We start from the raw sequence: 230,686 nt of genomic DNA, 5'->3' as shown, positions 1-230,686 counted from the left end.
AACCTCCGGATCTCGATGCTCGCGGAGCTTCCCTTCGGCAAAGGCAAACACTTCGCGCAATCGAGTTTCGCCTCTGCCATCCTCGGCGGCTGGCGCGTCAATGGGGTCTTCAGCCAGTACTCTGGCACGCCATTCTCCGTCAGCGCCTCAGGCGCTTCGCTCAATGCCCCGGGCAGCACCCAGCGTGCGGACCAGGTCAAAGCAAATGTTGCCATCAACGGGAGCATCGCGTCCTACTTCGATCCTCTCGCGTTTGCTCCCGTCACCGCGGTCCGCTTTGGCACCGCAGGTTACAACTCCCTCCGTGGCCCAGGCGTCGTGAACTTCGATGCCAGCATCTTCCGCGACTTTAAGATCACCGAACGCTTCACCGCGCAGATCCGGGCCGAAGCGCTCAACGCCACGAATACGCCTCACTTCTCCAACCCCGGCGCGAACGTCTCGAATCTACAATTAAACCCCGATGGCTCCGTTCGCAATCTCGGCGGCTTCACGCAGATCACCAGCGTCAGCGCTCCCAGCCGGCTCACCGACGAACGTTACTTCCGATTCGGATTCCGGCTCGGCTTCTAAGCAGCTTGTACATGCGGAAGCCGTTCCAGTTTGTCCTCCTCGTTCTCTGCACTGGTGCCCTGCAAGCGCAGGACACCGGTGCAGAATTCTTTGAATCAAAAGTCCGCCCCATCCTTGCGACAAACTGCACCGGATGCCACAACAGCAAGATGAAAGCTGCCGGCATCGACCTCTCCTCCACCAGCGGAATCGCCGCTCTCGATGTGAACCGGCTCCTCGCCGTCGTCAGCTATGAGCAACGCGTCAAGATGCCTCCTACCGGGAGACTTGCCGCGAGCGACCTCGCGATGCTCAACGCCTGGAAGCAGATGGGCGCGGCACTGCCTTCCTATCAGGCCGCCCTCACCGCTCAAGCGCCGAATTGGCCAGAAGCGCGCCGCAAACATTGGGCCATCCAGCCCATTCAAAAACCCGGGATTCCCCTTGTAGCCAATACGGCCTGGGCGAAATCTCCAGTCGACGCCTTCCTTATGGCAAAACTCGAGAAAGCGGGCCTGCCAGCGCCCAAGCCTGCCGACAAGCGCAGCTTGCTGCGCCGCGCAAAGTACGACCTACTCGGCCTTCCTCCCACGGAGCAGGAGATCCGGACTTTTCTAGCCGATACCGCACCCGATGCCTTTAGCCGCCTCGTCGATCAGTTTCTCGCCTCGCCCCAGTACGGTGAGAAGTGGGCCCGCCACTGGCTCGACGTTGCTCGCTTCGCAGACACCGCTGGGGTCGATGAGAATGCGGCCTATACCGAGGCCTGGCGCTACCGCGAGTACGTCATTGATGCCTTCAATCGTGACCTGCCCTTTGATCGCTTCACCCGCGAACAGATTGCCGGAGACCTGCTGCCAGCCGAGGACGGCAGCGCGGTCAACACAAGAGGCATTGTCGCCACCGGCTTCCTGGGACTCGGTCCCAAGGCCATCGTCGAAATCGACAAGCGCAAGGAATTCTATGACGTTGTCGACGAACAGATCGACACGACATCGAAGGCATTCCTCGGTCTCACCGTTGCCTGCGCCCGCTGCCACGATCACAAATTCGACCCCATTTCTACCAAAGACTATTACTCGCTCGCCGCCATCTTCTCGAATACCCAGAGCTATGAGCAGCAAGTCAAACGTGGCTCGAGCGTCTATCTGACGCCGCTCGTCGACCAGCAGGCCTATGGCGTTTATAAGAAACACCAGGCCCGCATCGCGGCCAAGAATATGCAGGCCGCGGCGCTGCTCGATACGGAAATCTGGAGCGCGTCACAAACCCGCCTCTTCCCCCGCATTCCGGAATACATGGTTTCTGCCTGGAAGGTTCACCACCAGAATGCGAATGTTGAGGAGCTCGCGAAAACGCACAACCTTGATCTCCAGATCCTGAAAGGTTGGGTCAGGTATCTGGAGCCAGGTGGCTTCCGGCCCCATTTGAAAGAGTGGATGGACGCGCAGGCGGCTGACATCGACAAACTGGCCCAGGTCTACGCGGCCCGTTTTGAGAAAACCGCCAAACTTTGGGGCCCCATCCTCACCAAATGGAAAACCGATACCAACGCGGCCGCTCTCGCCGAAACAGAACTGCCCAAGACTCCCAACATCGAGTATGGTGACGCGGCAACGCGAGAGGCCTTCAACGAGCCGTCCACCCGCTTCTTCATCGACATCATTATCCCCGCGCGCACCCTCAATGACCCTACGAGCATCGATGGTCCCTTTGTGCTCAAAGAAGAGCGCCACAAGGACTTTCTCTCTGCGGCGATCCTCACGGAATGGAAAGCGCTCAAGGACCAGTCCGCCGCTCTCACTGCGGCTCTTCCTCCGTCGCCCCCAATGGCAAACTCTGTCGGCGAAGGTCCGGCTCTCAAGCAACATATCTTCATTCGCGGCAGTTACGACAATCCGGGAGCGGAAGTCGAGCGCGGCTTTCCGGAGATCATCCGCGGCAAGAGTAAGGTGGACGGTCCTGGCAGCGGTCGCAAGGAGCTCGCCGATTGGCTTACTCATCCCGCCAATCCCCTTCCCGCGCGCGTCATCGTCAACCGGATCTGGGGCTGGCACTTCGGCGATGGCCTCGTCCGCACACCGAACAATTTCGGCCTCACCGGCGATGCCCCCACCCATCCCCAATTGCTCGACTTCCTTGCCACACGCTTTGTCGAATCCGGATGGTCGATCAAAGCGATGCACCGGCTCCTGATGCTCTCCAATGCCTACCAAAGTGACAGCGGCATTACTCCCGCAATGTGGAGCATCGATCCGGGAAATAAGCTCTGGAGCCGCTTCAAGCGCCGCCGGATTGACATCGAGGAGCTTCGCGATACTTACCTCCAACTAGGCGGCACCCTCTCTCTGCGCATGGGCGGCATCTTCGATCGTGTCGAGGCGCCCGCGCCACGAAAGCGCGATGCCAATACGCCAGCCCCCTTCGACACCAGCCAGCGCCGCACCGTCTATCTCCCTGTCAATCGCAATGGCATCGCCACTCCACTGTCGCTGAATGACTTTGTCGATTCCACCACCAGTTCCGGCGCGAGATCAGAAACCATCATTGCCCCGCAAGCTCTCTATCTCATGAACAATGCGTTCGTAACGGCACGCGCCGCCGACTTCGCCAAGCAGGTGCTCTCCGCCGAAGGCCTGAGCGACGCCGGCTACGTCCGCCGAGCCTGGCGCCTCGCCCTCACTCGCGACCCCGACCCGGTCGATATCGAAACAGCCGTCACATTTCTGAAGCAACACCCTGTACAACAGGACGCATGGACGTCCTACTGCCGTGTCCTTCTCTCCACCAACCAATTGCACTACATCGATTAGGAGTACTTGAACATGGATCCCTATCTCCCCACGCGCCGCGCCCTCTTACGCCGCACCGCGTCTGGTTTCGGGATGATCGGGCTTGGCAGTCTCCTGGCCGCAGAATCGGCCCGCTCAGGACTCGCGCCGAAAGCGACGCACTTCCCTGCCCGCGCCAAGCGCGTCATCTTCCTGTTCATGGAAGGCGGCCCCTCGCACCTGGACTCCTTCGATCCAAAGCCGCTCCTCGATCGCGACCACCTGAAGCCTCCGCCCTTTGATCTCGGCCTCACGTTCAACGGCAGCATTGGTGGCAATGGCAACCTCATGAAGTCGCCTTATCGCTTCAAGCGCTATGGGCAAATGGGCATGCCTGTCAGCGAACTCTTCCCCCACATCGCGCAGCACGTCGACAAAATGTGTTTCTTGCGTTCCATGGTGGGCGAGGGGCTCGATCATGGTGGCGCGATGCTCCAGATCCATACCGGAACGGTGAATCTGACCCGGCCCTCCATGGGTTCCTGGATGCTCTACGGACTCGGCACCGAGAATCAGGATCTCCCCGGCTTCGTCACCATCAAGCCCCACCTCGGGCATAGTGGCGTCCGCAACTGGAGTTCCGCCTTTTTGCCAGGCAATTGCCAGGGAACGCCCATCGGCACAACGCAGGGAGCTAAGATCGACGATCTCAAGAAGGAGCCGATCGAGAATCTTGTCAGCCATCTCTCACCGGAGAACCAGCGCTATGAGCTCGATATGCTCCGGGCGATCAGCCAGCGCCACGCCGACGCGAACAAGTACGATGATCGTCTCGAATCCCGCATCCAGTCTTTTGAACTTGCGTTCCGAATGCAGGCAGAGGCTCCGGCTGCATTCGATGTCGAAAAGGAATCGGAAGAGACAAAAAAACTCTACGGGCTCGATTCTCCTGTCACACGTGACTTCGGATGGCAACTGCTCCTCGCCCGCCGGCTGTCGGAACGGGGAGTCCGTGTTGTCCAATGCACTCATCCTGGCTGGGATCAACACACCGAACTGGCCCGGCGCCACGCCGAACAAGCTCGCATGGTTGATCTCCCCATTGCGGGACTCCTCAAGGATCTCGAAGCCCGCGGGCTTCTCGAATCCACGCTCGTCATCTGGGGAGGCGAGTTCGGCCGCACTCCCTTCATGGAGCGTGACGGACGCGATCATAATCCCCACGGCTTCACCTATTGGATGGCGGGCGGTGGGGCCAAGCCCGGTTTCGTCTATGGAGAAACGGACGATTACGGCTACCGTGCCGTCGTCGATCGCATGCACATCCACGACTTCCACGCGACTGTACTCCACTTACTCGGTCTTGAACACGAACGCCTCACCTATCGCTACAGCGGTCGAGACTTCCGCCTCACTGACGTCGCAGGCGTTGTCGCCAAGAAGGTCATCGCCTAACCTCCTACCTGCGCCTCCGCTCCGCCACTGCGAGCCGCAGCGCTCGCACCAGAGGTAGATACTGTCGGCGGACATCGAACTGGCGTGGGAACGGCAACTCGAAAGCCGACAGTCCGGCTTAGTAACCCATCACCTTCCCGCCCCTGCGCCCATCGCTCCAACCCTGGCGCCATCCCGACTTCTCTTCAATCATGACGGCATGCACATCACCTTGACTCCGGTAGCGATTGCTCAGAATCTCCCCCTGCGCCTTCAACTTCTCCGCCACCTCGTAGGCAATCGCCCCCGGCTCTGCTTCCACCCGATCGGGCAGGTACTGGTGGTGCACCCGCGGAAACTCGATCGCATCCCGCAGACTCATTTTGAAGTCGATGATATTCGTAATCACCTCGATGAGCGTGTTCGGAATCGTTGCGCCTCCCGGACTTCCCAACGCAAACCAAGCCTGCTTCTGTTTGTTCAAAACAATCGTTGGCGTCATCGTGCTCGGAGGACGCTCTCCAGGCGGCAGCACATGCTTCCCTCCCCCGGAAAACGCGCCATAGATGTTGCCCAGCAACACACCTGTTCCCTTCGCCACCACCTGGCTGCCGTAAAATCCACTGAGCGTATAGGTGTTCGCGATCATGTTGCCCTCGGTATCGACAATGCTGAAGTGCGTCGTATCGGCACTCTCGCCCACCAGCCCTTCTAACTCCTTCGGCAAATCGCCCAATGCCTTCGATGGAGTCGCCTTGGTTGGTGAAATCCCCTCCGCCAGAGTCTTCGCATACGCCTTGCTCGTCAGACGAGCCACCGGAATCTCTTTATAGGCCGGATCTCCCGCAAACAGCAGACGATCCCGAAACGCACGTTTCATCGCCTCCACCTGCACCATCCGGTGCATCGCGCTCCCCTCCATCCCCAACGGCATCGGGAAATTCTCGATGATATTCAACATCTCGATGATCGCCATGCCACCGCTCGAACTCGGCGAACTCGTCAGGATGGGATAGCCGCGATAGCTTGTCTCCAACGGTTCGCGTGCGAATGCCTTGTAATCCTTCAGGTCAGCAGCCGTGATCAAACCACCATGAGCCTGGATGTCAGCAGCCATCCGCTTTGCCGTCTCGCCCTCATAGAACTCCCGGCCTCCCAGCTTCTGCATCCGCGCGATTGTCTCCGCAAGTGCAGGCTGTTTGAGGATCTCGCCCTGCTTCAACGGCTGATCCGATCCATGCAAGAACACACGCGCCGACTCAGGATACGGCTTCATCACCGGCACCTGCAGCTTCAAGATCAGTTCAATGCGCTGCGAAGCCGGAAAACCCTCTTTGGCCAGCTTCCGCGCAGGCTCGAGCACCGTCTTCCACGGCAGTTTCCCGTACATCTTGTGTGCGAGCGCCATGCCATCAGGCGTACCCGGCACTGCAATGCTCTTATATCCGGTTGCAGCTTCCTTTGCGTTAGCAAAGACACCATCCTTCGACGCCATCGGTGCACGCGCACCGTAGTCGATCATCTGCGCGCGGCCGTCGGCCATCCGCACAAGAAGATAGCCACCACCACCAAGATTCCCCGCCTCTGGATGCACAACAGCAAGTGCAAACGCAACCGCCACGGCGGCATCCACAGAGTTCCCACCCTTCTTCAGAATCTCCAGGCCGGCAAGTGTCGCATACTCATTGGTGGTTGCCACCATGGCCTTCTGCGCCCGCTCGGGCTGGGCCACCATCGCCCGCTCCGCCTCCAGCCGTAAGCCGGACTGCGATACCTCCTGAGCAAGCAATACAGAACAAGCGAGAGAGCTAACCAGGATCTTGAGATTCATTAACGCTCATATTCGCATGAGCTGCCGCGGGATTCATAGCGCGTGAAATCAGACGTACGAGTTTCCGGTACGGAAGCTCTTCGCGGGACGCAAACGGCAACCACTCGGAATCGCGCCAAGTCGAAAAGAACCAACGCGATAGCAACGCCATGTGCTCTTCCCGCTCTCGCAGCGTCGGCCGGGGCACAGGCAACATTTCGACAATCTGCCGCAAGCGCCGGTCCATCGATTCCCCTGCCTGCATCCGCATCTCAAAGGCAATCGGAGCTTGCCAGACACCCTGCAACAGGAAGTACAACGCAACGCCTTGGTCACGCTTCACCGCGCTCACCCCATTCGCATGCCGAATGTCCGTCGTGATCTCACTCACGGAGCGCAGCAGCGCTTCCACCTTCTCAAAACGCCGATGCTGCCGGGCTGCCTCTTCAAACTCCATGTTCTCGCTGGCACGATCGCGCGCATGCCCGATCGCATCCCCCAGACTGACACCTTGCGTCTCAAGAAAATTCACCAGCCGTGTGACTTCCCCGGCATACTCCGCCTCGCCGACAACCGCCTGGCAAGGGCGCATGCACTGATTCATCTCGCCATAGATACAGCCGGGATGATCCGGATTCGGCAACAGATCTTCTTCGCAACGGCGCACCTGAAAGAACTCGAGCATTTCCTTCTCCCAACGCTCGGCTTCCGCCCGGCTCCGGAAGGGTCCAAAGAACAGATTCTCTTTACCCGCCAGCCGGGAACTGACCAAGCTACGGGGAAACTCATTGCTCAACAGCACTTTCACGTAAGGCGGCGATGGCAGTCGCACCGTCTTCTTATAAGTCTCCGGGAAATGGAGCTTAGCCAGCGAATAGAAGGTCAGCGCCTGTTCAAGCCGGGTCGGCGTATTCCAGATCTCGATCCGAGTCGCGATCGCCCTCAGGTCCAGCAGGCGGCTTCCGTTCTTGGGGGCCAACAAGCGGCTCAAACGCCGCTTCAACATCGTCGTCTTCGCCAGATAGGGCGCGCCCGACCGCATGTGAATCAGAAACACTGCGGGGTCGCTGCTAACAGGCGGAATCACGCCCTCCCAGTCGAGGGCTAAATGCGCTTCAGCAATCATCCAATCTCAGCCACAGCCGCCGCCAGGTTCGCAGCCACATGCTCCGGCCGCCCCATTCCCACCAGCGCCGAAGTCACGCCCGGCGAGTATCGCGAATACTGAATCGCCACCGGCAAATGCTCACGCAATCTGCCCTGGTAGATCGTCGCACTGGCCACAACCCCAAGCCCCATCGCCGCCGCCTTCTCTGCCACCGGAGCCCCCTCCGTCAGCACCGCGTTCAACGGCAACTGGATCCAGCCAAAATTCGGCCCCGCCAGTGCTTTCACGCGATCGAGGTCCAGCATCCCGGGCACTCGATAGCCATCCCAGGTCGCAGTCCCATAGCTGCGGATCCGGCCCGATGCCACCAGCGCCTCGCATTTCTCAAAGGCCTTTGCTAACGCCGTCTCAAACTCATCGGGACTCAGGTTCCGGAGTTGGGTCTCGGGATTATGCAGATAGAAAATGTCGATCGTCTCAAGCCCCATCGCCTTCCGGCTCAAGTCCAGTTGCTCCTCAAGAAACGCAGGCTCCATCGAGTGCCCAAGCGAAGTGAAGCCAGCCTTGGTCGCAACGACAATCTCCTCGCGATGGCCATGAGCGACAATTGCTTTGCCGAGCGCAATCTCGCTCTGCCCATGGCGATAATTTCGTGCCGTATCGATGAAGTTGATGCCAGAGACCAGCGCCGCCTCCGTAGCAGCCTGGTACAACCGGTCTGCTTCCTCATCCACTTGTCCAAGATAGGATCCCAGGCCGAGATTGGAGATCATGAGTCCATTCACAGTCTGGAACCAGCGCTGCGCCGCCAGTTGCGGAAATCGAGCCGCAAAATGCGCGGTGCCTTCGGGAGTCGCAAAGCCAGTGAGCATCAAGTCCTAGTCTACAAGCCTAGAATTGTGCTGCATCGATCTTCTGCGCGATCTGTTGCCTCAGCCCATCCCGTTTCTTGGTCTCGGCGGCAATCTGGTCGCGCTGCCCCACGATCTTCGCATCGAGCGCAGCCAGATCACTTGCATACTTCTGGACCCGCTCCTGTTGCCCGGCCACCCCTTGCAGGCTCGAAAGATTGCGTCGCACCCGCTCCTGATCTGCCGCCGCCTCGGCGCTCTGGGCCGTCAATGTACGAATTGCCGCATCGGCATCCGCCATCTGACGGCGTAGCCCCGCCAGTTCCGCAATCACTCGTTTTCCTTCTGCGCTCAATCGGTTGGAGCTCAGCAGATAGGTGAGTTCCTGGTCGGGCAGATTCAGAATCCCCTGATCCTCACGGACGGTCTGCTCTTCTTTCACAACAAAGCTCTGCGCCGGCTCGCCGGTCAGCTTCACTTCAAAGCGATATGCCGTTGCCGTCTGTTCGCTTGGCTTCACACCCAGCAGCTTATAGTCGTACTTGATGCCGTGCTCGATCATCAGAGTCTTTGGTTTCTTATCGACATTGGTAATTTTGTAAGTCTTTGTCACCTCAGTCGTATAACGCCGGCTTAGGATCCCATTTGCAGCCTTGATTTCCACCAGCACTCGCGGTGCAAAATTTGAATCCTCCACCACCCGCGTCCCCAGATCGGCCGCATAACTCAGCAAGCGCTTCTCTCCGGCTTTGAAGGTATTCACCAACGCCTCACCGGCATAGATTCCGCCATCGTAAACACTGAGCGGACCGCCATCGAGAGTCTTGCCCGTCGAGTTCGTCAGTTCAGCAGAATTCAACGGATTCTCCGTTGTCGAGTTTTCGGAGTAAATCAGAAGCTTCCGTGCATTGATCTCTTGCTGCACAAACGGAATCATCGTGCTCTCGTTGCGCTTCACCGATACGGGCTGGCTGAACTTGTACTCAAAAAGCTCGCCGGCCTCACGCGTTGTCGTCTCCACCTGCACACTGGAGGTATCGGCCATCACCTGCATCTCGGCAGTCGCCGCATTCGAAGATCTCCCTGTACCGAACCTGGCAGAAGGCGCGGGCGCCGCGTTCATCTGCATCACTCCTCCGACAACTCCACCTGGAACCCCTCCAGCCAGCCCGGCAGAAGCCTTGTACATCTTCGGCGCCAGTGCCTTTTCCTCTTCTAACTCCGCCACCGAGCGCTGCAAAAACTTTGGCGCATACAGATTCGAAATGAAACTGATCGGCCGCCCCGAGATCACACTTAAGTCCACCCGCGACCAGTCTTCGCCCGTCGTGTTGTCGATAATCGCCCAACCTTCAAGCACTGGTTTCTTCGCCGCCCCGCTATCCAGCACCAACCGGTAGCTCGACTTCCAAACCGGCATCGGAATCGTATAAGCGACACTCAACTTCCGCGCCGCATCGCGCGCCGAATCAATATAGACACTCTTCTGCTCTTTACTGCGCGACGCATTCAAACTGCGGAGATACTCACTCAACTGCCGCTGCAATTCTGGATCACCAAGCTTCACTGAAGTCGCCGCGCCCAGATCGAAAGACTGGATCTCTCCATTCGGCAACAACACATTCACCATCTCGGTCCAGGTGGAAGCCTTCTCGCGATTCTGTGCCACGCGCGCGCCCACCACCTGCCCGCTCACTGTCGTCGCACCCATCTTCAACTCAATCGTTGCGCCCTTCAACTGATCGAGAAAATCGGTCAATGGCGTCCGGTCCCCCAGTTGAAAAGGAAACTCTGCCAGCTTGGATGCAATTGGGAGACTGGAATCATAGCGTACCCCCGATACGGAGTTCCCGGTCTGATCAAAAATCGTCAAACTTTTCAGAACGTCGTTCATTTCCCCAGCTTTAAAATCGAGACGAGCGGATTGTCCTGCAGGAATCTCTCCGCCCCGTTCAAAGTAGCCAATCCCGTGCTTATACAGAATCACTTTTCGCACCGGTAGCTCTGCCGCCAACATCGGCTGCACAACAAGAAAGATAGAAAGCAAACTGGTAGTTCTGATCATGGAATCCCCTAAGACGATTCTGACACCACAGCCGCTCACAGTGTTCCCTCTTCCAGCCCTCCAAGCCCTCAGTATCGAAGCAGGCTGGAACCAAACCGGGGCAGACTGGCAACGGCTCCTCAAACTCGCCCCCGCTCTATGTCTCGGCATCGAGCACCAGGGTGAACTCGTTGCCAGCGCCACCGCCATCACCTATGAAGACAAGCTGGCCTGGATCGGGATGGTCCTCACCCGCCCCAGTTTTCGGGGCCGGGGCGCAGCGCACACGCTAGTCACCGCGCTGCTCGACCGTCTTTCCGGCTACACCATCAAACTCGATGCCACCGCCGCAGGTGCAGAGATCTATCGCAAGTTGGGCTTCGTCGCAGAACAACCCATCGAGCGTTGGCGCCGCCTGGGACAAGCACCACAGATCCATTCGAGAGCTCCTTACGACCCCAGCCTGGACGCCAAAGCAATGGGAGCTAACCGGGCAGAGTTGCTGCAAGAACTTGCTGCTGACAGCGCCGTCTGGTCCGCCAGCGACGGCAGTTTCGCCATGCTCCGTCCTGGCCGCGAAATCGCTCATCTCGGCCCGCTCATCGCCACTTCCAAGGCAACGGCTCGCAATCTGTTGAGCCGCATCCCTACCCAGTCTGGGTGCTATTGGGACTTGTTTCCAGAACATCCGGATGCCCCCCAATTGGCGGCAGAGCTTGGATTCCAGCCCATCCGTCACTTACTCCGGATGACTCGCACCCAAACCCGGCAACCCCAGGATTGGCAACTGGCCTACGCCACTGCAGGTTTCGAGCTGGGTTAAGCAACACTGTTGCCACACAATGAGTCAATTACTAGGCTGACGCAAATAGATCCCTGCATATAATAGGTGAAAAAATCGCAACGATTAGAAACGCAGGAAGGACGCCACGTACCGGCGGCACACAAATGGGAATGCTATGGCTCACCCGGACTTCTCCCCTCACCGGGTTGGTCCTTTGCTTATCTTGCTTACTTCCGCCTCCTTCCTACGCGCTCGATCCGAAGAAACAGGCCGGACAGTACCTCCGCCGCACGTGGACCAGCGATAACGGGCTCATTTCGAGCGCAACCTTGCGGGTCCGGCAGGCTGCCGATGGCTACTTGTGGATTGCCACTCGCGACGGGCTAAGCCGCTTTGATGGTGTCCGCTTCCTAAACTTCCTCCCCGGCGTCACCCCGGGTTATTCAGGCGTCCCTGTACGCTGGCTCCTCCCTGCCCGTGATGGCAGTGTCTGGGCGGCAACCGACGCAGGAGTATCGATGTTCCGCAACGGCCAATGGAAAAGTTTCGCCGCTGAACTCGGGGTCCTTGGCAGTCACGCCACAGCTCTGGCGGAAGGCCGCAACGGAATCTGGGTTGGGGGGCGCAATGGAGTCACCCAATGGAAGAACGGACATTTTGAAACCGTCCCCTGGCTCAATCAGATGCCCAGCCGCACGGTACATCAACTGGTTGAAGACCGGAATGGCGTGCTCTGGATTGCAAGCTTAAAGGGATTGCTCCGTGTCGAGAACGGCAAAGTACAGGTGATTGAGGAAATAGAGGAACTTTCCGGGAAGCCAGTTTCAGCCGTCTACGAAGACCGGCAGGGTACGATCTGGGTCGGCAGTTGGGGAGGCACGATCGCCAGACTGCGCAACGGACAATGGGAGCGCCTCCCCTTATCTTCCTGGGTGGAAGTTCTGGCCCCCACCGCACCCCATGCCTTCAGTGAAGACAATGATGGCAACATTTGGGTCGCTGTCTATTATGGGGGCCTGGTGCGCATCCGGCCAGACGGCAAAGCGGACGTGCTCACAACACGAGGCGGTCTCCCCAGTAACGAAATCTACGATGTCTCAACGGATCGCGAAGGCAACGTATGGCTGGCCATCGCCAGTGGCGGCGGCATTCTCCGTCTATCGAATAACAAATTCACACGCTTTGGTGTTGCCGAAGGACTCCCCAACGATGGAGTGAATCAAATTGCCAAAAGTCCGGATGGGGCCATTTGGATGGCGACAAAAAGCTCCGGCATTGTGCGTATGGCCGCGGAGGGTATCAAAACCCTGAGCAAGGCCCAGGGGCTCCCCGTCCAGATGGCTCGTTCGATTGCTGCAACCCGCGACGGATCTGTTTGGGTCGGAACGACAGACGCCAATGTCTATCGCTACCGGCAGGGGCAGGTCAAACTGTTTGCACTCCCGGGAACTCGTGCAAGCGGAGTCAACACTTTTCTGGAGGACCGGCACGGCACATTGTGGGTCGGCTGTGCATCGGCTGGTCTGGCGCACATTCGCGGTGACGTTTATGAAGCCGTACCTCTGCTCAATGGCGAGGCGGTCACCATCCAGCACATGACAGAGGCGCGGGATGGTGCGCTCCTGCTCGCTACCGCAAATGGTCTTCTTCGTTACTTCGAGGGCAAGACAACTGTCCTCGAAGGATCAAGAGAAGAGCAACTCAGTTGGGTCGCTGAAGGAGATTCCGGTGATATCTGGGCCAGTTCTCCAAATGGAGGACTGCTCGCCTGGCGAAACGGCAAGCGATACCGGTGGAACGAGAAAGATGGGCTCCCCGACAACACGATTCATGGCTTCATCCGCTACCCGGATGGCAATTTCTGGCTCCAGTCCTATAGCGGCGTCGTGCATCTGGAGGAGAAGCATTTGTGGGCCCGGGCCAAGGGAGATCCAGGCCAGGTGCCTGTGGAGATCGTCACAGGCGTCGATGGCAACCAGTATCGCGAAACCTTCACCGGGCCCCTCTTTGATGACGGGCAGGGCGCGCTCTGGTTCCCACGCATCCGAGGCGTCTCGAAACTGGAACCAGCTCAAATCACTCGCAACCCGCTGCCTCCGCCGGTTGTCGTGGAGCAAGTCGAAGCAGATGGCAAACTCTTACCCCTAACGCAAACACTCCAGGTACAGCCGGGACGCGGCAATCTTCACATCCGCTACACCGGCTTGAGCTTCACCGCACCAGAAGCAAATCGCTTTCAATACCGCCTCGCAGGCTTCGATCAGAACTGGGTGGAGGCCGAGGAGCGCAGGGCCGCTATCTATACCAATGTTCCTCCGGGTACTTATCAGTTCTCCGTACGTGCCAGTAACAACGATGGGGTCTGGAGCGAGCCCTCGCAGCCCACCCAAATCACACTCTTGCCCCACTTCTATCAGACCTCTTGGTTTGCCGGTGGCTGTATTGCTCTCGCAGTGGTTGCAGGCTGGGGACTGCACCGCTGGCGGATGAGGCAACTCAGCGCACAGAAGATGCACCTGGAAGCACTCATCGCCCAACGAACGGCCGACCTGCAAAAAGCCAAAGAATCCGCAGAGATTGCCATGCGCGCGAAGAGTGAATTCTTGGCCAGCATGAGCCACGAGATTCGGACTCCAATGAATGCCGTCATCGGAATGTCTCAGTTACTCGCAACCAAGCCGCTCGATGCCGAATCGCGCGAGTATCTGGGAACCATTCGATCGGCAGGCGCCGCCTTGCTCACCTTGATCAATGACATTCTCGATACCTCGCGAATTGAATCGGGAAAAATGGAACTCGTCGATGAACCGTTCAACCTTCCAAGCTGTGTTGAATATGCAATCGAGTTGCTCGAAATAGCAGCAAATGCAAAGGGCATCGTTCTCGACTGCTACCTGGACCGGGACTTGCCACCTTGGGTCCAAGGCGATGGCGCACGTCTGCGCCAGGTGCTCATCAACTTGGTGGGCAATGCCGTAAAGTTCACAGATCGCGGCTCAGTCCAGGTCCGGGTGGAACGTAAAGAAACAAGGCTGGCATTCACGGTCACGGATACAGGCATCGGCATGGAGCCCGAAGCACTGGATCGTCTCTTCCAGGCATTCAGTCAGATCGACAACTCAGCCACACGGCGCTATGGAGGAACTGGTCTCGGTCTGCTGATCTCCCAGAAGCTGGTCAACCTCATGGGCGGACGAATCACGGTGGACAGCCGGCCAGGAGAAGGATCTACATTCCGCTTCGATCTGTCGGAGCGGCCTGCAATTGCCCCAAAGCAAATAACAGACGGCAAACAAGTCGTGGCGCCAGTAAGTGTTCGGGGCCTCCGGGTACTTGCGGCAGAAGACAATCAGGTCAACCAGCTTGTCATCCGTGGCTATCTCGATCACCTGGGTTGCAGCTCCACAATCGTAGCCTCCGGACTCAAAGCACTCGAGGCTCTCGAACAGAAAGAATTCGATGTGATGCTCCTGGATGTCCACATGCCGGAAATGGATGGACTCACCGTCGCAAGACGAGTCCGGGCTGAGTTTCAAGAAGCGGTGCGTCCCCGGATGATTGCGCTCACCGCAAGCGCCTTCCAGGAAGACCGTGACGCGTGCTTCGCCGCCGGCATGGACGAGTTTCTGAGCAAACCCATCCAGATCGCCGAGCTGACCCGGGTCTTAGAGCATTTTGCGCCAGGCAAGCGCTAGACCGGCACGACTCCCAATCCGCATTTGACTTGCATATAAAACCACATTCCTGCTGAAAGCTTTCAGTAGGATCAAATGTGTTGCCGCAAGGCAAATTCCACACCGCACCCCACACAACATCGTATTTTCAAGTTTTTTTTGCATTCCGACAAATACTTGGAGCAACTCCGCAGATAGGAATTGGCAGAATCCCAGTCTTGTGCTACTGTCACCATAAAGATAGATGCAACTGAGTTGTATCTAAAATTCTTTGGACAGCACTCCGTCTGCGCGCTCACAGAGCGGGTGCGGGCGTGTCCCAGTGCGGCAGTTTCAGTTTCTGTAAGGAGAAGAAAAGACATGGGCAGTAGTAGTATCGGTTGGAGATTCGACACTTGGCGGACCATACGGTCTTTGCTCGTAATGGGATGGTTGGGGGCTGGAGCGTTATCCGCGCAGCAGGCAGAATTAACCGGTATCGTGCAGGATGCCAGCCGGGCGCCAGTCCGCGATGCCAAGGTCACCATTCAAAATCTGGCAACCAATCTCAGTCGCAACACAGCCAGCAATGCAGCCGGTGTCTACCATCTGCCATCTCTGCCCCCGGGTCTGTATCGTCTCTCGGTGGAAGCGCAAGGCTTTGAGCGAACCATCGTCGATCAGATCAAACTCGAAGTCGGAGCGAAGCTAACGCGCGATCTGGCGCTGACCGTCGGCAGCCTCTCACAGACCGTTACCGTGAGCGGCAATTCCATCAACGTCAATACAACGGATGGCAGCGTCAGCACCGTCGTCGACCGCCAGTTCATTGAGAATATTCCACTGAGTGGCCGCACCTTCCAATCGCTGCTGAACATGGTTCCAGGCACGGCCACGGTCGCAACCGGCTCCTACGCAAACGACGCGGGCAACATCACCGTGAACGGCCAACGGGCTGAGGCGAACTACTTCACCGTCGATGGCGTCAGCGCCAACACCGGATCGACGCCCTATCGCGCGGTGGGCGCCGGTGTCGGCTTCTCCGGCTCCGGGCCTGGAAACACAGCGCTCGGCACAACGCAGAGTCTTGTTTCGATCGACGCCCTACAGGAATTCCGCGCCTATACGTCCACCTACTCCGCGGAGCAGGGCCGCACGCCCGGCGGGCAGTTCGCCTTCACCACTAGAGGAGGGACAAACGAATACCACGGCTCTTTATTTGAATACTTCCGCAACGACAAGCTCGATGCGAACAACTGGTTCAACAATGCGAATCGCCTGGCGAAGCCGACCACTCGCCAGAATAACTTCGGCGCGACGCTGGGCGGTCCCATCACGATTCCAAAACTCTACAACGGAAAAGACCGCACCTTCTTCTTCTATTCCTACGAAGGATTGCGGCTCCGCACTCCCCAGACGGCGGTCAACCGCGCAGTCCCCTCAATGGAATTGCGCCGGAATGCTCCGGCGGGTCTCGAAGGCTTCCTCAACTCCTTCCCCATTCCGAATGGCGCCGATTGGGGCAACGGACTCGCCCTCTACAACGGAACCTACAGTAACCCCGCCACGCTCGACACCCACAGCCTCCGCGTCGATCATAGCTTCAACGATCGCTTCAAAGTCTTTGGGCGCTATAGCGATTCGCCCTCCGAGAGTGGAGCCCGCTCTGCCGCACGTGTCTCGCAAATCACCAACACCATTGCCAACACCAAAACGGTGACGCTCGGCTCCACCAACATCCTTTCCCCGCGCTTTAGCAATGAGGCGCGCTACAACTACACGCTCAACTCACGCGCCCTTGCCTACCGTCTCGACAACTACGACGGCTCTACGCCCTGGGACCTGACACAGATCCCCGGCGTCGGCACCACCGGTTGGCTTTGGTCCGGCTACATCTATGGTGGCGGCGACCAACGTACCACCATGACGCCCCAGGTCATCGGCCAGCAACAACAGAACCTCACCAACACCTTCACCGCTACCTTGGGCCGTCACAATCTAAAGCTCGGCATCGACTACCGTCGCCTCACCACGCCGCTCGACCTTCCGGAGTTCCAGATCACGCTGTACATGACCAGCGAGCAGCAAATCCGCACCAACCGGAGCGATATCCAGGTCAGTCGCTATACCGGCCCCTTCCGTCCCGTCTACCAGAACTTCTCCGCTTTCGTGCAGGATGAGTGGAAGCTCAACAACCGGCTGAACCTTTCGCTCGGCCTGCGTTGGGATGTGAATCCGGCGCCAAGCGACGCACTCGGAAAAGATCCCTACACCGTCGATCAAATCTCCAACCTCAGCACTACCAAACTCGCGCCCCAGGGCACGCAATTGTGGAAGACCCAGTATGCGAACTTCGCTCCGCGCGCAGGCGTCGCCTACCGTCTGCGCGAGACTCCCGGTTGGGAAACCATCCTCCGTGGTGGCTTTGGTCTCTTCTATGACATGGGGAACAATCAGGGTTCCGTAGGCTACGGTGGCGTCGGTCTGTCCACCAGCACTTACTTCAATGGCGCCAGCTTCCCGCTCACCCGCGCCCAACTGGATACGGTTCCCCAGCCCTCCATCGCCACGCCCTATGCGGCCGGCGTCTATGGCGGTGTCTCCGCCTATGACCCGAACCTCAAGCTACCTTACTCGTTGCAGTGGAATCTTGCCATCGAGCAGAAGCTAAGCGATCTGCAGAGTCTCACCGTCAGCTATGTCGGTTCCGCAGGACGGCGCATGCTGGTCAACCGGACTTACCGCCCGGCCGCCTTGGGCAATCCGAACTTCGCATCCACCGGCTCTCTGAACATCACCAGAAATGGCGCCACCTCAGACTACGCCGCACTGCAAATGCAATACCAGCGGCGCTTGTCGAAGGGCTTCCAGGCCCAGGCTGCCTACACTTGGTCCCACGCGATCGACGAAGCTTCTTCGAACTTTGAGCTCACACGGCTCCTGCGCGGCGATGCCGATTTCGACATTCGCCACAATCTGCAGATCGCCTTCACCTATGATGTCCCCGGCACTTACTCCAATCCGGTTCTGTCCGCACTGTTGCAGCGTTGGGCTCTCGATTCCCGCATCTCCGCGCGAACGGCAACGCCGATCAACATCTCCAACACCACCGGCTTCGACATGGCGAACGGCATCAATCAGGAATACCAGCCGAACCTCGTGCCCGGTCAGCCGATCTATCTCTACGGATCAAGCTATCCCGGGGGCAAACGCATCAACCGGGCGGCCTTCGCTACCACACCTTTAGGCGTGCAAGGCGATTTGGGACGTAACGTCGTGCGCGGCTTCGGTTCCGCACAGGCCGATCTTGCGGTACGCCGCGAGTTCCGGCTCACGGAACGCTTCAATCTCCAGTTCCGGGCCGAGGCATTCAACCTCTTGAACCGCCCGAATTTTGGAGCAATCAACAGCTCCCTCACCTCGAACGCCGCCATCTTTGGTCTAGCTACGGGGACTCTCAATAGTCAGTTGAGCGGCTTGAACAGCCTGTACCAGATGGGCGGTCCTCGCTCGATGCAACTCGCTCTCAAGCTGCGCTTCTAAATGGCAAGGCTGGAGTTCTACGAAGAGAAAACCAAAGGAAAGGGAAGTCTGATGGCGAACAATTTCATTCGTAACTTGATCCAGAAGCCGCAGCAGGTGTGGCTTCGCAAAGCGATGTTCCAGGTGCATCTCTGGCTTGGCATCGCGGTGGCGCTCTATATTTTCCTGATCGGTCTCAGTGGTTCCATCCTGGTCTTCCGGGAGGAGATCCAACATTGGAGTGGCGCGGCGCCCAGGATTCCGGCCTTCGATCCCAAGGAGCCCGGCATTGACATCGCAACTGCAGTCGCAAAAGCGCAAGAGGCTTTTCCCCAAGCCCGCATGACCTTCTTTTACGCCCCTCGTCCGGAAGTGCCCGTCTATCATGCCTATTTCTCCGAAGGCAAGAAGGCCGGCAGCGCCTATCTGCATCCGTTGACGGGCGAGTCGCTAGGGCGATTGCAATCAAATGAGAAGAGTCTGATGTACTACATCGCGCAGTTCCATTACTTCCTGTTGCTCGACCGGAATCCAGGCCTGCAATTCAACGGAGTGGGGGGCGCCTTCTTGTTGCTCCTCACACTGTCCGGATTGTTCATCTGGTGGCCTGGGATCAAGCAGTGGAAGCGTGGCTTCAGTATCGATTTCAGCAAGAGCTGGAAAAGGATCAACTGGGACTCGCACAATGTCATCGGCTTCTGGACGCTGACCATCGTCTCCTTCTGGGCCATCTCGGGGATCTACTTCGCCTGGCCCCGCGAGTTCACTGCTGCCGTGAACGCCGTCTCGCCGGTTTCTACCGCCGGCAAAGGCGGCCGGATCACGGTCCCAGAGAACAAGAGCGGTAAGCAAGTCAACTTGAAGTGGATCACAGCGAAATCTGCGGAACTGATGCCTGGAGCCTATCTCAAGGCCATCCGCTTCCCGGCCAATCCGAAAGCGCCATATATGATCTACATGACTAAGAACTTCGAGACTGGTTTCGGGGACGCCGACTATCTCTACTTCAATCCTGCGGATGGAGCCCTGCTGAGTAAAACAATCCGGAGTGACACGAGTCACTGGACTGTCGGCGACTGGATCATCTGGTCCATGGGTCCGGTGCACTTTGGAACGCAATGGGGACTCACGGTCAAATGCATCTGGTTCCTGTTGGGCCTTTCCCTGCCCTTCCTCGTGATCACCGGGCTCATCATGTATTGGAATCGTTATCTGGGAAAGAGGTGGAAGCAGATCAAGAACAAAGCGGAAGCGACTCCACGGGCCGAACGCCAACAGACACCAATCCAAGCCGCCGCGCGCATCGCAAGTCCGCTGGAACGCGGCTAGCCACGTTCCCAAGCTCGACTGAGTGCAAGGCCAATACTCTCCCTACCCCAATCAGAACTCGCAGCATGTTTTCCCATCAATTGGAGCGGAGCTGGATTCAGAGCGGACACGGCCTAAAAGCTAAGCGTCGTGTGATGGCGAAGACTGGAAATTCAACGGACAGCGCGTGGCGGAATAGTCGAAGACGTGAGAGCGATAGCCTGCACGGCGGTGCAAGAAACTGTTTGCAGCAATAAGCCCGCATTTCTGCGGAATGAGCCGCTTGTTATTTTTCAACCGTCGCGTTCCTCGAACTCCGGCATCAACCAGGACGAAATACCCGGCCCGCTGGCGATAGCCGCCAGATTTCCTCCTGCGTGCCGGGGACCTCAAATTCAAGGAATTTCTGATGGCGGGTTGCTTCGAGAGTGTAGCCGGGAACCGAATACCGCTGCTACGGCTTATCATCAAGCATGGTGACGGCCTGCTTGATCCATGAAGCCAATGGGCGCTCGTCGCAATCGTCAACTGATGCGAACCGCGTCATCTTGTGGCTCCCAGGCTGACGAGCAGTTCGTCGAGTTGGTCGAGCGTCTCGGGCATCGCGCCCGTCGATCCGGAGTCAAGCGCTTCTTTCGAGGGATAGAGATCGTGCACGACCAACAACGTCTTACCGGCATTTTCCTCGAAGGTCACCGTGGTGATGGTCTTGCCGTTGTCTCCTTCCTCATTGGTCCAAACGAGGCGTGAGTGCGGTGTCACTTCGAGGTACGTGCCGAAGAACTCCATCGTCGAATCTTCGTGGCGAAACACCAAACGATACTGCCCCCCAATGCGAACATCCATTTCGCAGGAAAGCAGGGTCAGCCCGTACGACTTTGGTACCCACCACCTCCTGAATAGTTCTGCCTTGGTCCACGCCTCGAACACGAGGCGCGCAGGACCGTTTACGGTTCGTGTGACAACGAGTTCGCGCTCGGACTTCCGTTCCAGCGTCGTTTGGTTCCTCGTGGGAGTGGCCTCACTTTCTCTTCTTTCGTCCATCAACTTTCTCCTTCCGTTTCAATTCCTCGACAACGTTGTCCAACTCGTCGAAGCGTGCGCTCCAGAGCTGGCGGTAGATGCAGAATACACACCATCGCCAGCCACTCCTTTTCGCTGGTTGCACCGTTAGATCCTTGCCAAGTTGACGGTCGGATTTTACTCGGGGACAGCGATCCGGACGCATCCCTGCGTTACCCAATTCTCCGACCAGCTAAGGTCAATATACCGAGCCCGGAGCTACGCTACAAATCATGGTGCTCTGAGTCGGTAGACGGCCGGTTTTGGGGTGATCACCGAGTTCAGAAAGGATTCGTATGAGCAGTCTCCATAGCGTTCCTCGCAACAACCGTTAACGGATTCCTGATGAATCGGGCTCTTCAGTGTTCTCTCAATTCCGTGAACGCCGCGATCCCCAACCCTCGCTGGAACAGGGAGCAGACCAAGCTGCTGAGACCAACCAAGTGGAGTTCCCATCCCTTGATCAGCCGTGACAATTACCCATCGCAAAGACTTTCAGTGGAAACAAGTTTTTGAAGACGCTGGACCGAAGCAGTCTATCCAGACCGCGCTTCCTTCCCTGGATCTTCGTCAGAGCTTGTATTGTTCGTCGCTCACATGTTCCATCCAATCGACCGTCTTGCCATCGACGGCCTCCTGAATCGCAAGATGAGTCATTGCCGTAGTGGGCGCCGCGCCATGCCAGTGCTTCTCGCCCGGCGGAAACCAGACGACATCCCCCGGCCGGATCTCTTCGATCGGCCCACCCCACCGCTGCGCCCGGCCACAGCCGGCAGTTACGATCAAGGTCTGTCCAAGGGGGTGTGTATGCCAGGCCGTCCGAGCCCCAGGCTCGAAGGTGACACTCGCCCCGACGGCACGCGCCGGAGCGGGTGCCGTGAACAAAGGGTCAATCCGCACCGTACCCGTGAAATACTCTGCTGGCCCTTTGCCCGAAGGCTGCGAACCATTTCTTTTGATCTCCATTGCGGCACCTCCAAAATACGTGGTCAGGCTTTTTTTTTCCAATACTCCAACGTGGTTCCGGTATAAACACCGGCGCCGGTGATGGCTCTCTTCCGAAGCTCGGCAATTTCTGCTTGCGTCATTTTCTTAAAGTTCCGGACGGTGCGGATATTATCTTCCATCTGTCCTTGGGTACCAGCGCCACAGATGGCCACGTGCACTCCCGGCTGGCTCAGCGCATAGCGAAGACATTCGGTTGGGCTCAGGGATCGCAGCAGAAATGCCTTGCCAAAAACCTTGATCGCCTGCGTGCCGACACCACGCTCGATCGCCTCCGGAAGCGCCGTCTTCTCAAAACTCAAATAGGCATGATCCGCGGCATGAACCGGCATCATCACCGTGTCCCACTTGTCATAAGCCTTGAGCAACGCTGCATGGATGGCAGGATCGAAATGCCCTGTGAATCCGATAAAACGGCATCTGCCCGCCTTCTTCGCCGCCTCAAATGCCTCCATCGCCCCACCACGCGCAAGAAGTTTTTCAATGTCACTCTGGGTCTCAATGGAGTGCATCTGCCACAAATCGACGTAATCCGTCTTCAGCAGGCGGAGCGATGTTTCAAGGTCCTGCTCCGCTTCCTTCGCGGTGCGTTTCACGCTCTTTGTGGTGAGAAAGACATTCTTCCGATTTCCCTGAAGACCGATGCCGTAAGCTTCTTCCGAACGTCCATCCCAATAGAGGCGGGCGCAGTCGAAGTAAGTGATGCCGAGCTCATACATTTTACGGACATGAGCTGCCGCGGCCGGAATGTCCGGGTGGAGATCCATTCTCGCGCCGCCCTGCGCGATGACACTTACTCGAATCCCCGTCTTGCCAAAGGTCGTAGTCGGGATGTCGCCAGCTTGCACTTTTTGAGGTGCTGCAAAGGCCCCGGTGATAGGGATCCCCGCAAAGGCGGCTCCTGCGAATGATCGTCTTCTCATCATGTCCTCCCAATTCCGAGTTTCGTTGCCATCGCCGTGACAAGCATCATCGCTTACCGGTTAATCATCCGTTGTGCGCTCTCAGAGTAGCGAGCGCCCTGCACCGTAAGCGCAGAGGTCATACGCTCCATCTCCTGGAGATCCTCTGCGCTCAGTTCGATCGAGGCAGCCGCTACGTTCTCTTGCAATCGATGCAGTTTGGTCGTACCCGGAATCGGCACCATCCACGGCTTTTGAGCAAGTACCCAGGCAAGCGCGATCTGAGCAGTGGTCGCATTCTTGCGCTGCGCGATCGTCTCCAGAAGATCCACCACCGCCCGGTTCGCCTTCCGAGCCTCCGGGGCAAAGCGAGGTACGGTATTGCGGAAGTCGCTACTGTCAAAACGTGTGCTCTCGTCAATCTTGCCCGTTAGATAGCCCTTGCCAAGCGGGCTAAAAGGAACAAAACCAATTCCGAGCTCTTCGAGAGTCGGAAGAATCTCCTCTTCCGGCTCCCGCCACCAGAGAGAGTATTCGCTCTGAAGGGCGGTGACCGGCTGCACCGCATGAGCACGGCGAATCGCCTGCACCCCTGCCTCCGAGAGTCCAAAGTGCCTCACCTTACCTGCTTGGATGAGGTCTTTCACCGCTCCCGCCACATCCTCGATTGGTACTGCTGGATCCACCCGGTGTTGATAGAAGAGATCAATGACGTCGGTGTGAAGTCGCCGGAGCGATGCGTCTGCAACTTTCTTGACGTGCTCTGGCCGGCTATTCAAGCCAGCCTGCTTCCCGTTGTCGTCGATATGAAACCCGAACTTCGTTGCAATCACAACCTGCTCACGAATCGGAGAGAGCGCCTTGCCCAGCAGTTCCTCATTCGCAAACGGACCATAGACTTCGGCGGTATCAAAGAAGGTGCAACCAAGTTCAACGGCGGCCCGGATCACAGAGATCATCTCCTGCTCCTCTCCGGCTGGACCATAACCGAAACTCATCCCCATGCAACCCAGTCCCAAAGCCGAGACCTCTAAGCCGCTCTTTCCAAGTTTTCGCTTCTGCATCACGACTCCTGACTCTTTCAGATTAGATTCGAGCAACTCCGGACCGGTATCCTGATCCTCCTGATTCCTTGCCTATTCCTGCCGCTTCTCACCAAAACCATTCAATCTTTCGTTCTCATCCGTTATTCTGAGGCTGAAGTGGAACACAACAGTGAACACAAGAAATCACAGCGGGGAAACTGGTCCGGCGCTCGATCCGCGCCACCGTGTGCTCCGGGAGGAGTTAGCTCGCAAGATTGCCCGGTTCATCGGGTCTGAAGAGAAGCGGGTAACAGACATTCCTGGACTGACACTTGTCAGGCGAACCGTACCAACAGCGCCGGCCTGTGTGACTTACAAGCCGAGTCTGGCCGTGATCGCCCAGGGACAAAAACGTGTGGACCTGGGCCAAACCACCTTCCTCTACGATGAGTCGCGCTTCCTGCTCACCTCGATCGATCTGCCGATTGTCAGCCAAGTGATCGAAGCCACGCAAGAGACCCCGTTCATCGCCTTGGCGCTGGATCTCGAAATGACGTTGGTGCGGGAACTCCTCAGCATGGAGGAGGTGCGAACTCCCCCGGTGCAACCTGACAGTCCAGCCATGGCCATCGGCAAGACGACTGTCGAGTTACTGAGTGCCTGTTGCCGGTTAGTGGATCTGCTCTACTCACCGGCCGACATTCCCGTTCTCAGTGGCTTGATTCAGCGAGAAATCATCTATCGCTTGCTGCGAGGTGTGGAGGGCGCGCGCCTCCGTGCGATTGCAACACACGGAGATCAGAGCCACCGGACGGCGAAGGCGATCGCCTGGCTTCGGGCCAACTACGCACAACCCCTCCGGGTGGAAGCTCTCGCACAAATCGCGGGGATGGGCCTATCGACACTCCACCACCACTTCCGGGCCTTAACGGCGATGAGTCCATTGCAATATCAGAAACACCTTCGCCTGCAAGCAGCGCGAGGACGTATGCTCATTGATGGTTTGGACGCTGCCACTGCGGCCTTTGAGGTTGGATACGAAAGCGCCAGCCAGTTCAATCGTGAATACAGCCGTTTCTTCGGCCAACCACCGATGCGAGATATCCGAAGCCTGCGGTCCTCAGCCGCTGCACCGCTAGAGCCGGTCAGGGTTGAATGAGCCCAGGCGGCGCAACCGGCTCATCAATTGAACTTGGAGCAATGATCCGCTATTGATAGTAGAGACTATGTTATGCGACATTTCATTTTATAGTCTTTAACTCACAGTTGAGAACCTGATAAGGTAGACTCCCCGGGGAACGGAAGCGATACCCCACAGATGCGAGAGATGAAAAGTAGATTGTCCCGGCACCATATTTGATATTGCTAGAGCCTGTCATTAACGGTTGAAACTCTGAAGGGATGACCGCCCCCTACCTAAAGCCCCACTTAGAAGACGAAGGGGGCATTCGCTGCGTCATAGCTGACCTTGATGGATGAGGGAGCCCCGTAGCACGATTTCGCGCTGCGGGAGGTGTTCAACGACTTGCGGTATCTGGTGAAGTGCGGAACGCCCTGGCACTCGAGAAGATTACGCGCGAGGGAAGGAACGGCAGGCGCAACCGAGCGGGCCAATTCTGGACAGCCATACCACACCAGGAAGCGGAGCCCAAGCCGGCTACAACGGGGCGAAACGACAAAAAGGAGGCAAGGTCCATACTGCCGTTGATACCTGTGCCATTTGTTAAACTCCCGCCGATGAACAGGATCGCGCGCAGATAGGAATCGAGAGTCGTCAGCGGGATCCCATGTTCCCGTCAAAACTCTGCTCGGGACTGGCCACTGTCTCGTACTTCCGCGCCAAGGGTTGCTCAGGCGGAGACCAATCACTCAACCAGAAACCGCGTATCGATGTCGAGAACGAGCGCATCGGCCAGGATCTCGAGATTCCGGATCTCCAGCTTCCGGATCGTGATCTGATACACGCTCGAGGCCGAGGCGGCAGCCAGCAACTTCCGCATCTCCTCGCGAATCGGATACTGCACAGCGTCCGCAATGCTCCGCTGGAGTGCTTTCAGCACTTGGCGGGAGTAGAAACTGTCCTGGCTGAGGATCTTCACCGCCGGATTGGTCAGCAGTAGCGTACCGTTCCTGGTCGTAACGCCGGCCAGGATCTCCAGGTCGAAGGAATCACCAAAGCCGATGCACTTGCCGAAGACGTCGATGGAGCTTCTGCCGCTGAACTTCGCGCGGATCAGCAACTTGCCGTCGCGGCTGCCGAACTTCGGGTTCGCCAGGTAAGCAAAGCTGCACTTCTGACTCGGGTCTCCTTTGACATAGCGCTTGCCATCCTGCGTGAAGAGCTGCTGCGCGAGCTGCTTTTCGAGGAGCGGAAAGCGGATCTCGAGTTCAATCGCAGGCAGACAGACGGCAAAGGCAAAGCAGAACAAGAGTCGAGTCATCATGCAGGGTCCAATACGAAAAACCCCAGCAGAGATAACCCTGCTGGGGTGTCGTTTTTAATCGGGCAACGTCCTACTCTCCCACACAGTCGCCCGTGCAGTACCATCGGGGCAGTGAGGCTTAACTTCCGTGTTCGGTATGGGAACGGGTGGGACCCTCACGCTATGGTCACCCAAAAGCTTTGATGGCTTTTGATTTTTGATTCTTTGCTGAATTTTGATAGAGCAGCCACAATTTATATATCGAGCGTACTGAAGTTTCGCAACAAGCACTCATTGCTGAGTTGCTGTATTTGTTGTAAATTTTATGGCCAAGCCGAACGGGCTATTAGTAACGGTTAGCTCAACGTATTACTACGCTTCCACATCCGTCCTATCAACCAAGTCGTCTTCTTGGGCCCTTCAGGGAAATCTCATCTTGGGGAAGGTTTCGCGCTTATATGCATTCAGCGCTTATCCTGACCTAACTTCGCTACACGGCTATGCTCCTGGCGGAACAACCGTATCACAAGAGGTTAGTTCATCCCGGTCCTCTCGTACTAGGGACAAGCCCCCTCAAATTTCCTACGCCCACCACAGATAGGGACCGAACTGTCTCGCGACGTTCTGAACCCAGTTCACGTACCGCTTTAATAGGCGAACAGCCTAACCCTTGGGAGCTTCTACACCCCCGGGATGCGATGAACCGACATCGAGGTGCCAAACCGGAGCGTCGATGTGAACTCTTGACTCCGATCAGCCTGTTATCCCCGGCGTACCTTTTATCCGTTGAGCGATGGCCCTTCCATGCAGAACCACCGGATCACTTTGTCCAGCTTTCGCTCCTGCTTGACTTGTATGTCTCGCAGTCAACCTAGTTTATGCCAATGCACTCGTCGGTGGATTTCCAAACCACCTGAACTAAGCTTCGAACGCCTCCGTTACAATTTAGGAGGCGACCGCCCCAGTCAAACTACCCGCCTAACAATGTCCCTCAACCCGATGAGGGTAGTAGGTTAGATTCACAGCAGATGCAGGGTGGTATCTCACCATTGGCTCCCTCGAATCCAAGAATCCGAGTTCAAAGCCTCCCACCTATCCTGCGCAGCATGTGCCATAAATCATTGTTAGGTTATAGTAAAGGTGCACGGGGTCTTTCCGTCTAGTGGCGGGCATCCGGCGTCTTCACCGGAACCACAAGTTCGCCGGGCGGATTGTTACGACAGTCGTCAGATCGTTACGCCATTCGTGCAGGTCGGAACTTACCCGACAAGGAATTTCGCTACCTTAGGACCGTTATAGTTACGGCCGCCGTTCACTGGGGCTTCAATTCACAGCTTCGCTTGCGCTAACCGCTCCTTTTAACCTTCCAGCACCGGGCAGGCGTCAGCCCCTATACGTCGTTTTAGACTTTGCAGAGACCTGTGTTTTTGTTAAACAGTCGCCTGACGCGTTTCACTGCGGCCCACATTGCTGTGGGCACCCCTTCTCCCGAAGTTACGGGGTTAATTTGCCTAGTTCCTGAACAATCCATCACCCGAGCGCCTGAGTATATTCAACACGTCCACCTGTGTCGGTTTGTGGTACGGATTCTTTTAGCCTAGCCTTAGCGGATTTTCCCGGCTGACGAAGGGGCGGATTTGCCTATCCCCCTCTGAATCCACCCTGTTTTGGAAACCATTGCCTCACAGAGCTTCATCCAGCGTCCCCGCATCGAAACTAAAAGAAGTACTGGAATATTAACCAGTTGTCCATCAGCTACGCCTTTCGGCCTCACCTTAGGCTCCGACTAACCCTGAGCGGATTAACCTTTCTCAGGAAACCTTAGACTTACGGCGACAAGGGTTCTCACCTTGTTTTTCGCTACTTATGCTGGCAGAGTCACTTCCTAGCACTCCAGCGGTCCTCACGGTCCACCTTCGCTGCGCTAAGAACGCTCTCCTACCGCGCACATTACTGTGCACCCATGACTTCGGCATCCAGCTTTAGCCCCGTTGGATTGTCGGCACCGGGTCGCTCGACCAGTGAGCTATTACGCTTTCTTTAAAGGATGGCTGCTTCTAAGCCAACCTCCTGGCTGTCACTGCAACCCGACTTCCTTTCCCACTTAGCTGGAATTTGGGGGCCTTAGTCGATGGTCTGGGCTCTTCCCCTTTTGACGACGCAGCTTAGCCCGCGCCGTCTGACTCCCGATGAATTCATTCACGGAATTCGAAGTTTGATTGGATTCGGTAACCTGGAAAGGCCCCTAGTCCATCCATATCTCTACCGCCGTGACGGTACAATCGAGGCTAGCCCTAAAGCTATTTCGGAGAGAACGAGCTATCACGGAATTTGATTAGCCTTTCACCCCTACCCTCAGCTCATCCAAGCTGTTTTCAACCAACACTGGTTCGGACCTCCAGCCGTTGTTACACGGCCTTCATCCTGGCCAAGGGTAGATCATCCCGCTTCGCGTCTAATCCCAGCGACTCTGCGCCCTATTCAGACTCGCTTTCGCTTCGGCTCGCTTACGCTTAACCTTGCCACTGAGACTAACTAGCCAGCTCATTATTCAATAGGCACGATGTCAGACTTTAATGTCCTCCAACTGCTTGTAGGCATGCGGTTTCAGGTACTATTTCACTCCCCTCGCAGGGGTTCTTTTCGCCTTTCCCTCACGGTACTGGTTCACTATCGGTCTCAAGCGAGTATTTAGTCTTGCCGGATGGTCCCGGCGGATTCACGCAAGGTTTCTCGTGCCTCGCGCTACTTAGGAACCTCTAGAACGAAGATTGCAATTTTACATACGGGGCTGTCACCCTCTATGGCCGGCCTTTCAAGACCGTTCAGTTATTACTTTCTTATCATTCATTTACCAAGAAACTGCTCACGACAGGCTTTCGCCCACCGCAACCAGATTCTTGATATTGAGGCCCTGCAACCCCGGTCTCTCCGAAGATTGACCGGTTTAGACTCCTCCGCGTTCGCTCGCCGCTACTAGCGGAATCACTGTTGTTTTATCTTCCTATGGGTACTAAGATGGTTCACTTCCCCACGTTCGCTTTATGCAGCTATGTATTCACTGCACAATAACCAGTGTTCGCACTGGTTGGGTTCCCCCATTCGGAAATCCCCGGATCATAGAATGCTTACTTCTCCCCGAGGCTTATCGCAGTTGGCCACGTCCTTCATCGCCTGCTTGAGCCAAGGCATCCACACGCACGCCCTTAGTAGCTTGACCATAAAATTTACGTCAAACACAGCGATCCAATTGTCGGTCCACTTGATCAGCCATCCGGCATCGTCTTGTGGCAATTGAATCGTTGCTTACTCAGTTCACTCGTTGCTGTGATTTCATCCACAGCAAGATAAACTTGTGTTGCCCTATCAAAATTCAGTTTTCAAAGATCTCGATCGCGGTCTGCACTTGTCGTGCGACCTAGCCATCTAGAAGGACAACTCTTCGATCATTCATCGAGAATTGCCAAACTACATGACTGGTTGGTTTCGCTTTCTTCCTATCAGTGTTCTATGGTGGGCCTAGCTAGATTCGAACTAGCGACCTCACCCTTATCAGGGGTGCGCTCTAGCCAACTGAGCTATAGGCCCATGGTGTGAACTGTACTAGCTGTCGCTAGCCTACTGGAGTCAACTTGGTGGAGCTGGTCGGGATCGAACCGGCGACCTCCTGAATGCAAATCAGGCGCTCTCCCAGCTGAGCTACAGCCCCTTTTGAGACTTTCATCTCACTGATAGAAATTGTATCGAGGCCAGTTGGACGCAGGGCCGTCGCACAAGGCGACTTGCCATCTAAAATAGTCAAAGTATCGAGCAGAGCATAGTTGCTGTGGACCGGAAAGGCTGTCTCTTACTCCGGATCAAGCACAAGGCCCAATCCGTTTATCGCGGAATTTGCGACAGGTTCAGAAACTCCGGCCACTGTCTCTCTTAGAAAGGAGGTGATCCAGCCGCAGGTTCTCCTACGGCTACCTTGTTACGACTTCACCCCAATCATGAATCATACCTTGGGCTGGTTATACAGACTTCTAGTACAATCCACTTTCGTGATGTGACGGGCGGTGTGTACAAGGCCCGGGAACGTATTCACGGTAGCATGCTGATCTACCATTACTAGCGATTCCAGCTTCATGCAGGCGAGTTGCAGCCTGCAATCCGAACTGAGAACGGTTTTATGCGATTAGCTCCACCTCGCGGCTTCGCAGCGCTTTGTACCGTCCATTGTAGCACGTGTGTAGCCCTGGACATAAAGGCCATGATGACTTGACGTCATCCCCACCTTCCTCCAACTTATCGCTGGCGGTCTCCCGAGAGTGCATCCTTACGGATTAGCAACACGGGACAAGGGTTGCGCTCGTTGCGGGACTTAACCCAACATCTCACGACACGAGCTGACGACAGCCATGCAGCACCTCGACTCTACTCCCTTGCGGGATAATCTACTTTCATAGATCGTTGGAAAGCCGTTCGAGCCCAGGTAAGGTTCTTCGCGTTGCGTCGAATTAAACCACATGCTCCACCGCTTGTGCGGGCCCCCGTCAATTCCTTTGAGTTTCAGCCTTGCGACCGTACTCCCCAGGCGGCATACTTAACGCGTTAGCTACGGCACGAACCAAGTGAATGGCTCACACCAAGTATGCATCGTTTAGGGCGTGGACTACCAGGGTATCTAATCCTGTTTGCTACCCACGCTTTCGTTCCTCAGCGTCAGTTATAGTCCAGTAAGCCGTCTACACCACAGGTGTTCCTCCTGATATCTACGCATTTCACCGCTACACCAGGAATTCCGCTTACCTCTCCTATACTCGAGCATGCCAGTATTCAATGCAGCCTCCCAGTTGAGCCGGGAGATTTCACACCAAACTTGGCACACCGCCTACGAACTCTTTACGCCCAATAATTCCGAACAACGCTTGCTGCCTACGTATTACCGCGGCTGCTGGCACGTAGTTAGCCGCAGCTTCTTCCACCGGTACCGTCATTATCGTTCCGGTCGAAAGGACTTTACACACCGAAGTGCTTCGTCGTCCACGCGGCGTCGCTGCATCAGAGTTTCCTCCATTGTGCAAGATTCCCCACTGCTGCCTCCCGTAGGAGTCTGGCCCGTGTTTCAGTGCCAGTGTGGCCGTGTGCCCTCTCAGGCCGGCTACCGATCGTCGCCATGGTGGGCCTTTACCCCGCCATCTAGCTAATCGGCCGCGGGCTCCTCTCTCAGCGCATTGCTGCTTTCTCCTCTCGGACTTATGCGGTATTAGCTCAGGTTTCCCCGAGTTATTCCCCACTAAGAGGTGGATACCCACGTGTTACTCACCCGTACGCCGCTTTACTCAGGTATTGCTACCCTTTCTCGCTCGACTTGCATGTGTTAGGCGCGCCGCCAGCGTTGATTCTGAGCCGGGATCAAACTCTCGTTTAATCTCGGATTGTTGTTTTGGAATGACCCTCTTGCGAGGATCAAGGTCGCAACTACTTGAACTCAATACTTGACGAAAATAACTGTTTGTTACTGTTCTTATCTTTTAGACTTGCGTCCAACCAGATTGTCAAAGATCTGCCCATGCGTGCCGGACCCGAAGATCACGACTCTGCCATGGCGGCCTCGAAAGGCGTTCAGATGACTACACAAGAACTTGCGCTCTCTTTCATCCATCTAAAAATTGTAAAAAACTGTTTTGACGAGATAACTTCTTTAAGGTGCAACCACTACCAGGATTCACCCGATGGCCGTACGAACTTGTGACTTCGTTCTCGCAGCGGATCTTTTCAGACCAACAAGCTGCTTCCCGCTCTGTCGTTCGCTTATCTCTTTTGTCCGGCCATTCAGTAGTCTACTTGATTCGACTACCATTTAGCAAGTTTTATTTGCTTCGCTCTGCTTTCGTGCCGCTCTTGCGCCCACTCGCTTCGCTTTCGTTAGTCTAACATTTCAGACTTTCGTTTGCAAGAACTTTTTTTCGCTCTTGCCAGCTCAGCTCCAGGTCGCTTTCGCTTCCACTCAGCATGCTCTACAAATTATCAAACTCGCTCGGCGCTTTTCAGCTCTGTGCCGCACTCGCGCCCACCAACAAAGGATAGCAACCAGGCCTTCACGACGCAAGTACGATTGCAAACATTTCCGTCAAGTCAGAGAAGTCTTCGTTCCGATCGTCTTGTCCACCTCCCTTCCCTCCTCTACACAGTAGATTCCTCTCTCTTTCTTCTTGTTTCCATTCATTTCCTCGCCCACAGCCCCTCAAGGGATGGACATCATAGACATCATGGAATGCTCCTCTCAACGCGGCGGAGCAGGGCCGCTTTCCCCGCCCCCCCCGGAATGCGTCACGATCCTGGCTCTCCAGTGTTTTCCTCTCTTTCCTGTCAGCCGGTCTTTTCCTGGGTCAGTCGGCGCCAGACCAGCCGGAATCGTCTAGGAGTGAGTTTATCCGTGGTGTGGTCATTGATTCGAGTCAGTGGGCCGGGCCTTCGATCAGATCGCGGAATCCGATTCCTCCGGCAACTTTTAGATAGAAGTGCCCATCTCCTCCGCGACGGCACTTGGGTACGTAGCAGCGGCGACGCAACGATTCACGATGGTCGAGACGAGGCCAATCCCCTTCAGACCGGTCTCGATCATTCCAGCTCTCTGCAGGGCATTGACGTCAGAGCGCTGCTCTTGCCCCACCAGCGTGGTCGCCGGCAGACCTAGTTAGAGGGCACTCCAACGCAGCCCGATGAAGAGGATGTTTTCAAATTCCCGATCCTCCCCCTGGCGACTACCTGTTGGAGTTGGACTCGCGAGCCTGGGCACCGCTCGATGCCATCAAAGCCCAAGGCGCTTTCAGAGGGCGAGAACAAGTCCGAGCCGGCAGTCGGTGTAAAGTCACGACTTTTCCAGAAAGGTAGCCGTACCAAGGCCTATATCGCTGTCGTCCCCAGGCCCCCAGCCACAGAGACATCCGGAAGGCGATCTTACGGGCAGCCGCCACTATCCCGGAGCGGGCTGATGGAGGTCAGCCCGCAGTCCCTGCCTGAGGGTTGGTTCATCAAGGCCCTTGAATATCACCTGCAATCCATTCCTCGCCACAGATTCACCCTCGATCCGAATGCAACGGATTAGAATCTGAAGGTCCTCGTGTCCAACAAACCTGACAGCCTGCGAGGGACGCCCATTCCTGGAGCAAAAGTTCTGCTGGTGCGCGGGCCTTGCGAACTGAATGCGGCAGATCCTGTCGATCTGTTCGAGATTGCCCCCTCCGCCCAGGGAATCCTTCCACTTGGCAATTTACCCGAGGCACAATACCCGGCCATCGCCGCCCCCAACGCAGGAGCGAGCTTGAGGTGTCGGCAAACGACACGCCATCCCCCGGTCGGCATAAGGAGACCCAATTGGCAGAAGGTAGAACGGCAATGCTCGCACTCCGAGTCCAGGAATCGGAAAACGACGCATCCCCGCGCATCCATCTGAACTCAGGCTGAAACAAGAGCAGGAGCGGAGTACTCCTAGGCTGCGAGACCTCAGCTTCCGCCACCTTTCCTTGTAGGTAGCAGCACGAATCGAGAGGAGAACATCGAACCATGCTTCGCAAGCTTTGCACAACGGCCAATAGCCGCAGCCTGGCGCTTTTGAGAGTAGTGCTCGGGGGCGTTTTCTTTGCCCACGGTGCGCAAAAGATGCTTGGGTGGTTTGGAGGCGGCGGCTTTAGCGGAACGATGAGCTTTCTGACAGACACAATGCACATCCCCGCTCTCTTTGCCTTTCTTGCCATCGCCGCGGAATTCTTCGGCGGTCTTGGGTTGATCGTTGGTCTTTTCACTCGCATCGCCGCCTTCGGAATCGGTGTTGAGATGGTAGTAGCAGTCGCGCTCGTGCACTACCCCAATGGCTTTTTTATGAACTGGAGTGGCAATCAGAAAGGCGAAGGCTTTGAGTACCACCTTTTGGCAATCGCGATATGCCTCTTTTTGATGGACCGGGGAGCTGGGGCGTTCTCCATCGATCAAAGTCTGGCGGCTTCAGCACGCCATCCACACCATGAGCCCAGCCGTTCGGTCTAGAAGTTCCGATCCTCGCGACGACTTCGCTCGTTAGGATTGAAGCGCAAACATCTGAGGCTTGACGTGAGAGAGTCCTGCCAGAGCCACCAGTTCCTCACCAGATGGTTGAAACGAGCTTTCACGATGAGCGAAATCGCATTCGACGATTACGAAACTGGGCCACCTGACACTGGCAGGGGCAGCAGTGATCGATGGCCCTCATCGTGTTCTCCTCAACATCCCCTAACCTCGTCTTCAAAGTCCCGCCACGGAAGATCCTGCATCTCCCTGGACCTCACTCCCGTTCCGGGTGCTCTATATCGGCGAGGTCACTTGGGGCCCGATTGTCAACACGATGGTCTCAATCCACAGGTCGCCTCGAGTCTAAGCTTCCTCACAGTAAGGAAGACGCAAACGGAAGCGAGTAAGGGAGGCCAACTAACCAAATTCCAGGTTGTTGAGCAGCATCGGCTGCGGTTTGGCAGGTGTGGCCTAGCCCACTGAATCCTTAAGATCCAACGCGCACAGCGATCTGTCGCAGCTGATGCGTAATGAAAGCAGCACAATCCCAGTCCAGTCACCAGAACTCACCGTCAAACCTCGTCACGTCTCATCACGCCATCGATCTCGAGCACTAACTCATTCAACTCTTCGATCTCCAGGAGCCGACGGCGCCCATAGACCCACGTCCATCCATCCGCTTCCTCCGTCACTAGGTCCGGCCCGAATTGGAGAGTGCCGAACTCCTCCGGTTTTCCACGCAACGCGATCGCGCTGCGATCAAACCGGTGCTTACCGGAACCGACGGAGAGATCAAAGAACAACATCTCCCGCCTTTGCACCTGCCCCGCATAGGCATTTCGGAGAGGGGAAGTAGACCGAAGCGAAGTTCTGTAAAACGGGTGCTCAATCGGAAGCGCTGGACCGATGGAGGAAAATCCGATCTTGTCCGCAAAGCCCCGGACCTCTCGCCGTCGCCGCATCCCATGCACTTGCCATCGCACCACGATGAGTGCGACCCAGAGGATCCAAATATAAAAGAGACTCAGACCTCTTGTGTCGGTGGCGATTCCAATCCCAATGGCGAGCACCAGGACCAGCAGTCCCATCCCGACATAGGGCAAAACGCGACTGGCATCGAAGTCCAGTTCCGATTTCTGCTGCTCAAACATGACTCCCCATCTCTCGGAGATAGATTGTGACGCACCCGAATGGCCTCGATTCCGTCTGCCAGTATCATGAGGTCATGCGAAACCGAAGAATATCAGCATTGATGTGCATAATGCTGATGGGAGCATCGGCATATGCACAACAGTTCCGCGAGTGGTCCTTTCAGGTGCCGAAGGGTTGGCAAATGACACAGGAAGGGGAGACGGCAATGCTCACTCCTCCTGATGCCAAAGTAGGAACCATATATATCCAATTATTCCAGGGACAAAGCTTGGCTGGTGATCTCGGCACATGGATGGAGGAGCGGGTGAAGCAGGATACGCAGGGGATGACGATCCTACGGAGTACACCGCTCGCGGCCGTCGCAGAGGCTGGGCCTGGCGCGTTACAGAAGCTGGTTGGAGTGCAAGCGAGTCACGGGCAGCAGTCCATGAAGATGTATGTCGGACAATCGCCTGCACCAGGTGTTGGCGAGTTGATGGTCTTCCACTCGGACTTAAGTTTAAGGCAACGCTACACAGGAGTTCTCAATGACTTTTTGCGTTCCCTCCGGTTTTCGAATGCAAAGACAGGCGCGATACAGCAGCAAGCGGCTCCTCCGCCATCCCAAAGCACCACAGCAGCACCCGGACTGGACAAGGGCGGGACGGCGCTAGATGGATGGTACGTCAAGTCGAGGACGCAAACCGTGCCCGGGCCCAGTTTCACAATCTCGGTACAAGTGGTTTGGGATTTTTACCGCTTCTTCCCCAACGGTTGGGTATACACGAGTTTGCCGCAACAGGGCGACTTGAATGCAGTTCAGTGTCCGCAGGCCGGTGTAGCTGAGAAAAAATGCGAGCAGTATGTGATTCGCGGGGGAACGATTACAATCGGACAACAGCAGGCCAAATCATTGGAGCCGGTGCCCGGACCAGAGGGTAAGATCCGGGTCGGCGGGGTTCCAATGTGGCCGCTGCAGCCACTACGAAATACACCAACAGGCACATATAAGGCGGTCACCGGCAGCGGGATCTTGGGGACTGCCGCACTGCGCGTTCGTCAGATCAGCTTCTTGCCGGATGGGCACTTTAGCAGTTCACAAAATGCGGCAGTGACCAGTTCCACCTCCACCACAAGTGCCACCGGATACCGCAATTCCGAAGGTGCCGGCCACTTCTCGATCAACGGCTATGATCTGATGCTTCAGTTCAATAGCGGCACTCAGGTGAAGCAGAGAATCCTGGCTCCGACACAGGATATGAAGTTGCTCGTCATCGGCGGCACAGCTTATGTAAAGAAGCAGCCCGAGTGATCGCCTGGGATTTAGAGTTTCAAGCTCCGCACAATTCGTTCCTGAGCTTCGATACTTTCGCCACTTGTCTTGGCATATCGTGCTGCCATCCATAAATACTTTCGGCCTTCTTCTGTCTTTCCGCTTCGAAGGAGTTCGGTGCCAAGCCGGACACAGGCATCACGCGTCGCCCGCTCTTCGCCGTAGCCTGTGCGATCAGCAATCTGGCGAAGGATGACATCCCGCTTCGCCACCTTGCCGGTCTTTCCGTAGTAATCAGCAATCGCCAGGCTGGTCTCCGGACAAAAAGCTCCGGCCTCGCGATAAGCTTCGGCCAGACTGTCCATCTCCTTTGAGAATGCTGGATCAGATAGTTCAGAAAGAAGATGGATCGTTGCCCCATCGCTTTTCTGGAATCGGGCTGGCGCGGTGGAACACAGCCTTCTGAGAAGACTCTTCGCCTCGCCCGGATGGCGCCCGAAAGCTGCTTCCGTATAGCGCAGCAGAAACATCTCCGAAAAATCTCGATCTGCACTCGAGAGCAATCCCGGCAGCACGCTGTCCAGAAATGCGACGGCAAATGGCGAGGTCAGCAAGTTGCCATAACCCAGCAGAAAGGGTGCCGAAGCTGCTCCCGTATTCGAGAGAAAAATAAAAGAAGTCTTCTTCTCAGGCACTCGCACCAGCAGAGCCGAATAGGAATCGCCATAGCCGTAATGCCAATGCAGTGCGTGGCCGCCAATTGTCTGCGTGCTCCACCCAAGGCCGTAGGGGCTGAGACGCCCGTCGTTCAGCGTATAGGGCGTGGTCAGCCGCGCATAGCTTTCCGAGGAGAGCAGGGCATTCTCGTCCAGCGCAGTCATATATTTGGAAAGATCGTCCACCGTGCTCAGCAGTCCTGTTGAAGGAAATAAGGTCGTCGCCCCAGATGCCCCGCCATCTCTGGTCGCGGTCGGATGCGCCGCATCGAGGAAGTATGGCGTCGCAATGCGAGCAATGCGCCGATCCTTAATGTCCGCAGGATATCCGGCCAAAGTCGATGTCATGCCAAGCGGTTCTTCGACACGCTGACGAAACTCTTGGGCACAAGCCAGGTAGTGGTTCGTGTTGCCGCTTAACTTCTCAAAGACCCCGTACACAAAGTTGTAGCGGCTCCCGCTATACACAAAATTGTCCCCGGGCTTGCCTTGTGAACTATGGCTGAGAATATGCTTGAGCTTCACCTCCGGATCAACCAGCCGATCTGGCGTGAGGCCTAAGGACAAAAACGGATAATCCAGCACGTAGTCGTCCAGGGAGATCTTCTTCTCTTGGACCAATTGCATCATCATCACGGCACTGAACGTTTTTGTCAGAGAAGCCAGATAAAAGATATGATCCTGGCGCATTGGCGTCTGGCTCTCCAGATCGGCAAAACCGTCGGCCTGGACAAAGGACAGTCTTCCATCCCGGACAACACCTGCGATAAAACCAGGAAGCCCCAGCAAGCCGGCGCTCCGCCGCATCTGCGATCGCAACAGATCATCGGTCGCACCGAGCATGGGCCTGGTTGCGAAAAAGGGAGCAGCAGCGGCCAACTGAACAAGGCCGCGGCGAGTCATAGGCATGGGACCAGGAGCGGGTAGCATAGTCTCTATACGAGGCAAGACCGGAAAGGTCATGGCAATCGACGCCGGAATCGTCTCGTTTGAGCGCACGCACAGAACAGGCTCTTCCTTGTAAATGTGCCACAGCACCAGATGCTCGCCACTCACTACAGGTTGATGGGGATTCCAAATGATCTTTTCTAGCGAGCGATGAATGCAATCCAACAGAGCCAGGTTCTGAAAACAAGTATGCCGCTGGCGTTGGAAACAAGAAGAATCCCTGCAAGTAAGAACACAATTGGGGCGATTGTGCGGGAGCGGATAAGCGCATCCGCCAACCAACGATCCCCGAAACGATGCGGCCGCTGCAGCCGCTACGACATGCGCCAACGGGCATCTACAAGGCCGTCACTGGCAGTGGGAGTTTAGGAACTTGTTGAAAAACTCGCCGCTGGATGTGACGCTGAAATATTTTAGAGCATCTATGTTTTATGCGCGGAACCGACCAGCAACAAAGAACCCTGATCAGCTACGTGAACCTTGAAGATCGGATCGCAGAGGACCATCCACTGAGGAAAGTACGGCAACTGGTAGACGGGTTGCTCAAGAGCATGGATGGAGAGTTTGAGCAGATGTATTCGCGAGTGGGGCGTCCTTCGATTCCGCCCGAGCGTCAGCTCAGAGCGTTGTTGTTGCAAATCTTCTACTCGGTGCGCAGCGAGCGCTTGCTAATGGAGCAGTTGGACTACAACCTGTTGTTCCGTTGGTTCATTGGGCTTGAGATCGATGAGCCGGTTTGGAACCACGCCGTATTCAGCAAGAACCGGGAGCGGCTGTTGAATGAAGAGGTCGCGCAGAAGTTCTTTAGCCGGGTCAATGAGTTGGCCTCTGGATTCATGTCCGATGAGCACTTCACGGTGGATGGAACGCTGATCGAAGCCTGGGCAGGACAGAAGAGATTTCAACGAAAAGATGGCGAAGGCCCCAAAGATGGCAAGCAGTTCCACGGCGAGAAGCGCAGCAATGAAACGCACGAGTCCAAGACAGATCCAGATGCCCGCTTGTACAAGAAGGGGAATGGGCAGGAAGCCAAGCTCAGCTACCTCGGCCACATTGTGATCGAGAACCGCAATGGTTTGATCCGTGAGGTGATGAGCACGCAAGCCGATGGTCATGGCGAAGCCGATGCCGCCTTATTGATGGCGGCCAAAATAGCGCGGCCCGGCAAACGCATAACGCTGGGGGCCGACAAAGCTTATGACCGCAAGGACTTTGTCAAAACAGTGCGCGAGTTGGGAGTGACCCCACATGTGGCGCAGAACAACAAGAATCGCAGAAGCGCCATTGATCAGCGTACGACAAGGCATGAAGGGTATCGCATGAGCCTCAGCAAGAGGTGGCTTGTAGAGAAGGCCTTCGGATGGATGAAGCAAACGGGCGGACTGAAAAAGATCAAGCTGCGGGGAATCGATAAGGTCGGATGGCTGGTCACTTATACAGCCGCAGCTTACAATCTGCTTCGAGTCAAAACCCTGCAGGAGCAGTGTGCCTAAATGACGGAAAATGGCCCAAAATCAATGGTTTTCGGCCTATCGCGGGAGCGCGGGCAGGTTCAATTTTGAGCAATGATTCAATACATCCTCATCCAGATACCATCATATTCGCGGTAGAGGGGTATTTTTCAACAAGTTCTTAGGGACAGCCGCGCTACGAGTTTGTGAGATTACTTTCTTGCCTGGCGGACAGTTTAGTAGCACACAAAAGGCAGCAGTAAAAAATTCGACATCCTCCACCCGTGCAGCCGGAGACCACAATGCCGAAGGCGCCGGTCAGTTCTCCATCAACGGCTATGATCTGAACTCTTAATCCAACAACGGTACGCAGGTGAAACAAAGGACCCGCGCTCCAACACAGAATATGAATCTGCTAGTGATCGGCGGAACCGCCTATATAAAAAAGACCGCGAGTCACGTCAATTAGAGAGAGAGTTCGTAGACAGGCCAACCGTCTCATCGGCGACAGCAGCGATGTCAGAAGGTCCAGATAGAAGTTCACTCTTCTCGTAAGCGTCCTCCAGAGACCGTCTGTACAATTCGAACAAAAGAGCGGAATCTTGAGGATCATTGGCGGGGCCAAGTTGCTTCCAGTGGGAAGGGCGCAAGTGGTCTCAGGAAAACCCGAACTGAGCCTCGGGCAACGATCGAGACGGCATTGAACTCCGGTAGATCGTAACGGAAATGGCATCACGTAAACACCAACCAGATGCATCTGGTTGGCCATCAGACAGTAAGTCAGCATTCTGAGGTTTCTAATTTGCTACAGCGTTGTAAGAGGCCAAAAGAGGCTAAGCGATCTCTACTTGAATAAAACTCCTGATCGTTCATTCCATGGTGTGCGCATCAGGCTCGATGATTCGAGCTCATCTCAAAAAACGCTTGGTAGGACACGTGAGTCTGTCCCGTCCGCAATCTGGAGCGATCCCCCAACAAAACACAATAAGAGCGATTGTGTGGGACCGGGTAGCTCATCCGCCAACCACGATCCCTGAAAACAAGTGAATCAGCCTGCCTTCTTCGTAGATTTCCGATCCCGCGCTCGACGCTTCTGTTGCGCTTCCGCCATCCTCTGACGCGCCTCAGGGCTGAGTTTCCGGCGCTTCTTACGTTGCTTCTTCGGAGCGCCAGGCTCTGCATCTTCATGGGCATCAGCAATTCGAGAACCCTTTAATAAGGCACGCACGCTAGCGATCTGATGGATAACTCTAGTGCGTTGGACCTCAAGGCCTTCAAGTGCTGCAGCGAGTATCTCTGGGGAGAGTGTCATCGCCGTCAGTGTATCAATTACAGCAAAAAGAGGTAAGCATTTATTGTATGAGAACGCACGTAGATCAAGCCGGGAGACTCCCTGATCCCTTCTAAGAAGATTATCGTAACTCAATCATTTCGGATTAAAGACGTGCCATCTTCACCCGTGCGATTCAGAAACTGCCGATTCCGGCAGTGCGCGCGCAAAGAGACCAAATACTCGCTCTTCATTCTCGTGGGGCTGCACCAGCCGTTCCGAAAGTAAACAACGTGGCATCTGATCAGGCGCCTGCACCGCTTCCAGCATGATCGCCGCAAGCTTTCCAGGCGTCAGCGTAGACGAGTCGAGGATCAGGCTATAGTTATTCCAATCATCACAATGGATGTTGTAGTGATGTTCAAAGCGATCGTTTTCGATTGCTTGACGCTGCGCATTGGCGCGATAAGCTTCTTCTGCTGTTGCATAGCTCTCGTCGCTCCGCGCCGCACCAAAAACACGTTCCCCCGCGATCACAGGATCCACCACCAGATGAACCTTATACGCAGACGGAATAAAGTGCCAAGCCAGACGGGAATCCACAATCAGCGGCTCCGCCGAATCTCCAAGCGCAATCAACTGCGCGTCAATAAACTTATCGATCGAGTCATCGTGCTTGGCAATCTGATTCAGTTCAATCAACGACACGCCACGGTCTTCCGCCATCTTGCGCAAAATGGTGCCAGCCGACACCACTCTCCAGCCCGTCAAAGACGAAAGCTCGCGGCAGACACTGGTCTTGCCGCTGCCAATCAAACCCGAAACCGTAACGATAAATGTAGAGGCTTTGCCCATGAAAATCGAAAAACCCTAAGTACGAAGTCTAACCAACAACCAAACGCCAACCAGCGAGAATAGCGCGTTTGGACTCCAGGCCGCGAGTGCCGCCGGCAATTGCCCGACATTCCCCACCTGTTCAATAATCGAAGCCACACTCCAATATGCAATCGCAATTGCCAGGCTCACGCCTACTCCCGCCATCGCCCCACGATTCCCTGTAAGGAACGCAAAAGGCACACTCAACAGTGCCATCACAAAAGCGGACAGCGGCACCGCAAACTTCTTATGGAACTGGACCTGCAATCTCGTCGTGTCCAATCCACTCTGCTGCAGTGTTTGCACATAACTCGACAACTGATGGAAGTTCATCTGCTTGTCCTGGATCAATTCCTGGAGGAAATAATCCGGAGTCTCTGTCAACTCTGAAAAAGTCCGTGTCGAATCCGGAAACGGATCGAACTCCTTCACCCCGTAGCCGGCATAATCCCGTCGATATCCACTCTGAAAGACCCAGCGCTTCAATCTGGGTTCCCAGCGAGCGCGTTCCGCAGCAATCATCCGCGTCATCCGGTAGCTGTTGCAGTCGAGTTCATAGACGCGAGGATTGGCCATCACCTTCTGGACAGGATCGAGGAACTTGTAATAGAAAATGCGGCATCCTTCGCCGAAGATAAACTTGCGATCCGGCTGCACATAAGTCTGCGCCGCCTTGCCCTTGATCTCATTGCGCAATGCATCCTGCTTACGATTCGCCTCGGGGACATAGTAGTAGTCGAACGCAAATAAGGCTGCACTAAACACAAGGCTCGCCAGCACCACCGGCAGGGCCAAGCGGTGCAGACTCACGCCACTCGCCTTAAACGCCGTCACCTCATTGGATTTAGACAAGACACCAAAGGTCGCCAGAACGGCCACCAGAATACTCACCGGCGTCATGTCATAAATCAGCTTCGGCGCCAGGAAAAACAGATAGGCCGAGATCTTCGCGCTGCTGATATTGTTGCGGATGATGTCCCCCAAAAGCTCAAAGAAGGTGAAGACTTCCGTCATCATCACAAAGCTAAAGAGCAACAAGAAGAGGTAGAACACAAACGCCCGCAGCACATAGGCATCCATGATCATGCTCACCATCGGAATCCCCGGCACGCGGACCACCCGGTAAAACCCGCTCTCCAACGCTAGAACAGCCGACCTCTCTGGACTGCTCGTCCCCTTCCGGCTCCTCAGCCGGGTCCACACACGCTCAAAGCTCGACTGAAGAACGCCCACAAAATCAACATCGCCAGGTCGCTCCAGTCTGGCCAATAAGACAATCGAGAGCAGCACGAAAATCAGGTTCGGTCCCCAGGTCGCCAGTTCCGCCGAGAGCGTTCCTCGCCGGGCCATCTGCTGCAAACTGATCATGCTGGTGTAATACAGCAGGGCCAACATCACCGAGACGACAAAGGCAGTACTCTTGCCTGACTTGCGGCGCGATACCCCAAGCGGCACCCCAGCCAAAGCCAACAACAGACAGGCGAGCGGGAGCGCGATCCGCTGATTCAACTCAAGCCGCGCGTCCACTGTCTCCGCCCGCGGATGCGTCTTCACAAAGCGGTACAGCGGCACCGTGTCCATTTCGAGGAAGTTATTGGAGCGCCGGTACTCATTCGGTTCCTTCGCCTGCAACCCAAGTTCAAACGAAGGCGCATAGTTGCGCGAATCCTGAGTCCCATCCTTGCCGATCTCGTAGGAAGTCTCATTCTTCATCGAGAGCTGGATGCGATTATTCTTCACATCCGAGACGGCCAGGGCTTCTTCCGCCAGCAAAATCTTCGGTTCGTCCGATAACTCGCGTCCCGTCGAATTCCTCTGCGCCGCGGTACGAATGTCCGCCATGAAGATTTTGCGCCACTTCACGGTTGGCCCGGCGATCACGTCGCCCACATACAGAATCGTGTTGGGGAAACCCTCCTCAAAAACACGTGGCTGGATCTCTGCGGTCACCTGTGCGGCAAGCGCACGATTCATCAGCCGGGTCGTCTCGCGATAGGACCAGGGTGTCAACCACATCGTCGAGATCGCAGTGAGAATAAACCCGATCAGCCCGAACATCAGCACCGGAGAAAGCACCCGCCGGGCGGGCGAGCCAGTGGCTCGCAGTGCGGTGATTTCGTTATCGCTCGACATCCGGCTGAGTCCGATCAGGACCCCCACCAGAACACCCACAGGAATCGTGAACGGCGAAGTTGGTGGCACCACCAGGACAAACAGATACACAGCCGTCTGCCAGTCCGTAGAATTCCGTAGCACTAACTCAAACAACTTGCCGCTGCCCAGACGATACAGGAACAGAACAAAAGTAAAGAGCAACACCCCGAGCATGGCGCTCGAGGTGATCTCACGAAAGATCGCTCTCGATAGAATCTTCAACCGGTACGTCCCAAGCCTCAGGCCGTCAATGCGGGAGGCGGCACCACAGGCAGCTTCGGCAATTCCACTTGCGGACGCTCCAGTTCGAGATCCTCAAACAACACGCTCGGCGCAATGGTGGAACAACCAAAGATGTAATTCCCACCGCCCACCACTGCAAATGGCGCGGCGTTCCCCAAGAAGTCGAACTGCACCTCGTCGCTTCCCGCAGCCACAATATCTTTCAACGCGCGCAGATTCAATCCACGGAATCGCAGGCCGCGCACCAACTCCTCACGGCCATCGGGATAGACCCGGTAAGCAAGCAGCGGGATGGGAGCCGGCCGGCCACTCGCCCCACTCAGTTGTTGCCGCAACTCATCGAAGGATGCCGTCGAGGGGAAATCCATCTTCCGGATCAGCATCCCATAGGGTTTGCTCCGCTGCTTCAGCATGTCCAGAAACTTGGTCCGCAACTCGGCAGGCGAGACCGCCTCCTCGCTCTTCACAAAAAGATTGCTGGACGATGCCAGATAGCCGCCGAAGGAACCGGGGAGACGCGCATGCCCATTCGACCCTTTGGAATCCCGGGTCGGAATGCGGGTCGACAGATAACCCTTCAAATTTCCCTTCTCCACCAGGACCACCGGCACGGGTTTTACGCCCTCCAGGTCCGCGGAAAAAGATCCGAGTAAGGGCTTGCCCTTGTACTCTTTCTGCGTCGGATCATCCACCACCGTAAAGGACGACGGCAACACCCGCGAGTTCAGACGGCCATCAAATTCGCCAGGCGAAATATTGAGCGGCCGGCTTGGCTCGCCAACGGGCTTTCGAAACGCACCCGCTTGCGACCCAATAATGTCCGCAAACATCTGCGCTGCGGCTTCCGCTTCAAACAGGACCGGGCCAGAGTACGATTCTCCCACCGGTGCATTCGTCATGGCCCTCAGATTCTCGCCCACTTGGCGCGCCCGCGTTCCATGTCAGCCTCGGAGCTCAACTTCATGGCCTCGGTGGCAACAAAGGTGGCATGATCCCGCACCCGCATTCCGTCCGCAGCCTGCCCGGCGGCGCGCACACGAACCACCGACAACAATTCGGTCGAGCGAATCTCCGTGCCATCCGTGTTCGTGTAGTAATAAATGTCCCGCGAGGACTCAAAATCCACCGACGATGTGAACGCCTCGGGATAAGAGGCAAACACCTTGGACAACTTCGTAATGCGTGCCTTCCAACCTTCTTCGTCGATACTCCAGTTCGGAATCGCTTCCACAAGTTTGGTGGGAGGAGCTTCTGAGAAGTCAGGCAACACCTCGGCCTGCGTCACGTTGCGCAAGGCCGCTCGCTTCCGCCCGACGGCCTCAATTGCTGTCTTGTAAGCACGATCGAGCGCAAGCCAGAAGATCTGACGCATCGCCGGAATATTATTGTCGAGAGGAAATTGTTCCGGGTCGAAACGAGTGCCCATGAAGATCTCTGAGAACACGTAATTCGTGTTGTCAAACTTCAAATCTCCCACTCGAACCGCGACACGGGGTACACGGAACGCCGAGCCCTGTGCACTAAACAACGCGCCCAGGCTGGCGGACACGCGATAAGATTTCGCGTCGTCCAACGCGCATTCCATAAAGTACAGGGGCTGGCCGCCCACCACCGCCATTGGCTTGGCCCGCGCCATCTCGTCCTGCATTGCTTTCAGAATCGGATCTGAAACAGCAATGCCTCCGCGTTGCTGGGCCAGCAGGGCGCCAGGAAGGAGCAATCCAAATTCACGACGCTGCATTAGAGCACCCCCGAAATCGTCGAAGCCTTCGGCCGCTCCAGAAAGGGCGGCCGCTCTTGCGAACGCTCCCGGAGTGACACCTCTATCTCCGTCACCAGCAGCGCCGGCGCGGACGCCGACACCGGCACCTGCCCAGACTCAGCGCCACAATATCCATTGAATACCGTCGTGTCATTCGACGTCATCGCAATCTTCGCAAAGCTCGTCAGCGGCGTACCCACGATATCCGAACCCCGAATCAACTGATCCGGCCTGCCATCGGCGAAGACTTTATACACCATCACCGGCGCCACCTGAAAACCCTGCAGCCCGCGGCGGCTCGTCACGGTGAAACCGCTCGAAACCTCCTCGAAGTACAAACCATAAGGCTTGTTCTGCTTCTTGATCTCCGCAATCAGTTCATTGCGCAACGCCGCGTTTGTCACAGACTTCGAACTTTCCACCACCAGATTCGATTGCCGCGATACGACCTCTGCGCCCAGTTGCTTCCGTCCATGTCCATTCGATTCCGGGAAGCCATTGATCGGCGAGCGCGACATCAGGAAGTTTTCGAGAATCCCGCTCTTCACCACACTCACTGGCCGGGCCTTCACGCCTTCGTCGTCATAGTCATACCAACCGTACAAATCGACCCCCGCCAATTGATGCAGCGTCGGGTCCATCTTCACGCTCAGGAAGTCCGGCAGAATCTTCTGCCCAACCATCTTCGTGAAGGTCTGCCCTTCAGTCTCATCCTTCTGGCGGTGTCCTTCAATGCGATGTCCGAAAATCTCGTGGAAGAAAACGCCAGCTGCTTTGCCGGACAGAATCGCCGGTCCTGTGAAAGGCTCCGCTAAAGGCGCCTTCAACAAAGCAGCCAACTTCTTATGCACCTTCTCCACCGCCTGCTGCACAAGCTTCTCATCCGGCAGACGGCTCGGATCTTCCGCCTCAAACGTCTCACTCGCCGAAAGGTTCATCCCATCGCCAGCCTTCCCGCGGGCACTGATAATGATGCGCGCAAACAGGCGGCCGTACTGCAGCTTCGTTCCATCTGTATTGACAAAAGTCTTCAGTTCCCGCTGCCCTACCACCACAACAGAACTCGCAAGAACTTCCGGCTTATCCGCAAAATACTGGCTCCACTTGCGAGCACGTTCCTGCCAAAGCCGGGTGTCAAACTTCAGCGGTCCCACCGTTTCATACTTCACAACAACAGGTACCGGCGAGAAGTCCCCAGACTTGTCATCGCCTTCCAACTTCATCTGCTGATTGGTTTTGATATTGATCAGGCGCTGTGCCCCGGCACGGTATACCCGGTCGGTCTCCAGCCACAAGCGGCGGCGCAAAGCGTTTGCTTCATCGTCAAGCGGCAGCGAGACCGCTCCCGCAAACTGCGGACGATCGCCACGAATCTGCCGGTAGTTATCGAGCTTGGCGTCTCCGACACGCACCGAAATGTCGACATTTCGCGATTGGCTCGCATTCGATCCTTGCAGCGTTCCAAGCGTAGCTGTAACAGACTGCGCCTCTTGCTCCTGCATTTCATAAGAGAGGAAGTAGGCCGGTGGATCGGCTTTTTTCAACTGTGCGAAGTTGCGATTCATCTCTTCATCGAGAATCTGTACCGCCTTCGGCTGTGCTCGCAGGGAGTCGGGAATCAGGAGAACTGCAAAGAGCGGGAGGGATCGCAAAATCCAGGGAAAAGTCCGCGAAATGTGTGAGAACACATCCCGAGTCTAACACGTGGATCTCGCGCAACCTCCCGCGAACAAAGGGCCGGAAAGACTTAGACCGAGGCGCTGCGGCCCGTCATGGACTCCCCGCTTTTATCCACCGACAGCACGCCCTTCTGGCGCAATCCCGTCAACGCCAAACCGTAGCGCCCCCGCACACCCGTCTTCTCAAAAATGTGCTTCAGGTGAATCTTGACTGTACCTGGCCGGATTCCCAGTTCCCGGGCGATCTCGCGGTTCTTCAGTCCATGCTCCACCAGATCCATCACCTGGGTCTCGCGCGGCGTCAGCTCCGAACGCGGATAGCGATCCTCGCGCGGCTGATCCCGGAAAACGCTATCTTCCATCCAGTTCTTCCCATTCATCACCGTACGCACACAGTTCAATAAATTTGATGGAGAAGTCGTCTTGCGCAGGATGCCCTTGGCTCCAGCTTGCAAGAACCGCAAGGCCTCCGCTTCCGTCATCGACACCCCCCAAACCACGGTGCGGGTCAGCGGCTTCAGCCGGCCATTGATCGGCGCATCCGTGGGCAGAAAACTGGCGGCATAGCTCGGATTTCGCGACAGCAGAAGGTCCAGATCCTGCTCAGCCAGTTTCAGGTCCTGAATCCAGTCCATGATCGCCTGGATCCCAAGAGCTTTGTCGATCAATACAATGTCCGGACGTTGCCGGCGGGAGATCTCCCGGCAGAGCGCCAGGCTTTCGCAAGCTCCGCTAACACGGAGGTCGCTCGTTGCGTTCAGAACGGAACGCACACCCTCAACCGTGAGGGATTGTGTTTCACACAGTAATACGGTCGCGGGGACGGGGGATGTGGGGTAGGTGGGATCGATTGGATTGTGATCGGTCACGGTGGGATTCAACCTTTCAAATCAACGCCTTCTATACCTTTGCCCTTTGCAGGGCGTCCGGGCTAGCATGGCCTTGGTATTGGGTCTAGCCTTCCCCATTGGTGTAGGGGAATATCTCGACTCGGGAAAGCTTATCGGCCACCGGTGCAAACGTTTTAGTAAATCTTTCGAGTGTTTTTTCTCTCATGTTTTTAAGGTCTGGCGACGATAGCTAAGGTACATAGACTTGTCTCTGCTCCCCGGATTGAACTTTCCGCTCAATTCATGTCGACGGATAAGTCTTTTAGCATCATTCGAATACAGTAATTAAATGAGTCTTAACGACAGCTTTCAAAGTGCCGGCAATTGGAAATACCTGGTCATCTCCCCTTCCCAGGGCATCACGAAGGACCTCCAACAGCTCTTGAGCGGAAACATGCCACAGTCGCAAGTTTTGGAGATTCCTGTTTATCCTCCTTCCGCCGGGCTCCTGGAAGTCCTCAACGTGCAGGCCCCCGATCTCTGCCTCGCCGACGTCGCGAGCGATCCCGATCGCGGACTCGATCTCATCCGCGAGATCGCCACCATGCACGCCAAAACCCCTGTCGTCGCCTTGATCCCCAGCAATGACACCGACCTGATCCTCTCCTGCCTCCGCGCTGGAGCAGCCGAGTTCCTCATCCATCCCTTCTCCAGCGAGCAACTCGAACAGGTTCTCGGCCGCCTGGTCGCCAAGAATCCCACCGCCAAGGGCAATGGAAAAGCCGGACGCATCATTGCCGTCGTTCCCGCCAAGGGCGCCTGCGGAGCCTCCACGGTGGCCAGTGGCCTGACCTTCCACTGGAAACGCCGCGCAAGCAAGATGCTCCTGGCCGATCTGGACCCCCTCACCGGAACAATCAGTTTTCTTCTGAAGTTGAAGAGCCAGTTCAGCTTTATGGATGCAGTGACGCTCCACCAGGCCCTCGATCCCGATGTCTGGAAGAGCCTCATCGTCCCCACGCAAGGCATTGACGTCATGCTTTCCCCGGACAGCTCCGTCGAAGGGATTCATGACATCCGGGATGCCGCCGGCATCCTCGACTACGCCCGTTGGCACTATGACACCAGCATCATCGACATTGGCTCCCCCTACGGCGCCTGGAATCTCTCCACCCTCCGCCATGCCGACGAGATCCTTCTCGTCTCCACCAACGAACTCCCCGCCCTCCAGGCCACGCAGCGCGTGTTGAACTATCTGGACCAGAACCGGGTCGATCGCGGCAAGGTGAAACTGATCGTCAATCGCTACAGCCGCGACGTCGGTCTGAGCAAAGAAGTGGTGGAAACTGCCATCCGTTGTGAAGTCTTCCAACTTCTGCCCAGCGACTTCGATAGTGTCCAGCGGGCCATGATCGAGGGCAAACCTGTCCCGGTCAGCTCTCCCTTTGGCAAAGGTCTGTCGGTTCTTGCGGAAAAACTGGGGGGCCGTCCCGAGCCCGCCAAGCCCCGCAAGAGCAGTTCTGCCTGGTCGGGCCTGTTGAATCTCTTCTCACGCACCTCGCATTGAACACAGCGCATACAATGGAGGGTTGCCAGAACTGAACCAGCTCTCTGCTGCTGCCTATCTGACAGCCCGCTTCCACACCGCATTTGAGGTCCGAGAGCTCACCGGTGGAGTCTCCAACATGGTTTTCCGGGCCCAATCCCCGGGCCAACCGGACCTCGTCCTCAAGCAGTCGCTCGCCAAGCTCCGTGTCCAACAGGATTGGTTCAGTGATCGCGCCCGGATTTTCCGTGAGATCGACGCCCTCACCTTCCTCCAACCTCTCGCGCCTCCCGGTAGCCTCCCTACCCTCCTCTTTGAAGACCGGCCCCATTACCTCTTCGCGATGTCGGCCGCCGACGAGAGCGCGCCCACCTGGAAGCAGCTTCTCCTCGCCGGACAAGTCGACACCAGCCTCGCCCTCCAGGCGGCGCAACTACAGAAAGTCTTCTTCGAAGTCCCCCATCTCGAATCGCAATTCACCGGCCTCGACCTCTTCGATCAGCTCCGCCTCGATCCCTATTACCGGGCCACTGCGCGCGCCCATCCTGATCTTTCTCCTCAATTTGAGGCAGCTATCCACCAGAGTCGTAACGAGTTGCGTGGCCTCACTCACGGCGACTGGTCACCCAAAAACTTCCTCGTCAACCCCGGCAATCAGCTTTTCTCCATCGACTATGAGGTCATGCACTGGGGCGACCCCAGCTTTGATGTCGCCTTCCTGCTCAACCACTTCCTGCTGAAGTGCTGGCACAACTCGCTCGCCCGTCCCCTCTACGCCCAGGCCGCCCTCACCTATTTCAACGAACTCAAACGAAGCCAATCCGATTGGATCGAGGCCGCCACCCTACGGCATCTCGGCTGCCTCCACCTCGCCCGCATCGACGGCAAAAGCCCAGCCGAATACTTGCGCCCCCACGAGCGCGACCAGGCCCGCCGCTTTGCCCGCGACCTCATCCAACACCCGCCGCCCACCATCGCCGAAGTTTTCGAAATGCAAGCAGATTCCTTTCATGAATAAGATTTCCTCCATCCAAGCCTTTGAAGTCCTCGATAGCCGGGGCCGCCCCACCGTCGAAGCCCATCTCACCCTCAGCAGCGGACTCAGCGCTAGCGCCCAGGTCCCGTCTGGCGCCTCCACCGGTGCGAGCGAGGCCCACGAGCTGCGCGACGGCGATCCTCAACGCTATAACGGACTCGGTGTCCGCAAGGCCTGCCACAATATCGAAACGATCCTCGCTCCTGCCCTCGAGGGGAAGAGCGTCTTTGACCAGGCCACCATCGACCAGTTGATGATCGATCTCGACGGTACCCCGAACAAATCCCGCCTCGGGGCGAATGCGATCCTTGCCATCTCCTGCGCCACCGCCCGCGCCGCCGCGCACAGCCGGAAAGTACCGCTCTGGAGCCACCTCGCCGGCAATCGCAAGGCCGTCCTACCACTCCCGATGGTCAACATCCTGAGCGGAGGCCTGCATGCCGCCCGCGCCATGGAATTCCAGGATTTTCTCGCCATTCCTCACGCCGCCGGCAGCTTTGCAGAGGCGATGGAGTGGATCACGAAGATCCATAGAAAAACCAGGGAACTGCTAGAGGAAAAAGGAGCTTACTTCACAGGAGTAGCGGACGAAGGCGGCTGGGGACCACGACTCGCCACCAATGAGCAGGCGCTTGCCATTCTCACCGAAGCGATCGAGAAAAGCGGACTTGCGCCCGGGTCACAGGTCTCAATCGCCCTCGACGTCGCCGCCTCGCACTTTTTTGCCGGCGGGGAATACGCCCTCCGTTCAGAAGGCCGCAGCATGCCAGCCCGCGACTTCATCGATCTCCTGGCAGGCTGGTGCCGCAAGTACCCGGTGGTCTCGATTGAAGACGGTCTCGAACAGAATGCCTGGTCGGAATGGCCCGAACTCACACACCGCTTAGGTGAACACGCACAGATCATCGGCGACGACTTCCTCACCACCAACCCCGAACGGCTGCAGCGCGCCATCGCCAGCAAGGCCGCCAACGCGGTGCTCGTCAAGATGAACCAGATCGGAACCCTCACCGAAACCTTTGCCGTCATCGACAAAGCGCGGGCGAGCAACTGGCGGGCCGTCATCAGCGCCCGCAGCGGAGAGACGGAAGACACATTCCTCACCGATCTGGCGATCGCCTCGGGAATGGCGCAATTGAAGGTCGGCTCGATCACCCGTTCGGAGCGTCTGGCCAAATACAATCGTGTGCTCGTTCTCGAGCAGACGACTTCACTTCCCCACTGGTCGGCAGCCAGCGACCGGCTCCCTCCCATCTGGCGGTCTTAACAACTCACCAGGAACAGATTCCACAGAATAAGCAGCCCCAAGCAAACGGCCTCGCCCGTCTCACCGGTGCGGGGCCAGTCGGGGTACCGGGCAAAACGGCAACAACCCGCCATGCCCGTGATCTCAAATCCAGCTTCCCCTACTCCAGCAAATTGATCGTGCCCCGGCACTTTGGCGACCCGCACCCGCAAACCACCCGTTCCTGGTTCTTCCCAAAGTGATAATCGAGGCTTAGTTCCTCACCGGCCTGGATATCGCGCAGCGCAAAGTAGAAGACCTGCCGCTTCTCCACCCGTGATTCGAGACTCGGTTCACAGCAGTGGTTCACAAACTCCGCGCCACTTCCCCCTTCAGCGCCATCGATATACCAATAGGGGTCTACTGTAAACAGGCAATGGATCTGGTTGGATTCCGCACGCCGCTTCCCTTCCTTGCGGCTCACCAGTTTTCCGGTGTACTCCATCACTTTGCGGCCCTTGGGAATCGCCTCCAGGGCAAACACACCCCAGCGATGGATCTTGCTCGGCCGCACCTCAAGCCGGAACTTGCAGAATTCTTTCGCGATCTGCGGCGCGGCTCCGATTCCTTTTGCCTTCATTCTGAGATATCGTCTTTTCTATTCGTCGGCTTCTTACCGCCCTTGCGGCGCATGATGAGAATAGCAACCAGCAGCAAAGCGGTGAGTCCTGCAACGGCCCGGACTGTCGATTCTTGATCCATAGCTGAAAATCCAGCGATTCTCAGGCTACTAAAAACCTGCCATGCTGACAACACTTGCAACAAAATGGAGGTTCTCCTCTCTAAGAATGAAGATGCGTCCGTCCAAATTTGCCCTCTGGCTCCTCACCGCCCCGCTGCTCGCCCAGACAGCCAACTCGCCAGCAACCTTCGGAGACTACCGCACCGAGAAGCCCGGAGTCTGGCACAGGATTACGCCCGCAGACCTTCCCAAGCCCTACAGCACCAGTTCCGTCGACAACGGTCCCCGCCTGATCGATCGCCCGAAAAATGCCTGGCCGCAAGCCAAGGCAGGCTTCAAGGTCGAAGCGATCGCCACCGGACTCGACCGGCCCCGCCTCATCCGCACCGCGCCCAACGGGGACCTCTTCATCGTCGAAAGCGAAGCCGGCCGCATCAAGATTCTCCGGCCGGGCAAGCCGGTCGAAACCTATATCTCCGGCCTCAGCCAACCCTTTGGCATCGCGTTCTACCCGCTCGGCCCCAACCCAAATTTCCTCTATATCGCCAATACCGATTCCGTCGTCCGCATCCCCTACCATCCTGCTGCCACCCGGTCAAACGCCAAGCCTCAAATGATCCTCGCCAACATCCCCGGGGGAGGCCGTCTCCGTGGCGGCGGACACTGGACGCGCGACATCGTCTTCTCCCAAGACGGCCAGCACCTCTTTGTCAGTGTCGGCTCGCTCAGTAACGCCGACGACACCGACCAGAATCGGGCCGAGAACGACCGCGCAGCGATACTAGTGGCCAACCCCGACGGCACAGGCCGCCGTGTCTTCGCCAAAGGCATCCGGAACCCGGTCGGCCTCGCCATCGACCCCGCCACCGGCCAACTCTGGACCTCCGTCAATGAGCGCGACGCCCTCGGCGACAACCTCGTCCCCGATTACATCACCCACGTCGAGGATGGCGGCTTCTACGGCTGGCCCTGGTACTACATTGGCGGCAATCAGGACCCGCGTCACGCTGGAAAGCATCCCGAGCTGAAATCGAAAGTCATCGTGCCTGATGTTCTCCTCCAGCCGCACCACGCCTCCCTGCAACTCACCTTTTATGAAGGGAACCAATTCCCTGAGGAGTACAAAGGGCACATCTTCGCCGCCCAGCACGGTTCCTGGAATCGTGCCATCCGCACCGGTTACAGCGTCGTGCACGTCCCGGTCAAAGACGGCAAGGCAAGTGGCGCTTACGAAGACTTCCTCACCGGTTTCGTCCTGCCGGACGGGAACGTTTGGGGCCGCCCGGTCGGGGTGACGGTCGCCAAAGACGGCGCACTCATCGTTACCGACGATGCCTCCAACACCGTCTGGCGTGTCTCGGCAATCCGGTAAAGCGCGGCAGGCCTCTAGATCGTGTCCACCTCGCGGCGGGCCCGCACCCGCGCCCCGGTAGTCGGCAACACGCGCATCCTCGTGCCAAACAACGCCAAGGCCAGCGCAAACACCAGATCGTCATGCTTTCCCTCACTCACAAAGGAGGGCCCTCGCAAGCTCGGCAACTGCCGCATCCCCTGCAACTCCTCCACCAGCGCTTCCCACCCCACCACGCCTGCGGCGACCACCAATCCCTCCACTTCAAAAGCCCGTTGCACGCCAAGCAACAATTCCGTCCGGGGTGTCGGATACTGCCCGTTCCGGTAACTCCCCGCCAGCCCGCCATGGATCACCACCGGATACAATTCCCCCTGCAGCCGCCGCCGGCGCAATCCCTCTTCCACCACCATGCCGATCCCTGTCGCGTCAAAAGCGGTCGTCACATTCGAGCCGCGAAACTCCTCACACTGCGTCAGCCGCTCCATCTCATCCATCACCTGTTCATAACCCGTACCCAACCGCACGCGTTCCACCAGCCGCACCACAAGCACGCGCCGCAGACGCATCTCGAAGCTGACCGGGTCACGAAACCCGCAACTCTCCACACGCTGCTCCACCACAACAAAAGCCGAGTGGTCGCGCAGTTTCCCGAGGTCGACCCCAAGATGGAAACTGCGCAGCACCGCATTCACCGCAGACGCCCCTTCAGTTGGAAATCAAGCTCGCGATAACGGAGTCCCTCCGCCTTCGCCCGCGCCAGCCACTCCGTGCGATAGGCTTGGTTCTCCATTCCAATAAAACTGCAAAGGTATTCCTGTGCAAACCATTCCTCGCCCTGGACCCGCCGTTCCACCGCGAGAAACTCCGGTCGAATGCGCGGGCAATCCGTCGCCTTCACTTCGATCCGGGTCCAATCCTCCGGTCCTTTCGCCCACTCCTTCCAGAAGAATCCACGTTCGCCAAACGGCGTTGACAACAAAGCAAGATCCCCATCCCCAGCAGCCAACATCGGGCGAATCGACTTGTAAAGAAGATCTTCCACTTGCGCCGCCTCATCGATCACGATCAGCGAGGGAGCACTGAAACCGCGGACATGTGACCCCTTCCCCGGAAGCCCAAGAACACGAGCGCCATTGCCAATCTGAAAGGAAAGCTGGCCACCTTGGAGCACACAACCGGCCTTTTCGAGAAACTGACGGACCTTCGTAATCAATTCTCCGGTCTGCCGCAGCGTCGGGGAGACGGCAAGGATTAAGGATTCCGGGTCGGTCAAGGCACGATAGGCGGCAAGAGCGGCAGCAGTTGTCGACTTGCCCCATTGCCGGGTGCAGCAAAGCAAAAGGCGTTTCCCGCCACGGAGTAAAACTTGCTCCTGCATGGCATCGGGATCGAAGGAGAAATGGTGGCGCACCACCTCCAGGATGGAAGGAGGAGCCGTATGGGGAGAGGAGGCGGCAGTCAGGGTACGAACCGTCTCCACCGGAGATTCAAACAGGAGGGCATTCACCAGTTTCCGGTGTCCGCCTCGAAGCCAATGGGAATCATTCATGACGGTACCAAGATAGGAATCGTGGAGAACCCACCCGGAATATCTCTACACAAATGACCCACAACTCATTCAAAATAAATGAAAAATAAAATTCTTCTGCTTGTGACTGGGTTTCGCTGGCCCTCCATCCACGCCCGCGAGGGGCGTGACGCAACAGCTCTTTTACCTACATAGGTAGCACTAAGTTTCACTCCACGCGCCCGCGAGGGGCGCGACCCATCCGGCTTAGTCACGGCGGGGAGCACAGCGAGTTTCAATCCACGCGCCCGCGAGGGGCGCGACTGATTTACGATTTGTCCCAACCGCTGCGTTTGCGTTTCAATCCACGCGCCCGCGAGGGGCGCGACCTTTGACACTCAAGCGGCGTTCGCGGCGGCCCGCGTTTCAATCCACGCGCCCGCGAGGGGCGCGACGAGGTGCTGCCGTTCGTGCAGCCGGAGGCGGTGGTTTCAATCCACGCGCCCGCGAGGGGCGCGACAGGGTACAATACTCATCCGTCTCTATCTGAGCGTGTTTCAATCCACGCGCCCGCGAGGGGCGCGACTGTCGTCCGCGCGCATTTGATTAATGAGCGCATGTTTCAATCCACGCGCCCGCGAGGGGCGCGACTCGGGTAGGTTTACAGTGGCCGTCGCAACCTTCTCGTTTCAATCCACGCGCCCGCGAGGGGCGCGACAAATTGCCAATGTTTTGTGAGGAGTTTGACAGCCGTTTCAATCCACGCGCCCGCGAGGGGCGCGACCCGGCCATAATAATGGCGCGCTCGATGGCACCGGTTTCAATCCACGCGCCCGCGAGGGGCGCGACTCCAGCCGAGCAAAAGCAAACCGCTTCAGGACCAGTTTCAATCCACGCGCCCGCGAGGGGCGCGACGTTCATGGCGCCTTCTTCAGTTGCCGGCGGCCGGTTTCAATCCACGCGCCCGCGAGGGGCGCGACCCATTTTTCGTATTCTTTGATCGATTGCGATGGGTTTCAATCCACGCGCCCGCGAGGGGCGCGACGTGATTCGTGGTCTCGTCGACGCGGGAATTCTTCTGGTTTCAATCCACGCGCCCGCGAGGGGCGCGACGGGCCAGATCGATTGATTGGGATAAATTAAAAAAGTTTCAATCCACGCGCCCGCGAGGGGCGCGACGTCCGGCAATAATCGGGTTCTGCGGCACTGGGAAAGTTTCAATCCACGCGCCCGCGAGGGGCGCGACCTAGCGGCGTTACTACTGATCAGGAATATCCCAGTTTCAATCCACGCGCCCGCGAGGGGCGCGACCACTGGGAGATTTTTCATAAAAGATCTTCCAAGTTTCAATCCACGCGCCCGCGAGGGGCGCGACAAAATGCAACTCTCACGAAAATAGTTTATGCGGTTTCAATCCACGCGCCCGCGAGGGGCGCGACTATCACCACGATAAGAGTGATCGGTTGATTCTCGTTTCAATCCACGCGCCCGCGAGGGGCGCGACATATGCAGCGTTACTCGGCGCTGGCGGCGACCGAGTTTCAATCCACGCGCCCGCGAGGGGCGCGACTGAAGTGAATCAACTTTTCAACGCGGATCAATGGTTTCAATCCACGCGCCCGCGAGGGGCGCGACAGCGTGTATTGTTGATTCATGACCAACACACGAGTTTCAATCCACGCGCCCGCGAGGGGCGCGACCTTTGATAAACATTTTGATTCTCGCGCTAGTCTTGTTTCAATCCACGCGCCCGCGAGGGGCGCGACTTGCGCCAACAAATGCTCCGCCACGCGGTTAAAGTTTCAATCCACGCGCCCGCGAGGGGCGCGACGTCAAGATGGGCGGCGACACCTCATGGTGCACCGAGTTTCAATCCACGCGCCCGCGAGGGGCGCGACACATATTCAGGCCGTGGGAAAGCAACGATTCGTAGTTTCAATCCACGCGCCCGCGAGGGGCGCGACAGAAATCTGAAAAAGAGGATTCCTAGATTGCAAGTTTCAATCCACGCGCCCGCGAGGGGCGCGACGCTTCCGCGTTGCCAGTGGCACTGGCACTGTTGTGTTTCAATCCACGCGCCCGCGAGGGGCGCGACTGAGTACTGCTGCATCGGCAACACGACGTTTTTGTTTCAATCCACGCGCCCGCGAGGGGCGCGACCGGGCGTAGTGTTGATCTCACCAGTGCCACCTAGTTTCAATCCACGCGCCCGCGAGGGGCGCGACGCCGTACCCAAAAGTTGAGGAGCATTCGAAACTTGTTTCAATCCACGCGCCCGCGAGGGGCGCGACGCGGATGACGTAGCCAGACGAAGCGTTCTGATTGTTTCAATCCACGCGCCCGCGAGGGGCGCGACGAGCGGCCTGCACCCGGCTACATGGATGAGATGTTTCAATCCACGCGCCCGCGAGGGGCGCGACGCGATGCCTTCTGCAAAGTCGGCAATTCCTTCGAGGTTTCAATCCACGCGCCCGCGAGGGGCGCGACCTTGTTGCGGAGGGAGTTCAGGTAGTCTGTACGTGTTTCAATCCACGCGCCCGCGAGGGGCGCGACGTTCATCGCAGAGGTCGCAAACCAGCACGATCTGTTTCAATCCACGCGCCCGCGAGGGGCGCGACGCCTGGCGATTCAAAGCTGAAACCTGTCGCGAAGTTTCAATCCACGCGCCCGCGAGGGGCGCGACTGCGACGTGCTGGATCGAACTTACAACGGGCAGTTTCAATCCACGCGCCCGCGAGGGGCGCGACTCGGGCTTGAGTTTACTCAGTAGCCACTTACGCGTTTCAATCCACGCGCCCGCGAGGGGCGCGACGACAGCAAGGTTGTCGATCTTACTGTTGTCGACCGTTTCAATCCACGCGCCCGCGAGGGGCGCGACGCGGCGACCGAATCATCGAGCAAGGCATGCCGATGTTTCAATCCACGCGCCCGCGAGGGGCGCGACAAAGACTTCCCGAGCGCCTGGCGATTCAAAGCTGTTTCAATCCACGCGCCCGCGAGGGGCGCGACATGAAACTGTACATCTACAACACTGAGACCAACGTTTCAATCCACGCGCCCGCGAGGGGCGCGACCGAGATTGTCGATCTTGACGTTGACACCTTCGAGTTTCAATCCACGCGCCCGCGAGGGGCGCGACTGGCGGGACGCCCTTTGTCTTCTTCTCGTCCGTAGTTTCAATCCACGCGCCCGCGAGGGGCGCGACAATGCGGGGCTTTCGTCAGAGGTTATCGTCGCCGTTTCAATCCACGCGCCCGCGAGGGGCGCGACTGCAGTCTGGGGCTCAGCAGCGCTGGCGTAGCCGTTTCAATCCACGCGCCCGCGAGGGGCGCGACCCGAAATGACCTGGGGCACAAACCGCAAGAACTCGTTTCAATCCACGCGCCCGCGAGGGGCGCGACCGAGCCGTGGGGCGTCAAGCTGAATGGCACGGTGGTTTCAATCCACGCGCCCGCGAGGGGCGCGACATGTGGTGAAGTGTCTACAGTCGCGGCGTAATCGTTTCAATCCACGCGCCCGCGAGGGGCGCGACTCCCCGCCGCCCGGTCGAGAGACAACGTGATGTGTTTCAATCCACGCGCCCGCGAGGGGCGCGACAACAGCGCTCCGCCTGGCTGCGGTCAAGGGCGAGTTTCAATCCACGCGCCCGCGAGGGGCGCGACGAACACGAGTGGGGTAAGGGTGAGACCCGCTATTGGTTTCAATCCACGCGCCCGCGAGGGGCGCGACGTTTTCGCTTCGAACTCTTCTCGCCATCGGTCACGTTTCAATCCACGCGCCCGCGAGGGGCGCGACGCCTTGATCCGGCGATGCATAAAGCCGCGCGAAGGTTTCAATCCACGCGCCCGCGAGGGGCGCGACAGGCGTCATGAATTATTGCTCCCGCACGAAACACGTTTCAATCCACGCGCCCGCGAGGGGCGCGACTAAAAAGCAACAGTACTAGTGATCCTACGGGTGAGTTTCAATCCACGCGCCCGCGAGGGGCGCGACGTGATGATCCCCAAGACTGCGCTGTGCGTTGGGTTTCAATCCACGCGCCCGCGAGGGGCGCGACTTCCCGCGATAACCGGCTTCGCAGCAAGATACTGTTTCAATCCACGCGCCCGCGAGGGGCGCGACGTGCCGGCCTGGGGGATTGTCCATTCTGGCGGTGTTTCAATCCACGCGCCCGCGAGGGGCGCGACACGCCATCATCAACGGCTACAACCCGGACATGTGTTTCAATCCACGCGCCCGCGAGGGGCGCGACTCCCAGTGCGATCTCTGCTTCGCTTGCAGATAGGTTTCAATCCACGCGCCCGCGAGGGGCGCGACGGCTTCGAGCGGCTTCGCACTGAGTTCGTCCCGCGTTTCAATCCACGCGCCCGCGAGGGGCGCGACCCGCCGATAAACGCACTAAGATTCGAGCTACCTCGTTTCAATCCACGCGCCCGCGAGGGGCGCGACCACGGGCCCGCACCATCAAGGTCGAGCGCCATCTGTTTCAATCCACGCGCCCGCGAGGGGCGCGACCACCCCAGTATAACCCCAGTCATCTCAGGTGTTTAGCCGCACATTTCCGCGCACCTGTCTGACGCCCAGTGCGCCAGAAGACACAAAGACAATCCCCATCCCGCAAAAACCAATCAAATCAATCAGATACACGGCGCGCGGACCTCCCCGTGTCACAGCACCCGCTTCCCGTCCGCGCAAGATCAAATAATCAGCGGACCTTCCGGATCGTACGCAACCTTCGCCCCGTGATGCTCCACCCGCCGCTTCCACTCTGCTCCCAAAAAGTAAAACCGCAAACTGTCCTCATCCAGATCCACTTCATCGAGCAGCTTCGCACGCAAATCGGCATACTGCCCCGGATCCACCAGACACTCGAACACGCTGTTCTGCACCCGCTGCCCGAAATTCTGGCAATGCTTCGCCACTCGCCGCAGACGCTTTCGTCCCGCGGACGTTTCGGTCGAAACATCATAGGTTACTAGCACCAGCATCCCGATTCACCCCTTCCAGAGCAGCGCCGGATACATCTCGGAATCTCCACGTAAATAGCGAGCCAAAAACATCGCTTGCACATGAGGCAGCAACCCCACAGCGACTCGCTCCTCCAGCATCGGATGCAGAAACTCTTCCTGCTTCCTCTTCTGCCAGGCCGTCAGAACCTCCTTTCGGCCCTCTTCGTTCAGCAATACAGCGCCCCCTTCGGACTCGCGAAAATGCCTCGTCCGCACCTGTTGTCGATTGATCAAACTCAACACCAGCCGGTCCGCAATCACCGGTCGCAACTCTTCCATCAAATCCAGCGCCAGACTCGGACGGCCGGGCCGATCCTTATGGAGAAAGCCACAAGCCGGGTCGAGCCCCACTCCCTCGAGCGCACTCGTGACATCGTGCACCAGCAGCGTATAGACAAAAGACAACATCGCATTCACCCGGTCCAGCGGTGGCCTGCGGCTTCGCCCCTGGAACGCAAACTCTTCTCGTCCCTCCCCAATCAGACTCTGAAAACAGCCAAAGTAAGCTTTCCCCGCCTCGCCTTCCAAACCACGCAGCACATCCACGCTCTGCCCCGGACGCGCCGCCCGTTCCAGCACACTCTTCAGCACCACCACTTGCCGACTCAAGCTCTCTGAGTCGTCATATTCTTCCCGAATCGCCCGCATCAGCACCTGTCGGCAATTGGCGACCTTCGCACAGACAATCGTCCGCACCACAGCCTGACAGCCCTCCACATCATCGGCTACTCGATACTGTCTCCGGCGCAGCAGGACATTCCCCGACACCGGACCTTGGACCCGGCAAAGGAACTCGCCCCACTCCGTAAAGAAGCTCATCAAAACACCGCGCTCCCCGCAGAATCCCATCAACGACGCCGAGGCATTCACCCGCCCAAAGCACACCACCCCTTGCAAGGTATGAACAGGAACGCGCAACAACGTCTCATCGGCTTCCTTCACCTGAATCGTCTCGCCCTCTTTGGCAAGATAGACGCCCTGGCGCGTGATAAACAGCGTGTTCAGCAGTTTCTTCATAGCCTCTCGCTCAGACACTGGTGCAGCATCGATTCCCATTCCTTACCCATGCCGCTGCGGCCCATCCGCTTCGGTTCACAGATTTCCAGCAGAGAACAGTTCTTGCACTTCTTCTCAAACACCGGACGCGGTGTCTCGCCCAGGCGAAACAGCCGGTGCATATCCGCTGCCGCCTGCTGGGTCGTCTGGCGGAGTTCCTCGTCAAACACAACAGGCAGACGGCGCCGAGGCTCGCCATAAAAGATTGCTCCACTGGGAATCGAGGTTCCGGTCATCTCTTCGAGACACAAGGCTTGGGCGCAAAGCTGCACCACATCGGCATCGTGATTCTTCTCTTTGCCCCGCTTATACTCGACAGGAACTAACGCCGAACTGCGATCGAGAGGATACTCGACGACATCCGCCTTACCGGTCAGTCCTAACGCAAACGAGCGCAGCGGAATGCTGCGCTCGATGCGATAACCATCTCTTGATTCGGGTTTCCCCTCGTCCACTTTGTCATGAAGAACTCGCCCCTCCACCGTCAGGCGATTCTCTGCCCACTGCTGCTCCACATGAATCAGCGCCCACTGCCGGGGACAGAAGAGAAAGTGCTGAATTCCGGAAAGGGGTAAGAGTTCTTCCTCTGAATACATCACTGTCCTCGCTAGAAGCCGTCAATCACGTCCGGTTCTAATCCGGCAAGCTCGGCGATTTCAATCCCGCCATCCTTTCCAACCTGAAGAGAGCGATGGACCTTTGCCGAAGAATACTGCCCAGACTTGCTCCCATGCTTCCACCAGATCAGCTTCAGGACTTCCATGCTCCCCTCAGGCCGGGCCGATGAGGCATCATTCTCAAACAGCTTCGGGAGAATCGATTTCAATCGTTCCGCATCTGCGTCGCTAAAACCGGTGCGCTCCGCCAACTGTGGATTGATACTCCCGTAGCACTCGTAGATTCCGGAATCCACACGATGCTTCATACCCATCGTGTCTGATCCTCTCTTCGATCCATCGCCTTCGCCGCTGACGCTCTTTGTGATCTGCGTACTCGTCACACTCACGGGTTCTTTGCTGAATGCCGATTGAATCGTCACAGGACCACGAACCGGAATCGAAACACCGCTCGCATCACCATCTTTGCCAAAGGCAAATACCTGGCCGAAAGCTCTGACATCAAACCATTTTTCACAAGCAGCCTTCGCCGTATCCTCTTTTTTCCATTTGCTAAAAGCTTTCTGACCTAAACCATTCGTCTCTGACCGTGCTCGCTCTCGGAGACTAGGCTCACCATCAATCTTCCGGTCGTCCGATTGCACGAAGATGGCTTCACCAGCCTCTTGTAGCCGGTCGCGCAACTTGCGCTTCAGACAGACATCGGTGATCTCTCCAAGTCCCTCATAATCAGTACGCGGCCGGTTGCCGTTCAACGGATCGCCATTCGGGTTTGCGTTCTTCACCCGCAGTACCAGCGCGAAATCAATTTTGTGCTGTAAGGTGCTCATGATTATTTCTCTTCTCCTGTTACATCTGTATCTTTCGTGTCATTGGGGCTCGCAGATGGGCGAAGGGCCTGCCGCTGGCAGTGATAGCCCAGCAGGAATTCTCCACTTAAACGCGCTTCACTTGTAAAATCTTCGGGATTGAACATCGAAACAACGACGTCGAGAAGCTTCTCGCGAGCAAAAATTCGGTCCCGCCATTTCTTCTCTCCCGAACGAAGCTTTGCAGCATAAGGACGTATACCCATTTCGATCGTTCGCCATGTCGACAAAGGACGATCTGCAAAACGCTGCGTCAAGCGAGCTGCGGTAGTGCTTCTCTCCTCCTTCGCGGCCCACAGCGCGTAGCTCTCAATGTCGTCGGCAATCGCGAGAAGCCGTCCAAACAGATAGTCGCGACTCCTTCGATCTTCTTCTAGTGCCATCTGGTATCTCCTATCGATGTAGTGTCCTCGCCAGAGCGAACACGCTATTCCTAAAACCTTTTCCCACTCCCATCGCTCCAGTCCTACCCTGTTGGTAGCCCGATGGACTGTCGACAGGACAAGATCGCGAGGCAAGAGCCGAGCATCCACGATGCACGGCAACAGACGTTCGAGCGTCGCCTTCCGAAGCTTGTCATCCAAACGGCGGCCGTAAGCAGCCTCAGCAATGTCACGCGGGGCAGGTGCGCCGACAAACTTTGAGTTCTTCCCAAAGTTTTGAGACCAGGCATACTGGCTATGCCATTGCTTGACTCGCTCCAAGAACTCCGAACCACGTAACTCTCGATAGAAAGGGATGCCCATCCGCCCTGGCGTAGCAGAGTCAATAGCCATCACAACGATCTCTTCCCCCGGATCCAGCGTAGATCCATACCCCGCGATCGCTCGCGCAAGCCTGAGGCCAAACTCTTGCGCCGTATCGGAAGAAACCTCAGTACGCACCTGTTCCTCGGGAACATGGAGGAACAGATCCATCGTGTCGTAGCACGGATTTGGGAGAACCTTGCCGGTCACCGCCCAGCTCGCCACCACAAAGTCACCGCTACGGTAGCTTTGATTCTTGACTAACCAGCGCAGCGCGTTATGAGCCTTTTGCGTCACCTCAAACCCGACGGTGGCGGCCTCATCTGCCTCGAGAAATCGTCCACGAAAGGTATATCCACTCGTATCGTTGGAAGAGATCAACTTTGCTTTGTCCCCACCATGCCGCAGCTTGGCCGGGTGCTGCACCGCGAGTGTGCTCTCCTTGCCCGTCACCATACAGATGCCACGTTTGGTCTGGATCTCCTTGTAGTAGGAAACCCAGGAAGCAATCAACTCGGAATCATCCCACGTGTTGGCAATCGGGGTACGATCATCTTCGATCCTCCAACGGACAAATGCATCCTCAGGTGCTTGTGTATTCTGAATCGCCTTGAAGATCGGCGGGGCTTCCTCTCTTTCACCAGTCCAGCTCTTCAGAACAAGACGATTCTCATCCACCGGCAGGATTCCCGCTTGAACGAGATCGGCAACGACCGAGCCCCTTTCCACATACCGCAGAATCGCATCCAACTTTGGATGGGCATAATCTGAGTTCGCCCAACCTCGGAGGGATCTCAAAAACTCCCGATGCGGTGCTGACGCGTCGGAAGCAAAACCCGACGTCACTTCTCCCCCAAACTCGACAAAGTCTCCCGCAACATATTGCAACTTGTCGCAAAGAGGATGATTCACCGGCTTACTACCAGCCCGCCCACCAGACTCTTCGGTACACGGGATCAGCGTCGTGGCTTTATCCTTGTCCGAAAGAACCGATGCGCCTCGAAAGGCGCCGCGCTGATCGAGCGTGACCTCAATCTGAGCCTGCTGATTCGTATGGCTGATGGGCATCAATCGATCCAGCCCATCTGCCTCTCTCCCCGCACACCGCTCGTAGGTTTCAAAGAGTCGCTGCATCCAGCTCATCGAAGATCCTCCAATTGGGCATACTCGACCTCAACACTCTTCACGGCTTTGCCAATCCCAAACGGCTTCACGCTCATGGGACGAATGACTTTGCGCATCTCACAGGCTTCTGGACGTGGGAACGAAATCACACCGTTCACTATTTCCTGACGCCAGAATCTTGCGCTGAGGTGCTTCTCGCCAGTCTCATCCGGGTAATCAAACCCGTGAAACATCAGTCCGAACGAGAGCCGGCCATCTCCATCGAGAGGGCTCGGACCAGAACCGAACTCACATGGCTCGACATAGCCCTGGCAATCGCGAGTACCCAGGAAAATGTCCTGCCTCCCGCCACGCTCCAGCATCCTCCGGACAATTGAGAAGTGCTTGCCTTCCACGCGGTCGCTTGCCAGTTCCGGTCGATGCTCATTCCATTCGAAATGAGCACGAACCTGGTACTCGACATCTGCCAGGAAGGTATAGATCGCCAGGCTATTGCCGCCGCCAAACTCCATCGGCTTTGTGCCTTTTGTCTGCGTCCGGATTCGCTTCATCACACGAAGCTCATCAATGATCCAGATCAGGCTCGGCTTCCAATAGATAGACTTAGCGACCCCCTTCAGGGCCTCATAAGTCGGAACATGGTACGAGCACTTTTCTCCGCCAAGCCTGGTCAGGGGGTCCGTGAACAAGGCGTAGCGTCCCGTTAATTTGAACTCAATGCTATTTCGCACTGGGCTAGACATTCATCAACTCCATTTCTTCTACTTGCTCCACCGACAATCCATAATCTTCGCTGTAGTGGCCTTCTCCGAGATAGAGAATCGGCACCTCCGGCTGGACTTGATACAAATTGCCAGCCTGGTTCAACTTCTCGAGAACATGCGGGAAGACATTCACACTGAACTGCTGCGCCCGGCGCAGAATTGAGAATTGCTTCTTTACCTCAAACGCCGCACACAGCTCCCCGATGATCTTCTTCCCCTCATCCCCATACGGGACGACAATTCCACGCGTGGGGCTATCAATCACTCGGAAAGCAGTACCGCCACTCTGAAACCCCTGTCGAAAATGCAGTCTTGTATCGTAGCTGCCCTTCCCAGCAAGCTTCTCCCAGGCGTGCTTATTCTCGGAGTATAGATTCAACAAGGTATCGTCGTGACCGAGTTCCTTCCTCCCAATCACATAACTCATCTCCTCTTTCCTCGCAAAAAAGTAATTCCGGTAGTAGTCCGCCATCGCTTCGGGTCCGGATAAGTTGTCACGGTATCGGGTTGGATTCGCAGCAAAGTCTGCTAGCAGTCGGGCGCCCTCCTTCTGCGCCAGAATTAATTCTGGAAGCATAGAGAGCTTCTCCTCCTTGAGATTCATCACCAATACCCTGCCCGGCGCTGGATCCCCATTTCGATTGCACCGCCCGGCTGCCTGAGCAATGGAATCGAGCCCAGCCAAGGAACGAATCACAATCCGAAAATCGACATCGACTCCCGCTTCAATAAGCTGTGTACTGACGCAGACCACGCGCTGCTTATTTTTGACTCGATCCAGCACGATCTTGAGTTTCTCTTTACGATGAGCGGGACACATATCTGTGCTGAGGTGAACTCGTTCTTCAGGATGCAGTTCGTCACAGGCACGATAGACTTGTCGCGCCGCCTCCTTTGTGTTCACGATCACGAGGCAGTTGCCGTTTTGGAGACATTCCTCCACCGCCCGGCGGCCCACCTCTGGATAGCTCCACCCTTCCGGACGTCGGAGATCCTCCACACTCACACGCTTTAACTGGTCAAAAACCTCTCCCGGATTCGCAACGATCTCGGAATCCGGAGCAAGTCGAATCGCGCCTCTTTTCTCGCACACTTGATGCAGAAGTGGCTGTGTCGCCGTACACAACACGACAGTGCTATCACACTGTTCCGTAAGAAAATTCAGAGCGTTATTAAAAAGATGAACACAGCGCAGTGGCAGGGTCTGGATCTCGTCAAAAATCAGAACGGACCGCGCCAGCTGATGCATGCGCCGCGCCCCTCGAGTTCCACCGCTGAACAGAACCTCGAGGAACTGCACCATCGTCGTATAAATTACGGGTGCGTCCCAATTCTCACTGAGGATCTTCTCTTGCCATGTCTGCGCCTCAGGAAGAAGATTACTATGGCACTCGAGAACAATGCGACCTCGCTCCTCAGCATTTATTTCCAACGCCTCCCGCGCGACATTCGCATTCTGATCGATGATCGATGTGTACGGGATGACGTAAATGATGCGATCTAGATTCCTGGCCGCAGCATGCTCCAGCGCGAAGCGGAGACTGGCGAGTGTCTTTCCTCCGCCAGTGGGAACGGTAAGAGTGTAAGTCCCTTTCGGGCGACTTGCCGCCGCCTGGCACTGCATCGAGATCTCTTGACGTAGCGCGTCAATGGGCCGCCGATTCTCCAGTCCGCCAATTTTCGCTTCCAGTCGAAGCAACAATTCACCCCATTGTGAATATTCCCCATGCTGGCGAAGCATGGCTCCACCTGTCTTCTCAAAATCCGCCGTATCCGTTCGATCGGCATCGATCAAACAACTAAAGAGCATCCGTACAAGAAGCCCATAATGTTGTTGCGCTCCAATTGGAAACTGATGGTTCTTCTGGGCGATCGAGACTCCAATACTTCGTACGCCTTCGATCAAAGACTCCATCGACAACAACTCATCCACTCGCGAAAGGATCTCGGTATCTGCCGAGACATTGACCTCATTGAGATGGGTCTTGAAGTCACTCTTGTCCATACGGCGAGAAAGCACGTTCTCGCCAAAGCGCTCCCCGCCTGCCGCAAGGCAGTCAATCAGCCCGGAATGATGAGACACGATACAAAGCGAGGCCAATTGAGCAATAAAGGGACTCAAACCGCTTTGTCTGGAGAGGCGCGCCCACAAATATTGAGCGCCGGCAGTCGAATGATCTACTTTCCCCTTCATTAGGCTCGCATTCACATAGTCATCTGCGTCAGGATCAATCAATCCTTCCGCAGATCTTAAATAAGCTTGGAACTCGGCACTGTACTTTCCAAGATCGTGGAGGAGCCCAATGAGTTCTCCCAGCTCCGCTAACCCAATTTTCCCGGAGTACTTTGCTGACAACCGTGACACGTTGAGCAGATGCTCTCCAACGCTTTGTTCTTTCTGATCACACTTTCGTCTATGCGCGATAAACTCTTGCTTCAATTGAGTCCCTTCGATAAGAACTAACAGCTCAATTCCATTCAGACAGACAACGATCCTATCCCAAACCTGGCTTCATCTGCATCCTTTTTGCCTATCAAATTTACAATCTTGGATTTCCTCACTGAAGACACGCAGAAACGGCTGGGGCCAAATGATATTGCCGTGAAACACCAATGCATCTATTGGCTTTACGTTCGGAGTGAAATATTGAAGTGACCGGCCACAAGTTCAGGGAGCAAGTGCACTCGCGCTGAAGACTCAATCTGAGCCGAGTGGCCCCGTTTTCTCATTGATTTCATCTGCTAGTCAACTCTCAGTGGCGCGGGCAAGCCTTCATACCAATCAATGTACGCAGGGAGCTCAAGCTGGATACTGGGCTTTGAGATGTAATGCCCATGACTGACCCGCCATTCAAAGATTTCTTCAAGTTTTCGGATACTATCCCCGTCGCCCCAACAACCTGTGCTGGCGAAATGCGCGAAGATGGCGAAGTCGACATTTCTCAAGCTCAAGGGACTGCGGTGCATTGCATCGTGATCACGGGGGATTTCATCCCTGGAAATCACCTGCTCAAGTACCCAATGCCTTCGCTTGTCAGTCCCAGGAATGCGCAACTCGAAATCCTGTCGACGGGATAGAGGATAGACATTCTCAATCTTCCACTCGATGGCTGGAATATACAAAATCGAGTTCAGCATCTCCTTAGCGGCATGAAAGCCGAGTACTGGCCCCGCCATCTCTCCGGGCCAATCGACTCCACACTGAGGAACATACTCGTGCTCAGCACGAACACGAATCGAAAATATTTTAGAGCGCATATTCAACTCCTTGTTGAATTTTCTTTTGAAGGGAGTTGATCACCAGCGAGGAGAGCAACCAGCTCAAATGAGTCCCTGAGGGAATAATGCGCTCGATTCTTGCTGACTGCAAGAACAATCTTCCGCTTTTTAGTACTAACTGAAAAATTTCTGAGATAAAAAAATGGACCACGCAGGTCCGTTTACCATCCAGCCAATTTCCGTCGCCTTATGTCAGTACGCTGAACCTAGGAGGTTCAGCATAATATAGGCGCCAGTTGGGCAGCCCCTAAAGGGCTCCCGTTTGGAAATTCTGACGCCGCTAATTCACGTAGCACTAACAAGCGGTTTCAATCCACTGGCTTTCGCCAGACAGTTCCATACTAGCCCAGAGAGACCCTCCTTGCGCTCAACGATGGTTTAGGAAAGCAAGGCCACAATCACCACCATTGCAAGTCGGTCACTGAAATTGAAAATCTATTTTTCTTTTATTTTCAATACCTAGGCAATGATGTCCGGTAGCTACTGCATCCGCAATGATACTTTCGGCCATGGAAAACGATCCTTCGAAATCAGCGAAAGTTCCCGATCCGTCCACCCCGACGGACCCAACCGCCACTCACAAACCCTGCTCCCCCGCTCGTCTCGCCGCCAACCGCGCCAATGCGAAAAAGTCCACCGGCCCTCGCACTCCTGCCGGCAAAGCGAGGTCTGCCTCCAACTCTCTCAAACATGGCCTCTTCAGCCTCGCCAACTTCGAAAACTACATTCACAACACCGATCTCTGTCTGGCCGTCGTCGATAATCTGCTGCAACAGTATGAACCTGTCACTCCCATCGAAAACATCCTCGTCCACCACCTCATCCACTTCGAGCTCCGCTTCCTGCAAATGGAACACCTGTTGAATGTTGCAATGAACGCAGAAGACCGGACGATTGTGACGAACCCCGCGCCCCTGCTTCCGCTCATCCTCCGTGAATTGGAACGGCTCCCCAACAAGATCAATCGCACCATCCGCGCCATTCAGGAAGAGAAAGCTCGCCGCAATGAGAAAACAGAAATCGAAGCCATTGAAGATCAACCTCCACTTCCCGATCACAACCCATCCTTGGCCGGACTCCCGGTCGTGACCCCGCAGTTGCTCGCTCAGGTGAAGTTGGAGAAGCAGCTTCTCTTCGAACGCTTTGCCGAACGCATCCTCGACCGCTTTGGAGATCCGGCCTCCACACTCAGTCCGGAAGAACGGAATGAGCGGATTCGGCACGAAGCCACCCGTGCCGTCGACGCCATCTATTCTTCGCTCCAGAAACAGCAGCCGGACCGCAACTAAGCCTATCTCCATCCCTTGGCCCATAGGCCCTAATGTTCTTTGAAATCTTGCTTGTCTTTACATCCGAAACCGGACGGCATCCACAGCATCTCGGCGCTGCCAATGCGTCCTCCGGTTCGTCGATCGCGGCGGCGAATCGGACACGGCAGCCCGCCTCACGAGGCCTGCGACAAACTCCCTGGCTTCCCTGAAATTTCTTTTAACCCGCTCATCAACCGGTTCAAACTATCCAGCACCTGTTGCGCCGAAGGAGGTGGGGTGGCAGAACTGGCCGCATTACCATTGCGATTCCCATTGGCATGCAATAAATCCTTTGGCGCTCCCCCTGGAGGAAGCGTCGTAAGCGGCAAAGGCCGGCTATCATGCTCCGCACGGGGGGGCTGCGCAGAAATCACTGGAGGCGGAGTCGGCGCAACATTCACCGGAACCGCTCCAGTCGGACTCGTTCCATCTCGCGAGGGCACACTCGGAGGAGACGCCATCGGCACACGCTCGCCCCCCTCGGCCATTCCTGCAGCCAGCGCCAAAAACTCGCCCATCAGCACATCCAGCCGATGCCGTTTTCCCACCACCATCTCGTGGATCTGCGCCTCCAAGGCTTCCGTCTGCCGCAATTCGGTCATCTGCGTCTGGATCAGATCGAGGGCTGCGCCCAGTGTGTTTTTTGCAACGCCTTTAGCCATTCATCTACCTGAGTACGCAATCGGAATCCCTCCCGGCAAACTTCAGTAGGCCACGATAGATTGACGGGGTATAGAGGCGCTAGTGCGCCTCTTCGCCCCCACGCGAGACCGTCTGCCGTGTCCCTGGATCCTTCCGGTCTTCCTGCACGATCTTTCTTGCATTTCCGGCCAGCGTTGGCGCGTGGAACGGCACGCCATCCTTGATCGTCCATTCGATCTTCCCGCTTTGCGGCACTCCCGTCGTCTTCGGATAGAGGATCCGAAAATCCGCCAACGGATTGCCGTCAATCACCAAGAGATCCGCCAGATACCCCGCCCGCACATACCCGATTTCCGTATCCTTCCCCAGAATCTTTGCATTGTTCACCGTCGCCTGCGTAATCACTTGCAGCGGATGGAAGCCCGCCTCTTGCAGTAACTCCATCCCACGAATCAGACCAAACCCAAACAGGTTATAGATATAGCCTGCATCTTCTCCCACTCCGATCGTCCCACCCAAACGGCCGAACTCACGCACCGCAGCCATCCAGAGCCGGTAGTTGTTCCGCCACTCCGCTTCATCCGCGCTCGTCCAGTTTAAAAAGAAGCTGCCATGATTCGTCGGATCAGGCGCAAAGAACTTCTCCAGCGCCGGATGCAAATACTCCGGGAAGAACGGTTGGTTCTGGTAGCGCAATAAATCGCGCGCGGCCTCATAGATATTCAAAGTCGGATCCCAGGCCACACCAGCCTTCACCATAGCCTCTAGTACCTGGTGCAGTTTTTCCGGGTCCGCCTGCCGGAACAGATGTCCCGCATAGCGGAAACGGTCCACTTCGTACTGGTGGTTGAAGTTCGCCGGGAAGTTCTGCACGCCATCCTTCAGCGCCGCATCCGGAATCCCGTACCAATGCTCAATCGTCGTGGTTCCGTATTTAATGTCCGTCCAGGTGTTCGTCTCCGCCACCGCCGTATGATGAGCCGTCCGCAGACCCAGCTTGTGCGCCTCGTCCTGCATAATCCTCATCGTCCATTCCGAGATTTCAAAGAACTTCATCCCGTCCGCCCCGCTGCTTTTCAGGCTTTGCAAACGAGTCCGGATCGCGGCTTCATTTTCGGCGGACGGATTTGGATTCATTCCAAACACCGGCCACAGAAACAAGCGTGGCGCCGCCACAGTGTTCGCCGCGCTCTTCTCCCGCCAGATCTTTGATTTCTCGAAATTCGAACCTAAATCTCGCACCGACGTGATCCCCGCGGCCAACCAGATCTGGAACTGGTACTCCTGCCGCATCGGCCAGCCCGCGCGTTCCTCTTGTACGTGGCCGTGCGCATTGATCAAGCCTGGCATCACATACTTCCCCGTGGCATCAATCACTCTGTCGCCATTCGCCGGGCGCGGCGCAGCCGGCGACACCGAGGCGATTCGATTCCCTTCGATCAGAATCGTTCTCGGTCCATTCGCCGGTGTGCCGCTCCCGTCAATCACAGTGGCATGAGTGATCCAAATCCGGCCCTGGCGAGCCCCGCTCTCCGAAGGGGTTAAGGCCGTCTGCCCATTCAAAATCAAGGCAAATCCAAGCATTCCGAACCAACCATACCTGCGAGTCATAAGTAGATAGTGTACCTATGGCCAGTTAGGACTAAGGGCCCACAGGAGTATCCCCAACGGGCAACGAGCTTCAGGCCGGTACAAGGGCCCAGAAAGGTTCAAGATCCATTTCTCACGGACGCCCAAGATGGGAATCGAGCCTGAGCCCAACGCCACAAACACCGGGCGGCTCACAAAGAAAAAGGAGACCGAATCCAATGCGCAAAATCATGGTGCTATCCCTGTTTGCTTCCCTCACCGCCAGCCTGAGCTTCGCCGACGTCATCGAGCATCCCCGCAACCTTCAAGAAGAAGCCCGCATCCAGCAAAAAGCCCAGAAGCGTTGGATCTGGAGCGCCGTTGCGCTCACCGCCGCCTCCTTCGCCGATGTCCAGTCCTCCTGGGGAAAAATGGAATCCAACCCCATGCTCCGCTCCAGCAATGGCACCTTCGGCGCCAAAGGAATGGGCATCAAGCTCGGCATCGTCGGCGGCATCCTCGCCAGCCAAACCATCCTCGTCAACCGCGCCCCCGCCTTCGCCAAGCCGCTCACCTACGCGAACTTCGGACTCACTGCAGTCAAAGTCGGGATCGCGGTCCGCAACTCGTCCATCGAGAAACCGAAATACCTCTTGCGCGAGCAGTAACGCGCTTCTCCTGGCGGGCTGCGTCACTGAAAAGCGATCGCAGTCCGCCCTTTGTCAAAACGGCCAACCAGGCCAGACATAGGCGGCCACCCGGCTCCGCTCGACATAGCCAGCGGAGTTATACAGTCGAATCGCCACTTCATTCGCCGCCGTCACCGTCAAGGTCGAATACTCACAACCCAATTCACTGAACTTTGCCAGTGCCGCCCACAGCAATAAGCGCCCTAATCCCCTGCCCCGCGCGCTAGACTCCACACAAAGCTGCGCAATGTGCCCCACCTGTTCAGACACAGTCGTCAATACCATCCCCACTGTTTGTCCGTTTTCTTTCTCCGTGACCGTAAACGAAGCGGCCGGACAAAAGTCCCCACACACCGGATAGCGAATCAGATTCGCCAGATAGGACCGTGACTTGCCCGGAGCCCGATACTGATCGTTGATCTCGGAATCCATGTGTCCCCGGTAGGCCCGGTATAACAATTGAGCCGCGTCTTCTTCCGCCCGCCACGCCCAGTTCTCGATTCTGTATCCCGCCGGCTCCTGCACTCCATTTGGCCAACGCACCTCGGCGAGCGGCACCTCGAGAAACATCCGTTCGTGCCGCACAGCCTTCGGGTGGGAGTACGCATAGCGCAGCATCATCGGTTGTGATTCGAGACGCCGCACTTGCGAAAACTCCCGCACCGCCTCCAGAGTCGTCGCCAGCAGCAAGCGCTCACTGGCTGCGCTCGCCCACACATCGCACACATAGGCATCGCCAATCAGTGCCTTCGTATCATCAATCACAAAGTACGAATACCCCACCACCCGGCCGCCATCCACCAACGCCATCCCACCCAAAGAGCGCGTCGCCACCAGTTGCTTCACCAGTTCGGCAGTCGCCCGAAAATCCCAGCGATACCATTCCTGATAGCGCTGGGTCTCCTCATCGAGTAGCCCGGTCATCTGAGCCACATCGATTTGAGTGAGCGGGATGGGCTCCGGCAGGCGCATTAGCTATTTAGGAAATGCTTGATCCCCTGCAAGGCCTGCCGCATCCGATGATTGTTCTCAATGAATGCAAAGCGGACATAACCTTCGCCGAGCGGGCCAAAGCCAATGCCCGGAGCCACTGCCACTAGCGCTTTCTCCAACAGTTGCTTGGAAAACTCCAGTGACCCCATGGCCTTGAAGCGTTCGGGAATCGGCGCCCAAAGGAACATGCTGCCCTTGGGCTTCTCCACCGCCCAGCCTGCGCGGTTCAGGCCGTTCACCAGAAGATCGCGCCGCTTCTGATAGATGTTGCAAATCTTCTGCGTCTCTTCTTCGCACTCACGCAAGGCGATGATCGAGGCAATCTGCACGGGCTGGAAATTCCCGTAGTCCAGATAACTCTTGATCCGCCCCAGAGCGTTGATCATCTTCTGGTTGCCCAACACAAAGCCCACACGCCAACCGGCCATGTTGTAGCTCTTGGTCATCGAGAAGATCTCAACGGCATGCTCCTTGGCGCCATCGATCTGCAGAATGCTCGGCGGCTGCCAGCCATCAAAACCGAGGTCCGCATAGGCAAAGTCGTGGATCACCATCGATCCATGCTTCGCAGCCAGATTCAAAACGTGGCGGAAGAAATCGAGCTCCACCGTATGAGTGGTCGGATTGTGCGGAAAGCTGATCAACACGGCTTTCGGCTTCTTCACTTCCTTGCGATAGACATCTTCCAGCCGGTTCAGAAACTCATCCGGCGTATTCATCGGCAAAATGCAAGGTGTGCCTTCGGCCATCGTCACACCGTACTGGTGGATCGGATAGCAGGGGTTTGGCAGCGCCACCACGTCGCCCGGTCCCACCACGGCAAACATCAGATGGGCCAAACCTTCTTTGGCGCCAATGGTCGCAATGGCTTCCTTGTTGGGGTCAAGCTTCACGCCCCACTTGCGGTCATAGCGTTCCACAATGGCTTCGCGCAAACGTGGAATGCCCTTGGACATGCTGTAGCGATGATTCCTCGGGTTGCGTGCGGCTTCTACCAGCTTGTTGACGATTGGCCGCGGTGTCGCGCCATCTGGATTCCCCATCCCAAAGTCCACCACATCGTGTTGTGCTGCCCTCAGGTTTGCCTTCATCTCATTGACAACGGCAAATACATAGGGCGGCAGTTTCGCGATGCGGTAAAACTCTTCGTTCGATAAAGACATTCCTTCCATTGTAGAAAACGTCAATCCGGGTACCATAAATCTCAACCATGAAACTCCGCACCTTGGCCTGGCTTGCCCTCACAACCTGCCTGCTGGGACAGCCACAAAAGCTCACGATCGAAACCGTCATGCAAGGCCCGCGCTTCAGCGGTTACACGCCCGGCGGAGTTCGCTGGTCGGGCGATGGCAAGAAGCTCTACTTCCAATGGAAGCGCTACACCGACGCCATCCGCTCTCCCCTCGACACCTATACAGTGAATCGCGATGGCAGCAATCTGGGCAAACTCAGCGAGGAAGAAGCCCGGCTCGCCCCTCCGGTCACTTGCGATTCCGACCTGGCGCACCAGCGTTGCGTCTACATCCACTCCGGCGACGTCTGGCTCTATGACTTCACCCTCGACCAGGCGAAGCGGCTGACCGCCACCACGGACATCGAAATGCAACCGCGCTTCCTCCCCGATGGCAAAGCGATCTCCTACCAACGCGCGGGCAACCTCTTTGTCCACTCCCTGTCAGACGGCAGTGTCGAGCAACTCACCGACATCCGCAGCGGCAAGCCCGCAAACGACGAAGAGGAGCCTAAGCTCGATCCGAAGAAGGAACTCAGTTCCAGGGACTTTCTCAAACAGGAAGAAAAGGATCTGCTCGCCATCATCAAAGAACGGGCCGCACTCCGGGAAGAAAACCGGGCCCGCCAGCGCCGCGAGAATCCACGCAAGCCGCACTACCTCGCCCCGCGTAATTTCGCATCCAGCCTCCGCCTCAGTGGAGATCGCAAGTTCGTCATCGCCATCTTCACCGAACGTCCCGAAGGAGCCAAGGAAGCCATCGTACCCAACTATGTAACGGAATCCGGTTATACGGAAGATCTGGACTCCCGCAGTTTTGTCGGCGATCTCCAGTCCCGCTCCCGGATCGCCATCATCAATACGGCGACAGGCGAAGTCCGGAATGTCGATCTCGGGCTGGGAGAGAAACCCAAGACTGTCTCCCCTGCGGGAATCGTCTGCAGTGACAACGCACAAAAGTGTCTCTTTCTGCTCCGTTCCACCGACAACAAAGATCTCTGGCGCATGGCACTCGACATTCCTGCGGCAAAAGCCCGCATCCTCAGCCAGGATCACGATGACGCCTGGATCGGTGGCCCTGGCATCGTCGGCTTTGGTGGCAGTGCGCGGATGGGTTTTCTTGCAGACGACGAAACCATCTACTACCAAAGCGAACGCACCGGATATTCGCACCTCTACACTCAACCCTTCGCCGGCGGGGACTTGAAACCGCTCACCTCCGGCAACTACGAAGTGCTCGACCTCAATCTCTCCCGCGACAAAAAAACCTTCTTCCTCACCACCAATGAAGGCAGCCCCTACGAGCACCACTTCTATTCCCTGGACTGGGCCAGCGGAAAAAAGGTCAAACTGACCAACGCTGTGGGCCGCCACCAGGTCACTCTCGCGCCAGACGAAAAAGGGATGGCCGACATCTACAGCTACACCACAAAACCCGACGAACTCTACGTCGACGGCAAACAACTGACCACCTCGCCCTCACCGGACTTCCTGTCGCGCCAGTGGCTCGAAACACCGCTGCTCGAAATTCCCGCGCGCGATGGAAAGAAGATTCCGGCCCGCATCTTCAAACCGGCGAAATGGAAAGCGAACTCGCCCGCGGTCCTCTTCGTCCATGGTGCCGGCTACACCCAGGACGTCCACAAGTGGTGGAGTCCAAATTATTTCCGCGAGTACATGTTCCACCACATCCTGATGGAAGCCGGCTATCTGGTTCTCGAAATCGACTACCGGGCGAGCGCCGGCTACGGCCGGGATTGGCGTACCGGCATCTACCGTTTCATGGGAGGCAAGGATCTGGAGGACCACCTCGACGCCGTGAACTGGCTGGTCTCCACCCAAGGGGTTCATGCGAAAAAGATTGGAATCTACGGCGGCAGCTACGGTGGCTTCCTTACACTGATGGGGCTCTTCACCGCTCCCGACACCTTTGCCGCCGGAGCGGCATTACGCCCCGTCACCGACTGGGCCCATTACAACCACGGCTATACCGCGAATATCCTGAACGAGCCACAGAAGGATCCGGAAGCCTATCGCAAAAGTTCACCCATCTATCACGCCCAGGGGTTAAAAGGTGCCCTGCTCATTTGCCACGGCATGGTGGATGTCAACGTTCACTACCAGGACAGTGTCCGTCTCGCGCAAAAGCTCATCGAGCTCGGAAAAGAAAACTGGGAACTGGCCTCTTATCCGGTGGAAGACCACGCCTTCCTCGAACCCACGTCCTGGTCCGATGAGTACAAGCGGATCTTCCGTCTCTTTGAGAAGAATCTCAAGCCGTAGGAGCCGGTGGATCCTGCGACCGGGGAATGGGTAGATTGGCCTGCTCCACATATAAGGTCTGCGAGGGAAAGGCGAAGTCTGTGCCATGTTCCCTCACGATTTCCATCACATGAAGGAGGATCTCTTCCTGAATTTGGAGAAAGAGCTGGAAGTCCTTGGTCAGAACATAGGCAAACATCTCGATGTCAAGCGAAGAGTCCGCCAATTTTAAGAAGCGGACCCGGCGCCCGTCCGGTGCAATCCGCTCATCCTTCTCGAGCAGAGACCGCATGTCTTCCAGAAGATGGAAAAGGCCTTCCGGAGAAAGACCATACTTGATTCCGATCGTATGGCGGAACAGGATGCGATCGCGCTGGCCAAGATTTTCGATATTCATCGCCGCCAGTTGTCCGTTCGGAATATAAAGGACACTGCGCTGCACCGTCCGGAAGCGGGTCGCGCGGAGACCAATGTCTTCCACCGTCGCAGACACCGCACCAAACTGGCAGCTGTCGCCGACACGGATGCTTTGGTCGCTCAGGAGCGAGAGGCCACCAAAAACATTCTCAAGCGTTTTCTGCGCCGCAAAAGCAATCGCAATGCCGCCGATTCCCAGACCGGCAAGGGCGGCGGTGATGTCAAACCCGAAGCTCCGCAGCCCAATGAGAATCGCGCCGAGGATGACAAAAATCTGGAGCAGCCGGCGTCCCAACTGCAGCATCGCTTGCGTGGAACTCAAATGATTGCGCAACAGATAGCCGCGCACCCGAAGATCCAGATGGCCAATGATGCTGAAGATCGCCCAGACCCAAGCCGCCAGCCAAAGAACAATAATGACCCGGGTGTACCAGACCCGGTACAGCAACGGAAGGCCCAGAAATTGCGAAACAATGCTGTGCAGCAAAAGGCCAATGAAGAGGACGACGGGGAAGCTCGGCCTCTTCGCCACTTCCCATTTCTTCGGAATCAGCCGTAGGAAAAGCCAGGCAATTCCCCAGGCCATCGCCATGGCCACGGGAAAGGCAGCCAGGATCGCCACCAGCACCCACAACGGCATCGACAGAATGTGAATGTCGAGCATGGCCTTCGGAAGATACTTTTCAACCAAAGGAAATCCAAACTCCGGAAAAAGCTGCGGCGCCATCTCCGCCGTCTCACTGCTCAACAACCAGACCTGCTGCCCATTCTCCATCACCCGTACCATCTGGACTTCGCTCGACTGATCCGCGCCCACCACCGCGCCGACCGTCTCGCGATCGCCAGGAAGCCCATCATCGGCCGCCCCCTCCGGTTTCGCACTGACGGAGTCGAGGTTGCCCACAAAGCCCCGGTCGAGTACAAAAAGGAGCTGCCTTGCAATCTCAAGCTTTTCTTTTTCAGTCTCTTGCTTACTAAATTGAATGTAGTGGATGGCCTTGTTGTAGTTGCCGTCTCTCGCGCTTTTGAGAAAGGACAACAGGCTGCTCCGAGGTGTCGTCCGCCCCAGCCGGTCCACAGTAATGCTCTGCCCCCAAACGCTCAGAACAAGCAGAAGAAGAGCCGATAAGATCCTCATGTTCCTCTCACCATACCCCGACTTGAGACAAGCGAGTGGGGCATTCTGTGTCGCGCCGCCACACCAAAAAGTTGCTCAGCCAGAACAAATGCTTTAGAATCAACACTGTACTTCGGAAGCTCACGTGCTCCGGAAGCTTGCGGAAAGACAATGCTGTTTCGCCGATCCACACTCCCCCTGCTGGCTGCAATGATTTGCGGCGCAGCGACGCTCGAGCAACTCTCGACCGACCGTTTGATCAACGAGTCCACTGAGATTGTTCGCGGCACCGTCAACTATTGCAATTACCTCTATCGCCCTCCTGTCATCTGGACCGTCTGCGAAGTCAACGTGAAAGAGCGGTTGAAGGGAAGCGGGACAGCAAAAGTCCAGGTGGCCATTCCGGGTGGTGTCGCCTCGGGGTACCGGCAGAGCATTGAAGGGACGCCCAGCCTCGAGCGCAATACGGAATACCTTCTCTTTCTCTGGCAAGGAAAATCAGGTCTGAAGCAGATCATGGGACTGAGCCAGGGCCTTCTTGGAGTCACCAAGGATGCAAACGGCGAGTTGGTCGCCAACCGTACAGCGAGTCATGAGCGGATGTTGAACGCTCGCGGACAACGGGTGGAGGACCATGGCATCCGCATGAAACTGTCCGAGATCACGGCAAAGCTAGGACCGAGGACGCGATGAAGTTCACCCGTTCGCTCCCCCTGATTGCATTGCTCGCCGCAACTGCAACCGCCAACTATCATTTCGTCCGCTACTCGAACCAAACCGGTTACCAGCAACCGATCTACGAGAAATTTGATCTCAATGCGCTCGTCAACAAAACCGTTCCCTTCTTCATCATTTCCGATGGTTTAGAGAAGCTCGCCGACGGAGACAACCAGACTGCGTTGATGAGCCAGTTACTGCTCGCCAGCCGCACCTGGAGCGACGTATCCACCAGTGAGTTGCGGCTCAACTTTGGTGGCTACGCCACCGCTGCCGCCACCCCGCAAAGCGCCCCTGGCATTGACATCATCTTCGACGAGGTTCCGCCGGGAATCATTTCGTACGCTGGGCCAACTGTTAAGGCAGAGACGACCACCAGCACCGAGCCCTTCACGCCGATTCTCCGCTCCTTGATTGTTTTCCGCAAAGACCTGAGCAATGTCATGAATCAGGCATTGCCCAGCTACTCCGAAGCCTTTTTCCTCAATGCGGTCCATGAGTTCGGGCACGCTCTCGGTCTGCAGCACAGCTTCTCCTCCGCGGCGATGTCTACCCAAATGACCCGGGCCACCACGCGCTCCAAACCCATTGCGGCCGATGACATTGCTGGAATTTCGACGCTCTATCCTTCGAAGAACTTCACCAGCCTGTTTGGCACCGTAACGGGACGCGTGACACAGAACGGCGTGGGTGTCAACCTTGCCAGCGTCGTGGTGTTGTCTTTGAACGGGACGGCCGTCAACACGCTAACCAACCCCGATGGCACTTATCGCATCCAGGGCGTTCCTGCCGGACCCTACCTGATTTACACACATGCCATTCCGCCACCGGTCAGCGGCCAGGCCACTCCGGGTGATGTCATTCCGCCGCGCGATCCGGAAAATAACCAGATTCCGGCAAACAATCTTTTCGACCTGCAGTTTTTTCCCGGCACCCGTGACCCGCAAGGAGCGCAGACCATCAATGTCGCCGCTGGACAGTTGGTGGCAGGTATTAATTTCGCAGTGAACCGCCGCACCACGCCAACCACGCTCTTTTATCCGACCACCTATAGCTACTTCAATAACTCGATTGCGATTCGCCCGGCCTTCATCACCCCGCTGGTGGTGAACCCCTTGTTTGTCGCCAGTGGCTATGGCTTTGTCACCGCAGACTCGAAACCCATCGCTGGCCTGCGATCCATGATTTTAGGCGGGTCACCCGCCATCAATTCCGTGCGCGGCTTCAGCAACAACTACATCATTTTCGATCTCTTCCTCTCGGGCTTTCTCAGTGAGGGCGAACGTCATCTTGTGCTCGATAATGGCACCGAAGCCTGGGTGCTTCCGTCAGCAATTCAAGTGGCGGCACGGCAGGCGCCAGAGGTCGCAAATGTCAGTTGGGTGAGTGCAGCAGGAGAAGACAAGCGTCTGGCGACACTGAGTGGTTCCGGGTTCAACAGCAGTTCGCGCGTCTTGATCGATGGCGAAGCCGCCACCATTCGTTCCGTTGACGAATCCGGCAAAGCAATTACCTTCGTACCGCCATCCGCCCCGACTGGCCATGTCGGTCGCGTGATTGTACTGAACTCCGATGGCCAGAGCTCCCTGTTCCTCAATCCCAACGCCCCCTCTCAATTGCCATACGCCGATAGCGATGCGAATTCATTCTCATTGAATCCGTCAACGGTAAAGATTGGCAGTGAGTCTGTGATTGAGATTGAAGCCCCCGGAGCGCATTTCCAGGACGGACACGTTTCCGTTGGATTTGGCTCGAGTGACATTCAAGTCCGCGCTCTGCGCGTCGTGTCCGCAACAAAGCTTTGGGTCAGTGTGGTGACGGGAGCACATGCAAGCCCTGGCACCTTCACTGCCACCGTACAAACCGGCCTCAATCATTTGCGCCAAGTCAATGCCATCAGCGTGCAAACGGGAACAGGAAACTTCGGCAAGGCCGCGCTGCAGCCGGATCCCCAGTGGACGGCTGAAAACGGACAACCTTTTGTCTATCCAGGCTCCAATGCGATCGTGAGCGTTGCAGGCTTAGAGGCAGCAAGTGCTCATGCCAGCGCCTTCCTCAATGACCAGGCGATCCCGGTACTGGCAGCCGGCAGTGGCCGCGTGAGCCTGCAAATTCCAGCAACGATGAACGCCGGTTTGGCGCTGCTGCGCATTCTCATTGACGGAGAAACGGTGAATACAGTATTGGTTGCCATCTCCGGCGGCGCCCCCACCATCCAGCGCATGGAAGGACCGGATTTTTATGCGATCGATACCGGCCGTCCGGCGAATGGCGGCGATACCCTGACACTCACCTTCACCGAACCTACACTGTTGCCGGAAGCAACCTTGCGGGGCAATCAGGTCGCCGTCAATCTGGGTGAGACCCAGCTCTACACCGCCAAGGTGAACCGCATCGCAGCGAACGTGTTCCAAACGACAGTAACGATCCCCCGCGGTCTTTCCGATGGGAATTACAATCTCTCGGTATCCATTGAGGGACGCACCTCGTCGCCCCTGCTCATGCCTCTCCGCAATCGGTAAGGGGCGGACTGACCCACTCTGAACCGCATACAAAACGCTTCCTGAGACGGAACAACCTCAGGAAGCTCCGCCGCATGGACAAGCCCTCTCCTTGCCTCAGCGCTCTCACCTTGTGGCTGCTAATACAAGTGACAGAGCCCCATACGCGTCTGGGATTGGCACCATCCAGCAGCCTCCCGAAAGGAAGGTGCGTTTGGGGAAGGCGTTCCAAGTCACGCACAAGACGGCGGAAACGGGGCCTGCCGCAACTCCGTTCGACTACTCAGCGCTGCAGTAACAGAGCACAGCCCTTCTTGGACTCCGGCAACTTGACGACTTCCAGTTCGATGCCCTGTTGCTGAGCGGCCTCGACTGCGGTTTGGTCCGAGCGACATGCTCTCGGCCAACACACCGACTGGGGCACGGTCCTACTCCTCGGCTTTGGATGGTTCCATATAAGCGCTCCAGCCGGCCGTTGTCCTGCGGCTTGCCAGGCCGTATCCTCTCGATCTGGATCCCCAGTTCCTGCAGCCACGCGGCCTGCGGTCCAAGCCCGCCCAACGTGGGCGTAATGAAGAGTGGTCCATTGTCGTGGCGCATCGCCTCCGACAAGCCATACTCGCTCATAATATGGCTTCGGCCACTCATGTGTTGTCGTTCGCGGTCACACCGTCAAACAGAGAAGATAGCGGCTCCGCCCATCATCTACGGTCAATGGAAAACACGTCTCGCCGTTGCCGCAGCGATCCCATCCCTTCAGATCTGTGCACCAAAGCTGGTTCGCTTGAGCTACATGCCCCATCGGCGCAGCCGATGGCCTGCGGTTGTCCCCGCCGCCGCTTCGAGTGCTCCGGAGCGCGGCACTCGTCTTTGCGCTCTGCTCGAGCCTCGCCCTGAACCGGTCCACCAGCCGCGGCTTGCCGCCTTCCCGAAACCGCTCTATCCACTGATAGCCTGTCTTCGGAGCGATCCCGTACCGCTCGCAAGGCTCCCTTACATTTCACTGCTGCTTCAACCAATCCGCGATGAACTCTTCTCGCTGTTCCTTCACACGGGTCTCTTTCCGGGCCATCAGGCGCTTCGCCCCCCAGCCAAAAGTGTTAGCTATGTACCCGATTCGGACCTCACGATGCAGCGAAGCCCGTTGCATCCCTCTCGCAGATCCAAGCTCCGCTGCGCCCATCAACCGAAGACTCATTCTGCATCGCTCACATCCGATCGATATTGCTTGCGGGCTTCGGGCGATGAGGCCAGCCGAAAACATCTCAAAGTAGTGACAGTCTCTTAGGGCAGCTTCACCTCATTGCTTGGAATACCTCGAACCTGAAGCTGCACCTTCGCGCCCATTGCCGCTGCGGCGGGAAGCACGGCATTGACTTGATAGAGGCCGACATAGCCGGGCGCCAGTCCCGCATAGAATACTTCCACCTTCGCGCCGTTGATCGTAACTTCCACAGGAGAGGTGACATACTGCAGCCCTTCGCGGGGCTCGACAGGACCGAGTCCGGTTGCATAGATCTCGAGATACCCTGTGCCTTTGCGGATGGCTCCCTCCCCCGTACTGGGATTGAAAAAGATGCCAGGCTGCAACTCTGCAAGCGGCACTCGCAGTTCCCCACTCGAACCGAGCGCAGTGTTGACGGTGAGGCCAGCATCAGTACCACTGATCGCATCCGCAAGGTAGAAGTTGATCTGACTATCGCTGACATAGATCAGCGGCTGAGGACGGCCATTCACCAACACCTCAACATCGTTGATCCGGCCCGGCCATGGAAAAGGAGCAACAACCGTCGCCCCTCCCGCGAGGTTCGCGCCAAATATCGTCTGAAGGCTTCGAGGAGTGAGGCCCGCCGCAAAGGAAGCAGCATTGCCCACAGCCGTACTCAGCAAGAAAGGCTTCCCCAGCGCGGTGACGGTGGCGGAAAGCTCTGAGCTCGCCACACCGTCGAGCGTGAACTGGAGCCTGTTACGAGGAGGAGCCGCAGGAGTCCAGCGGAAGCGAACCACACCCTCTACGTCGGTGATCGCCGTGGCAGGCTCTACGCTGCCAGCACCCTCCAGCTTCGCCACCACTTGGACGCCTGGATAGGGGAGCCGGTTGAGGTCAGTCAGCTTCAGAACAATGGGTTCCGGCAGAGGCCCTGTGCTTGCGATCTGCGCGTCTCCGCTCACTACTTCGAGCGTTAGATCTTTGGCGGCGGCCAGAATCTGGACCCGCGCCTCGGTCGCTTCGTAGTTTGCATCCGCAGGCACTGCATCCATGATGTCGACTCCCTCCGCAAGCCCTTGGACCGCAAACTCGGCCTCTGTTTGGCCCGCTGCGATCGAGAGGGATGCCGGAATTCCCACAAGACCACTGCGAGAGCGCAACGTGAAAAGACGCGCCGTGTCTGCGGCTGCCGCAAGCCGGATTCTGGCTTTGCTCGTTTGGCCCAGCACCACGCCAGCAGCCGGCCAAAGACTCATTTGAACGCTCTTCTTCAAAGAAGCGTCCGCAGTGGCGCGCTGCCCCGAGGCTTTTGCGTAGAAGTTCTCAAAGTGGCTGCGGTAGTTTTCGAGTTGTGTGAGCCAGGAGGCATCGATGGTAAAGCCTTGGGGAACAATGAGGACAAAGCCAAAGCGGAATTTGCGCTGACTCACAGTATCGTCTGGAGTGCGGCGGCCAACTTCGGCAATGACCTCATCGACACTCACATCGCGACGAACACCATCAAAACTACGGCCAACCTGGGGGGCCGGGGGCACAATCGTGCTGATTCCAGAGTTCGCCACATAAAACAGAGGGGGCACTTCTTGTTTCGGACGGAAGCCCATCAAGTATTGGTCCAAAGGAGAGTATTGTTCGGTCACCGCAATGGTTTCAAAACGGGGCGAGACGCCGGGACCTTTGTCCAGAATGCGTTCTCCTTCGAGAAGACTTGCTTCGCTGTTGAAGGTGAAGCTCCAATGCGCGGACTGACGCCCCAGCATGGGGAAGGAGGAGGGATTGTTGGGGTCGCGCACACTCGCAAAGGCAAGGAAAAGATGGCCCGCTTCATGAGCTAAGACCGTCACGGGCGTGTCTCTCGAACTGAACCGCGCCGGCAGAATCCCATTGGGGTCGGTTGGATATTGTGAGAGCGGTCCCATGTTGAGAATGGCCTGCAGGCGGCTTGGGCTGCCATAGTCGGCCCCCACATCCACCAGCAGGTCGCCATAGCCTGTGCGGTGGTTGCGAGTTGTGACTTCATAAGCAACCACGCCAGAGCCAGCATTGATGCCGAGCGCGTTATAGAAGACGAGGTAATCGTAGGAGTCTTCGTGGGTCTCATAGAACCGTTGCGCCGCCGAGACGGTATCCAGCTCTTCCAGCGCCGTGAAACGTTCCGCAATCGAACCCGTAAAACTGAGACCGGAAGAAGCACTGAGACTCACCACATTCGATTGCCCCAGGACCCCGCTTGAAATGCCGACAACTGCTGCGGTGGAACGAATGTCCTGGTATGCAATCTCGATGCTGCCATTGGCGAACAAGCGAAGCTGGAAGGTGTTTTGCGGCCCGATGCCGAAATCAGCATACTCAGGAACCGCAAACCAGGTGACAACGAAACGGTCGGCAGCACGATAGACACTGATGGAGCCCGCACGAGAGACATCGAGATCCGCAAAGAGCGCAGCAATACGAGGGAGGCCGCTGAGAAGCCGGCCCAAGCCACGGTCGCGTGAGGTGGCATCCCCTTCGAGGAAGCTCAGATTTCCATCCGTATTCACAAAGACGCTTGTGTAGCTCTTCCCGAAGTAGGGAAAGGAAAAGTTGAGGTCCAAGAGACGGGTGTCATCGTCGTCCATCGCCTGCAGGACCTGGCCTTGCACCTGTTCCTGCTCGTTGTAATCAGACGCGGCCATCTCAACGCGATAGCTGGCGGCAGATGGAATGAATCGCAATCGCATCTGATTCAGGTTGAACAGATTGCGTCGGCTGATGATTCCAGCGTCTTCCTCGAGAACAGCAATATTGCCAATGTCTCGCGCGGCGCCTCGCGGCTCAGCCGTCGCCGCAAACCCTGTCATCTTGCGAAGGGCAGACTCGAGTTGACGGCGCTCGACATTGAGCTTGGCGCGGAGCAGTTCTTCCTTTGCCCGCTCCGGATAAGTACCGCAGATGTCTTTAGAACTTCTGCCGGACAGAGCACTGGCAAGCAGAGCACACAAGAGGGGAACTTTTAAAGCCAGCTGCAACGTACTTCTAGTAGGATTCATTCTGTATGGCCTTTTGTACAAACTGCGGAGCACAAATTGAGGATGCGGCGAGATTTTGCCCGAAATGCGGGAACGCGATGGCGGGACCAATTCCTACCAGCTTTAGCACACCCGGGAGCTTCTCTCAGGAGCCCCTCAACTATGCGATTCAAGGCGACAACCTCCAGGTGATTCGATGCCATCTGAAGTCCGGTCAGGAGCTTTACGCGGAGGCCGGCAGAATGGTCTACAAAACTGCGAATGTGCATTGGGAAACCAAGATGCAAGGCAACAGCATCGGCTCGAAGATCTGGGGCGCGGTCAAACGCAAGCTGATGGGCGAAAGTCTGTTCATGACCTACTTCCGCTCGAATGGCAACGGAGAAGTAGGCTTCGCCGGCAGCTATCCGGGGAAGGTGCAAGCCTTCGACCTGAAAGCAGGGGAATCGATTCTGGTGCAGCGGGAAAGCTTCGTCTGCGCGCAGACCACCGTCCAACTGAACATCGCACTCGTCAAGAAACTAGGCTCGGGCTTCTTTGGCGGAGAAGGTTTTATTCTTGAGAAATTAACTGGACCGGGCCTGGCCTTTATTCACGGGGGCGGCGACTTTGTCGACTTCCAACTGGGGCCGGGTGAGACGCTGCAGGTGGACACCGGCTGCATTGTCGCGTTTGAAGAAAGCGTGAACTATGACATTCAGTTGGCTGGTGGGATCAAGACCGCCATCTTTGGCGGCGAGGGATTGTTCCTCGCCACACTGACAGGCCCTGGACGGGCGATCATCCAATCGATGACTCTCGAGAAGATGCGCCGCGAACTCGGCGGCTCACGATCCGCGTCGGGTGGCGACCAAGGCAATCCGTTGGGTGCGATTGGTAGTATCTTTAGCGACGACTAAAGATCATGACACTCAATATGCTTGGCGCATACGGAGACTGGGCAGCCGCATCGCTGCCCGATCCACCACGGCTCTCTTTCCGTCAGCCTATCTTTCAGAATGTCGAGTCGTGGAGGCCAGTGGCGCGGGCTCGCTATCGCGAGCTGCTTTTAGGGCCCGCAGCATCGCCGCCTCCTATCGCCGTGGTGCAGCACCGCCTTGAGTTCGACGGGCTCGCGATCGAACATCTGCACTGGCAGTTGCCCTATGGCCCGCCGACGGAAGCGCTTATCTTAAAGCCTGCCAAAGCCACTGGTAAGCTTCCGGGCGTGGTTGCGCTTCATGATCATGGCGGCAATAAGTATTTCGGCCTGCGTAAGATTACGCGGATGTCGAAGGACCCGCATCCCTTGATGATCCAGCATCAGAATCATTACTATGGCGGTCTGGCTTGGGCGAATGAACTCGCACGCCGTGGCTATGTTGTGCTGGTGCACGATACCTTTACGTTCGGAAGCCGGCGGATGCGGCTCGCGGATCTTCCCGGCAAGATCCGAAACAATCTTGTGGAGGAGAATCCAGAGTCCCCTGAAGAGATCCAGAAATACAATCAATTCGCCGGAGCTCACGAGCATCTGATTGCCAAGAGTTTGTTCAGCGCGGGTATGACGTGGCCTGGAGTCTTTGTCTCTGATGATCAGCGGGCGCTGGACTATCTCGCCTCGCGACCCGATGTGGATGCGACGCGGCTGGGTTGCGCTGGCCTCTCAGGCGGAGGGCTGCGCACTGTCATGCTGACTGGAGCAGACGAGCGGATTCGTTGCTCGTGCTGCGCCGGCATGATGACAACCTGGGCCGACTACGTTCTGCAGAAAAGCTATACGCATACCTGGATGTGTTATGTACCTGGCCTCCCCAAAGAACTCGACTACCCGGAGATCCTAGGACTCGGGGCGCCGAATCCGATTCTGGTGCTCAACAACCGCCAGGACGAGCTCTTCACACTTTCGGAGATGGAACACGCCGATCGCATTCTTCGCGAGGTCTACCGGAAGGCAGGTGCATCGGATCACTACAAGGCGAACTTCTACGATGGGCCTCACAAGTTTGATGCCCCGATGCAGAAGGACGCCTTTGCCTGGTTCGACCGTTGGCTCAAAGGCTGAAGTTGGGATGGATCCTGGGGGTTGTTGCTCTCGGTCTGTTCTCGCGCGTGATGCCAATCGGTTGGGTGCTTTGGGATAAGTATCTTGGAGATGCGCTCTATGCAGCGATGGTGTTTCTGCTGCTGGGCGCTTGCTTCCGCCTGGGCGTCTGGCCCAATGCACTCTGCTCCATGAGTCTGATGACTGCAATCGAGTGCTTTCAGTTGACTGGTCTTCCAGCTGCTTGGGTTCAGAGTCCGGCTTTGGGTTGGCAACTCATCGGACGCGCCGTGGGAACAAGCTTCAGTATGTTTGATCTCACGGCCTATGCAGTTGGCGTTTTGCTCATTGCCGCTATTTCCGATAGGGCTTGAGTAGGCGCCAATAGTAGAGGATTGGGACGGCAATCAGGAGCAGAGAGACGGGCAGGAAAGCCCGGCCGAGTCCATTTGCTTGTCCCATCGCTGTCTGAACGGACGCCCAGATCAAGTAGCCCAAAATCATCATCAAGGCAAGCTTCAACACGCCCATCATCGATGGCAGGATGGCTTTCACTTCCGGTTGCTCGCGGTCGACCCCAGAAGGCAAGTTGATCAGGAAGGGAAAGCGAATCGAAAGCGTGAGGAGCAGATAGGCACCGAGCGTAACGACCGGGAGAATCCAGAGCGAGTCTTTACTACTCCATCGATCTGGCTCTCCTGAGATGCCGTAATGAATTGGAACCCGATTGGGTAGCTCCTGCCAGTGTGAGGCAAAGAATCCAATTGCGGCTAGCAACAACCCAAAAGAGAAGAGTTCCCGGATGTGAAGCATGTGGTTCCGTCCTTTTCTCCGTCGATCTTATGGGATGAAAGACGGAACTTCAAATAGATTCGTGCCGAAGTAGCCTCGCACAATGGCATTGACATCCGGAACCTCACGCAAGCCAGAATCCAGAAACGCGCCTGCCTGGGCAAGGCTGGCTAAAGCGATCAACAAGGAACCAGGCTGCGAGAAATCAGCAAAACCTACCAGGAAGATGTGCGGATCGCCGGGAAGAGAAGGAATCGCTTTCTTCGCAAGATCATGCCGGTAGAGCGAGACCAGATCATATTCAAAGGCCGCGCGGATGAGCTGACCATTGGCAGAATTCGCTACGTACTGATCTCCCAACGCGTACTGGAAGAGAACACGTTTGATCGGATTGCCATAGAGCGTGGCCTGCTTGAGGAAGGGCGCAAAGGAGGCGGGCGCGGCTTCGGTTCCAGCGGTGGAAAGGCGATCGAGGAGTTCGAGATAGGGGCCACTCCTGGGGTCCGTGAGCAACTGTGCGGGTTGGTAGCGGGCCGTCAGAGGATCGGGAAGATCGGCAAGAGCAGGAGCAACCGCGGCAACATACTGTTGCAACAAGGGGCGTAAGACTGTGCTGGTGCGGGCCGTCTCAATCGTGCTGCCGCCCCCGACATTGAGAACTCCGGCTTCAATGCCAGGCTCGATGGCGAGCAAGATCGTCCCGTACATCGCACCGAGGGACTGGCCAATGTATTGAATCTTGTTCGGGTCGAGATCGCTCGTGCCGTCCCCATCAAGGTCGATGCCCTGTTGGATCTCGCGCACCAGCTTTCGATAGTCGAGCGCGGTCTCGCGCAAGCAGCGATCGATGAAGTCCGGCAGCTCCCCTGTCATCACGATGCAGCCTTCGCCGGGAGCGATCACCTGATCGTGATTGAGGTCGATTCCCCGCCCCGCAGCAGGGAGAAGAATCGTTTCGCCACTCTTTGTGTCAAAACGGATCTTCGAAGCAGGCCCATAACCATGGCCAACAGCATTGATCGACAGGACGACAGATTTGGCAATCACGGAAGAAGCAATGATGGTGGGTCCGGAAAAGCGATGGTCCGTCAGTCCGTGTCCCACCAAAACAACCGGATAACCTCCCCGCGGCGCAGGGGAATTGGGAATCCAGGCATGGACATCTACGGTGTCTCCCCGGGGACTCTCATAGCGGAAGAAGGCCATGCGCCGGAGCCCGAGCGTACTCAGAAATGCAGGCGGCACCGGGAAGGCAGTCTCGGAGAGCGTGGCCTTCTCATCAGCACTGGTCTGGTTGAGGAGCGAGATGGACTGCACTTCGTTGAGATCGATGATTCCATTCGAGAGCGGGCGCAGCGAACCGGCAGGACCAAGATCCCGAGCCAGGATCGTCGACGTAACATTCTTTGTGTGGAAGTGGGTGACATGGTCCGTGAGGAAGTTCGATATGTGTACGGTGTAATTGCGATCGTGCTCGAGTGCTTCGTCTGGTTTCACGTAGGCCGTGTTCGTTGCCGGATCCCAAGCCACCTGATTAATCGGCATCCGGTAGCCAGTGGGGTAGGTACTAAAGCCGGCGGTCTGCTGGGGTTCTCCCCATTCGATCGAGATGCGATCCCGCAGCGTGTTGGGATCGATCGGACCAGAAAACTGGACACGAATGAGTGGCTCCAAACCGGCGCCATTGCCTGAGGGGGAGACAGAGAGGATGGACTGTCCGTGAAGAGAAATCGAAACGAGCAGTAAGAGCAGAAAGGGCATCCCTTATAATGGAACGGAAATGAAGGGCGTCGTATTAGCGGGCGGCACGGGCAGCCGATTGTTCCCGCTCACCAAAGTCACCAACAAGCACCTGATGCCCATCTATGACAAGCCGATGATCTACTACCCGGTGCAAACGCTGGTGGCAGCGGGCATCGACGAGATCATGGTGGTTACAGGTGGACGGAGTTCCGGAGATTTTCTGCGCCTTTTAGGCAACGGAAAAGACTTCGGATTGAAACACCTGAACTATGCCTACCAAGATGGCGAAGGCGGGATTGCCGATGCGCTCAGCCTGGCTGAGCACTTTGCCGATGGCGACAAGATCTGCGTGATTCTCGGCGATAACATCATCGAGAAGGACATTCGCGCCGCCGCCGATGCGTTTCGCAAGCAGGAGAAGGGCGCCAAGATCCTGCTGAAAGAGGTGCAGGACGCCGAACGCTTTGGCGTGGCCGAGATGCGTGGCGACAAGATTGTCGGCATCGAAGAGAAACCAGTGCGCCCGAAATCGAACTACGCCGTCACCGGAATCTATATGTACGACGGCAGCGTGTTTGACAAGGTGAACCGCCTGATTCCGAGCGATCGCAACGAGCTGGAAATCACCGACGTCAACAACTTCTATATTCGCGAAGGCACGATGACCTACGACTTTCTCGATGGCTGGTGGACCGACGCTGGCACCTTTGAGTCGCTCCTTCGTGCGGCTAATCTCGTCGCGCAAACCCAAAACAAACAATGAGTGAACCGAAAATCCTGATGCCGGAATTGTGGGCGGAAGCAAACACCCCAGGCATCGGCGCCATCGTGCGCGCCACCACTGACAAGGGCGTCATTGCTGGTGTAGAAATCTCCCCTTATCCGATTTTTCCTGATGACCGCGGCTACTTCCTCGAGGTGGCCCGCATTGGGCAAGGACTGGTGTCGCAGTTCCCCGCGGCAACCACACAGGTGTCTGCCGCGCTGAGCTATCCAGGCACGATTAAGGCATTCCACTATCATCGGCACCAGACGGACTTCTGGGTGCCGGTGATGGGAGTCTTTCAAGTGGGGCTGGTTGATCTGCGGGAAGACTCGCCGACCTTCCGGATGAAGAATACGATCTACTGCGGCGGGTTGAAGCCGCTGCAGATCATCATTCCACCGGGCGTCGGGCACGGCTATAAGGTGGTGAGCCCCGAAAACGGCATGCTGGTCTATGTGACCGATCGCCAGTACAATCCAGCGGACGAAGGCCGGATCGTTTATAACCACTCTTCGATCGCCTACGACTGGGAAACCCAATTCAAATGAAAATTCTTGTGACTGGGGGAGCCGGATTCATCGGATCGGCGTTTATCCGCTTGACGATGGATGCGCACCCGGAGTTCAGCGTCGTCAACCTCGATAAGCTGACCTATGCGGGCAATCTCGAGAATCTGAAGACGATCGAAGGCAATCCGCGCTACCGCTTTGTACGAGCCGATGTCTGCGATGCCGCAGCGGTAGATGCCGCCTTTGTGGAACATCGTCCGGACGCCGTGGTGCACTTTGCCGCCGAGAGCCATGTCGACCGCAGTATCCTTTCGCCCGAACCCGTCGTGTCGACAAATTTCATGGGGAGCTTCCAGATACTGGAAGCGGCCAAGAGGCATCGGATTGGCCGTTATGTGCATGTTTCAACGGACGAGGTCTACGGGAGCATTCCTGAGCCTCTGGACGCCGATGAGAGCTATCCTCTCATCGCATCAAGCCCTTACTCTTCCTCCAAAGCAGGCAGCGACCTGCTGGCCCTGAGCTACGCCAAGACCTTTGGCTTTCCAGTGATGGTGACACGTGCCTCGAACAACTACGGGCCTTACCAGTTTCCTGAGAAGCTGATTCCGCTGATGATCTCCAATGCACTCGAGGATCAGGCACTGCCGATCTATGGCGATGGAATGCAAGTGCGGGACTGGCTTTATGTTGATGACCACTGCCGGGCGATCCATGCCGTGCTGGCCAAGGGTGAGCCAGGTGAAGTGTATAACGTCGGCGGCAGCCGGGCTCTGGCCAATCTTGAGGTGGTGCACCGGATTCTGAAGATCACGGGCAAGCCGGAATCGTTAATGAAAACGGTGAAGGACCGTCCGGGACACGATCGCCGCTATGCGATCACCAGCGAGAAGCTGGAGAAGACAACCGGGTGGCGCGCCGAGATGGATTTTGAACTTGGGCTGCAGTCCACCATCGAATGGTATGTGCAGAATCGCGATTGGGTCGCGCGCGTGAAAAGCGGCAGCTATCGCGATTACTACGAGCGCAATTACACCCAACGCTAAGCCAGCTGCAAATTATTTGCAGAATCTATTGACGATAGGACCAATGTAGTCTTATATTGGAACTCATACGATTCGCGTGGAAAACATTGCGGATCGGATGCTCAGAGGGCTTCTGCAGTGACTTTGGCGAGAAGTTGCGGAAGCCTTTCTGTCGAGTTCATCAAATTAAAAGGGCGGCAGGAACCCATGGGTTCCGCCGCCCTTTTCCATCTTAAGAAGCGCTGTTTAACGGATTTCCATGATTTCTTTTTCCTTGGATTTCGCGGCCTCATCCAGCTTCTTGATCGAAGCATCGGTCAGCTTCTGGATCTCGTCGAGCGAGCGCTTTTCATCGTCTTCGCTGATCGCCTTATCCTTGAGCAGCTTCTTGACCTGATCGTTCGAATCGCGGCGGATATTGCGCAACGCAACACGATGATCTTCGGCCATACCATGAAGCTTCTTCGCCAGCTCCTTGCGCCGCTCTTCGTTCAACGGCGGAATCGGCAGACGAATCAGCTTGCCATCGTTGGACGGATTGACGCCGAGCTCGGCGTTGCGAATGGCCTTCTCGATCGGCCCGATCATTGAGGAATCCCAGGGGGCGATCGTGATCAAGCCTGCTTCAGGAACGCTTACCGTGCCGACCTGATTGACCGGCGTTGGCGTGCCGAAGTAATCGACACGAACACCTTCGAGCATGTTCGCATTGGCGCGTCCGGTGCGGACCGTGCTCATCGAATGCGCGAGATCGGCGAGTGCCTTCTCCATCCGGGTTTTCGCACTGGTCTCAATCTGTTTGGTAGTTGTAAATGTTTCGCTCATTTGACTTCGTGAATCAGAGTTCCGATTTGCTCTCCAAGAGCCATTCGCATTATATTGCCACGGATGTTGGAATTGAACACCGAGATCGGAAGACCATTATCGCGACACATGGCGACGGCAGACGCATCGAGGATGCGCAGCCCTTTGGAGAGAACCTCGGTGTAGGAAATTGTGGAATACCGCACCGCATCATCGTGCTTCATTGGGTCTTTATCATAGACTCCATCGACCTTCGTGGCCTTCGCCAGGACTTGGGCGTGGATTTCAAGAGCACGGAGCGCAGCAGCGGAATCGGTAGAGAAGAAGGGGTTGGAGGTGCCAGCGGCAAAGAGAACGATACGGCCTTTTTCGAGATGGCGGATCGCACGGCGGCGGATATACGGCTCTGCCACAGAGGGCATTTGGATGGCCGTCATCAACCGCGTGGGCGAACCGGCACGCTCGAGAGCATCCTGAAGGGCCAGACCATTGATGACCGTAGACAGCATCCCCATATGGTCTGCTGCCACCCGATCCATGGACTTAGCGGCGGCGTTCACACCCCGGAAGATGTTTCCACCGCCGACTACCAGTCCAATTTCAACGCCTGTCTTGTGTACCTCGGAGATCTCTTGAGCAAAAGCGTTTACGGTGTCGTTATCAATGCCAAAGCCTTGGGGCCCGGCCATGACCTCGCCCGAAAGTTTCAAGACGATACGCCGGTAGCTTGGCATCGTAACTATTCCGCTGCCGCTTCTTCGCCAGACTGAGTTTCGCCGACTTTGAAGCGAACGAAGTGAGCAACTTCAATCGCCCCACCCACCACAGAACCCTTCTGCTTGACCAACTCTGTAACGGTCAGAGAGTTGTCCTTGATGAAAGGCTGTTCGATGAGACAAACTTCCTCATAGAACTTCGAAAGACGGCCTTCAACGATCTTATCGAGGATCTTGTCCGGCTTGCCTTCGTTGCGCGCGCGGTCGCGGGCAATGTCGGCTTCCTTGGCCAAGTGCGCTTGATCCACCTGATCGCGACGCACATACTTCGGATCGGCCGCGGCCACTTGCATGGCGAGGTCCTTGCCGAGAGCGAGGAATTCTTCGTGAGTGGCTTCCCCGTTGGTCTTCAATACAATCGCTACCGCCAACTGGCTGCCCGGATGGGTGTAGCTGGTGATCGCACCGCTATCGATTGCCAGACGTTCAAAGCGCTGGACGACGATGTTTTCGCCGACCTTGGCGATCTTGGTCTTGATGTAGTCGCCGACGGTGGTGGCGGAGTCCTTGACGAAGGGCTCTGCAAGGAGGGCTTCAACGGTTTCGGCCTGAGAGGCGGCAACCTGCGAAGCGATATCCGCTGCGAGCGACTGGAAGTCGTCTGTACGGGCGACGAAATCCGATTCACAATTGACTTCCACGATCACGGCCGACTTTGCATCCGGAGCAATTTCGATTGCGATCAAGCCCTGCTTGGCCGAACGGGTCGATTTCTTGGCAGCGGCAGCAGCTCCGCGCTTGCGCAGGATTACTTCCGCCTCATCCAAATTTCCGTTCGCTTCCACGAGCGCATTCTTGCATTCCATCATCCCAGCGCCGGTGCGCTCGCGAAGTTGCTTAACGAGTTGAGCGGTTACTTCCGCCATATAGTTACACCTGTCCCTTTCGTGGATTTCTTAGAAGCCAAAGAGCCGAATTGCTTCGGCTCCTCATTACCGAGACTAGTTGTCCGCGGCTAAACTATTCCGCTTTGGCAGCGACGGGTTCAGCGACAGGAGCTTCTTCGCTCTCGGGGGCCTTCTTGGGGAGAGACATCGACGGGAGGTCAATGTCGTTGATCAGCGTTTCGCTCATCAGCTCTTCGCTGTACTTCGGATCGACGTACTGAGCATAGTTGCTCATGTCGATTGAAGTGGTGCTTTCTTCTTCGGTGACCAGGTGCTGAGCAGCAGTCTGGAAGTCATGCTCGGTGGCGAGAGCACGGCCTTCGATGACGGCGTCAGCGATCTTCGAAGTGAAGAGCTTGATGGCGCGCAGAGCGTCATCGTTGCCCGGAATCACGTAATCGACTTCATCCGGATCGCAGTTGGTGTCGACGACACCGACAACGGGAATGCTGAGACGACGTGCTTCCTTAACGGCGATCGATTCCTTAGAGGAGTCGACGACAAAGATCATATCCGGGAGACCGGGCATGTCCTTGATACCGGCAAGGTTCTGCGAGAGGTGCTTGCGCTCGCGCTCGAGGCGGGAAATTTCCTTCTTCGAACGGCTGCCCCAAGTTCCTTCCGTCGACATGGTTTCGAGCTCGCGGAGACGCTTGATCGAACCCTTGACGGTGGTGAAATTGGTGAGCAAGCCACCGAGCCAGCGGTTGTTGATGTAGTACATGCCGCAACGTGCAGCTTCTTCAGCGATAGCTTCCTGGGCCTGACGCTTGGTGCCGACGAAGAGGATGTTTTTGCCCTGAGCGGCCATTTCGCCTACGAAGCGCATGCCGTCTTTGAAGAGCTTTAAGGTCTTCTGCAGGTCAATGATGTAAATACCGTTGCGTTCGCCAAAGATGTACTCTTTCATCTTTGGATTCCAGCGCTTTGTCTGGTGCCCGAAGTGAACGCCTGCTTCGAGCAGTTCTTTCATGGAAATCGAAGGCATGACAAGTCCTTTGCTTGGTTAAGACGATCTCTAATTTGTACGGAGCTCGGCAGCGATTAACGCTTGGAGAACTGGAAGCGCTTACGGGCGCCCTTTTGGCCGTACTTCTTACGCTCGCTGGCGCGGGGATCACGCGTGAGCATGCCGAGCTCTTTGAGCTTCGGACGGAGTTCGGTGTTGAACTCCAGCAATGCACGCGCAACGCCCAGCCGACAGGCTTCTGCTTGACCCGTGAAGCCACCGCCGTCGGCAAGAATGAGAGCATCAAACTTGTCGGCCGTCTCGGTGGCAAGCAAAGGCTGCCGCACGGTGGCGCGGGCCGTTTCCGTGTGGAAGTAGTGCTCGAGGGCGCGGTGGTTGACGGTGATGTCGCCCTTACCAGGACGTAGAAAAACGCGAGCCGTAGAGGTCTTGCGGCGTCCGGTTCCAATAAACTGATTCAAACTAGCCACGAAATTCCTTCCTTAAATCTTCTCGCTAACAGGTACCGTCGGCTCGGGCTTCTGTGCCTGATGCGGATGGCGGTCGTTGGCGTACACTTTCAGCTTCTTGCCCATGTGCTTGCCCAGGGTGTTTTTCGGCAGCATGCCTTTAACAGCCAGTTCAATCATACGAGCGGGTTTGTTCTGCTTCATGTCGCGCGCTCCGGTTGCCTTCAAGCCACCTGGATAACCAGTGTGGTAGTAGTAAACCTTTTGCTCGGTCTTGTTACCGGTGAGGCGCACTTTGCCTGCATTAATGACGATCACGTGATCGCCCATGTCCAGATAAGGCGTGTAGGTCGTTTTGTGCTTGCCCATCAGGATGCGAGCGGCTTTGGTAGCCAGGCGGCCAAGGGTGGCCCCTTCCGCATCGATGATGTGCCACTTACGACTGACGTCTTTTCCGGAGGGAACGTGAGTTTTCATAACGTTTCGGGTCTCCCTCTAAAAATAGTCAACTTTACCAGTCTAGCCTGAGCTGCACGCTGTGTCAAAGCAGCGACAGTTTGGCCGTACTTCTCTGCAAAAAATCCCCATTTTTGTAGGCTTTAGCGGTCGGTCACCGGCCGGGGCTGCGCCAATTGCCGGACGTCGGGGAGATCAAAGGTCTTCAGCGCGCCCGGAACAATCGTATTCTCGATTCCTTCGTGGGTGGGCGCGGCGATGAGCTCCTGATAACTATGGAAGGGCGACCGGGTGACCAGCTCTTGGAATTTTGGTTCGAGAGCAAAGGCAACCGTCGCCGCAGCGGCAAGATTTCCCGAAGCGGCCAGTTTGGCGCGACGGCTCCCGCTTCTTTCAAGATAAAGGAGAGCGGAAAGGAAGTCAGCAGCCTGCATCTCCAGCAGATTGCGTCCAATTAGCCAGGCGCGGGCCGCCGTCTGGTAGGACTGGTTGTAGCCGCTCGCACCAGCTTTTCTGTACCCGGCGCCCGATCCTCGTGGAGACAGGGCAAGAACACGGGTTCCCTGCCCCACCAGATTTTCGATTTCAGTGTCACTCCAACCAGCGACGACCCAAGTGGCGGTCGGGGCTTGGGGGAGATAATCGTGTGCGGGAATGGCAACTTCACCCTCGACCAACAGTTCCAGATGTTCGATTCGGTAGGAACCTTTCTGTTCGGTACGGAGGAGTTTGGACTTGCTGCCAGTGACGCCGCGCCATCCGATCGCCGTTTCGAGTGCCGTGTGTGTAAGCTTAGGACGCTGATCGGCCAAGAGCTTCGCCTGTTTCTTTGTGAGGGATTGCACAGTTTCCGACTCTGCGAGTTGGCCGTTCTGCGTGACCCAGAGTGCGTTCTCCGGCTCGGGAACGATTTCCGGTTCGGGACGGGCAGCTTTCTGGTCGAGAAAGAGATTGTCCAACCAGTTCGCGGCCGCTTCGCGACGAGGCCGGGACCAGCCATGCGTGTCGTCATACTCAAAGAGCCCGAGCTTGTCCCCGCCCCCAAGGATGTCGAAGAGGCGTTGCATCTCGCGGAAGGTGGCATGGGCGCCGGCGGCCGGAAAGTAGTCGCGAGTGGCAATCGTCATCAGATAGGGCCGTGGGGCCTGCGCAAGAGCGAAGTCGCCGAAATCGAGACCGCGCGCGAGGAAGCCCGGCCAGATCTGTTCGGCGTCTTGCGGGCCGGGGCCCACCCACAGTTCCCGCCAGCGGGTCATATAGCAGGAAGAGATGGCTGTGGCCAGGCGGGGTTCAAAGGCCGACAGGTAGGCAGCCTGAGTGCCGCCGCCGGAGTTGCCAGCAACGGCAATGCGCTTGGGATCGATCTCGGGACGAGTGAGTAGATAGTCCACCGCACGGATACCATCCCAGATGAAATGGCGAGCGAGGGTTTGCCCGGTCAGGAGAGCCGGGACGCCAGCCATCAGATGTTCGCCGACTCCAACGCCCGCCCGCGACTTTCCGGTGGCCGGATCGAGAAACTCGAGACGTTCTCCCTGGCCCGGAGGGTCGTAGGCCAGCACCGCGATGCCGCGCTTGGCAAAGGCAATGTAGGCAGTCTGGTAGGTGGGGTAGGCCTTGCCTGTATCAGAATGGCCGGCGACGCCCAGCACGGCGGGATGTGGTCCAGGAGAGTTGGTGGGGAGATAGAGATTCGCTGTGACGACGAAACCCGGCTGGCTCTCAAAACGGATCTTCTCGACACGGTAGCCCTCACGGGCGAAAGCTCCGGTGATCTGCGCCTGCAACGGCGTTTTCACAGCCGGGAGACCGCCAATCAGTTCGAGCGCCGTTTCCCGCACCTCTTTGCTACGAGCCTGGATCGCCGCTTTCGTCGTGAGGTTGGCGATCGCTCGATCGCGAGCTGTCCACTGCTTTTCGGCTTGGACCGTCAGCCAGTTTTGAAACTGCAGCGCATAGGCCTCAGAGGACTGAGCCAGCAGTACCGGAGCACAGAGGAGGAAGATTAGGAGGCATGGCACAGGGTTGGTTTCTCTGCTGACTATCCTACCCAAGGAAAGCGCAACCTGGAGCGCCTGAGATCGGTCTAACTAGTAGGAACAGAAAGGGGCAACTCCAATGAAAACCATTCATTCGGTCGTCACCTTAGGTTTGCTGATCGCCTCAATTGGCTTCAGTCAGACCGTGAAAACAGATATGGACAGAAGCGTAAGCTGGGATCGCTACCGTACTTTTTCCTGGCAGGACGCAAAGAAGACCAATGGCGTGGTTGATAATTCACTCGTCTCCAATCGGGTACGCCGTGCTTTTAGCGATCAACTGATGAAACAGGGTTGGACGATGAATAATGATCAACCGGACGTCTACCTGAGTTATCACATCGCAGCCCACAACCAGCGCGAAATCATTCAAACTGGCGGCTTTGGCCCGTGGGGCGGCGGTTTTCGCCGCGGATTCTATGGCGGCGGATTCTATGGCGGAAACGTTTTTACGGTGAACTATATCGCCGGTAGCCTCATCGTCGACATGGTCGATGCACATACGGGCGACTTGATCTGGCGTGGTTACGCAAGCGACCGCGCGAGTCATATGCCGGACCTCGTGTCCGACAAGAAGATTGACAAGATTGCGGAAAAGGCATTGAAGAACCTGCCGCGTCATTCCTCGTGAACAGGCTGAGTTGATCGATAGACCGGGGCTCTGGATCTGCAGAGCCCCGGTTGTGGCGTTAGCGCCGGACTAGTTCTCTGAACATTTCGCTTCCCACCAGTTCGGTTGCAGCGTCCATCAGGGAACGAAGTCCAGCCATCGCCTCTTTCCGCTTGGCAGTAGGCAGTTTGCCGAGCATGGCGGCAATGAGATCAGGTTCAAGAACTTTTTGTTTGCGTTTGATGCGATCGCCATCGGAGGTGAGATAGATCAGGGTTCGGCGCCCATCACTCGGGTCTTTCTGGCGGCGGACAAAGCTGCCACGCTCCAGACGGTCGAGGGTGAGGGACATTGTGGAGGGCGCAACGCCAATGTTGCGGGCGAGATCGAGGACGGTCATTCCATCGTTCGCATCCAGATATTCGAGAACTTTGGCCTGGTGCGTGCTGATATCGATTCCCTTCTTGCTCTTGCCATCGCCCACCTGCCGGGTGTGGCAAGCGAAGTAGATTCTTACGTAGCATTCGAGGACGGTTTCGACGTCCGACTTCGCAACCATTTCCCTGAGTCTCGCGCGAAGTTCTCCCCGCTGTCTATCCAAATTTCTTATGGAGAGCCGGTATAAAAATCAAGGTAACCGATTCCCAGCGAGCTCAAAACGCAGCCGCAATCAGATTCACTAATAATGAAAATGAGCCCTTCTGGCTCCATGCAAGAGGATTCCCGAGATGTGCTACGCTCACGACAGAGCGATGATCACGAAGCCCGGAACGCAACGAAATACCCGCCAGAAGGCCGCAATCCGTGAAGTCTTCTCGTTGATCGACCGGCCATTGGGGCCGCAAGAAGTGCTGGAAAATGCGTCTTCCCATACCAAAGGCCTCGGCATCGCGACCGTGTACCGCAACATCAAGGCATTAGTGGAAGAGGGTTGGCTGACTGCGGTGGATCTGCCTGGGGAACCATCCCGCTATGAAGTGGCGGGCAAAGCGCATCATCATCACTTTCACTGCCAGTCGTGCAAAAAAGTATATGAAGTACCAGGTTGTCCGATTCAGGTGAAGCCGCATCTGCCGTCTGGTTTTCAGGTGACGACGCATGAGGTGGTGCTGTATGGACACTGCGACCTCTGCGTGTCGAATACACTGTAAACAGACCATACATGCTCATCGCAAAAGAGTTCGTCGGATACCTGTCACGCCGCTTAGTCAGTCGCCTGAATCCAAGTTTCATTGACACCGCGAATCCAGCGGCCCTTGCCACCCAGATCGCCGATGTCATCATTGCCGACCTTGAGGTCGAGGACAAGCTCAATGATGAAGTTCGCGAGATTCTGGAGCAGTATACCGAGTACATGAGACGCGAGGGCGTTTCGTATCAGGATATGTTCCGCAAGATTAAGAGCACGATGGTGACGCAGCGCAAGATCATTCGTGCCGCCGGCCGGGAGTCGGGTGACGGGATGAAACTGTCACGCGACAAGATCACCGACCTGTCGCATCAGATCGGAGCGCTCTTGCGGAAACAGCGCGAAACCCGCGTGAAGCGGGAGCCGAATGAAACCAGGCTTGAGATCGTAAAAACCTTCACTGAAGTTTTGCAGACCGAAGAGAAGGCCGATAAGGATGCGCGGACCAAGGTGATCTCGCAGAAGAAGGGCATTCTCGAGGGAAGCGAAGAATACGAGATTCTACACAAGCGCTACTACGCCGAAGAGCTGAAGAAACTCGGCATCGAGCTTAACGCTTAAGGCTGTAGACCCGATACTCTGGCGAGACGTAGACCGCTTGCAGGTCTGCTGACGGGATGTCCTTGGTAAACACGATATAGTCGATGCCCCGGGCGCGCAGGTTGTCGTAATTGAGCGGAGGATGGCCGGGCGCGAGCAATTGCGACCAGCGTTCCCACCAGATCTCGGCATAGCGAGGGAAGTAGTTGACTTGCCCGCCCTGCTTCCAGCAAACATAGACAGCACGTTCTGCGCGGGCGCGAAAAATCCCGGGTTCGATGCGCCTCCCCAAATCCCCGAATAGAAAGACCGAATCGATTGGAGTCTTTTCCTGGGCCCAGACCGAGAGTCCATCGAGCGGTTTGGTCTCCAGTGGCTTGTAGCTTCGTGCCGCAAAGACTTCTCCGAAGAGCAGGGCGACGCTAAAACTCGCCACCCAAGCCCACTCCCGTCGTGGCCAATGAGTGGCCAACCAGACAGAGGCGAAGATCAGCGCCATCAGAATGGCTTCGTTCCAGCGGAAATCGAGAAAGTCGCCACGGAGAGCCAGGCAGAGGGGAATGATCGTCCAGCCAGCCGCCTTCAGCCAATTCCCTTCCCGGATCTCTCGCCATGCCGCAATGAAACCAGCCCACTGGCAGAGAAGGTGACAGAAGAGGAGGGCGCGCATCGGTTGGATTTGCGGGAAAAGCGCCCAACCGAGTTGTTCCAGCAGCAGATAGGAAACCGGCATCATGAGCAGCCCGAGGATTGGAAGTGCGAAGAAGTAAGGGCGAATGGCAATCGGAAGCGCCGCACGCCGGGCGGCCACAAGCGCCAAGGGACCGGTGATCAGAAACTGAGCCCACCAGCGCCAGGGCCAACTGGAAATCCAGTTGTAAGGGGCACGGAGTTGTTGGATCTTGCGATGCGTCGCATCGAGCAGACTGAAAAAGGGTTGTGCCTCGACGATGCCCTGCTGGGAATGCGAACTGATCCACAACAAGACAGCACCAACGCCGACAGAACTGAGGATGCGCCAATCGCGCAGGTAGAGGGCCACCAAAAGAACGGGCCAGACCGCGGGCGCGTGGTAGAGAAATGCGACCGTCACCAGAATCGCGGCGAACCAGCGCCAGCCCATTGCGAGCGCACCGAAACAACCAACGACCAGCGGCACCGCGAAACCACGAGGGACCGGCTCGTATTCCGTAGTGAGAACGGCAGGACCGTAGACAAAGGCGCCCAACCACAGCAGAGCGCTGGTGAGGACACCAGCGCCCTGGCTCATTCCACAAGCACGAGCCAGAAGATATGCGCCCCAATAGCCGACCCAGCGGAAGAAGAACTGTTGGAGGAAGAGGGCGGTCTCAAGGTTCAGACCGAGAGACGAGCTGAGCGCGAGTGTGACCTCATCGTAAATCGTGAAGCTGAGATGGGCTCCGCTGAGGATGAGGTCGTTGTTGAGGAGACGATGATCCTGAAGATGCTCAAAGAGTGGCACGTAGATCTGCGTGTCACTCGTCAGAAAAGTATGGCCCGGAAAGAACCAGAGGCCAAGCGCAGTGAGCGCCGCAAAAACGACGCTGAGGCTGGCCCATTCGCGCCAATTCATATTGAGGATTACTTCTCGGGGGTCTTATCGAGCTGGGTCTTGGCCCAAACACGCTTGGGATTCAGTTCGAGTGCTTTTGCAAGGGACTTGCGAGCTTCGGCATTCTTACCCGCTTTGCGCAGAGCAATGCCGCGCCACATGTAGGCATCGGCAAATTTCGCATTGAGTTGAATGGCCTTGTCGAAGTCTTCAATTGATTTGTCGATCCCACCGCCAAACGAGGGAGGCAGATAGTAATTGCCGACGCCGCGCGCCAGCCAGTTTTCGGCGGCCTTGGGATTCAATTCAATCGCTTTTGCCACTTCATCCATCGCACAGCGGCCATACTTTAAGCCGAGAAGAACATTTGCCGGAATCACCTGTCCGCAGAGGGTTCCAAGGATCCGGTGATATTCGGAATTGTGGTCCTGGGCGGCAACCGCTTTGCGTGCGGCGTCAATTCCGGCTTCTGCACTAGATGCGCTCCCCTTTTTGTCCCCCTTCTCCATCGCAACTTCCGCCTCATAACTGCGGACGACCGCCAGTTCATAAAAGGCATTCGGTTTGCTTGCGATCTTCTGTGCCTGTGCGGCGAGCGAAGCAGCATCCTGGCGGTCGCGGGCATCCTCAAGGACACCAGCCTGGAGAACGGTAAAGAACAAAAACCACAGCATCCTCTTCATTCTATCCGGCATTCCCGCCACAGGAGCAGAGCAGGCGGTACCAGGGGCAGAACAGATGGATTCCATTTTGTTTTCTGCCATGATAGAAAGTGAATTAAACGGACTTCCCCGCGTCTGTCCTTCCTAGGAATTAACGAATGAAATCGAAATTTTTCGTACAAGCCATAGTCTTGTCTGCTACGCTGATCCCACTTTGGGGACAGCCGACTAGCGTCAAGCTCAACCCTAATGCCTCGCGAGTTCTCGGGCAGCCAAAGAAAGACTTGATTACGGCAGCTCCCAATTGGGTGGAAGGGCGAGAACTGGCCGGTCCCCAGGGCGTTGCCCTGGATACCAGTGGCGGCGCCAATATTCTCTATGTCGCCGACACAGGCAATAACCGGGTTCTGGCATGGAAGAACGCCGTATCGGCCTCCAATGGCGCACAAGCTGACCTGGTGATCGGACAGCGGGATCGTTTCCGGTCTGACCCCAATGGTCCAGGCACCAGCTTTACAACCGGACTCAATGCCCCTACGGGATTGACCGTGGATCCGCAAGGCAATCTCTATGTCGTGGACTCCAATAACAATCGCATTCTTCGTTATCCGCGTCCCTTCGATCAACCTACAGACCAGTTACTGGAAATTGATGTGATGCTGGGCCAGCAGAGCTTTGGAAGCGCTTCAGGCGGAAATAGCGGCCGTACTCCGAATCAGGGACGGTCCACGCCATTGGCCAGTACTCTGTATCTCAGCGATCTGGGATCGAATATCTTCCGGGTCCGTCTTGCTTTTGATGCGAACGGGAATTTGTGGGTGGCCGATCCAGGAAATCATCGCGTCCTGCGCTTTCCTGCGCGAGTGCTGCAGCCCGGATCGTTTGGCCCCGATGCCGATGTGGCACTCGGGCAGTTGAGCTTGACGGCGAATGTTCCGAATCAAGGGGATCCCCGCGAGAAATCATCCCTTTATATCCCGACTGGTATTGCGTTCGGCGGCGATGGCCGGCTCTACGTGAGCGATGCCCGTGCCCGGGTTGTCGTCTATCGGAATCCAGGGGCAACGGGACAGTCCGCAGAGCGCATTCTGGGCGTCCTTGTGCTGCAACAAGGACAGGTGACACCGCCGACGATTAACGATGTCGCGCTCGGGTCGCCCGAAGGCCTCTTTGTTGTGAACAACCAGCTCTATGTCGTCGACGCCCGGTATCACCGAATCGTTCGCTACGGAGTACCGGATTCCTGGCCTGGAGAAACAGCGTCGTTCTCGCCGAGAATGACCGATGTCATCGGGCAGAATGACTTTAACTCCGGAGATAGCAACCGCGGAGCGCGTGTACCGAGCGGAGCCGGATTCAATCTTCCGGTGGACGCCATCGCATCTGGCAACAACATGTTTGTCGCCGACGTGAATAATCATCGGGTGTTGATGGTTTCTGGCGGAGCCCCCTATGCAGCGACAGCTACCAAGGTATTCGGTCAGGATGGTCTGGACTTGAATGCGCCGAATCTTGTCGAGGGCAAGGAGTTTTACTTCAACGGCACTTATGCAGGCAAGGTCTATCGCGGTGGTGGCATTGCGCTAGATGGGAACATTCTCTATGTTGCGGATACCCTGAACAACCGCGTTCTTGGCTTCCGCGATGTCCGCAATGTGACACTCGGCAAGAGCGCGGATCTGGTCATCGGACAAGTGAGCCTCAACCGGACCACGATTAATTCTCCTGACGGAAATCCGAACGTTCCGAATCAGACAGGTTTGTTCCTGCCCCACGCCGTTGCCGTGGACGCCAAGGGCGATCTGTATATTGCCGACACCCTGAATAGCCGCGTGCTGCGCTATCCGCGTCCCTTCGACAACATGTCGAATCTCAAGCCCAATCTGGTGCTGGGCCAATCAAGCTATACCGGGAAGATCACGGACGCCAGCCCGCGCAACATGAGTGCACCGATGGCGCTGGCTTTCACGGCTGGGGGCCACTTGCTGGTCTCTGATAACGCGCATAACCGCATTCTGTTCTTTATTCGCCCGACGGATGGAGACTTTACGAACGGCCAAGCCGCAGCGAATGTCTTTGGGCAACCGGACCTCATCTCGACAATTGCCAGCGCTGACGGCAAGCGCTTCAATGGCCCGCGCGGCATCGCCGTTGATGTCGATGACCGTATGTATGTCATTGATGCGGGGAACCAGCGCATGATGATCTACAACCGCGTTCCTCAGGCGGGCACGGACCCGAGTCCGGCGCTGAGCCTGTCGGGCTTCAATTCTCCGATCGGCATCAACTCGGATCCGCGTACAGCGGAATTGTGGGTCACCGACGGAAATAACCGGCGGAACCTCCGCTTCCCGTCTTATGAATTCCTTTCGGTGAGCTCCACCGGGAATCTCGCGGTGAACCAGGGAATCTACCCGCTCGACGTGAAGGTAGATCAAAATTCGAATCTGGTGTCGTCCGATGCGGCGAATCGCATTACCTTCTTCTATCAGGCACAATATAGTGTCAATGCAGCGAACCAGCAGAACGTCTATCTGGCAGGCGGCATGATTGCCAGCATGTACGCGCAGGGTGGCACATTTGCAACGAGCGAAGTTGTCGCGACGGGCTCGACCTGGCCGACAGAACTCGGCGACACGCAGGTACTCTTCAATGACGTTCCTGTTCCGCTTTACTACGTTGGACCGACTCAGATTAACTATCAGGTTCCTTCCAACGCTCAGCCCGGGCTGAACGCCGATGTCACCGTCATCCGCAAGTCGACGGGGCAAGTCATGGCTTCGAGCCTGGTTCCGATTGACGTAGTTTCGCCCGGCTTCTTTACCGCCACGGCGACCGGCGGGGGGCAGATCTCAGCACTCAACGAAGACAACACCGTCAATTCCACCTCCAATCCGATCGCGCGAGGCAAGGTGATTCAGCTGTATGGAACGGGTCTGGGCCCAGTTTCGAATGCCCCTGCTGACGGTAAGCCAGCGGGCAGTTCTCCGCTTTCGGTGGGCACAGAAAAGCCGGACGTCTACTTCAACGGATTGATTGTTTCGTCCGCCAATATTTTGTACTCAGGATTGGCGCCGGGCTATATCGGCCTCTGGCAGTTGAATGTGAAGATTCCGGATACTGTTGCCCCTGGCAATTCGGTCAGCGTTCTGGTGCAACTCCGGTCTGTCCCCAGTCAACAACAGAAGGGTACGACAATCGCAGTCAAGCAGTAAATTCCCGATCGGGAAGAAAAGGGCGCCTCTCTCGGGAGGCGCCCTTTTTTGATTTCTGGAAGGCGAACTTTCACAGCGCCATTCTCGTATTCTTCAGTGATGCTGACCTTCGTACTTTGGCTATTGCTCTTCGTGCTGTGCTGGCCGCTGGCGTTGCTGGCACTGGTGCTCTATCCCATTGTTTGGCTTTTGCTTCTGCCCTTTCGGATCGTGGGGATCGCTGTAGGCGGCGTGCTGCATCTGGTCTGGTCGATCGTCACCTTACCGGCCACCTTGTTGCGTGGCCGCCGGGCCGTCGCCTGAGCACAAAGTAGCTTCAGTCTCCGGGCGGTCACTCCCGCGCGCAGACTAAAAAACGAAATCACCGAAATTAAGTAACGGAAACAGTCACGAGCTTATCCTACCGGCACAATCGATGGTTTGTGACGTAGATGGCTCAAGTCTTTCATCGGAGTGCCAACAACCTCGCTAGAATCGCCATTGCTGTCGTAGTATTGACCGCGATCGGCATCCTCTGCGCCGCTTACCTGCTGAATGCCGGCTCGACGACAACCGGCGTTGGCCTCGCGATTGATCAGCACGTCCCCTTCAGCCACAAACATCACGTTGCCGACGACGGCATTGATTGCCGCTATTGTCACGGTTCTGTCGAGACCTCCAAGTTCGCCGGGATTCCCTCCACTGAAACGTGCATGAGTTGTCACGCACAAATCTGGACAAATGCGGCGATGTTAGAACCGGTGCGCGAGAGTTTCCGTTCCGGGAAATCGCTGCAATGGACCCGTGTCTATGACCTGCCGGACTTCGTTTACTTCGATCACAGCATTCATGTGAGCAAGGGCATTGGATGCTCCTCCTGCCATGGCCGGGTGGACCAGATGCCGTTGACCTACAAGGTGAACACCCTCTATATGCAATGGTGCGTGGAATGCCATCGCGCCCCCGAGAGACATGTGCGTCCGCGAGACCAGATCTTCAATCCCGCTTATCTGACTCCCGCATCGAACCAGGACATCATTGGACCGCAGTTAGTCGCTCAGTATCAAGTGCAGAGCCTAACAGATTGTGTGACTTGCCACCGGTGAATCCATGCCCCAAGAACTCCCTCAATACTGGCGCAGCTTGGAGGAATTGGCGAAGACTGAGGAGTTCCGCGCCTTCGTTGAAGACGAGTTCCCCAATCGAACTCCGGATTGGAATGATCCGGGCTCACGGCGACGCTTTCTCACACTGATGGGCGCTTCCATCGTGATGGCCGGGGCGACTGGCTGCACGGTGCAACCGAAAGAAGCGATCGTCCCTTATGTACGCCAACCGGAAAACTTCGTTCCTGGCAACTCGCTGTTCTATGCGACGGCCGCAACCTATGGCGGCATTGCGACCGGCTTACTCGTGGAGAGTCAATTGGGCCGCCCAACCAAGATCGAAGGGAACCCACTACATCCCGCGAGCCTCGGTGCGACCGATGCAGCGATGCAGGCCAGCATCCTGACACTCTACGATCCGGACCGTTCGCAAGCCGTGATCCACAGGGGCAACATCAGTACTTGGGGCAATTTCGTCTCCGCCATCACCACGGCCCGCGAGACGGCGGCAACCAAGAAAGGGGAAGGGCTGCGCTTGCTGACGGGAACAGTAACCTCGCTCACACTCGCGGCACAGATCCAAGAATTCCTGACGACGCTTCCGTCCGCGAAGTGGCATCAGTATGAAGCCTGCGGCCGGCACTCGGTACGCGCTGGGGCCCTGGCCGCTTCCGGCCAGCCCTTCAATACGATCTACCGCTTTGACCGGGCCAACGTCATTGTCTCTCTCGATGCGGATTTCTTATCTTCTACAATGCCGGGCAACCTGCGTTATACCAGGGACTACAGTGCTCGACGCCGTGCTGCGGCGGAACGCGCATCCGAGACACCACCGCGGCTCTATGTGGCCGAAGGCACGCCTTCCATTGCAGGGGGGATGGCGGAACATCGATTGCGCATGCGCAGTTGTGAGGTGGAAGCATTTGCAGCAGCTCTTTATCAGGAGTTGAAGGAACCTTCGAGCGGATCCACTGCGATAGTGCGCGCAATCGCAAAGGACCTGCAGGCGCAGCGAGGGGCGAGCATCCTCATCGCTGGCGAGCAGCAACCCGCAAAGGTCCACGTTCTGGCACACGCGATCAATCAAATGCTCGGCAATGCGGGCAAGACCGTGCTCTACACCGACCCTGTCGAAGCAAAGCCGATCGATGAGTTGCAGTCTCTTCGTGAACTAGTAAAAGACATGAGTAGCGGCGCAGTAGAAACGCTACTGGTGCTGGGAGGCAATCCGGTCTACGATGCGCCCGCAGATCTCAACTTTCTGCAGGAATTCAAGAAAGTCAAAACCCGGGTGCATCTGGGATTGTATGCGGACGAAACGGCAGCCTGGAGTCACTGGCATCTGCCCGCGGCCCACTTTCTTGAGAGTTGGAGCGATGCGCGGGCTTACGACGGTACCGTCTCGATCCTCCAGCCACTAATCGCGCCGATCTACGGCGGGAAAACTTCACATGAACTGCTGAACGTATTGGAGCATCGGACCGGACGAACGGCTCATGATACGGTCCGCGATTATTGGCAGGGACAACACCCGGCGGCGGACTTCCAGGAGTTCTGGCAGAGATCGCTTCACGATGGAGTGATCGCCGGCAGCGCCTTTGCAGAAAGAACCCCGCCCATCATCCAGACACCGACGCTGGGGACAACGCCATCCTCCAGTCTCGAGATCGTCTTCCGTCCAGATCCGGCTGTTGGAGACGGGTCCTTGTCCAACAACGCATGGCTGCAAGAAATGCCGAAGCCGCAGAACAAAATGACATGGGACAACGCCGTCTGGATCTCACCGAAGAGCGCACAGCATTACGGGGTGACCACAGGCGACGTGGTGGAGCTTCAGTTCCAAGGCCGCAAGGTGAAGGGCCCTATCTGGATGCTGCCGGGCCACGCCGACGAATCGCTGACCGTGCATTTTGGATATGGACGGACACGAGCAGGCAAAGTCGCGAACGGCATTGGGTTCAATGCCTATGCCTTGCGCCCCAGCACAGACATTGGACACGGCGTGGGAGCGTCCCTGACGCGCATCTCCAGCGGCTACCCCTTCGCCACCACGCAACACACCCAGACGATGGAGGAGCGAGATCCGTTCCGGGCCGCCACATTTGACGACTATCACCAGAATCCTGAGTTCGCGAATCCAGAAGAAAAGCATGTGGCCGATGAAACGACACTCTTCCCGTTGTGGGAATACAAGGCACATAAATGGGGCATGTCGATCGATCTTACGGCTTGTACCGGATGCCATGCGTGTACGATCGCCTGCCAATCGGAGAACAATATCTCCGTAGTCGGCAAGGCCGAGGTTTCCAAAGGCCGGCATATGAATTGGCTGCGAGTCGATCGCTATTACCAGGGTTCGCTCGAAGATCCCGCAACGTACTATCAACCCGTTCCTTGCATGCATTGTGAAAACGCGCCCTGCGAATTGGTGTGTCCGGTTGCGGCAACGGTTCATAGTGCGGAAGGTCTCAATGAAATGGTTTATAACCGTTGCGTTGGGACACGCTACTGCTCGAACAACTGCCCCTATAAGGTGCGCCGTTTCAATTTCCTGCTCTACGCCGACTGGGATACGAAGAGTCTGTTTGGAGCCCGGAACCCGGATGTCAGCGTACGAAGCCGCGGCGTGATGGAGAAGTGTAGTTACTGTGTGCAGCGCATCACCGAAGCCAAGATTGAGAGTGAGAAACGGAATCAAGCGCTCACCGATGGAGAGATCGTAACCGCCTGCCAGCAGGTGTGCCCTGCACAAGCAATTGTCTTTGGAGATCTGAATGATCCCAAGAGCCGGGTCTCCCAAGCGAAACGGGAGCACCGCAACTATGGACTGCTCGAGGAACTGAATACGCGGCCTCGCACCACTTATCTGGCACGGCTTCGCAATCCCAATCCCGATCTGGAGAAAGGCTGAGCGATTCATGACTCCGGAAGATCCAAGATCCACCGCTGTCGCCACACTGGACCCGGGCCCAGACAAGGTGATCGGTCCCGGCCATGACTTTGGCACGGTAACGGATCAGATCAGCGGTGTTGTTTTCCGTCCGTTCCTGAAGACACCGCCGCAGTTGTTTCTCGGCTTTGCGATTGGCTTCGTATTGATCAATCTCTTCCTGATCTCCATCACCTGGCTGTTTCTGCGAGGCATTGGAATTTGGGGAGTCAACATGCCAGTGGCCTGGGGCTTCGCGATCATCAACTTTGTCTGGTGGATTGGAATTGGCCATGCTGGGACCTTGATCTCGGCTATTCTGCTGCTGCTCAAACAGGACTGGCGCACCTCGATCAACCGCTTTGCCGAGGCCATGACTCTGTTTGCCGTAGCTTGCGCCGGGATGTTCCCCATCCTGCATCTGGGGAGGCCTTGGCTCGCTTACTGGCTCTTGCCCTATCCGAATACGATGTGGCTGTGGCCGCAGCCGCGCAGTCCGTTGATCTGGGACGTGTTCGCCGTTTCCACTTACGCGACCATCTCGCTGGTCTTCTGGTTCACTGGATTGATTCCCGATCTCGCCACCATGCGAGACAAGGCCGGTAACCGGACAGCCCAAAAGATCTATGGCTCCTTGGCACTCGGCTGGCGAGGCTCGGCCAAACACTGGGCGCGGTACCAGAAGGCCTATCTCCTGCTCGCCGGACTCTCGACGCCGCTTGTCATTTCTGTGCATTCGGTGGTGAGCTTCGACTTCTCCGTGGCAACGCTGCCCGGGTGGCACACCACGATCTTTCCTCCCTATTTTGTCGCCGGCGCCATTTACTCGGGCTTCGCGATGGTGTTGACCCTCGCCATTCCAGTTCGCCGCTGGTATCACCTCGAAGACCTGATCACGATGCGCCACATCGAATGCATGTCCAAGGTCATGCTGGGAACCGGACTCATCGTCGCCTACGGATATGCGATGGAAGCCTTCATGGCCTGGTATAGCTCCGGTCAATACGAACGCTATGCGTTTATCAACCGTGTCTGGGCGGGAGGCTATTGGTGGACCTATTGGCTACTCATCCTTTGCAACATCCTCATCCCCCAGTTGCTCTGGTCGAGACGCGTACGCATGTCCATCCCGCTGGTCTTTGTGATTTCTCTGGTGGTGAATGTGGGGATGTGGCTGGAACGTTTCGTGATTGTCGTGACCAGCTTGACGCGAGACTATGTTCCGTCCTCATGGGGCATGTATTATCCGACCTTCTGGGATTGGAGCACTTATGCAGGAACCATCGGCTTATTCATCACCCTGATGTTCCTGTTTATTCGGGGACTGCCAGCGATCTCGATCTTCGAGATGCGCGAGGTGGTGCACCAGAACGCGGAGGCCGAGCATGCTCACCGCGACTCCTGATGCTGTACCGCGCAGACAGGTGTACTGTCTAATGGCCGAGTTCCAGGAGCCGGAGCCACTGCTCGAAGCGGCGCGGCTGACCCGGCTGGCCGGTTACCGCAACGTGGATGCTTATACACCGATGCCAGTGGAAGGCCTGTCTGAGGCCATCGGGTTCCAGACCAACTGGGTACAGCGGCTTGTGTTTGTAGCGGGAGTTCTCGGCGCCAGTGGAGGCTTCACCTTGTGCTGGTGGATGACGGTGGTTGCCTATCCTCATATCGTAGCGGGGCGGCCCCTCAACTCATGGCCCGCCTATATTCCCATCACCTTTGAGTGCATGGTGCTCATTGCAGGACTGACGGCCGTAGTCGGAATGCTGGCGCTCAACGGATTGCCGCAGCCTTATCATCCGGTGTTCAATGCCCGCAGTTCGTGCGTGCCTCGCGGGACCGCTTTTTCCTGAGCATTGAATCAACCGACCCCAAGTTTAATCTCGAGAAGACGCGAGCCTTTCTCGAACAGTTTGATCCGACGGAGGTGATGGAAGTTGAGCCCTAGCCTCCCACTCTGCGCCGTTGCCTTGCTGCTGCTCAGTTGCCGCCAGGACATGCATGACCAACCGCGCTATAAGCCGCTTGCCGCGACCGACTTTTTTGGCGACGGACGATCTGCCAGACCGTCTATAGACGGCACCGTCGCGCGTGGGCAGCTCCGACTCGACAGCGCCCGCTATACCGGCAAAGTGGGGGATCAGGACGTCGCTTTATTTCCGTTCCCGATCACGCGTCCAGACCTTGATCGAGGCCGAGAGCGATTCAATATCTACTGCTCGCCCTGCCATAGCCGCATTGGGGATGGCAACGGAATGGTGGTCCGCCGCGGTTTCCGCCAAGCGGCATCGTTCCACACGGACAAGCTACGCAAAGCGCCGGTCGGCCACTTCTTTGACGTCATGAGCAACGGGTTTGGGGCGATGCCCAATTATGCATCCCAGGTGCCCACCGACGACCGCTGGCGGATCGCCGCTTATATTCGCGTGCTGCAATCCAGCCAGCAAGCGACGATCGCAGATGTTCCTCCCGATCAGGTCGCCACCGTGGACCAGGGAATCCTCACTCCGGCTCCTTCGCCCCAAACCCCTCAGAGTCAGGAGAAGCCCAGATGAACCCGACCGATCCCCTGCGCATCCAGATCCACCGTTGGCAGCGGATGTCGCTCGTAGTGGGCGCCGTTGCGATGCTGCTCGCCATTGTTGGGTATTTTCTCGATCCCGTGCAGTTCTTGCGTTCCTACTTATTCGGATACCTTTACTGGCTTGGCATGGGGCTGGGCTGCCTGGCGATTCTTCTCCTGCACCATACCGTGGGCGGAAAGTGGGGCATGTTGATCCGCCGCATGTGCGAGGCGGGCGCGCGCACTTTGCCTTATATGTTCGTGCTGCTCTTGCCCATACTAGTGAATCTTCCGTTGCTCTACCCGTGGGCAAGGCCAGAGGCGGCTCACGATCCCTTGATTTACTTGAAGGCCGCTTACTTGAACATTCCCGCAGTCATTGGGCGCGCAATCTTCTATTTCGTGATCTGGGCATTGTATGCCTACCTATTGAGCCGCTGGTCCGGCGAACAGGACCGCACAGGAGACGAAAAACTAATCGGAAAGATGCGCTCATGGAGTGCGCCCGGTCTGATTGTTTTCACCTTTGTCACCACCTTCGCCTTTGTGGACTGGGTCATGTCGCTAGAGCCACATTGGTTCTCCACGGTCTATGGAGCGATGTTCCTCGTTGGCCAGGTCCTCGAATCGTTTGCCTTCCTGATCGCGCTGGTGATCATTCTCGCCGGGCGGCCTCCGTTGCGCGAGCATGTCACCAAGCAACACCTCCACGACCTGGGCAATCTGATGTTCGCATTCATGGTTTTGTGGGCGTATCTCTCCTTCTCGCAATTCCTCATCATCTGGTCCGGCAATCTTCCCGAGGAGACCCCCTGGTATCTGCATCGCCTCAATGGAGGATGGACTTGGGTCGCGCTTAGTTTGGTGATTTTTCATTTCTCCGTCCCGTTTTTGCTGCTACTCCTGCGAGGAGTCAAACGTGATGCAGAACGCTTGTTGAAAGTTTGTGTGCTGATGATCGCCGTGCGGGTGATTGACGTGTACTGGGTGATTGAGCCGGCATTCTACAACCGGACCCTCAACCTCCATTGGCTGGACGCCGTAACCCTCATCGCGGTTGGTGGGCTGTGGCTGGCGGGGTTCTGCTGGCAACTGCAATTGCGGCCCATCCTTCCCTTACGGGACTCGCGCCTGGAAGGATCTCCCAGAGAAACCGTGGCGTTTTGAAGGTCAGGAATATGGAAGCGGAACAAAGAACGATCGGACACGAAGTTCAGGATGCCAGTATCCGCGGGACTCTCTATGCCGGATTGGGTCTGGCAGTTGGCATTATTGTAGCCGGGCTGATTGTCCTCGCAATCTTCCACTATCTGGCCGGCCAGAAGACCCGCGCGGAGAATGTTGCCGGCATGGCCGACACCGAGATGCGGCAACCCCCACCCTCGCCCCGCCTTGAGGATCATCCGGCCATAGAGCTGCAGGAACTGCGCACGCAAGAAGATCTCCTGCTGTCCACCTATGGCTGGACCGACAAGAAAGCGGGCCTGGTTCGAATCCCGATTGAACGAGCAATGCAATTGCAGATGGAACGCGGCTTTCCTGTGCGGAAGGAAGGCAGCAAATGAACTCCGCCCGGCTCCTGTTCTTAGTCTGGAACCTCAGCCTGCTGGGACAGGTGCAGACCGCATGGCGGCCCGCCATTCTCAGTAGCGTGGGCATTGAGCAGAAGATGGGCGCTCAAGTTCCGCTGGATCTCCCCTTCAGTGACGAAACAGGCCAGCGCGTGACGATACGCCAATATACCGGCAAGCCGATCATCCTGGCGCTGGTTTACTACCAGTGCCCTTCCCTTTGCAACATGGTGCTCAACGGGCTGCTCCGCAGCGTGAAGACATTGTCGCTCCAGGCGGGCCAGGACTTTGAGATCGTCACGTTGAGCTTTGACCCTCGCGAAACAGCGCAGATGGCAGTCGCGAAAAAGGCGAGCTATCTGAGAGGCTATGACCGGCCGGGCGCAGAGCAGGGCTGGCACTTTCTGACAGGCGCGGAGCGTTCGACGAAGGTCCTGGCGGACACCGTCGGATTCCATTATGCCTATGACAACCTGACCAATCAGTATGCCCACAGCAGCGCCATCCTGGTGCTGACACCAGATGGACGCGTCGCCAAATACTTCTATGGAATCGAGTACCCAGTGCGCGATCTCCGTCTGGGCCTGATTGAAGCCGCCGGACGGCGGATTGGCTCTCCGATCGATCAGGTGCTGCTGTTCTGCTATCACTACAATCCGGCGAATGGGAGGTATGGGCTTGTCGTGATGAATGTGCTGCGCATCGGGGGACTCTTCACACTCGGCGCACTCAGCACCTTCATCTTCATCAGCCTCTGGCGCCGCGATCTCCGGCAACAAGGAATGACATAAATGAACGTCTTTTCCATATTCCCTGAGCGCGCATCCACCGTCGCCGGTGAGGTCGATGCCTTGTACCTCTTCCTGCTGGTGGTTGGAATCGGCATGACCGCGGTCATTTTCGGTTGCGTCTTCTTCTGTGCTTTTCGTTACCACCGCAAGTCGGACGATGAGAGGCCTAAAGCCATTCACGGTTCGCTTCCACTCGAGATCACCTGGAGCGTGATTCCCTTCCTGGTCATGATGGTCATGTTCGCCTGGGGCACCGAGCTGTACTTCCGGAACTATGTGCCACCCAGCAAGAACACGCTCGATCTCTATGTCGTGGGCAAACAGTGGATGTGGAAGATCCAGCATCCACAGGGCAAGAGTGAGATCAATGAGCTGCATGTGCCCGTCGGCCAGGCGGTGAAGCTCACACTCGCCAGCGAGGATGTTATCCACAGCTTCTTTATCCCAGCCTTTCGACTCAAGAAGGACGTTGTCCCCGGCAGCTACCAGACCTTCTGGTTTGAAGCGACAAAGTCAGGCCGCTATCACATCTTCTGCGCAGAGTATTGCGGCACCAATCATTCACGGATGATTGGCTGGGTGACCGCCCTCGAACCGGCGGACTATCAGAAGTGGCTAGCTGGAGGCCATGACGGCGAGTCGATGGCAGTGCAAGGGGAGAAGCTCTTTCAGCAATACGGCTGCGCCAGTTGCCATGCGAACGATACCCAAGGCCGCTGCCCCTCTCTGCATAATGTCTTCGGACGCCGGGTTTTGCTCGAAGGTGGACAGACCGTGACAGCAGATGAGGCTTATCTGCGCGAATCGATTCTGAACCCGAACGCGACGATCGTCAAGGGCTATCCACGAGATGTGATGCCGGTCTTCCAAGGGCAGATCCCCGAAGAAGAGCTGATGCAGCTGATGGTTTATCTCAAGAGCCTGTCCATGCCAGTTGCGGCTGAACCCGCATCCTCCCCGAAGAGCGCTCCCCTGCCAGGACGGAAATAAGGAATTTCTCATGAGCACGATACTCCAGCCACCGCCGCCTCACATCGAACAGAAGATCAACTACCTCAACGTGGACTATGGATGGAGATCCTGGCTCTTCACAACCGACCACAAACGCATCGCCCTGCTCTACCTGTTTTCGATCACCGCGTTCTTCTTTGTCGGCGGAGCCTTTGCCGTCGCGATGCGAATCAATTTGCTGTTTCCCGAAGGGCTGGTCGACAACGATACGTACAACAAGCTGTTCACCATGCATGGGATTGTCATGGTCTTCTTTTTCCTGGTCCCTTCGATTCCCGCAACGCTCGGTAATTTCCTGATCCCGCTGATGATCGGCTCGCGGGATCTCGCCTTTCCACGGATCAATCTGTTGAGCTGGTACATCTACATTGTGGGCGGCATCTTCACGATGACGGCCGTACTGCAGGGGGGCGTCGATACAGGCTGGACCTTCTATGCACCATTCAGCACCACTTACTCCAACACTCACGTCATCCTGGCCGCGGTGGGAGTGTTTATCTCCGGGTTCTCATCGATCCTCACAGGACTCAACTTCATCGTCACGATCCACACGATGCGATGTCCGGGAATGACATGGTCACGGCTTCCGCTCTTTGTCTGGGGCCACTATGCCACCAGCATCATCCAGGTGCTGGGCACCCCAGTGATCGCCATCACGCTGGTGCTGCTTGGCCTCGAAAGGATTCTCCATACGGGGATCTTCGATCCGAAACTGGGCGGAGATCCGATTCTGTTCCAGCATCTCTTCTGGTTCTATTCGCATCCGGCAGTCTACATCATGATCCTGCCCGGGATGGCGGTCATCAGCGAGCTGGTCTCCTGCTACTCACGGAAATCAGTCTTCGGGTATGGCTTTGTCGCATTCTCCAGCCTGGGAATCGCGGTGCTGAGCTTCGTGGTTTGGGGCCACCATCTGTTTGTCGCCGGGCAGTCGATGTACGCGAGCATGGTCTTCTCCTTTATGAGCATGGCGGTTGCGGTGCCTTCGGCGATCAAGGTATTCAACTGGACGGCGACGATGTTCCGGGGTTCGATTTCATGGGAGACACCGATGCTCTACGCGTTTGGGTTCATCGGACTCTTCACGATCGGTGGACTGACCGGACTCTTTCTGGCGACGATGGCGATCGATGTCCATGTCACCGATACTTACTTTGTCATCGCGCACTTCCACTACGTGATGGTGGGCGGAATGGTGATGGCTTATATGGGCGGCCTTCATTTCTGGTTCCCCAAGATCACCGGCCGGCTTTATCCCGAGGGATGGGCCAAGTTTGCGGCGCTGATCATCTTTGTCGGCTTCAATCTCACCTTCTTCCCCCAGTTTCTGCTCGGCTATCTTGGCATGCCGCGGCGCTACGCCACTTATCCCGATGAGTTCCACGCCTTGAATGTCTTATCTACGGCCGGGGCGTCGATTCTCGGGGTGGGCTATCTGATTCCGATGATCTACCTCACTTGGGCGTGGCGGAAGGGCCCCCTCTCTCCACAGAATCCGTGGAAGGCCAAGGGACTCGAATGGGAGCAAGCTCCTACACCTCCGCCGACCTTCAATTTCGACGATCCACCGATCGTGACCGAGCCGGCTTACAACTATTCCGCCATTCCGGAGGAGGTGCATCGTGGCTGACAGCGAAATCGTTCTCCATCCGCCCGGATTGCAACATCATTTCGACGACAGTGCCCAGCAGCTAGAAGCCTCGACGCTCGGGATGTGGGTCTTTCTGGTCACCGAGATCATGTTCTTTGGCGGAATGTTCGCCAGCTATACGATCTATCGGAATCTGTACCCGGAAGCCTTTGCCTCCACCAGCGCCTACATGAACGTCACCATCGGCGCCATCAATACAGGAGTGCTGATCTGCAGCAGTCTCACGATGGTGTTGGCGGTGCGTGCCGCGCAACTGGGCCGGAATCCGGCAATCGTCCGCTATCTGACGTTGACCCTGATCCTGGGCCTCATCTTTTTGTCACTGAAGTATTTCGAATACCACGAAAAGTGGGTGGATCACCATGTCCCCGGACCATCGTTTGAGTACGCCGATCCGCGTTTTATCCATCAGGCCCAGATTCTGTTTTTCCTCTACTTCGCCATGACGGGTATGCACGCGATCCACATGATTGTCGGGGCCGGGCTGCTGACCGTGCTGATCGTAAAGGCACACCGCAATCGCTTCAGCGCTGCGTGGTACACACCAGTTGAGATCGTCGGCCTGTACTGGCATTTCGTCGATATCGTCTGGATTTTCCTATTCCCACTGCTCTATCTGATCGGACATCACTTATGACGCACCAAGTAGTTCCCGTTAAGACCTATGCGACAGTGTTCGGATCACTGATCGCCTTGACTGTCCTGACCGTGGGCATTTCGAAATTCGACATGGGCGAGTTCAACTTCATCTGCGCCATGTCGATCGCGGTGGCTAAGGCAGCCTTGGTGCTTTGGTTCTTTATGGACGTCCGCCGCTCCAGTTCGATGACGCGACTGTTCATCGGAGCAGGATTATTTTGGATCGCGATCCTGCTGGTGTTCCTGCTGAGCGATTACCTGAGCCGCGGCTGGCTGCCGCTGCCGAAGTGGTTGTAGCCATCCTTCATCGAGTGGGCGATGAAACGCTGGGCCTGTTCTCCGATTCGTTCAACCAGTACGGAGGCCGGCCATAGTGGCAATAGATGTTCTTCTCGTACTCTCGCGTGATCTCCATACCCTCGAAATATTCGGGACAAGTCTGAATCGCTTTCCGTGAGAGGGCCACAAAGACACTCGAAGCCGGCCAACTGACCCGCTCCACCCAGGACGGGGAGAGAAGAACTTTCTTACCCGGCCACCAATTTCTCGTGGCGACTTCCAGATAACGAATCGCCCAAACCTCATCGTCAATCACAAACTGATCCACGTGGCCAATCTCGCCATCGTTCGCATGGATGTGATAACCCGTCACCTCATCCGTACTGCGGAGATGGGAGTCGCCTGGTTCTCTTCCGGCGCGGTCCTCCAGGGTCTGCTGGGAGTGGGCCATCGGGTCCATCATCAGACCGGTGGGGTAATAAGCCGCTCCCCACAGATACGGACCATCCCAATAGTATGGATATCCGTAATAGGTCATGTACTGCGCTTCGTGTTGCCGGGAGACTGGCTTGTGTTTGTCGATGCTGGGGCTGTTCTCGATCTGCCGTCTGGTGAGTTTCACATCAATACGCCGGGCGGACCAGTCGGTCTGAAGGACGGCAATGGGGGAGATGAGTACTTGCCGTCCACCCAACCAACCACCGGTCTCGAGCGTCAGATAACGGACGCCCCAGGTTTCATCATCGAAATAGAAGTCTTCCACCGTTCCCAGCTCACCGTCGGTTGCTCGGACCACCAGCCCTTTGAGCTTCCTCGTCGTTGTCATCATTGGATTTGCCCTCCCGGGCAAGAACAGCTAGCGGGCGGTAGCAGCAACCGGGTCAGAAGAATGCACGGCCGCCTGAGCCGGTCCAGTGCGTTCCAGAATGGCTCGCGCCTTTTCCACTTCTGCGGCGGACCCATGCAAAATCAGCAGATAGTGATCAGTCTTCAACGCCAGTTCGTACTGGATCACGCTATCTTTCGGGATTCCCATGCCCACCAGTCCGGCTCCAATCGCACTCAGGCCACCCACGACCACAGCACTTTCAAGAGCCCCGACAATCCAAGCGACAACGGGACCGGCAACCAGAACAGGACCGATCCCGGGAACAGCAAAGAATGCAGAACCAAACAGGAGGCCCCAGAAGCCTCCCCAGAAAGCGCCGGCCTTGCCCCAGCGCTTCATCCGGTCCCCATTGTTGTAGTATCCAACTACCGTTTCATCCGTATGAGGATCTTTGCCAATAATGGACAGGCTGCGCATATCAATGCCTGCGCGCTGCAGTTCTTTGACGCCTTGTTCGGCCCCTTCATGTGAGGGATAAACAGCTACGACTGAATTCTGACCAGACATTCTTTTTCCTTTGTAATTGGATTCGTAATTTTCAAGAGTTCTTTAGCCTGACTATTCCAGGACCACCGGGTGCCAGGTTTTGTCGGGATTAAACCGCGTCATCTGGCTCACCTGAGAGGCCGTCCCAGCAGCCCCGAGATCCTTCTCAAAGACCACCCCATCCTGATTGATCACCAGCGTTCGAATACCAGTGACGCCATACTCCGCAGGCCAGGCGACAAGAGCAAAACCACCAATCATGTTCTTGCTCACCACATAATTGAAGGCGCCGCCGGGCGCCGCCGGACCTTGTGCCTTGAGAATCCGGAAGTAGTATCCGTGATAGGGAACTAACTTTCTGGATGGATTGGAGCTCGAAACCGTCGCATTGGCAAAGGCCAACGGAACTGGGACGCTGGAATCGCCATCCGAATACAGTCCGTCATGCCGGCCGGGACTGCTGACGATGTTCTGCGCATACTTCAGGATCGGTTCCCCGTCCCGGACGCGCGAAGCGTATGCCAGTTGGGCTTCGGCATAACCGCGGCACGCCTCGATCGCATTTAACTCGTTCCGGCCAATCCGGCGAGCCAGAACTTCAATCCGGCCAGCCACCGAATCCAGTTGCCACTTCCCGTCACGGCGAACGATTGGAACCGGAAACGGCCATTCCTCTTCACCGAGAGCGACCGTGACCTGATCGGGAGTCAGTTTATCTTCAATGATTTCGACCTTCTCCCGGCCCGCCCGCACAAATTCCGCGCGCGCCGCCCGATCTTCATCGGGATTGCCCGACTGGACAATGTCCTTGCCCTCAGGCCCAAAAAGCTGGAGAAGAGCTGCCGTATCATTTCGATCCGCGGCGTCAATCGTTGCCTGGATGACCTCCTGCGGGGTTGCAAAGCTCCGTTGCGCTGCACTGGGAGCAGCCGGTAAAAGAAGAGAAGCTCCAAATAGGCAGCTGACCACGGGAAGCCAGGTCAGCCGAAGTCTCAGTCCACTAAAATTGATTGTCGTCATAAGTCCCTCTCGCTCCTAGCGACGTCCACCACCACCGCCTCTACCTCCACCCCCGCCACCACCGCGGCCCATGGAGCCACCTCCGCCGCCGCTTCGTGCGGGACCGAGACTAGAGAATCCGTGATCACTTTGCACTCGGGCAGCTCCGCCGTCCCGCACACCGCCAAACGCGCTTCGGTTCCCATTGGGAGCGCTAGGAGCCATCTGCCGATCTCCCAGACGCTGGCCTCCCGATGGACTGCCCATGCGGTTCTGTCCTCCCGCCTGTCCCTGTCCCACAAGCGGGCGGGATTGGAGATTCTGGCGCACACCCCCTCCGAAGCGGTTCGCCAGTCCTGGGTTGGAATACGGAACTCCCTGGCGATGCGTGGGGTTATGCGACCAATCGCTTCGTCCCACTAAGCCGCTGCGTCCACCTGCGTTGAAGTTATAGCGGTGAATAAAGCCATTGTTCACAATGATGCGATGCCCACCCCAGCCTGGCCGCCAACCCCAGTTCCCCCAGCCGCCCCAGCCGCCGCCAAAGTAGAGGCCAAGAGGAATACCAAGGCCGAAGCCAAAGTAGGCGCCCCCGACAAAAGGCGGATAGAACCAACTTGCATAGGGATAGTAAAGAGGAGGTCCCCAGATCGAGACGGGATCATAGTAAGGCAAGTAAAGCGTCTGCGGATCCGCCGGCTCGATCTCGATCACCGGCTGTCCTGCGTCGCTTGTGGTAGTCACGACTTGTTGGGGCGTGGAGGACAACTTACCTGCTTGCTGGGCCTTAAAGCGCATGCGCTGCGCGGCGTCCATGACGTCGTTTTGTTGGCTCAAAAATGCATTCCCCAAATTGGTCGTCCAGGTGACGTCCTGGTTCAGCCGCTGCACCAGATCGGGGAAAACGACCAGCGCCTGCACGCTCGGATCCCAGTTCTGAGCCTGTGCGGCCTCTGTCAGGGCCGTGCCAGTCAGACCTGGATTCTGTTTCAGCCATTGGGAGGCTTCCACCAGTTCCAAAGGATAAGTGGAGGCAACCAGGATCTGGCTGAGAAGGGGGTCCGGATAAAGTGCAATCGGCGCAACCAAATCGTCCAACTGTTTGGCTGTCAGCGTCTGACCGGGAGGTGGAAACTGAGGCGGCCCTTGCGCCCACATCGGCTGCTGCTGTCCACAGACAAGAGCAATCACGATAGAAAGGGACAGTGGAATGCGATATGAGGGTGTCACGAGGTTGATGTCCTGTCTGTATATGTGCACGTTTCGGGCCATATCCAATTCCTGCTTAGCCCGGAACAACGAAGACCTGACCGGATATGGTCAGGAGAATCGAAAGCAGCCCTGAGAGCGTCGTTCTTCCGCCTTCAGGGCTGCTTTCTCACCATGAGCTCACGAAGCAATTTAACGGCTCGTTACGTGTGCGCCGCTCTTCCCATGGGATTCCTTACCCATATGGCAATTCTTCTTATGTTCTTGGTATTCCGCTTCTGAGCCCAGAACTTTCCCGCAATCACACTTATGGGATTGTTTCCCTGCCATTTTTTCTTGCATTGGATGTTTCCTCTTTTCGTTCGTGGAGTAAACAATCATTGGGCGAGAGATGAGCTTTGTTCCGTCTGATCAACCCACCCGACTGTTCCAGTTCACTCCATGCAATCCACGGGCCACGCAGATCCCTTGGGTCCACCATGGTGTGACTCTAAGAACTCGAGAAGAATGAAGCAGCTTAGTTCTAGTGAATCGTGATCAGGTTCTCCACGGTCATGACGCCAGGAGCGGCGAAGGCGGCCGTTTCAGCGTCTTCGCGTTCCATCCAAGAACGGACCGTGCCACGCAACGTGACTTTATCTCCGGAAACACTCACGCTGATCCCACTGGCATCGATTTGCGCATCCCGTTTGAGCGCATTCTCGATCTGCACCTTAACATCGGAAGCGATTACTTTCGGTTCCAGAGTAATGTTATTAATTACACCTTTCACTCCCAGCAATGGACGAACGAGATTCTCTGCCTCTCTCTTTTGATATTGTCCTTTGACCATTCCTTGGAGAGTGACCCAGCCCTCCGCCACCAAGGCCTTGACGGTGTCTGGCACGAGGTAGCTAGCCTTTAAATGATCGGATGCGGCCTGAGCAATCGCGGTATCACTGCGCGCTGAGGTGGAAGGGAGATCCACTTTAATCTCACTGGCAACCGACCGAACTTTTGCCACTCGTAAAGCAGCCCGTTCAGCCGCCCATTTCTCGTAGTAACTTCCAACATGTCCATCCAGTTCGACCGCTCCATTGTTCACCGAGACACCGATTTTCTCGGCATGTACGCTCGGATCCCAACTGAGCTCTTGCTCCACATCATTTTTCAATTGTTCGGAGGTATTCATTGTTCTCTGTCCTTCTTTAACGATCGGATGCAGCGATGGAGCCTTTCGCTTGGATCGCGTGCTCCCGCTGTCTTGCACAGCACGCGATCCACCAATCTGAACCACGAATCTTCCTGCTCCGCGCGCTGCTGCCACATTGAAAAGTGGGGTCAGCCAACGATGAAAGTGCAGCAGCGCGAGCCTTCCAGCGAGGGGAGCACTTCTGTCCTTGAGGCTAGAAATTCTTCACTTTTTGCATCGCGAGCATTTGGTCGATTCGACCAACGCGGAACCGATTAGTTTGTTCCCAGTCCCCTCTCCACTTTGTGTAATAGGTATGACCTTTCTTCATTCCCAACGCACAAAAGGTATCACCCGGGCGGAATGTCACCAGTGTGCGCAGGAATGCGTCTCCTCACTGGAGCCATTCAAAACTCTCATGCAGAATCTCGCAGATCGCCCCACTCCCACTCTTGACGGATTCGACGAGGAGCAGCAGCAATGGAATGTGCTGACCTACCTGAGGCGGCAGCCAAGATCCGTCCATGCACTGATTCTGCTGGCACTGATCGTATTGATTGCAGGGCTCGATTTTACGGTGGATCGCGATCTATCCCTGTTCGCGCTCTATCTGATTCCGGCGCTCTATGGAGTCTGGTTTCTTGGACGCAGATGGGGTTACATCAGTTGTCTGGTGAGCGCAGTCATCTGGCTTGTAGACGCCTGGCAAGGATTGCCCGCCCTCCGTTCTGTACTGATTCCATACTGGAACCTTGCCGAAAGACTCATTGTGTTGCTGGTTGTCGTGAGCATTGTCAATGCCATGCGGCAGGCGCTGCAAGATGAGCATGAAGCGAAGGAACGCGATGTCCGGCGGGAGTTTGAACTGGCCCGCGAAGTACAAGGACGGCTGCTGCCGTCAGAGGCACCTGACTACCCGAGAGTCGAGTTCGGGTTCTTTTATCAGGCTGCCCGCAAGGTGGGCGGCGACTACTACGATTTCATTCCCATCACGCCAGATCGTCTCGCTATCGCCGTCGGGGATGTGTCCGGAAAAGGTCTTTCCAGTGCACTCTTGATGGCATCGTTGCAAAGCTTGGTCCGCACGAATCTGGTTGCCCGCCAGGGCGAACTCACACGATTTGTCACCGAGTTGAACCACTCGTTGTACAAGATGACAGCAAGCAGCCGCTATGCGACGCTCTTCTTCGCAATTCTCGATGTCTCGGATCTGACCCTCCGCTACGTGAACGCCGGGCAAAATTCACCATTTCTGTTCCGGCATGGAGACACACCCGCGATCGTCGAAAGCCTGACGACAGGAGGCCTGCCGATTGGCATTGTCGCCGAAAGTCATTATCAATCTGGAGGCATGCAGCTCCATGATGGAGACGTGCTGATCGCCTATACCGATGGGGTAGTTGAAGCATTGAATGCGAAGCAGGAAGAGTTTGGGGAAGCCCGGTTGAAGGAAATTGTTCAGGCCTCACTTTCCACTAGCGCCGCAGAGATCTGCAGACAGATTGCCAGTCAGTTGAACGCCTTCGTGGCAGACACCGCTCAGTTTGATGACATTACTCTCGTGGTAATGAAGATCCAGGCGAAGCGAGAACCACTCGCAGCTTAGATCCATCTCTTGCGGAGCAGCCAGACCTTCACCATCTGCGTCAGGCCCATGTAGGCAAGAAGCGTTAGCAGAAGAATCGGCCAATACAGCAGGGGCAGCGGTGTAAAGCCCAGTGAGGAAGCTAACGGAGAATACGGCAGCCAGATGCCCAGCCCCATGATCGAGAGCGTTGTGAGCGTAAGCGGCAGACTAGCCCGGCTCTGCAGAAACGGGATCTTATTGGTGCGGATGACATGAATGATCAGCGTCTGCGTCATCAACGATTCGATGAACCAGCCGGTTTGAAACACGGCAACGCGCGAGGGGTCCCAGCAGTTGAAAACCCAGAGCATCACAAAAAATGTTGTGTAGTCAAAGATCGAACTGATCGGCCCGACAAAGAGGATGAACCGCCTGATCTCTCCGATGTTCCAGGGCCGCGGCCGGGCGACCTGCTCCTCATCTACATTGTCTGAAGGGATCGGCACCTGCGAGAAATCGTAGAGAAGATTATTCGTCAGCACCTGGATCGGCGCCATCGGGAGAAAGGGGAGGAAGGCACTCGCGCCCAGCACGCTGAACATGTTCCCGAAGTTAGAACTGGCGCCCATCCGGATGTACTTCAAGATGTTTGCGAAGACCTTGCGGCCCTCCACGACACCACCTTCGAGCACCATCAGATCCTTCTCCAGCAGAATCAGGTCTGCCGATTCCTTCGCAATATCGGTGGCTGTATCTACCGAGATCCCGACATCGGCCGCTCGCAATGCGGGGGCATCATTAATGCCATCGCCCATAAAACCCACCACATGCCCCTTGCCGCGAAGAGCCCGAATCACTCGCTCCTTGTGTGCCGGAGAGAGCCGAGCGAAGAGTGTCGTCTTCTCGGCGGCGTCAGCCAGTTCCGTATCGGACATCTTCTCGACATCGCGGCCAAGCAGCATCGGATCAGGAAGCAGACCGACGTCTTTGCAAACCTTGCGACTGATGAGTTCGTTATCCCCTGTCAGGATCTTGACCACGACACCGTGTTGGTGCAGGGCTTCCAGAGAACGCGCAGCCGTGCTCTTGGGCGGATCGAGAAACGCGACATAGCCGCGCAGCAGCAGATCGTGCTCATCGTCCTTTGAACAAACGGTCTTCCCCTGAAACTGTTTCGTGGCCACCGCAAGCACGCGGAAGCCATCGCTGCTGAGCTCCTCATACTCAGCGCGCAGGTCGACGATGCGGTCCGGATCCATGGGCGAGATCTTCCCGTTCAGCTCGAACTGAGAGCACTGTTTGAAGACTTCCTCCGGAGCGCCTTTGGTGAGAAGGATTGCATGGCCATCGGGATCTGCCACTAGCACGGACATCATGCGCCGGGTGAAGTCGAAGGGGATCTCATCGAGCTTCTTGTATTTCTCGATCTCCGCCCTTGCGTGGAAGTCGGTGCTGTCCAAAATGGCGCGATCGAGCAAGTTCCGCAATCCCGTCTGGAAGTAGCTGATCAGATAGCCGTTGAGCAGCACGTCATCGCTCTCCTCGCCGGCAACATCACAATGCCGCATCAGAACAACGCGATCCTCAGTCAGTGTTCCTGTCTTGTCCGCGCAGAGGACATCCATGCCGCCAAAATTCTGGATCGAATTCAGCCGCTTGACGATCACCTTTCTGCGGCTCATGGCAAGCGCCCCTTTGGCCAGACAAACAGACACCACCATGGGAAGCATCTCTGGCGTCAAGCCTACGGCTACCGCCATGGCGAAAAAGAAGGCCCCCTGCCAATCGTGCTTCGTAAATCCGTTGATCAAAAAGACCAGCGGCACCATCACGGCCATCAGCCAGATCATGAGCCAGGTGAAGCGATTGAGTCCTTCGTCGAAGCTGGTCAAGACACGTTCGCCGATGATGGACCGGGCCATGCTGCCGAGATAGGTCTGGATGCCGATGGTGATCACCACCGCCGTCGCGGTGCCACTTTCGACGCTGGTGCCCATGAAGCAGATGTTGCTGAGTTCGATGGGGGAAGCTGCGGGATTGGTGGCCGGATCGTGGAACTTCTCGACGGGAAGCGACTCGCCTGTCAAACTCCCCTGACTTACAAATAAATCCTTCGAACTTAACAAGCGCACATCGCCCGGAATCATGTCCCCTGCGGAAAGCTGGATGATGTCGCCGGGCACCAGATCGTGGAGCGGAATCTCTCTCGCCTTCCCGTCCCTGATGACGGTAGCGGTGACATGAATCATGGCCTTGAGCTTTGCCGCAGCGGCATCGGCGCGAGCTTCCTGGATGAAGCGCAGTGCAGCTCCAACCACGACCATGATGGCAATCACGATGCCCGCCCTCATGTCACCTGTGGCAAAGGAGATCGCGGAGAGTATCCCCAGAAGGACCACCAGCGGGTTGCGAAGAATTTTCAGAAGGCGAGCGAACCAGCCTTCCTCTTTCTCTTGCGCCACTTCATTCGGACCAGTAGTGCGCGCACGGTGTTCGGCTTCAGATTGCGTGAGTCCAGAGGGAGAGGTGTTCAAATCCCGGAGCAGTTCATCGCCGGGTTTCCGGGCCGCATCCAGAACCACAGGAGAGACCTGAATCTTCTTGTTCTTCCCGTTTTTAGCAGGCGGCTCGGCGAGCTTCGCCGTTGCATCAGGCGTTGTCATCGGCCTCCTGAGCGGGGGAGAAAGCTTTCGATTTGTGCATCACACCGGACTTGCCGATACATTGGCGCTTGGCGAAGAAGAGACTACTCAAACGTTAGCACCGTGCGTCCCGTTACTTTCGCATTCGCCAGTCCGGTGAGCGCCTCATTGACTTCCCGGAAGGGCCGCAAATGGATCTCGGCAATGACTTGTGCGTGGCTGGCAAAAGAAAGAGCCTCCACTTGGTCATTGCGAGTGCCCACCAAAGATCCGCGAAGAGTAATGCCTCTCAGAATCATGTCGAAGATGGGAATCGGGAGATCTCCCGCAGGCAAGCCCACGAGAACACAAGTCCCTTTTCTGCGTGTCATGCCCAGGCCCTCCCGGAAGGCAGCCTGAGAGGGAGCGGTGAGAATCACGCCATGGGCGCCACCGATTTTCTGTTGCAGAAACTCGGCGGGATCGGTCTTTCGTGCATCGATCACCAGGTTGGCCTGCAGGGAGCGGGCCAAGGCGAGCTTGTCATCGGCGACATCAATCGCAGCGATGTTCAGTCCCATGGCCTGCGCGTACTGGATGGCCAGATGTCCCAGCCCTCCGATTCCAGAGATCGCAACCCAGTTGCCTGCCTGTAGTTCTGCTTGCTTGAGCGCCTTCCATGTCGTCACCCCGGCACACAAAATGGGTGCCGCAGCTTTGGAGCTCAGATCCGCCGGGATTGGAATCGCGTAGGCAGCCGAGGCGATCGCATACTCTGCAAAACTGCCGTTCGCCGAGTAACCTCCAAAGACGGCCTTTGGGCAAAGCGTCTCCCAGCCACTAAGGCACCATTCACAATAGCCGCAAGCCTGATGTAGCCAGGGCAGACCGACCCTATCCCCCTCCTTGAGGTTCTTAACGGCAGAGCCTGCCTGAACGACAATTCCCACGCCTTCATGCCCTGGCACAAAGGGAAGAGGCGGCTGGATCGGCCAGTCTCCATTTACCGCATGGAGGTCGGTGTGACAGACACCGCTCACGATCATTTTGACGAGAACTTCATTCGGTGCCGGATCTGGAAATTGCATTTCCTCGATCGAAAGGGGCTCGTGAAACTTCCGTGCGATGGCCGCGAGACCTTTTGCGCTCATGCTGATTCCTTTCCACAGCTCAGTCTGATGCTATGCTGATGCGCTACGGAAGGCAACCGGTCTTCCGTGCTGAGACTGCTGCGGTAGCTTAGAGAACATGCGTGGCAGGTTCTGGATTTCCTGCGGCATGTTGGATGGAATGCGTGTGCATTTCCGAAGGATTCGTGCGTTTGAGGATGTCCCGCGCCTTAGCCGCTTCCTCAGAAGCCGCATGAGCCAGAACCAGAAATTTGTCTGTCTTGATTGCCGTCTCATACTGGAGGATGCTGTCCTTCGGCACGCCGATACTCCAGAACGCGGCTCCGATCGCGCTCAATCCGCCTACAACCAAAGCACCTTCGAGTGCGCCTACGATCCAGGCCACCAAAGGACCGGCGACCAGCACAGGGCCAAAGCCGGGAATCAGGAAGAAGGCCGCGCCAAAGAGCATTCCCCAGAGAGCACCCCAGAATGCACCGGCACCGCCCCAGCGCTTCATGCGGTCGCCTGCATTGTAGAAGCCCACGACGTGCTCTTCGGTGTGCGGATTCTTACCGACAATCGACAACTTCTTCATGTCGAAGCCACTCCGCTGTAATTCTTTGATGGCCTGTTCTGCCTGCTCGTGAGTATCGTAGATTGCGACCACGATGTCGTTATTGGAAGCCATTGGATTTCTTCTCCTCTTTCTCAGATGGTGCGGACCAGTTGGTCCCGCCCAGAAGAGAATGCATTCCTGGGTCCATCCTCATTCCGGCGCGTCACCGGGAGGGACATTCTTCGCGACTCCGATTCTCTGGAGAAGGACCTCGATGCGGTTGCGCAGCAACGGTTTCCGCAAAATGACCTTAGCTGGTCGGGTGACCGAATGTGGTCATCACCGGTTCTGCCAGGCTCTCAAACTTTCGAGGATTCCAAGTGGTCCATGATGTGCAGTTGTTCTGCAGAAAGGGAACAAATGTTCCCTTCTCAAGGAGGACACACCATGCACGAATCCCACCAAAGAGCAGCCGAACAGCATGCATTAGCCGCACGCGCCCATCGCACCGCGGCAGAGCATGAAGAAAAGGGCGATGGCGATGGAGGCCGCTGGCACGCCACCCGGGCTCTGGAATATTCCAAGCAAGCCTTTAAATTTGCCGAAGAAGCCCACAGCAGGTCAGGGCAGATTGTGAGTCTTTAAGTTATGTCGATCCATCAAAAAAATCCCCCCAATGGCCATCGCCGCGCGGCCGAATTGCATGACGCGGCCGCTCACGCCCATCGCGTTGCAGAACAGCACGGCAAACAGGACCATATCACCGGTCAGGAACAGACACGAAATGCTCTAGAGCATACCCAGAAAGCACATCGCCAGAGCCAGATCCTGGCGGCTGCACACGGCATCATCCCGTTTGGGCATCAGGAGATCGCCACCCTCGCTTATGAACGCTGGCAATCGAGAGGTTGCCCGAACGGTACCGCTCTCGAGGACTGGTACGCCGCGTCCGAACAGTTACGGGCGGGCAATAGCAGGTTACTGCGCGCCTGAAGGCGAGATGTTGTTGTGCCGGAATCGCAGGCGCTCTTCCGGGATCAAGCGCCTGCGGCGGAAATGAAAATAAATCAAGACGCTCACGACCGCTGCATAAGCGCACCAGATCGAAGTGAAGGCGTAACGGGCAATGACCATGACAACAAGAAGCCCAATCAGGTTTGCGATTCCGAGCACAACAAGACCGTCAAATCCCGAAAAGAACAAAGCTCCACAGGTGGCAATCACATAAAGAACCGCGACGGTATTGGTGTTCGTGATCGGATTGAAGTAAACGATGCTGTGATGAAACGCAGAGACTTCCATCGGATAGGCAATCAAGCCCCACAGCAGATACAGTGCCAAGCCACCGCCTAACAACACGAATCCCAGCATGCGGCGCCTCCGAACTTCTGTCGGCTCAATCAGAAGAACGCTGAGTGGCAACAGGAAAGGCAAGAGGCCCTGCGCAAACAGAAGATAGGCGGCCCCGGCTCCGTTTGTCACGGCAGCGGACAAAGTATGATGCAGGCCAAGCCAGACAAAACCTTCCATGAATTGATGTGTGGCAAACAAGAGAGGCAAGGCCGCAAAAAGCAATTGCCGCCGGTCTTTCACCTCAGCCAGGGTAGCGATTCCGATGGTGGCCAGAACGGCGCTGCCGGCAAAATTAGCAGTGGCGGAGAAACACATGAGGCGCCGCTCCTTTCCCAAAGGAAGTGAGAAACACCCGGCCTTGCGCCAGCCGGTGCGAAGCCTTCAAGGAAGGATCACCGCAGATCCGCCTAAGGATTCCTGCTTCACCGCCCCAAGCGCTTCATTCGCCTCTTCGAGTTTGAAACAGCGCACTTGCGGTCGCAGGTTGATCTGAGCGGCCAAAGCAAGAAACTCTCTTCCATCCACACGGGTCATATTCGCAACACTCCGGATCTGACGTTCTCCCCAAAGTAACCGATCATAGTCGAACTGTGGCATGCGGTCGAGATGGATCGCGTTGATTGCAACCACTCCTCCTTTCCGAAGACTGGCAAGAGCAGCAACAACGACATCTCCACTGGGAGCAAAGGTAATGGCGCGGTCCAGCGTAACAGGAACCTCCTCCCCTTCCTCGCCCACCCAAGCGGCCCCCAAGGAAGCTGCCCGTTTCCGGTGTGATTCGCCTCTTGTAACAACGTAGACCTTACAATTCCATTCGTGCAACACGGCAATCGCCAAGGAAGCAGAGGAGCCAAAACCAAATAGACCGACCTTGTCACCTGGCTGCACATCTGCGACACGCAGACTCCGGTAGCCAATGATACCGGCACAAAGCAGGGGCGCCGCGTGCCTATCGTCAAGACTGTCTGGCAAGGGAAATGCAAAGTCCGCACGCGCCACGGCATACTCTGCATAGCCACCATCCACCGTATAGCCGGTGAAGGTGGGAGTATCACAGAGATTTTCAAATCCACGGAGACAGTGCCCGCAAGTCCCGTCGACGCCACCTACCCACGAGATTCCCACACGGATTCCCGCCGGAAGCTCTGGCGTAGTACCTTGAACGACATCGCCGACAATCTGGTGCCCAAGAATTAACGGCGTCCGCAAGGAAGGTAGGTCGCCCTCGACAATATGAAGATCCGTCCGGCAGACACCGCAAGCACGAACCCGGAGCAGAATCTGACCAGGCCCAGGGGTCGGCAAAGGGACCTCCCGGACCACTAAGGGATTTGTACAGAGGGGAGCAGGCGCGGCGAGAAAGACTGCTTTCATCATTCCGGCAGACCGTCCATCCGGCTGCGCTGTCGTTGTCTCGCGAGCGGACTCATGCATACGGGGTCCTAAAGGAAACTGACACCCAGTTCATGTCTATGCAATGGCAATGAGATTCTCAACTTGAACGACACCGGGGGCAAAGAACGCTGCGGTCTCTGCAGCTTCGCGTTCCTTCCACGAGCGCACCGTCCCCCGGAGCGTCACAATGCGGCCAATGACTTCGACAGAAATATGGCTGGCGTCCACCGCAGCACTGCGTTTCAGTGCCTTCTCGATCTTCAGCTTTACATCCGCACTGATCGCTTTGGGTTCAATCGAAATCTCGTTTGTTACCCCTTTGACTCCCATCAAGGGACGAACAAGAACCTCCGCTTCTCTTCTCTGGTACTGCGCCTGAACCGTTCCGTGGAGGGTGACCCAACCGTCTGCAACAAGAATCCTGACCGTTTTGGGAATCAGGGAACTCTCCTTCAGACACTCCATGGCAGATTGCGCGATGTCCTCATCCGTACGGGAAGCAGCAAAAGGCAGTTCGACTTTGATTTCACTCGCCACAGCCTTGACAGAAGCGACGCGGAGTGCCGCCCGCTCCGCGGCCCATTTCTCGTAAAAACTCTCGGCGTGCCCCTCGAGTGCGACAACGCCATTGTTCACAGAGACCCCAATGTGCTCAGAGTGCACACTCGGGTCCCAACTGAGCTCCTGCTCCACATCCCGTTTCAGTTGTTCCGCTCTCATCATCGTTCCCATCCTCGTCATGTTTACTTGCACGAGTAGGGCCAAAGCGCGCACTGGAGCATCCGGGGCCGAGTACTGGACCGTCTGTAATTTGATTGATTTTAAGGGGAAGGATGGTGGGCGCGCAGGGACTCGAACCCCGGACCTCCTGCGTGTGAAGCAGGCGCTCTAACCAGCTGAGCTACGCGCCCTCGTGGACGGAATTTTCAGTATACCAAGAGATCTTGGATTCTCTGCATCGCAAAACGGGTTCCCACCTCAGATTTTATGATTTCTTCTGCCAAACCAATGATTCTCCCTGAGAATTTTGAAGGACACCGGCGACTCTCCCAAGAGATGGCCTTGTACCGCACGCGGAGTGCCGCAGTTTATGGAATCGATGCCCACCTCATCGATGTCGAAGTCGATATGGCGCAGGCAGGAAGTTCCCGCGACTTTATCACGGTCGGAATGCCAGATACAGCGATTCGAGAGAGCCGCGAGCGAATCAAAAGCGCCCTATTGAATTCTGGCTTCGGCTATCCCACACGCTCCGTAACAATCAATCTGGCGCCAGCCAATGTGCGCAAAGAAGGTGCGGGCTTCGATCTTCCAATGGCGATGGGAATTCTGGGCGCGATGGGTGTTTTCCACCGGAATGAAAAATATCTGATGGTGGGCGAACTCAGTTTAGATGGTGTCATTCGCCCCGTACGCGGAGCGCTGTCAATGGCGGTTTGTGCCAAGAAGATGGGCATTCCGAACGTTGTCGTTCCGATGGACAATGCGGCAGAGGCCGCCGTCGTTGAGGGCGTGAATATCTATGGAGTGCGGCATCTCGGCGAAGCAGTCAGCCTGTTCACACAGCCAGACCGGATGACGCCCGTTCTCCCGCGCACACTGAGTCAGATTGCAGAAGAGGCCGCCCAAGGCCTGGACTTTGCGGACGTCCGGGGGCAGACCATCGCCAAGAGAGCGCTCGAAGTGGCTGCCGCCGGGGCACACAACCTCTTGATGATTGGGCCGCCTGGATCCGGAAAGACGATGCTGGCGCAACGCCTGCCCGGCATTCTACCGCCGCTCGATTTTGTCGAAGCGCTGGAGACGACGCAAGTACATAGTGTCGCGGGAGTCTTGCCGAAAGGAGCAGGCTTGCTCACCTCCAGACCCTTCCGCTCCCCTCACCATACGGTGAGCGATGCAGGATTGATCGGAGGCGGCAGCGGAACGCCGCGGCCCGGCGAGGTAAGTCTGGCTCACAACGGCGTGTTGTTTCTCGATGAACTTCCAGAGTTCGCGCGCAACGTTCTGGAAATTCTGAGGCAGCCGCTCGAAGAGGGCAAAGTCACACTCGCACGGACGAACATGACGCTGACTTTTCCGGCGAAGTTGATGCTTCTGGGCGCAATGAATCCATGTCCCTGTGGTTTTCGCGGCGATCGATCGAAGGAATGCCGGTGTACCGGAATGCAGATCCAGCGCTATATCGGCAAGATCTCAGGCCCGCTTCTCGATCGGATCGACATCCACATCGAAGTGCCTGCCGTGCCTTACAAAGATCTGCGGAGCACAGGCGATGGAGTGAGTAGCGCAGTAATGCGGGAACGCGTGGCCAGTGCCCGCTCGATCCAGAACACACGTGGGTTCTGGAATTCTCGCATCCCTTCCTCCGTACTGCGGCAGGTCTGTGAACTGGACGCAAGCGGCGAGAGGACGCTCGAGATGGCCGTCAAAAAACTGAGCCTCTCAGCCCGTTCGCACGACCGGCTCCTGAAGGTGGCGCGCACCGTAGCGGACTTAGCCGGTGAAGCCCAAGTGCAGGCAAAACATATTGCCGAAGCCGTGCAGTACCGGAGTCTCGATCGGGAGTATTGGGCCGCCTGAGAAACTGTTGCCGTCGTCCTCTCCTATCGATGATCCCCATGGGATAATCACGCTCGCTGCAAACTTGGACCACTGCCTTTTGGTTGCCCTACGCCAGCCACATCGCCAACAGTCCCGATGCCGTCAACGATTTTGTACCCGTCGAGACTCTTCGAGCCAGAACATTGCCGGCAGCAATCTGGCGATCCAGGGAACTTTCCACCGTAAAGTCCATCCTACGGGCGTCACTTCATGGTGAGCCTGCCTCGACCTATTCCGACCGCATGGCTTCCACCGGATTCACAGATGCAGCCCGGTGAGCGGGGAGAAAACTGGCAAGCGTTGCAGCCGCAGCCAAAACCAGCGTGACTCCGGCAAAGGTAGAGAGATCCCAGCTTGAAACACCAAATAGGAAGCCGCTCAGCAGACGCGACAATGCCGCAGCCGCCAGCAGACCCAGAAGGAGTCCAAAGACTGCGAGGCTGCCAGCCTCGTTGAAAATCATCCGATACACCGTAGCCCGAGGAGCACCAAGCGCCATGCGCACGCCAATCTCGCGCGTCCGTTGGCTGACCGAATAGGCAATCACTCCGTAGAGTCCGACAACGCCCAGCAGCAAGGCCATCGCCGCAAAGACACCAACCAGCCAGGCGGAGGCCCGGTGGAGATAGGCGGGTTGCGAGTCGTTGATCAGGTCGGTCATGGTCGCTGCGCCAATGGTGGCAATCTCTGGGTCAAAGGCGCGAATCGCGGCAGTCAGCGTAGTCAGGATCGCTTTCTCTGATTGTCCGGTGCGGACCACCGCGGCAAAGTAGTTTTCCTGGCTCTGGTGGATGGGAATATAGACCGTGGGATGGATTGCCTTGTCCAGGGGACCTTCCCGGATGTCTTCGACCAGACCGACGATTTCCATGGGCACAACCGGGTCGGAGTGGTAGGAGATCTGCTTGCCGATGGGGTCTTCGTTCGGAAAGTAAAGACGCGCCATGGACCGGTTGACGATCACCACCTTTGGCTTCGTTGCATCATCGGAGTCGAGGAAGAATCGCCCCTTCGCCAGACGGGCGCCGATGGTCTTGAAATAGTCGGGGCTCACTTCGCGATTCGGCATCTCGTTGCGCTCGCCGTGGAAAGGCCGGCCGATGATGCGGAACCAACTGGTGTTGCCACCGCTGCCCACCGGTAAGAGCGTGGAAAAGCCCACAGAACTGACGCCGGGCAGCGCGCTGAGCTGAGCACTGAGTTCGCGACTGAGCGCTGTTGTCTTTGCGACGGTGGAGTACTTGGCAACCGGAGTGGCAAGCTGAACGGTGGCCAAGTGGTCGGGCTGCATTCCGACATCGACTTGCAGCAACAAATAGAAGCTCTTGCCGAGCAGCCCAGCGCCTATCAGCAATACAACGGCGGTAGCCAGTTCGATCACCACGAGCCTGGAGCCGAGACGGCGCCAGGCTAGCCCTGAGGAGCCGCGGCTGCCTTCGCTTAGCCCATTGCGCACACGGCTCCAGAGCAAGTGGAGCGCTGGAGTGATGGCGAAGAGGAACACCGCCAGACAAGCAACAACACCAGTAAAAGCAAGGACGTTACCGTTGATGCTGAGGCCTTGGAGATAGGACATTCTCGCCATGTGGTCCTCAGGGATCAGCCCGGCCAAAAGCTGCATGGCGCCGTAGGAAGCCGCAAGGCCGACAGCTGTTCCGGCAGAGACGAGGACGATGCCTTCGGTGAGGAACTGCCGGGCCAGCCGCGCGGAGCTGGCGCCAAAAGCGCTGCGGACAGCCATCTCGCGGCGGCGGCTTTCAGAACGGACCAGAAGCAGGCTCGCCACATTGATGCAGGCGATCAGTAAAAGCAGCCCAGCGCCAGTCAGTAGCAGCAACAGAGTCGGACGGATGGTGCCGACAATATGAGTGGACAGAGGCTGCAGGGATGCACCCTGATCGCGATTAGATTGCGGATATTCTTGCTGGAGCTGGCTTGCAATTGCCTGGACATTCGACAGCGCCGTCTCGATGCTGATGCCGTCCTTGAGGCGGGCGACACCATAGAGATTGTGACAGCCCCGGCGTTTGAGACAGGATCCCTCCGGCTGTACAGGCAGCCAGAATTCGCTGGGAGATGTGGCGGCAAACTGGAAATCTTTGGGGAGCACTCCGATGATCAGAGTCGGCTCCCCATCGAGCGTGAGCGTCGAACCAAGTACCTCCTGGCGGCCGCCAAAGCGCTTCTGCCAGGTACTGTAGCTGAGGATGGCGGTGCGCCGATCCTCACCAGCAATGAAATCGCGGCCCAGTAAAGGCGCCACGCCGAGAGTGCGGAAAAAAGCATCTGTGACGCGCAGGCCGCGGGCCATCTGTACGCCGGTTGGGGTGCTGAGGATCACGCCGCCGGGCTGATAGGCGGCGAAGGATGCAAAGACCGTATTGCGCTTCTGCCAATCGAGAAAGTCCTGGTAGGAGAGATTCGAATACTCAAACATCGGGATCGATTCAAAGACCCCGACCAGGCGCGCCGGATCACGATAGGGGAGAGGCCGGATCAGTGCAGCGTCAACAAAAGCAAAGATCGCGACACTGGCGCAGATGCCAAGACCAAGCATCAGAATTGCAACCACTGTGAAGCCGGGATTCTTGCGAAGCTGGCGCAGAGAGAAGCGCAGGTCCTGCCCCAGCTCATCGAGAAGATTCCATCCGCGCGCATCCCGGCATTCCTCTTTGCGCTGCTCCAGGCCACCGATGGAACGGAGCGCGGCAAAGCGGGCTTCCTCTGCCGGCAGGCCTTGGCGCAGGTTCTCTTCGATCTGCCGGTCCAGGTGATAGGCCAGTTCTTCGTCGAGTTCTTGCTCGACCTTCTGTCGCGAAAACAGACTGCTCAGACGGCGCTCGAGGATGGTGAACAAACGCATCAGACTGTCCTCACCACTTGCGTGATTGCAGTGGAAAGACGCTCCCACTGGGCTGTTTCCTGATCGAGAGCAGAGCGCCCATCCAGGGTGAGCGTGTAGTACTTGGCCCGGCGATTGTTCTCGCTTTGCGCCCACTCGGCGCTGATCCAGCCATTCTGCTCGAGCTTGTGCAGCGCTGGATAGAGTGCTCCCTGCCCCACCTGGAGCACTTCGCCGGAAATCTGGTGGATGCGCTGGGCGATCGCCCAGCCATGCATCGGTTCGAGGGCAATCACCTTCAGAATCAGAAGGTCGAGGGTGCCTTGTACAAGGTCAGTGGGTCGGCTCAAGATCGTTCCTCTCAGTAACTGACAACAGCATATATCAGTTACTGAGGGGATGGCAAATCGTGCCTAACGATCCTTGCGAAAGATTTGACTGGCGTTGTCCACCGTAGAGATCAATTCAAGCTTCTGCCCAGAGGAATCGCTGAGAACCCGCACCCGGTAGGACTTCGGAATGAGCTTGCCTGGCTTCTCATTGTCACTGGACGGGGAGCAGGAATAGCGCATCTGGTAGGGGTTCTTCTCAGGCTTCACCGAAATCACATCGCCCGAAAGCTCATAGGTGCCACTCTCATTCATGAAGGTACTTGTGGTGCAACTGTAGAATGTCGATTGCATCAGACCTGTGAAGTTGTAGGTGCCGTCAGCACGGAATTCCCAGGAAAAGCGGTTGCCGGTGGCTGGCGCGGCAACACCAGTGACACTGTTCTTGTACTGGACGGTGGAGACACTGCCGGTGGACCAGCGGCCTAGAAAGGCGCGATCTTCCGCAAAGGCAAGGGAAGCAAGGGTGAGTAGAATTGCAAACTTCATACTCTGAGATACGCGCAAGGCGTTGAGAAATCAGATCACAAAAAAGCCCGCACCAAATGGCGCGGGCCGCATCGAAAACTCGATCTCGTACTTAGTCAGGAATCACGAGCACGTCACCGGGATGGATAACGCTCTTCTCGTCCTTGAGGCTCGATGGATTTCCCTGAATGATCTTCGGATACTGTGCCCCATTTCCGTAAAATTGATTGGCAATTTTCCAGAGGCTGTCCCCAGCCACCACAGTATAAGTGCGAGTTGGTTGCGGCAGCGACGTATCGACGCTGATATCGCACATGACTTCATTGGACCAATCGCTATTGACAGCTTTGATTGCATTCCAGACGTCATTCTTGATGTCTTCACTCGGCGCCGCGCCTTTGATGAAGAGTTTGTCGCCCTCAACATGTAAGTTTGAGAGAACAACACCTTTCGACTTCACCACGTTCAGAACACTTTGGTATTTGAGCTTGAGCCCTTCCAACAAGTCCATTTCATCCTCCTTGACCGTTGATGTACCTTTCGGCAATGTAATTCTCTCACTTATTGAGATCGATTGTCTGGATCTCAGGCTGTGCGCCGTCTCCAAAACGCAAAGCCGTGGACTCCCATCGCCTCACCCGCATCGTTGCCAGCCGCGACCAAAGCACGAGCAACAACCCCATCCAGAGGAAGGACAAGGCCCAGGAGCTCGAAGTGGCCAGGCTGACCACTCCAAGCACAGAAAAGCCCAAGAAGGAGCCCAGATAGACACACACTGTTTGAATCGCCGGACGCTGTCCAGGTGCATAGCCAGCGGTGAAAGGAATGAAGTCGATTCTGGACAGAAGAACTTCCACAAGACAGAGAATCGCAAGAGCCTCCAAGACAGTGAAGCGCAGCGCCATCGATTCTGTATGAAAACGCCAATTTGCAATCCCTACTGCCAGGATGAGCAGCGATGCCAGAATGCGAAGCAAAAAACGCTGCAGCGCCACCCAATTGGCATCCTCCAGTTGCGGCGCCGGCAGGATACGGAAGACCCAATTTGCTCCGATCTCCACTGGAATCTCGAATACGTGAACCAGGCCGTTGAGTGTCCAAAAGGCCGTGGCTAGAGTGATGAACATCAGCACTTTCCGGTCTTGCGGATCGCCCGAGGAAATCTCATAAATAACGATCATCGCGGTGAGAGCCAGCCAGGCGGAAAGAAGCGTCTTGTGCATCGCGCTGCGGGACAGCGTGAAGCATAGGAAATGGAATAAACCAGCACTGGCCCGCCTGCCGGCCACCAGACGCAGGAGCTTCGCCGCCATGGGGCTGGAGGGTGTGCCTGTTCCTTCAAGAAGCTGTCCCCGGCGCAAATAGCTGAGGCCATAAAGAGTGCTCGCTGCACCGAGGCTAAGCAAAAATGGCACAAAGAGAAGCGCGGCAAAAACATCCCAACGATAGCCGGCATGGCCGTGAATCCAGGCTCCGCGCGAGAGAATCCGAAAGATCTGTGGAAAGCCGATGATGAGCAACGCGAGCAGCAGATTCTGAATCCAGCCCGAGACCCTGCGATGCCAACGGCCCAGAAGAAGCTGCAGCAAGCCCTCCAGCGCAACGAGAAAGAACAGGATCGTCATCCCCGCCAGCACACAGGCAAGAAACATCAGAAGCGCATCGACAACAAACCAATGCTCGGAATGATGCCCCATCTGAACCGGAGGCACCGTGATCGCCCAAGCCGCTGAGACGCCAACCACGAAAGCGCCAATACAGAGTGTCACGCTCGCCAGACGCGCCGAATAGATGGCGGCCGGAGGCACAGGCATCGGACTCAGAACATAAAGATCCGTTGCATCAGGATAGAGGCTTCTCCAACGGAGTACGCAGAGAATCGCCGCGATGAAAGCGACAAAGACCAGGAGGAAGCCGCGATCCGCAGCCGCGGCAATTTCATAGGGAAGACGGGAAGGCAGGAGATTGAGCTCAAAGTACTGGCGAAACATCTTTTGCACCAGAAGCACTTGAAAGCCGGCGAGAAGGCTGCCGGTTGAAATGAGAAGAAAGCGCAGGCCGTCAGCGCTAGTCGACCAGTCGCTCGCAAAGAAACGATCCCAGAAGAGTTTGACCAGATGGCCCCAGATTTTCATGGCATTCAGCGGAGGGACATCACTTCGATCGCTTCCCGGGCCACCGCATCCAGATCGGGCTGCCGTGTGAGTTGGCGAAAGACATCTTCGAGACTGCCCTGCTGCGCGATTTCACGCAGACGTTCGACCTTGTCATGCGCAACAATCTGCCCCTGATACAGGATGATGACGTCGGTGCAAAGCTTCTCGACCACCTCAAACACATGGGTTGAAAAGAAGATCATCTTGCCGCTCCAGGCCAGGGCCTGCATCAGCCGCCGGAAGAGGAGCGCGGTGTTGATGTCGAGACCGGAGAATGGCTCGTCCAGAATCAACAGATCAGGATCATGCAGCATCGCGGCAAGAATCAGAATCCGCTGGCGCATTCCTTTCGAGTACGACGACAACAGGCCATCGCGTGCCTCCCACATCTCGAGCAGACGCAAGAGCCGGGAAGACTTTTCGGCAAGGAGTCCTTCCTCAATCCCGCGGAGCCGCCCACAGAGCTCCAGATACTCTTTGCCCGTCAGGTGCGCATACAGATAGGGTTCCTCGGGAACATAGCCGAGTCTCGATTTATAATCTTGCCAGTTGCCCAGAACGGGCTTGCCATCGAGATGAAGCGTGCCGGAACTCGGGTCGATCAGTCCGGTGAGGATCTTGACGGTTGTACTTTTCCCAGATCCATTTGGCCCCAGATAGCCGAGAATCTGTCCCGGTAAGATGCGAAAGCTGGCGGAGTCGAGCGCCGTGATCCCACGGTAGCGCTTGGTGAGTGCAATCGCCTCAAGCATGCGGGCTTAGACCGAAACACTGTCATAAAAGTTCCGTATCCAGGGAACAATTGCGGGAAAGCCGCAGTCGAATGGGCATTGCAATTCTCCCGGCAAGAACGATTCTATCGGCGTGTGCTCCTGGTGGGCGCAGGCTGCTTCACCTTTGGGTTGCTTCTGATGCTGCTGCCCACTGAGGACTTCGATGCGAAATGGCGTCCCCGCATTGGAGCCAAAGCCTGGCCGCAAAAGAAGCCACGTGTCGCCATCGACGCGGCGCATTGGAATGGCGCAACCGCGGAAGGGAGCTACCAGCCCTTTGCCAAGTTACTCGCCGACGATGGCTATTCCGTCGCGAGCTATACAGAAGAATGGCGACTGTCAGGACTGCGGCGCTTTCAGGTTCTGGTCGTCGTGCGTCCGCTCGGATGGTCAGGCAGTTTCCGGCAACTGGCGGCGGATCTCCGGTTGCCAGCGCCACCGATTGAACAACAGAACCCTTTCGGAAGTGGTGAGATCGATGCCGCCAAACAGTATGTACAGAGCGGCGGCCGGCTGTTGCTCATCATTGATCCCAACTCCGCGGAAGCATCGCAACAACTCGCGTCGCAGTTTGGAATCGGCATGAACCCAGACCCCGCACAGGACCGCATTCCTCCGCGCTTCACCCCAGTGGCAGGAATGCTGGGCAAGCATGCGATCACACGGGAGGTGAAATGTGTGGCGAGTTCCGGCGGTCAATGGTTGACGGGCCCGGCCGGGAGCACTCCTTTGCTGCGGGTAGAGAGGAATCAGGTGCTGGCGGTGGCGTCTGACTACGGACAAGGCCGCGTGGTGGTATTGGGAGACCCCGGCCTTGCCAGTGCTCGCTTCGCGGGAGAGGGAGCCAAGAGGATACCCATCGGAATGAATCAGAATGATTGCGACAACTTGCGATTTGTCCGGAATTTGATGTTCTGGCTGAGCGAGGGGACACGCTAGACCGCGTGCTAAGTTGGGATCATCGGCATGAAGCAGTTGGCCCATCACGGAGTCCTGGCAGACTTGAAAGGTGCGCTGGAGCATGTACTCCTCGGGAAAGAAGAGGCAGTGCGGCAGACCCTGGTCTGTCTGATCGCACGGGGACACCTTCTGATCGAAGACGTCCCGGGCGTTGGAAAGACAACGCTTGCCGAATCGCTAGCCCGGCTGGTGGACGCGAGCTTCCGGCGTCTGCAATGCACCTCAGACCTCTTGCCCGGCGACATCACCGGCGTCTCCATCTATCGACCGCAGTTTCAGGACTTTGAGTTTCGTCCCGGGCCGGTCTTCGCAAATTTTCTGCTCGCCGACGAGATCAACCGCGCCACCCCAAAAACGCAAAGTGCATTGCTCGAGGCGATGAGCGAGGGTCAGGTTTCTGTCGATGGACAAACCATGCCCCTCCCCGACCCGTTCATGGTGATTGCCACCCAGAACCCCACCGAGCAACAAGGGACTTATGCCCTGCCCGAGAGCCAGCTCGATCGTTTTCTGATGCGAATCGAGATCGGCTATCCGAAGGCCGACCAGGAGAGAGCGATCCTCCGCGGAGAAAGCATCAAGCCCCAGAAGCTGGCGCCACTCCTGAATTCAACTGAATTACGAACGCTCCAGAAAGACGTCGAAGCAGTGCATGCCGATGCCGATCTGGTCAGCTATCTTCTGGCAATTGTCGAAAAGAGCCGACACCACGACGGGGTGACGCTCGGAGTAAGTCCACGTGGCGGACAGGCGCTCTACCGCGCAGCACAAGCCAGCGCATTGCTCGATGGACGAGACTTTTTGGTGCCCGACGACATCAAGCAATTGGCCGTTCCAGTATTCTCCCACCGGCTGCGGTTATCCGCGCAGGCGAGTTTTGGACACCGGCATTCCGACAGCGCGCGCCGGGTGATTGAGCGCATTCTCGAGACGGTTGACGTTCCTCTCTGAAGCGTTATGCTTGTTGGAACATGGATCGCAAGAAGGCATCAGAATTCCCACAAGAGCTGTTGAATCTGTTTGATCGCTATGTTCACGGCGACATCGAGCGGCGTGATTTTCTCGAGGGCGCGCAGAAGTTTGCCGTCGGTGGCGTGACGGCGGCCATGCTCTTTGAGAGCCTCCGGCCCAACTATGCCTGGGCGCAGCAAGTGCCCAAGGACGATAGCCGGATCAATACCGCGTATGTCACCATTGAATCGCCACAAGGCAATGGCAACATCAAAGGTTATCTGGCGCGGCCCGCCAAGGCCAGCGGCAAGCTGCCCACCGTGTTAGTGATTCATGAGAACCGCGGCCTGAATCCTTATATCGAAGATGTTGCACGCCGTCTGGCGACAGCGAACTTTATCGCGCTCGCTCCCGACGGGTTGACCAGCGTAGGCGGCTATCCAGGCGATGACGAAAAGGGAGGCAAACTCTTTGGCACCGTCGATCGCGCGAAGATGACCGAAGACTTTATCGCCGCGGCACGCTGGCTCAAAGCCCGGCCTGATGGCAATGGCAAAGTGGGCGCCGTCGGCTTTTGCTTTGGCGGTGGCATCTCCAATACCCTCGCGGTGCGCATGGGTGCGGACCTTGCCGCGGCAGTACCCTTCTATGGGGGGCAGCCCAAGGCGGAAGATGTGCCCAAGATCAAAGCGCCTCTCTTGATTCACTACGCGAGCCTCGACACCCGCTTGAACATGGGCTGGCCAGCCTACGAAGAAGCCTTGAAGGCGAATCACATCACCTACACCGAGTACATGTATGAGGGAGCCAATCATGGCTTCCATAACGACACGACTCCGCGCTATGACGAAGCCGCCGCCAAGCTCGCCTGGACGCGGACGCTCGATTTCTTCAATCACTATCTGCGCGCTTGAGCCCGAGGACTTCCCGCAGCCAAGCCACGCGATCCCGAATCGCTTCTTCATTGAGACCATGGCCTGCTTCGTAATACACCAGCTTCTTGGGCTCGCGCGCGGCGTTCCATAACGCTTCGGTGCGCGCTCTCGGAACATAAGGATCTCGTACTCCAAACTGCAAGAACACCGGACGATCGAGGTTCCCGATGAAACGAAGCGGCGCAAGAGGCTGGAGCCGGTCGCGCACCTTCTGTTTGTCCGCCTCAGAGAGCGTCCGGCGACCCAACAGATACCAGTCTTCAAAAGCAGTGGTACCAGCCTGGAGAGCCCAGGCACAGGGCCGCTTGTCTGTTTGGCTCAGCAGCAGACCGTACATCATTCCAAAATCATGCCCGACATAGGCAACCCGGTTCGGATCCACTCCCGGCTGCGCAAGCAGATAATCGAGAGCCTTCCCAAGATCGGCCACCTGCTCCAGACTCTTGTCATAGTCCTGTTCCGGATCCCGTTGCTCAAACCATTTCGGATCTGACCACAAAGTGGCCGGAAGCAGGCTCGTCACTCCATCCCTCGCAAGATCGAAGGCTTGCGAGAGGAACTGAGAGCGGTTGGAGTCAGGGCTGCGGCTTTCCAGCCAATGGACAAAGAGGATGGCCGCTCCCCCGTTGACGCGCGTACCAGGGATCACGAGATAGGCTGGAATCGATTTGCCCTTCGCCCCGGGAAACACAACATCCCGGATGATCGGCTCGGCGGCAGACAGCGCAGGCAGTGAAAGCAACAGCGCCAGAAGAAATCTTTGCATGTCGACCTCATTCTGCCTGATTCGTGCCCGATGCTGCTTTTCGAGGGATAGAGCGGACATAATCGAAACATGTCTGCCATGGACCCCATCGAGTGGGAGCTGCGCGTCCAGCTTGCCGCTGCCTATCGCATCATCGATCACCTAGGCTGGTCGGAACTCATCTGGACCCACACCACCGTCCGCGTGCCCGGCCCGGAGCATCACTTCCTGATCAATCCTTATGGGCTGCGCTTCGATGAGGTCACCGCGTCGAATCTCGTCAAGGTGGACATGCACGGCCAGATCATTGGCGACCAGAACCAGGAGATCAATCCGGCGGGCTTCGTGATCCATAGTGCGATCCACATGGCACGGCCCGATGTGCGTTGTGTGATGCACACCCACACGACAGCAGGCATGGCCATTGCGGCACTCGAAGAGGGGCTGCTCCCCATCAGCATGTATGCGTTGGGCTATTACGGCGAAGTGGGATCTCACGATTTCGAAGGGCCGAGCCTCGAGTTGGACGAGCGCGCCAGGCTGGCGGAAAATCTCGGCAATCGCAATGTCATGGTCCTCAAAACGCATGGTTTGCTGACCTGCGGCGCCACCGTCGGACAGGCTTTCGTTCGCATGTTTCGCCTCCAGCGAGCGTGTGAAGTCCAACTGGCGGCTCAGTCCACGGGGGCCAAGCTCGTGGTGCCACCCGCTGCGGTCTGTGAGCGCAGCAAGGCATTGAACGATGACTTTGAATCCACCGAAGGCGGCGACGGCTATAGCCGCACAGCGAATCCGGAGTTTGACGCGATGCTTCGCCTGATGGATCGCAAAGATCCGTCCTTCCGCAACTGATCTGCACACAAACCGCAACGTCGGGCGTGCTCGAGACATCCTATATTTCAGAAACCCGAATCAGGGGCCGATAAGACAATAGGGAAGAATTCCTTCCTGTTTCGAGCGAGGTTCTTATGGATATCTTTGGCGAACGCAAATTCGTGGAAATACCCGGCGACCGTATGCACGAACTACCTCCGTTGCTAGTCCGTTCGACACCCGTCCAACGCCTGGACCAGATGATGCACATGGCGAGTGACATTCTTCTAAGTGAAGATCTGATTGCCAGCATGCCGGTACTCGATCCTAAGCTGGAACTGGAGTTTGAGCGCCGCCGCATGGACATGGCACTCAATCTGGTGGACCAGTATCAGAGCTTCATGCATGCCTGGGCCTGGGGGGATTCGATTCTCGAATGGATCCGGCAATGCGAAACCACTTTCGAGATGCGTGCGGAATTGAGGCCACTGCTCAAAGCAGATGTCTGGCCGCACGCCGGGCGCAAGAGCTTCGTCGTGTTACTCGAAGATAAGGCCAGAAGCCAGGTTAACGATGAGCGCATCAATTTCGAAAGCTCGCTGGGCCTACGGCTGACCTTCCGGCAACCGCCTCCGCTCGGCTGCTTTAGCGATCAGTTCCTGTTCTATCTGAATGGCTCACTGGCGCAGTCTGCCTTCCAAACCTGGTCCGCAATGAACCCCGGGCCGGTCTCCGATTTGCCGCCGGAACGCTTCCGTTTTGATGTCGTCACGATGTAGGACTCCAGCGGACAGAGACGGCTTGATACCCTGAGAAAGTCCGGCGCAGCCGGATTCTCTTTTTATGACTCTAGCCATCGTTGGAATGGGCTTTATGGGTGCCACGCACCTGAAAGCCGCTGCCGGAATCCCGAATCTAAAACTCGCGGTTGTCTCCCGGGACGACAAGAAGCGCAAGGGCGATCTCTCTTCCGTTGGAGGCAACCTGACAGGGTCCGACAACCAAGTCGACTTCAGCGCCGTGCGCACCTTCAGCAGCTTCCCGGAGATGCTGCTCGACCCCGAGGTCGATGCCGTCGATCTGTGTCTACCGACCGCTTTGCACGAATCCTTCACCATTGAGGCCTTGCGCGCGGGCAAGCATGTGCTCGTCGAAAAGCCGATGGGGCTCGATCGCGCCGCCTGCGATCGAATGATCGAGGAGGCGCAAAAGGCCGATCGCGTGCTGATGGCAGCGCAGGTGTTGCGATTCTTTCCTGCCTATGCTTCGCTCAAGCAATGGGTGGAAAGCGGAGATTCGGGAACCATCCGGACGGCGACGCTGCGCCGCCGTTGCGCCGCGCCGGGTTGGGGCCCCTGGCTGAAAGACAAGGCGCAGTCCGGCGGCGGGGTCTTCGATCTTTTGATCCATGACATCGACATGGCCTTGTACCTTTTCGGAGCGCCGGTGAGCGTCACGGCAACCGGATATGAGAATCTCGAAAAGCAGATCGACGTCCTCGTTGGACAGCTCTACTATCCCGGCTTCACCGTCAACATCTCTGGGGGCTGGCACCATGAGGGTTATCCTTTCTCGATGGAGTTCACGGTGGTCGGCGACAACGGAACCATGGAATATCATGTCCGTGATACACACCCGAGTTTGTTCCAAGCCGGAACGCCAGTGAGCGAAGTGGCGCCGGATGGATCGATCGATGGCTACCAGGCCGAGATCAGTTACTTCCTCGAATGTGCGCGCAAGAATGAGCAGCCTGTGAAGTGCCTCCCGGTCGATTCGGCGCGTTCGGTTGCCCTCGCACTCTTATTACTCGAAAGCCGTACGCGGCACGGAGAAAAGCTTCTATGTCAAATCTAAACCCTTTAGAGACGGGCGTCATTTTCTGGGCTTCCAGCGCGAAGCCAGCCCTCGAACAGATTCAGAAGATCAAAGCACTCGGCGTGCGGTGTGCCCAGATGGGTGTCGCTGGAGACTTTGACCCCACCGGCAAGGCCGCGGAATGGAAAGCCGCCTGTGAGGCCGAGAACTTCACGCTACTGACCGTGACGGCGGCCTACAATGGCGAAGACTACGCCGACATCCCGACCGTCATCCGCACCGTCGGCTTCATCCCTCCTGCCACCCGCGACGAGCGCGAAGCCCGTACGATTGCCCTCTGTGACTTTGCACATGCAGCGGGCATTCCCGTTTTTGCCTGCCACATTGGCTTCGTTCCGCACGACAAGACCAATGCAGACTACATCGCCGTGCAAGGCATGGTGAAACGGATTTGCGATCATTGCGCCGCCAATGGCCAGAACTTCCATCTTGAAACCGGCCAGGAACCAGCAGACGTACTGCTCGATTTCCTGCTCGATACCGCCAAACCGAACCTGCTGATCAACTTCGACCCGGCCAACATGATTCTCTACGGCACCGGCGATCCGATCGAAGCAATGGAGGTGCTGAAGAAGTACATCCATAGCGTGCACGCCAAGGACGGTGACTGGCCCGACAAAACCAAGGCTGGCTCACTCGGCAGCGAGAAGCCACTCGGTAGCGGCAGCGTCGGTATCCCCCGCTTTGTCGCCAAGCTGAAAGAGATTGGCTACACCGGTCCAATCGTGATCGAACGCGAAGGAACCACACCCGAGCAGTGGACCACCGATATGACCGCAGCGCTCCAACTCGTCCAGTCGCTTGTCTGATCTCTGCAATCCCGAAAAGCCGCTGATCGACAAGCTCGGCATCAAACCGGGCTTGCGCATCTCCCTGCTTGGAATTCGGGATTCGGATTTTCTACGCCAAGTCCTACCGCAAGTGGCGAACCCTTCTCAGCATCGCGCAGTGAAGGGTTCGGACTTGATCTTTCTTGGTGTGGAATCGAAGGAACAACTCCAGCGTCTGGCGCCGCTCCGCAAGTACCTCGTGGCAAACGGCAATATCTGGGTGATCTATCCGAAAGGGCAAAAGCACATCACCCAGGCCGACGTGATGGCCGCCATCAAAGAGGCAGGTCTCGTCGACAACAAGACCTGCAGTTTCTCTGTGACGCACACCGGCCTGCGCGCCTGCATTCCGCTGGCTATGCGGGGCGGCAACGCAGCATCGACTCGACGCTGATTTTTACATCGTGCCGGGTGGTGGCCCACGACGACACACTGATGCGCATCGCCTTCCGTCCCTGCCACACCGTTCCCCCACACCAGCACGCCCCATCCCGTTGCACCGCCTCGATCCAGGCTGTCGTCCGCTCATCGCTATCAAGCGCCACCAGCACCTGATTCAACGCGACTTCGTTCAGGATCTGGCAGCCCGCCTCTTCCAGCCTTCCCGCAAAACTCCTGGCATGGTGGCAGCAGCGATCCACCAGTTCCGCCACGCCCTTCTTTCCGAGAGAGCGCAATGCAGCCCAGGCATCGACACCGCGGGCACGGCGAGAAGACTCCGGACTCCGCTGCATCGCCTCAATCGTGCCCCCACTGGGCAGATAGCTCGCCGTCGAACCCATCGCCGCCACCAGTGCCGCAGCGCTTCGCACAAAAGCCACGCCGCTGTCGTAAGGGACATTTAGCCATTTGTGGCAATCGCTCGCCCAGGAATCGGCCTGTTCATAGCCTGCAGCAAGCGGCGCAGAACTGGCCGAGGCGTTCGCCCAAAGTCCAAAAGCTCCATCGACATGCACCCAGGAGCCGGAGGCCCGCGCCAGCGGAATCAGGCTCTCAGCCGGATCAAGCGCACCGGTATTCACATTCCCCGCCTGCAGGCAGACCAAGGCAGGAGTAGTCAGCGTCGGAAAAGCATCAGGACGCATGCGCCCCTGCGAATCCGCTGGAACGCGCAACAGCGAGTCCGTCCCGAATCCAAGCAGGCGCAAAGCCTTCAGCAGCGAAACGTGCGCTTCTTCACCAACAATGACCGGAATGGCCGGAGCGCCAAACATGCCCTTCGCTTCGACATCCCAACCCTGTTCCTGCAGCAGCGAGTGGCGCGCGGCGGCCAGACAAGTGAAATTCGCCATCGTCGCGCCGGTGACAAAAGTGCCCAAGGCCTGCGGAGGAATGCCCAACAGGTCCGCAATCCAACTCAAAGCGATGTCGTCCAACCGCGCCACCACGGGCGACATCACCGCGAGGGCGCTGTTCTGATCCCAGGCCGTGGCCAGCCAATGGGCCGCAGTTGCCGCCGGTAAGGAAGATCCCGTAACGAAGCCAAAGTACCGGCCCCCGCTACTCATCACGCTGGCTGGCGAACCGAAGCGATCGAGTAAGGCTAGAACCTCTTCCTCGGCAAGACCATCGTCGGGCAAGTCACTCTCAAATGCCCCCAAACCCTCCAATGCCTCCGCCGTTGGGAATACCGCGCGGGTCGAACGGTCTTCGGCATATCTCCGTGCGGCGGCGAGTGCCTGCGCATAAAGGTCCATCAGAGCCTCCTGATTCCATTCGGTGTTGCCACAATGACACACACTTTGACGGAGAAATTCATTGATTCCTTCAGTTTAGCGGTACTTTTTGCGCCATCCTAAGAGGATGCGGAGTTCGATTCTCTTACTGGCGTTTCTCTGCCCCACGATCTGGGCGGATGAAGTGAAGATGAAAAACGGCGATCGATTGAGTGGACAGATTGTTCGGCTTGACGATAAGGATTTGCTATTAAAGACGGATTACGCGGGCGATCTGAAGATCAAACGCGAATCCGTCACCGCAATCGAGACGAGTGATCGCGTGAACATCACGCTGAAGGACGGACAGAGTCTCTTCGGTCAATTGCGGATTGCGGACGCGAAAGTCGAAGTTTCGACAGAAACTGCTGGTACCATCCGGGCCAGCGAAAACGACGTTGTCCTGTTCCGCAACAAGGACGATCAGGCCAACTATCTCAAGGAACTCGACCGCCTCCGCAATCCGCGTCTGGTCGATCTCTGGACTGGCACCGTCGACCTCGGCTACGCGCAGGCGCGCGGCAACGCGAGCACCAATACGATTTCCAGCTCGGCCAAAGTGACCCGTTCGACAACCCGAGATGGCATCAACGCGTACTTCTTCTCGCTGTATTCCAACAACAAGAACAATGGCCAGAATGTGCTGGCGGCCAACTCGATCCGCGGCGGCATCAAGTACGATGTCAACATTACCTCGAAGTTCTACGCCTTCGCCTCAACCGATCTCGAATTTGATCAGTTCCAGAGTCTCGATCTTCGTTTTGTTCCTGCCGGCGGTCTGGGTCATCACTTCCTCAAAAACAAGCAAACCGTTTGGGACTTCTATGGCGGTGGATCGTTAAACCGAGAATTCTTTAGCACCGGCCTGAATCGAACCTCTGCCGAAATTCTTGCGGGCAACGACATGTCCCATAAGTTCTTTAAAATCTTCACTTTGTCGGAAAAGACCGTATTCTATAACAACATCACGAACTCGGGTCAGTACCGTATTAACAGCGATATCGCCTTCTCGATTGCGCTGCGGCGTTGGCTCAGCTGGCAGGTTTCTGCGAGCGATCGCTACCTGTCCAATCCGCTACCCGGCCGCAAGAAGAATGATCTTTTGATCACAACCGGTATCCGGTTGAACTTCGCAAAGTAAGCTCAGCGCGGCTGGTCGCGACCTTCCACAGAACAAAGGGGAAGTTCGCGACCAGCGTAATAGAACAGGCTGTAGCGGAAGCCTCGCGATTCCTGATCGGGAACACAGGTGGGATGCTGTGTGAGCCAGACTTCTCTCGCTGAGACCTTACGCTCCAGTTGTGGATAGAGTTGCCACTTCAGGCAACAGATCGCAATCGCCATGGCTGCCACGACCGCAGGCCGTTGCCAACGCCAGGCCAGATAGGCGGCAACAGGCGAAACCAGCAGCCAAATCCAGGCCGTCGTGGGCAGCGAGGCTTTCGACAATCCTTCATCGATCGCCGTCGGAAGCCAGGGAGCCGCTGACGGCAGCAACACCAGAAATCCGGCGGCGAAGCTATAGTGCCAGCGTTGCAGCCGGGGAGCGATTAGAATCGCCAGCGACGGCAACAACGGCAGAACATAAGCAGGGAGCTTGTTCGTCGAGACACTCAGGAAGAAGAGTCCCCAGAGCGCGGTATAGAGATAGGGCTTTTCCGGATTCCGAATCTTGAGCAAAGCGGGCGCCCAGGGGAACAGCAAGCCCAGAAGAACCGGCAGGTAGAACCACCAGGGCTGGACATGCTGCAAGTCCGGAGATAGAAAACGCTGGATGTGATGGCGAACGATGAATTCGTCAAAGAAGGCCCGGCCATTCACCACGTAGCAAGCCACATACCAGGGGGCCGCGGTGAAAACACAAGCCACCCAGTGCCGCCACTCCCGCCAGTAGAGCAGCGCGATGGGCAAACCGAGCACCAAGGGGACCAGGCCCTTCGCCAGCACTGCCGCGCCCAGCGCGACGCCTGCCAGCCAAGGCCTGCCCCGCAGCATCCCCAACAACCAGAGGTTGAAGCAGACGCTCAAGGGAATGTCGGTAACGCCCACCTGCGAAATTGCCAGCCAACCGACCGAGGTGCCGAGGACGAAGGCAGCCTCAAGGCTGGGCAGAGCGAAGAGAAAGCCAAGTCCGAGAAGAGCGATGGGCAGCCGCACGGCCAAGTCTGGCGAAAAACCGAGGCGATCGAAGCTGGCGATCAGCCAATAGGTGAGTGGGGGTTTCTCAAACCAGGCCTCGCCCCACAGCGTCGGTGTGATCCAGTCTCCGCTGGCGGCCATTTGGTGAGCGATTGCGGCGTAGCGCGGCTCGTCGGCACCGAAAATACCACTCGCAGCGAGCAGAAAAAGATAGGGAACCCCGAGCGCGGCCACGAGCCAGACGAGGGGCTTGGACACCCCTCAAGTATAATCAGTGCTTGAACCATGGGTCTTCTCGATATTGCTAAGTTGCCAACTGCGGAGAACTCCGCGATCCGGATGCATGAGTCTGATAACGTTGCCATTGCGCGTGTCCCGCTCAGCGTAGGAGCCACGATTGTGGTCGCCGGAAATCCGGTCGTCGTCCGCGATAACATTCCTGCTGGACATAAGGTCTGCCTCACTGCGATTGCCGCTGGCTCTGCCGCGCGCCGCTATGGCCAGGCCATCGGACGCGCCCGGGTGGATATCGCCCCCGGCCAGCACATCCATGTTCACAACTTGGCCTTCGAAGACCATGAAGTTGGCTTCGAGTTTCCCACCCGAGAAGTCCCCTACCCCGCCCCGCCTGCAATCATGCCCACCTTCCAGGGCTTTGTGCGTGAGGATGGCCGTGTCGGCACCCGCAACTATGTCGCCGTCGTTGCCGCATCCAACTGCGCCGCACACACGGTCGATTGGATTGCGGAGAGCTTCGACCCCGCCAGTCTGCCCGCGAATGTAGACGGCGTGGTGGCCTTTCCGCATGGCGAAGGCTGCGGACACACGATCGGCCCCGACACCGAGCAACTCCGCCGCACTCTCGCTGGCGTCCTGAACCACCCGAATATTGGCGCCGCGCTGATTGTCGGCCTGGGCTGCGAAGTGAACCAGATCGACCACTATCTCGGACCGAACGCCCCCCGCTCCAAGCGCCTGCATGGCCTGACGCTCCAGAGCGCCGGCGGCACACGCGCGGCCGTCGAGGCCTCCCGCAAGCGCATCCAGGAATTTATGGAAGAAATGTCGGCGGAAAAGCGCGTCACGGTCCCAGCCTCGAAGATCCAGTTGGGCCTGAACTGCGGCGGCAGCGACAGCTTCAGCGGCATCACCGCCAACCCCGCGCTCGGCGTCTGCAGCGACATGCTTGCCGCTATTGGCGCCAGTGCCGTACTCGCTGAAACCACCGAATGCTTTGGCGCCGAGCACCTGCTGGTGAAGCGCGCGCGCAATCGTGAGGTTGCCGAAAAGTTCCTCGGCTACATCAATGGCTATAAGAAGTACCTGCGCCAGTTCGGCGGCAGCTTCGACGACAACCCGAGCCCCGGCAATAAGGAAGGCGGCTTGTCAAACATTCTCGAGAAGAGCCTGGGCGCTTCCGCCAAAGCCGGCACCAGCCCGATGATGGATGCCGTCGACTATGCCGAAACCGTCACCTCGCCCGGCTTTGTCTTCATGAATACGCCCGGCTACGATCCGGTCTCGATCACCGGCCTGGCAGCAGGCGGTGTCAATCTGATTGCATTTACCACCGGCCGCGGCAGCGCCATCGGCTTCCCGAATGTGCCGGTCATCAAGATCGCCACCAACACCAGCACTTATAAACGCATGCAGGACAACATGGACGTCAATGCCGGCCGTATTGTCGACGGCGACGCAACTGTCGAGCAAGTGGGCCAGGAGATTTTCGACCTCTGCCTGCGCACCGCCAGCGGCGAGAAGACCTGTGCCGAGCGCCTCGGCCACAAGGAATTCGTTCCGTGGCGCATTGGTCCAGTCCTATAAACTGGAGTCATGCAAACGTTCTTACGCGCGGTGGTGCCGGTTGCACTCACCGCGCTTTGTCTTTTTGGGCAAGACGCCAAGAAGGCAGTCAAGATCAAACCCGGTACGGCCAAGGTCAGTTCGCCGGTTGAGACCACTCCGAAGCTCGATACGGCAAAGCTGATCGACTATCTGCGGCACCTGAATACCTGGACTCCCGAGATCACCGTCGTGGTGAAAGACAGCCAGCCTTCCACCGCGCTCAAGGGCTTTGATGAGGTAACCGTCCGGGCCTCACTCGGCGAGCGCTCGATGGAGCAACGTTACTACGTATCGGCCGACGGGAAGACCATTGTCCGCGGCGACATCCTCGACACCACCGTCCATCCCTTTGCCCGTGAGATCAGCTTGATTCAAAATGTGGGGCATCCCTCGCTTGGCACTCCGGGCGCACCGGTGGTGATCAGCCTCTACACGGACTTCCAATGTCCCTACTGCAAGGACCAGGCCAAGGTGCTGCGCGAGAACCTGACCCAAACTTATCCGAAACAAGTCCGGCTCTTCCTCCACGACTATCCGCTCGAACAGATTCACCCCTGGGCCCGTTCAGCAGCAATTGCGGGCCGGTGCATTGCATTCCAGGGCGAAGAAAACTTCTGGAAGTTTCACGACTGGGTCTTCGACAAACAAGGCACCCTCACGGCGGAAAACCTAAAGCCGGAGATGATGAGCTGGGCTCCCAAAAACGGCATCGACGCGCTGCAACTCTCCCGTTGCTATGACACAAAGGAAACGGAAGCGGGCGTCAACCAGGACATCGAGACCGCACAGAAGCTGGGTCTCAATTCGACGCCCACCCTCTACATCAACGGCCGCAAGATTGCGGGCAGCAATTCCTGGGAGCAACTCAAACGAGTGATCGATCTCGAGTTGAAGTACCAGGAGACTGCCAAGAATGCGGGCGACACCGCCTGCTGCAGCGTCACCCTCGCTACACCCGGAGCCAAATAATTGTCACGCCTGCGCTACTCGATTCTCTTCCTGGCGATGCTTGGCTTCGCCGCCAAATTGCCGGACGGAATCGATGGCCGGCGCATGGTCGACGATGTCCGGCTGCTCTCGAATGAAAAGTACAAAGGCCGCTGGACCGGCACCAAAGAGTTGGACGAGGCGGCACGCTGGATTGCGCACAACTACGAAAAGATGGGCTTGAAGGCACCCTTCGCCGATGCATCCGGCAAGCTCAGTTTCTTTCAGAAGTTTGTCGTCAATACCGAATCAAAGCTTGGGACGCACAATACCCTCAGCGTAGGGAGCGAGAAGCTCAGTGTGGCGAAAGACTTCCTGCCACGCATCTTCTCCTCCTCGGGCGAGGTGAGCGCGCCGTTAGTGTTTGCCGGGTATGGCATCACCGCTCACGAATACCACTACGACGACTATGCCGGCCTTGATGTCAAAGGCAAGATTGTCGTCGTGCTCCGCCTGGAGCCCCAGGATGGCGACCAGAACAGTGTTTTCCTCGGCACCGAAAGAACCCGCCACGCCAATCTCGAAGGCAAGGCGATCAATGCCAAACTGCATGGCGCCGCCGGAATGATCGTCTTGAACAACACCGCGGTCTTCCCCGGCGAGGAGAACAAGCTCGATCCTTTCGGCAATGAGAGTGGACCACTGTCGGTCGGGATTCCGGTGGTGCAGGTGAAAACAAGCATCGCCGAAAAATGGATCGCCGCCGCAGGCCATGACTTGAAAGCCATGGTTCGTACGATCGACCAGAATCTCGAACCCCAGAGCTTCGCCTTCCCCGACTCGTTGCACGGGCATCTGCGGGTCGACATCAACCGGATCATGAAGCCCACCTGGAATGTCGCCGCCTATCTCCCCGGAGAGACCAGCGAGTACATCGTGATTGGAGCTCACTATGATCACCTCGGCGTCGGCCGTCAATTTTCGATGGCCCCCAGCGAGGCGGGCAAGATCCATCCCGGCGCCGACGACAATGCGAGCGGCACGGCAGCCGTACTCGAACTGGCGCGTCACTTCAAGAGTCTGCCCAAGCCGAAGCGCGGCATTCTGTTTGCGCACTTCTCCGGCGAAGAACTCGGGCTGCTCGGCTCCAGCTACATGACCGCTCATATGCCGCTCGACCTGGCCAACTGCACCAGCATGGTGAATCTCGACATGATCGGGCGCATGACCAACGGCAAGCTATTTATCGCAGGAGCCGCCAGCGGGTCTGGCTTCCAGTCCATCCTCGAAAACCTGCTCCAGGCGGACCCGGCGATCCATCCGGACTTCAGCGAGAATCTGAATATCGGAGGGAGCGATCACACCTCGTTCAGCTCCAAGCAGATTCCGACCCTGTTCTTTTTCACCGGACTCCATCCGGACTATCACAAACCTTCCGACACCTGGGAGAAGTTCGATCCGGTTGCCTACCAACAGGTAGTTCGCTTGGTTGCAGCGACGGTGAGTGAGCTCGAAGCGGCGCCGAAACGCCCGGAATTTCGCCGGGTCGAGACGGCGGCAGCCCCCAGTGGCGGCGGAGGCGGCTACGGCCCCTACTTCGGCAGTGTCCCTGATTTTGCCGAAGTATCGAATGGGGTCCGTTTCGCCGATGTCCGCGCGGGAAGCCCTGCCGAGAAGGGTGGGATTCGGGCTGGAGACGTGCTGACAGAATTCGATGGCAAGAAAGTGGCCAGCCTGCAAGACTATACCTATCTCCTGCGAGCCAAAAAGCCAGGAGACACCGTTCGCGTTAAGGTAAACCGTTTCGATCAATCGTATGAATTCTCAGTGGTACTGGGAATCCGAAAGTAATCTGGCGTCCTAGTAGAATCAGAGAAATACTTTAAGGAAAGATCGCCATCCCGCCGATTAGCCTAAGAAGAGCCTCTAGAGCGTACAATGCCCATCACGACCATGCCCATCCAACGTGCCTCCAAGACTTGGAGCCTGCCCCCCTTAATCCTCCATCCCTTTGCCGAGGCGGCCGGCCCGGATAAGTTGGTGGAGAGTTCACGTGCCAGTCTGATGCTGCAAGGCCTGCTCCCCAGCGGGGAAATTTCACGTGACGAGTTGGATCGCAGGTTGATTGACGGGCGTTTCTGCGAGATTCGCATGTTGTTCTATGTCGGCAAAGATCTTCTGCGCTGGATTGAGCAATGTATGGAACTGGTGGAACGCGATGAAGATCTGAAGCGAGTGGGATTCTGTTATCAATCCTTTGCCGCCATTCTCACCGAAGACCCGCCGCGCAACATCCGTGAAAAGTTAAAAAATTGGGGCGTTGCCGATCATAAAAGTATCTTCACCCGCGCACTGGGGCTCAACGCCATTTTCAATGAAGTGCCGCAGCGCCATGGGGTGACGGACGAATTCATCCGGCACTATTACCGCTACGCCGACCAACTCTTTGCCTGCCGTCAGTTGCTTTGGAGTTTTGGCGAAATCAAAGCCAATCAGTTCGATTTTGATCTCTACGCCTCTGGCGAGTATTCGCGAATGCTCGAGCGGGAGTGGAGTGCGGACTTTAGCGACGGCTTTGAATCATAATGATTGCATGCCACTTCCCCGGATGCTCCGCGTCCGCCAAAGTTTCCCTGATCGCGCTGTAAAAGACATCCCAGCCACAGTCGCCGCCGAGTTGCGGAGCGCGGATTTTGCCTCAAAGCTGAAGCCTGGTTCTTCCGTCGCCATTGGCGTCGGGAGCCGGGGCATTGCCAACATCGCCACCATCGTGCGCGCTGTTGTCGATTACTGGAAATCTGTCGGGATGAAGCCCTTCATCTTCCCCGCGATGGGAAGCCATGGAGCCGCCTCCCCCGAAGGCCAGGCCATGGTGCTTGGCAAATACAAGATTAATGAAGAGACGATGGGATGCCCGGTCCGGAGCCAACTGGAAGTTGTCGCTCTCGGCACCACGCCCGAAGGGATCACCGCCTATCTCGACAAGCTCGCCTATGAAAGCGATGGTGTCATGTTGGTCGGCCGCGTCAAATGGCACACCGACTTTGAGGGCATCATCGAGAGCGGTCTCTATAAGATGATGGCGATCGGGCTCGGTAAGTTTGCCGGTGCGCAGTACTATCACACCTTTGCTTACAAGATTGGGCTGGGCACGATGATCCGTAGCGTGGGCCGCCAGGTTCTGGCCAGTGGCAAGATTCTGGGTGGTCTCGCGATTCTCGAAGATGCGAACCACTCCACCGCACAGCTCACCGCAGTGCCGGTGGAAGAGATGGAAGCACGCGAAGAACAGTTGCTCGAGCTGGTGAAGAGCTGGCAGGGCCATGTCCCAGTCCAGGAACTCGACATCCTGATCCTTGACGAAATTGGCAAGGAGATCTCCGGCGCCGGCATGGATACCAAAGTGGTGAACCGCGGCGTCAATGGCGAATACAACCCGTGGCAGGGACCGCCGAAGATCCACCGCGTCTTTGTGCGCGATTTGAGCAAGGATACCTATGGCAGCGCGGTCGGCATGGGCATGGCCGACGTCATCCATTCGCGCATTCTCCCGAAGATTGATTGGAAGCCAACGCAGATCAATTCGCTGACTGCCTCTTCGCCTTCCGCCATCCGTACCCCCGTGCACTTTGATACCGACCGCGAATGCCTCGAACGCTTTCTCCCGACGGTTGGCAAGCATGACCTCAGCCAGGTCACCATCGTCCGTATCAAGAACACACTCGGGCTTGTCGATCTCGAAATGAGCGAGAATCTGCGCGCCGAAATCGAAGCCAATCCGAATCTCACCATTGTCGAAGGGCCGTATGACTTCCCGCTCGACGACGCCGGCAACATGTTGCCGCTCGAGGCGTCTCATGGCCACTGAGCAGGACCCGTCGGCAGCCAAAACGATTGAGCAGGATCTGGACGAGTTGGAAAGAATCGTTTCCCATCTCGAAAAGGACAGCATGGGTCTCGAGGAGTCAATCAGCCTCTTTGAGAAGGGGGTTGCATTGAGTGAATCGGCGAAGAAGCGCCTGGACGAGGCAGAAACGCGCGTCGAAATTCTGATGAAGCGCGGCAGCAAGGTGGAAGCGGAGCCGTTCAGCAAATGACGTTGAAGGAATATCTTGCCAACCGGGTTGAAATTGTCGAGCGGACCCTCCATACCTGGGTGCCTGCCGAGACGGTCGAGCCGGAAGTGATTCATCGCGCCATGCGCTATAGCCTCTTTGCCGGCGGCAAACGGATTCGTCCGGTGCTGTGCATGGCCGCAGGCGACGTCATCCAACCTGGCGCAGACGGCATTGCCGACGCCGCCGTCACGCTCGAGATGATCCACACCTATTCACTGATCCACGACGATCTGCCGGCTCTCGACAATGACGATCTGCGCCGTGGACAACCCACGAATCACAAGGTTTTCGGCGAAGCGATGGCCATCCTGGCCGGGGACTCGCTGCTGACACTGGCCTTCCAGGTGCTAGGTTCGCTACAGCATGTCAGTGCGGAAGTGCGCAGTCAGCTGGTGGTGGAGCTAGCCTCGGCCAGCGGTACGGTACGCGGGATGATTGGCGGCCAGGTACACGATATCGAGGGCGAAGGCATGCAGCCGAATGCGGCGTTGCTCGAGAAAATCCATCGCGCCAAGACCGGCGCGCTGCTCCGGGCCAGCGTCCGCATGGGGGCGATCTACGCCGGTGCGAACGCCGAGCAATTGGCAGCTCTTAGTGAATACGGTGAACATACCGGACTCGCATTCCAGATTGTCGATGACATCCTCGACATTGAAGAATCGAGCGAAGCGCTCGGCAAGACAGCGGGTAAGGATCTTTACCAGCAAAAGATCACCTTCCCTGCCGTTTATGGACTTGCCGAGTCGAAGAGAATGGCGGAAGAAGAGCGCCAAAAGGCCCACGCGGCCCTTGCTCCTTTCGGCGACCGTGCCACCCGTCTGATCGAGATCGCCGATCTCATTGTGGACCGCAAGTCTTGAAGCAGCGGCTCGACCAGATGCTGGTGGAGCGCGGACTGGTTTCCACCCGCGAGAAAGCCAAGGCGCTGATCCTCGCGGGCAAGGTACTCGTCAATGGACAAAAGATTGACAAGGCCGGCGCCGGTGTTGTACCGGAGTCGGCTATTGATCTTCTGGAGCAACTCCGCTATGTCAGCCGTGGAGGACTCAAGCTGGAAGGCGCGCTGCGCGACTTTGCAATCGACCCAACGGGCCGCATCGCAATCGACATCGGCACCTCAACGGGTGGCTTTACCGATTGCCTGCTCCAGCACGGCGCCACACGAGTCCATTGTGTCGATGTCGGCGCGACGCAAATCGATTGGAAGCTCAAGACCGATCCCCGCGTAGTTCTCCACGAACACCAGAATGCGCGGCTGATCGAGCCTTCCGTCATTGGCGAACTCGCGAGTCTGCTGGTCTGCGATGTGAGTTTTATTAGCGTCACGCTGTTGCTCGACCGCTTCCCTGCCCTGCTCGAGCCCGCAGGAGAAATGGTCATCCTCGTCAAGCCGCAGTTTGAGGTGGGCAGAGCCGATGTCGGCAAGGGGGGCATTGTGCGCGAAGATAGTCTGCACCAGGCTGCCTGCGACAAGGTAGAATCTGCGTTACGCGCGCTCGGGTATACGACGCGACTGCTCCCCAGTCCGATCCTGGGTGGCAAAGGGAATCGGGAGTTTTTGTTGCATGCCAGACCAAGTCGCTGACATCCAGTCTGTTGGGATCATTTCGAAGCCAAATGTGCCGCGAGCACGCAGTATTGTGCCCGGGCTGGTCGACTGGCTGGCCCAACGCAATATCTCGATCCGGGCAGATGAAGAAACCGCCCACTATGCGCAGCTTCGCGAGTGGGTTCCCAGGGAACGGGTTCCGGTCGACACACAACTCGTCATCGTACTTGGTGGCGACGGCACCCTTTTGAGCGCAGCCCGGGCCATTGGAGGCATGGACATTCCACTGCTCGCGGTGAATCTGGGAGGGCTTGGCTTTCTTACTTCCGTCACGGTCGAGGAACTCTACCCCGAACTCGAACGGACCCTGCAAGGGGAACAACGCATTGGAATGCGCCGGATGCTCCGGGTGGAGATCCACCGTGGTGGTTCTCGTGTATCCTCATACGAGGCGCTCAACGACGCCGTCATCACCAAGACGTCGTTAGCGCGCATGATTGACGTGGCTGTCCATGTAGATTCCCACTTTGTCTCGAGTTACAAAGCGGATGGATTGATTGTTTCGACGCCCACCGGTTCAACTGCGTATTCGCTGAGCGCGGGGGGGCCGATCATCTTTCCTCAAGTGGATGCCATCAGTGTTACCCCTATCTGCCCTCATATGCTGACTCACCGGCCCGTGATTGTTCCGGGAGACAGCGTGATCCGGTTGGAGAATCGCGCCATGGATCGCGATGCGTATCTCACAATCGATGGTCAGGTTGGCGAACCGCTGCTGGCTGGGGATGAAGTCCTTTGCGAACGCAGTCCGTTCGCAATTCGTCTGATCCGTCCGCCCAAGATGTTGTTCTTCGATGTACTCCGCGAAAAACTGAAATGGGGCGAACGTTGAAAAAGATATCACTTACATCCTGGATCTTCATTGCGATGGCAACCGGCATCGTACTCGGCATCGCAGTACCGGACTTTGCAAAGGAACTGGCGCCTGTATCGAGCGTCTTCCTCCGGCTGATTAAGAGCATCATCGCTCCGCTTGTCTTTGCCACCCTGGTCTACGGCATCGCTGGCACAGGCAGCGCCAAGACCATGGGCCGCATTGGTCTGAAGTCGATTCTCTATTTTGAGGTGGTAACAACCATCGCGCTGTTCCTCGGGCTGGCCGCAGTGAATCTGGTGAAGCCCGGCATCGGCGTCAATCTCCCGCACGAGACGGCGCAACTTGCCGCCAACAAGGTTACGCTTTCGGGAATGCTCGAGCACACTTTCCCCAGTTCCATCATTGAGGCGATGTCCAAAGGCGAAGTGCTGCAGATCGTCATCTTTGCCTTCATCTTCGGCACGGCCTGCACCACCATCGGCACCAAGGCCAAGAGCGTTGTCGATTGGTGCAAGAGTCTCAGCGACATCATGTTCGAGTACACGAAGTTCATCATGTACTTTGCCCCCTTTGGCGTCGGTGCGGCCATGGCTGTGACCATCGGCAGCAAGGGCATTGGAGTTCTCTTCAACCTGGGACAGTTGATCGCCACCCTCTTCGCGTCCTTGCTGATCTTCGTTGTCGTGGTGCTGGGAGCGGTGATGGTGATCTTCAAGATCCCGATGCGGCGCTTTATCCAGGCCGTCAAAGATCCCTATATTCTGGCCTTCTCAACCGCTTCAAGCGAAGCCGCCCTGCCGCAGGCCATGGAGAATATGGAGCGGTTCGGTGTTCCGAAACATATCGTCAGTTTCGTTCTGCCCACCGGCTATAGCTTCAATCTCGACGGCTCCACGCTCTACCTCAGCCTCGCTAGCGTCTTCATCGCGCAGGCAGCCGGCGTCGAGATGAGCTTTGGCACACAGCTCATGATGATGCTCACCCTGATGCTCACTTCCAAGGGCGTAGCCGCCGTGCCACGGGCCTCGATGGTGGTGCTCAGCGGTACGCTTGCGACCTTCGACTTACCGCTCGAGGGCGTTGCGCTCGTGATGGGCGTAGACACGATCATGGATATGGCCCGCACCAGCGTGAACCTGCTCGGCAACTGCCTGGCGACGGCAGCAGTCGCCAAATGGGAAGGTGTCGAACTGCCCACCGGCGATCTCGAACCGATCGAAGCCGCCATCGAGGCTCCGGTCTAGCTGGTCATCTGACCAGATTATTACTACCATCCGGTTATGAGCAATCGGGTGGTGACGGCTACGGAATTCAAGGCCAAATGCCTGGCCTTACTCGACGAAGTGAACGAGACCGGGGAGACGCTGACGGTCACCAAGCGGGGGAAGGCGGTTGCGACCATACAGGGTGCAAGCGCCAGGCCCTTCCAATCCTTGAAGGGCGTACTCGTGGGCAAGGTGAAGATCGTAGGAGATCTGGAAGACTACAGTGTCACCAATGATTGGAATTGCACCAAGGACAGTCTTGATGACTCCCAGTGACCATGCAGATCCTCCTCGACACCAATGTCCTCCTGCGGCACATGATCCAGCCTGGAAAGCTTTCGCGGGACCAAACGAAGATCCTCGACCAGGCCGATGCGTCTGGCCTCGATCTCGGAATCAGCGTCGCAACGCTCACGGAGATTGCGATCCTCTGTTCTGAGGGAGCTTGCAGCACGGAGGCGAATCTGGATCAGATCTTCGAGAGCCTCCAACAGAACAATCGGATCCGGCTATACCCTCTCACCTACGAGATCGCGAGAGAAGTAGCAGCGCTGAAGCCTATCCTGATTGATCCCTCCGACTGCATCATCGCCGCCACAGCCCGAGTCCAGGTCTCCGCCTGCTCACCTCGGATCAACGCATCATTTCCTCCAACGTCGTCTCCACAATCGAATGACAAAGCAAAAAGGCCGCCCGGTGATGGGCGGCCTTTCCAATCCAAATGCGTAAGCTCGTCTAGAAGACGAAGCGTGCGCCCACTTGCGCGCGGCGTGCATTGGTTCCGTCCGGGAAGCCCTGCGAGGCGCTGCCCGTTCCGAAGCCAACGGCAGGCACCAGTTGCAACGAGTTCGTTGCTGCCGTGTACTGCTGCGTACGGATGCTGGTGTCGTACTGTGAATTCGTCACGTTAAACGCTTCAAAGTAAAGGAAGAGGCGCTTGTGATCCGTAAAGGCAAAAGCCTTCGACAATCGAATGTCTGCGCGGCGAACCGGGTCCACCTGCAGGCCATTGATGGGAACAAAGGGTACACGGTTGGAACCGCCCAACCCATTCAGCGAACTGTTAAAGAGCGCACCGGTAAAGGCCGCGCCACTCACGGAAACAGTCGCCTGCGCGGGTTGCCCCGTCTGCAGCGTTGTAATCTGCGACAACTGCCATCCGGCAAGCACGTACTTCACGAACGACTTATCGGAGTGGAGTCCCCATTGCGGTTCCCACAGGAAGTTGATCGACGCGCGGTGGCGCGTATCAATTGCGGAAGAACCCTTCTCTGCAGAATAGTTGCCATTCGAGTAAGAGGTGGGGCCGCCGGAGAAGAAGATCGTGTTGTTGCCACCACCTGCGAACAGGTCGATCGCATGCGACCAGGTGTAGGAAACTCCGGCCTGGAAGCCGCGCGCCATCCGACGATTCACCTGAACGGCGAGACCGTCATAGTAAGACAGACCACCATTCTCAATCTGGTTGATGCGCTGGTAGCGCGGGTCCGGACGCGGTCCCCGATAGGTATCGGTAGTGTAGGTACCAGTCACGGCACGATTCGTATCGAGAATCGAGTAGGTCACAGGTGCGCCAATCGGGCCGGCATTCAGGTCACGAACCGTATAGAGACGAACGCCACGGCTCCAGAGATAGGAGACCGTCATGCTCATCTGATTCGAAAGCTTCTGCTCGATCCCGAAATTCGCCTGGTGCGTATACGGATTCCGCAGGTTGCGATCAGCCAGCGACAGGCTGGTGGTTCCCGGAGGCGGCGTGCGGTCGAGGCTCGCCAGATTGTTCGGGAAGACCGGGCCCAGCGCCTTATCGGCAGCCGTCGTAGCCTGCAGCGTCAGGTACCGCTGGTAGACGTTGTTGTTGATGAACAGTGTGTTAATCAGGCCGGTCTGATAGCGCGAGAAGAAGATGCCGTACCCCGCACGCACGACCGTCTTGCCCCCAAACATCGAGTAAGCAGCGCCCAGGCGCGGCGAGAAGTTCTTCTTCGGCGAAGGAATCTTGCCGGTCTGGTCATAGTCCGGATTGGTGATGGAAGGCTGCGGGATGAACGCATAGTCCCAACGGACGCCGTAGTTGAGGATGAGCTTCGGTGTCACACGGTATTGGTCCTGTGCAAACCAGGAGAGGTCCTTCACCGTGATGTCGACAATCGGATTGCCAAAGGCCTGGGCATAGGTGTTCCAGTTCTTAGCCTGGAGCGTACCGTTACCGGTAAAGTCGAGAGCGAAGTTCGTAAACGTCGAGTAGTTGTACAGGCCGTACTGCGTGGTCAACTGATTCTGGTAGTCCTGCGTCGAAGCAAAATCAATCCCGAACTTCATGGAGTGCTTGCCCGAGGTCTTCGAGAAGGCGTCGCCGAAGGAGAAACGCTGTTCGGAAGGATTCAAGCGGGGATAAGAGGTGGCATAACCGAGGTTGGAGACGCCATTGATCGTCAAGCCGGCGCGGCCCAGTTCTGGAGTCAGAAACGCGGCGCTAGCATCATCGAACAAGCGATCTTTGAACCAGCCAAAGCGGGCTTCATTCAAACTGGTTGCCGTTGGAATGAAGGTCCAGACCGCGCGGCCGTAACGGGTGCGCACAGTCGAATCCGCATTGTTCCCGATACCGCTGCCAGTGTTTAGAACGGCCTGGGTCTGAATGCCATTCGGAGAAATCCAGTTCACGTAATTCAAGCTGAAGCTGAAGGAATTACGGTCATTGGGGCGGTAATCAATCTTGCCAAGCGCCACTTCGGAATCAGCAGTGCGATTGACCAGACCAAAGTTACGCGTGGTCAGAAAGGTTTTCGCGGCAGCGCACTGGGCAGCAGAAGCGGTGCATTGCGGTTGTCCATTTGCCAGGGTGTCCAGAAAGTTTCCGTTTGCGTCAAACAACGGTGCATTCGTCACACTGGCCAGCAAAGGAAAGCGGCGGCGCGTGGCTTCGAAGTTCAAAAAGTAAAACAGCTTATCCTTCTTGATCGGGCCACCAATGGTGCCGCCAGCCTGATGGCGTACCTCAGGAGGATTAAAGGAAGCGTAGCGATCGCGCGCATTCAGCGTACGATTGCGGAAAAACCAGAAAGCGGTTCCGTGGATCTGGTTGCCACCCGAGCGCGTTACGGTGTTCACCACACCACCCATCGCACGGCCATACTCGGCAGTCATGTTGTTGGAAATCACCTGGAATTCCTGCACCGCATCTTGCGAGATCTGGCTGGAGATACGCGTGCGGCCAGCATTTTCGTTATAGAACTGGTTGGTTGTATCATTGCCGTCCGTTAGAAACGAGTTATGGCCAGATACACCGCGGAAGCTCAGCAAGCCGAAGGTGCCGTCAGGCACAACGGCAGGAGTTAGAAGAACAAAGGAGTCGACACGGCGTCCATTGATCGGAAGGTCTTGGATCTGCTTTGTGTCAACGAGTTGCGACACATCCGTTTTCGCAGACTCCACCAGAGGTACCTCGCTCGTTACATCCACCTGGGCTGCGGCCCCAGCCACAGCTAAGCGAATCGGAAGGTTGAGGGATGCACCTACCGCCAGCGTGATGCCGACTGTAGAATACTCTGCAAATCCAGACTGAGTGACGATCACCTTGTAACCCGTCCCAGGAATCAGGGCCGGAGCGGAGAAGACGCCAGATGCATTTGTCGTGAGTTCACGACGCAAACCGTTTTCGGTATTTTCAACAATGACCTTCGCGCCCGCGATGGCAGCTCCGGAACTGTCTAAAACTATACCGGCAATACTGGCATTACCAGCACTGTTCTGAGCGGAGAGAGAAGCACACGCCCATAAAAATAAAACGAGAATTGGGGTCAGCCTGAAAGCCTTAATCATATTCTGGAGGATAGCGCGGCTGAATGAACTTTGTGTGACAGCACAGACTCACATTTTTTCAAATTTCTTAGCACAATTTCACCGTCTACGCCACAATTTCTCCATGCGCTTTCTGCTTCTGCTACTCACTGGGATCATCGCCGCCTCGTCCCAAACTCGTCCCCTGATCGTGATCTCCATTGATGGCCTGGATCATCGCTACCTTCGCGATGCCGGTCCCCTCGGCCTTAAAATCCCCACATTGCGAAAGATGATGAGCGAAGGCGAACGATCCGAAGGCCTTGTCGGCGCAGTACCAACGGTCACCTGGCCGTCTCACACCACCATGATCACGGGCGTCCCTCCCAGAGTCCACGGGATATTGAACAATCGGCGTCCCGCAAGCGATACCGGCGACTACTACTGGATGGCAGACATGCTCCGCGTGAAAACACTGTGGCATGCGACACGCAAAGCAGGGCTCAAATCCGCGGCGATCACATGGCCAGTCACCGTCAACGCCGATATCGACTTCAACCTCCCCGAATACTTCCGTGGCCGTCAGGGCGGCAGCATGGACTACATTTCGATCTTCGAAAAAGCAACACCCGGCCTCATCGAAGAGATTGAGCGCTTCGATCCCAGCTTCCACCAGGACTGGGTGGATGACCGCACCCGGAAGATCGCGACGGTCTTTCTCCTCAAGAACAAAAAACCTGACCTCCTGCTCCTGCACCTTGTCGATCTCGATGCCGTGGCCCATGAACATGGTCCTTTTGGAAAAGAAGCACACGAGGCCCTCGAACGGATCGACAGCTACCTTGCCGAGATCCTGGCGGTGGTCCCCCGCAACGCCGTCGTCGCTGTTCATGGGGACCATGGCTTTGAACGCATCGATCAGGAACTCAGCATCCCCGCCTTTGCTCGCCAGTTGAACGCGAAGACCAAACTGATCTCAATCGGAGGTCTGCTAGCCAGTTCCGACCAGGCAACAGCAGATGCCATGCGCGCGTCGAAAGAACTGGGCCGTGAAGTTCCGAATCGTGAGTTGCTGCACTTTGCACCGGAGGCGGCAAAGCAAGGCATCGTTGCAGCTTTCGAGCCCAAGCGCCATCAGGCCTTCACCAATACGGCCAGCCAGAGCCTCCACATGCCTCCGCACGAGCGCGGAAATCATGGGTTCTGGCCTGGTCTCGAAGACTATCGCGCCGCATTTCTCCTCTGGGGCGCAGGAATTGACCCCGCCCTGCAACCCGCCGCGCCGATGGAATCTGCGGCCGAACGCTTTGCCGGGATCCTCGGCGTCACGCTCGAACGCTAAACTACGAGTGATGCGTAAACCTTTGATGGCCGCGAACTGGAAAATGTTCAAGACGCCTGCCGACACCACTGCTTTTTTCTCCGCCTTCCTCCCGTTGGTCAAGGATGCCTCGCAAAGCGAGATCGCCGTCTGTGCGCCTTTTATCGACCTTCCCGCCGCGCTCACTGCGGCTGCCGGCTCAAACGTCTCCGTTGGAGCGCAGAATCTGTACTGGGCGAATGAAGGCGCCTTTACCGGCGAAATTTCCGGTCCGATGTTGAAGGCTCTCGGCTGCACCTGGGTGATCGTTGGCCACTCGGAGCGTCGCCAGTACTTTGGCGAGACCGATGAAACCGTTCTGCGCCGCACCAAGGCCGCAATCGCCGCTGGTCTCAAGGTCATCCTCTGCGTCGGCGAGATGCTGGAAGAGCGCGAAGCGAACCAGACCGAAGCCGTACTACACAAGCAATTTGGCGCGGGTGTTGCCGGACTGACGCCGGAAGAGTTCGCCGAAGTCGTCATCGCCTATGAACCGGTCTGGGCGATCGGCACCGGCAAGACGGCCACGCCGGAAATGGCCGCCGATGCCCACAAAACCATTCGCCATCTGGCAGCAGCAGCCTTTGGCGAAGCAGCGGCCGCCAGTCTTCGGATTCTCTATGGCGGGTCCGTCAAGCCGGACAATGTCAGTTCCTTGATGGCTCAGGAAGAGATTGACGGCGCGCTCGTCGGCGGCGCCAGCCTCGACCCGGCCAGCTTCTCAAAGATCGTCAACTTCTAAAGCCGCTTCGCCTTCATGTCGCGGCCATTCTGATGGAGAATCAAGCCGGTCACCTTACCGTTCTCACGAACGAAAGTCAGGGTGGCCGGCATTCTCTTTGGGAAGAAGACATCCTTCTGCTCGGCATAGATCGGCAACTTCCCCTGTCCGGTGGCCTGGGTCATCAACTGGTCGCCCTCGCGGGTCACGACCAGCCGGAACTCCGGGCTCATCTCATAGGTGCCGATATATTCGTCGAGCAGCGCAGAATCGAGCCGGGTCTCAACATGCTGCTTCGGAATCTCCACCGTTTCTCCATAGGCCATCTTCATCAAAGCTGTTTTCAACAAGCCCACTTGCCCATCCTGGAAGTTGCTCAACACGACCACCAGCACGCCGTCGGCAGGCACTCTCTCAATCGAGGTGGAGAAGCCATCAATGCCCCCATTGTGCCCCTGAGTGGTTCTACCCTCAGCCGTATTCACGGTCCAGCCATAGGCATAGCCGTTCTTCTCCACCGTCCACATCCGTGCGGCAGTCTCCGGCTTCAGCAACTTGCCGGCAGCAAGAGCCCGATCCCACAGATATAGGTCGTGCGCCGTCGACAGCAACGCGCCCGCCGCTCCCGGAATCGCCATGTTGATGTAGCCGGCATTGAGGGTAGTGCCGCTATTGCTCAGATACCCATTGGCCCGTCTCGCGATCAGATCGGTATTGCTGTCCGCCCGCGTGTCGCTCATGCCCGCAGGAAGGAAGATCGACTCGCGCACATAGTCTTCCCAGTTCTTTCCACTCGCCTTCTCGATGATCTTTCCGAGAATGAGGTATCCAGTGTTTGAGTATTGGTACTTCGTCCCGGGATCAAAATCCAGCGGCTTCTCCCAGACCACTTTCACCTGCTCGTCATAGCGGGAAGGCTTGGCCTGGATGTTGCGGTATTCCGGAAAGCTTGTAAAGTTCGGAATGCCAGAGGTATGGGTCAGCAGTTGGTGCAGGGTCACGGGCTTCCAAGCCTCGGGACAGGCGGGCAGATAGGCGCAGGCCTTGTCGCTCACCTTCAGCTTGCCGGCTTCTTCCAGTTGCAAGATGGCAGTGGCGGCAAACTGTTTTGTGATGCTGCCCAGGCGCAATTTCGTATCCACCGCATTCGGCAGATTCCACTCATAGTTCGCCATGCCGTAGGCCTTCTCAAAAACCGGCTTGCCACCTTTGGCCACCAGCACACTGCCACTGAAGAAGCCCTGCTTCGCATAAGCCGACACCAACTCGTCGAACTTCGCTTTTGATTCTTGCGCGAAGCTCGCAACCGCAAAAACCAGGATCAGAATCGTTTGACGGATACCCAGATGCTCCATATTGCTCCCAGGGCAACGATGGCCCACAAGATTCTACGCAACCAGAGTGCCGGAATGTTCCTCAAAAAAGAAGCGGCCAGCAGACAAAGCGTCCCTTGCGCAACCAGATTGCCCACGCCGAGCGAAACCGCTCCCGTACCCGCGGGCCGCGCCAATACAGCCAAGGCGGCTCCTTCGATAGCCCCGATCACCGCAGCCACCACCCACTTTGCGCCGGCATCCGGGAAGAACAAGCGCTCAAGCGCCAGATAGCTCAGCCCCAAGGCCGTAGCCAGTTCAAAGAAGCCTGGAGGCGCATAGAACTTGTCCGGCAGGACAACAAAGAATGCGGCACAAGCCGTTAGCAAATACGCGGAGGGCATCGCCACCCATCCGATCAGCAACACAAGAGCCACCAGAATCGGTTGATACCCGATCTGGGCAAAACCCATCCGGAAGCCGCGCCACCAGGTTTCAAGCGGCGCTTCCTGATGAAAATCGATTCGCTCGGTCTCAAAGGATTGGTCGAAGACTCCCTGCCGCATCACCCCGCCGCGCACCAGCTTCATCATATGGACATGATTGGGAACCGTCACCCGCGCCAGATGGACAGTCGCCTCCACTTTCTCACCCACCGCGGCATCAAAAACAAATTCCATCTCGCAGGCCAAGTCCTCCCCAAGAGGAGCACAGACATTTGAGACCTGCCGCGCCCCGGCAAACTGGATCGCCGCCCCGATCTTTTCGGCGGAAACCTGTTCCACCTCATAGCGCGGCAGCTTCACGGTGAGATGAAGCTTGTTTCCGTCCCAGGAGCCTTCGCTCGTACTGACGCTAATAAAATGGCCCCAGGCCAGAGAAGTCAAAAACAGACTAAAGATCAGGCGCGACAGACTCGGTCTCCTCATTCATTTCCAAACGTCGATAAATCACCCGTGCCGCCGCCATGGTTGGAATGGACAGGAACATTCCCGGCACCCCCGCCACCATCTCCCCACCGATCACGCCGGCCAGCACCGCCAAGGGATGCAGTTCCACTCCGCTCGACATCAGATAGGGAGTCACCACATAGTCCTGGATCAAGCGAAACACCAGATAGAACGCCACCATCCAACCCCAATCCGGATAGCCGCTCACCGTCGCGATCACCAGGCTCAGGAAGGCCGCCGTGATCCAGCCCAGCACAGGAATGATCTCAAACAAGGCCGCCATTGTCGCCAAAAGCATCGCGTAAGGAACGCCCATCAACTGGTAGAACACCGCATACACCAGGAAGACACTGAGGCTCAGCAGAAGCACGGCGCGGATATACTTACTCAGCACATCGTGTAAGTCTTCCATGAGGATGCTGAGCTTCTGCCCCAAACCAAAGTCCGAGGCAAAGCCGATCGCGTGCTGTTTCAAGCTGGTTCCGTCTTTCAGAAAGTACAAAGTGAAGATCGGCACAACCAAAGCCAATCCAGCGCTGCCCAGGCTCCCCAGAATCGTCGTCACCGCTTTCTGTGCAAACTCAAGACCAAAGGATAAGATGTCATTCCGAAAGGGCTCTAACTGCGGCGGAAGCGGAATCTGCAGTCCTCCTGGCGACCGGGAAATTTCTGGAAATTTCGTAATCAGCACTGCCGCCTGCGCCGCCACCGATCGGGCTAGCATGGCTAGTGCCGAGCCTGCAATCGTGAGCACGATCAGATAGATCACCACGATCGCCCAGTTGCGCGAGATCGACTTCGGCGCAAGCCCCTGCAAATAGAGAATCAGCGGCTCAATCGTATAGGCGAGAAATAAGCTGACCAACAGCAGGAAGCATAGTTCCCTCAGATTCCAGACCAGCCACACCGCAATTGCGAAAAGAAGCGCCGTCCACAAAACCCTGACAGTAGGGCGATCAACGAGCGTCATAGGTATTCTCATCTTATAGTTGAAGCAGCAGCATGCCAGAACGTTTGCGGGAATTCCTCACAGAACTCAAAATACTTGAGGAAAAGATTCGCCTCGGGGGCGGAATCGAGAAGATCGCGAAGCAACACGCGCAAGGCAAACTGACGGCGCGGGAGCGGGTGGCTCGCTTGCTCGATCCGGATTCGCCCTTCTTTGAGACCGGGCTCCTCATCGCCTGGGACCGTCACAACGGACAGGCCCCCGCCGCGGGTGTGGTCACCGGCATCGGACGCATCGAAGGCCGCAACGCCGTTGTCGTCGCCAACGACGCAACCGTCAAGGCCGGCGCCTGGTGGCCCGAAACCATCTCGAAGATCCTCCGCGCCCAAGAGATCGCCATGCGCGAGAAGCTGCCCATCGTCTATCTGGTGGACAGCGCGGGCGTCAACCTTCCCTTGCAGGACTCGATCTTTCCTGGCCAATATGGGGCCGCACGCATCTTCCACTATTGCTCGCAGATGCGGCGCAATCTGCAGATCCCGCAGTTTGCCGCCGTCATGGGCATGTGCATTGCCGGGGGCGCCTACCTCCCTGCCCTCAGCGATCTCATCGTGATGGTGGACGGCACCAGCTTTATGGGCCTTGGCGGGCCGAATCTGGTGAAGGGCGCGACAGGCGAATCGACGTCCGCAGCAGAGCTCGGCGGTGCAGCGATGCACACGGCAGTGAGCGGGGTCGCACACTATCGCGCAGCCAACGATGAGGCGTGTCTGGAGATTCTGCGGGCCCGCTTTCGTGAGTTGCCCGCCGTCCAGCGGCCCCATTTCAATAGTCAGCCTCCTGCGGCGCCCAGCGAAGGTCTGTACGACATCCTGCCCGACGACCATCGCCAACCCTACGACACCACCGAAGTCCTCACGCGCATTGTCGATGCGGGCTCTCTCGATGAGTTCCAGCCGGACCATGCGCCCGAGCTGATCTGCGCGCGCGCCCGCATCCACGGGCGTCCGGTCGCCATTCTGGCCAATCGCCGTGGCTTTTTGAAGACCGCAAGCGGCCCGCGCATCGGGGGCATCATCTATACAGAATCGGCACGCAAGGCGGCCTACTTTGTCGAAACCGCCCAGCGCCACAAGCTGCCCCTACTCTACTTGCAGGACGTCTCTGGCTTCATGGTGGGCAAGCAGGCCGAGGAGTCTGGCATCATCCGAGCCGGTGCGGAAATGGTCGAAACAATGTCCTGCGCCACGGTCCCCAAGATCGTGCTGACGCTGAATCATTCTTCGGGCGCCGGCTATTACGCGATGGCCGGGCAAGGCTTTGATCCCGACTTCGCCCTCGCCTGGCCCACCGCCCGCATTGGCGTGATGGAGGGCGAGTCTGCGGTGCAAGCGATCCATGGCCCCGAACTCGAACGGCTCAGACAGGCAGGCAAAGCAGTCCCCCCTGAATTGGAGGCGCAAATGGCACAAACCCGCAGCGACTATGAGCGCTGGCTCGATTCCCGCTACGCCGCGGCCCGCGGTCATGTCGATGCGATCATCGATCCGGCAGCAACCCGTTCTACTCTTGACTACCTCTATGAGGTCTGCCAGCGATGATCCGCATCGGCTGTGGACAAGGCTTCTGGGGCGATTCGGCGGAAGCCCCGGTCCGGCTGGTGGAAGACGGTCCGCTCGACTATCTGGTTCTCGACTATCTGGCAGAGGTCACGATGTCGATCCTCCAGAAGCAGAAGAAAGAGAACCCCGCCTTCGGTTACGCGCGCGACTTCCCGCCTCTCATCGAACGCATCGCCGCCACCATCCAAACGAAGGGCATTCGGGTGATCGCCAACGCAGGCGGCGTCAACCCCAAAGCCTGCGCCGAAGAGATTCGCCGCCGCTGTCCGCAGCTCAAGGTTGCCGTGGTTCTGGGCGACGACATCCTCAGCGATCTTCCCAGTCTGATCGCCGGCGGACACCCGCTACTGAATATGGACACGGGTGAGCCGCTGGCCTCTGTTCTCGATCAGGTGCTCAGCGCGAATGCCTATCTTGGCGCCTATCCACTCGCCGAAGCGCTCGCAAGTGGTGTAGATGTTGTCGTTAGTGGCCGCTGCGCGGACGCCGCGCTCGTGCTGGCTCCGATGCTGCACGCCTACCATTGGCCCGATACCAATTGGCCTCGCCTCTCGGCCGGAATCGTCGCCGGTCACATTGTCGAATGCGGCGCCCAATGCACGGGTGGCAACTGCCTCGCCGATTGGCAAAGCATTCCGGATCTGGCAAACATCGGCTATCCCATCGTCGAGGCGCACAGCAATGGCCACATGGTCATCACGAAGCACGAAGGCTCCGGCGGCCGCGTCTCGCTGGCCAGCGTCAAGGAGCAACTGGTCTATGAGGTCGGAGACCCAAGTGCCTATTACACTCCCGACGTCATTGCCGACTTCACCACCGTTCAACTCCACGACGACGGCCCCAATCGGGTTGCTGTATCCGGCGCCTCAGCACACGGCCGCCCCACGCATCTCAAGGCGAGCATCGCCTACCACTGGGGCTTCAAAGCAGCGGGCACTCTCACCTACGGCCCCCCGCAAGCGGCTTTGAAAGCAAGAACGGCGGCGGAGATTGTTAATACGCGTTGCCGCAATCTCGGGCTCAGCTTCGACAAGCAAGTCACCGAAGTCTTTGGCGATGATTGGGCGATGTTGCGCATGGCTGTCCGCGATCGATCGAAAGCGAACGTCGACCGCTGGACTCGCGAAATGATTCCCCTCGTCCTCAACGGTCCTCCCGGAGCCACCGGCTATGGCGATGGCCGTCCCAAGGTCCATCAGGTGGTCGCCTATTGGCCCGCGCTACTCCCGAGAGAAAAGGTCACTCCCCGCATTGAGGTATTGGCATGAAGATTCCGCTTGGCAACATCGCACACGCCCGTTCCGGCGACAAAGGCAATCTGGTCAACATCGGCGTGATCGCCTATGACGCCAAGGATTGGCCCACGCTGCTCCGCGAAGTCACGGCAGAACGGGTGAAAGCTCATTTCGCCGATCGCATCGAAGGCACCGTCACCCGCTACGAGCTCCCCAACATCCACGCGCTCAATTTTGTCTGTACAGAAGCGCTCCAGGGCGGCGGCACACTCAGCCTGCTTTCCGACGCCCAGGGGAAGTCTTTCGGCGGCGGCATCCTATCCCTCGAACTTACGCCTTAGTTCTCACAATTTACTTGAAACTGGTTGCAAGCTCAGATAAGCTCATCCAACCATGCGATTCTTGACCCTGCTGGTCTTATTAACGAATCTCAGTATCTTATATTCCCAGACGATCTCCGGATCGATTTCCGGCAGCGTCGTCGACTCTTCCGGCAACGTTATTCCCGCCGCGCCGGTCCGGCTGCTCAGTGAGCGCACCGGCGAGGAAAGAACCGCCAACACAAACGAGAGTGGCGACTTCATGTTTCCGGCGCTGCAGCCCGGCTCCTATACCGTCATCGTCGAAGTCAGCGGCTTTCGCCCCTTTCGCAAGACCGGCAATGCCCTCAGCGCCGCACAGCGCTTGAGTGTCGGCAGCCTGGCCCTCGCCATCGGAAGTGTTTCTGAATCGGTGACCGTCGCCGCGCAAAGCGTCACCGTCCAAACCGGCTCGACAGAACACTCCGCGCTCATCGGCGAGCGCCAACTGGAACAGATCTCCATCCGCGGCCGCGATGTCGTCTCGATGCTACGCATTCTGCCGGGCGTCTCGCAAACCGTCGATACCGAGTTTCTCGGCGGCAGCTTCGGCACACAGTCGCCCAATATCCAGGGCACGCGCAGCAACTGGAACAGCCTGCAAGTCGACGGAGTCACCGGCAATGACCTGGGAAGTCCCGGCACCTTTTCGAGCCCGATCAACATGGACGCGATCGGCGAGGTGAAGGTACTCATGAATAACTACCAGGCCGAGTATGGCCGCAACGGAGCCAGCTCCATCAACGTAGTGACCAAGTCTGGATCTCGCGAGTATCATGGCACTGCTTACTGGTACAAACGCCACGAAAGCTGGAACGCGAACAACTTCTTCAACAACCGGACCGGCGTGCCGCTGCCCATCTATCGCTACAGCACCTTGGGCGCCACCCTCGGTGGTCCGGTGCCCCTGGGTAAAGTGTGGAACGGCAGCAAGGAGAAACTGTTCTTCTTCTACTCCTTCGAGAAGTCGGCAGTGAAGAATCCGCAGGCCGTCCGCCAGGTGACCGTGCCCACGGCCCTTGAGCGCGCCGGCGACTTCTCGCAGACCGTCGATCTGACCAACAAGCAGATCATCATCCGCGACCCGCTCACCAACGCAGCCTTCCCCGGCAACGTCATCCCCGCCAATCGCCTCGACAAGAACGGTCAGGCGATGTTGAACATCTTTCCTCTTCCCAACCAACTGAACCGCGCTGTCACCCAGGGCAACTTCAACTACCAGTTTCAGGAAGCCGTCGACCAGCCGCGAAACCAGCACCTCTTCCGCATCGACATTCGCCCCACCGCAAAGGACAGTCTCAACGTCCGAGGCTCCACCTGGTATGCCGACTCGCTCGGCTATGCTGTCGCTGCCGGTTCGTCCAACTGGGGACTCATCCGCCAGCATTACACCTTCACCGACAACGGCATCGTCCTCAACTGGGCTCGCATCCTGACGCCGCGCATGGTCAACGAATTCACTGGCGGCGTGCGGCATTCCGTCGAGAAGGGGCCTCCGGAGAGCGATGAGCAATTGAAGAATATTCTGCGCAAGGATCGCGGACTCGGCAGCCTCGGGCAGTTCTATCCTGGCAATAATCCCTTCGGAATCATTCCGCAGGCTTCCTATGGCGGAGTCACCAATGCCGCGGCCATCACCTATGACGGCCGCTTCCCGCTGCGCGGCGCCGACACCGCGATCAACTTCAGTAACAACCTCACCTATACGATTGCCGGTCACACGCTCAAAGCGGGCATTGCGTTCGAGCGCATCCGCAACTATGAAGGAGAGCAAGGCACCTACGGCGGCAGCTTCGCCTTTGCCCGCGACGTCAACAATCCCTTCGACAGCAATTACGCCTATTCGAACGCCGTGCTCGGCAACTTCCAGTCCTATCAGGAATCCGCATTTCGCCCCTCAAACGAGGGCCGCAAGACAACAATGGGCTGGTTCCTCCAGGACACCTGGAAGGTCACGCGCAAACTCACTCTCGACTACGGCATGCGCTTCGTCTGGTTCAACCAGTGGTACCACTCGCGGCAAACCGCTTCCGCCTGGGACTTCGGACACTATGACCGGAAGGCAATCCCTGCCCTGTACTCGCCCATCCTCACAGACCAGGGCCGCCGCGCGGTCAATCCTCTCAATGGCGACATTCTGCCCGCCGTCTACATCGGCGCCTTCGTCCCTAATTCCGGCAATCCCTTCAACGGCGCGGTCACCGCAACCGATCCCAATTATCCGCGTGGCTTCCGCGACCAGGCGCCCGTGCAGTTTGAACCTCGCTTCGGCATTGCCTATGATCCCTTCGGCGACGGCCGCACCGCCATCCGCACCGGTTTTGGCATCTTCCACAACACCGTCTCGCCCGGCGTTCGCGACTTCTCGCAGAACCCGCCCACCCAGCAAACGCCGCAGGTCTACTATGGCAACCTCTCGACTTACCTGAACTCCACTGGAGTCCTCTTCCCCAACAACGTCGTCACCTTTGAGAAACGGGCCATCACGCCCTCAATGATGAACTTCACCTTTGGCATCCAGCGCGACGTCGGGCGCGGCACCGTGGTGGAACTCTCCTATGTCGGCAACGTCGGCCGCCACCTGCAGATGAACCGGAATCTGAATCTCGTTCCCTACGGCGCGCGCTATCTCCCCCAGAACGCCGACCCGGCCAATCCGTCTACACCCCTACCGGATAACTTCTTCCGCCCCTATCCCGGCTGGGGCAACATCAACTACAACGACTTCTCCGGCAACTCGAACTACAACGCGTTCCAAACCACCGTCAATCGCCGCTTTGCAAAAGGCCTCTCGATCAGCGTCGCCTACACGTATTCGAAGGCCATGGGTTACGCCGATTCGGACGGTGATACGGTTGCCACCTATCGGCCCTTACGCGTCTGGAACTACGGCAAGCTGGGCTACGACCAAACCCACATGTTCGTCACCAATTACATCTGGGATCTGCCACGTGGCAGCCGCATCCTGCCCAATCGCGTCGGGCGCCTGGTTCTCGACAAGTGGCAGGTGTCGGGCATCTCCACCTTTGCCAGTGGCCAACCCTCGGGAGTCACTTTCACCACAGTCGATACGGTTGATCTGAGCGGTGGCGGCGACGGCACCCGCATCAACGTCACCGGCAAAGCGCCCTACGGCTATGGCGACCGCAGCTTCTCCCAGTTCTTCAACACCAACGTCTTTGCCCGGCCCGCCAAGGGGGACCCCGGGAATGCGCCGAAGGACGTCTTCCGCCTGCCGGGCACAAACAACTGGGACATCAGCTTCTTCAAGTTCATCCCTCTCTTTAGCGAAAGAAAAAGCCTGCAACTGCGCTGGGAAATGTACAACGCCTTCAACCACACCCAATTCAACGCGGTGGACTCTGTCGCTCGCTTTGATGCGAGTGGCAATCAGGTCAACGCCCGTTTCGGGTCAGTCATCGGCGCGCGCAATCCGAGGCGGATGCAGGCTTCTCTTCGTTTTCGCTTTTAGAGCTTAGCTGGCCTTCTGCTTCAGAACATCAACCAGTTCCTGGACCGCGGCAGCGCTGCGGTTCAGTTCCTTCTGTTCTGCGCCCGACAAGCTGATCTCATAGATCTTCTCGATGCCGTTCGCACCCAGTTTGCAAGGCACGCCGACAAAGAGACCGTTGATGCCGTACTCGCCTTCAAGCAGCGCGGCGCAAGGCAGCACTTTCTTCTTGTCCTTGAGGATGCTCTCCACCATCTCGACCGTACTCGACGACGGCGCATAGAACGCGCTGCCCGTCTTCAGATACTTCACGATCTCGGCGCCACCATCGCGGGTGCGCTGCACAATGGCATCGATGCGATCCTGCGGCAGCAGTTCGGTCAGCGGAATGCCGCTCACGCTCGTCAGGCGCACCAGCGGCACCATCGTGTCGCCATGGCCACCCAGCACCATCGCCGAAACATTCTCCATCGAGACATTCAGTTCGCTGGCAATAAAGGTGCGGTAGCGCGCCGTATCCAGCACACCGGCCATACCGATGACCCGGTTCTTGGGGAACTTCGAGGTGATGTGCGCCGTGTAGCACATGGCATCGAGGGGATTCGTCACCACGACGATGATGGCATTCGGCGAATACTTCACCGCGCCTTCGGTCGCGCTCTTGACGATCTCGTAATTCGCCATCAGCAAGTCATCACGGCTCATGCCGGGCTTGCGCGGGAATCCGGCGGTGATCACCACCACATCGGAGTTCTCGGTCGGGGCGTAATCATTCGCGCCCGTGATCGAGACGTCATAGCCTTCCACCGGGCCGCTTTCCAGCAGATCGAGCGCCTTGCCTTGCGGCACGCCCTCCATCACATCCACCAGGACAACGTCCGCCAATTCCTTGTCAGCGATCCGAAGAGCACACGAGGCGCCCACGTTTCCGGCGCCGACTACAGTTACCTTTTTACGCATTGCTTCCTTTCCATTGCGAGGGTCAAACTAGAGGTGAAACTAAAAGTATATCTGTGCACCCGCTTCCCTTCCGATTCTGTTTTCACCCGCATTACCATTTGGGCCTTGGCGAACACGTCTTCCCCTCGGTGAAGTTCCAGCAGATCCATGCGCGTCTCAAAGCCGAAGGATTACTCGATGCCTCGAACCTCATCGTGCCGCAGCCCGCCACTCGCGAAGACCTCCATCTCGTCCACACTCCCCACTGGACCTCCGCCCTCCTCGACGGCACTATCTCCTACGACGAAGTGCTGCGCCTCGAGATTCCCTATTCGCAACCGATGGTGCGCGGCTTTCTCTATCACACCGGCGGTAGCATTGCCGCGGCGCAAGTGGCGCTCGAAGAAGGTGCGGCATTCAACATCGGAGGTGGCTTCCACCACGCCTGCCCCGATCACGGCGAGGGCTTTTGTGCGATCCATGATGTCGCTATCGCCATTCGCAAACTCCAGGCCTCAGACCGCATCCGCACGGCGATGATCATCGATACCGACGTGCACCAGGGCAACGGCACGGCCACCATCTTTGCCCAGGACCCCAGGGTCTATTCCCTGTCGATCCACCAGTTCCACAACTATCCGCACGAGAAGCCGCCCAGCAGTCTCGACATCCATCTGGAGAATGGCCTCGAAGATCCAAGCTACCTCGCCCAACTGGAGACGGGTCTGCAAACCGCCTTCGCCAGCTTTACGCCCGACCTCATCGCCTACATCGCCGGCAGCGATCCTTATCGCGAAGATAAACTCGGCGGTCTCAATCTCAGCATCGAAGGCATGCGCCGCCGCGATGAACTCGTCTTTGCCGCAGCACACCGCCGCTCCATCCCGGTCTTTGTTACCCTCGCCGGTGGATACGCCCACAAACTCGACGACACGGTCACCTTGCACACCAACACCGCCAAGGCACTCGGGAGTATTCTCCAGCAACACTAAGGTGCTCTCATTGCTCTCATCGTGAGATGACCTTATCTGCGAAGTCCATTTTTACGCTGGCAGTCTTATGGCTTTGTGCCTGCACAGGCAAAGGCCCCGAAAATTCTCCGCGCTACGGCGAGTCCAGTCCTCCACAAGCGGAACCGAATCCGGCTGCGGGAGTCGAGGAGAAGAATGTCGAAGTTGCCGCGGCGGGTATGCCTTATGCACTCCGGCTCACCGCGTCTCTTCTCGATTTCTGCGACGACCGTGGCCTGCACTCCATCGATCTCATTACTCATCTGGAATCGCGCCCGGCACAAGGCTGCCCCAAGATGGCCCCACCCGATGCGGGATGCACTGCACTTCCTGGGCAGGTCAAACTGAGCTCAAAAGCATCAGACGCCAATGACACCCTCAGCTACGCGGGTTTGAGTTATTCCCTCCAGGGACGCATCCTCGACTGTGCGCTCGATGCCAAGCGGCTGGTGGTCGCCACCACCCGCAATGTCGTCGCCATCCTCCCCGATGTCCCCACCCCGGTCACACTGAGTTCCAATGGGGCCGATCGAGTCACCGCGTATGCGGGATGGGTGGCCTATTCCCAACGCAACAAGGTCATGGCGACACAGAAACATTAAGTGCCTACAATGTCACTATGAAACTGCTTGTCCTGACCGCAATGCTCCTCCAGAAAGGGCCTCCCAATCTGTGGCCGGAGATCATGGCCGTCGACGAGTGCCGCAATCATCAGAAGAAGCTTCTCGAGAACGCCTCGCTCCTCGTCTCGCAGTTGGACAAGCCGAAGGACATCAAGGAGTTTCATTGTGTCCCCATCTCCAATACGCGCGTCGGACTCTTCGTCCTCCCCAACCGCCGCGTGATCTGGCTCGAGAATCCCGTCATCATTCGCGGCAACGCACTCCGCATCGACCTCAAAACTTCCAGATCGAAAGCGAAGCTGCCGCCCCGCGACGGCGTCACCTTCGAGAACGACTTTGTGCGCGTCCGCAACATCCCTGCCACCGCCCACACCCAAAATTTAGTCTGGTCCGAAACCGCAAAGACCCTGACGATTTACGACGACAAGGACCCGCAAGCTCCGGCCGTCTTAGTAGAAATCAAAGGTTAAGCATGCCCCTCACGCAGGCCGAAAAAGCAAAGCGATTCCAGGAGCTGCACCAGGCTCCGGGCGCCTTTGTCATCCCGAATCCCTGGGATGCCGGAACCGCGCGCATCCTTGCCAGCCTCGGCTTTGTGGCGCTCACCACCACCAGCGCTGGACTAGCCTTTGCACTCGGCAAGCGGGACGGCGCGGCCACCCGTGAGGAAACGCTGGCAAACGCCAAGTCAATTGTCGAAGCCTGTGAGCTACCAGTGGCGGCAGATCTTGAAAACGGTTTCGGCCCCAGACCCGAAGACGTCGCGCAAACCATCCACATGGCCGCCGAGATGGGGCTGGTGGGCGCCTCGATTGAAGATGCCAGCGGCAATCCGCAATCGCCCATCTACAGCTTCAATCAAGCCCTCGAGCGCATTGAGGCTGCCGTCGAAGCCGCACGCGCCCTGCCCTTCCCCTTCATGCTGGTGGGCCGGGCTGAAAATTATCTGCACGGCTGTCCGGACCTGGATGACACCATCCGCCGCCTCCAGGCCTTTGCCGCCGCTGGCGTCGATTGCCTCTATGCCCCAGGGCTCCCCAGCGCCGCCGACATCCGCACCGTTTGTGCGTCCGTCCACAAACCGGTGAACGTCGTCGCCGGGTTCAAGGGAGAATCGCTGTCCGTTCCCGAACTGGCCGCCCTCGGCGTAAAGCGCATCAGCCTCGGCTCGTCACTGAACCGGACCGCCTTGGGCGCTTTTGTCCGCGCAGCCATTGAAGTGCGCGACCAGGGCAGCTTCCGTTTCGCCCAGGACGCCCTTCCCTACGCCGAAGCCAACGCCTTCATGCCGCCACATTGAGCGCAAACGGATGGAACTTGCCGAAACACTCTCAAATCACGTACAATTAGAGTTTGTGGCAGCACAGCCGCGCGTCCTCGTGCGCTTTCCTTGCTGAGTTCCCACACTTCGACCCTTCGAGAAGGAAGTAGACGCAAGTTATGTATGCAGTGATTGAAACCGCCGGCAAGCAGTTCCGAGTTGCCCCCGGTGAACTAGTCCGTGTGGACACCATCTCCGGCGAGCCCGGAACGGAAGTGGAATTCGGTAAAGTTCTGATGCTCTCGGGTGATTCCGGGATCAAGGCCGGAGCCGACGCTGCTGGTTTGAAAGTGACTGGCGTCATCACCAAGCATGGTCGTGGTGCCAAGGTGATCGTGTTCAAGTTTAAGCGCAAGAAGCAGTACAAGCGCACTCAGGGTCACCGTCAGAATTACACCGAAGTCAAAGTGAACGCGTTCGCGTAAGGAGTTTAGAAAGCAATGGCGAGTAAAAAAGGCGCTGGCAGTACTAGAAACGGGCGCGATTCAAATTCACAACGGCTTGGCGTCAAGAAGTTTGGCGGCGAAGTAGTCACCGGCGGATCGATCATCCTCCGTCAGCGCGGCACCCGCGTCAAGGCTGGCGAAAATGTCGGTGTTGGCAAAGACCACACCCTCTACGCCCGCATCCCTGGCGTTGTTGAATTCCGCGACCGTGGCCGGATGGGCAAGTTTGTCAGCATCAAGGTGCTCGACACTCCCAACACCGCGGAACTCAGCTTAAACTAGTTTTTCGCAACTCCTTCTGGTTCGGCCGCCAGCATTTTGTACTGGCGGCCGTTTCTATTTTCCCCGTCTCGTTCTCTTCTCTATATGCTCCACTCCTCAAAATTCATCGACGAAGCCAAGGTATACGTCAAAGGCGGCGACGGCGGCAATGGCTGCTCGGCCTTCCGGCGTGAGAAGTTCGTCCCTCGTGGCGGCCCCTCCGGCGGCGATGGTGGCCGCGGCGGCGATGTGATCTTCGAGGCCAGCCGGCATTACAACACCCTCTTCCACCTCCGCATGAATCCGGAACACACTGCCGACCGTGGCCGTCACGGCGAAGGTTCGCAGAAGACCGGCCGCAACGGCGATTCCCGCATCGTCAAAGTCCCCATCGGCACCGTCGTTTACGACTGGTATACCGCCGAGCAGATCCACGACTTCACTGAGGACGGCGAACAGTTCGTTGTCGCACGTGGCGGCCGTGGCGGCCGTGGGAATCAGCACTTTGCTACCCCCACCCACCAGGCACCCACCGAACAGGAAGACGGCATCCCCGGCCAGCAGTTCACGCTGCGCCTCGAGATGAAATTGCTCGCTGACGTCGGCCTGGTCGGCTTCCCCAATGCCGGAAAGAGCACTCTCATTTCGCGTCTCTCGGCCGCCAAGCCCGAAATCGCAGCCTACCCCTTCACCACCAAAGAACCGGTGCTCGGCGTCGTCAGCATGGATGAATACGGCACCCAGACCTTCATCATGGCCGACATTCCCGGTCTGATCGAAGGCGCCAGTGAAGGCCACGGACTCGGCATCACCTTCCTCCGCCACGTCGAACGCACCCGCGTGCTGCTCCATCTGATCGATCTGTCCGACTTCAACGAGAACCGTCCAGTCGACGCCTACAACGTCATCCAGAACGAACTCGGCAGCTTCAGCGAAAAACTACTCACCAAGCCGCAGATTGTCGTCGCCACCAAAGTCGATTCCCTCCAGGACCCGACACGCCTTGAAGAGCTCGAAGCCTTCTGCAAGGAGCGCGAGATCCCGCTGCACGTCATTTCCGCAATCACCGGCAAGGGATTGAAGGAACTGAAGGGCGCCACCTGGAAAATGGTCTCGGAAGCCGTTGTCGAACCGGAACCGGAAGACACCGAGAAGTTGACCCGCCGTCAAAAAGACGCCGCTGATCGCCTGCTGAATCTTTAAGCTGGTTGCGTTCGCAGTCCTGAGTGCGTTGCCCGGCGCAGTCTGCGCCGAGGCCCCGTCTGCGATTTCCTTGCTCACCATTCCACGGAAACGAGATCAGCGTCCAGGGAGGCGCTCTCCCATCGGGAAGCTGTAACGATCTCTTGCGCAGGCTGCGCTCAGGACTCTTACACCCTGCAAGTCGCCGATCTTCTCATTTCGAAAAGGGAGCGGATCCTTTCCCAGCTCGGACTGACACGAGGCGGCACAGGCCAGACACTCGATGAGTGGCCAACAGGCCTCGACGACCGGCATGCACAGCTCCTCTGGGCCGGTGATCTCGATGGCGACGGGCAACTCGACCTTCTTCTCGACCTGAGCGATCGCGACATCCTGACCGAACGAACCCTCTTCCTTTCCTCCAGCGCAAAAGCCTCAGGGGAATTCGTCACCACGGTCGCGGTCTTCAGAACCGTCGGCGACTGAAAACGCCTCCGTCACCGCATCAATCGTCTGCGGCGCATTCCCTTCCAGGCGATTGTTCACAAACACATAAGCCGGTTGCTTCAGCCGCTGGGCGCGGGCGATGATCTCCTGCAGCGAATTGCGCACCGACGGAAATTCTTCCTGCACCTCCCGGTAAGGCTCAAATTTCTTCACCGCCTGTTCAAAGGTACGGCCCGGGCGTAACAGGGCCCGTACCACGCTGAAGTCGGCCGTAAAGACATCCTCCACCTTCAATTGCTGCTGGATTTCCGGCATCCGGGTCCAGGCATTCAGCACATGCGCGACATTGTAGGAGCTCAGACAGGCCAGATAGTCGGGCGCGAGGAACTCCGGGTTACGGATCTCAATTGCATAGCGCCAGCCCTCCGGCAACTCGCTCAGAAAACGGTTGATCTGCCGGATGAATGCATCCACGCCAGGCATCACCGCCTTCGACATCGTGCCAAACTCAAAGATCAAAACGCTGACGCGGTCCTTGTAAGGCTCAAGCGAATCGAGAAAGGCCTTCTGCAACAGATCGGCATTCAGGAAGTTCTCGTTCTCATAGCCCGCCCTGGCCCCATAACGGGCATGTGCCGGCCATTGCCGGCAAGTCACTTCCTCGGGAACCTTGAAGGCCCAGCGCAGCCGCGGTTGCGCCGTCTGAAAAAGCTTCTGCCAGAAGGCCTGGGAGGGAAACTGATAGAACGCAAAGTCGCCGCAGACGATCGGAAACACCTCGGCAAACTCGGCAATGCACTGCTCTTCAAACTTCTTGCGCGACAATTTTCCGCGCGTTTTGTAACGTTCTTCGCTGTACACCGATCCCATCCAGCCCTCATATTTCCACGAGCTGGTGCCGACGAAGATCTCCTGCTCGGCCAGTCTACGGAGTTTGTTTCTGAGCCGCGTGCGAATTTGGGGCTCAGGGATTTCAAAGAGGTTGGGGGAAAACATGGACCGCTGTACTATGCAGTTTGACCGATTTTGCAGCGAACCAGTACGTTTTTCTGGAACGACTGCAACATCGACATAATTTTCATCTTAACTCTTTTCTTCTATAGAACTTCCAGCCATTAACTCGGGCAATACAACCACTCCAGCCAGCCCTGAGTACGGCCGATCCAACGATTGTGAACAAGTACATTACAATCAAAAACTTAGAATTAAATATTTGCTTTTGAGATGAAGCACTTTGCGCCAGATCTCACTCCTGATCCTGCGAGGAGAAATCCACAGAAAAGGTCTGGTACGGTAGCAAGGATGCGATGCAAGTCTCTGAACCATTGGGGCTTGCATGATTGGCGCAGCGATGACACAATCTGTTCAACCTTGACACTGTCATACGAACCGAATCGAGAAAGGACATTGTTTCCATGTCAATGATGGAAGAATTTAAGACGTTTGCCGTATCCGGCAATGTAATGGATTTGGCGATAGGTGTTGTGATCGGAGGAGCTTTCGGCAAGATCGTAAACTCGCTGGTCAACGACATCATCATGCCGCCTGTGAGCTTGCTCACTTCGGGAGTTGATTTCAAAAATCTCTTTATCAACTTGAGCGGCAAGGAGATCACGAATCTGGCACAGGCCCAAAAAGATGGCTTGGCCGTTCTGACGTATGGCAATTTTATTCAGACCACAATTGAGTTCCTGATCGTGGCATTCACCATCTTCCTCGTCGTCAAACAGATCAACCGATTCCGCGGCAAGGAAATGACCGAAGCCGGCAAGTAGTAAAACTGATTTTAGTCATGCGAAAATCATATCGGGCGGCCGTGTTCCGTCCGATATTATTTTTGGTATGCTGACATGGTGATTACGCGTCCAGTAGTAACCGTACTCGCAGTGTGTCTTGCAGGGTCGTTCGGTTTGCATGCCAAGCCGGTTGCACCCAAAGCAAAACAGACCGCGGCCAAGGCCAGAACCACGACGAAGTACTCGGCAAGCAGACCTGCAGCCAAAGGGAATGCTTCTGCCAAGCGGGTTGTTACTCCGCGCCTCGCCCCTCCGATGACTCCTGGAGCCGACCGCATCCGGGAAGTACAACAGGCACTCCTTGATCGCGGGTATCTCCGGATCGAACCCAATGGCATCTGGAATGCCGAATCCATCGACGCACTCAAGCGCTTTGAGGCAGACCAGAATGTGAAGGTGGACGGGAAGCTGGATTCTAAAATGCTCATCGCACTCGGGCTTGGCCCGAAGTACGACAGTGACTTAAGCCTTCCGGTTCCTGGAGTTGGTGGCACGGTGGTCGCTGGCGACCACGGGCAGAGCGACCAGCAGCGCGACTAGTCCCTCGCAACAAAACGTCCAAGCGCGTGTAGTCTGGTAGGCGAGGTGTCACCGGAAACATGATCATTGGCGTACCCAAAGAAATCAAGGATCACGAAACCAGAGTTGGCCTTGTGCCAAGCGGTGTTACAGCGCTGGTGGAGCATGGACACCAGGTTCTGATCGAAAGCGGAGCTGGCCTCGGGAGTTCGCTCACCGACGAAGAATATATTGAGGCGGGCGCCACCGTTCTCCCCAAAGCTTCTGAGGTCTGGGCCAAAGCCGAAATTGTCGTCAAGGTGAAAGAACCGCAGCCCAGCGAATGCGAGTACTTCCGTCCTGGCCTTCTCCTCTTCACCTATCTCCACCTAGCCCCCCTCCCGAGCCTCACCAGTAAACTTCTCAAAAGCCGTGTGAATGCGGTAGCCTACGAGACCATTCGCGAAGCGGACGGCTCCCTTCCCCTCCTGACACCGATGAGCGAAGTTGCCGGCAGGATGGGCGTACAGATTGGGGCGCAATACCTCGAAGGGCCCAACGGCGGACGAGGGATTCTGCTCGGAGGAATTCCAGGAGTGGCCCCGGCAAACGTCGTGATCATCGGCGGCGGTGTCGTGGGGCATCATGCGGCCAAGATTGCGGTAGGCCTTGGTGCGCATGTCACCATCATCGACAAGAATCTGAACCGTCTGCGCGAGCTCGACGATATCTATTCCAGCCAGGTGATCACGCTAGCGTCAAATGTCTATACGGTACGCGAGGCACTGCGCACTGCAGACCTGGTGATTGGCGCGGTGCTGGTACCGGGAGCAAGCGCCCCCAAGATTGTCCGGAAGGACATGGTGAGCAAGATGAAGAAAGGTAGCGTCCTGGTGGATGTTGCCATCGATCAGGGGGGCTGCTTTGAGACCAGCCGTCCCACTACTCATACGAAGCCAATTTTTTATGTGGACGGGGTCTTGCACTATTGCGTCACCAATATGCCCGCCGCAGTGCCGCATACCTCTACCTTTGGCCTGACCAACGCCACCATCCCCTATCTGCTCCAGATTGCAGACAAAGGGTTGGAGAAGGCTTGCGCGGATGCGAAGCCCATCGCCGAAGGAGTCAATACCTACCAGGGGTACATCGTGTATCCGGGGGTCGGCGAGTCCCAAGGCCGGGAATGGCGTACCCTCAGTTCTGTGGTTTAAGCGCTAAGGCACACGAATCGTCTTGGTGGCTCCGTAGATTTTCAGCAAAGGGTGGCGGACAAGCGACCGGTACTCGTACTGATGGCCGGGTTGTAGCACCGGCAGAGTTGCTTGGACCAGACCGGGCTGGGTCATCGTCTGTCCGGGAATCGCTTTCCAGGCGCTTGGCCGTTCTGTCAAATCAAAGCCCGTTACGTCTTGGTATTCGAAGGCCACCTCCACCGAAGCGGCACCTCCCAGAAACAGGAGATTCGCCTCGATCAGATTTCCACGGTGCCCCGCCGTCTCAATCCGTGGCGCTTCGAGACCGGGCCGGACATTTTCCAGCTTGATCACCACAGGGTTGGGCCACTGCCGGTTGGTATAGAGCCGTTGGGCCCGCATGGCGCGGAGGATCAGCGTTTCACCTTCCTGGCGGAACGTGGATTTTGGAATCACATTGGGCTGGTATTCCAACACCTCATCGTTCTGTCCCAGAACGCTGATTCGTGTTTCCGGGGTCGAACGAATGCTCTTCAGGGAAATCTCTTTCCATTCGCCGAGCTTCCAGCGCTCCGTCTGCTTCACAATGACGTAGACCGTATTCGAATCCTTCTTCCGCGTGAACCAGTAGTCGTTCTCATTGGTCACAACCCAGGGACGTACTCCACGAATGCACTCTTCATTGACAAACATCCAGAGACCGATCTCTTCCAGCCGTTGGCGTTGTTCGATCGGAATTTCGCCGTCTCCGTTAGGACCGATATTCAGCAGCAGGTTTCCTCCCTTGGCACGCACCTCGATCAGCGTCGAGATGAGTTCCGTACCGCTTTTGTAGTTTTCATTTGTTGGCTTGTAAGGCCAGGAGGTCCCCATCGTCAAGTTGCTCTCCCAGGCGCCATCGAGCGGCACACCGGGAACAAATTGCTCCGGTGTGGCAATGCCTCCTCGCGTCACCACAATCTTTGGGTTGAGATCCCAGGCGAGTTCGCGCAGACCCTTCGCAGGACCATCGATAAAGAGGGTATCAATCGTTCCATATCTGGTGAGCAGTTCGCGCACCTGGGCCAGGTCGTGCTGCATCAGACCAGGATTGTTGCCCGGCTCCACGGCAGGAATGTTGCGCTGGAGTTGCTTGCCGTTCTGGAGCAACCACCAAAAATCATCCGGCGAAAAGTAGAGGCCGGGCGAAATCCCTGCCGCGCGAAAAGCACTCATCAGTTCTCCCGTGATGTCGCGGCCCAGTGGTGTCTTCATGATGTTGAAGGGAGTGGTCGCCGTATCGAACATCGCGAACCCGTTGTGGTGCTTCGCCGTGAAGACCATATACTTCATTCCGGCGATGCGGGCCAGGCGGGCCCAGTCTTGCGGATTGAACTTGTAGGGATTGAAGGTCTTGGGGAGTTCATTCACATAGCGGCGATTGAAGTCGTCGCTCGCCCCCACCATCGAGTGGCTGATCTCGGAGCCAAGCTGCGAATCAAGGGACCAATGAATGAACAGACCGAAGCCGAGATCGCGGAACCATTCCAGCCGCTCCGCCTGATTTCTGGAGCCGAGCACCGGGTCTACTCCCTGCCCCAGGAGAGAGGAGAAGAAGCACAAGAAAAGTAATAATCGAAACATATTTCTCAATGTGGGCGTCCTTGACATTAACCTAGATTCCAGCCACGATTAGGGCTGACAGGAGTGTATCGGAATGAAGAGAATCATCCTAGCAGCCATTGGAACTTTGATCAGTCTCACTCCGGGTTTGGCGCAATCGGTCATCTCCGCCAAAGCGGGTGTCATCCATTACGTCGAAGGCGACGTGAATGTGGACGACACAAAGCTGGTGATGCAGACCAGCAAGTTTCCCGATTTGAAAAATCATTCCGTCTTGCGCACCGCCGAAGGCCGTGTTGAGATTTTGTTGTCTCCCGGTAGCTTCCTGCGCTTGAGCGATAGCAGTGCTGTCCGGATGGAATCGAATTCCCTGGCGGCGACGAAGCTCTCGCTGCTGGAAGGCACCGCACTTGTCGAGGTGGCAGAAATCGCCAAAGACACTTCGCTGGAACTGGTGATGGGCGATAGTACGATCACCATCCGCAAGGCAGGCCTCTACCGCCTTGAAATGAATCCACCCGCAGTGAAGGTTTATAACGGCGAAGTTGCCGTCAACAGCCGGAACGAATTGCAACGGGTGACCGAAGGCAAGATGCTCGCACTCAGCGGTGAGATGCAGATCGCCAAGTTTGATAAGAAGCAAAATACCGATGAACTCGTGCAGTGGGCCGATCGCCGCTCCGCCACCATGGCGATGGCCAATGTTCACTCGGCAAAGTCTCTGGGCAGTAGCTTCTCGAGCGGCTCTTTGAGCGGCTTCAGCCCCGGAATGAGCGGCGGCTGGTTTTACAACTCCTACTTCGGGATGATGACGTTTATTCCATTTGGCCGCAGCGCCATCTCACCCTTTGGCTATGGCTACTACACGCCGGTTACGGTGATCAGCGTGTACCGGCCTGACTATTCGGGCTCTTTAGGTGGGAATTCAGGTGGGAATGGAATTGGCGGTTTTGCCGATCGCCGCTCCGTTGGCTTTGATTCGAACCTCGGATACAACACCTCCTCGATGCGTTCGAGCACCGGTTACACGGGCGGGACAGGTAGCGGGCCGGCCATTTCGGGCGGTGAGCGGGGCGCAGCGGCTGGCGCTGCCGGCGGAGGCGCAGGACGCGCCGCAGGCGGCGGTGGCGGTGCAGCGGCTGCTGGTGGCGGCCGCCGCTAAGCAATTCCAGATCTTTCAAATAAAAAAAGGCGGCCTCAGGGCCGCCTTTCTCTTTTTCCATTTCACTCTTCCTATTCCACCACGCGCAGAATCGGATAGACGTCCTTATCTGTTTCATAGAAAGGACTGCGCTGGTAGAGCCACATCAGTCTCGCTCGTGGGTTCCCGGCCAGAGTAGGATCAGCGGCGAGAGCAGCATCGAAATCCGACTTCAGCTTGGGATTGGCGGCAAAGAGCTTCGCAGCCAGCGGCTCCATGATGTAATCCGCACCGTGCTCCTTCTGCTCAAAGATGGTGTTGAAGCTTCCCCATTTCAGCAGCGAATCGGGAGCAGTAGGCTCGAGCAGGTTCAGGAGCAGCTTCGCCAAGGGCTGATTGGTCGGGACAAAGATCGAACCGGGCGGGACCGTACGCTTCTCCACCACGGTCTTCGCCTCAAAGTTCGGCTGGAAGCGGGATTCAAAAGGCAGTGCCGCAAAGCTGACTTTTTCAAATCGAATCACTTCAAAATTCGCCGTCACCGGCTGTGTGACCACCTGCGACCGGATGCCATGCAGCTTCAAAACATCGGCGATACTCGACCACTCCTTCGGGATGTAATAGCCACGCGGCACCACCACCTCCGTCTTGGGAACGGCAGTGCGGATCAGGGTGACATTGAGATCGCGGGGCTTGGCGAGATAGCGGAGTACGGGCCCGCCCAGCGCCGCGCCGGTATAGGTTTCCGTCTCCAACAGCCGCGCTTGATAGGGAACACCAGACTTTGCAGGCGCAAACTCCAAAGGCAGCTTCGAACCCGGCTTCAGGATGTCCCGATCGGCCTGCTCGACCGCGGCCCGCAGTTCCGCGCCATGACGGCCGACCACCTTCAAGGTCTCGAGCATGATGTCATAGTGCCCCCAGGCCCGCACCGAGAAAGGCTTTAGGGAGTGCGTTTCCACCAGAAGCGTCGCTCGATTCCGAGCCGCTGTGTAGCCCGTAGAGAAGCGCGGCGTGAAGGGCATGGTGAGAAAGGGAGCGCCGCTGCGTACCGGCCCTCCGACATACCAACCGAAAACGTGTCCCTCCGCCTCCATCCCGGCCCACAGCTGCGGCGTCCATTTCTCGGAGACCCAGCGGGCGACAGCCGGGTGCACCTGGATGGTGTCTTCTATCGCAACGGTCGAATCGTACTGCAAATCCTGTCCGTCGGTGACATGGTTGTCGATGAACAGATCCGGCTGCCATTTATTGAAAGTCTTGAGCCAGTTCTGCGTCTCAGGAGCATCGGCCTTCATGTAATCGCGATTCAGATTCAGGCGCTGGGCCGTCGCGCGGAACCCCATCTCACGCGGCCCCTGCTCATTAAAACGGTGATAAGGCGAGCTGTTCTCGTGCCCGTCCACGTTATAGACCGGCATCGACAAAATGATGGCTGAGTCGAGCAAATTCTCATATTTTTTCGTGACCAGAATGTCGCGCAACAACATGATGGCAGCGTCCTTGCCCCCGTTCTCTCCGGCGTGGATGCCGTTCTGAAAGAAGATGACCGGCTTGCCGGTTTTGCGCGCCGTTGGTGCGTCGAAGGCTTTGTCCTTGGAGGCGACAAAGATGTACATGCGGCGTCCGGCAGGCGTTTCTCCGATATCGACGAGCCGGGCATAAGGCGAGGCCGCGGCTAGCTTCCGATATAGATCGACTGCTTCCTGATAACTGCCCGTCTCTTCCCACTTTGTTTTCTCCGCGACGGTGAGGAGATCCTTGGGGGAACGGGCAGTCGATTCGGAGAGGTTGCGGGCCGCCTTCATCGCCGGCGTAACCCAGACGCTTGCGTTAGGAGCCGTGAGGAGGTCGGCCGCGGAAAGAATCGAGGTAAAGAGAAGGAGGAAGGGTTTCATTTCTTAGTTTCTAGAGCAATCGAAGTCACAATCAGCGCCAATTCCCGGCCGTCGCCGGAAGACGCGTTGGCAGGTAGTGCTTTGTCCGTACTGAAGTGGACCAGGATGCTTTCTGACTCCAGCGCTGCGGGAGGCAGTTCCGCCTCATAAAGGGCGTCGCCAGCCTGGCGGAAAGTTACGGAAGGGAGCGCGGTTCCATTCAGCTTTGCCGACAGCGTAATGGGACCCGTCTTTGCGAAGAGCATCTCCGGCAGATTCCCCCGTAATCGTAAGATCGCTCCCGATCTGCCGCTGGCAAAAGGAGTTTTCAGCTCGACACTAAAGTGGCTGGCCACCCAACGCCAGCGCCCTTCTTCAAGCTGGTAAAAGCCGGATTTCAACTGTGCCGGATCGACCAGATTGAGCCGTGCGGATAACTTCGAGCCCGGATCCTCAATCACGTACTGCGACAAATCCCGTTGGGGGCGGCAACTGGCGAGCCATAAGAGCGCAAACAACAGCCTCAGCATGCTTCCACCTCAATGAGACAGGAATAGAAGGTGGCTCCATTGCCAATATCCGTCAAGCGCTGGGAGGTGAGGACATTGATACCCAAACCCTGCTTCGACTTTGAGGGCCAGCGGATGCCGGGCGCGCAAACCACCCCAGGCTGTACCTGCTGCGCATCAAGCTGGGCAATCGCCTCCACCGCGCCTCGATCATTGAAGAGCCGGATGGGCGCGTTGTCAACGATGTTCCGCTGGGCCGCATCGATTGGATGCAGGATCACTCGCGAGGTGAACTGATCAAGATCAGGCCGGTTGCCGAAAGTGGAGTTCATCGCCTCGGGGCTCTTCCAGGAAATGAGCTCCAGCGGGTAGCCCGCGGACTTCCCTTCTCCATGCCGCGACTCAATCGGCGGGACATAGGCGAGTTCCTTACCCCCGGTAACGAACTGGCCATGCGCCGTCGGAAACTGGCCCGCAGCGAAGGGAAGGAATTCTCCAGACGGCGCGCCCAGGTTCAAACGGACAAAACGCTCGCGCTCGAGTTGCTCGAGCGTAATGCCTGTCAGATATGGCGAATCTGAGTGCAGCGCCTGGCGGATGAGATCGTCCTCACGATCGTCGAAGCAGGCATCGCGAAAGCCCATTGCCTTGGCCAAGAGACGGAAGACCTCGACATTCGACTTGCACTCGCCCGGCGCCGCAAGCGCGGGCCGCGCCAATTGCAAGTAGTAGTGACCGTAAGAGAAATAGAGATCGGTGTGCTCGAGAAAAGTAGTAGCTGGAAGAACGATGTCGGCGCGCAAGGCCGTATCGGTCAGAAACTGTTCCAGAACCACGGTAAACAGGTCTTCGCGGTGCAAGCCCTGCAACACCTTGCGCTGATCTGGCGCGATCGCCGCCGGGTTGGAGTTGTAATTGATCAGAGCCTTGACCGGAGGGCCGCCTAGCGCAGTGAGAGCATCCCCGAGCGCACTCATGTTGACCAGACGGGTGGGGCCAGGCTCAAGCTCGGGAGCTTCGAGTGCCTGGCGATTCACGGCAAAAGCACCCGAGGTGGAGAGGGTGATTCCCCCGCCAATATGCTGGAACTGCCCAGTGATCGCGACCAGCGAGGCAATCGCCTGCACCGCGCGGCCACCACGGTCGGAACGCTGCACGCCATAGTTGACGCGAATCACGGCAGGCTGCGTGGTTGCCAGTTCGCGAGCCAGTACCTCGATCGTTTCTGCCGCAACACCGGTCAGTGCCGCAGCGCGTTCCGGAGACATGCCCGCAGCTACCTCGCGGTACTCCGCCAGGTCATGGATGTGTTGTGTATAGTTCTGGTCTTCAAGGCCATCGCGAAAGATGACATGCGCCATCGCCAGAGCTAAAGCCAGATCGGAGCCCGGGTGGATCGGAATGTGCTGATCGGCAAGGCTGGCCGTCTTGGTGCGGATGGGATCGATCACCACCAAGCGAGCGCCGTTGCGCCGCGCCTCGACGATGAAGGGCCAGAGATGCACATTGGTGCTGAGGATATTCGCGCCCCAGGCAATGATGAGCTTAGAGTGGGCAAACTGTTCCGGCTCCGTGCCCAGGCGGGTATTCATGGCCGCATTCAAAGCAGCAGTTCCGGCGGAAGCGCAAATGGTGCGATCAAGACGGGACGCGCCCAGGCGGTGGAAGAAGCGCCGGTCCATCGAGGAACCGTTCAGAAGCCCCATCGTGCCGGCATAAGAATAGGGAAGAATCGCCTGCGCGCCAAACTCGTCGGCAATCGCCGTCAGCCGGGTGGCAATGGTTGTGATCGCCTCCTCCCAACTGATGCGCGTAAACTGCCCGCTGCCCTTCGGGCCCGTCCGCTTCATCGGATAGAGCAGACGATCGGGGTTGTACTCGCGATCAAGGTAACGCGCAACTTTTGCGCAAAGGAAGCCACGCGTCACGGGGTGATCGGGATCCCCCTTCAGCCTGCTGGCCTGACCAGTGGCATCCTCCACCTGTACCAACAGGGAACAACAATCGGGACAGTCGAGCGCGCAAACCGAATGGCGCCAAGAGGACGGCATAAGGTTAGCGTAACAATTCAGCGCAACCGCTCAGGCGCGCCAGAAGTGTTCGTCGACAGCCATCAACGACTCCGGAACATTGCGGCCAAACGACTTGCCAAGTTCCATCGCCGCCAGATTCACCGCATCAGCCGATTGGTCCAGCAGCCCGATCATGCCAAAGAATTCGTGCATCACCCCATGGTAGTTGCGATAAGTGACGCGAACCCCCTCGTCGCGCAGAGCCTCGGCATAGAGACGCCCATCGTCCCGCAGCGGATCGTGCTCCGCGGTGATGATGGTGGCAGGAGGCAGATTCGCGAGCGTCGTCGCTCGCAACGGCGAGGCATAGCCGTGTGCGGCTTCCTCGGCAGACTTCAAATAATGCGAAGAGAACCAAGTGAGCATGGCCGCATTCAACGGCTTCGCATGGGCGTATTCATGGATACTCGGTGTGAAAAAAGCCAGGTCGGTCACGGGATAGATGAGAAGCTGATGCACGGGCTGCGTCGTACCCTGAGCGCGCGCCATCTGGCAGACAACCGCAGCCAGATTACCGCCAGCGCTCTCGCCGCCGACAGCAACCTGAGCCGCATTCCCGTTGAGACTGTCGGCATTTGCCATCGCCCATTCTGTCGCAGCATAGGCGTCTTCAATCGCCGTGGGGAACTTATGCTCCGGAGCCTGCCGGTAGGCAACCGAAATTACAATGCATTCCGCTGCGTTGCAGAGGGCGCGGGCGGAACTGTCATAGGTGTCGAGATTGGCAATCACCCAGCCGCCCCCATGGAAGTAAACCAGGATGGGGTGTGGGCCCGGACCCACCGGCTTGTAGATGCGTAGAAGGATGCTGCCATCCTTCACGGGGATCCGCCGGTGACGGACAGACTCCACCTGTTGTGGCATCGGGTTGGCCACCGTAGCCATCCGCGCCGTGAGATGCGCAGCGACCAGATCGCGCGCCGCGTAATCGAGCAGAGGGACATTGCGTGCCTCCCCAACGGAAAGCGTCTCAATCGGTGGAGCACCATATTTCGCAAGCTGATCGATCAGTTCCTGCGCGGAGAGGTCGAGCTGTTTCATGGAGTGGTTCCTTTCGAATGGGGATCTGTTTGGGTCGTGGGGTCGAGAAGGCGGCGTAGCGTTTCCGCATCCAGCCCCGCTTCCCGCATCGCGACAGCGCGCACGGTTTCGCCTGTGCTCGCGGCGTGCTTCGCGATTGCAGCCGCCCGGTCATAGCCGATCGCCGGAACCAGCGCGGTCACCATCGCGAGCGACTGCTCCACCAGGTCTGTCGCGCGTGTCTTGTTGGCTTCGATGCCGCGCACCATGCGGGATTCGAAGTTGGTCGAAGCAGCGGCAAGCAACTCAATCGAGTCGAGGAGATTCGCCGCAAGGAGAGGCATGGTCACGTTGATCTCAAAGTTTCCAGAAGCACCACACCAGGCAATGGCTGCATCGTGGCCCACCACTTGCGCGCAGACCATCAATACGCTTTCCGCAATCACCGGATTCACCTTGCCGGGCATGATGCTCGAGCCCGGCTGCACGGCGGGAATCACAATTTCTCCCAAGCCACAACGAGGACCAGAGCCAAGCCAGCGCAGATCATTCGCGATCTTCGTCAGCGATACCGCATAGTTCCGCAAGGCCCCGGAGACAAAGACCACCGCATCGCGCGCCGCTTGGGCCTCGAAAGGATTCTTTGCAAGAAGGAGAGCTTGCCCGGTGATCGCCGAGAGTTCCTTGATCATCTCCTCCGCAAACCCAGCCGGAGTATTCAGGCCCGTGCCAATCGCAGTGCCCCCAATTGGCAACTCATACAGCCCTTTCATCGCGGCAACAATCCGTTCTCCGGACAGCTCCACCTGGCGCGCATAGCCGGAGAATTCCTGCCCCAGCCGCATGGGCACGGCGTCCTGCAAGTGCGTGCGGCCAATCTTCAGAACTTCATGGAACTCTGCCGCTTTGTCATCAAGACTCAGCGCCAGTGTTTGCATGGCGGGGAGCAAACGTTCGGTGATGGCGTCCAGCGCGGCAAGATGCAGAGCAGCCGGAATGACATCATTGCTCGACTGGCTGCGGTTCACATCGTCGTTCGGATGTACGTTGGCCAGATGCGCGATCACCTCATTCGCATTCATGTTGGTAGAGGTGCCGCTGCCGGTCTGGAAGATGTCGAGCACGAACTGATCATCGTGTTGCCCTTCTGCAACCTCCAAGGCCCGCGCTTCGATCCCGGCCGCCTTCGCTTCAGAGAGACCAGCGAGGCGATGGTTCACCCGCGCCGCCGCCACTTTAATCCGTCCCAACGCACGCAGAAAGCTACGCGGAAAACGCTGCTGACTAATCGGAAAGTTCTCGATCGCCCGCGCCGTCTGCGCCCCATAGAGCGCCGCTTCCGGCACCGGCATCTCACCCATGCTGTCCCGCTCGATTCGCTTGTTCATTTCTTCCCCTTCGTTGTCTTTGCAGTGGGCACCGCGACCGACGGCGGGTAGATGATCACCTGGATTTCACTCCCCTTGTCGATCCGGGGAGACTTCCCCATCCCGATTGTTTTGATCTTTGTGTCGTCGAGCTTGAAATTCTGCACCAGATAATCGCGAGCAACCATGGAGCGCGCTTCGCTGAGCGTCGCCTCCTTCTCCGAGTCGCCACGCATGTCCGAGAAGCTCGCCACAATCACCAGTCCGTATGGAGTTCGTTCCAGATACTGGCCCGCCTCGTTCATCAACTTGCCGCGCTTCAACTTCGCGGTTGTCGGTTTATCAAAGAGTTTTTCGCCATCATAGGTGAAGGTCTTGGTAGGTGCAGCCGTCGGGATCTCTGACACGAGGTTCTTCTTCAACTCCGTTGTATCTTCGTAACCACGATTCTTGAAGAAACCCCGCAACAGAAAATTCTTCTTCAACGCCTCCATGTCTTCATGCATCGCAGCCACACCGGAATTCAGGTTTGAATACAAACTCTTGTCATTCACCAGCGCACCCGCCGTGCCGGCACCCCGGTCAATTTTGTTCCCGATCGAACTCAACGCCGCGGCCGTTTGTTCAATGTTCGTCATTGCGCCATTCGCCGTATCCAGCAAGTTGTTCGCCTTTTTTACCAGATCGGAAATCTGCAGTGGCGGCACAGAGGCGATGAACGCGCCGTCTTCCACCTCCGGAGCATCGGGAGAACCAAAGGTGATCTCCACGAAGAGATCGCCGATGAGGCCTTCGGAGTTGATCAGCGCCGTGGAATCCTTGCGAATAACGGCCTTCGTCGAGGTCACCAAAGTCATGATCACTTTCACCTTGCCGTCCGGCCGGTTCGGCAACTGGATCTGCTTCACCGAGCCGCGCACCAGCCCGCCCACCCGCACCGGAGAGCCGCCAAAGAGCCCGGCGACATTCGTGAATTCGGTATTCAACGTGTAAGTGGGTTGGAGTAGAAACTGTTTGGCGCCAATCCAGAAAACGCCCGCGACAAGAATCGCCAGAGTCGCGATGACGAAGAGGCCCAACCGGAATGAGCTTATTGCTTGGGGCTGCATTGCGAGAGGTCCTCCTGAAAGAAGCGAGACACAAAGGGGTCGTCGATGGCCTCAATCTCCGAGTAAGTTCCTTGCGCCACCAGTTTTCCCTCGTTCAGCAGAATCAGACGGTCTGCAAAGATCTTCGCGTTGTGAATGTCATGAGTGACGATGACCGTACTCATTTTGCGTTTGTGTTTGAGGTCGAGAATCAGACGGCCGATTTCCTCGGACGTGATCGGATCGAGCCCTGCAGTGGGTTCGTCGCAGAGCAACAGAATCGGGTCGAGAGCAAGCGCCCGGGCCAGGCCCACCCGCTTCTGCATGCCGCCAGAAATCTCAGCGGGCAGCTTGTCGAGGTCCTTTTCCATCCCCACCGCCGCCAGCAGCTCGCGAGCCCGCGCCTGCTGCTCCTCGGGCGATTTCTTGGTGTGACGCCCAATTGGAAACGCAACGTTCTCGCCCACCGTGAGCGAGTCATACAACGCCGCGCCCTGGAAGAGAAAGCCGAGTTTTTTCCGCACCTCATTCAGTTGTGAGATCGAGAGATCAGGAATCTCGTCGCCCTCAATCCTGATGGATCCGGAATCCGGTTGGTACAAACCAACCATCAGCTTCAGCAAGACGCTTTTCCCGGTTCCACTCCGTCCGAGAACCGCGATGCTCTCGCTTTCGCCCACCTCAAAACTGATGCCATCAAGCACCACTTGTTCGCCGAAGGACTTCTTCAGATCTTTGATGACGACAGGCATTTCAGGCATAGATCACCTGCAGCAGCCGGACAAGAATCACATCCGCAAGAATCACAAACAAGGAGGAGAGAACCACAGAACTGGTGGTGGCGCGGCCCACCCCCTCGGTGCCTCCGCTGGCGCTCATCCCTTCATAGCAGGACACCAAACCGATGATCGCGCCAAAGACAGCAGTCTTGAAGGTTGGCGCCAGGACATCGCTATAGAGAACACTCTTGAAGCCCGACTCCATGAAGAGCCGGAAGGAGATCGGTTCCGCGAGGGTCGTCGCAATCCAGCCCATCAGAATCCCGCTCACATCCGCAGCCACGGTCAGTAGCGGAAGCATCAGGGTGCAAGCCAGAATGCGGGTGACCGCCAAATAGCGGTCCGGGTCCACGGCCGAAACTTCCATTGCATCGATTTGTTCCGTCACCTTCATCGCACCCAGTTCCGCGCCGATGCCCGCGCCCACCCGCCCGCTCACCACCAGACCCGTGATGATGGGGCCGCTCTCTTTGACGATCGAGAAGATGACCACCGCAGGGAGAAAAGACTTGGCGCCAAAACGAACGAGGCTGTCGTGCGTCTGCAACGAAAGGACAATGCCAATGGCCGCACCAGCAAGCGCCACCAGCGGGAGAGAGCGCGCTCCCACCCAATCGCATTGGCGCAGGAACTCTCTGAATTCATAGGGCGGAGTCACGAGGGTCCAGCAAATTCGACCCGCAAAGCGGGCTAAATTTCCGAACCATTCGACCGAAAATCGGAACAACGATTGGGGAGGGTTCATCAAGTGCCAGACGGCTATGAGACCTTCCCCCTACTAGAACTGTTACCGCCAGGACTTCAGGCGAAACTTCCGGTATTCCACCTTCATGGGCGGCCCGACATGCACCTGTACGCCGATTTCCCCAGCCGCAGTGCGATTTGCTTCGTCATCATCCACGACGACACTCATCAGACGCCCGTTGATCATATGCGTCAGTGTGTTGCCCCGAATGATCAGGTGAACGGAATTCCAATCGCTACTCAACGCCTCTTTGGCGTCGCCGAATGTTGAAAAAACGATGGGCTTGCGGCCTCCCACGACATGCGTCATCTGGCCGCGCAACGCGAGAAAGAGTCTTCCCTTCTCCTCGTAGTTCTGCCCCGTGTAGACGTTCTTGCCGTCGATGTCGCACTGGTAGCCACGCATCGCAAACTTATGCTCGGTGCGCACAGGATCGGACACAGTCACACTGCGATAGTTGATCCCACTGTTGCCCGCCGGGGTGATCCGGTAATCCACCTTCAGCTCAAAGTCTTTCGGCTTGCCGCCCCTCCAGATGAGAAAGGTATTGCTCTTGACGATCGTCTCCGGTGTGATCTCGCCAACAATCGAAGCATCCTCCACACGCCAATACCTGGGATCGCCTTCCCATCCTGATAGAGAGCTTCCATCGAAGATCGGCTCAAAACCGGACTCATCGTCTGTGAGGATCTCCGGGCGATCGCTCTGCTTGGGGGTATAGGGAGTCTGTGCACCAAGAACAGAGCTCGCAAGGAAAATGCGGCGGGTGAGGCGGTTCATGCGGGCGAATCTATCACAAGCCGCCCATCAACGCCTAGGGCACCCACAATGCGTAGATGGCATAGCAGAGCACACACCCTACCACCATCGTCACCATGCCAGAGACCAGGCGCTTTTGGAGAAAGAGAATGAGCAGCATCCCGCTGATCGAGACCAACACCATCAGAATGGCCGAAGCATCAATCAGCAGCGACCACACTTTGCCAGAGTCACGGCCCTTGTGGAGATCGTTCAGGATGGCAACCACACCCATGCGTGTCTCTGTCAGATCGTAGGCACCCGTCTCCCGATCGATAAAGGTATCGGCCGTGTAACCGGGGCCCTTAAAGGAAACCGCGCACTGCGCCGCATCCACCCGGAAGTCGCTCAGCGCTCCGCGAATCTGGTGCTTGTTGCGCAAGTGCTCGACAATCTCAAGCTTGGAGACCGCATCGGGATCTGCCTGCCGCAGCCAGGCTTTTGAAACCTGTCCCTTGAGCTGGACGGTCTTCTCCGCTTGCCCAAACCAGTCGGTGTGGTTCAGCGTCAGTCCTGTCACTGCAAAGAAGAACAGCACTCCGAAACTGACCATCGACAGATAGATATGCAGCCATCGGGAAAGGATCGCCGTCTGGCGCTTCCAAGCAGGAGTCCGTGCCCTGGCGACCTGCGGCTCAGCGGCCGGACTTGCGATATTCAAGCGTCACCGCTCCCAATTCCGCGCCGCCGGGAAGCGTAAACTGCGCCGTTGCCCCGGGGATGTCAATCTCCTGCCGCAGGATCTGATAGCCGCCATGCTCACGCGTCGCTTCGATGAAAACCGTGTACTTCCCAGGCTTGACGAGCTTGCCAGCATTGTCCTTGCCATCCCACTTGATGCTGTACTTGCCAGGCGGTCGCGTGGCGCTCGATACCGAGCCGGTGATGTCCGTTCCTTCCGAAAGCGTGCGCATACGATCGCCACGATACCAACTCTTCAGTTCCGGAATCCAGCGTGTCTTGTCGAACCAAAGCGCGACGGTGCGGACCGGATACTTATCCTTATCCTCCACCCAGATCGCGACAAAGGGACGGCGGTAGCGCTGCGCCTGGATCGAGGCCAGTTCCATCTGGATCGTGAGTTCGTAGGGCGAGGCGGCCGTAGGAGCTTGGGCGGCGACCGCAGTCCATCCGGCGCTTTGCACAATCGCGCCGCTGGCGGGCACGATCATGTACTGGATCCCGGGGAAGCTGCGGGCCAGGATGGCACTTTCCTGCAAGGACAGGACAGAGAAGGCCGTGGCCAGCGCACCTGCTTCCACGGCGTCGCGTGCAATCACCGTGGAGCTGAGCACGTGATCGGCAGGAATGCCCGTGCGCGGATCGATGATGTGGGAATAATGATGGCCGTCGATGCTGACGCCACGGCGGTAGTTGCCGCTGGTCGCAACCGCCATGCCGTTCGCCTGCAAGGTGGCGATGGGGGTAGCGTTCTCGGCATCGTTGCGCGGATCGGCAACGCTGATCGTTTCTTCAAACTGGCCGCGCACCACAAGGTCGCCGCCCACATTCACAACCGCACCGAGGGCGCCTGCCGCGAGAGCGGCATCCGCCGCATGCTGGACCACATAGCTCTTGGCAAAGGAGTTCAGCGCGATCGGAGTCGTACTCAAATGGGTCGCCGTGTGCGCGATGGGGTCCAGCTTCCAGTGCGCCTGACGAACGCTGGCGAGCGTGGCAGCCATCGCATCTTGGGAAGGGAGCTTCCCTTTCTTCCACAGACGGCCGAAAGCTTCCGCTGAGGCATCGAGAGCACCCTGAGAACGAGTCTTCCAGGCATCGAAAAGCCCGAGGACTTCAAAGAGTTCCGGCGAGACCGGCACCGCGACATTCTGTGTGCGCGCCCAACGGCTAAATTCGCTATTGGAATTCCAAGCGCTCAGAATCAGATTCAGACGGTCAATCTCTGCCAGAGCCGCCGCCTCGGCCTTGTCTGCTTGCTTCTCATTCGCCGCGCGGAATTTCAATTCGAGCGAAGTGCCGAGTACGTTCTCATGCCGCGAGACAAATACTTGGGATTGCGGCAACCGGGAGAATGCGCCGAATACGCCCAGCGCCATCGTCACCGCAATCAGGGGGAAAAATCGTTTCATTCGAGAGTCCTTAGCTTGTGGGGATCCCCGCCCTTAGTGGCGCGGTCCGGGCTGCGAGGCAAGCATCGTGGCTAGTTCCTCTTTACTAATAAAACCATCTTGATTCGTGTCGAGCAGGTCAAAGCGGTCCTGCATTTGCGGTGGCAACTCGGCTTTGGAGAGCTTGCCATCCTTGTCGGCATCAAGCTCATTGAACATGCGAGCGGCTCGTTCAGCCGGGGTACCAGGCGGTGTACGCGGAGCAGGCCGCACTTCAGAATCGACGATCTGGCCATCACCATTCTTGTCGAGAACACGAAGCGATTCCGGAGCAGCCGTCAGTTCCGCGGCAGAAAGCTTGCCATCCTTGTCGGTATCAAGAGCCGCAACCACCGGATCCACCCGCATCGGGCCGGCAGGCGCATTGGCCGGCGCGGGCCGGCCATCCGGAAACTTGATCGAGATGGCGAGCTTGCGCAATTCACTCTTGTCGAGCTTGCCATCATGATTCAGATCGCCGCGCACCAGCAACCCTTGCATGCGCTCCGGAAGTTCGTCCTTGGTCAGGATGCCATCGCCATTCTTATCATGAGCGAGCAGACCTTGGACCAGTTCGTCCACGCCCAGATCCAGCGGGATCGGCGCTTTGAGTTCTTCTGCAGAGAGAATGCCATCTTCGTCCAGATCAAAACGGAGCAGCACCTTGCGGGCCTGGGAAAGTTCGTCCAGGGTGATCACGCCATCCTGGTTCGCGTCCAGCTTCGAGAGGATGTAATGATTGCGAATGAAAGACTGCGGCGGCCGGCCTTCCTGGGCCGATGCAAGGAGGGGAAGCAGTCCACACCACATCAGACTTCTCTTACAACTGCTACTCAATTGCATAAGATTGAACATCCTTGGAAGATTTTCACAAGCCATGAGCATAGCAAATCATGAGAGACCTTGATGGTCCTAGATCGATTATTTGCAAAATCTTTACAACTGGAGGCCAAGATCCTCGTTACTGGAGGATCAGAACTTGTGTCTGGGGATTGAGGAAAGTGCCGATGCGCAGACGAATGGGGAGACGCCCGCTCTGCCGGAAGGTGTTTGGCACACGGATAGTCACTTGCAGGACACCGGCCGGTGCCGCAACGGCGGAGAGCAGTTCTGCGGCCACTCCATTGAGTTCCACACTCGGAGCCAAAAACGGGATCGTGGTCCCGTTGCGGTCCGTGTGCAGTCCTTCGCCTGTCGCAAGCAGGGTCAGGATATCGTCGGCATGCGCCGGGCTTGCATCGCTGATCAGGCTCCCGTTGGCCCCAGTGGCAAAGACAAGGCCATCTGCGCCCGGCACCTCAAAGAACGCGGGCGCCGCCCCCACGACATCATAGTTCTCCCGAAAGCGAAGAGCCCCCCCGACACGCAGTTCCAGGCTCACCCGAGTTCGCCCGGCAATGGCTTCCGGCACGCGAAAGTTCAGTTGCGTTGCGCTGGCATAGGAGATCGGCGCAACGAAACCGTCGATTGTGATCTGGGCCAATTCCGGTTGCGTGAGCCCTACCGTCAGAAGAGAGAGGAGCAGCCCCGGGGCAAAACTCGTCTCGCGAAAGCTGGCCGCATGCACCACCCGAAAGTCCTGCAAGAGTGGAGAGACTGCCTCCGCGGGCGCCTCCAGCAGACGAATGCGATCGTTCAGCCGATCGGCAAGAAGCAGCGCGCCGTTCGGATGGAGTGCAAGGCCAGCCGGCTCGTTCAGCGTAATGGCGGTGGCGTTGCCGGTGTCCGCGTTGAACCCATTCTCGCCATTGCGGCCGGCAATCGTAGTCAAGCTGCCGTCGAGCGTCCGCTGCCGCACCCGAAAACTTTGTGATTCAGAAAAATAGAGCGTCCCGTTGGGCGTGACGGCGAGACCTTCGGGATTCTTGAGATCACTCAGCAGCGTTTGGATTCTGCCACTGCTCGCTTCGACAAAACGGATGGACTGCGTGCCCGTATCCGCGATGTAGAGATTGCCGGTGCGATCGACGCTCAGAGCGCCCGGGGTGTGAAGACTCGCCAGCAGCGCATCCTGTCCGTCGCCACCTCCGCCACGCAACGCATTGCCGGCAACCGTTTGCACCCGGCCATTCAAGCCAATGCGGCGCACCCGATGCTGGCCACGCTCGACCAGAAATAAGTTGCCCGAAGCATCGAAGGCAAGGCCAGCGGGGCTCGCCACATTCGCCTGGAGAGCGAGAATATTGTCGTTCGAAAAATCGGTGCGGCCCGTTCCGGCAATCGTCTGGATCACCCCGCCCGGCGTGAAGGCGCGCACACGATGATTGCCCGTATCCGAGACGTAGATGTTGTCGAACGGATCGACGGCCAGGTAAGTGGGAGCGTTCAGAAAAGCCTCCGTCGCCGGCCCCCCATCGCCCCCATAACTGGCCTCGCCGTTCCCGGCTACCGTGGTGATCGCTCCGTCGGCACCGATGCGGCGCACGCGGTGGTTCGCGGTATCGCTGAAGTAGACATTGCCTTGCGAATCTGCAACGACACCCGTCGGCTTGTTCAAGCGGGCGGCGAGGGCAGGTCCTCCGTCGCCGCGAAAGGTGCTCCAGTTGTTTCCGATGAGAATCTCCATCAGCCCCGCACGATCGACACGGCGGAGCCAACTGCCTCCCGCGGTGACGGCATTGCCGAGCGGATCGATCGTCACATCCCGTCCGCCCGGCGGGAATCTGCTGATCTTGCCCTCGGCATTGTAGCTCCACAGATAGTCCCCGCGGGTGTCGGCAATGAGCAGGCTTTGATCGGCACGCAAGGCCAGCCCCACCGGGCGCTCCAGCGGCAAAGCGGGCGAGGCGGCCACCAGCGTATCGATCTGTCCCAGCGGCGAAAGCCGGCGCACACGGGCGTTTCCGCTATCGAGATAGAGAAGATTGCCCGCTGCATCAAGGGCAAGCCCGGTGGGCGAGAGGAGGTCACCACTCGCGATCGGCGCCGCCGTCAGGTTGCCGTCTGAGCGGAGGATCAGAATCCGGTTGGCTCCAAACTCCGAGAGATAGATCGATCCATTCTTGGTGGCCAGTACATTCCTCGGGGCAAGTAGTTTGATCTCCAGTGGATTCAGAAGCTGGCCACTCACCGGAATTGCACGGCTGCCGCCGCCGGCAATCGTGTCGATCTGCCCGTTGCGGGAGATGCGCCGGACGCGAGCGTTCCCCAGATCGCAGAACAGCAGATCGCCCAGCGGCGTCACGCTCAGACCATAAGGAGTATTGATGCGTGCAAACTTTGCCGGCCCTCCGTCTCCAGAGAAACCCGGCACTCCGTCTCCCGCAAGAGTGGTGATCTTTCCATCGGGACCGATCCGGCGGACGCGGTGATCGTCGGCATCGGAGAAATAAAGATTCCCCTGGTTGTCGCTCGTCACGCCCTGCAGATAACGAATCGAGGCATCGAAGGCACGGCCGCCATCCCCCGCCTCAGTTCCACCGGCGATGGTCTTCAGCTTCCATACCGGCGTCGCATCCTGCGCCATCGCCATCACGGCGAGAAGAGATACAAACAAAAGCTGCACATGAGCTAGTGCGAGCGAGGGAGGAAAAATCGCCAAAAAATTGTCACTGTGACGGGAGCCTGCCCGATAAGAGGCTTAACGGACAACATCATTTCTCATGAAGCGCTTTGCACTGGCCCTTGCGGCGGTAGGCGTTTCTTTTGCGCTCGTGGCCAGCGCGGAAGAACTTCGCTTGAAAACAAGAACGATTCGCCCACAATTGGCGGGGAGCAACTCGAGCTCCCGGGCCGCGACGAGCGAGTCCAGACGGATCACCGAGCGACGCATGCACTGGCTCGTCCAACAGAATACGCCGGATCTCAATCGCGAAGAGTGGGAGCGGCGAGGCGCTCAAATCCTAAGTAGTGTGCCGAGCAATGGCTACATCATTGCCGCACCCGATGGGATGAACTGGGAGGGTCTCGACTTGGCCTATTACGCCCCGCTCGATGCATTCGATAAGCTCAGTCCCAGCCTGAACTTCAGTCCGCTGCTTGCCGCCGATACCAGCCTGGCCAGCAGCCGCCAGTGGGTGATCATCCACTTTCATTCCGATGTCCAAGGCTGGGAGATCGATGGCATTCTCGATGCGGAAGGCGTCCTCGGAACCAGTAACGCCTCACTCGCGGCGAATGACCGTCTTGCCAATCTCACACGGGAACAGTGGGAGGCCCTGAGCCTTTGGGATGAAGCCGAATTTATCTATCCTGCTCCGGAATCAATGCCCGGCGGCAACACGTTGCTGCACTGCGCCGGAGTGTTGAGCAGTGGCTATGAGGTGGCCATGCTGGCCGCCACTTACGGCGATGGCTGGGATGGGCCGGGCCGGGGACAAGCGAGCATCACCTATTCCTTCGGCAAGCTGAGCAGCCATGCCGATGCCTCACAGACGAAGGTAGAGTTCCGCCGCGCGCTCGACGAATGGTCGCGCGTGGCGGCCGTCCGCTTCACCGAATCCAGCTTGCGCACGGCGGCGCGGAATCTCGATCTGTCCTTTGTCACCGGCGATCACGGCGATCCCTATCCATTTCTGAATGGCACGACGGTGCTGGCCCACAGTTACTACCCTGCCCCGCCGAACCCGGAGCCGGTGGCGGGCGACATCCACATGAACGATGCCTGGACCTGGAGCGTGGGCGGGCAATGGGATCTCTACAGCGTGCTGCTGCATGAACTCGGCCATGCGCTGGGCATCGGACACACGGACGACCCGAATTCGGTGATGTATCCCTACTACCAGAAGGCGAGCGGACTCAAGGCGCCGGATATCGATTCCATTCTGCAGATCTATGCGAGCCCGGCCAGTAGCGCACCGACGCCGTTAGTCCTGAGCATTTTGAATCCAGTGGAAGGCACCAAGCTCAGCGCAACCACGGTGAATGTGAGCGGCTCGGCCAGCGGCAGCGGCGCCGGACTGCAAGTGGAGTATCGCAATGAGAGCAATGCGGCAACAGCGCGTTGCCTGGTGAACAGCACGGGCAGCACCTGGAGCTGCGCCGCAGTTCCACTCAGTGGCGGGGCGAACCAGATCTCGATCCAAGGCAGCTTCGCAGGAAATACTGTCGTACTCAATCGAAGCCTTACCAGGGAGACAGAGGGCGATGTCAACTTGAGCATCAGTTCTCCAACAGGCAGCACGCCCACCACCACGGCCGCACAGATCACGGTGAGTGGAACGGCGGCGCACAGCACTGGAATCTCCAGCGTCAAGTGGAGTAGCAACCGGAGCAAAAGCGGAGTAGCGATGGGTCTCGAAACCTGGAGCGCCACCGTACCGCTCGAAAGTGGCAGCAACGAAATCAGCGTGGTCGCCACGGCCCGTAGTGGGATTGCCACCACCAAGAAAATCACCGTCGAGCGCACCGTGCCGGCGACAACACCAGCAAATCCTGGTTCCAATCCCGGAGAGGATAAGACCCCACCCCAAATGACCATCCAACAACCCATCGGAAACTACATCATCACAAGTGCCACCAAACTGACTTTCAAAGGAACAGCCACCGACAATGTGGGCGTACAAAAAGTAACCTGGACCAATTCGGCAGGAGACCAAAGCGGAGCAGCCATATCGAATGTGAGCAATGGCGCGACAAACTGGCTCTTTGATGTGAGCATCGCCATCGGCTTCAACACCATCCAGGTGCGCGCCTGGGACGCGGCAGGCAACTCAACTCTGTACTCCGCCACCGTGCGCCGCTACTAGACCGATATGCTGGATCGATGAAACAGATTCACCGGGCCGTCGTCGCAGGCGCTGGCACCATGGGCCCCGGCATTGCGGGAAGCCTGGCACTGGGAGGGGTAAGAACGACCATCCTTTCGCGTCAGGCATCGAGTGCCGCCGCCGGACTCGAACTCGCACAAAAGCAGTTGCTGCAGTTAGAACAGAATGGGATTCTCAGCCCCGAGCAGAGCAGCAAGGCAATCGGACTGCTGGAGGCCTCTCACGAATTTGAGGCCGCCCTGCCCGGCGCAGATCTGGTCATCGAATCGATTCCCGAGAACATGGAGTTGAAGCAGGAATGGATCGCGCGGGTGGAAGCCCTGGTTGCGCCCGATACCTGGATCACCTCGAACACGAGTGGCCTGAGCATCACCGTCATGAGCGAAAAGGCAGCGCATCCGGAACGCATTGCCACAACGCATTTCTGGAATCCCGCGCATCTGATGCCGCTGGTAGAAGTCGTCCGCTCGCCGTCAACCAGCAGCGAAGTCGTGGAAGGGCTGCGGGAATTACTCGCCCGCTGCGGCAAGGTTCCGGTGGTGGTCCACAAGGATCGCCCCGGCCAATTAGGAAACCGGATGCAGATGGCGATGGTACGCGAGGCGGTCCACATTGTCGCCGAAGGAATTGCGAGCGTAGAGGACGTCGATCTCGCGGCGAGCCTGGGCTTTGGCCTGCGGTTGCCCGCCTACGGGATCTTCGAGCATCAGGATCTGGTGGGCATCACTTCGTTCCAAGTCTGCGACTACGTCACCAGAGACCTGTGCAATGAGCCGGGCGCGCCGCCGCTCTACCAGAGCATGTATCAGAACAATGCGCTGGGAGCGGAGCCGGGCAAGGGCTTTCATGATTGGAGCAAGAAGGATCCTGACGCGGTTCGCGGGCGTCGCGACCGTTGGGTCCGCGAATTTCTCAAGGGCCCGTTTGGAGCCACGATCCGGCCCAAAAGCTAGTTCGCCAGACGGCGCGCCACTTCGATGAAGGTCCGCATGCCAACGCCTGTCGGGCCTTTCGCAAGAAATGGCTTTGCTTCGTCAATCCACGCCGTACCGGCAATGTCGAGATGCACCCAGGGCGTATCTTCGACCCATTCTTTGAGGAAGAGCGCCGCGGTGATCGATCCCGCGCCCCGGCTACCGATATTCGGCATGTCGGCAAAGGCGTTCTTCAACAGCTCCTTATATTCGTCATCCATCGGCATGGGCCACATCTTCTCGCCAACTTCCTTGGACGAATCGAGCACCTGCTGCTGCCAGCCTCCATCGTTCGAGAAGAGGCCGACGTTGACGGCGCCGAGAGCAACGGTGATCGCGCCGGTGAGCGTGGCCGCGTCGATCATCAGCGTGACGCCCAGACGCTTGGCGTAGGTGATCGCGTCGATCAGAATCAGCCGCCCCTCAGCATCGGTGTTTAATACTTCGATGGTCTTACCAGCCAGTGAAGTGACAATGTCGCCAGGACGGACAGCCCGGGAACCCGGCATGTTTTCGACAGTGGGGATCACGGCAGTGACTTCCACCTTCGGCTGCAGTTTGGCGATGGCCATCATTGCGCCGATCACCGCCGCCCCACCGGCCATGTCGTACTTCATCTTTTCCATGCTCTCGCTCGGTTTGATCGAGATGCCACCGGTGTCAAAGGTGACCCCTTTACCGATCAATCCCAGATGCGTGCCCGGCTTGGCGTCAGCCGGCTTGTAGTGCAGCACGATCATGGCTGGGGGCTCTGCGCTTCCCTGCGCCACCGCGAGCAGACTGCCCATGCCAAGCTGCCGCATGCGATCCTCGTCGAGGATGTCGACATCGAGACCGTTCTCTTCCGCCATCGCTTTGGCGCGAGCGGCCAGAACGGTCGGCGTCAGCAGGTTGCCGGGCTCGTTCACGAGCGCCCGGGTGAAGTTCTGCGCCTCGCCGATCACCGCGCCATTGCGGGCTGCTTCGGCCAAGTCCGAGGAGCCACCTTCGGCGAGAATCGTGAAGCTCTCGGCGTGCTTCGCATCCTTTTTGCTTTTGTGTTCGTCCGGTTCAAAGTCCGCGGCGACCGCGCCTTCGAGCAGGGCCTGCGCGTAGGCGGCCTGTTGGAATTCTTTCGCCAGAACGAAGCCAATTTTCAGAATCGACTTTGCTTTCAAGGTCCGGAGTGCGGCGCCGGCCACGCGCCGGAGGACCGCGCTGTTGACCGTATCGCCCTTGCCCAGGCCGATCAGAAGGACGCGTTTCGCCTCCAGGCCCGCCGGTTTGTAGAGCAGGGCCGTCTCGAGAGATTTGCCGGAAAACTCACCAGAAGCGTAGAGGTCGCTCGCCCATTCATCGACCGCCGCGTTGCCGGTCTGAGGGGCGCTCCCCTCGATTGCGGGAAACACCAGCGCGTCCGCGCCGAACCCTGCATAGCCTTGGAACAGAATCGTCGAATTCATTGGTATCTTCTCGCCTTCATCGCCGAGCGTGCCTCGGCTTCTTGTTCGCGCGTCTTCAAGGTTTCGCGCTTGTCGTGCAGCTTCTTGCCCTTCGCCAAGCCGATCTCGCACTTGATCCGGCCCTCTTTGAGGTACATCTTCAATGGAATCAAAGTGAGACCCTTCTCCCGGGTCTTGCCGATCAACTTGAGGATCTCCTGCTTGTGCAGCAGCAGCTTCCGCGCGTGAACGGGCTTATGATTCTCGATGTTGCCGTGGCTGTACTCGCTGATGTGAACACCCTCGAGCCAGGCTTCGCCGTTGCGCACCTCAGCCCAGCCGTCCTTCAGGGCCACTTTTCCATTGCGTGCCGCCTTTACTTCGGTTCCCGTCAAGACGAGGCCCGCCTCGTAAACGTCAGTAATGAAGTACTCGTGCCGCGCGTAGCGGTTGTCGGCGATGATTCGATTTCCTTGATTTTCCGGCTTCATTGCACGAAATCGGGAGACGCCACGTCAGACCATATAGGTGCTTTCCGCAGCCATGCCCGAAATTCTGAGTTTACCACGAGAAATCGAATAAGATGCCTTTTTACAAAGGTTTAGCCCGCCTCAACAGTTTAGCCCTTGCCTTCATTTTATGTTTTGAGGGCGCTTTTGTGCCCATGCCGCTCGAAGCGAAAACCCGCAAGGGTGAGAAGCTTTTGCAGGAAGCGCTCCTCGCCGAGGCCAAAGGCGACTACGAGAAAGCCCTCGAGTTGTACGAGCAGGCCCTGGGGACGGATCCCCGCGACACTGGCTATAAGCTGGGTGTCGACCGCGCCCGCTTCCAGGCAGCCCAGAAAATGGTCGATCGCGGCGAAAAACTCCGCGCCCAGGGCAAGCTCGAAGAGGCCCTCGCCATTTTCCAACGCGCCTTTGCCCTCGACCCCTCCAGTTCAATTGCCGAACAGCGCATGCGCCAGACCTTCGACATGATCAAGAAGGAACAGCACTCCGGCGCGCCCACCCCACCCGAGGAGCGCTCGCTCACCGCCGCCGACAAGGTCAAAAAAGAGGCAGAGAAAAAGATCGACACCTTGATGGATGCTCCGGTGCTCAAGCCGATCAAGCGCGAGATCGTCAACCTCAAGATGAACAACCAGCCGGCAAAGATCCTCTTTGAGACCTTGTCCAAGATGGCCGGCATTAATGTCATGTTCGACCCGGACTTCCTCTCTCAGAACTCGGGCAAAAACTTTCCGGTCGATTTCCAGAACACGACGCTTGAAGAGGCGCTCGACTACCTGTCCATCCTCACCAAAGCCTATTGGAAGCCAATTTCGAGCAACGCGATCTACGTGACGCTCGATAACCCGCAGAAGCGCCGTGACTACGAAGACTACATTGTCAAAGTTTTCTATCTCCAGCACGCGCTGGAGCCGCAGGAGTTGAACGAAATCGCAAACGCCGTCCGCGTGGTGGGCGAATGCCGCAAGGTGGTGCCCTATGTCGCGCAGATGGCGCTGATGGTGCGCTGCACTGCCGATCAGGTGTCGCTGGTCCAGAAAATTTTAAACGACATGGACAAGCCGCGGGCAGAAATCGTTCTCGACGTCTATGTTCTTGAAGCCAACAAGACCAAGACACGCTCGCTGGCCGCCACGATTGCCAATGGATCCACGGCGGGCCTGGCGCAAGTGATCGGGTTCAATGGCGCGCCCGCTTCCGGCACCACTCCAGCAAGCACCTCGCTGAACCTGGCTCGCATCAGCAAGCTTTCCACAAACAATTTCTCCGTCAACATGCCGGGACTCTTCCTCCAAGCCTTGCTGAATGACCGAACCACACGCGTCCTCCAGAATCCGCAGGTGCGTACCGTTGACAACAAGAAGGCCAGTTTGCGCATTGGTGACCGATATCCCTATGCCACGGGCAGCTTCAACGTAGGCACCACCGGCGGCGTGGGAGGCGTCAGCCCTTATGCCTCGACGCAGTTCCAGTTTGCCGAAGTCGGTGTGAACGTCGACATCACACCCAAGATTCATGGCAATGATGAAGTGTCCCTCCGTGTGGAAGTGGAAGTCTCCAATATCCGGGATCAGGTCAACATCGGCGGATTGACACAACCCGTGATCGGACAGCGCAAGATCGGCGAAGATATTCGCATTCGAGAAGGCGAAATCAACGTGATGGGTGGTCTTCGATCGAATACCCGCTCGAAAACTATTGTCGGCCTCCCTTGGCTCGCCACCTTGCCCGGTCTCAATTGGCTCTTCGGATCGGATGTCGATGACCGGAGCGACAGCGAGTTGCTCGTTGTCCTGGTGCCCCATCTGGTGCGTGCGCCGGAGCTGACAGATCTAAACCTGAGGGGTGTCAGCACCGGAACCGACCAGCAGGTGAAGCTGAGCTATCAGATGAAACCAGAGCCGGTTGTGGCTCCTGCCGCCAGCGCTCCCGCAGTAACACCGGTCATTCCTCCTCCGGTGACATCGCCTCCCGGTGGATCGCCTCCGGCCGGAACCACACCACAACAATTGCGTCCCAGCCCTCTGCCCGGGCCGAACGTCCCAGTGCCGGCTTCCTTGTTGAACCCGATGGCAGGCCCAGCCCCTGCCCTGAAAAACAAACTGAGTCTGACTGCTCCGGTCACTCCGGTGCAGTTGAGTTCCGCAGTCCAGGTAATGGTGAACGTCGAGTCGGCCGACGACCTGACGAAGGCACCGCTCAAAGTGGAATACGACACCAAGCTGCTCAAGCTGGTGAACGTGAGCTCAGGCGGCCTGCTCGCGAGCGATGGGCAGAAAGAAGAGCTCGTTACCGATCTCAATTCGGGCGAAGTCTCTGTGTCGCGTAGCGCTGGAACGAAGGGCATTAGCGGCAACGGTTCCTTGTTGAAGCTGACCTTCCTCAGCTTGGCCAAAGGCGAGGCGACCGTACGGCTGACCCAGGCGAAGCTGTCCAACTCCAAGAATGAGGCGGCGGCTCCGGCACCGCTTCCTGAAGTCACCCTCAAGATCCAGTAGTGAAGCTGATGATTCCTGTCTCCACAAAACGGCGCAAATGGCAGGGTGGTTTGACTCTGGTGGAACTGATTGTCGCGATCACCATCCTGATCGCACTCAGTTCGATGGCGCTTCCGATGGCGCGCTACAAGGTGCGTCGCGAGAAAGAACGGGATCTGCGCAACGCACTGATGCAGATCCGCACGGCAATCGACAAGTACAAGGATCTGGCCGATCAGGGCCAGCTTGGCACGCAAAAGGTAGGTTCGGAGAATTACCCCGAGACGCTGGAAATCCTCGTCGAGGGGGTCAAGATTCCGGGCGCCCAGGAGAAGAAAATTCGTTTCCTGCGACGCATGCCGATCGATCCATTTACAAAGTCGAGCGACTGGGGAAAACGAAGCGTAAAAGATGATCCGAAGAGTCAAAGCTGGGGTGGTGACAACGTGTTCGATGTCTATTCCAAAACCATGGAGAAAGCGCCCGATGGCACTCCGTATTCCGACTGGTAGAAGGCGGGGCTTCACAATCGTCGAGATGATCATCGTAATGACGATCATCTCGATCATTCTCTCGCTCGCCATTCCGATCTATCAAAAGTCCTTGGTACGAGCACGGGAGAGCGTGCTCAAGAACAACCTGTTCACCATGCGCACGGTCATCGACGAATTCACCTATGACAAGCAGAAAGCCCCGCAGGACCTGCGCGATCTGGTGGATGCAGGCTATCTGCGCTCTATTCCCGTCGACCCAATGACAGGCCGCGCGGACACCTGGCGCATTGTCATGGAAGACTCTCTTGCCAGCGTCAACCAGACCGAACCCGGCATCTACGACGTCAAGTCTGGCTCCGATCAAAAAAGCCTCGAAGGCACACCCTACGGCGAGTGGTAGCCTAGACTTTTATGTCGTTACCTCAATCTGACATTGGCCTCGTCGGCCTTGCAGTGATGGGCCAGAATCTGGCGCTCAACATCGCTGATCACGGATTTCGAATTTCGGTCTACAACCGGACCACGGTCACCATGGAGAAGTTTGTCGCGGCACACCCGTCTACCCCCGGCGGTTTAGACGGCCAGGCGACCATTGAAGGCTTTGTAGCCTCGCTCAAGCGCCCGCGGAAGATCATCATCCTGGTAAAGGCTGGCGCTGGTACGGATGCCGTGATCGACTCCCTCGTGCCTCATCTCGAAGAAGGCGACATTATTATCGATGGCGGCAACGCTCTTTGGACCGATACCATCCGTCGCGAGAAAGATCTGAAGGCCAAGGGCCTTCGCTTCATCGGTTCCGGTGTGTCCGGCGGTGAAGAAGGCGCCCGCTTCGGTCCCTCCCTGATGCCTGGTGGCGACAAGGCCGCCTTTGAAGAGATCCGGCCCATCTGGGAAGCAATCGCAGCCAAGGTGGATGACAAGACAGGCAAGCCGCTCGAAGGCGCAACGCCCGGACATCCGATTGTCGGCGGAGTTCCCTGCACCACTTACATTGGACCGAACGGCGCCGGCCACTACGTCAAGATGGTTCATAACGGCATCGAGTATGGCGACATGCAGATGATCTGCGAAGCCTTCGCGCTGATGAAGAATCTGCTTGGGATGAGCGCGGAAGAATGCGCAGCCGTGTTCAAGACCTGGAACACCGGCGTGCTGGACAGCTTCCTCATCGAGATCACCGCGGACATCCTCGCCCAGAAGGACCCCGTCACCGGAAAAGCCTTCGTCGACATCGTTCTCGACACTGCGGGCCAAAAGGGCACCGGTAAGTGGACCAGCACGAACGCCCTCGACATGGGCGTCCCTGCCCCGACCGTTGCCGAGGCCGTCTTTGCCCGCTATCTGAGCGCGGTGAAGGAAGAACGCGTCAACGCCTCGAAGCTGCTGAAGGGACCGGCAGTCTCCTTCACCGGCGACAAGCAGGCCATGATCGATGCCATTCACGATGCGCTGTATTGCTCGAAGATCTGCGCCTATGCGCAGGGCTTCCAGCTGATGCGCACCGCGCAGGTGGATTACAAGTGGGACTTGCCCTTCGGCGAGATCGCCAAGATCTTCCGTGGCGGCTGCATCATCCGCGCCCGCTTCCTGCAGAAGATCACCGAAGCCTATCAGCACAATCATGACCTGGTGAATCTGCTGCTCGATCCGTTCTTCACCAGCGAACTCGATCGTTGCCAGACCAACTGGCGCAAGGTTGTCGCGGCCGCGGCGACAAACGGTGTCGCAACACCGACCTTCTTCTCGGCCCTGAGCTACTTTGACGCTTATCGCACCGAGACGCTGCCGGCGAATCTGCTCCAGGCCCAGCGCGATTTCTTCGGCGCCCATACCTATGAGCGCACCGATTCTCCGCGCGGGAAGTTCTTCCATCTTGACTGGCCAGAACCCGGCCGGCCGCAACTGGAAGTCTAAGTCACTTTCATCGAACTCAAAGGCCAGGGCCCCGCAAGGGTCTTGGCCTTTTTCTATGCCACCAGATCCGCTATCATTGGCACGATGAGTTTTGGCTGGATCCTCTGGTTCTTCTTCATCTCGAATCTGCTGCGATACTTGATCGCCTTCCAGCCCTCCTTCCGTTGTGAGCTACAGCCTCTCGAGCCTCTTGCGCCCGAAGCGCCACGGCAGGAATCCCACCCACCTACTCTCCGCAACAATCATCCCCGCCCACCACCCGCCCTTTCTTTCTAACTCAGCCCCTGACATCGGAAGAAAGGAGAGACTGAATGTCTCTGTTTCAGAACCCGCTCGGCTTCTTGGCCGGGCTGCTCATGCTATTTGCATTTGCCCGCGCTCTCGCCTGGGGACTCAATCGCATGTTGTTGTGGATGGACTATCGCGATTGGATCCTCATCCCAAATGAAGAAGCAACCCGCGGCGTCGACCGTGCGCTGGCCAGGATGGCAATTGAAGTTCAGGCTATCTACGAGCCGGCAAAATTGTATCTGCTCGAAACGGAAGCAGCACGCCAGGATCAAACCGATGCAGATGAGAGCGGAGGCGCCCCACCTACAAGTTAGTCAAGAATCGTAAGACCACCGTGCCCCACTATTTCGTCCCCGGATGTAAGACTTTTCCGCGAAGCTGCCGAACTTAGATTTCAGGCGTTTCCAGGAAGTACGAGTCCATCGATGACGACGAGCCAGTGGTATCAGATCCAGCCCCGATTCGCCGCAGCCCTCGATCAGGCACGCGGGGAGGACGAGGAAGTTCTCGATCGGGAGTTGGGTCTCGACCGGGAACTCCACGGATACGCGCGGCGGGTACTTCGTCTCGTACGGTCTCATTCCTCGACGGACGCAGAGGAGTTGCCCGAGGAGATCTCCATCTGGCGGCTGATCCTTCCCCTTGCCAGCGACGGCCTGGGTACGGATTATCTGGCAGAGCGAGCGGACGGTTCGCTGGACCGCATGGTGTGCTTCAAGGCCAGCCGCATCCTGCTCGATGGCGCAACCGCACAGCAGCAGTTTGTGCAGGACATGCGGGAACTGGCGATGCTTTACGATAACGGCATCGCACGCGTCCTCGATTCCGGATGGGTTGTGGCAGGCCGTCCTTTTGTAGTCTCCGAGTTTGAAAGCGGAAAGCCGATCACGGAAGCGCTCCAGACTTTCGGCACACGGGAGAAGCTGACGGTCTTTTTGCGGGTGCTTTCTGCAGTGGGCTATGCCCATCAACGGGAGATTTTACATGGCGATCTGAAGCCTGCCAACATCCTGGTGGGCCGGGAACAGACGCCCCGCCTCATCGACTTTGGGCTGGCCCGTGTCTTCGCGAAAGGTGGAGATCCGATTGGCACGCAGCAGAATTTAGAGGTCGCAAGTCTGGCCTATCTGGCGCCCGAACAGATTCGCGGCACTGCGATCACTCCAGCAACAGACGTTTATACCCTCGGCGTCATTCTCTACGAACTGCTCTCGGGCGAGCAGCCATACGGCCCGCCCACGGACAACGTGATAGAGCGGGGCCGGGCCATCTGTGAGAGGATTCTGCCGCAGATCGAAGGGATTGGAGCCGACCTCAACTACATCATCGCCAAGGCGACTGAGAAGAATCGTGAGGCGCGTTACCCCGATGTCATGTCCATGGGCAAAGACATCGAAGCTTATCTCGAATGCCGTGCCGTCCGGCCAATCACTGAGAATGCCGCATCCTTTGCGTTAAAGATCCTGCGGCAGTACTGGATCACCACCACCCTGCTCGTTGCCGTTCTTGGAACAGCGAGTGTCGCGGTGCTGCAGCGCGGACGCTCGCAGACGCAGAACAGCCGTAAGCCCGTCGTCGCCGAATCAAAGGTCCAAGCTTCCTCAGTGGAAAGTGCGAAGGCTTATCTCGACGACATGCTGGCCAAGAATGCCGACAAGCCCGAGGTGGTCGGAGAACTCGCAAAGGCCTATCTCCGCATGGCCGAAGTAGAACGGAAAGGGAGTGTGGCACTTGGGGGCAATCGGGGTGCAGCCATCCAATCGGCACGCAAGGCCTATGAGCTCACGGCCAAGCTCATCACCACAGAGAATTTGACCGATGCCGCGTTGCTGGAATACGCGAAGTCTGCCCGTATGCTCTCGGAACTGCTGAACGATGCACGCGACTATCAAGAGGCCATCCGTGTCGCGCAGGCCTGGAAAGAGAAATTCGTCAGCATCAGTTCCACGCAACCCGATCTCTTGAAGGCCAAAGCAGCAGCCGATGCCGCCCTTTCCGACCTGTTGTTTGCCGCCGGAGAGCAAGCCGCGTCGATGCCACTGGCGCGCTCAGCCATGCAGCAGTTCGGCGTGATCTATGCGGCAGACAAAAAGGATCGCAACAAAGCGGCAGATTATGCACGTTCCGCCAATCAGGTCGGGAACAAAGCGCTGTCGCTGGGGGATCTGGTGGAAGCGCTGAATGTGTTTCGGACAGCAGAGGCGGTACTGCGTCCGCACGTTCAAGACCCGGAAAGCGAGGTCACGCCACTCATCGATCTGGCAAAGACATTGAATGGACTGGGCGAGACGCTGGCGCGCTCGAAACAGGCGGGTCAGGCCCTGGCAAGCTATCGGGAAGCGCGGCTTCTGCTGGAGCAGGCGGCAAAGAAAGAAGCTGGGAACGATGAAGTACTATCGGGACTGGCCGACAACCTCATCCGGACAGCGCAGATGCAAGGAGAAGGGCCGGCACTCGAAGAAACCGCACGCGCAATCGAGATGCTCCGCAAGCTGCTCTTGAAACCGGAGCCCAAGGCGGAATATCACAAGCAACTTGCACAAGCGCTCACGGTGCGGGGTGAGTTGTATTTGAAGCAGCGAAAGAGCGAAGCGGCCAGGGAGTCTTTTGAAGAAGCGCTCTCACGCTGGAACAGCTACGGACGATTGGCAGGCTGGAAGCCACAAGAAGAGCAGGAGATTCTTCGTTTAAAGGGCCTCACCGGGCACTGATTTGGTAAACTAAGAATCGTCACTCCCCGATCGTCTAATGGTAGGACAGCGGCCTTTGACGCCGTGAATCGTGGTTCGAATCCATGTCGGGGAGCCACTCTTTAGCCTCAACAATTTAGAAGAGAGTCGCCGTCCCACTGTACGGATTTTGTACCGACGTAACTAGGCCCCGGGTCCGAAATCATTGATGCTGCACGAGAAGAACGCTGAGCATGGATTCGAAGTTTGGAATTAGGACCTATGCTCCCGAAAGCGCAGTCATCACAAGAAGGCTTCCCAGACAATGCGGAAGCCACTGCGAACCCGAAAATGAAGGCTTCGGCCCTAAACGGTAACGCCCTTTGAGGGCCTCGGCAAACTCGTCTGAACGCGCAAAACAGGGTGGCGAAGCCGCCATCGATCAGGAACAACTTGCTGCCGCGCCCGCGCACCACTAATCTAGTGCTTAACCCTGAAGAATCGAATCGAACAGCCATGATGGATGAGGAGCCAAAGACACCGGACTGGAAACGGGCGGTCGCGGGCCTGTTGCGCCTGAACCGGCCCGTTCAGAGCCGCGCGATCTGGCAACATCTTCCAGCCTATTGGCTACTGCGCAAAGGCCTGCACCTGCTTTCGTTCCGGCTGCTGCGCACGGGGCACGCAGTAGGAACGAAGGCTCGCTCCACGCGCGAGTCGGTCCAGATGATTTCCGTCATCCTGCGATCGATCGCCTGGTCCTTGGCGGTGGCTCTCGTTCTCGTTTTCGGCGTTGGATGGATCGAAGTTCTCTTCAAGACGTTCTTTCTTTCCACGACAGCGTATATTTCAAAATGGCCGTGGCTCGCGCACGTCTACGAAAGCCTGAAAGTCTTCCATCTCGACACCGGCGCGGCCGCATCTTTGCTTAGCACCCTGGCCCAGATTGCCGGCGTCTTCCTGGGACTCTACTTTGCGGCCGTCGGAACGCTTATCAGCGCACGTTATTCAAATGTGCCGCCGAATGTTCGCGAACTGATGTTCACCGACAAGCTCGGCAACCAGTACATCAAGCTGGTCGCCCTGTTCGGGGCGGTCGCAACGCTGCTGCTCGCCGGGCAGAGCATCGGAATTCAGACCGGGCTCCTGAATTTGGTCCTGGTGACAATCCTCGGCGTGGCGACGATCTTGAGTTTCGTGCTGCTCGGACGCCGGGCGTTCGAGTTTTTCGATCCCGCATCGCTCGTCAGGCAGCTCGGTTCCGAACTCGTCAGTTCGATCAATCGCGCGACGACGTTGCATGTATTCAGCCGCCAGCAATCGTTCCAGGCCTTTTACCAGAAGCAGGCAGGATCGCTCCTGAATTCGTACGAAAGCGTGGTGCGGGTGGCCGCACAGGATGCGGTTTCACGCCAGTACACGCTCCCCTATCTTGCCCAAAATCTCCTCGCCATCTGGGCCTATTACGGCAGGCGGAAACATCTTCTTGCCAGCGACAGCTACTGGTTTCGCAGGCAGTACGCGCACAAGAACTGGCTGACGACGGACTTTACCGAGACGAGCGTCGCGTTGAACACGGGAACGACGTTGCAGCCCAAAGAGGTTCCTGACGCGATCTGGTTTGAGAAAGAAACGAGCGAAACATTCTGGTTCGCCTACAACGCCCTTCTGCAAGGCAATCATCTTGAGCAGGCGGCGCAGGTCAGCCTTTCCGCAGCGGAAGCGATCGGGCGGCTGGCCGGATGCATGCTGGTGAGCGAAGCCGTGGAATTCGCAGGTGCCTGGGCTCCGTTTTTCAGGAGCGAAGCCAGAAAGACCAAAGGCCACGATGACGCGCTGGGACAGGAGGAAAACGACCTCGTCCAACGCCTGGGGACAGTAGAGTGCTATGCACTCGGCGCAATCCGTCTGCTTCTCTCTTTCGCGAATAGCGTCAGTGACGAGAGCAGCGAACGTTTGCGCATGGCGTTGTCGGGGCCGGACTGGCTGGCGGGCGACGGGATCTACAAGCTGAACGCACCGAGAACGGTTATCACGGCTCTTGAACGGCTCCGCTCCGAGATCGATTTCGAGCGCCGTGTCGAGGGAACGCGCATAACCGCGCCGTGGTATTTGCGCCAGCGCGCGGCGTTTGCCTATTGCAGATGGTATAAGGAATCGCTTGACTCCGTGGTCGCGCTTTTTGAGGCGAGTTTTGGGGGCGACCTCGATGCCTTGATAACGGAGCAATGCTGGCTTGCCGCCGCCTCGCTCAGCAGCAGGGCATTGGAAGGCTGCAGTAAGTTCCAGCACAACCTTGGACAGCTCAAAGCGTCGCACAAGAAATGGATGGAATGGCGCGGTCACACGGAGGGCGAGTGGCCGGGCATCGATTGGGACGCGGTCGCAGTCCGGCTTTCCAAGCTCGAAGAACGCATTGAAATCGCTACGGCGAAGCTCTTGGTGCCACTTTCGCGCCTTCAAAAGCGCGCGGCGTTGCCGGATTTCTTCGGGCACGCGCTGGGCGCATCGACGAAGGCATGTTTCGATGCGATCGCATTCGACCGCGACGAGCAGGTCGCAAAGATGTTTCCGTCGCTTTTTCAGGCCAGCCTTGCGGCCTATGACCGCCTGAGAGACGAGCTCAAGGAACAACCGGTGCGTACCAACATCATCTTCAGCACCGAGCCGATTGAAAACCTGATGGAACTTTCAGGCTACGCAATCATCTATTCCGAGCTGGGTCCGAAGGACACCTGGAAAACGGTCAAAGCGGCTTGGGACACCTACTTTGCGAATGTGAAAGATCCCCAGGATGTTGTGACATGGCTGCTCACCGTCATGAAGTTTAGGACCGAGAGTCTCGGGCTCAATCCGGGAGCGATACAGAGAACAAGCTGGAAACAGCATTTTGAGCACGATATGCGCCGGCGCGGCTTGCGTGAAGACTGGTATGGCGGACTGCCCTGGAACGGCCGCCCTCAGAATCAGCACAAGAGCCCAATTGTCCGGTCCTTGCTTCGCGGCGGCATGTTTTCCGATCTGTCCGACGTGTTTCTGACCGTGTATCTCCTCAAGCAGCCCTTCACGAAAGACCCGGTATTGCCGAGGCGGACAGAAAGCTTTGCCGATTCCTACGAGCGCGAGCAAAAGCGCGGCGGCCAAACCGGCGGCGAGGCGGATGAATGAACAGACACAAGCGGGAATTAAAGCGGCTACAGCATTCGGTTCATATGTTCTCGGATATCGCGGGAACGCGGCCACCGAAGGAGTACGGCGACACGCACTACAGCCGCATGCTCGTCGAAGATGCCGCAAACGGCCTGGTGCCCTACGGAGACAGCTCGAAGTTCGCGATTACGCTTGAACCCGAAAACCCCGAACTTGAATACTTGATCGGTGAAGGACTTGACCGTGAGGGATACCGGCCAGACCTCTCGGACTCTGTTCGGAATTTCCTGCGCGAGGCTACGCAAACTGTCCTCGCTTGCCGCGAAGCGACTTACGAGATCGTCTATTTCAGCGATCCCGAGACGGAAAAGCTCGTGACATTCGGCCTGTCCTTCATCCTCCCCTGGACCCTGAAGCGCCAGCGCGACGGTTGGGTCCAGACCGTTCCGCCCGCGTATGCGGAGCGAATCAAAGGGCAGTCTCAAATTCATCTGCCGGCGGACGCGGTCTTGCAGCTTCGGCTGCCGCCGACGATCGAACGGTATTTCGTGCCGATGATGGCGGATTTGGAAAACCTTGGGCGCGACATGTATCCCAAATTCGGGATGCCGGTGCCGGGCAACCCTGTCCGCGATATCGGCTTTGAGTTTCAGGAATGGAAAAAATGGCACAACATCGCCATCGCGCAAGCGACGCGAGAGGCAGGTTGGAATGCTCGCAACTCTTTTCCGAACGAAATGACGGAGTTCTATTTCGTTCAGCGGTTTTTGCGCTTCGAGAGGTTCAAGCTCGAGATTCGCGAGTCCCTTGTGTCGCAACTGAACGAAATGCTGCGAACCGTCGGGAAGCGGCTGAGTTTTTCCGCGAAGATCACCGTCTCCGGGTTGCCCGATGCGGCACAGATTGACCAGTCAATGCAGGAACTCGAATCCGGGGCAGCATCTTTCGGTGACGTGATGAAACCGTACATGTCGTACTAGCGCAGGCTCCAAAGATTTGTACCGATTTTGTACCGAGACACTGCTTTTGCTGCTTTTGACGACTTCAGTGACTTTGTAGAATCAACAACTTCTGAGCCTTCAAAATCCTGTCAAGTTCGTGGTTCGAATCCATGTCGGGGAGCCACACAAGTTTGCGCTGAGCGGCTACCAGTTGGTGAACGATCCGTCCGGACGCTGGTTGAGCAACATCCCGGCGCGATACGTGGTGTACTCCCCGATTCTAGACATCTTGCTCACGTCCACCTGAACACCCAGTCCGGGCCGGTCGTTTGGCCACAGCTTGCCGTCTTTGAAATCGTAGGCTTTCGGCAGATAAGGCCAAGTCCGCGTGCCGTTGCCTAGCATTTCCATGAGCGCAATTACCGATGTCGCCACAAGACAGTGGACCAATGCCGCTTCCGCAATCGGACCGGTGAAATGCGGAATCATCCCGATATAGTGGGTTTCGGCGAGCGCGACAATCTTCATGAACTCCGTGATGCCGCCGACGTTCGGCAGCGTGACTCGCGTATAGTCGATCAGTTGCTTCTCGATCAGCGCGCTGACGTCCCACTTGTAGCCGAACTGTTCCCCAACCGCGATCGGAACCTTAGTGCGCTGACGAACGGTCTCGTAAGCAAGCACATTTTCACTGCGGATCAGATCTTCGCAGAAGTAGGGATGGAGGGGTTCAAGCAGCGTGGCAAGATTAATGGCATCCGGAAGATCCAACTCCGTGTGGAAATCAATCGCCCATCCACCGTCTCCGGCTCCCTTGTGCAGTAGAACGCAATCGTCATACATCTTTCGAACCAACTTGAAGCGATCGACAACACGTTGACGCGGGTTATCCGTTGCATGGCGGTATGTGCGGAACCCCGCATCCCTACAGGCTCGTGCAGCATCTTCCAAGGTGCCGCCTCCGGGATTCGGGAACACCGTTGAATACAGTTCCACATGGTCCCGGGCCTTACCTCCCAATAGTTGCCAAACGGGCACATCGAGCGCTTTGCCCTTCAGATCCCACAGCGCAAGATCAAGCGCTCCTAAAGAATGCAGCTTTTCGCGGCCCGCAGGATAGAAATAGCCCCGCATCATGCGCTGCCAGTGAGATTCGATGCGGAAAGGGTCGAGTCCGATCAACATGCTGGCGCACTCTTCCATCGTTCTGGGCTCACCGCCCTCGCCGATACCGATGAGTCCACGTTGCGTTTCGATCATGACGACATTGGTCGACTGGTTGACCATCGGTTGGCCTTGCCTGCCGTTGGCATCACCCGAATTCGTAAAGTAGCGGACAGATTTGATCTTGTCTTCTGGCAAAGCGAAAGCTGGCAGTTCGCCCAGCAATCCCGCCCCAGTGGCAGCGAGGCCACGCAGAAGATTGCGCCGTGACGGGTATTGAGGAGAGGCGGGAAGGTTACGGATCATAGAGGTGCGGTCATTATATGTCACGATGCAATGCCACAGCTTCAGCGGGCAATGCTACTCCTGTCACTGCGACGCTAAGGACTGAACTTATACGAAACGGCTCTAAATATATCCACCATGGGGGACAATCGACAAGTCATTTTTGAGTCCTGCCTGGGGTGACTCCGACTAATGCGCTGCATCTGACCAAGTTTCGTATCGCGTGTATTCGCACATCGATTTCGATAGAGAGCCCGTGGAAAAATTATCTCCCACGGAGGCAGATGGGCGCCAGCAATGCCCAGAGACTATACAGTCCAACTCCGACCGCGATCCCCCACCACAGTCTTCGCCAAGTTGACGATGAGGATACTTAAGCGGCCGCAGCAACTAGGCCGAGCGAGCCTGTCCGTTACCGCGCCTGATCTCATTCCAGAAGAGCGTTCCCTGAAGGAATAGCGATGTGCGGGATCTAGAGGCAACTCATGGGTTTCCGGTTTTTCCTCATCGAATGTTTTCGTGATAGCTGAGTCGACGGGCGGCAAGGCAAACTTCAGCGACACAATGCACAAAACGGCCCATTTTCGTGGCACAGCCAGGTGGGACGGGATCAACCGGGAACGGTATCATAGAGGTTCTGTTCCCTAAGCCGCTCATCGGCGAACGGACGCAGTCCGTTGGATTCCCGACACCGGGAGCCACCCGCAAGCGGAATCCCCCGCACATGAGCACCAGATCCCTTCCCGGACACAGCCTCCCTTGTGCCCCGGCGCCGGATCAAATCTCGAAGTCAGAAAGCAGGAGTAAAGAATGTTTGGACGTGGTAATTGGGCGATCGTCGGTCTTGTAAAAGAGTCGCTCGAGGACTTCTCGATCAACCTCGCGGATCCCGTCCGCATGGCAGCCGCCTCTCAACTCGCTGCCGCGGCGGTCGCGAGCCTCTACGGCGGTGACGCCACAGGCATCAATCCCTACGATGCCCCCCGCCTGGACGAGAAGCAGGAACTCAACCTCGACCAACAGACCGAACTGGCCCGCTACGCCGTCGCCGAACAGGTGGACGGCACCGCCACCCCCCTGCCGGAGGAAATCCTTGCAGGCTCCGGCTATGGCCGCACCGTCGCAGCATTCCAGATCCACTCCCAACTCCCCTGGTTCGGCCTCTGGGCCGTCTACAACGAGCAGAAAAATGCCAGTGATCTGCCCTCCATGAAGGAGCAGCGATCCTACGTCATGCTGGAGCGCCCCTACAAGTTCCTTCAGCCCACCGATAAGCGCACTGTCGACGACCAAACTCTCGACGCCACCGCCGTCTCCCGCACTCAGGTCCCCGTCCTTCTTGACTTCCACTTGGGTCGCGTCTATATCGAAAGCACCAACAGTAAGCAGATTTACTCGGTGATCGTCAGCCTGAACCGCCTTGGCGCGCAGATCGTCCCCGTCGCCTGGAACTACCCGGCGCATAACTGGACGGAAGCCATCCTGAACCGGCTCTACGAAGGCACACAGTTCCGCGACGAATTCAAGAAGCGTGCCGAAGAGGCCATGCGATTCAAGGAGAAGGAAATCGAAAAGCTGGAAGACCGGGAGATGGAGGCCATCGTCTCCAAGTTCTTTTCCATGACGGAGTTGTCCAGTGGCATCTGGGCAGGGATCTCCGGCCCCTCGCGCATCCGGATCCACGACGCAGCCCCTCCAATCGCCGTCAGCAGCCCCACTATGGCCACCACACTACTCAATTTGACCGAGGCCGCCGGCGTCGTCACCGGCGCCATCACCATGCAGGAAAGCATCACCATTACGACCAAGAGCGGAGCCGAGCGCAACATCCGCCGCGACATCGCCCGTTTCGATCTGAACGACCGCATCAACCTCACCGATGTCGGGGCCGCTATGTTGCGTGGCTTCGACATGGCCTCGCACAAGAAGGATGTCCTGCGTGAAATCCGCGAGACCCGTCAGGTGCCCGCCATCCCTCAGTTCTGGGGCGGATGGCTCCACCAGATGAACAACGCGGTCCATACCATTGAAGAATCTTTCCGCGAAGTGCTGGAACTCGGCGGTGATGAGCAGGGGGGCATCGTCCCCATGCAGATCTCCGGCGCGGCGGAGAACGCCCCCACACCCTAGCGCCATCTCGTCGCAGTTCTGAGGGGCGACGCCGCAATCTAGCGTGGTACTTCACACAGAATAGCGACTATTGAGAATCACCTTTCCCCTCATGACTTTGGCGAGGATATCTTTGGAGCTTGCGGTCCAGACGAGTTCGGGGACTCTACAGAAGACGCCTTGGCGGAGACGGATTTCGGTGAGGTCGCGAAAGAAACATTGAACCATGGTGAGCAACCGCTAGAACGCCCGCGTACTCACCCCGCCGCGTTTAGGAAATGCTCCTGCGCGGCACTTGTCTCGCAGCGCTTGAGTCGCCAGAAACTGAATCAGTTACTTTTGCGGACTGCAAACCTGGCTGCGCCAGTTTTGAGCCTCCGGGCTCTTCGCGCGGTCTTCCCTCATGGTCAGGCGGAAGATTTCATGGTTTTCGGGCTCGTAGAGTCCGAAGAGACTCTGGAAGGAACCGCCCTCAAAATCGATGCGTTTTGTCCCAGGGTCAAAATGGTAGCGGCCTGCAGGCCCAGTGGAAGGCTGGTAAGTGCCGTCGGTCTTCAGAACCACTGCCTGCGTATAGGTGAAATTGTTGTTGAGGTAGACCCCGCACACATATTTCGTCGTGGGCGGCGCTGGAGATCGCGCTCCTCCGGCTTGGGCGGACGAGGCCTGGAGGGGGCGGATGTTCTTTGCGCTGATCCACTGTCCGGTCGATCCCTTGTCCGGTTTCAGATAGCAGTAGCCAGCATATTGGCCGATGCCGATCTGCGTGACGGTCGCGTTGTACCAATCGACGTTCCACCCCTCGACCATGTCACCAACCTTGAACGGACAGGGTTTCACTTCTGTCGCGGCTTGAGTTGAGGCTGACTTCACCGTCTTGGCTCCCGCTGCAGCGGGAGCCGGCTGATTTCCTGAATGAGCGCCTGGATGGCGTACTTCGCTGACGTTATAGCCCTGCTCGTACGTACTCACGCCGTTGTGGGTGTAAGCCGGATAGTCCGCGCGGGGATCCCAACGAACCACGACCTGCTTGTACTCAGGCAGCAATTTGACAATCGTGCCAGACCACCACTTTTGAGAGGAAGGGCTATCCCGGTACTCAACCCGGTCTCCGGTCTTGAAGTCGCTCTGTGCCCTCAGTTGCGGGGCGAAAGCGATAAGAACTGCAATGA

The 230,686-nt window shown here is 57.4% G+C and carries 184 protein-coding genes, 4 tRNA genes, 3 rRNA genes, 6 pseudogenes and 1 CRISPR repeat array (2 of these 198 only partly in view); of the genes and pseudogenes, 98 read left to right on the top strand and 99 right to left on the bottom strand.

Annotation, left to right across the window (positions count from 1 at the left end):
• The 3 genes in view from M017_RS0120890 to M017_RS0120880 are tightly spaced (at most 12 nt apart) and all read left to right on the top strand, a layout consistent with a single transcriptional unit that may run on beyond the window.
• Nucleotides 1-573, top strand: partial view of a TonB-dependent receptor gene (locus tag M017_RS0120890; protein WP_162180000.1) — the 3' end only. The gene continues 2,688 nt to the left of window position 1, outside the view; 573 of the gene's 3,261 nt are visible here — the last part of the coding sequence; its start codon lies beyond the left edge, outside the window; its stop codon occupies nt 571-573.
• 11 nt (nt 574-584) lie between these two features.
• Nucleotides 585-3,365 (top strand): DUF1549 and DUF1553 domain-containing protein, encoded by a 2,781-nt coding sequence (locus M017_RS0120885; protein ID WP_031500133.1) that lies wholly within the window; start codon nt 585-587, stop codon nt 3,363-3,365.
• A 12-nt stretch (nt 3,366-3,377) separates the two neighbouring features.
• On the top strand, nt 3,378-4,778 hold the full coding sequence (locus M017_RS0120880; protein ID WP_031500132.1) for a DUF1501 domain-containing protein: 1,401 nt from the start codon (nt 3,378-3,380) through the stop codon (nt 4,776-4,778).
• A gap of 118 nt (nt 4,779-4,896) precedes the next feature.
• On the opposite strand, the gene ggt is transcribed toward M017_RS0120880, so the two are convergent.
• Genes ggt through M017_RS0120860 form a run of 4 tightly spaced genes read right to left on the bottom strand, consistent with a single transcriptional unit; the run spans nt 4,897 to nt 10,591 of the window.
• The gene (ggt, locus tag M017_RS0120875; RefSeq protein ID WP_031500131.1) at nt 4,897-6,588 is read right to left on the bottom strand and encodes a gamma-glutamyltransferase; all 1,692 of its coding nucleotides are present in this window, start codon (nt 6,586-6,588) and stop codon (nt 4,897-4,899) included.
• Complete coding sequence (locus M017_RS28060) at nt 6,566-7,693, bottom strand: excinuclease ABC subunit UvrC (protein WP_051670678.1); 1,128 nt, start codon at nt 7,691-7,693, stop codon at nt 6,566-6,568. Before M017_RS28060 ends, ggt begins: the two co-directional genes overlap by 23 nt.
• The gene (locus M017_RS0120865; RefSeq protein WP_031500129.1) at nt 7,690-8,547 is read right to left on the bottom strand and encodes an aldo/keto reductase; all 858 of its coding nucleotides are present in this window, start codon (nt 8,545-8,547) and stop codon (nt 7,690-7,692) included. Before M017_RS0120865 ends, M017_RS28060 begins: the two co-directional genes overlap by 4 nt.
• Nucleotides 8,548-8,566: 19 nt before the next feature.
• On the bottom strand, nt 8,567-10,591 hold the full coding sequence (locus M017_RS0120860; RefSeq protein WP_031500128.1) for a DUF4139 domain-containing protein: 2,025 nt from the start codon (nt 10,589-10,591) through the stop codon (nt 8,567-8,569).
• Between M017_RS0120860 and M017_RS0120855 the strand changes: the two genes are divergently transcribed.
• The 4 genes from M017_RS0120855 (at nt 10,590) to M017_RS0120840 (ending at nt 19,858) form a co-directional block, all read left to right on the top strand.
• Nucleotides 10,590-11,393 carry a GNAT family N-acetyltransferase gene (locus M017_RS0120855; RefSeq protein ID WP_031500127.1) on the top strand — a complete coding sequence of 268 codons (804 nt, stop codon included), beginning with the start codon at nt 10,590-10,592 and terminating at the stop codon, nt 11,391-11,393. The two genes, M017_RS0120860 and M017_RS0120855, sit on opposite strands and share 2 nt — an antisense overlap.
• A gap of 131 nt (nt 11,394-11,524) precedes the next feature.
• Nucleotides 11,525-15,049, top strand: coding sequence for a hybrid sensor histidine kinase/response regulator (locus M017_RS0120850; RefSeq protein ID WP_162179999.1), 3,525 nt, complete (start codon nt 11,525-11,527; stop codon nt 15,047-15,049).
• Between the two features lie 402 nt (nt 15,050-15,451).
• Nucleotides 15,452-18,550 (top strand): TonB-dependent receptor, encoded by a 3,099-nt coding sequence (locus M017_RS0120845; RefSeq protein ID WP_031500125.1) that lies wholly within the window; start codon nt 15,452-15,454, stop codon nt 18,548-18,550.
• 51 nt (nt 18,551-18,601) lie between these two features.
• On the top strand, nt 18,602-19,858 hold the full coding sequence (locus M017_RS0120840; RefSeq protein WP_162179998.1) for a PepSY-associated TM helix domain-containing protein: 1,257 nt from the start codon (nt 18,602-18,604) through the stop codon (nt 19,856-19,858).
• A 522-nt stretch (nt 19,859-20,380) separates the two neighbouring features.
• Here M017_RS0120840 and M017_RS0120835 read toward each other — a convergent pair.
• The 5 genes and pseudogenes from M017_RS0120835 to M017_RS0120820 all read right to left on the bottom strand — a co-directional run bounded on the left by M017_RS0120835 (nt 20,381) and on the right by M017_RS0120820 (nt 23,870).
• A complete protein-coding gene (locus tag M017_RS0120835; protein ID WP_031500123.1) occupies nt 20,381-20,881 on the bottom strand; it encodes an SRPBCC family protein in 501 nt (166 codons plus the stop codon).
• A pseudogene (locus M017_RS30820) lies at nt 20,859-20,957 on the bottom strand (ArsR family transcriptional regulator); the annotation flags it as partial. The gene M017_RS0120835 and the pseudogene M017_RS30820, both read right to left, overlap by 23 nt.
• Before the next feature lie 512 nt (nt 20,958-21,469).
• Nucleotides 21,470-21,865 (bottom strand): (R)-mandelonitrile lyase, encoded by a 396-nt coding sequence (locus M017_RS0120830; protein WP_031500121.1) that lies wholly within the window; start codon nt 21,863-21,865, stop codon nt 21,470-21,472.
• 23 nt (nt 21,866-21,888) lie between these two features.
• Nucleotides 21,889-22,827, bottom strand: coding sequence for an aldo/keto reductase (locus tag M017_RS0120825; protein ID WP_162179997.1), 939 nt, complete (start codon nt 22,825-22,827; stop codon nt 21,889-21,891).
• Nucleotides 22,828-22,880: 53 nt separating this feature from the next.
• A complete protein-coding gene (locus tag M017_RS0120820) occupies nt 22,881-23,870 on the bottom strand; it encodes an aldo/keto reductase (RefSeq protein WP_031500118.1) in 990 nt (329 codons plus the stop codon).
• Between the two features lie 151 nt (nt 23,871-24,021).
• Here M017_RS0120820 and M017_RS0120815 point away from each other — a divergent pair, with 151 nt between their 5' ends.
• Nucleotides 24,022-24,990 carry an AraC family transcriptional regulator gene (locus tag M017_RS0120815; protein WP_238325990.1) on the top strand — a complete coding sequence of 323 codons (969 nt, stop codon included), beginning with the start codon at nt 24,022-24,024 and terminating at the stop codon, nt 24,988-24,990.
• A 424-nt stretch (nt 24,991-25,414) separates the two neighbouring features.
• Nucleotides 25,415-25,555: pseudogene (locus M017_RS30815) on the top strand (IS5/IS1182 family transposase); the annotation flags it as partial.
• Between the two features lie 141 nt (nt 25,556-25,696).
• Here the strand turns inward: M017_RS30815 and M017_RS0120810 are convergent.
• From M017_RS0120810 to M017_RS0120785, 6 genes are all read right to left on the bottom strand, one after another.
• Nucleotides 25,697-26,275 (bottom strand): hypothetical protein, encoded by a 579-nt coding sequence (locus M017_RS0120810; RefSeq protein ID WP_155121234.1) that lies wholly within the window; start codon nt 26,273-26,275, stop codon nt 25,697-25,699.
• 57 nt (nt 26,276-26,332) lie between these two features.
• Nucleotides 26,333-26,449: ribosomal RNA gene (gene rrf / locus M017_RS0120805) — 5S ribosomal RNA — on the bottom strand.
• A 130-nt stretch (nt 26,450-26,579) separates the two neighbouring features.
• Nucleotides 26,580-29,474 (bottom strand): 23S ribosomal RNA (locus M017_RS0120800).
• 291 nt (nt 29,475-29,765) lie between these two features.
• Nucleotides 29,766-29,842: transfer RNA gene (locus M017_RS0120795), tRNA-Ile, on the bottom strand.
• Nucleotides 29,843-29,887: 45 nt separating this feature from the next.
• A tRNA-Ala gene (locus M017_RS0120790) sits at nt 29,888-29,963 on the bottom strand.
• Between the two features lie 222 nt (nt 29,964-30,185).
• Nucleotides 30,186-31,667 (bottom strand): 16S ribosomal RNA (locus tag M017_RS0120785).
• The 16S, 23S and 5S rRNA genes sit together here with 2 tRNA genes alongside, the layout of an rRNA operon.
• 2,138 nt (nt 31,668-33,805) lie before the next feature.
• On the opposite strand from M017_RS0120785, the gene M017_RS0120765 reads away from it, so the two are divergent.
• On the top strand, nt 33,806-34,285 hold the full coding sequence (locus tag M017_RS0120765; RefSeq protein WP_031500113.1) for a DoxX family protein: 480 nt from the start codon (nt 33,806-33,808) through the stop codon (nt 34,283-34,285).
• A 572-nt stretch (nt 34,286-34,857) separates the two neighbouring features.
• Here the strand turns inward: M017_RS0120765 and M017_RS0120760 are convergent.
• The gene (locus M017_RS0120760; RefSeq protein WP_031500111.1) at nt 34,858-35,436 is read right to left on the bottom strand and encodes a hypothetical protein; all 579 of its coding nucleotides are present in this window, start codon (nt 35,434-35,436) and stop codon (nt 34,858-34,860) included.
• Between the two features lie 116 nt (nt 35,437-35,552).
• Here M017_RS0120760 and M017_RS0120755 point away from each other — a divergent pair, with 116 nt between their 5' ends.
• Nucleotides 35,553-36,728, top strand: coding sequence for a hypothetical protein (locus tag M017_RS0120755; RefSeq protein WP_155121538.1), 1,176 nt, complete (start codon nt 35,553-35,555; stop codon nt 36,726-36,728).
• An 11-nt stretch (nt 36,729-36,739) separates the two neighbouring features.
• Here M017_RS0120755 and M017_RS0120750 read toward each other — a convergent pair whose 3' ends face one another.
• The gene (locus tag M017_RS0120750; RefSeq protein WP_031500106.1) at nt 36,740-38,314 is read right to left on the bottom strand and encodes a serine hydrolase domain-containing protein; all 1,575 of its coding nucleotides are present in this window, start codon (nt 38,312-38,314) and stop codon (nt 36,740-36,742) included.
• Between the two features lie 470 nt (nt 38,315-38,784).
• Between M017_RS0120750 and M017_RS0120745 the strand changes: the two genes are divergently transcribed.
• Entirely contained in the window at nt 38,785-39,846 is a 1,062-nt protein-coding gene (locus tag M017_RS0120745) for an IS5 family transposase (protein WP_031495380.1), read from the top strand.
• A 1,411-nt stretch (nt 39,847-41,257) separates the two neighbouring features.
• On the opposite strand, the gene M017_RS28055 is transcribed toward M017_RS0120745, so the two are convergent.
• From M017_RS28055 to M017_RS28050, 6 genes are all read right to left on the bottom strand, one after another.
• Nucleotides 41,258-41,929, bottom strand: coding sequence for an AAA family ATPase (locus tag M017_RS28055; protein ID WP_051670675.1), 672 nt, complete (start codon nt 41,927-41,929; stop codon nt 41,258-41,260).
• 15 nt (nt 41,930-41,944) lie between these two features.
• Nucleotides 41,945-44,326: an LptF/LptG family permease gene (locus M017_RS0120730; RefSeq protein ID WP_031500102.1), complete on the bottom strand. Its 2,382-nt coding sequence runs from the start codon at nt 44,324-44,326 to the stop codon at nt 41,945-41,947.
• Between the two features lie 17 nt (nt 44,327-44,343).
• The gene (locus M017_RS0120725; protein WP_035958740.1) at nt 44,344-45,246 is read right to left on the bottom strand and encodes a metallopeptidase TldD-related protein; all 903 of its coding nucleotides are present in this window, start codon (nt 45,244-45,246) and stop codon (nt 44,344-44,346) included.
• A 5-nt stretch (nt 45,247-45,251) separates the two neighbouring features.
• On the bottom strand, nt 45,252-46,088 hold the full coding sequence (locus tag M017_RS0120720) for a hypothetical protein (RefSeq protein WP_031500100.1): 837 nt from the start codon (nt 46,086-46,088) through the stop codon (nt 45,252-45,254).
• Nucleotides 46,088-47,761, bottom strand: coding sequence for a metallopeptidase TldD-related protein (locus M017_RS0120715; RefSeq protein WP_051670674.1), 1,674 nt, complete (start codon nt 47,759-47,761; stop codon nt 46,088-46,090). Before M017_RS0120715 ends, M017_RS0120720 begins: the two co-directional genes overlap by 1 nt.
• A gap of 95 nt (nt 47,762-47,856) precedes the next feature.
• Nucleotides 47,857-48,669: a LuxR C-terminal-related transcriptional regulator gene (locus M017_RS28050; RefSeq protein WP_051670673.1), complete on the bottom strand. Its 813-nt coding sequence runs from the start codon at nt 48,667-48,669 to the stop codon at nt 47,857-47,859.
• A 298-nt stretch (nt 48,670-48,967) separates the two neighbouring features.
• Here M017_RS28050 and M017_RS0120705 point away from each other — a divergent pair, with 298 nt between their 5' ends.
• From M017_RS0120705 to eno, 3 genes are read left to right on the top strand one after another with little or no spacing between them, the layout of a single operon-like run.
• Complete coding sequence (locus M017_RS0120705; RefSeq protein ID WP_031500097.1) at nt 48,968-50,185, top strand: CpaE/TadZ family protein; 1,218 nt, start codon at nt 48,968-48,970, stop codon at nt 50,183-50,185.
• Nucleotides 50,186-50,207: 22 nt separating this feature from the next.
• On the top strand, nt 50,208-51,182 hold the full coding sequence (locus M017_RS0120700) for a phosphotransferase family protein (protein ID WP_031500096.1): 975 nt from the start codon (nt 50,208-50,210) through the stop codon (nt 51,180-51,182).
• Entirely contained in the window at nt 51,175-52,467 is a 1,293-nt protein-coding gene (eno, locus tag M017_RS0120695) for a phosphopyruvate hydratase (RefSeq protein WP_051670672.1), read from the top strand. Before M017_RS0120700 ends, eno begins: the two co-directional genes overlap by 8 nt.
• A 139-nt stretch (nt 52,468-52,606) precedes the next feature.
• Here eno and M017_RS0120690 read toward each other — a convergent pair whose 3' ends face one another.
• On the bottom strand, nt 52,607-53,065 hold the full coding sequence (locus tag M017_RS0120690; RefSeq protein ID WP_031500094.1) for an SET domain-containing protein: 459 nt from the start codon (nt 53,063-53,065) through the stop codon (nt 52,607-52,609).
• Complete coding sequence (locus tag M017_RS29765; protein WP_162179996.1) at nt 53,062-53,250, bottom strand: hypothetical protein; 189 nt, start codon at nt 53,248-53,250, stop codon at nt 53,062-53,064. The genes M017_RS0120690 and M017_RS29765 overlap by 4 nt, the downstream gene beginning before the upstream one ends.
• 23 nt (nt 53,251-53,273) lie before the next feature.
• On the opposite strand from M017_RS29765, the gene M017_RS0120680 reads away from it, so the two are divergent.
• The gene (locus tag M017_RS0120680) at nt 53,274-54,539 is read left to right on the top strand and encodes a PQQ-dependent sugar dehydrogenase (protein WP_202901700.1); all 1,266 of its coding nucleotides are present in this window, start codon (nt 53,274-53,276) and stop codon (nt 54,537-54,539) included.
• Between the two features lie 14 nt (nt 54,540-54,553).
• Here M017_RS0120680 and M017_RS0120675 read toward each other — a convergent pair whose 3' ends face one another.
• The 10 genes from M017_RS0120675 to M017_RS0120625 all read right to left on the bottom strand — a co-directional run bounded on the left by M017_RS0120675 (nt 54,554) and on the right by M017_RS0120625 (nt 69,472).
• Nucleotides 54,554-55,213, bottom strand: a complete 660-nt coding sequence (locus M017_RS0120675; RefSeq protein WP_031500092.1) for a hypothetical protein — start codon at nt 55,211-55,213, stop codon at nt 54,554-54,556.
• Nucleotides 55,210-56,070 (bottom strand): terminase large subunit domain-containing protein, encoded by an 861-nt coding sequence (locus M017_RS26970; protein ID WP_035958739.1) that lies wholly within the window; start codon nt 56,068-56,070, stop codon nt 55,210-55,212. Before M017_RS26970 ends, M017_RS0120675 begins: the two co-directional genes overlap by 4 nt.
• A 184-nt stretch (nt 56,071-56,254) precedes the next feature.
• Nucleotides 56,255-60,543: a CRISPR direct-repeat array (repeat unit 32 nt; unit sequence GTTTCAATCCACGCGCCCGCGAGGGGCGCGAC).
• A 182-nt stretch (nt 60,544-60,725) separates the two neighbouring features.
• The gene (cas2, locus tag M017_RS0120660; protein WP_031500090.1) at nt 60,726-61,016 is read right to left on the bottom strand and encodes a CRISPR-associated endonuclease Cas2; all 291 of its coding nucleotides are present in this window, start codon (nt 61,014-61,016) and stop codon (nt 60,726-60,728) included.
• A gap of 6 nt (nt 61,017-61,022) precedes the next feature.
• A complete protein-coding gene (gene cas1c, locus M017_RS0120655; protein WP_031500089.1) occupies nt 61,023-62,054 on the bottom strand; it encodes a type I-C CRISPR-associated endonuclease Cas1c in 1,032 nt (343 codons plus the stop codon).
• On the bottom strand, nt 62,051-62,689 hold the full coding sequence (gene cas4 / locus M017_RS0120650) for a CRISPR-associated protein Cas4 (RefSeq protein ID WP_035958737.1): 639 nt from the start codon (nt 62,687-62,689) through the stop codon (nt 62,051-62,053). The genes cas1c and cas4 overlap by 4 nt, the downstream gene beginning before the upstream one ends.
• 11 nt (nt 62,690-62,700) lie before the next feature.
• Nucleotides 62,701-63,540 (bottom strand): type I-C CRISPR-associated protein Cas7/Csd2, encoded by an 840-nt coding sequence (gene cas7c / locus M017_RS0120645; RefSeq protein WP_031500087.1) that lies wholly within the window; start codon nt 63,538-63,540, stop codon nt 62,701-62,703.
• Nucleotides 63,541-63,542: 2 nt separating this feature from the next.
• On the bottom strand, nt 63,543-65,468 hold the full coding sequence (gene cas8c / locus M017_RS0120640; RefSeq protein WP_031500086.1) for a type I-C CRISPR-associated protein Cas8c/Csd1: 1,926 nt from the start codon (nt 65,466-65,468) through the stop codon (nt 63,543-63,545).
• Entirely contained in the window at nt 65,465-66,193 is a 729-nt protein-coding gene (cas5c, locus tag M017_RS0120635; RefSeq protein ID WP_031500085.1) for a type I-C CRISPR-associated protein Cas5c, read from the bottom strand. Before cas5c ends, cas8c begins: the two co-directional genes overlap by 4 nt.
• Nucleotides 66,186-68,654 carry a CRISPR-associated helicase/endonuclease Cas3 gene (locus M017_RS0120630; protein WP_031500084.1) on the bottom strand — a complete coding sequence of 823 codons (2,469 nt, stop codon included), beginning with the start codon at nt 68,652-68,654 and terminating at the stop codon, nt 66,186-66,188. Before M017_RS0120630 ends, cas5c begins: the two co-directional genes overlap by 8 nt.
• A 302-nt stretch (nt 68,655-68,956) precedes the next feature.
• Nucleotides 68,957-69,472, bottom strand: a complete 516-nt coding sequence (locus tag M017_RS0120625; RefSeq protein ID WP_155121537.1) for a Cas5 family CRISPR-associated protein — start codon at nt 69,470-69,472, stop codon at nt 68,957-68,959.
• A 530-nt stretch (nt 69,473-70,002) separates the two neighbouring features.
• Here M017_RS0120625 and M017_RS0120620 point away from each other — a divergent pair.
• The gene (locus M017_RS0120620; RefSeq protein ID WP_031500082.1) at nt 70,003-70,782 is read left to right on the top strand and encodes a hypothetical protein; all 780 of its coding nucleotides are present in this window, start codon (nt 70,003-70,005) and stop codon (nt 70,780-70,782) included.
• Between the two features lie 155 nt (nt 70,783-70,937).
• On the opposite strand, the gene M017_RS0120615 is transcribed toward M017_RS0120620, so the two are convergent.
• Entirely contained in the window at nt 70,938-71,465 is a 528-nt protein-coding gene (locus M017_RS0120615) for a hypothetical protein (RefSeq protein WP_031500081.1), read from the bottom strand.
• A gap of 79 nt (nt 71,466-71,544) precedes the next feature.
• Entirely contained in the window at nt 71,545-73,056 is a 1,512-nt protein-coding gene (locus M017_RS0120610; RefSeq protein ID WP_080508051.1) for an amidohydrolase family protein, read from the bottom strand.
• 197 nt (nt 73,057-73,253) lie between these two features.
• Between M017_RS0120610 and M017_RS0120605 the strand changes: the two genes are divergently transcribed.
• The gene (locus M017_RS0120605; RefSeq protein WP_031500079.1) at nt 73,254-73,682 is read left to right on the top strand and encodes a hypothetical protein; all 429 of its coding nucleotides are present in this window, start codon (nt 73,254-73,256) and stop codon (nt 73,680-73,682) included.
• A 54-nt stretch (nt 73,683-73,736) separates the two neighbouring features.
• Here M017_RS0120605 and M017_RS0120600 read toward each other — a convergent pair whose 3' ends face one another.
• Both M017_RS0120600 and M017_RS0120595 read right to left on the bottom strand, forming a co-directional pair.
• Nucleotides 73,737-74,675 (bottom strand): GNAT family N-acetyltransferase, encoded by a 939-nt coding sequence (locus tag M017_RS0120600; protein ID WP_031500078.1) that lies wholly within the window; start codon nt 74,673-74,675, stop codon nt 73,737-73,739.
• Entirely contained in the window at nt 74,675-75,859 is a 1,185-nt protein-coding gene (locus tag M017_RS0120595; RefSeq protein ID WP_031500076.1) for an aminotransferase class I/II-fold pyridoxal phosphate-dependent enzyme, read from the bottom strand. The genes M017_RS0120600 and M017_RS0120595 overlap by 1 nt, the downstream gene beginning before the upstream one ends.
• Before the next feature lie 47 nt (nt 75,860-75,906).
• Between M017_RS0120595 and M017_RS0120590 the strand changes: the two genes are divergently transcribed.
• Nucleotides 75,907-78,210, top strand: coding sequence for a prolyl oligopeptidase family serine peptidase (locus M017_RS0120590; RefSeq protein ID WP_031500074.1), 2,304 nt, complete (start codon nt 75,907-75,909; stop codon nt 78,208-78,210).
• On the opposite strand, the gene M017_RS0120585 is transcribed toward M017_RS0120590, so the two are convergent.
• Entirely contained in the window at nt 78,200-79,744 is a 1,545-nt protein-coding gene (locus M017_RS0120585; protein WP_031500072.1) for a mechanosensitive ion channel family protein, read from the bottom strand. The genes M017_RS0120590 and M017_RS0120585 overlap by 11 nt on opposite strands.
• 150 nt (nt 79,745-79,894) lie before the next feature.
• On the opposite strand from M017_RS0120585, the gene M017_RS0120580 reads away from it, so the two are divergent.
• Together M017_RS0120580 and M017_RS0120575 are read left to right on the top strand one after the other, a co-directional pair.
• Entirely contained in the window at nt 79,895-80,416 is a 522-nt protein-coding gene (locus tag M017_RS0120580) for a hypothetical protein (RefSeq protein WP_031500070.1), read from the top strand.
• Complete coding sequence (locus M017_RS0120575) at nt 80,413-82,962, top strand: matrixin family metalloprotease (protein WP_031500069.1); 2,550 nt, start codon at nt 80,413-80,415, stop codon at nt 82,960-82,962. Before M017_RS0120580 ends, M017_RS0120575 begins: the two co-directional genes overlap by 4 nt.
• A 643-nt stretch (nt 82,963-83,605) precedes the next feature.
• On the opposite strand, the pseudogene M017_RS30810 reads toward M017_RS0120575, so the two are convergent.
• Nucleotides 83,606-83,926 (bottom strand): annotated as a pseudogene (locus M017_RS30810) (transposase family protein); the annotation flags it as partial.
• A 299-nt stretch (nt 83,927-84,225) separates the two neighbouring features.
• Entirely contained in the window at nt 84,226-87,132 is a 2,907-nt protein-coding gene (locus M017_RS0120565) for a hypothetical protein (RefSeq protein WP_031500064.1), read from the bottom strand.
• Between the two features lie 53 nt (nt 87,133-87,185).
• On the opposite strand from M017_RS0120565, the gene M017_RS0120560 reads away from it, so the two are divergent.
• Genes M017_RS0120560 through M017_RS0120550 form a run of 3 tightly spaced genes read left to right on the top strand, consistent with a single transcriptional unit; the run spans nt 87,186 to nt 89,556 of the window.
• Nucleotides 87,186-88,058: a TIGR00266 family protein gene (locus M017_RS0120560; RefSeq protein ID WP_080508049.1), complete on the top strand. Its 873-nt coding sequence runs from the start codon at nt 87,186-87,188 to the stop codon at nt 88,056-88,058.
• A 5-nt stretch (nt 88,059-88,063) separates the two neighbouring features.
• Nucleotides 88,064-89,203 (top strand): dienelactone hydrolase family protein, encoded by a 1,140-nt coding sequence (locus M017_RS0120555; RefSeq protein ID WP_031500061.1) that lies wholly within the window; start codon nt 88,064-88,066, stop codon nt 89,201-89,203.
• 2 nt (nt 89,204-89,205) lie between these two features.
• Nucleotides 89,206-89,556: a DUF2809 domain-containing protein gene (locus M017_RS0120550; RefSeq protein ID WP_051670669.1), complete on the top strand. Its 351-nt coding sequence runs from the start codon at nt 89,206-89,208 to the stop codon at nt 89,554-89,556.
• Here M017_RS0120550 and M017_RS28045 read toward each other — a convergent pair.
• Complete coding sequence (locus tag M017_RS28045; protein WP_051670668.1) at nt 89,537-89,995, bottom strand: DUF1648 domain-containing protein; 459 nt, start codon at nt 89,993-89,995, stop codon at nt 89,537-89,539. The genes M017_RS0120550 and M017_RS28045 overlap by 20 nt on opposite strands.
• Nucleotides 89,996-90,022: 27 nt before the next feature.
• Nucleotides 90,023-91,735 carry an Ig-like domain-containing domain gene (locus M017_RS0120540; protein ID WP_031500057.1) on the bottom strand — a complete coding sequence of 571 codons (1,713 nt, stop codon included), beginning with the start codon at nt 91,733-91,735 and terminating at the stop codon, nt 90,023-90,025.
• 19 nt (nt 91,736-91,754) lie between these two features.
• Between M017_RS0120540 and M017_RS0120535 the strand changes: the two genes are divergently transcribed.
• Genes M017_RS0120535 through rfbB form a run of 3 tightly spaced genes read left to right on the top strand, consistent with a single transcriptional unit; the run spans nt 91,755 to nt 94,038 of the window.
• Entirely contained in the window at nt 91,755-92,480 is a 726-nt protein-coding gene (locus tag M017_RS0120535) for a sugar phosphate nucleotidyltransferase (RefSeq protein WP_031500055.1), read from the top strand.
• Nucleotides 92,477-93,031: a dTDP-4-dehydrorhamnose 3,5-epimerase family protein gene (locus tag M017_RS0120530; RefSeq protein ID WP_080508048.1), complete on the top strand. Its 555-nt coding sequence runs from the start codon at nt 92,477-92,479 to the stop codon at nt 93,029-93,031. Before M017_RS0120535 ends, M017_RS0120530 begins: the two co-directional genes overlap by 4 nt.
• The gene (gene rfbB, locus M017_RS0120525; RefSeq protein ID WP_031500052.1) at nt 93,028-94,038 is read left to right on the top strand and encodes a dTDP-glucose 4,6-dehydratase; all 1,011 of its coding nucleotides are present in this window, start codon (nt 93,028-93,030) and stop codon (nt 94,036-94,038) included. Before M017_RS0120530 ends, rfbB begins: the two co-directional genes overlap by 4 nt.
• Nucleotides 94,039-94,263: 225 nt before the next feature.
• Here rfbB and frr read toward each other — a convergent pair whose 3' ends face one another.
• The 7 genes from frr to M017_RS0120490 form a co-directional block, all read right to left on the bottom strand.
• Nucleotides 94,264-94,842 carry a ribosome recycling factor gene (gene frr / locus M017_RS0120520; RefSeq protein ID WP_031500051.1) on the bottom strand — a complete coding sequence of 193 codons (579 nt, stop codon included), beginning with the start codon at nt 94,840-94,842 and terminating at the stop codon, nt 94,264-94,266.
• Nucleotides 94,839-95,555 (bottom strand): UMP kinase, encoded by a 717-nt coding sequence (gene pyrH / locus M017_RS0120515; RefSeq protein WP_031500049.1) that lies wholly within the window; start codon nt 95,553-95,555, stop codon nt 94,839-94,841. Before pyrH ends, frr begins: the two co-directional genes overlap by 4 nt.
• Nucleotides 95,556-95,560: 5 nt before the next feature.
• On the bottom strand, nt 95,561-96,463 hold the full coding sequence (tsf, locus tag M017_RS0120510) for a translation elongation factor Ts (protein ID WP_031500048.1): 903 nt from the start codon (nt 96,461-96,463) through the stop codon (nt 95,561-95,563).
• A 94-nt stretch (nt 96,464-96,557) separates the two neighbouring features.
• Complete coding sequence (rpsB, locus tag M017_RS0120505; RefSeq protein WP_031500046.1) at nt 96,558-97,472, bottom strand: 30S ribosomal protein S2; 915 nt, start codon at nt 97,470-97,472, stop codon at nt 96,558-96,560.
• Between the two features lie 56 nt (nt 97,473-97,528).
• Nucleotides 97,529-97,924, bottom strand: a complete 396-nt coding sequence (gene rpsI / locus M017_RS0120500; RefSeq protein ID WP_031500044.1) for a 30S ribosomal protein S9 — start codon at nt 97,922-97,924, stop codon at nt 97,529-97,531.
• Nucleotides 97,925-97,936: 12 nt separating this feature from the next.
• Nucleotides 97,937-98,380, bottom strand: coding sequence for a 50S ribosomal protein L13 (gene rplM, locus M017_RS0120495; RefSeq protein ID WP_031500042.1), 444 nt, complete (start codon nt 98,378-98,380; stop codon nt 97,937-97,939).
• Between the two features lie 122 nt (nt 98,381-98,502).
• Nucleotides 98,503-100,380: an alpha/beta hydrolase family protein gene (locus M017_RS0120490; protein ID WP_031500040.1), complete on the bottom strand. Its 1,878-nt coding sequence runs from the start codon at nt 100,378-100,380 to the stop codon at nt 98,503-98,505.
• A 97-nt stretch (nt 100,381-100,477) separates the two neighbouring features.
• Between M017_RS0120490 and M017_RS28040 the strand changes: the two genes are divergently transcribed.
• A complete protein-coding gene (locus tag M017_RS28040) occupies nt 100,478-101,029 on the top strand; it encodes a DUF4136 domain-containing protein (RefSeq protein ID WP_051670667.1) in 552 nt (183 codons plus the stop codon).
• 58 nt (nt 101,030-101,087) lie between these two features.
• Here the strand turns inward: M017_RS28040 and M017_RS28035 are convergent, their stop codons facing one another.
• Nucleotides 101,088-101,567 carry a MarR family winged helix-turn-helix transcriptional regulator gene (locus tag M017_RS28035; protein ID WP_051670666.1) on the bottom strand — a complete coding sequence of 160 codons (480 nt, stop codon included), beginning with the start codon at nt 101,565-101,567 and terminating at the stop codon, nt 101,088-101,090.
• Between the two features lie 193 nt (nt 101,568-101,760).
• Between M017_RS28035 and M017_RS0120475 the strand changes: the two genes are divergently transcribed.
• Together M017_RS0120475 and M017_RS0120470 are read left to right on the top strand one after the other, a co-directional pair.
• Nucleotides 101,761-102,159: a Fur family transcriptional regulator gene (locus M017_RS0120475; RefSeq protein ID WP_031500035.1), complete on the top strand. Its 399-nt coding sequence runs from the start codon at nt 101,761-101,763 to the stop codon at nt 102,157-102,159.
• Nucleotides 102,160-102,170: 11 nt separating this feature from the next.
• Nucleotides 102,171-102,758, top strand: a complete 588-nt coding sequence (locus M017_RS0120470) for a DUF507 family protein (protein ID WP_031500033.1) — start codon at nt 102,171-102,173, stop codon at nt 102,756-102,758.
• Here M017_RS0120470 and M017_RS0120465 read toward each other — a convergent pair.
• Both M017_RS0120465 and M017_RS0120460 read right to left on the bottom strand, forming a co-directional pair.
• A complete protein-coding gene (locus tag M017_RS0120465) occupies nt 102,748-104,331 on the bottom strand; it encodes a hypothetical protein (RefSeq protein WP_031500032.1) in 1,584 nt (527 codons plus the stop codon). The two genes, M017_RS0120470 and M017_RS0120465, sit on opposite strands and share 11 nt — an antisense overlap.
• A gap of 8 nt (nt 104,332-104,339) precedes the next feature.
• Nucleotides 104,340-104,984, bottom strand: coding sequence for a tetratricopeptide repeat protein (locus M017_RS0120460; RefSeq protein WP_031500031.1), 645 nt, complete (start codon nt 104,982-104,984; stop codon nt 104,340-104,342).
• Nucleotides 104,985-105,130: 146 nt separating this feature from the next.
• On the opposite strand from M017_RS0120460, the gene M017_RS0120455 reads away from it, so the two are divergent.
• The 14 genes and pseudogenes from M017_RS0120455 (at nt 105,131) to M017_RS0120390 (ending at nt 120,721) form a co-directional block, all read left to right on the top strand.
• Entirely contained in the window at nt 105,131-108,187 is a 3,057-nt protein-coding gene (locus M017_RS0120455) for a hypothetical protein (RefSeq protein WP_080508045.1), read from the top strand.
• A 99-nt stretch (nt 108,188-108,286) separates the two neighbouring features.
• Nucleotides 108,287-108,490, top strand: a complete 204-nt coding sequence (locus M017_RS0120450) for a hypothetical protein (protein ID WP_031500029.1) — start codon at nt 108,287-108,289, stop codon at nt 108,488-108,490.
• 128 nt (nt 108,491-108,618) lie between these two features.
• A complete protein-coding gene (locus tag M017_RS0120445) occupies nt 108,619-109,272 on the top strand; it encodes a cytochrome c3 family protein (protein WP_031500028.1) in 654 nt (217 codons plus the stop codon).
• A gap of 4 nt (nt 109,273-109,276) precedes the next feature.
• Complete coding sequence (locus M017_RS0120440) at nt 109,277-112,183, top strand: TAT-variant-translocated molybdopterin oxidoreductase (protein WP_035958733.1); 2,907 nt, start codon at nt 109,277-109,279, stop codon at nt 112,181-112,183.
• Between the two features lie 7 nt (nt 112,184-112,190).
• The gene (gene nrfD, locus M017_RS0120435; protein WP_051670665.1) at nt 112,191-113,606 is read left to right on the top strand and encodes an NrfD/PsrC family molybdoenzyme membrane anchor subunit; all 1,416 of its coding nucleotides are present in this window, start codon (nt 112,191-112,193) and stop codon (nt 113,604-113,606) included.
• Nucleotides 113,587-114,146 (top strand): annotated as a pseudogene (locus M017_RS26960) (DUF3341 domain-containing protein). Before nrfD ends, M017_RS26960 begins: the two are co-directional and overlap by 20 nt.
• Nucleotides 114,136-114,753, top strand: a complete 618-nt coding sequence (locus M017_RS0120425; protein ID WP_051670664.1) for a c-type cytochrome — start codon at nt 114,136-114,138, stop codon at nt 114,751-114,753. Before M017_RS26960 ends, M017_RS0120425 begins: the two are co-directional and overlap by 11 nt.
• Entirely contained in the window at nt 114,750-115,928 is a 1,179-nt protein-coding gene (locus M017_RS0120420) for a hypothetical protein (protein WP_031500024.1), read from the top strand. The genes M017_RS0120425 and M017_RS0120420 overlap by 4 nt, the downstream gene beginning before the upstream one ends.
• An 11-nt stretch (nt 115,929-115,939) precedes the next feature.
• Nucleotides 115,940-116,326, top strand: coding sequence for a hypothetical protein (locus M017_RS0120415; RefSeq protein ID WP_031500023.1), 387 nt, complete (start codon nt 115,940-115,942; stop codon nt 116,324-116,326).
• Entirely contained in the window at nt 116,323-117,123 is an 801-nt protein-coding gene (locus M017_RS0120410) for an SCO family protein (protein WP_031500022.1), read from the top strand. Before M017_RS0120415 ends, M017_RS0120410 begins: the two co-directional genes overlap by 4 nt.
• On the top strand, nt 117,124-118,113 hold the full coding sequence (gene coxB, locus M017_RS0120405; RefSeq protein ID WP_031500021.1) for a cytochrome c oxidase subunit II: 990 nt from the start codon (nt 117,124-117,126) through the stop codon (nt 118,111-118,113). It abuts the gene before it with no gap.
• A 10-nt stretch (nt 118,114-118,123) separates the two neighbouring features.
• Nucleotides 118,124-119,764, top strand: a complete 1,641-nt coding sequence (ctaD, locus tag M017_RS0120400; RefSeq protein WP_031500020.1) for a cytochrome c oxidase subunit I — start codon at nt 118,124-118,126, stop codon at nt 119,762-119,764.
• On the top strand, nt 119,757-120,422 hold the full coding sequence (locus M017_RS0120395) for a cytochrome c oxidase subunit 3 family protein (protein WP_238325988.1): 666 nt from the start codon (nt 119,757-119,759) through the stop codon (nt 120,420-120,422). Before ctaD ends, M017_RS0120395 begins: the two co-directional genes overlap by 8 nt.
• Nucleotides 120,419-120,721: a cytochrome C oxidase subunit IV family protein gene (locus tag M017_RS0120390; RefSeq protein ID WP_031500018.1), complete on the top strand. Its 303-nt coding sequence runs from the start codon at nt 120,419-120,421 to the stop codon at nt 120,719-120,721. Before M017_RS0120395 ends, M017_RS0120390 begins: the two co-directional genes overlap by 4 nt.
• A 7-nt stretch (nt 120,722-120,728) precedes the next feature.
• Here M017_RS0120390 and M017_RS0120385 read toward each other — a convergent pair whose 3' ends face one another.
• From M017_RS0120385 to M017_RS0120365, 5 genes are all read right to left on the bottom strand, one after another.
• Nucleotides 120,729-121,532 carry a PRC-barrel domain-containing protein gene (locus M017_RS0120385; protein WP_031500017.1) on the bottom strand — a complete coding sequence of 268 codons (804 nt, stop codon included), beginning with the start codon at nt 121,530-121,532 and terminating at the stop codon, nt 120,729-120,731.
• A 27-nt stretch (nt 121,533-121,559) separates the two neighbouring features.
• Complete coding sequence (locus tag M017_RS0120380; RefSeq protein WP_035958730.1) at nt 121,560-122,099, bottom strand: general stress protein; 540 nt, start codon at nt 122,097-122,099, stop codon at nt 121,560-121,562.
• Between the two features lie 51 nt (nt 122,100-122,150).
• On the bottom strand, nt 122,151-123,098 hold the full coding sequence (locus M017_RS0120375; protein ID WP_031500015.1) for a DUF2950 domain-containing protein: 948 nt from the start codon (nt 123,096-123,098) through the stop codon (nt 122,151-122,153).
• Between the two features lie 15 nt (nt 123,099-123,113).
• Nucleotides 123,114-124,268 (bottom strand): DUF3300 domain-containing protein, encoded by a 1,155-nt coding sequence (locus tag M017_RS0120370; protein ID WP_051670662.1) that lies wholly within the window; start codon nt 124,266-124,268, stop codon nt 123,114-123,116.
• Nucleotides 124,269-124,809: 541 nt separating this feature from the next.
• Nucleotides 124,810-125,457 carry a BON domain-containing protein gene (locus M017_RS0120365; RefSeq protein ID WP_031500013.1) on the bottom strand — a complete coding sequence of 216 codons (648 nt, stop codon included), beginning with the start codon at nt 125,455-125,457 and terminating at the stop codon, nt 124,810-124,812.
• A gap of 418 nt (nt 125,458-125,875) precedes the next feature.
• Between M017_RS0120365 and M017_RS28030 the strand changes: the two genes are divergently transcribed.
• Complete coding sequence (locus tag M017_RS28030) at nt 125,876-127,063, top strand: PP2C family protein-serine/threonine phosphatase (protein ID WP_051670661.1); 1,188 nt, start codon at nt 125,876-125,878, stop codon at nt 127,061-127,063.
• Here the strand turns inward: M017_RS28030 and mgtA are convergent.
• From mgtA to M017_RS0120345, 3 genes are all read right to left on the bottom strand, one after another.
• Complete coding sequence (mgtA, locus tag M017_RS0120355; protein ID WP_031500011.1) at nt 127,060-129,687, bottom strand: magnesium-translocating P-type ATPase; 2,628 nt, start codon at nt 129,685-129,687, stop codon at nt 127,060-127,062. The two genes, M017_RS28030 and mgtA, sit on opposite strands and share 4 nt — an antisense overlap.
• Before the next feature lie 83 nt (nt 129,688-129,770).
• Complete coding sequence (locus tag M017_RS0120350) at nt 129,771-130,796, bottom strand: zinc-dependent alcohol dehydrogenase (RefSeq protein ID WP_031500010.1); 1,026 nt, start codon at nt 130,794-130,796, stop codon at nt 129,771-129,773.
• Nucleotides 130,797-130,884: 88 nt separating this feature from the next.
• The gene (locus M017_RS0120345; protein WP_051670660.1) at nt 130,885-131,445 is read right to left on the bottom strand and encodes a general stress protein; all 561 of its coding nucleotides are present in this window, start codon (nt 131,443-131,445) and stop codon (nt 130,885-130,887) included.
• 315 nt (nt 131,446-131,760) lie between these two features.
• Here M017_RS0120345 and M017_RS0120340 point away from each other — a divergent pair, with 315 nt between their 5' ends.
• Nucleotides 131,761-131,958 (top strand): hypothetical protein, encoded by a 198-nt coding sequence (locus tag M017_RS0120340; RefSeq protein ID WP_031500008.1) that lies wholly within the window; start codon nt 131,761-131,763, stop codon nt 131,956-131,958.
• Nucleotides 131,959-131,961: 3 nt separating this feature from the next.
• On the top strand, nt 131,962-132,306 hold the full coding sequence (locus M017_RS28870; protein ID WP_080508042.1) for a DUF2934 domain-containing protein: 345 nt from the start codon (nt 131,962-131,964) through the stop codon (nt 132,304-132,306).
• On the opposite strand, the gene M017_RS0120330 is transcribed toward M017_RS28870, so the two are convergent.
• The 4 genes from M017_RS0120330 to M017_RS0120315 form a co-directional block, all read right to left on the bottom strand.
• Nucleotides 132,292-132,981, bottom strand: a complete 690-nt coding sequence (locus M017_RS0120330) for a DUF6629 family protein (protein WP_051670659.1) — start codon at nt 132,979-132,981, stop codon at nt 132,292-132,294. The two genes, M017_RS28870 and M017_RS0120330, sit on opposite strands and share 15 nt — an antisense overlap.
• A 66-nt stretch (nt 132,982-133,047) precedes the next feature.
• Complete coding sequence (locus M017_RS0120325; RefSeq protein WP_238325987.1) at nt 133,048-134,100, bottom strand: zinc-dependent alcohol dehydrogenase family protein; 1,053 nt, start codon at nt 134,098-134,100, stop codon at nt 133,048-133,050.
• A 36-nt stretch (nt 134,101-134,136) separates the two neighbouring features.
• Complete coding sequence (locus M017_RS0120320; RefSeq protein ID WP_080508192.1) at nt 134,137-134,784, bottom strand: BON domain-containing protein; 648 nt, start codon at nt 134,782-134,784, stop codon at nt 134,137-134,139.
• Between the two features lie 111 nt (nt 134,785-134,895).
• Nucleotides 134,896-134,972, bottom strand: a tRNA-Val gene (locus M017_RS0120315).
• A 97-nt stretch (nt 134,973-135,069) separates the two neighbouring features.
• On the opposite strand from M017_RS0120315, the gene M017_RS0120310 reads away from it, so the two are divergent.
• Entirely contained in the window at nt 135,070-136,644 is a 1,575-nt protein-coding gene (locus M017_RS0120310; protein ID WP_202901696.1) for a YifB family Mg chelatase-like AAA ATPase, read from the top strand.
• A gap of 250 nt (nt 136,645-136,894) precedes the next feature.
• Here M017_RS0120310 and M017_RS0120305 read toward each other — a convergent pair whose 3' ends face one another.
• The 6 genes from M017_RS0120305 to M017_RS0120280 all read right to left on the bottom strand — a co-directional run bounded on the left by M017_RS0120305 (nt 136,895) and on the right by M017_RS0120280 (nt 143,272).
• Complete coding sequence (locus M017_RS0120305; RefSeq protein WP_031500002.1) at nt 136,895-139,528, bottom strand: ABC transporter permease; 2,634 nt, start codon at nt 139,526-139,528, stop codon at nt 136,895-136,897.
• A complete protein-coding gene (locus M017_RS0120300; RefSeq protein ID WP_031500001.1) occupies nt 139,528-139,857 on the bottom strand; it encodes a PadR family transcriptional regulator in 330 nt (109 codons plus the stop codon). The genes M017_RS0120305 and M017_RS0120300 overlap by 1 nt, the downstream gene beginning before the upstream one ends.
• 63 nt (nt 139,858-139,920) lie before the next feature.
• Nucleotides 139,921-140,385 carry a hypothetical protein gene (locus M017_RS26955; RefSeq protein WP_035958725.1) on the bottom strand — a complete coding sequence of 155 codons (465 nt, stop codon included), beginning with the start codon at nt 140,383-140,385 and terminating at the stop codon, nt 139,921-139,923.
• Between the two features lie 91 nt (nt 140,386-140,476).
• On the bottom strand, nt 140,477-140,875 hold the full coding sequence (locus M017_RS0120290) for a LysM peptidoglycan-binding domain-containing protein (protein ID WP_031500000.1): 399 nt from the start codon (nt 140,873-140,875) through the stop codon (nt 140,477-140,479).
• Between the two features lie 46 nt (nt 140,876-140,921).
• Nucleotides 140,922-142,499, bottom strand: coding sequence for a hypothetical protein (locus M017_RS0120285; RefSeq protein ID WP_031499999.1), 1,578 nt, complete (start codon nt 142,497-142,499; stop codon nt 140,922-140,924).
• A 5-nt stretch (nt 142,500-142,504) separates the two neighbouring features.
• Nucleotides 142,505-143,272: an ABC transporter ATP-binding protein gene (locus tag M017_RS0120280; RefSeq protein WP_031499998.1), complete on the bottom strand. Its 768-nt coding sequence runs from the start codon at nt 143,270-143,272 to the stop codon at nt 142,505-142,507.
• A gap of 78 nt (nt 143,273-143,350) precedes the next feature.
• Between M017_RS0120280 and M017_RS0120275 the strand changes: the two genes are divergently transcribed.
• From M017_RS0120275 to M017_RS0120265, 3 genes are read left to right on the top strand one after another with little or no spacing between them, the layout of a single operon-like run.
• Nucleotides 143,351-144,232 carry a motility-associated ABC transporter substrate-binding family protein gene (locus M017_RS0120275; RefSeq protein WP_031499997.1) on the top strand — a complete coding sequence of 294 codons (882 nt, stop codon included), beginning with the start codon at nt 143,351-143,353 and terminating at the stop codon, nt 144,230-144,232.
• A 27-nt stretch (nt 144,233-144,259) separates the two neighbouring features.
• On the top strand, nt 144,260-145,204 hold the full coding sequence (locus tag M017_RS0120270) for an AAA family ATPase (RefSeq protein WP_031499996.1): 945 nt from the start codon (nt 144,260-144,262) through the stop codon (nt 145,202-145,204).
• Between the two features lie 20 nt (nt 145,205-145,224).
• Nucleotides 145,225-146,118, top strand: coding sequence for a dienelactone hydrolase family protein (locus M017_RS0120265; protein ID WP_031499995.1), 894 nt, complete (start codon nt 145,225-145,227; stop codon nt 146,116-146,118).
• Here the strand turns inward: M017_RS0120265 and M017_RS0120260 are convergent.
• A complete protein-coding gene (locus tag M017_RS0120260; RefSeq protein WP_035958721.1) occupies nt 146,096-146,905 on the bottom strand; it encodes an alpha/beta hydrolase in 810 nt (269 codons plus the stop codon). The two genes, M017_RS0120265 and M017_RS0120260, sit on opposite strands and share 23 nt — an antisense overlap.
• 69 nt (nt 146,906-146,974) lie before the next feature.
• Here M017_RS0120260 and M017_RS0120255 point away from each other — a divergent pair, with 69 nt between their 5' ends.
• The 5 genes from M017_RS0120255 (at nt 146,975) to M017_RS0120235 (ending at nt 150,796) form a co-directional block, all read left to right on the top strand.
• Complete coding sequence (locus M017_RS0120255; RefSeq protein WP_035958720.1) at nt 146,975-147,736, top strand: class II aldolase/adducin family protein; 762 nt, start codon at nt 146,975-146,977, stop codon at nt 147,734-147,736.
• 164 nt (nt 147,737-147,900) lie between these two features.
• On the top strand, nt 147,901-148,476 hold the full coding sequence (locus M017_RS0120250; protein WP_238325986.1) for a hypothetical protein: 576 nt from the start codon (nt 147,901-147,903) through the stop codon (nt 148,474-148,476).
• 64 nt (nt 148,477-148,540) lie between these two features.
• Nucleotides 148,541-149,551, top strand: a complete 1,011-nt coding sequence (locus tag M017_RS28025) for a Gfo/Idh/MocA family protein (protein WP_080508041.1) — start codon at nt 148,541-148,543, stop codon at nt 149,549-149,551.
• Nucleotides 149,539-150,381, top strand: coding sequence for a sugar phosphate isomerase/epimerase family protein (locus M017_RS0120240; RefSeq protein ID WP_031499990.1), 843 nt, complete (start codon nt 149,539-149,541; stop codon nt 150,379-150,381). The genes M017_RS28025 and M017_RS0120240 overlap by 13 nt, the downstream gene beginning before the upstream one ends.
• Complete coding sequence (locus tag M017_RS0120235) at nt 150,374-150,796, top strand: DUF3052 family protein (protein ID WP_031499989.1); 423 nt, start codon at nt 150,374-150,376, stop codon at nt 150,794-150,796. The genes M017_RS0120240 and M017_RS0120235 overlap by 8 nt, the downstream gene beginning before the upstream one ends.
• Here M017_RS0120235 and M017_RS0120230 read toward each other — a convergent pair.
• Nucleotides 150,759-152,099 carry a pyridoxal phosphate-dependent decarboxylase family protein gene (locus M017_RS0120230; RefSeq protein WP_035958719.1) on the bottom strand — a complete coding sequence of 447 codons (1,341 nt, stop codon included), beginning with the start codon at nt 152,097-152,099 and terminating at the stop codon, nt 150,759-150,761. The two genes, M017_RS0120235 and M017_RS0120230, sit on opposite strands and share 38 nt — an antisense overlap.
• A 106-nt stretch (nt 152,100-152,205) precedes the next feature.
• On the opposite strand from M017_RS0120230, the gene M017_RS0120225 reads away from it, so the two are divergent.
• Nucleotides 152,206-153,258, top strand: a complete 1,053-nt coding sequence (locus M017_RS0120225) for a DUF481 domain-containing protein (RefSeq protein ID WP_031499987.1) — start codon at nt 152,206-152,208, stop codon at nt 153,256-153,258.
• A gap of 2 nt (nt 153,259-153,260) precedes the next feature.
• On the opposite strand, the gene M017_RS0120220 is transcribed toward M017_RS0120225, so the two are convergent.
• Nucleotides 153,261-154,514, bottom strand: a complete 1,254-nt coding sequence (locus M017_RS0120220; protein WP_031499986.1) for a glycosyltransferase family protein — start codon at nt 154,512-154,514, stop codon at nt 153,261-153,263.
• 27 nt (nt 154,515-154,541) lie between these two features.
• Here M017_RS0120220 and M017_RS0120215 point away from each other — a divergent pair, with 27 nt between their 5' ends.
• The 12 genes and pseudogenes from M017_RS0120215 to M017_RS30805 all read left to right on the top strand — a co-directional run.
• Complete coding sequence (locus M017_RS0120215; protein ID WP_031499985.1) at nt 154,542-156,080, top strand: UxaA family hydrolase; 1,539 nt, start codon at nt 154,542-154,544, stop codon at nt 156,078-156,080.
• Nucleotides 156,081-156,089: 9 nt separating this feature from the next.
• On the top strand, nt 156,090-157,070 hold the full coding sequence (locus M017_RS0120210) for a DsbA family protein (protein WP_031499984.1): 981 nt from the start codon (nt 156,090-156,092) through the stop codon (nt 157,068-157,070).
• Nucleotides 157,071-158,879, top strand: coding sequence for a M20/M25/M40 family metallo-hydrolase (locus tag M017_RS0120205; RefSeq protein WP_031499983.1), 1,809 nt, complete (start codon nt 157,071-157,073; stop codon nt 158,877-158,879).
• Between the two features lie 87 nt (nt 158,880-158,966).
• On the top strand, nt 158,967-159,614 hold the full coding sequence (locus M017_RS0120200) for a hypothetical protein (protein WP_031499982.1): 648 nt from the start codon (nt 158,967-158,969) through the stop codon (nt 159,612-159,614).
• Between the two features lie 7 nt (nt 159,615-159,621).
• A complete protein-coding gene (locus M017_RS0120195; protein ID WP_031499981.1) occupies nt 159,622-160,896 on the top strand; it encodes a nickel pincer cofactor-dependent isomerase, group 22 in 1,275 nt (424 codons plus the stop codon).
• On the top strand, nt 160,886-161,125 hold the full coding sequence (gene xseB / locus M017_RS0120190) for an exodeoxyribonuclease VII small subunit (RefSeq protein WP_031499980.1): 240 nt from the start codon (nt 160,886-160,888) through the stop codon (nt 161,123-161,125). Before M017_RS0120195 ends, xseB begins: the two co-directional genes overlap by 11 nt.
• Entirely contained in the window at nt 161,122-162,006 is an 885-nt protein-coding gene (locus M017_RS0120185) for a polyprenyl synthetase family protein (RefSeq protein WP_031499979.1), read from the top strand. The genes xseB and M017_RS0120185 overlap by 4 nt, the downstream gene beginning before the upstream one ends.
• Nucleotides 162,003-162,731 (top strand): TlyA family RNA methyltransferase, encoded by a 729-nt coding sequence (locus tag M017_RS0120180; RefSeq protein ID WP_031499978.1) that lies wholly within the window; start codon nt 162,003-162,005, stop codon nt 162,729-162,731. Before M017_RS0120185 ends, M017_RS0120180 begins: the two co-directional genes overlap by 4 nt.
• Nucleotides 162,712-163,587: an NAD(+)/NADH kinase gene (locus tag M017_RS0120175; protein ID WP_051670657.1), complete on the top strand. Its 876-nt coding sequence runs from the start codon at nt 162,712-162,714 to the stop codon at nt 163,585-163,587. The genes M017_RS0120180 and M017_RS0120175 overlap by 20 nt, the downstream gene beginning before the upstream one ends.
• Complete coding sequence (locus tag M017_RS0120170) at nt 163,584-164,816, top strand: dicarboxylate/amino acid:cation symporter (protein ID WP_051670656.1); 1,233 nt, start codon at nt 163,584-163,586, stop codon at nt 164,814-164,816. Before M017_RS0120175 ends, M017_RS0120170 begins: the two co-directional genes overlap by 4 nt.
• A gap of 36 nt (nt 164,817-164,852) precedes the next feature.
• Nucleotides 164,853-165,113 (top strand): type II toxin-antitoxin system Phd/YefM family antitoxin, encoded by a 261-nt coding sequence (locus M017_RS0120165; RefSeq protein WP_031499975.1) that lies wholly within the window; start codon nt 164,853-164,855, stop codon nt 165,111-165,113.
• A 2-nt stretch (nt 165,114-165,115) separates the two neighbouring features.
• Nucleotides 165,116-165,430, top strand: a pseudogene (locus tag M017_RS30805) (type II toxin-antitoxin system VapC family toxin); the annotation flags it as partial.
• A 142-nt stretch (nt 165,431-165,572) separates the two neighbouring features.
• Here the strand turns inward: M017_RS30805 and M017_RS0120155 are convergent.
• Entirely contained in the window at nt 165,573-168,662 is a 3,090-nt protein-coding gene (locus M017_RS0120155) for a TonB-dependent receptor (protein ID WP_080508039.1), read from the bottom strand.
• 103 nt (nt 168,663-168,765) lie between these two features.
• Here M017_RS0120155 and M017_RS0120150 point away from each other — a divergent pair, with 103 nt between their 5' ends.
• Together M017_RS0120150 and tpiA are read left to right on the top strand one after the other, a co-directional pair.
• On the top strand, nt 168,766-169,962 hold the full coding sequence (locus M017_RS0120150; RefSeq protein ID WP_031499973.1) for an alkaline phosphatase family protein: 1,197 nt from the start codon (nt 168,766-168,768) through the stop codon (nt 169,960-169,962).
• A gap of 10 nt (nt 169,963-169,972) precedes the next feature.
• Nucleotides 169,973-170,722 (top strand): triose-phosphate isomerase, encoded by a 750-nt coding sequence (tpiA, locus tag M017_RS0120145; protein WP_031499972.1) that lies wholly within the window; start codon nt 169,973-169,975, stop codon nt 170,720-170,722.
• Here tpiA and M017_RS0120140 read toward each other — a convergent pair.
• The 3 genes from M017_RS0120140 to M017_RS0120130 are packed head-to-tail and all read right to left on the bottom strand — an operon-like array spanning nt 170,719 to nt 173,934.
• Nucleotides 170,719-172,056 (bottom strand): serine hydrolase, encoded by a 1,338-nt coding sequence (locus M017_RS0120140; protein WP_031499971.1) that lies wholly within the window; start codon nt 172,054-172,056, stop codon nt 170,719-170,721. The two genes, tpiA and M017_RS0120140, sit on opposite strands and share 4 nt — an antisense overlap.
• Entirely contained in the window at nt 172,023-172,943 is a 921-nt protein-coding gene (locus M017_RS0120135; RefSeq protein ID WP_155121535.1) for a hypothetical protein, read from the bottom strand. Before M017_RS0120135 ends, M017_RS0120140 begins: the two co-directional genes overlap by 34 nt.
• Nucleotides 172,909-173,934 (bottom strand): AI-2E family transporter, encoded by a 1,026-nt coding sequence (locus M017_RS0120130; RefSeq protein WP_031499969.1) that lies wholly within the window; start codon nt 173,932-173,934, stop codon nt 172,909-172,911. The genes M017_RS0120135 and M017_RS0120130 overlap by 35 nt, the downstream gene beginning before the upstream one ends.
• A 32-nt stretch (nt 173,935-173,966) precedes the next feature.
• Between M017_RS0120130 and M017_RS0120125 the strand changes: the two genes are divergently transcribed.
• From M017_RS0120125 to M017_RS0120110, 4 genes are read left to right on the top strand one after another with little or no spacing between them, the layout of a single operon-like run.
• On the top strand, nt 173,967-175,514 hold the full coding sequence (locus M017_RS0120125; RefSeq protein ID WP_031499968.1) for an acyl-CoA carboxylase subunit beta: 1,548 nt from the start codon (nt 173,967-173,969) through the stop codon (nt 175,512-175,514).
• The gene (locus M017_RS0120120) at nt 175,511-176,803 is read left to right on the top strand and encodes an acyclic terpene utilization AtuA family protein (RefSeq protein ID WP_031499967.1); all 1,293 of its coding nucleotides are present in this window, start codon (nt 175,511-175,513) and stop codon (nt 176,801-176,803) included. The genes M017_RS0120125 and M017_RS0120120 overlap by 4 nt, the downstream gene beginning before the upstream one ends.
• Complete coding sequence (locus M017_RS0120115; RefSeq protein ID WP_031499966.1) at nt 176,800-177,111, top strand: AtuA-related protein; 312 nt, start codon at nt 176,800-176,802, stop codon at nt 177,109-177,111. Before M017_RS0120120 ends, M017_RS0120115 begins: the two co-directional genes overlap by 4 nt.
• A 52-nt stretch (nt 177,112-177,163) precedes the next feature.
• The gene (locus tag M017_RS0120110; RefSeq protein WP_031499965.1) at nt 177,164-180,601 is read left to right on the top strand and encodes an outer membrane beta-barrel protein; all 3,438 of its coding nucleotides are present in this window, start codon (nt 177,164-177,166) and stop codon (nt 180,599-180,601) included.
• A 3-nt stretch (nt 180,602-180,604) separates the two neighbouring features.
• Here the strand turns inward: M017_RS0120110 and mdh are convergent, their stop codons facing one another.
• A complete protein-coding gene (gene mdh / locus M017_RS0120105; RefSeq protein WP_031499964.1) occupies nt 180,605-181,540 on the bottom strand; it encodes a malate dehydrogenase in 936 nt (311 codons plus the stop codon).
• Nucleotides 181,541-181,638: 98 nt separating this feature from the next.
• Between mdh and M017_RS0120100 the strand changes: the two genes are divergently transcribed.
• The 7 genes from M017_RS0120100 to obgE all read left to right on the top strand — a co-directional run bounded on the left by M017_RS0120100 (nt 181,639) and on the right by obgE (nt 186,383).
• Nucleotides 181,639-182,511, top strand: a complete 873-nt coding sequence (locus M017_RS0120100) for a histone deacetylase family protein (protein ID WP_035958715.1) — start codon at nt 181,639-181,641, stop codon at nt 182,509-182,511.
• 26 nt (nt 182,512-182,537) lie between these two features.
• Entirely contained in the window at nt 182,538-183,131 is a 594-nt protein-coding gene (locus M017_RS0120095; protein ID WP_031499962.1) for a hypothetical protein, read from the top strand.
• Between the two features lie 17 nt (nt 183,132-183,148).
• Nucleotides 183,149-183,622 (top strand): hypothetical protein, encoded by a 474-nt coding sequence (locus tag M017_RS0120090; protein ID WP_031499961.1) that lies wholly within the window; start codon nt 183,149-183,151, stop codon nt 183,620-183,622.
• A 2-nt stretch (nt 183,623-183,624) separates the two neighbouring features.
• Complete coding sequence (locus M017_RS0120085; RefSeq protein WP_031499960.1) at nt 183,625-184,452, top strand: isocitrate lyase/PEP mutase family protein; 828 nt, start codon at nt 183,625-183,627, stop codon at nt 184,450-184,452.
• Nucleotides 184,453-184,592: 140 nt separating this feature from the next.
• Nucleotides 184,593-184,898 (top strand): 50S ribosomal protein L21, encoded by a 306-nt coding sequence (gene rplU / locus M017_RS0120080; protein ID WP_031499958.1) that lies wholly within the window; start codon nt 184,593-184,595, stop codon nt 184,896-184,898.
• Nucleotides 184,899-184,913: 15 nt separating this feature from the next.
• A complete protein-coding gene (gene rpmA / locus M017_RS0120075; RefSeq protein ID WP_031499956.1) occupies nt 184,914-185,201 on the top strand; it encodes a 50S ribosomal protein L27 in 288 nt (95 codons plus the stop codon).
• Between the two features lie 84 nt (nt 185,202-185,285).
• Nucleotides 185,286-186,383: a GTPase ObgE gene (gene obgE, locus M017_RS0120070; RefSeq protein ID WP_031499953.1), complete on the top strand. Its 1,098-nt coding sequence runs from the start codon at nt 185,286-185,288 to the stop codon at nt 186,381-186,383.
• A 414-nt stretch (nt 186,384-186,797) separates the two neighbouring features.
• Here the strand turns inward: obgE and M017_RS0120060 are convergent, their stop codons facing one another.
• Complete coding sequence (locus M017_RS0120060; RefSeq protein WP_051670654.1) at nt 186,798-187,805, bottom strand: DUF72 domain-containing protein; 1,008 nt, start codon at nt 187,803-187,805, stop codon at nt 186,798-186,800.
• 419 nt (nt 187,806-188,224) lie between these two features.
• Here M017_RS0120060 and mscL point away from each other — a divergent pair.
• The 3 genes and pseudogenes from mscL to ald all read left to right on the top strand — a co-directional run.
• Nucleotides 188,225-188,560, top strand: a pseudogene (gene mscL, locus M017_RS0120055) (large conductance mechanosensitive channel protein MscL); the annotation flags it as partial.
• 99 nt (nt 188,561-188,659) lie between these two features.
• Nucleotides 188,660-189,145, top strand: coding sequence for a peptidoglycan-binding domain-containing protein (locus M017_RS0120050; protein ID WP_080508037.1), 486 nt, complete (start codon nt 188,660-188,662; stop codon nt 189,143-189,145).
• 59 nt (nt 189,146-189,204) lie between these two features.
• Nucleotides 189,205-190,317 carry an alanine dehydrogenase gene (gene ald, locus M017_RS0120045; protein WP_031499945.1) on the top strand — a complete coding sequence of 371 codons (1,113 nt, stop codon included), beginning with the start codon at nt 189,205-189,207 and terminating at the stop codon, nt 190,315-190,317.
• 3 nt (nt 190,318-190,320) lie between these two features.
• On the opposite strand, the gene M017_RS0120040 is transcribed toward ald, so the two are convergent.
• Nucleotides 190,321-191,859 (bottom strand): alpha-L-fucosidase, encoded by a 1,539-nt coding sequence (locus M017_RS0120040; RefSeq protein WP_238325985.1) that lies wholly within the window; start codon nt 191,857-191,859, stop codon nt 190,321-190,323.
• Nucleotides 191,860-191,995: 136 nt separating this feature from the next.
• On the opposite strand from M017_RS0120040, the gene M017_RS0120035 reads away from it, so the two are divergent.
• Entirely contained in the window at nt 191,996-193,063 is a 1,068-nt protein-coding gene (locus tag M017_RS0120035; protein WP_031499943.1) for a FecR domain-containing protein, read from the top strand.
• A 71-nt stretch (nt 193,064-193,134) separates the two neighbouring features.
• On the opposite strand, the gene M017_RS0120030 is transcribed toward M017_RS0120035, so the two are convergent.
• The 13 genes from M017_RS0120030 to M017_RS0119970 form a co-directional block, all read right to left on the bottom strand.
• The gene (locus tag M017_RS0120030; protein ID WP_031499942.1) at nt 193,135-194,940 is read right to left on the bottom strand and encodes a M14 family metallopeptidase; all 1,806 of its coding nucleotides are present in this window, start codon (nt 194,938-194,940) and stop codon (nt 193,135-193,137) included.
• Entirely contained in the window at nt 194,937-195,449 is a 513-nt protein-coding gene (locus tag M017_RS0120025; RefSeq protein WP_031499941.1) for a hypothetical protein, read from the bottom strand. Before M017_RS0120025 ends, M017_RS0120030 begins: the two co-directional genes overlap by 4 nt.
• Nucleotides 195,443-197,479, bottom strand: a complete 2,037-nt coding sequence (locus M017_RS0120020) for a molybdopterin-dependent oxidoreductase (protein WP_031499940.1) — start codon at nt 197,477-197,479, stop codon at nt 195,443-195,445. The genes M017_RS0120025 and M017_RS0120020 overlap by 7 nt, the downstream gene beginning before the upstream one ends.
• A gap of 30 nt (nt 197,480-197,509) precedes the next feature.
• Nucleotides 197,510-198,541, bottom strand: a complete 1,032-nt coding sequence (locus tag M017_RS0120015) for an alpha/beta hydrolase (protein ID WP_080508036.1) — start codon at nt 198,539-198,541, stop codon at nt 197,510-197,512.
• The gene (locus M017_RS0120010; protein WP_031499938.1) at nt 198,538-199,908 is read right to left on the bottom strand and encodes a class II fumarate hydratase; all 1,371 of its coding nucleotides are present in this window, start codon (nt 199,906-199,908) and stop codon (nt 198,538-198,540) included. Before M017_RS0120010 ends, M017_RS0120015 begins: the two co-directional genes overlap by 4 nt.
• Nucleotides 199,905-200,996, bottom strand: coding sequence for an MlaD family protein (locus tag M017_RS0120005; RefSeq protein ID WP_080508035.1), 1,092 nt, complete (start codon nt 200,994-200,996; stop codon nt 199,905-199,907). Before M017_RS0120005 ends, M017_RS0120010 begins: the two co-directional genes overlap by 4 nt.
• Nucleotides 200,978-201,736 carry an ABC transporter ATP-binding protein gene (locus tag M017_RS0120000; RefSeq protein ID WP_031499936.1) on the bottom strand — a complete coding sequence of 253 codons (759 nt, stop codon included), beginning with the start codon at nt 201,734-201,736 and terminating at the stop codon, nt 200,978-200,980. The genes M017_RS0120005 and M017_RS0120000 overlap by 19 nt, the downstream gene beginning before the upstream one ends.
• Entirely contained in the window at nt 201,729-202,499 is a 771-nt protein-coding gene (locus M017_RS0119995) for an MlaE family ABC transporter permease (RefSeq protein WP_031499935.1), read from the bottom strand. The genes M017_RS0120000 and M017_RS0119995 overlap by 8 nt, the downstream gene beginning before the upstream one ends.
• Before the next feature lie 42 nt (nt 202,500-202,541).
• The gene (locus tag M017_RS0119990) at nt 202,542-203,279 is read right to left on the bottom strand and encodes a 3-keto-disaccharide hydrolase (RefSeq protein ID WP_031499934.1); all 738 of its coding nucleotides are present in this window, start codon (nt 203,277-203,279) and stop codon (nt 202,542-202,544) included.
• Nucleotides 203,280-203,313: 34 nt separating this feature from the next.
• Nucleotides 203,314-203,958 (bottom strand): PepSY-associated TM helix domain-containing protein, encoded by a 645-nt coding sequence (locus M017_RS0119985; RefSeq protein WP_155121534.1) that lies wholly within the window; start codon nt 203,956-203,958, stop codon nt 203,314-203,316.
• Complete coding sequence (locus tag M017_RS0119980; protein ID WP_031499932.1) at nt 203,933-205,390, bottom strand: DUF2271 domain-containing protein; 1,458 nt, start codon at nt 205,388-205,390, stop codon at nt 203,933-203,935. The genes M017_RS0119985 and M017_RS0119980 overlap by 26 nt, the downstream gene beginning before the upstream one ends.
• Nucleotides 205,391-205,423: 33 nt before the next feature.
• Nucleotides 205,424-206,218: an EF-hand domain-containing protein gene (locus tag M017_RS28020; protein WP_051670650.1), complete on the bottom strand. Its 795-nt coding sequence runs from the start codon at nt 206,216-206,218 to the stop codon at nt 205,424-205,426.
• A gap of 151 nt (nt 206,219-206,369) precedes the next feature.
• On the bottom strand, nt 206,370-208,904 hold the full coding sequence (locus M017_RS0119970; protein WP_162179993.1) for a hypothetical protein: 2,535 nt from the start codon (nt 208,902-208,904) through the stop codon (nt 206,370-206,372).
• Nucleotides 208,905-209,010: 106 nt separating this feature from the next.
• Between M017_RS0119970 and M017_RS28015 the strand changes: the two genes are divergently transcribed.
• Complete coding sequence (locus M017_RS28015; RefSeq protein WP_031499929.1) at nt 209,011-211,095, top strand: matrixin family metalloprotease; 2,085 nt, start codon at nt 209,011-209,013, stop codon at nt 211,093-211,095.
• Nucleotides 211,096-211,112: 17 nt separating this feature from the next.
• Complete coding sequence (locus tag M017_RS0119960) at nt 211,113-212,069, top strand: 3-hydroxyacyl-CoA dehydrogenase family protein (protein ID WP_051670649.1); 957 nt, start codon at nt 211,113-211,115, stop codon at nt 212,067-212,069.
• Here M017_RS0119960 and M017_RS0119955 read toward each other — a convergent pair.
• Nucleotides 212,066-213,532, bottom strand: coding sequence for a leucyl aminopeptidase (locus M017_RS0119955; protein WP_031499927.1), 1,467 nt, complete (start codon nt 213,530-213,532; stop codon nt 212,066-212,068). The two genes, M017_RS0119960 and M017_RS0119955, sit on opposite strands and share 4 nt — an antisense overlap.
• On the bottom strand, nt 213,529-214,002 hold the full coding sequence (gene smpB / locus M017_RS0119950) for an SsrA-binding protein SmpB (protein WP_031499926.1): 474 nt from the start codon (nt 214,000-214,002) through the stop codon (nt 213,529-213,531). Before smpB ends, M017_RS0119955 begins: the two co-directional genes overlap by 4 nt.
• A 92-nt stretch (nt 214,003-214,094) precedes the next feature.
• Here smpB and M017_RS0119945 point away from each other — a divergent pair, with 92 nt between their 5' ends.
• From M017_RS0119945 to M017_RS0119900, 9 genes are all read left to right on the top strand, one after another.
• A complete protein-coding gene (locus M017_RS0119945) occupies nt 214,095-216,518 on the top strand; it encodes a cohesin domain-containing protein (protein WP_031499925.1) in 2,424 nt (807 codons plus the stop codon).
• Nucleotides 216,519-216,526: 8 nt separating this feature from the next.
• On the top strand, nt 216,527-217,009 hold the full coding sequence (locus M017_RS0119940; protein WP_031499924.1) for a type II secretion system protein: 483 nt from the start codon (nt 216,527-216,529) through the stop codon (nt 217,007-217,009).
• Nucleotides 216,909-217,391, top strand: a complete 483-nt coding sequence (locus tag M017_RS0119935) for a type II secretion system protein (protein ID WP_420313864.1) — start codon at nt 216,909-216,911, stop codon at nt 217,389-217,391. Before M017_RS0119940 ends, M017_RS0119935 begins: the two co-directional genes overlap by 101 nt.
• 11 nt (nt 217,392-217,402) lie before the next feature.
• On the top strand, nt 217,403-218,905 hold the full coding sequence (gene gndA / locus M017_RS0119930; protein ID WP_031499922.1) for an NADP-dependent phosphogluconate dehydrogenase: 1,503 nt from the start codon (nt 217,403-217,405) through the stop codon (nt 218,903-218,905).
• A 311-nt stretch (nt 218,906-219,216) separates the two neighbouring features.
• Nucleotides 219,217-219,510, top strand: a complete 294-nt coding sequence (locus M017_RS0119920; protein WP_031499920.1) for a hypothetical protein — start codon at nt 219,217-219,219, stop codon at nt 219,508-219,510.
• Nucleotides 219,511-219,621: 111 nt separating this feature from the next.
• On the top strand, nt 219,622-221,907 hold the full coding sequence (locus tag M017_RS0119915) for a serine/threonine-protein kinase (RefSeq protein WP_031499919.1): 2,286 nt from the start codon (nt 219,622-219,624) through the stop codon (nt 221,905-221,907).
• A gap of 23 nt (nt 221,908-221,930) precedes the next feature.
• Nucleotides 221,931-222,004 (top strand) — tRNA-Gln (locus tag M017_RS0119910).
• A gap of 344 nt (nt 222,005-222,348) precedes the next feature.
• Nucleotides 222,349-225,033: a hypothetical protein gene (locus tag M017_RS0119905; RefSeq protein WP_155121532.1), complete on the top strand. Its 2,685-nt coding sequence runs from the start codon at nt 222,349-222,351 to the stop codon at nt 225,031-225,033.
• Between the two features lie 44 nt (nt 225,034-225,077).
• Entirely contained in the window at nt 225,078-225,995 is a 918-nt protein-coding gene (locus M017_RS0119900; RefSeq protein ID WP_031499917.1) for a hypothetical protein, read from the top strand.
• Between the two features lie 165 nt (nt 225,996-226,160).
• On the opposite strand, the gene M017_RS0119895 is transcribed toward M017_RS0119900, so the two are convergent.
• Nucleotides 226,161-227,426 (bottom strand): mandelate racemase/muconate lactonizing enzyme family protein, encoded by a 1,266-nt coding sequence (locus M017_RS0119895; protein ID WP_080508033.1) that lies wholly within the window; start codon nt 227,424-227,426, stop codon nt 226,161-226,163.
• Nucleotides 227,427-228,215: 789 nt separating this feature from the next.
• On the opposite strand from M017_RS0119895, the gene M017_RS0119890 reads away from it, so the two are divergent.
• Entirely contained in the window at nt 228,216-229,535 is a 1,320-nt protein-coding gene (locus M017_RS0119890; protein ID WP_031499915.1) for a hypothetical protein, read from the top strand.
• Between the two features lie 312 nt (nt 229,536-229,847).
• On the opposite strand, the gene M017_RS0119885 is transcribed toward M017_RS0119890, so the two are convergent.
• On the bottom strand, nt 229,848-230,686 hold the 3' portion of the coding sequence (locus tag M017_RS0119885; RefSeq protein WP_031499914.1) for a hypothetical protein. It continues 16 nt past the right edge of the window; only the last 839 of its 855 coding nucleotides appear in the window; the start codon falls outside the window, past its right edge — the gene reads right to left on this strand; the stop codon is at nt 229,848-229,850.

The sequence above is a fragment of the Bryobacter aggregatus MPL3 genome (assembly GCF_000702445.1).
GTDB classification, from domain to species: Bacteria; Acidobacteriota; Terriglobia; order Bryobacterales; family Bryobacteraceae; genus Bryobacter; species Bryobacter aggregatus.
The sequence above is the reverse complement of the archived record's forward strand: the minus strand, read 5'-3'. Positions and strand labels throughout refer to the sequence as shown.

What these genes read in the sequence shown, in the direction of transcription:
- M017_RS0120885 (WP_031500133.1), top strand. Translation starts at nt 585, where the DNA reads ATGCGGAAGCCGTTCCAGTTTGTCCTCCTCGTTCTCTGCACTGGTGCC.
- M017_RS0120880 (WP_031500132.1), top strand. Translation starts at nt 3,378, where the DNA reads ATGGATCCCTATCTCCCCACGCGCCGCGCCCTCTTACGCCGCACCGCG.
- ggt (WP_031500131.1), bottom strand. Translation starts at nt 6,588, where the DNA reads ATGAATCTCAAGATCCTGGTTAGCTCTCTCGCTTGTTCTGTATTGCTT.
- M017_RS28060 (WP_051670678.1), bottom strand. Translation starts at nt 7,693, where the DNA reads ATGATTGCTGAAGCGCATTTAGCCCTCGACTGGGAGGGCGTGATTCCG.
- M017_RS0120865 (WP_031500129.1), bottom strand. Translation starts at nt 8,547, where the DNA reads ATGCTCACTGGCTTTGCGACTCCCGAAGGCACCGCGCATTTTGCGGCT.
- M017_RS0120855 (WP_031500127.1), top strand. Translation starts at nt 10,590, where the DNA reads ATGGAATCCCCTAAGACGATTCTGACACCACAGCCGCTCACAGTGTTC.
- M017_RS0120860 (WP_031500128.1), bottom strand. Translation starts at nt 10,591, where the DNA reads ATGATCAGAACTACCAGTTTGCTTTCTATCTTTCTTGTTGTGCAGCCG.
- M017_RS0120850 (WP_162179999.1), top strand. Translation starts at nt 11,525, where the DNA reads ATGCTATGGCTCACCCGGACTTCTCCCCTCACCGGGTTGGTCCTTTGC.
- M017_RS0120845 (WP_031500125.1), top strand. Translation starts at nt 15,452, where the DNA reads ATGGGATGGTTGGGGGCTGGAGCGTTATCCGCGCAGCAGGCAGAATTA.
- M017_RS0120840 (WP_162179998.1), top strand. Translation starts at nt 18,602, where the DNA reads ATGGCGAACAATTTCATTCGTAACTTGATCCAGAAGCCGCAGCAGGTG.
- M017_RS0120835 (WP_031500123.1), bottom strand. Translation starts at nt 20,881, where the DNA reads ATGGACGAAAGAAGAGAAAGTGAGGCCACTCCCACGAGGAACCAAACG.
- M017_RS0120830 (WP_031500121.1), bottom strand. Translation starts at nt 21,865, where the DNA reads ATGGAGATCAAAAGAAATGGTTCGCAGCCTTCGGGCAAAGGGCCAGCA.
- M017_RS0120825 (WP_162179997.1), bottom strand. Translation starts at nt 22,827, where the DNA reads ATGAGAAGACGATCATTCGCAGGAGCCGCCTTTGCGGGGATCCCTATC.
- M017_RS0120820 (WP_031500118.1), bottom strand. Translation starts at nt 23,870, where the DNA reads ATGCAGAAGCGAAAACTTGGAAAGAGCGGCTTAGAGGTCTCGGCTTTG.
- M017_RS0120810 (WP_155121234.1), bottom strand. Translation starts at nt 26,275, where the DNA reads ATGATGACTCGACTCTTGTTCTGCTTTGCCTTTGCCGTCTGTCTGCCT.
- M017_RS0120765 (WP_031500113.1), top strand. Translation starts at nt 33,806, where the DNA reads ATGCTTCGCAAGCTTTGCACAACGGCCAATAGCCGCAGCCTGGCGCTT.
- M017_RS0120760 (WP_031500111.1), bottom strand. Translation starts at nt 35,436, where the DNA reads ATGTTTGAGCAGCAGAAATCGGAACTGGACTTCGATGCCAGTCGCGTT.
- M017_RS0120755 (WP_155121538.1), top strand. Translation starts at nt 35,553, where the DNA reads ATGGGAGCATCGGCATATGCACAACAGTTCCGCGAGTGGTCCTTTCAG.
- M017_RS0120750 (WP_031500106.1), bottom strand. Translation starts at nt 38,314, where the DNA reads ATGCCTATGACTCGCCGCGGCCTTGTTCAGTTGGCCGCTGCTGCTCCC.
- M017_RS0120745 (WP_031495380.1), top strand. Translation starts at nt 38,785, where the DNA reads ATGCGCGGAACCGACCAGCAACAAAGAACCCTGATCAGCTACGTGAAC.
- M017_RS28055 (WP_051670675.1), bottom strand. Translation starts at nt 41,929, where the DNA reads ATGGGCAAAGCCTCTACATTTATCGTTACGGTTTCGGGTTTGATTGGC.
- M017_RS0120725 (WP_035958740.1), bottom strand. Translation starts at nt 45,246, where the DNA reads ATGACGAATGCACCGGTGGGAGAATCGTACTCTGGCCCGGTCCTGTTT.
- M017_RS0120720 (WP_031500100.1), bottom strand. Translation starts at nt 46,088, where the DNA reads ATGCAGCGTCGTGAATTTGGATTGCTCCTTCCTGGCGCCCTGCTGGCC.
- M017_RS0120705 (WP_031500097.1), top strand. Translation starts at nt 48,968, where the DNA reads ATGAGTCTTAACGACAGCTTTCAAAGTGCCGGCAATTGGAAATACCTG.
- eno (WP_051670672.1), top strand. Translation starts at nt 51,175, where the DNA reads ATGAATAAGATTTCCTCCATCCAAGCCTTTGAAGTCCTCGATAGCCGG.
- M017_RS0120690 (WP_031500094.1), bottom strand. Translation starts at nt 53,065, where the DNA reads ATGAAGGCAAAAGGAATCGGAGCCGCGCCGCAGATCGCGAAAGAATTC.
- M017_RS0120680 (WP_202901700.1), top strand. Translation starts at nt 53,274, where the DNA reads ATGAAGATGCGTCCGTCCAAATTTGCCCTCTGGCTCCTCACCGCCCCG.
- M017_RS26970 (WP_035958739.1), bottom strand. Translation starts at nt 56,070, where the DNA reads ATGAATGATTCCCATTGGCTTCGAGGCGGACACCGGAAACTGGTGAAT.
- cas2 (WP_031500090.1), bottom strand. Translation starts at nt 61,016, where the DNA reads ATGCTGGTGCTAGTAACCTATGATGTTTCGACCGAAACGTCCGCGGGA.
- cas1c (WP_031500089.1), bottom strand. Translation starts at nt 62,054, where the DNA reads ATGAAGAAACTGCTGAACACGCTGTTTATCACGCGCCAGGGCGTCTAT.
- cas4 (WP_035958737.1), bottom strand. Translation starts at nt 62,689, where the DNA reads ATGTATTCAGAGGAAGAACTCTTACCCCTTTCCGGAATTCAGCACTTT.
- cas7c (WP_031500087.1), bottom strand. Translation starts at nt 63,540, where the DNA reads ATGAGCACCTTACAGCACAAAATTGATTTCGCGCTGGTACTGCGGGTG.
- cas8c (WP_031500086.1), bottom strand. Translation starts at nt 65,468, where the DNA reads ATGAGCTGGATGCAGCGACTCTTTGAAACCTACGAGCGGTGTGCGGGG.
- cas5c (WP_031500085.1), bottom strand. Translation starts at nt 66,193, where the DNA reads ATGTCTAGCCCAGTGCGAAATAGCATTGAGTTCAAATTAACGGGACGC.
- M017_RS0120625 (WP_155121537.1), bottom strand. Translation starts at nt 69,472, where the DNA reads ATGCGCTCTAAAATATTTTCGATTCGTGTTCGTGCTGAGCACGAGTAT.
- M017_RS0120620 (WP_031500082.1), top strand. Translation starts at nt 70,003, where the DNA reads ATGGAAAACGATCCTTCGAAATCAGCGAAAGTTCCCGATCCGTCCACC.
- M017_RS0120615 (WP_031500081.1), bottom strand. Translation starts at nt 71,465, where the DNA reads ATGGCTAAAGGCGTTGCAAAAAACACACTGGGCGCAGCCCTCGATCTG.
- M017_RS0120610 (WP_080508051.1), bottom strand. Translation starts at nt 73,056, where the DNA reads ATGACTCGCAGGTATGGTTGGTTCGGAATGCTTGGATTTGCCTTGATT.
- M017_RS0120605 (WP_031500079.1), top strand. Translation starts at nt 73,254, where the DNA reads ATGCGCAAAATCATGGTGCTATCCCTGTTTGCTTCCCTCACCGCCAGC.
- M017_RS0120600 (WP_031500078.1), bottom strand. Translation starts at nt 74,675, where the DNA reads ATGCGCCTGCCGGAGCCCATCCCGCTCACTCAAATCGATGTGGCTCAG.
- M017_RS0120595 (WP_031500076.1), bottom strand. Translation starts at nt 75,859, where the DNA reads ATGTCTTTATCGAACGAAGAGTTTTACCGCATCGCGAAACTGCCGCCC.
- M017_RS0120590 (WP_031500074.1), top strand. Translation starts at nt 75,907, where the DNA reads ATGAAACTCCGCACCTTGGCCTGGCTTGCCCTCACAACCTGCCTGCTG.
- M017_RS0120585 (WP_031500072.1), bottom strand. Translation starts at nt 79,744, where the DNA reads ATGAGGATCTTATCGGCTCTTCTTCTGCTTGTTCTGAGCGTTTGGGGG.
- M017_RS0120580 (WP_031500070.1), top strand. Translation starts at nt 79,895, where the DNA reads ATGCTGTTTCGCCGATCCACACTCCCCCTGCTGGCTGCAATGATTTGC.
- M017_RS0120575 (WP_031500069.1), top strand. Translation starts at nt 80,413, where the DNA reads ATGAAGTTCACCCGTTCGCTCCCCCTGATTGCATTGCTCGCCGCAACT.
- M017_RS0120560 (WP_080508049.1), top strand. Translation starts at nt 87,186, where the DNA reads ATGGCCTTTTGTACAAACTGCGGAGCACAAATTGAGGATGCGGCGAGA.
- M017_RS0120555 (WP_031500061.1), top strand. Translation starts at nt 88,064, where the DNA reads ATGACACTCAATATGCTTGGCGCATACGGAGACTGGGCAGCCGCATCG.
- M017_RS28045 (WP_051670668.1), bottom strand. Translation starts at nt 89,995, where the DNA reads ATGCTTCACATCCGGGAACTCTTCTCTTTTGGGTTGTTGCTAGCCGCA.
- M017_RS0120540 (WP_031500057.1), bottom strand. Translation starts at nt 91,735, where the DNA reads ATGCCCTTTCTGCTCTTACTGCTCGTTTCGATTTCTCTTCACGGACAG.
- M017_RS0120535 (WP_031500055.1), top strand. Translation starts at nt 91,755, where the DNA reads ATGAAGGGCGTCGTATTAGCGGGCGGCACGGGCAGCCGATTGTTCCCG.
- M017_RS0120530 (WP_080508048.1), top strand. Translation starts at nt 92,477, where the DNA reads ATGAGTGAACCGAAAATCCTGATGCCGGAATTGTGGGCGGAAGCAAAC.
- rfbB (WP_031500052.1), top strand. Translation starts at nt 93,028, where the DNA reads ATGAAAATTCTTGTGACTGGGGGAGCCGGATTCATCGGATCGGCGTTT.
- frr (WP_031500051.1), bottom strand. Translation starts at nt 94,842, where the DNA reads ATGAGCGAAACATTTACAACTACCAAACAGATTGAGACCAGTGCGAAA.
- pyrH (WP_031500049.1), bottom strand. Translation starts at nt 95,555, where the DNA reads ATGCCAAGCTACCGGCGTATCGTCTTGAAACTTTCGGGCGAGGTCATG.
- tsf (WP_031500048.1), bottom strand. Translation starts at nt 96,463, where the DNA reads ATGGCGGAAGTAACCGCTCAACTCGTTAAGCAACTTCGCGAGCGCACC.
- rpsB (WP_031500046.1), bottom strand. Translation starts at nt 97,472, where the DNA reads ATGCCTTCGATTTCCATGAAAGAACTGCTCGAAGCAGGCGTTCACTTC.
- rplM (WP_031500042.1), bottom strand. Translation starts at nt 98,380, where the DNA reads ATGAAAACTCACGTTCCCTCCGGAAAAGACGTCAGTCGTAAGTGGCAC.
- M017_RS28040 (WP_051670667.1), top strand. Translation starts at nt 100,478, where the DNA reads ATGAAAACCATTCATTCGGTCGTCACCTTAGGTTTGCTGATCGCCTCA.
- M017_RS28035 (WP_051670666.1), bottom strand. Translation starts at nt 101,567, where the DNA reads ATGGTTGCGAAGTCGGACGTCGAAACCGTCCTCGAATGCTACGTAAGA.
- M017_RS0120475 (WP_031500035.1), top strand. Translation starts at nt 101,761, where the DNA reads ATGATCACGAAGCCCGGAACGCAACGAAATACCCGCCAGAAGGCCGCA.
- M017_RS0120470 (WP_031500033.1), top strand. Translation starts at nt 102,171, where the DNA reads ATGCTCATCGCAAAAGAGTTCGTCGGATACCTGTCACGCCGCTTAGTC.
- M017_RS0120465 (WP_031500032.1), bottom strand. Translation starts at nt 104,331, where the DNA reads ATGAATTGGCGCGAATGGGCCAGCCTCAGCGTCGTTTTTGCGGCGCTC.
- M017_RS0120460 (WP_031500031.1), bottom strand. Translation starts at nt 104,984, where the DNA reads ATGCTGTGGTTTTTGTTCTTTACCGTTCTCCAGGCTGGTGTCCTTGAG.
- M017_RS0120455 (WP_080508045.1), top strand. Translation starts at nt 105,131, where the DNA reads ATGAAATCGAAATTTTTCGTACAAGCCATAGTCTTGTCTGCTACGCTG.
- M017_RS0120450 (WP_031500029.1), top strand. Translation starts at nt 108,287, where the DNA reads ATGCTGACCTTCGTACTTTGGCTATTGCTCTTCGTGCTGTGCTGGCCG.
- M017_RS0120445 (WP_031500028.1), top strand. Translation starts at nt 108,619, where the DNA reads ATGGCTCAAGTCTTTCATCGGAGTGCCAACAACCTCGCTAGAATCGCC.
- M017_RS0120440 (WP_035958733.1), top strand. Translation starts at nt 109,277, where the DNA reads ATGCCCCAAGAACTCCCTCAATACTGGCGCAGCTTGGAGGAATTGGCG.
- nrfD (WP_051670665.1), top strand. Translation starts at nt 112,191, where the DNA reads ATGACTCCGGAAGATCCAAGATCCACCGCTGTCGCCACACTGGACCCG.
- M017_RS0120420 (WP_031500024.1), top strand. Translation starts at nt 114,750, where the DNA reads ATGAACCCGACCGATCCCCTGCGCATCCAGATCCACCGTTGGCAGCGG.
- M017_RS0120415 (WP_031500023.1), top strand. Translation starts at nt 115,940, where the DNA reads ATGGAAGCGGAACAAAGAACGATCGGACACGAAGTTCAGGATGCCAGT.
- M017_RS0120410 (WP_031500022.1), top strand. Translation starts at nt 116,323, where the DNA reads ATGAACTCCGCCCGGCTCCTGTTCTTAGTCTGGAACCTCAGCCTGCTG.
- coxB (WP_031500021.1), top strand. Translation starts at nt 117,124, where the DNA reads ATGAACGTCTTTTCCATATTCCCTGAGCGCGCATCCACCGTCGCCGGT.
- ctaD (WP_031500020.1), top strand. Translation starts at nt 118,124, where the DNA reads ATGAGCACGATACTCCAGCCACCGCCGCCTCACATCGAACAGAAGATC.
- M017_RS0120390 (WP_031500018.1), top strand. Translation starts at nt 120,419, where the DNA reads ATGACGCACCAAGTAGTTCCCGTTAAGACCTATGCGACAGTGTTCGGA.
- M017_RS0120385 (WP_031500017.1), bottom strand. Translation starts at nt 121,532, where the DNA reads ATGATGACAACGACGAGGAAGCTCAAAGGGCTGGTGGTCCGAGCAACC.
- M017_RS0120380 (WP_035958730.1), bottom strand. Translation starts at nt 122,099, where the DNA reads ATGTCTGGTCAGAATTCAGTCGTAGCTGTTTATCCCTCACATGAAGGG.
- M017_RS0120375 (WP_031500015.1), bottom strand. Translation starts at nt 123,098, where the DNA reads ATGACGACAATCAATTTTAGTGGACTGAGACTTCGGCTGACCTGGCTT.
- M017_RS0120365 (WP_031500013.1), bottom strand. Translation starts at nt 125,457, where the DNA reads ATGAATACCTCCGAACAATTGAAAAATGATGTGGAGCAAGAGCTCAGT.
- M017_RS28030 (WP_051670661.1), top strand. Translation starts at nt 125,876, where the DNA reads ATGCAGAATCTCGCAGATCGCCCCACTCCCACTCTTGACGGATTCGAC.
- mgtA (WP_031500011.1), bottom strand. Translation starts at nt 129,687, where the DNA reads ATGACAACGCCTGATGCAACGGCGAAGCTCGCCGAGCCGCCTGCTAAA.
- M017_RS0120350 (WP_031500010.1), bottom strand. Translation starts at nt 130,796, where the DNA reads ATGAGCGCAAAAGGTCTCGCGGCCATCGCACGGAAGTTTCACGAGCCC.
- M017_RS0120345 (WP_051670660.1), bottom strand. Translation starts at nt 131,445, where the DNA reads ATGGCTTCCAATAACGACATCGTGGTCGCAATCTACGATACTCACGAG.
- M017_RS0120340 (WP_031500008.1), top strand. Translation starts at nt 131,761, where the DNA reads ATGCACGAATCCCACCAAAGAGCAGCCGAACAGCATGCATTAGCCGCA.
- M017_RS28870 (WP_080508042.1), top strand. Translation starts at nt 131,962, where the DNA reads ATGTCGATCCATCAAAAAAATCCCCCCAATGGCCATCGCCGCGCGGCC.
- M017_RS0120330 (WP_051670659.1), bottom strand. Translation starts at nt 132,981, where the DNA reads ATGTGTTTCTCCGCCACTGCTAATTTTGCCGGCAGCGCCGTTCTGGCC.
- M017_RS0120325 (WP_238325987.1), bottom strand. Translation starts at nt 134,100, where the DNA reads ATGCATGAGTCCGCTCGCGAGACAACGACAGCGCAGCCGGATGGACGG.
- M017_RS0120320 (WP_080508192.1), bottom strand. Translation starts at nt 134,784, where the DNA reads ATGATGAGAGCGGAACAACTGAAACGGGATGTGGAGCAGGAGCTCAGT.
- M017_RS0120310 (WP_202901696.1), top strand. Translation starts at nt 135,070, where the DNA reads ATGATTCTCCCTGAGAATTTTGAAGGACACCGGCGACTCTCCCAAGAG.
- M017_RS0120305 (WP_031500002.1), bottom strand. Translation starts at nt 139,528, where the DNA reads ATGCGTTTGTTCACCATCCTCGAGCGCCGTCTGAGCAGTCTGTTTTCG.
- M017_RS26955 (WP_035958725.1), bottom strand. Translation starts at nt 140,385, where the DNA reads ATGAAGTTTGCAATTCTACTCACCCTTGCTTCCCTTGCCTTTGCGGAA.
- M017_RS0120290 (WP_031500000.1), bottom strand. Translation starts at nt 140,875, where the DNA reads ATGGACTTGTTGGAAGGGCTCAAGCTCAAATACCAAAGTGTTCTGAAC.
- M017_RS0120285 (WP_031499999.1), bottom strand. Translation starts at nt 142,499, where the DNA reads ATGAAAATCTGGGGCCATCTGGTCAAACTCTTCTGGGATCGTTTCTTT.
- M017_RS0120280 (WP_031499998.1), bottom strand. Translation starts at nt 143,272, where the DNA reads ATGCTTGAGGCGATTGCACTCACCAAGCGCTACCGTGGGATCACGGCG.
- M017_RS0120270 (WP_031499996.1), top strand. Translation starts at nt 144,260, where the DNA reads ATGAAGCAGTTGGCCCATCACGGAGTCCTGGCAGACTTGAAAGGTGCG.
- M017_RS0120265 (WP_031499995.1), top strand. Translation starts at nt 145,225, where the DNA reads ATGGATCGCAAGAAGGCATCAGAATTCCCACAAGAGCTGTTGAATCTG.
- M017_RS0120260 (WP_035958721.1), bottom strand. Translation starts at nt 146,905, where the DNA reads ATGCAAAGATTTCTTCTGGCGCTGTTGCTTTCACTGCCTGCGCTGTCT.
- M017_RS0120255 (WP_035958720.1), top strand. Translation starts at nt 146,975, where the DNA reads ATGTCTGCCATGGACCCCATCGAGTGGGAGCTGCGCGTCCAGCTTGCC.
- M017_RS0120250 (WP_238325986.1), top strand. Translation starts at nt 147,901, where the DNA reads ATGCACGAACTACCTCCGTTGCTAGTCCGTTCGACACCCGTCCAACGC.
- M017_RS28025 (WP_080508041.1), top strand. Translation starts at nt 148,541, where the DNA reads ATGACTCTAGCCATCGTTGGAATGGGCTTTATGGGTGCCACGCACCTG.
- M017_RS0120240 (WP_031499990.1), top strand. Translation starts at nt 149,539, where the DNA reads ATGTCAAATCTAAACCCTTTAGAGACGGGCGTCATTTTCTGGGCTTCC.
- M017_RS0120230 (WP_035958719.1), bottom strand. Translation starts at nt 152,099, where the DNA reads ATGGACCTTTATGCGCAGGCACTCGCCGCCGCACGGAGATATGCCGAA.
- M017_RS0120225 (WP_031499987.1), top strand. Translation starts at nt 152,206, where the DNA reads ATGCGGAGTTCGATTCTCTTACTGGCGTTTCTCTGCCCCACGATCTGG.
- M017_RS0120215 (WP_031499985.1), top strand. Translation starts at nt 154,542, where the DNA reads ATGGGTCTTCTCGATATTGCTAAGTTGCCAACTGCGGAGAACTCCGCG.
- M017_RS0120210 (WP_031499984.1), top strand. Translation starts at nt 156,090, where the DNA reads ATGCAAACGTTCTTACGCGCGGTGGTGCCGGTTGCACTCACCGCGCTT.
- M017_RS0120200 (WP_031499982.1), top strand. Translation starts at nt 158,967, where the DNA reads ATGCCCATCACGACCATGCCCATCCAACGTGCCTCCAAGACTTGGAGC.
- M017_RS0120195 (WP_031499981.1), top strand. Translation starts at nt 159,622, where the DNA reads ATGCCACTTCCCCGGATGCTCCGCGTCCGCCAAAGTTTCCCTGATCGC.
- xseB (WP_031499980.1), top strand. Translation starts at nt 160,886, where the DNA reads ATGGCCACTGAGCAGGACCCGTCGGCAGCCAAAACGATTGAGCAGGAT.
- M017_RS0120185 (WP_031499979.1), top strand. Translation starts at nt 161,122, where the DNA reads ATGACGTTGAAGGAATATCTTGCCAACCGGGTTGAAATTGTCGAGCGG.
- M017_RS0120175 (WP_051670657.1), top strand. Translation starts at nt 162,712, where the DNA reads ATGCCAGACCAAGTCGCTGACATCCAGTCTGTTGGGATCATTTCGAAG.
- M017_RS0120165 (WP_031499975.1), top strand. Translation starts at nt 164,853, where the DNA reads ATGAGCAATCGGGTGGTGACGGCTACGGAATTCAAGGCCAAATGCCTG.
- M017_RS0120155 (WP_080508039.1), bottom strand. Translation starts at nt 168,662, where the DNA reads ATGATTAAGGCTTTCAGGCTGACCCCAATTCTCGTTTTATTTTTATGG.
- M017_RS0120150 (WP_031499973.1), top strand. Translation starts at nt 168,766, where the DNA reads ATGCGCTTTCTGCTTCTGCTACTCACTGGGATCATCGCCGCCTCGTCC.
- tpiA (WP_031499972.1), top strand. Translation starts at nt 169,973, where the DNA reads ATGCGTAAACCTTTGATGGCCGCGAACTGGAAAATGTTCAAGACGCCT.
- M017_RS0120140 (WP_031499971.1), bottom strand. Translation starts at nt 172,056, where the DNA reads ATGGAGCATCTGGGTATCCGTCAAACGATTCTGATCCTGGTTTTTGCG.
- M017_RS0120135 (WP_155121535.1), bottom strand. Translation starts at nt 172,943, where the DNA reads ATGAGGAGACCGAGTCTGTCGCGCCTGATCTTTAGTCTGTTTTTGACT.
- M017_RS0120130 (WP_031499969.1), bottom strand. Translation starts at nt 173,934, where the DNA reads ATGACGCTCGTTGATCGCCCTACTGTCAGGGTTTTGTGGACGGCGCTT.
- M017_RS0120125 (WP_031499968.1), top strand. Translation starts at nt 173,967, where the DNA reads ATGCCAGAACGTTTGCGGGAATTCCTCACAGAACTCAAAATACTTGAG.
- M017_RS0120120 (WP_031499967.1), top strand. Translation starts at nt 175,511, where the DNA reads ATGATCCGCATCGGCTGTGGACAAGGCTTCTGGGGCGATTCGGCGGAA.
- M017_RS0120115 (WP_031499966.1), top strand. Translation starts at nt 176,800, where the DNA reads ATGAAGATTCCGCTTGGCAACATCGCACACGCCCGTTCCGGCGACAAA.
- M017_RS0120110 (WP_031499965.1), top strand. Translation starts at nt 177,164, where the DNA reads ATGCGATTCTTGACCCTGCTGGTCTTATTAACGAATCTCAGTATCTTA.
- mdh (WP_031499964.1), bottom strand. Translation starts at nt 181,540, where the DNA reads ATGCGTAAAAAGGTAACTGTAGTCGGCGCCGGAAACGTGGGCGCCTCG.
- M017_RS0120095 (WP_031499962.1), top strand. Translation starts at nt 182,538, where the DNA reads ATGACCTTATCTGCGAAGTCCATTTTTACGCTGGCAGTCTTATGGCTT.
- M017_RS0120090 (WP_031499961.1), top strand. Translation starts at nt 183,149, where the DNA reads ATGAAACTGCTTGTCCTGACCGCAATGCTCCTCCAGAAAGGGCCTCCC.
- M017_RS0120085 (WP_031499960.1), top strand. Translation starts at nt 183,625, where the DNA reads ATGCCCCTCACGCAGGCCGAAAAAGCAAAGCGATTCCAGGAGCTGCAC.
- rplU (WP_031499958.1), top strand. Translation starts at nt 184,593, where the DNA reads ATGTATGCAGTGATTGAAACCGCCGGCAAGCAGTTCCGAGTTGCCCCC.
- rpmA (WP_031499956.1), top strand. Translation starts at nt 184,914, where the DNA reads ATGGCGAGTAAAAAAGGCGCTGGCAGTACTAGAAACGGGCGCGATTCA.
- obgE (WP_031499953.1), top strand. Translation starts at nt 185,286, where the DNA reads ATGCTCCACTCCTCAAAATTCATCGACGAAGCCAAGGTATACGTCAAA.
- M017_RS0120060 (WP_051670654.1), bottom strand. Translation starts at nt 187,805, where the DNA reads ATGTTTTCCCCCAACCTCTTTGAAATCCCTGAGCCCCAAATTCGCACG.
- M017_RS0120050 (WP_080508037.1), top strand. Translation starts at nt 188,660, where the DNA reads ATGGTGATTACGCGTCCAGTAGTAACCGTACTCGCAGTGTGTCTTGCA.
- ald (WP_031499945.1), top strand. Translation starts at nt 189,205, where the DNA reads ATGATCATTGGCGTACCCAAAGAAATCAAGGATCACGAAACCAGAGTT.
- M017_RS0120035 (WP_031499943.1), top strand. Translation starts at nt 191,996, where the DNA reads ATGAAGAGAATCATCCTAGCAGCCATTGGAACTTTGATCAGTCTCACT.
- M017_RS0120030 (WP_031499942.1), bottom strand. Translation starts at nt 194,940, where the DNA reads ATGAAACCCTTCCTCCTTCTCTTTACCTCGATTCTTTCCGCGGCCGAC.
- M017_RS0120025 (WP_031499941.1), bottom strand. Translation starts at nt 195,449, where the DNA reads ATGCTGAGGCTGTTGTTTGCGCTCTTATGGCTCGCCAGTTGCCGCCCC.
- M017_RS0120020 (WP_031499940.1), bottom strand. Translation starts at nt 197,479, where the DNA reads ATGCCGTCCTCTTGGCGCCATTCGGTTTGCGCGCTCGACTGTCCCGAT.
- M017_RS0120015 (WP_080508036.1), bottom strand. Translation starts at nt 198,541, where the DNA reads ATGAAACAGCTCGACCTCTCCGCGCAGGAACTGATCGATCAGCTTGCG.
- M017_RS0120010 (WP_031499938.1), bottom strand. Translation starts at nt 199,908, where the DNA reads ATGAACAAGCGAATCGAGCGGGACAGCATGGGTGAGATGCCGGTGCCG.
- M017_RS0120005 (WP_080508035.1), bottom strand. Translation starts at nt 200,996, where the DNA reads ATGCAGCCCCAAGCAATAAGCTCATTCCGGTTGGGCCTCTTCGTCATC.
- M017_RS0120000 (WP_031499936.1), bottom strand. Translation starts at nt 201,736, where the DNA reads ATGCCTGAAATGCCTGTCGTCATCAAAGATCTGAAGAAGTCCTTCGGC.
- M017_RS0119995 (WP_031499935.1), bottom strand. Translation starts at nt 202,499, where the DNA reads ATGAACCCTCCCCAATCGTTGTTCCGATTTTCGGTCGAATGGTTCGGA.
- M017_RS0119990 (WP_031499934.1), bottom strand. Translation starts at nt 203,279, where the DNA reads ATGAACCGCCTCACCCGCCGCATTTTCCTTGCGAGCTCTGTTCTTGGT.
- M017_RS0119980 (WP_031499932.1), bottom strand. Translation starts at nt 205,390, where the DNA reads ATGAAACGATTTTTCCCCCTGATTGCGGTGACGATGGCGCTGGGCGTA.
- M017_RS28020 (WP_051670650.1), bottom strand. Translation starts at nt 206,218, where the DNA reads ATGTGGTGTGGACTGCTTCCCCTCCTTGCATCGGCCCAGGAAGGCCGG.
- M017_RS28015 (WP_031499929.1), top strand. Translation starts at nt 209,011, where the DNA reads ATGAAGCGCTTTGCACTGGCCCTTGCGGCGGTAGGCGTTTCTTTTGCG.
- M017_RS0119960 (WP_051670649.1), top strand. Translation starts at nt 211,113, where the DNA reads ATGAAACAGATTCACCGGGCCGTCGTCGCAGGCGCTGGCACCATGGGC.
- M017_RS0119955 (WP_031499927.1), bottom strand. Translation starts at nt 213,532, where the DNA reads ATGAATTCGACGATTCTGTTCCAAGGCTATGCAGGGTTCGGCGCGGAC.
- smpB (WP_031499926.1), bottom strand. Translation starts at nt 214,002, where the DNA reads ATGAAGCCGGAAAATCAAGGAAATCGAATCATCGCCGACAACCGCTAC.
- M017_RS0119945 (WP_031499925.1), top strand. Translation starts at nt 214,095, where the DNA reads ATGCCTTTTTACAAAGGTTTAGCCCGCCTCAACAGTTTAGCCCTTGCC.
- M017_RS0119940 (WP_031499924.1), top strand. Translation starts at nt 216,527, where the DNA reads ATGATTCCTGTCTCCACAAAACGGCGCAAATGGCAGGGTGGTTTGACT.
- M017_RS0119935 (WP_420313864.1), top strand. Translation starts at nt 216,909, where the DNA reads ATGATCCGAAGAGTCAAAGCTGGGGTGGTGACAACGTGTTCGATGTCT.
- gndA (WP_031499922.1), top strand. Translation starts at nt 217,403, where the DNA reads ATGTCGTTACCTCAATCTGACATTGGCCTCGTCGGCCTTGCAGTGATG.
- M017_RS0119920 (WP_031499920.1), top strand. Translation starts at nt 219,217, where the DNA reads ATGTCTCTGTTTCAGAACCCGCTCGGCTTCTTGGCCGGGCTGCTCATG.
- M017_RS0119915 (WP_031499919.1), top strand. Translation starts at nt 219,622, where the DNA reads ATGACGACGAGCCAGTGGTATCAGATCCAGCCCCGATTCGCCGCAGCC.
- M017_RS0119900 (WP_031499917.1), top strand. Translation starts at nt 225,078, where the DNA reads ATGTTCTCGGATATCGCGGGAACGCGGCCACCGAAGGAGTACGGCGAC.
- M017_RS0119895 (WP_080508033.1), bottom strand. Translation starts at nt 227,426, where the DNA reads ATGATCCGTAACCTTCCCGCCTCTCCTCAATACCCGTCACGGCGCAAT.
- M017_RS0119890 (WP_031499915.1), top strand. Translation starts at nt 228,216, where the DNA reads ATGTTTGGACGTGGTAATTGGGCGATCGTCGGTCTTGTAAAAGAGTCG.